The sequence below is a fragment of the Pseudomonas sp. PDM19 genome, assembly GCF_014852215.1.
Taxonomy (GTDB): domain Bacteria; phylum Pseudomonadota; class Gammaproteobacteria; order Pseudomonadales; family Pseudomonadaceae; genus Pseudomonas.
The window spans coordinates 167,537-397,012 of record NZ_JACVBG010000004.1 but is presented as its reverse complement, the minus strand read 5'-3'; the positions used below and the strand labels follow the sequence as shown (position 1 = coordinate 397,012).

Genomic DNA, 229,476 nt, shown 5'->3' with positions numbered 1-229,476 from the left:
CGACACACCGAGCCCCGCTGCCACCAGGCCGATGATGGTCATCGCCTCGCCCGCTTCCTGGGCGATGCGCGGGCTGAAGCCGGCCTGCCGCGACAGCGCCATCAGCTGGCTGTAGAGGCCCGTGCCGTAGCTGCGCGGGAAAAACACGAACGGCTCGTCCGCCAGCAAGGCGAACTCCAGCCCCTCCTGGCTGGCCTGTGCCAGCGGGTGATCGGCGCGCAGCACGGCCACCAGCGGCTCGCTGAACAGCTCCACGGCTTCCAGGGTTTCCGGCAGCGGGATCGGACGAATCAGGCCGACCTGCACACGCTCTTCCAGCAGCGCCTGCACCGCTTGCCCGCTGCTCAGTTCCTGCAGGTCCAGGTGCACGTCCGGGTAGGCCTGACGGAATGCCAGGATGGCGCGCGGGATGCTGGAGGTGAACGGCGCCGAGGCGGTGAAGCCAACCTTCAGCTCGCCGATCTCGCCCTGATGCGCACGCCGCGCCAGCAAGACGGCACGGTCCACCTGCTGCAACACCTGCCGCGCTTCGTCGAGAAACAGCTTGCCGGCCTCGGTCAGCGCCACGCGGCGGTTGGTGCGCTCCAGCAGCCGCGCGCCGATTTCCTCCTCCAGCGCCTGGATCTGCTGGCTCAGCGGCGGCTGGGAAATCCCCAGCTGCTCGGCGGCGCGGCCGAAGTGCAGCTCTTCCGCCACGGCGATGAAATAACGCAGGTGTCGCAGTTCCATCCAGCCTCCGCCATTAACGATTCGTAAAACGACTCAAACGTGTCGATTAATATATTGGAAATAATAAAGCCCGCTCCTTATCCTTTCCACACAAGCCCAATAACGACTACCAACCTGCTCCTTGCCTGGCCGCGCGGGCCCTTTTCCGCCACTCCAGGTCCTCTGCTGTCATCTACCCCAGCTTTTCCATCCAGAGGTGTGTCGTGAGTCAACCTGCCCTGCGGGCTTTGCGGGAAGAACATTCCATGGCGGCCCAGCCGTCTGTCGTACAAGAACCGTCCGCCGCCAACGATCCGGCGGAGGTGCTGCCCGATCTGCGCGAGAGCGCGCGTGAAGCCAACGGCGACGTGGTGCGCGCCGTCGAAGAGATCGAAACCTACATCGAGAAAGGCACCCCGGAATTCATGCGCACCTCGCTGGCGCTGTTCTCCGGCGGCTTCGCCACCTTCGCCCTGCTGTACTGCGTGCAGCCGATGATGCCGGTGCTGTCCAGGGCCTTCAGCCTGACCGCCGCGCAGAGCAGCCTGGTACTGTCGATCTCCACCATCACCATGGCCTTCGGCCTGCTGGTCACCGGGCCGATCTCCGACGCCATCGGGCGCAAGTCGATCATGGTCGCCTCGCTGGTCCTCGCCGCCCTGTTCACCATCGGCAGCTCGCTGATGCCGACCTGGCACGGCGTGCTGGCCATGCGCGCGCTGCTCGGCCTGTCGCTCAGCGGCCTGGCGGCGGTGGGCATGACCTACCTCTCCGAGGAAATCCACCCGCAGCACATCGGGCTGTCCATGGGGCTGTACATCGGCGGCAACGCCATTGGCGGCATGAGCGGGCGGCTGATCAGCGGCGTGCTGGTGGACTACGTGAACTGGCACGTGGCACTGGCCACCCTGGGCGTGCTTGCCCTGGCGGCGGCGCTGCTGTTCTGGCGCATCCTGCCCGAATCGAAGAACTTCCGCCCGGCGCCGCTCAAGCCGCGCCGGCTCATCGAGGGCTTCACCGGGCACTTCCGCGATGCCGGCCTGCCCTGGCTGTTCCTCGAGGCGTTCCTGCTGATGGGTGCCTTCGTCACCCTGTTCAACTACATCGGCTACCGCCTGCTGGCCGAGCCCTATCACCTGAGCCAGGCCATCGTCGGCGTGCTCTCGCTGGTCTACCTGTCGGGCATCTACAGCTCGGCGTGGGTCGGCTCGCTGGCCGACAAGCTGGGCCGGCGCAAGGTGCTCTGGGCGATGATCGCGCTGATGCTCGGTGGCGTACTGATCACCCTGCTGCAACCGCTGGCCCTGGTGCTGGTCGGCCTGCTGGTGTTCACCTTCGGCTTCTTCGGCGCGCACTCGGTGGCCAGCAGCTGGATCGGCCGCCGCGCCCTGAAGGCCAAGGGCCAGGCCTCGTCGCTGTACCTGTTCTGCTACTACACCGGCTCCAGCGTCGCCGGCACCGCTGGCGGCCTCTTCTGGCACCAGTACGGCTGGAACGGCGTGGGCCTGTTCATCGCCAGCCTGCTGGGCATCGGCCTGCTGGTGGCCCTGCACCTGGCGCGCCTGCCGGTGTTACCGCGCGACCTGCCCGCACCCAACAAAGCTGAGTAGTTTCTACACACAAAACAAACTGCATGCCTGAAAACGACATGGAACGGTCGTGCAAAGACATGGATGTCGTTTTCAGCAATGCCTTTGCGACGGGGCTCGTAGAGAAACACCCCAACCTACAACTTAAGTCGTAACAGAATGTGGCGCGATACTTGCGTTCAATTTCTTGAACGACTTGTTGGAATCCTGAAACGGACCTCGACTCCCGCAGTACGCAATTCCCTCCGTAGTTGTAGGTAAAGCATGAGCAGCACCCCCTCTTCCGGGCTCTCCCAGGGCCTGCAAAATCGTCACGTCACGATGCTTTCGATCGCCGGTGCCATTGGCGCGGGCCTGTTCGTAGGCTCCGGCCACGCCATCGCCGAAGCTGGCCCGGCCGTCATGGTCTCCTATCTGGTCGCCGGCCTGCTGGTGGTCCTGGTGATGCGCATGCTGGCCGAAATGGCCGTCGCGCAGCCCGACAGCGGCTCCTTCTCCACCTACGCCGACCGCGCCATCGGTCACTGGGCCGGTTTCACCATCGGCTGGCTGTACTGGTGGTTCTGGGTCCTGGTGATCCCGCTGGAAGCCAACGCCGCCGCCGCGATCATCCACGCCTGGTTCCCCGGCGCGCCGATCTGGGTGCTGGCCTTCCTGATCACCTCCGCGCTGACCGTGACCAACCTGTTCAGCGTGAAGAACTACGGTGAGTTCGAGTTCTGGCTGGCGCTGATCAAGGTCGTCTCGATCATTGCCTTCCTGGTGCTGGGCTGCGCGGCCATCTTCGGCTTCTCGCCCAACAGCGAAGTCTCCGGCATCGGCCACCTGACCAGCGAAGGCTTCCTGCCCAAGGGCTGGGGCGCCGTGCTCGCCGCGCTGCTGACCACCATGTTCTCCTTCATGGGTTCGGAAATCGTCACCATCGCCGCCACCGAGTCCAAGGACCCGGAGCAGCAGATCACCCGCGCCACCAACTCGGTGATCTGGCGTATCGCGCTGTTCTACCTGCTGTCGATCCTGATCGTGGTCTGCCTGGTACCGTGGAACGACCCGCGCCTGGTGAGCATGGGCTCCTACCAGACCGTGCTGGAACACCTGCACATCCCCTACGCCAAGCTGATCGTCGACATCATCGTGCTGGTCTCGGTCACCAGTTGCCTGAACTCGGCGCTCTACACCGCTTCGCGCATGATGTACTCGCTGAGCAAGCGCGGTGACGCACCGAAGATCGCCCAGGTAACCAGCGCCAGCCGCACCCCGGTCTACGCCGTGCTGCTGTCCACCGCCATGGCCTTCCTGTGCACCTTCGCCAACTACCTGGCCCCGGCCGAAGTGTTCAACTTCCTGCTGGCCAGCTCCGGCGCCATCGCCCTGCTGGTGTACCTGGTGATCGCCATGTCGCAGCTGCGCATGCGCAAGAAGCTGCTCGCCCAGGGCCACCAGCTGAAGCTGAAGATGTGGCTGTTCCCCTGGCTGACCTGGGCGGTGATCCTCTTCATCGTCGGTGCCCTGGTGATCATGCTGATCCGCCCGGACCATCGCATGGAAGTGGTCGCCACCACCCTGCTGACCGTCGTGGTGGTCTGCTCCGGCCTGCTGGTGTCCAACCGCCGCAAGTCCCAGCGCGCCGCCGGCCTGGTGGGCGACGCTGCGTGATGCACTCTGATGGGGCCTGAAGCTCCATGAGGGAACGAAAAAGCCCCGCTGCAGAGCGGGGCTTTTTTCATTGCGTCGTGGAACGTCGTGCCTTGCGGTTCGCGAACAATAACGATGGTGTCCCCCTCGCTCCTACGAAGAGCCAATGCTCCGGCTCTTAAGATCTTCCAGAGAAACATCAGCACACGCCGAATGCCCCGTTCAGGAGGACTCGCTGAAGCGGTGCAGAAACACCCAAGCCAACGCAGCAAACCTGCAACACCAGAGCAAAAGAAAGCGCCGGCCCTGCCGGCGGATCGCGGGCATGGCCCGCTCCTACAGGGAGCCACAAAAAAGCCCCGCATTTGCGGGGCCTTTCAGTGAAGCATCAGGCTCAGTGATACTGCGCCGACAGCTCGTGCACCGCCTCGAAGAAGGCGCCGGCATGGGCAGGATCGACTTCCGGGGTGACACCATGGCCAAGGTTGAACACGTGGCCATTGCCGTTACCGAAGGCACCGAGGATACGCGCCACTTCAGCGCGGATGGCTTCCGGCTTGGCGTAGAGCACCGCCGGGTCCATGTTGCCCTGCAGGGCCACCTTGTCGCCGACGCGGGCGCGGGCGCTGCCGATGTCGCAGGTCCAGTCCAGGCCCAGCGCTTCGGCGCCGGTATTGGCCATGGACTCCAGCCACAGGCCGCCACCCTTGGTGAAGAGGATCACCGGCACACGGCGCCCTTCATGTTCGCGGATCAGGCCGTCGACGATCTTCTGCATGTAGGCCAGGGAGAATTCCTGGTACGCCGCTGCCGACAGCGCACCACCCCAGGAATCGAAGATCTGCACCGCCTGTGCGCCCGCGAGAATCTGGCCATTCAGGTAGCTGGTGACCGACTGCGCCAGCTTGTCCAGCAGCGCGTGCAGGGCCTGCGGGTTTTCGTAGAGCATCGCCTTGGTCTTGCGGAAGTCACGGCTGGAACCACCTTCAACCATGTAGGTGGCCAGGGTCCAGGGGCTGCCGGAGAAGCCGATCAGCGGCACGCGGCCGTTCAGTTCGCGGCGGATGGTACGCACGGCGTCCATCACGTAGCCCAGGTCCTTTTCCGGATCAGGGATCGGCAGGGCTTCGATGTCGGCCAGGTTGCTGACGACCTTCTTGAAACGCGGGCCTTCGCCGGTTTCGAAGTACAGGCCCTGGCCCATGGCGTCGGGGATGGTGAGGATGTCGGAGAAGAGGATCGCCGCGTCCAGCTGCGGGTAGCGGTCCAGCGGCTGCAGGGTCACTTCGCAGGCCATCTGCGGGTTCATGCACAGGCTCATGAAGTCACCGGCCTTGGCGCGGGTGGCGCGGTACTCCGGCAGGTAGCGGCCGGCCTGGCGCATCATCCAGACAGGGGTGACATCGACGGGCTGCTTGAGCAGGGCGCGGAGGAAGCGATCGTTCTTCAAGGCAGTCATAACGGCATCCGGCAAAAAAGTGCGGGTATTTTCGCAAAGCCCAAAAGAAAAGGCACGGCGGGTGCCGTGCCTTTTGTCTATCGCGACAGTTTGTCGCTGCGTCATCAATGTAGGGCGCATAACGCCAAAGGCGTTATCCGCCACGGCGGATAAGGCGTTCCGCCTTATTCGCCCTACATGGAACGCACTCAGACGCCCAGGTAGTCCAGGATGCCTTCGGCGGCGGTGCGGCCTTCGAAGATCGCGGTCACCACCAGGTCGGAACCGCGGACCATGTCGCCACCGGCGAAGATCTTCGGGTTGCTGGTCTGGTGCTTGAACTGCGAGGCCGCCGGGGCGATGACGCGGCCCTGGCTGTCGATTTCCACCTGGTGCTGGTCGAACCACGGCGCCGGGCTCGGGCGGAAACCGAAGGCGATCAGCACGGCTTCCGCCGGGATGATTTCCTCGGAACCCGGGATCGGCTCGGGGCTGCGACGGCCACGGGCGTCCGGCTCGCCGAGACGGGTCTCGACCACCTTCACGCCCTCCACCTTGTCCTCGCCGACGATGGCGATTGGCTGGCGGTTGAAGAGGAACTTCACGCCCTCTTCCTTGGCGTTCTTCACCTCTTTGCGCGAGCCGGGCATGTTCTCTTCGTCACGGCGGTAGGCGCAGGTCACGCTCTTGGCGCCCTGGCGGATGGAGGTGCGGTTGCAGTCCATCGCGGTGTCACCACCGCCCAGTACCACGACGCGCTTGCCCTTCATGTCGACGAAGTCTTCCGGCGACTTCTCGAAGCCCAGGTTGCGGTTCACGTTGGCGATCAGGAAGTCCAGCGCGTCATGCACGCCGGGCAGGTCCTCGCCGGGGAAGCCGCCTTTCATGTAGGTGTAGGTGCCCATGCCCATGAACACGGCATCGTACTCATCGAGCAGTTGCTCCATGGTCACGTCCTTGCCGATCTCGGTGTTCAGGCGGAACTCGATGCCCATGCCGGTGAAGACTTCGCGACGGCGCGAGAGCACCTGCTTCTCCAGCTTGAACTCGGGGATGCCGAAGGTCAGCAGGCCGCCGATTTCCGGGTTCTTGTCGAACACCACCGGGGCCACGCCATTGCGCACCAGCACGTCGGCGCAGCCCAGGCCCGCCGGGCCCGCGCCGATCACCGCGACGCGCTTGCCGGTGGGCTTGACCTTGGACATGTCCGGGCGCCAGCCCATGGCGAAGGCGGTGTCGGTGATGTACTTCTCCACCGAGCCGATGGTGACCGCGCCGAAGCCGTCGTTCAGGGTGCAGGCGCCTTCGCACAGGCGGTCCTGCGGGCACACCCGGCCGCAGACTTCCGGCAGGGTGTTGGTCTGGTGGGACAGTTCGGCGGCGGCGAGGATGTTGCCTTCGGAGACCAGCTTCAACCAGTTGGGGATGAAGTTGTGGACCGGGCACTTCCACTCGCAGTACGGGTTGCCGCAGCCCAGGCAACGGTGGGCCTGGTCAGCCGCCTGCTGCGGCTTGAACAGGTCGTAGATTTCCACGAACTCGCGCTTGCGCTGGCGAAGAAGCTTCTTCTTCGGATCCTTGCGCCCGACTTCGATGAACTGGAAGTCATTGTTAAGACGTTCAGACATTTTCAGACCTCATCAAACTTCAGGCGCTTATTGCGGGTTGGCACGAGTGCTGGTCAGCAGGGAACCGAGGCTTGCGGCCTTCGGTTTCACCAGCCAGAACCGACGCAGGTAGTCGTCGAGGTTCTCCAGCAGATGTGCGCCCCACTCGCTCGCCGTTTCCGCCACGTACTCGACCAGCACCTTGCGCAGATGGTTGCGCTGGGCCTCCATCGCCTCGCCGCTGATGCGCTGGATTTCCACCAGCTCATGGTTCACGCGGTCGACGAAGGTGTTGTCCATGTCGAGGACATAAGCGAAGCCACCGGTCATGCCGGAGCCGAAGTTGTAGCCGGTCTTGCCCAGTACGCAGATGAAACCGCCGGTCATGTATTCGCAGCAGTGGTCACCGGTACCTTCAACCACGGCATGGGCGCCGGAGTTGCGCACGCCGAAACGCTCGCCCGCGGTGCCGGCGGCGAACAGCTTGCCGCCGGTGGCGCCGTACAGGCAGGTGTTGCCGACGATGGCCGATTCCTGCGACTTGAACGGGCTGCCCTTGGGCGGAGTGACGACCAGCTTGCCGCCGGTCATGCCCTTGCCGACGTAGTCGTTGGCGTCGCCTTCCAGGTACAGGTGCAGGCCGCCGGCGTTCCACACGCCGAAGCTCTGCCCCGCAGTGCCCTTGAAGCGGAAGGTGATCGGCGACTTGGCCATGCCCTGATTGCCGTGGACCTTGGCGATCTCACCGGAAATCCGCGCACCGATGGAACGGTCGCAGTTGCAGATGTCCAGTTCGTACTCGCCGCCCTTGGCGCCTTCGATGGCGGAGCGCGACAGCTCGACCATCTTCTCGGCCAGCAGGCCCTGGTCGAACGGCGGATTCTTCTCGACTTCGCAGAACTGCGGCTTCTCGGCCGGGATCAGGTCGCTGCCCAGCAGCGGCGTGAGGTCGAGGTTGCCCTGCTTGGGCGTCTCGCCCGGCAGGATTTCCAGCAGGTCGGTGCGGCCGATCAGTTCTTCCAGGCTGCGCACGCCGAGCTTGGCCAGCCACTCACGGGTTTCGCTGGCAATGAAGGTGAAGAAGTTCACCACCATGTCCACGGTGCCGATGAAGTGGTCCTTGCGCAGCTTGTCGTTCTGGGTGGCGACGCCGGTAGCGCAGTTGTTCAGGTGGCAGATACGCAGGTATTTGCAGCCCAGGGCGATCATCGGCGCGGTGCCGAAGCCGAAGCTCTCGGCACCGAGGATGGCCGCCTTGATGACGTCCAGGCCGGTCTTCAGGCCGCCGTCGGTCTGCACCCGGACCTTGCCGCGCAGGTCGTTGCCGCGCAGGGTCTGGTGCGCCTCGGCGAGGCCCAGCTCCCACGGGGAACCCGCGTACTTGATGGAGGTGATCGGCGATGCGCCGGTGCCGCCGTCATAGCCGGAGATGGTGATCAGGTCCGCATAGGCCTTGGCCACGCCGGCGGCGATGGTGCCAACGCCCGGCTCGGATACCAGCTTCACCGATACCAGCGCCTGCGGGTTGACCTGCTTGAGGTCGAAGATCAGCTGGGCGAGGTCTTCGATGGAGTAGATGTCGTGGTGCGGCGGCGGCGAGATCAGGGTCACGCCGGGCACTGCATAGCGCAGGCGGGCGATCAGGCCGTTGACCTTCCCACCGGGCAGCTGGCCACCTTCGCCAGGCTTGGCGCCCTGGGCCACCTTGATCTGCAGGACTTCGGCGTTGACCAGATATTCCGGGGTCACACCGAAGCGGCCGGTGGCCACCTGCTTGATCTTCGAGCTCTTCAGCGTGCCGTAGCGCGCCGGGTCTTCGCCACCCTCACCGGAGTTGGAGCGGCCGCCCAGGCGGTTCATCGCTTCGGCCAGGGCCTCGTGGGCCTCCGGCGACAACGCGCCGAGGGAGATGCCGGCAGCGTCGAAGCGCTTGAAGATGGACTCCAGCGGCTCGATCTCGTCCAGGCTCAGCGGCTGCTCGCTGGTCTTCACCTTGAGCAGGTCGCGCAGCATGGAGACCGGGCGCTGGTCGACCAGCGCGGTGTATTCCTTGAATTTGGCGTAGTCGCCCTGCTGCACGGCGGCCTGCAGGGTGTTCACCACGTCCGGGTTGTAGGCGTGGTACTCGCCACCGTAGACGAACTTCAGCAGACCACCCTGCTGGATCGGCTTGCGGTTGTTCCAGGCCTCGAACGCCAGCAGCTTCTGCTCGTTCTCGATGTCGAGGAAGCGCGCACCCTGGATGCGGCTCGGGGTACCCGGGAAGCACAGGCCGGTGACTTCGTCGGCCAGGCCGATGGCTTCGAACAGCTGGGCGCCACGGTAGGAGGCGATGGTGGAGATGCCCATCTTCGAGAGGATCTTCAGCATCCCCTTGGAGATGCCCTTGCGGTAGTACTTGAAGACCTCGTAGAGGTCGCCCAGCACTTCGCCGGTACGGATCAGGTCGGCCAGCACTTCATAGGCAAGGTACGGATAGACCGCGGACGCGCCAAAGCCCACGAGAACCGCGAAGTGGTGCGGGTCACGGGCAGTGGCGGTTTCCACCAGGATGTTGGAGTCGCAACGCAGGCCGGTCTGCACCAGGCGGTGGTGCACGGCGCCGACGGCCAGGGCCGCATGCACCGGCAGCTTGCCGGGAGCGATGTGACGGTCGGACAGCACCAGCAACACCTTGCCGGCGCGCACGGCCTCCTCGGCCTGGTCGGCAATGTTGCGCACGGCCGTTTCGAGGCCGACGGACTCGTCGTAGTTCAGGTCGATATGGTGCAGGTCGAAGCCCGGACGCTCCAGGTTCATCAGGGTCCGCCACTTCGCCGGGGAGATCACCGGTGTAGTCAGGATCGCCTGGTTGGCGTGGTGCGGAGACTCTTCGAAGATGTTCTGCTCGATGCCCAGACAGGTTTCCAGGGACATCACGATCGCTTCGCGCAGCGGGTCGATCGGCGGGTTGGTGACCTGCGCGAAGACCTGGCGGAAGTAGTCGTAGGGCGAGCGGATGCGTTTGGACAGCACCGCCATCGGGGTGTCGTCGCCCATGGAGCCGACCGCTTCCTGGCCCTGCTCGGCGAGCGGGCGCAGCACCTGGTCACGCTCCTCGAAGGTGACCTGGAACATCTTCATGTATTGCTTGAGCTGGTCGCCGTCGTAGCTGGCAACGCCCTGGTCATCGTCCAGGGTGGCCTGGATGCGCAGCGCGCTCTGGCGCAGCCACTGCTTGTATGGGTGGCGCGACTTCAGGCGGTTGTCGATGTCCTCGGTCTGCAGCAGCTGGCCGGTCTCGGTGTCCACCGCAAGGATCTGGCCCGGACCGACACGGCCCTTGGCGATGACGTCCTCGGGCTTGTAGTCCCATACGCCGATTTCCGAGGCGAGGGTGATGTAGCCGTTCTTGGTGGTGACCCAGCGCGAGGGACGCAGGCCGTTGCGGTCGAGCAGGCAGACGGCGTAGCGGCCGTCGGTCAGCACGACGCCGGCGGGGCCGTCCCACGGCTCCATGTGCAGCGAGTTGAATTCGTAGAACGCGCGCAGGTCGGCGTCCATGGTCTCGACGTTCTGCCAGGCCGGCGGAATGATCATGCGCAGGCCACGGAACATGTCCATGCCGCCGGTGACCATCAGCTCGAGCATGTTGTCCATGCTGGAGGAGTCGGAGCCCACGCGGTTGACCAGCGGGCCGAGCTCGTCGAGATCGGGCATCCACTCGTTGGCGAACTTGGCGCGACGGGCCTGGGCCCAGTTGCGGTTGCCGGTGATGGTGTTGATCTCGCCGTTGTGCGCCAGCAGGCGGAACGGCTGGGCCAGCGGCCACTTCGGCAGGGTGTTGGTCGAGAAGCGCTGGTGGAAGACGCAGATGGCGGTCTTCAGGCGCTCGTCGGAGAGGTCCGGATAGAAGGCGGCGAGGTCCGCCGGCATCATCAGGCCCTTATAGATGATGGTCTTGTGCGAGAAGCTGCAGATGTAGTGGTCGGCGTCCTCGGCGTTGGCCACGGAGGAGCGGCGACGGGAGCTGAACAGCTTGACCGCGAATTCCTGGTCGGACAGGCCTTCACCGCCGATGAACACCTGCTCGATCTGCGGCAGGCGCTCCAGCGCGAGGCGACCCAGGACGCTGGTGTCGATCGGCACCTTGCGCCAACCGACCAGCTTCAGGCCGGCGCGCTCGATCTCGCGATTCATATTCGCGCGGGCGGCTTCGGCTTTCACCGGATCCTGGTTGAAGAAGACCATGCCCACGGCGTACTGGGCGGGCAGCTCGGCGCTGAAGGACTCTTGGGCCACGGCGCGCAGGAACTGGTCGGGCTTCTGGATCAGCAGCCCACAGCCGTCCCCGGTTTTCCCGTCCGCGTTGATCCCACCTCGGTGGGTCATGCAGGTCAGTGCTTCGATGGCGGTTTGCAGAAGTTCGTGGCTTGCCTCGCCCGTCATATGGGCGATCAGACCGAATCCGCAGTTATCCTTGAACGTCTCAGGATGGTACAGACCTGCTTTCATAGGGAACTCTCACCGGCAAAACTTTTATAAATTCCAGGGTCTGCTGACGTTTCGCCATCGCCCTGTTTCGCCGTGCAGGCTCGTTTCCCGCGCACCCCAAAGGCTCGGGCCGCATCTATCGTGCAGCGCCGTTGTAGCCCCTGGTTCACCTGGAATGACCGTTCCGCGCGAGGTGCCACGTCTTACCCAACGTGGCGGCGGTTCCGGCCCTGGCCATGACGAAACGTCAGCAGACCCTCTTCAAGCACTTCGCCTGTCTACTCGCTCAAGCGGCAAGTTTCCGATAGGCAAAGGGAGGTCATTGTACACATGGGGAAAGCGACGTCACTGTTTTTTTTGACGCACTGCTGACACCCGATGTCGCATTTTTATAAGAATGCAGCAAAAGACACAAGCCAATAAAAAAGCCGAGCCCCAGGGGATGGGGCTCGGCTTTTTCAGTATTGCGACACTGCGACCTTTCAGCGCGCCCCGGCGATGTCCTGCTGGATGCTGGAGAAAGGACGAGCCCAGGGCTTGGAGGCCTGGATCTTCGCCGGCAGCTTCTTGATCGCCGCCTGCGCGGAGGCGCGGTCGGCGAAGCTGCCGTAGGTCACGACGTAGAACGGCTTGCCCTGCAGGTTCTTGCGGAAATAGCGGTAGTCGCCGCCGCCCTGCTGGCTGATAAAGGCCTTGGCACTGGCTTCAGAGCCGGTGCCCAGCACCTGCACGGAGTAGCGCGAACCGGCCTGGGACTGGTACCAGCTGCTGCCACCGGCGCTACCGGTTGCGGCGGCGGGCTTGCTGGCGGCGGTCGCTGGCTTGGCGCTGGCAACGGTGGTGGCAGGTTTGGTCGCAGCCGGCTTGGCAGCCTGGACAGGCTTGGCCGGCGCAGTAGCGGCAGGCTTGACCGGTTCCGGACGCGGAGCGGGCGCAGGAGTCGGGGCCGGCTGGATCGCAGCCTGCTGCTGGACGGGAGCCGCCGGCACCGGGTTCAGCGGTTTCGGGCCATTGTTCGCCAGCGGGGTCACCGGCGGCGCGGAGGTGGTCACGGTCGGCGGGATGGCTGCCGAAGGCATGCCGCCTTCGTCGGCATCTTCCTGGCCACCAGCCTGGGCCATGGGCTCACGAATCACCGGCTGGCTCTCGCCTACCAGTGGCAGCGGCAGCGGCTGGTTGGAACCGGCGAACTCCACCGAAGGACCATTACCCTGGGCATCCGGCTGCGGCTGCGCGCTCGGCTGCGGAGCAGCAGCGCCACCCAGCGGCAGTTGCGACGAAGTCTGCGCAGCGGTGTTGTTCGCGGTCTCCGGCTTGGTGGTCTTGCCCTGCATGAACCAGGCAGCGATGACGCCGATGGCGACCACGCCGAGGATCGCAAGGTGCTTCTTCGGCAGCTTGAAGCCGGCGCCGGAAGCTTTGCGCTCGCCACTGCGGTCAGCCAGCATCGCCTCGATCATGGCGTCGCGGGCAGTCTGGTTGATGGTGCCGGGCCAGCCGCCGGATTGCTCGTGGATGTCGGCCAGCAGGTCGGCCGAGATCAGCTCGATGCCCTGCCCCGCACCCTCGAGGCGCTGCGCCAGGTACTCGCGGGTCTCTTCCTCGCTGTACGGCTGCAGCTCAATGGCGTGGAAGCGCTCCTCACCCTCGGACAGCACTTCGAGGCGCGACAGCAACTCGGGCTCGCCGAACAGGAAGACATGCAGGCGCGCCTCGGAATTACCGGCAGCCAAGAGCAGGAGGACTTCCAGAGCGTCATCGCGCAGTTGCTCGGCATCATCCACCAGCAGGTAGACGTCCTGGCCGGTGATCGCCAATTGAGCGACCTTGGCAAGGATCGCCTCGATGCTGGTCTGGGTGATGCCCAGGCCTTGCGCGAGCTGGCGCAGCAGGGTGGCTTCGTCGGTCACCGAGCGACCGGAAATCACCACGCTGGAGACGGCGTCCTTGTTGGTGCTGGCCACCAGGGCCTGGCGCAGCAGGGTCTTGCCACTGCCCAGCGGGCCGGTGACGGCCAGCAGCAACTGGCTGTAGCGCGCCAGGTGGTGCAACTGTCCCAGCACGGGCTTGCGCTGCGCGGGGAAGAACTTGAAGCCCGGAACCCGCGGTGCGAACGGGTCGTGACTGAACTGGTAGTGGGCCAGGAAGGCCTCATCGGCATGCAAGCTGGACATGGGACCTCAGTGTTCTCCTGCCTGACCGACCAGTGCCTGGTAGTCAGCGCGCAGTGTTTCTTCCAGAATCTCACGGGGGAATTCGGCGGTCACGACCGCGCCCCCCAGCCCTTGGAGCAATACCAGACGCAGACGGCCATCGAGCACTTTCTTGTCGACGGCCATGTGCTCGAGAAAATGCTCGGCGTTCATTTCCTGCGGCGGGACCACCGGCAGCTTCGCCGCGGCGAGCAGGCGGATGCCGCGATCGAGCTCGGCCTTTGTCAGCCATCCCAGCCGATGCGACATCTCAAGTGCCATCACGGTTCCCGCCCCCACGGCTTCGCCGTGCAGCCAGACGCCATAACCCATGTGAGTCTCGATGGCGTGGCCGAAGGTATGGCCCAGGTTGAGGGTGGCGCGGACGCCGGTTTCCTTCTCGTCGGCACCGACCACGCGGGCCTTGGCCGCGCAGGAGCGCTCGATGGCTTCGGTCAGCGCGATGGTATCCAGCGCCAGCAGGTCATCCATGTGCGCTTCCAGCCAGGTGAGGAAGGGCTCGTCGCAGATGAAGCCGTACTTGATCACCTCAGCCAGGCCGGCGGAGAGCTCGCGGGGCGGCAGGGTCTTCAGGGTCGCGGTATCGATGACCACCGCCTGGGGCTGGCAGAAGGCCCCGACCATGTTCTTGCCCAGCGGGTGGTTGATGCCGGTCTTGCCGCCCACGGAGGAATCCACCTGGGACAGCAGGGTGGTAGGCACCTGGATGAAGTCGACACCGCGCTGGTAGCAAGCCGCAGCGAAACCGGTCATGTCGCCGATGACGCCGCCGCCCAAGGCGATCAGCGTGGTCTTGCGGTCATGGCGCGCGGTCAGCAGGCCATCGAAGATCAGTTGCAGGGTTTCCCACTGCTTGTAGGCCTCGCCATCGGGGAGCACGACCGTGGTGACCTTGTAGCCGGCCAGGGTCTTCTGCAGTCGATCCAGGTACAGCGGCGCGATGGTTTCATTGGTGACGATGGCTACCTGACGGCCACGGATGTGCGGCTCGAAGTAGCGCAGATCATCCAGCAGCCCCTCGCCGATGTAGATCGGGTAGCTGCGATCGGCCAGATCGACGTTGAGTGTGCGCATGAAACCCCCAGGCAAGAAAGGGGACTAGGATACCGCAGATTGCAGCGCCGTTAATGGCGCTCCAGCTCACGCAGGCGCTCGATGATCTCCAGCACGACAAGACGCGGAGGCCGCTCGTCGGTTTCGATGATCACGTCGGCTATTTCGCGATAAAGCGGATCGCGCATCTGCATGAGATCACGAAGGATCTGCTCCGGATTGGGCTTCTGCAGCAACGGGCGGTTCTTGTCGCGCGCCGTGCGGGAAATCTGCTGCTCGACCGAGGCGTGCAGGTAGATCACCTTGCCGCCACCCTTGAGGATGAGCCGGTTGGCGTCACGCATGACGGCGCCACCGCCGGTGGCGATGACCATGCCCCCTTCATCGCATAGCTCGGCCAGCATCGCCTGCTCACGCTCACGGAAGCCCGCCTCGCCCTCGACATCGAATATCCAGGGGATGTTGGCTCCGCAGCGCTGCTCGATCTCTTTATCCGAATCTTTGAAGACGAGGTGAAGCTCTTTGGCGAGAAGACGCCCGATGGTGCTTTTACCAGCTCCCATCGGGCCTACCAGAATCAAATTGGACACGACATTGATCAACGGCCGATTGCAATGGCCTGATTATTCATGATCCGCGGGGTAAGGAAAACCAGCAGCTCGTTCTTGCTGTCGGTCACATAGTCGTTCTTGAACAGGCGGCCGATCATCGGCACGTCGCCCAGGAACGGCACCTTGGCCGTGGACTTGGTCTGGGTGTTGGAGAACACGCCACCAATCACGATGGTTTCGCCATCGTTGACCAGCACTTTCGCGTTCACCTCGTTCTTCTTGATTGGCGGTACGCCGTTCAGGGCGTTGGCGTAGTCCGGCTCGTCCTTGTTGACCTTCACTTCCATGATGATGCGGTTGTCCGGAGTGATCTGCGGGGTCACTTCCAGGGACAGTGCCGCTTCCTTGAAGGACACCGAGGTTGCGCCGCTGGAGCTGGCTTCCTGGTAGGGAATCTCCGAGCCTTTCAGGATCTTCGCGGTTTCCTTGTCCGAGGTGACGACCTTCGGCTGGGACACCACTTCACCGTTACCGGTCTTCTCCATGGCGTTGAGCTGGAGATCCAGGATGGTGTTGTTGGTGGTGAAGCCGATGCTGATGCCCGAAGTCGGGGTGGCGTTCGACGTGCCCAGGTCAACGAAGGTGTTGCCAGTGCTGTTGGTGCCGCCGGAGACATCGAAGTTGCCGTGGCCGGAGAGCGAGCCGCTCCAGTTCACGCCCAGTTCCTTGGTGTAGTCGACGTTGGCTTCGACGATGCGCGCCTCGATCATCACCTGACGAACCGGGATGTCCAGCTGGGCCACGATGCGGCGCAGCTCGTCCAGGCGATCCTGGGTCTGGTAGGCAATGATGCTGTTGGTGCGATCATCCACGGTGATCGAACCGCGGTTGTCGCCCTGTGCAGCCGCTGCAACACCCGGAGCGCTGGCACCGCTGCCAGTGACGGAGCTGAACAGCTTGGCAATGTCCGCCGCCTTGGCGTAGTTCACCTGAATCAGCTCGCGACGCAGCGGAGCCAGTTCGGAGATCTGCTTCTGCGCTTCCAGCTCCTGGCGCTCGCGAGCCGCGATCTCGTCAGCCGGTGCGACCAGCAATACGTTGCCGACCTTGCGCTTGTCCAGGCCCTTGGTCTTGAGCACCAGATCCAGCGCCTGATCCCACGGCACGTTCTGCAGACGAAGGGTGATGTTGCCCTGTACGGTGTCCGAAGCCACCAGGTTCAGGTCGGTGAAGTCGGCGATCAGCTGCAGCACCGAGCGCACATCGATATCCTGGAAGTTCAGCGACAGCTTTTCACCGGTGTAGGCGAAGGTGTCCTTCTTGCGCTTCTCGGCATCGTCCTGGGTCAGCGGTTTGATGCTGACGGTCATGCGATTGTCGGTCTGGTAGACGAGGTAGTCGTACAGACCGGTCGGCTCGATGGTGATGCTGGCCTTGTCGCCGACTGCGGAAGCGTTGACCAGCTGTACCGGGGTCGCGAAGTCCTTCACGTCCAGGCGGACGCGCAGATTGTCCGGCAGCTGGGTACGCGGGAAGTCCAGGCGGATCTTGCCGCCCTGCTCCTGAATGTCCGGGCTGACAGTCGGATCGGACAGATCGATCACGACATTGCCTTCGCCTTGCTCGCCACGCTGGAAGTCGATATTACGAATCGCCTTGCCAGCCGGGACGTAGGGCTTGGGCTGAGCGGGCCTGGCCGCTGGAGCCGCTGCCGGCGCCGCGGAGGCGTAGGAGCTGGAAGTCGCTGCGCCCGCACCGACCACGACGTACAGGTTCGAACCTTCCGCACGGGTGCTGTAGGGCACGAGGGTCGCCAGATTGACGATCAGGCGAGTACGGTCCTTCGCCTCGACCACGGTCAGGCTGCGGGCATTGCCCACGCCCAGCTCGCGGTTCTTGCTGCCCAGCTTGTTCTGCACACCCGGCAGGTCCAGCGCGATTCGCGCCGGCTGCTCAATGGTGTAGCCACGCGGCGCGGCAACCGGCTCGTCGAAGCCCAGCTTCAGCTCCACGCGATCGCCCGGCAGCGCCGCCACGTCGACACTCTGCAGGTTCGCGGCCAGCAGAGCCGGCGCGAATACGGCCGCGAGCACGGAAATGCCGAGGCGGGAAAGCTTTCTATTCATCGTCTGAATCCGTCGTGCAGACTGCTGTTTGTTATCCATGTTCATCCCCGCCCTTAGGAGCGTTCCTTGAGAGTCAGGCTGCGCGGACGCTCCAGCCAGCCACCCTCACCATCAGGAACGATTTCAATCACGTCGATCTTGGCTTCGTTGATCGCAACGATCTTGCCGTCGTTGCGCCCAAGGTAGTCACCCACTCGTACCCGATGCACCCCTCCTGCACCTTTCACGAGAGCAAATACCTGACTGTCCTTGGCCAGGGTGCCGACCATTTCGAAGGTTTCGATGTTGAAGCCCTCGAGGAACTGCTTGACCCGTGTTTCATCGGGCTTGATGACTCTGTTGCCCTTCTGCTTGATCGCCAGGTCGATCTTCACCGGCGGCTGGAAGGGGCTGCGCAGGGACGAGGCGCTATAGGTAAAGGCTTCATAGGCCTGGAACTTGGGCATCGGCTCGATCGTCCCCTTCGGGCGAGCGCGCACTTCGTCCATGTAGCTCTGCAGGTCGGCAAAATCACTACCCGAGCCACAACCGTTCAAGGTCAGGAGCAGGAAACTGCAAATGATCAGGCGCCCCCTCATTTCTTCGCTCCTGTCTTCGCTCCAGCCGCCGGGGCAGTAACCTTCACGCCCTTGTCGTTGTAGCGATAGGTTTTCGCCAGGATGCTCATGCGCAGCTTGGAGGTGCTGTCCGAGCTCGCCGGCTTGATGTCGAAGTCATGCAGCGTGACGATTCGCGGCAGGCTGGACACACCGCTGACGAAGGTCGCCAGATCGTGGTATCCGCCTACGACGCTGATCTGGATCGGCAGCTCGATATAGAACTGCTGGGTCACTTCCGGCAGCAGCTTGATCTCTTCGAACTCCAGGCCACTACCCAGGCCAGTGCGGGTGATGTCTTCCAGCAGGCCAGGGACCTCGGTATCACTCGGCAGCTGACGCAGAAGGGCGCCGAAGGACTCTTCCATCTCCTTCATCTGCCCTTTGTAGGCTTCCAGGTTTGCCGCCTGGAAGGCCTTGGTCGAGAACTGCTGCTTGAGGGTCTGCTCTTCCTCGCGATTGCGGTCGAGCTGATCCTGCAGTTCCTTCAGATGGAAGTTGTAGCCAAGCGCCAGAACCACGGCCATCAGCAGGATACAGGCGATGACCTTGACTGCTGCCGGCCAGGAACCAAGGTTGTTCAGGTCAAGATCGTTGATATCGACCTTGCGCAAGCTCTCCAGAGAACTGGCCAGACTCATTTCTTGGCTCCTTGCGGGGTGCTCTGCTTGTCCTGTTCCTCACTGCCGGGCTGGGTCTGCTGCACCGTCAACTGGAAGACATTCGCCTGATCCAGGGCGCCCTGGGTAACAGCCTTCACTTCGGTCAGGTTCGGCGAAGTCAGCCACTCGGACGAATCGAGGTTGCGCATGAGATTGGAGACGCGGTTGTTGGACTCTGCCGCACCGGCAATGGCAATGGACTTCCCGGACATCTTCAGCTCAGTGAAGAACACGCCATCAGGCAGGGTGCGGACCAGTTGGTCGAACACCCGGCCGATGATCGGGCGGTTGCCCTGCAGGTCCTGAATGATCTTCATCCGCTCCAGCAATTGCTGGCGACGGGTCTTCAGCTCACTGATCTCCTTGATACGCGCATCCAGCACGGCGATTTCCTTGCGCAGGAAGTCGTTGCGCGCTGTCTGGTTCTCGATGGCCGAGTTGAAGTACTGATCCCCGAGGAAAACGATCGCCCCGGAAGCCAGCAGAACGGCACCCAGGATCACCAGGAAGCGCTGCTTGCGCTCCTCGCGCAGCTGCTCCCGCCACGGCAATAGGTTGATGCGTGCCATCAGTCGAAACTCCTCATCGCCAGACCGCAGGCAATCATCAGCGCGGGCGCATCACTGGCCAGCGCTCCGGCGTTGACCTTGCCACTGAGCACCATGTCGGCGAAGGGGTTGGCCACCAGGGTCGGAGTGCCGATCTTCTGCTGGATCAGGCGATCCAGGTCAGGGATGGACGCAGTGCCTCCCGCCAGCAGGATGTAGTCCACATCGTTGAACTGGCCGGCCGCGAAGAAGAACTGCAGCGAACGCGACACCTGCTGAACCACGGCGTCCTTGAACGGCTGCAACACTTCGCTGTCGTAGTCATCCGGAAGACCGCCCTGCTTCTTGGCGAGACCCGCTTCCTCGACCGACAGTCCATAGCGGCGCTGGATCTCCTCGGTGAGCTGACGCCCGCCGAAAAGCTGCTCACGCGTATAGATGGTGCGGCCATGGTGCAGGACGCTCAGCGTGGTCATGGTGGCGCCGATATCGACCACCGCAACTGTGAGCTCGTCGGCATTGCCGCCCAACTGGTCTCCCAGCAGACTGAACGCTCGCTCCAGCGCGTAGGCTTCGACGTCGACGACCTTGGCCGTCAGGCCCGCGAGCGCCAGCGCAGCTTCGCGCACCTCGACGTTCTCCTTCCGGCATGCGGCGAGAAGAACATCGACGCGATCCGCGTTGCGTGCGGACGTGCCCTGCACCTCGAAGTCGATCGCGACCTCTTCGAGGGGATAGGGGATGTACTGGTCGGCCTCGATCTTGAGCTGATTCTCCAGCTCGTCGTCCGAGAGTCCGCCGTCCATCTCGATGGTTTTAGTGATGACCGCCGAGCCGGCAACCGCGACCGCAGACGTTTTCACTGCGGTCCGCGCCTTGGCGACCACACGTGACAGCGCCTGGCCGACACCCTCCAGCTCAGCGATGTTCTTTTCTACCACTGCATTGGGCGGGAGCGGCTCGACAGCGTAGGCCTCTACCTTGTAGCGGCCTCCAGAGCGGCTCAATTCGAGAAGTTTGACCGAAGTCGAACTGATGTCTATCCCCAGCAGCGTGTTCGCTTTCTTATTGAAGAGCCCTAGCACGACTGATTTCCTATCAGCATCCGAGACTTACGGACGATTTATGTTTTTCCACATTAGATACCAGACTTGACAGCTTCGCAAATGGCTCGCCAGCAAAAAAACTGCTTATAATGTGATCAGCTTTTCCCTTTTTACCGCGCCATCCGCTTAACTCTTTCTTTTCCCTGGAAATCCAAGACCTTCCCGATGCGCCTGCTGAAGTTTCTGTGGTGGACCTGCGTCACCATTATTTGTGGAGTGCTGCTCAGTTTCAGCGGCGCCTATCTGTACCTCAGCCCGAACCTCCCGTCCGTGGAGGCCTTGCGCAACGTGCGGCTGCAGATGCCGCTGCGCGTGTACAGTGCTGATAACAAATTGATAGCAGAGTTTGGCGAGATGCGCCGAACGCCGATTCGATTTGCTGAAATCCCCCCGGATTTCACCCACGCACTGTTATCGGCTGAAGATGACAATTTCGCCAACCATTATGGCGTGGACGTCAAAAGCCTGATGCGTGCTGCCGCGCAATTATTGAAGACGGGGCACATCCAGACCGGCGGCAGCACCATCACCATGCAGGTGGCGAAGAACTACTTCCTCACCAATGAGAGAAGCTTCTCCCGCAAGATCAACGAGATCCTGCTCGCCCTGCAGATCGAGCGCTCGCTCACCAAGGACGAGATCCTCGAGCTCTACGTCAACAAGATCTACCTGGGCAACCGCGCCTACGGCGTCGAAGCCGCCGCCCAGGTCTATTACGGCAAGTCCATCAAGGACCTGAGCCTGGCGCAGATGGCGATGATCGCCGGCCTGCCCAAGGCACCGTCGCGCTACAACCCGCTGGCCAATGCCGCGCGCAGCCTGGAACGACGCAACTGGATTCTCGAGCGCATGCTCAAGCTCGGCTTCATCGACCAGCCGCGTTATCAGGCCGCCATCCAGGAACCCGTCGGTGCGTCCTACCACGTCCAGACTCCGGAGCTGGCGGCCCCGTACATCGCCGAGATGGCCCGCGCCGAACTGGTTGGCCGCTTCGGTGGCGATGCCTACACCGAGGGCTATCGCGTCTACACCACGGTGCGCAGCGACCTGCAGGAAGACGCCAACACCGCCCTGCGCGAAGGTCTTCAGGATTACGACCAGCGGCACGGCTACCGCGGCCCCGAGACGCGCCTCCCGGGCAAGACTCGTGACGCGTGGCGCCAGGCCATCGCGCAGCAGCGCCCGCTGGGCGGCCTGGAACCAGCCATCGTCACCCAGGTCGAGAAGAGCGGCGCCATGGTCATGACCCGCGACGGCAAGGAAGAAGCCCTGAGCTGGGACGGCATGAAGTGGGCCCGCCCCTACCTGAGCAACAACAGCATGGGCCGCATGCCCAGCCAGCCCAGCGACGTGGTGCAGGCCGGCGACGTGATCCGCGTACAGCGCAAGGAAGACGGTTCGCTGCGCCTGACCCAGGTGCCGGCCGCGCAGAGCGCCCTGGTCTCGCTCAACCCGCAGGACGGCGCGATCATGGCGCTGGTGGGCGGCTTCTCCTTCGAGCAGAGCAACTACAACCGCGCCACCCAGGCCCGTCGCCAGCCCGGCTCCAGCTTCAAGCCGTTCATCTACAGCTGTGCGCTGGACAACGGCTTCACCGCCGCCTCGCTGATCAATGACGCCCCGGTGGTGTTCTATGACGAGTACCTGGACAAGGTCTGGCGTCCGAAGAACGACACCAACACCTTCCTCGGCCCGATCCCCATGCGCGAGGCGCTCTACAAGTCGCGCAACATGGTATCGATCCGCATCCTCCAAGCCCTGGGCGTCGACCGCGCACGCAACTGCATCAGCAAGTTCGGCCTGAACAAGGACGACCTGCCGCCGAACCTGTCCATGGCGCTGGGCACCGCGACCCTGACACCCATGGAGATCGCCAGCGCCTGGACCGTTTTCGCCAACGGCGGCTTCAAGGTCGCGCCCTACATCGTGCAACGCATCGAAAGCCGCGACGGGCAGGTGCTGTACCAGGCCAACCCGCCGAGCATTCCGCAGAACGAAGAACAGGTGCAGGCGCAGCCACAACCGGCCGCCACCGACGCTTTCGGCAACGACGATCCGAGCCAGGCCAAGACCACCATCGAGCCAGCGGCCGCCGAACGCGTCATCGATGCGCGCACCGCGTACATCATGACCAGCATGCTGCAAGACGTGATCAAGCGCGGCACAGGCCGTCGCGCACTGGCGCTCAAGCGCGATGACCTGGCGGGCAAGACCGGCACCACCAACGAGTCCAAGGACGCCTGGTTCTCCGGCTTCAACGCCGACTACATGACCACCGTCTGGGTGGGCTTCGACCAGCCGGAAAGCCTCGGCCGCGCCGAATACGGCGGCAACGTCGCCCTGCCGATCTGGATGCGCTACATGGGCGCGGCGCTGAAAGACAAGCCGTCGCACCTGCTGCCCGAGCCGCCCGGCCTGGTCAGCCTGCGCATCGACCCGGTCACCGGCCGTGCTGCGCCTCCGGGCACCCCGGGCGCGTACTTCGAACTGTTCAAGAACGAGGATACGCCGCCGTCGATGAACGAACTGGCGCCCGGCAGCGCTCCCGGCAGCGGCATGCCGGCGGATGAAGAAGCGCCAATCGACCTCTTCTGACAGAAAGGCCCCTCCCCGGAGGGGCCTTCTCATTTTCGGGAATCATTCCCGACAAAATTATGGCATTTCGCCAAATCATTGATTAATCTGGGCTTTGCGGCGGCGAACAACCCCAGGCGACCGACCCCATCCGGCGCGTCAGGGGCTTCCCGCAGCAACTTCATCAGGAGTTTCGGATGCCACGTGCCCTGCCAGGCTGGCTGTTCTGCCTGATCGCCCTTCTGCTCGGTGCGCCCTTGCTGCGCCTGCTCGCACAACCCCGCTCGCTCGAACCCTCGCCCGATCTCGTCTATCTCGACCAGTTGTTTGCTCTGTTGATTGCCAGCGCAGGCCTGGCGGGGCTGCTGATCGCCTTCCTGCTGCAAGTCGCCGGGAGAATCCTGGTGGCATCGGCCCTGCTGGTGCCGGCAATCGCTCTTTGCGCATGGCATCTCACCCATACCCACCTCGGGCCGGTTTCGCCCACGACGGAGCAGTACGAATGGCTGCTGGCAGGCCTGGCGACCTATGCGCTGGTGCTGGCGGGCGTCAATTGGCTGAACCGGGGCGAGAGCGGCCCGCGGACGGCGCTGCGCTACCTGGGCTTCGCCCTGCTGCTGCCGTGGTGCCTGGGGCTGCTCTACCTGGGGCGGCTGTACTACTGAGGCAGGTCGCGCCAGGTCAGGTAGACACGCAGGTCGAACTCCAGCTGGTGATAGCCGGGCAGCATGTGCTCGCAGAGCTGGTAGAAGGCCTTGCTGTGATCGCGCTCCTTCAGATGCGCCAGTTCGTGGACGACGATCATCTGCAGGAATTCGGGGGCCGCGTCCTTGAACAGCGAGGCGACGCGGATTTCCTTCTTCGCCTTGAGCTTGCCGCCCTGCACGCGGGAGATCGCCGTGTTCAGGCCCAGCGCGCGCTGCACCACGTCCAGCTTGTTGTCGTAGAGCACCTTGTCCACCGCGGGCGCGGTGCGCATGTACTGCTGCTTGAGGTCCATGGCGTAGCCGTACAGCGCCTTGTCGCTCTGCACGTCATGACGACCCGGATAGCGGCGCTCCAGGTACTCGCCGAGGCGGTCCTGCTCGATGAGCTGGCGCACCTGATCCTGAAGTTGTGGCGGATAGGCCTGGAGATAGCGAAGCGGCTGCATGGGATACGACTGGCGGAGGAAACGTCCGCCAGTCTACCGCATTCCCCGGTCAGGCCAGCGCGCGGGTGCTGTAGGCCTCGGTGCGATAGGGGAAGGCGACTTCGCTGCGCCCCTTCAGCGCTGGGTGCGTGGCGATCAGCTCGTGAAGTTGCTCGGCGACCCGCTGCTTCTGCTCGTCGGGCAACGCCGCGATGAAGCTCACCGACAGGGTACGCGCGACAATCACCTGCTCCGGCGGGCCGATGTGCTGGTAGCTGAATTCGCGCAGGCGCAGGTCTTCGAAGCGCGACCCGGCAAAGGCGCGGCGCCACTGCCCGGTGTGGAAGCGCGGCGTGCTGCCTTCGTAGCGTTCGAGAATGCGCGTAACCTGGGCAACCCAGTCGACACGCTCGTCGCGCACATTCCAGACCAGCCCGAGATGGCCGCCCGGTCGCAGCACACGATGGATTTCCTCCAGCGCCCGCTCGTCGGCGAACCAGTGGAAGGCCTGGGCACAGGTCAGCGCATCGACGCTTTCCGTCACCAGCGGCATCGCCTGGGCCGTGCCGTTGAGCACCTTCACAGCGGGCAAGGAAGCACCGAGCTGCTCCCGCATGGCCGCCACCGGCTCGATGGCCGTGACCTGCGCACCAGTGCGCAGCAACAGGGAAGTGAACTTCCCGGTACCGGCACCGAGGTCGACCACTTCCGTGTCGGCACCTATGCCCAGCTCCTCGCCGAGCCAGCCCAGCAGCTCGTCGGGATAGTCCGGGCGCCCGTGGGCGTAGGCCTTCGCCTCGCGGGAGAAACCTTCCTGCGCACTGCCATGTACATCCGTCATCGTGCCTCCAGAGCCGGTCCGGCCCGCCTCGAGCACCAGCGCTCAGCGGAACCGGCAGGCCTTGCCGTCGAGAGTGGTCTTTCCATCAAGGTAACTACGGTAGCAGCTGAGCAGACGCGATTCCTTGATACGGCAGCGCTTCTGCCGGCACTCGCTGGAGAACTCGAAGCGCCCACCATCCGGATCGGCCAACTGGATGCGGATCGCCGGCCAGCCTTTCTTCGGTGCCTTCTCCGGCGTACTGAGCACGCGGTTCTCGTTTTCCACCAGGGCTGCGCCCGCCTCGGCATAGTCGAAGACGAACAGCAGGGTGCGCGAGGTCTTCAACGTGCATTCCTGGTGAGTCAGGCAGTTCTGCGCGTCCACCGGCAGGTCCACCGGCGGCTTGGAAGGCGGCGCGACAGGCGCGGTCGGGCGCAGCGAGCAACCGGCGAGCGTCAGCAGCAGGACACAAAGCAAGGCACGCAGCATCGGCGATTTCCTTCTGGCAGATACGAAAGAGCCCCGCAGGGCGGGGCTCTTCAGGAACAAGCAGGGCTCGGGATCAGTTGACCTTCGACACCAGCTCACCCTTGGCGTAACGCTGGAACATGCCTTCCAGGGAGATCGGCTTGATCTTCGAGGCATGGCCGGCGGTGCCGAAGGCTTCGTAGCGAGCGATGCAGATATCACGCATGGCGACGATGGTCTTGGCGAAGAACTTGCGCGGGTCGAACTCGCTCGGCTGCTCGGCCATCATGCGGCGGATGGCGCCGGTGGAAGCCAGGCGCAGGTCGGTGTCGATGTTGACCTTGCGCACGCCGTGCTTGATGCCTTCGACGATTTCCTCGACCGGCACGCCGTAGGTTTCCTTGATGTCGCCGCCGAACTCGTTGATCACCTTCAGCCACTCTTGCGGCACCGAGGAGGAGCCGTGCATCACCAGGTGGGTGTTGGGGATGCGCTTGTGGATTTCCTTGATGCGCTCGATGGAGAGCACATCGCCGGTCGGCGGCTTGGTGAACTTGTAGGCGCCGTGGCTGGTGCCGATGGCGATGGCCAGGGCGTCGACCTGGGTCTTCTTGACGAAGTCCGCGGCTTCTTCCGGATCGGTCAGCAGCTGGCTGTGGTCCAGCACGCCTTCGGCGCCAACGCCGTCTTCCTCGCCGGCCATGCCGGTTTCCAGGGAACCCAGGCAGCCCAGCTCACCTTCCACGGACACGCCGCAGGCGTGGGCGAAGGCAACGGTCTGCTGGGTGACGCGGACGTTGTACTCGTAGTCGGCCGGGGTCTTGCCGTCTTCCTTCAGCGAGCCGTCCATCATGACGGAGGAGAAGCCCAGCTGGATGGAGCGCTGGCAGACGTCAGGGCTGGTGCCGTGATCCTGGTGCATGCACACCGGGATGTGCGGGAATTCCTCGATGGCCGCGAGGATCAGGTGGCGCAGGAAGGGCGCACCGGCGTATTTGCGGGCACCAGCGGAGGCCTGCACGATCACCGGGGAATCGGTCTTGTCGGCCGCTTCCATGATGGCGCGCATCTGCTCGAGGTTGTTGACGTTGAAAGCCGGAACGCCGTAGCCGAACTCGGCGGCGTGGTCCAGCATTTGGCGCATGCTGATGAGTGCCATGGTCTTCGCTTCTCCCAGAAGTCAGGCTCGGTCACACGAGCCCCTTAACTACATGTTTGGAAGCCTGCCGCAGGGGCAGGCCGTGTTCAAGTCTTCCGGCGCGAGCCGGACAATCGGCGCTCAGTGCGCCTTGCAACCACGGCCGATCAGGTCGTTGCTCTCGACCCAGTACACCAGGCCCTGGTCACCTTTGATGCTCAAGCCGATCAGCCCGTCGCTATAGAAAGCGCCGGAGCCGCCGGGTTCCTCTTCCAGGTGATGAACCACGTCGTCCTCCCCCAGCTTCAGGTCGACGACCGACTTGCTGGGGTCCACGTAACGCCACCGCACTTCGGCCTTGCTGTCGCAGACCCAGTGGCTCCAACCACCCTGCACAGCGGAGTTGCCGCCTGTCGAGTGACTGGAACAACCCGCCACCAGCGCAAGCGCCAGGGCCGGGACGAGATAACGCAACATCGGGCGACTCTCCTTCGGGCGGACGCGCCGCCGGATATCCAATACGCCAGATTGCCCGTCCCGCCGCAGGAACGCCAGTGCCGCCTGCGCCTGGGCGCGGGCGGCACTGTCAGATCGTGATCCCGGCCGCCAGGCGTTGCCTCAGGGGCAGTTCACCGGTTTCTGCTCGGGCGTCGGATCGCCGCTGCTCTGGCTATCCACCCGTTCGCGGTTCTGGTCCGAAGGCACCATGACCGAAGGCGGGCTCATCACTTCACAGGTACTGGGAGCTCCACCGCTTCCGGCACAGCCGACCAGCACGAGGCAAAACGACAACAGAGGGACGACAGCTCGCATGACCGTTCTCCTTGGCATCCGTACAAGGCTTGTGACCCGGGGATGCCGAAGAGGTTTGCTTTACTGTCGCCCGGCGGTGTCGCCAGGATCAGGCCTTGGCGCGCTGCTCCAGCACTTCCACGGCCGGCAGGACCTTGCCCTCGACGAACTCGAGGAAGGCGCCACCACCGGTGGAAATGTAGGAGATCTGCTCGCCGATGCCGTACTTGTCGATAGCCGCCAGAGTGTCGCCACCGCCGGCGATGCTGAAGGCGGTGCCTTCGGCGATGGCCTTGGCCAGGGTTTTGGTGCCTTCGCCGAACTGGTCGAACTCGAACACGCCGACCGGACCGTTCCACAGGATGGTCTTGGAAGTCTTCAGCAGCTCGGCGAACTGGGCGGCGGTCTTCGGACCGATGTCCAGGATCATGTCGTCGTCGGCCACGTCAGCGATGTCTTTGACGGTGGCAACGGCGGTCTCGGCGAACTCCTTGGCAACCACGACGTCCACCGGCAGCGGAACGCTGACTTTGGCGGCGATGGCCTTGGCGGTATCGACCAGGTCGGCCTCGTACAGCGACTTGCCGACCTTGTGGCCCGCCGCAGCGAGGAAGGTGTTGGCGATGCCGCCACCGACGATCAGCTGGTCGCAGATCAGCGCCAGGCTGTTGAGCACGTCGAGCTTGGTGGAAACCTTGGAGCCGGCGACGATGGCAGCCATCGGGCGGGCCGGGTTGCCCAGGGCCTTGCCCAGGGCATCCAGTTCGGCGGCCAGCAGCGGGCCGGCCGCGGCGACCTTGGCGAACTTGGCCACGCCGTGGGTCGAACCCTCGGCACGGTGGGCGGTGCCGAAGGCATCCATGACGAACACGTCGCACAGGGCGGCGTATTGCTGGGCCAGCTCGTCGGCGTTCTTCTTCTCGCCCTTGTTGAAGCGCACGTTCTCGAACAGCACGACTTCGCCCGGCTTCACTTCGACGCCGCCCAGGTAGTCCTTGACCAGCGGCACGGCGCGGCCGAGGGCCTTGGACAGATAGTCGGCAACCGGCTGCAGGCTGTTCTCGGCGGAGAACTCACCTTCGGTCGGGCGGCCCAGGTGCGAGCAGACCATCACCGCCGCGCCCTTTTCCAGGGCCAGCTTGATGGTCGGCAGCGAGGCCAGGATGCGCGCGTCGCTCTTGACCACACCGTCCTTCACCGGAACGTTGAGGTCTTCGCGGATCAGCACGCGCTTACCTTGGAGGTCGAGGTCGGTCATCTTCAACACGGTCATGACAGTCAGTCCTGTTGGGGCTGTTTGATTAACGTTCGGTAGCGGCGACCCGCAGGTAGTGCCCTGCGGTGTCGAGCATGCGGTTGGCGAACCCCCACTCGTTGTCGAACCAGGCCAGCACGTTCACCAGGCGGGGGCCGGAAACGCGGGTCTGGCTGCCATCGACGATGGCTGAGTGCGGGTCGTGATTGAAATCGCAGCTGGCGTGGGGCAGCTCGGTGTACGCCAGCAGGCCTTTCAGCGGGCCTTCGGTGGCAGCCTGGCGCAGCACGCGGTTGATCTCCTCGGCGGACGTATCGCGGGAGACCTGCAGGGTGATGTCCAGGGCCGAGACGTTCACCGTCGGCACCCGAATGGCTTTGGCCTGGATTCGCCCGGCGAGTTCCGGCAGCAGGCGCTCGATGCCTCGTGCCAGCCCGGTGGACACCGGGATCACCGACTGGAAGGCCGAGCGCGTGCGGCGCAGATCTTCGTGGTGGTAGGCGTCGATCACCGGCTGGTCGTTCATCGCCGAGTGAATGGTGGTGATCGAGACGTACTCGATGCCCACGGCTTCGTTCAGCAACTTGAGCAACGGCACGCTGCAGTTGGTGGTGCAGGAGGCGTTGGACACCAGCGTCTCGGCGCCCGAGAGACCCTGCTGGTTGATGCCGAAGACCACGGTGGCATCGATGTCCACCTCGCTGGCCATCGGCTGGGAGAACAGCACCCGCGGCGCACCGGCACCGAGGAAGCGCTCGCCGTCGGCGCGGGTGTTGTAGACACCGGAGCATTCCAGCACCAGGTCGATGTCCAGGGCGCGCCAGTCGATGGCCTCGGGTTCGGCTTCGCGGAATACCTTCACGCAGTCGCCGCCCACATGCAGGCAGCCGTCGGCCACACTCACCTCGCCGGGAAAGCGGCCGTGGGTGGAGTCGAAGCGGGTCAGGTACTCCAGGCTGGCCAGGTCCGCCAGGTCGTTCAGCGCGACGATGGAGAAATCAGCCTTGGCGCCGCGTTCGTGCAGGGCACGGAACACGCAGCGGCCGATACGGCCGTAGCCGTTGAGGGCAACTCGGTAAGGGCGCTTGGACATTGTTATCCCTTGGTGTTCGCTGCCGGGGCCTGATGGGCCCCGGCAGGCTCAGGCGCTCGTCAGGCTTCGAGCAGCTCGGCGGCGACTTCCAGCACGTTCTCGACGGTGAAGCCGAAGTGCTCGAACAGCGCCGGGGCCGGGGCCGACTCACCGAAGGTGGTCATGCCGATGACACGGCCTTCCAGGCCGACGTACTTGTACCAGTAGTCGGCGTGGGCAGCTTCGATGGCGATGCGCGCAGCGACCTGGACCGGCAGCACGGCCTGCTTGTAGCCGGCGTCCTGCTGGTCGAAGACGCTGGTGGACGGCATGGAGACCACGCGCACCTTGCGGCCTTCGGCGCTCAGCTTGTCGAACGCCTGGACGGCCAGGCCGACTTCGGAGCCGGTGGCGATCAGGATCAGTTCCGGCTCGCCGTCGCAGTCCTTCAGCACGTAGGCGCCACGCGCCACGTCGGCCAGCTGGGCGGCGTCGCGCGGCTGGTGCGGCAGGTTCTGGCGGCTGAAGATCAGCGCGGACGGACCGTCGGCACGCTCAATGGCGTACTTCCAGGCCACCGCGGATTCCACGGCGTCGGCCGGGCGCCAGGTGTCCAGGTTCGGGGTCAGGCGCAGGCTGGCCAGCTGCTCGATCGGCTGGTGGGTCGGGCCGTCTTCGCCCAGACCGATGGAGTCGTGGGTGAACACATAGAGCACGCGCTGCTTCATCAGGGCGGACATGCGCACTGCGTTGCGGGCGTATTCCATGAAGATCAGGAAGGTCGCGCCGTAGGGGATGAAGCCGCCGTGCAGGGCCACGCCGTTCATGATGGCGCTCATGCCGAACTCGCGCACGCCGTAGAACATGTAGTTGCCGTTGGCGTCGTCGGCGCTCACACCCTTGCAGCCTTTCCACAGGGTCAGGTTGGAGCCGGCAAGGTCGGCGGAGCCGCCCAGCAGTTCCGGCAGCAGCGGGCCGAAGGCGTTCAGGGCGTTCTGGCTGGCCTTGCGGCTGGCGATGGTCTCGCCTTTCAGGGCGACGTCGGCGACGTAGGCGGCAGCCTTCTCGGCGAAGTCGGCCGGCAGTTCACCGGCAACACGGCGCTCGAACTCGGCGGCCAGTTCCGGGTGCGCAGCCTGGTAGGCGGCGAAACGCTTGTTCCACTCGGCTTCGCGGGTGGCACCGGTGTCCTTGGCGCTCCACTCGGCGTAGACGTCCGCCGGGACTTCGAACGGCGCGTGGTTCCAGCCCAGCGCGGCGCGGGTGGCGGCCACTTCGTCGACGCCCAGGGCGGCGCCGTGGCTTTCTTCCTTGCCCTGCTTGTTCGGCGAGCCGAAGCCGATGATGGTCTTGCAGCAGATCAGGGTCGGCACGTCGCTCTTGCGGGCGGTCTCGATGGCGGTCTTGATCTCGTCGGCGTCATGCCCGTCGACATTGCGGATCACCTGCCAGCCGTAGGCTTCGAAGCGCTTGGGGGTGTCGTCGGTGAACCAGCCGTGGACTTCGCCATCGATGGAGATGCCGTTGTCGTCGTAGAAGGCGACCAGCTTGTTCAGGCGCAGGGTGCCGGCCAGCGAAGCGACTTCATGGGAGATGCCCTCCATCATGCAGCCGTCGCCCAGGAAGGCGTAGGTGTAGTGGTCGACGATGCTGTGGCCGTCACGGTTGAACTGGGCGGCCAGCACCTTCTCGGCCAGCGCCATGCCCACGGCATTGGCGATGCCCTGGCCCAGCGGGCCGGTGGTGGTCTCGACGCCGGCGGTGTAGCCGTATTCCGGGTGACCCGGAGTGCGCGAGTGCATCTGGCGGAAGTTCTTCAGGTCATCGACGGTGACGTCGTAGCCGGTGAGGTGCAGCAGCGAGTAGATCAGCATCGAGCCGTGGCCGTTGGACAGCACGAAGCGGTCACGGTCAGCCCACTGCGGGTTGCTCGGGTTGTGCTTGAGGAAGTCGCGCCAGAGGACTTCGGCGATATCCGCCATGCCCATGGGGGCGCCGGGATGGCCGCTGTTGGCTTTCTGCACGGCATCCATGCTCAGTGCGCGGATGGCGTTGGCTCGCTCACGACGGCTGGGCATCGCTAATCTCCTGCGGGGGCTGCTTCGAAAGATCGAAGGGAATGAAAAAAGGCCGGTATTTTCGCCCAGCCGGGCCCCGCGGGGCAATGACAGATCGGCAGATGCCTGATGCAAGGCACGCGCCTGGGTCATCCAACTGGTCAAAAGCCGCTCATCCGTCAATATCAAAACTTTTTGATACAGCTATTGCCCACCCCGTAAGCCACGACTAGACTGCCCGACCTATGAGTCTGCGCCTGCCCGAAATCCGCCACGACGATTGCGACCAGCTGGCTGCCCTGTGCAAGGCCGGCGGCGATCCGCTGCGGCTGAATGTCCTGCGGGTGCTGGCCAACGATTCGTTCGGCGTGCTGGAGCTGGCGCATATCTTCGGCGTCCGCCAGTCGGGCATGAGCCACCACCTGAAGGTGCTGTCCCAGGCCGGCTTGGTCGCCACCCGCCGCGAAGGCAACGCGATCTTCTATCGCCGCGCCCTGCCCCAGGGCGAAAACCTGGGCGGCACGCTGCACGGTGCGCTGCTCGAAGAAGTGGACGAACTGGCACTGGCCGATGACGTCAGCGCCCGCATCGACGGCGTACACGCCCAGCGTGCCGCCGTCAGCCGTGATTTCTTCGCCCGCAGCGCGGAGAAGTTCCAGGCGACCCAGGACCTGATCGCAGGACTGCCGCAATACCGCGAAAGCGTGCTGGCGCTGCTCGACGCACTGAGCTTCGCCCCGGGCGCCACGGCGCTGGAAGTCGGCCCCGGCGACGGCGGATTCCTCCCCGAGCTGGCCCGGCGTTTCGGCCAGGTCACGGCACTGGACAACAGCCAGACCATGCTCGACATGGCGCGACAACGCTGCGCCAGCGAAGGTTTGAACAACGTCCGGCTGCGGCTGGGCGATGCCCTGCAGGACGTCGACGACGCGGCGGACTGCGTGGTGCTGAACATGGTGCTGCACCACTTCGCCGCACCGGCGGAGGCCGTGAAGCAGCTGGCCCACCTGGTGAAACCCGGTGGCAGCCTGCTGGTGACCGAACTCTGCAGCCACGACCAGAGCTGGGCCCGCGAGGCCTGTGGTGATCTCTGGCTGGGGTTCGAACAGGAAGACCTGGCCCACTGGGCCGACGCCGCCGGGCTCGCGTCTGGCGAAAGTGTTTACATCGGTTTACGTAATGGCTTTCAGATCCAGGTACGGCACTTCGCCAAACCGGATTCGCAAAGCGTCCTCACCCACCGGTAATTGAATGGGAACCGTTAGATGAGCGAATACTCTGTTTTCACCTCCGAATCCGTCTCCGAAGGCCATCCGGACAAGATCGCTGACCAGATTTCCGATGCGGTGCTCGACGCCATCATCGCCAAGGACAAATACGCCCGCGTGGCCTGCGAAACCCTGGTGAAGACCGGTGTCGCGATCATCGCCGGTGAAGTCACCACCTCCGCCTGGGTCGACCTGGAAGAGCTGGTGCGCAAGGTCATCATCGACATCGGCTACAACAGCTCCGACGTCGGCTTCGACGGCGCCACCTGCGGCGTACTGAACATCATCGGCAAGCAGTCGGTGGACATCAACCAGGGCGTCGACCGCGCCAAGCCGGAAGACCAGGGCGCTGGCGACCAGGGCCTGATGTTCGGCTATGCCAGCAACGAAACCGACGTGCTGATGCCCGCGCCGATCTGCTTCTCCCACCGTCTGGTGGAGCGCCAGGCCGAGGCCCGCAAATCCGGCCTGCTGCCGTGGCTGCGCCCGGACGCCAAGTCCCAGGTCACCTGCCGCTACGAAGGTGGCAAGGTCGTCGGCATCGACGCCATCGTCCTGTCCACCCAGCACAACCCGGAAGTCAGCTACAAGGACCTGCGCGAAGGCGTGATGGAGCTGATCATCAAGCAGGTGCTGCCGGCCGAGCTGCTGCACAAGGACACCCAGTTCCACATCAACCCGACCGGCAACTTCGTGATCGGCGGCCCGGTAGGCGACTGCGGCCTGACCGGCCGCAAGATCATCGTCGACTCCTACGGCGGCATGGCCCGTCACGGCGGCGGCGCGTTCTCCGGCAAGGACCCGTCCAAGGTCGACCGTTCCGCTGCCTACGCCGGTCGCTATGTGGCCAAGAACATCGTTGCCGCCGGCCTGGCCGAGCGCTGCGAAATCCAGGTGTCCTACGCCATCGGCGTGGCCCAGCCGACTTCCATCTCGATCAACACCTTCGGCACCGGCAAGATCAGCGATGACAAGATCATCCAGCTGGTCCGCGAGCACTTCGACCTGCGTCCGTACGCGATCACCAAGATGCTCGACCTGCTGCACCCGATGTACCAGCCGACCGCGGCCTACGGCCACTTCGGTCGCAACCCGTTCGAAATGACCTACGGTGACGACACCTTCACCGCCTTCACCTGGGAGCGCACCGACAAGGCTGCCGCCCTGCGTGATGCCGCCGGCCTGTAAGACCCGGTAGCAGGAAAAGCCCCGCCTCGGCGGGGCTTTTTCGTTTCCGCGCTCCCACAAACCCTCGCGAAGAATCCACAGCCATCCCAGCGCCGAGTGCTGCGTCCCAGTCCTAGCCTTGCGGGTTTCCGCTGCCCGGATGCTCGCCATGCTTCGCCTTGCCCTCGCCCTTCTGCTGCTCCCTCCCCTTCTCGCCCATGCCTGCCCCGACTGGCCGGCCGAGCAGGCACCCCGGCAGATCGACGCGCTCCGCGCACAGCTGCGGCAGTGGGATGACAACTACCACCGAGACGGCCAATCACCGGTCGCCGATGAACTCTACGACCAGTCCCGCGAGCGCCTGCGCCAATGGCAGGCGTGCTTCCCGCAAGCCTCTGCCACCCCCGAATCACCGCTGGCCAGCAGCGCCGGGGCGGTTCGCCACCCCTTCGTCCACACAGGCCTCGACAAGCTTCCCGACGCCTCGGCCGTGGGCGCCTGGCTGGCAAACCGCAGCGATCTCTGGGTGCAGCCCAAAGTCGACGGCGTGGCGGTCACGCTGGTCTACCGCAACGGCAGGTTTGCCCAGGCGATCAGCCGCGGCGACGGCACCCGCGGGCAGGACTGGACCGCCAATGCGCAGCGGATTGCCGCAATCCCCAAGGAATTGCCCGGCACGGGCGGCGAATGGGTGCTGCAAGGCGAGTTGTACTGGCGCCTGCCGCAGCATGTGCAAGCGCTGAAGGGTGGCGCGGGTGCGCGCGGCAAGGTCGCCGGGCTGATGGCACGCAAGGAGCTTGGCGACGAAGGAACGCAAATCGGCCTGTTCGTCTGGGAGCTGCCGGACGGCCCGCTGGAGATGCCCGAGCGCCTGGCACGCCTGCGGCGGCTGGGATTCGGCGACAGCGCCGAGCTGACCGAGGCAGTGGCAGGGCAGCCGGAAATCGAAGCCTGGCGCGAACGCTGGTATCGCCAGCCCCTGCCGTTCGCCAGCGACGGCATCGTCATCCGCCAGGGCCGCCGGCCACCGGGCAAGGCCTGGAGCGCACAGGCGCCGGGCTGGGCGGTGGCCTGGAAGTACCCGCATCAACAGGCACTGGCCGAGGTGCGGCGCGTGGAGTTCAAGGTCGGTCGCAGTGGGCGGGTGACGCCGCTGCTGCATCTCGCCCCGGTGGAACTGGATGGGCGGACCATCCAGCGGGTCGCCGCCGGCTCGCTCAAGCGCTGGCGCAGCCTCGATATCCGGCCCGGTGATCAGGTCGCCATCGCCCTAGCCGGGCTGACCATCCCCCGCCTCGACGGCGTGGTCTGGCGCTCGCCGATTCGCCCCGAACTGGCTGTACCCACGGACGAGCAGTTCAACGCCCTCTCCTGCTGGCAACCCACGGAGGGCTGCACGGAGCAATTCCTTGCCCGCCTGCAATGGCTGAGCGGCAAGAGCGGCCTGGGACTCTCGGGCGTCGGTCCCGGCACCTGGCGGCGTCTGCACGAGGCCGGCCTGCTGGCGGGACTGCTCGACTGGATGGCTCTGACGCCGGAGCAATTGAGCCAGGTGCCCGGCCTGGGCGAGCGCAGCGCCGCCAACCTGCACCAGCAGTTCCAGCTGGCGCGACAGCGCTCGTTCGCCGTCTGGTTGCGCGCTCTCGGCACGCCCCTCCCGAATGCCTATCCGGCGGCAGAAGACTGGTCTGCCCTGGCCGCCCGCAGCGCGCCTCAGTGGCAGGAGCAACCGGGCATCGGAAAGGTCCGCGCGGCGCAACTGGAAGCCTTCTTCAGAGCACCGGAAGTCCTGCAACTGCGCGGGCAGTTGCAGGACCTCGGCGTCGCCGGGTTCTGAACGCCTCAGCGCATCTGGAAGGCTTCCTGGTGGAAGCGGCTGCCCGGCATGCCTTGCCGGCGCAGGTCACGGCGCAGCAGTTCGGCCAGTGCCTGCGGGCCGCAGAACCAGACGCTCGGCCAGCGACCCTGCGCTCCGGGCTGCAGGCCCAGGTCCGCCGCCTGCAGGTAGCCTTCGCTTTCGCTGTAATGCACGCGCAGATCAATGCGTGGCAACTTCGCGCACAGCTCGCGCAGGCGCCCGGCGTAGATGGCGTCGGACGGTGAGCGTACGCAATACAGCAGCGTTACTTCCGGACAGTCCTCCGGCCGCGCCTGCAGCGACTCGAGCCAGGCCAGGAAGGGCGTGATGCCGATACCACCGGCGATCCACACCTGCCGCTCGCCCTTGTCACGACGGAAGTCGAAGCGGCCGTAGGGCCCTTCCACCTTCACCGGATCACCGATCTTCAGAGCATCCTGAAGGCGCTGTGTGTAGTCCCCGAGCGCCTTGATGCTGAAGCGCACCTCGCCATTGCCCAGATCGCTGCAGGAAAGGGTGAAGGGATGCTGTCCCTCGAGACGATCACAGGTGAGGAAGGCGAACTGACCGGCGCGATGCTGCCAGCGCCCCTGCAGCTTGCAGGTGACTTCCAGCATGCGCTCGCCGGGGCGCTCGATAGCGACCACGACGCCTTCATGGGTACGCCGACGGCCGATCTGCCCGGTGAGCGACCAGAGCGCGCAGAGGCTGCCCACCACGGCGCAGAACGCCACCAGCCAGCCCACCGGCTGCGTCCAGTAACCCGCCGGCGCCAGCACCACGCCATGGAAGGCGAGCACCAGGTAGACCACCGCGAGGGTTTTGTGGACGTAGCGCCACAGGTGGTAAGGGAAGCGCTGCCAGAGGGTGATGACCAGCATCGCCGCCAGCAGCCAGGCCGACCACTCGCCCAGATCCTTGGCCGAGCCGCGGAACACGTCGAGGAAGGTCTCCACCCGCGGCCCCTTGGCCGGCTTGGCGATGAACTCGGCGAGCAGCGGCCCGCCCAGTTCCATCAGGTAGTGCGCCAGGCCCAGCACGATGGCCAGGATGCCCGCCCACTTGTGCGCGCGGTACATGCGGTCGAGGCCGTCCAGCGGCTTTTCCAGCCAGACCGGGCGCACCGCCAGCAGCATGATCAGCGACATCAGCGCGAAGGACGCGACGCCGGTAAAGAGAATGGCCTGCTTGCGCAGGACCCAGATGTCCAGGGTAGCCGGCGGGTCGAAGAACAGCGCCAGGCCAAAGGTGGCCGCAACGGCCAGCAGTACGATCCAGATGAGTTTCATGAGTCCTCCTTGGGGCGCCAAAGCAGCGAGCCCAAGCGGAAGCTGAAGGAATCTTCTGAATCATCCCTTAATTTCGAAAGGTCTTTAGGCAGACACCCGCGATGCCATGACCCATGTCAAACGCATCGCCCTTCGTTATGCTCGGCATATTCCTAAATACCAGTTTCACATCATGCGCCTGCGAATCCTGTCCGACCTCCACCACGAATACTTCCCCAACAGCCGCCGCGAACTGCCGCAGGCGGCCGCGGATGTCGTCGTGCTGGCCGGGGATATTCACGAGCACCTGCAGGGCCTGCACTGGGCGCGGGAGGAATTCCCGGACAGCGACATCATCTACGTCGCCGGCAACCACGAGTTCTATCACTCCGACCTGCCCGAACTGACCCAGGCCATGCGCAACCTGGCCCGCGCGCTGGATATCCACTTCCTCGAGAAGGATGCAGTGACCCTCGGCGGCGTGCGCTTCCTCGGCACCACGTTGTGGACGGACTTCCAGCTCTACGGCGAACGCGCGTCGGAACTGGCCTGTGAGCAGGCGCAGTTGCTGATGCCTGATTTCAACACGGTGGATTACTTCACCCAGCCCTTCACTCCCGAGATGAGTCGCGAGCTCTGCGGCGCCAGCTGCGAATGGCTGGCGGCGGAGCTGGATCAACCCTTCGCCGGCCCGACGGTGGTGGTGACGCACCACGCGCCCAGCGCTCGCTCCATTCCCTCGCACTATGTCGGCGACGCCCTGTCGCCCGCCTTCGCCTCGAACCTGGAAGCCCTGGCCGAACGCTGCGACCTGTGGATTCACGGACACGTGCACGAGTGCCTGGATTATCGGGTCGGCCGGGGTCGGATCATCGCCAACCCCGGCGCCTACCCTGGAGAGGACAGCGGCTTCGATCCCTGTCGGGTGATCGAACTCTAGAACGGCGGCTCGATGCGTGGCGGCTCGTCAGGTGACAGCTCGCTGAAGAAACGCCAGATCTCAGCCGGCCCGTCCAGTTGCGGGTCGACTCGGCCAAGCAGGCGCGGCGGTCGGTACAGCGGCTGCGAAATCAGATGGCCGCCGCCGAACACTGTCACCAATTCCACGGGCGGCCCGTCGCCGGCAGCCCAGCGCTGCCGCTGCGTCCACACCGGGCCCGGCTGGGTCAGCTTGTCCACCTGCGGCTCGCCGCCCTGGCCATTGCGCCGCGCCAGCGCGAGGGCAGAGTCCTCGGCGGAAAGCACGGTGCCGCGATCACCGAAGCCGAACAGCGTGACCCGGCCACCCGCGTAGGGATTGATCGGGTCACGCGTACCATTCATCAACAGCGCGGCCTTGGGTTGTTCGGCAGGACGGCAGGCGTCGTTGCCGGCGCCCGGCAGGCTGGCAGCCACGGCGGCGACGCCATCGACCTTGTCCGGCGCCTCGGCGGCCAGGCGCAGGGCCATCTGCCCACCGTTGGAGTAGCCAGTGACGAACACCCGAGCCGGATCGACGCCGCGCTCGCGCTGCAGGCTTTCGATCATCTGCGAGAGGAAGCCGACGTCGTCGATGTTCAGGCGCCGCGCGCTGTAGGAGGCCACTCGCCGACAGTCGTTCCAGTGCCCTTCGAAACCATCGGGATAGAGCACCAGGAAACCATCGCGATCGGCCAGGGCATCAAAGCGGTAGCCACTGTCGCGGCGCATGCGCTCGCCGTTGCTCTGCGAGCTGTGCAGGACCACCAGCAGCGCCGGGCGCTCGGCCAGTTTCTGCGGCACGTAGAGGACATAGCTGCGGCGCCGTTCGCCCTGGCGCACCGAGGCATCCTCGCTGCTGCCGGTCAGCACCGGCTGCAGCTTCAACTCACCGGGCACGTACCACCAGCCGCCCACCAGCAGCGCCAGCACCAGCAGCGCGATGAGTGCCTGCACGATCCGCATCGCCACCCGCATACCGCCTCTCCTTGCCCGCCTGGCGGGCCTTGCGAGTCCCGGCTTTCTCCTGGGCAATCAAACGGGGGCGATTGTCCTGGGGCAGCCCCTCGCCGCGCCGTCCATGGCAAACTCTAGCCGTTGACTCCAACGTCATAGTGTTTGGTAACCAAGGACTCCGAAAATGTTCCGAAGCTCTGCCCTGATGGCCGCCGTTCTCGCCCTCGGCTGCGCAAACCCGCTGTTTGCCGCCGATGCCGCCAAGCAACCGCTGACCGGCTGCGCAGCCAAGCGTGCCGCCATCGAAACCCAGCTCGAGCAGGCCAAGGCCCAGGGCAACGGCAACCGCGTCGCCGGCCTGCAGACCGCGCTGGAGAAGGTGAAGACCTACTGCACCGACGCCAGCCTCACGCAGGAGCGCAAGCAGAACGTGCTGGATGCCGAGAAGGAAGTCGCCCAGCGCGAAAAGGACCTGCGCAAGGCGATGAACAAGGGCGACGCGGAGAAGATCGAGAAGCGCAAGGACAAGCTGGCCGAAGCCCGCGCCGAACTGGAGCAGGCCAAGCGCGAGCTGGAGGAGTAAAGCCCGGCTTGGCGGGTCACGCTGACTGCAGGAGCGAGCTTGCTCGCTCCTGCAAAGGACTACGGCGTTAGAGCGCGCGGAATTTCTTGTGGCAGGCTTCGCAGGCGTCTTCCACCGCGGCGAAGTCCTTGCGCACGCCCTCGGGCGTCGGCGTGGCATTGCGGGTGTTCTCGCCCAGCGCATGGACGGCCTGCTGGAAGGTCTTGGCGTCGGCCTGGAACTCCAGCTGGCGCTGCCAGATTTCCGCCTTGGCGCGGGTATCGTCGCTTTCCACCTTGTCAGCCGGCGGCTGGGTAGTGGGGAAATACTGCCAGGGCTTGTCGGCCAGTTCGCCGAGCTTGGTCGAGTTCGCGCGGAACTTGTCCGCATCGAAGGGGATGCGTCCGCGCAGCATGCCGCCCATGTCCTCGCTGGTCTTGAGCATCTCCTTGAACACCGCCTGGCGCTTGTACTCCGGCGAGTTGGGGTCCTGGCGATGGCAGCCGGCGAGCGCCGTGCCGGCGAGCAGCAGAACGAGCAGGGTCTTCAACTTCATGGGGGACTCTTGTAGGACGGCTATTCACGGAAGCGCCGGATTATCCGCCCCGATGTCCGAATGTTCCAGACCACGCCCAAGCAGCTGCGGCCATCCGCCGCAGCCGTGCGCCTTTCGTTCAGCCGCCGTTCAGGCGCGCACAGGTCAGGCCGAAACGACGAAGATCGCGATGATCAGGCCCATGCCGAGGAACCAGACCAGCGAGCGCAGCAGCGCCAGGTCCGCGACGTAGAAGATCAGGTAGAGCAGACGACTGGTGACCCAGGCGATGGCCAGGCGGTCGATGGTGGCGGGTTCGGCGTTGTTCACCACGTAGGCGATGATCACCGCCGCGACGAAGGCCGGGGTGACCTCGAAGCTGTTCATCTGGAAGGCGTTGGCGCGCTTGCGGTAGCCCTCCAGGGTGGCGAGGAAGGTACGCGGGTCGTGGTTCTGCCGGGGGCCGAAACCACCGCCGGTGAACTTGGCGAGGCTGGTGCCGACGTAGGGCAGGAAGATCGCGATCAGGACGCACCAGAAGGCAATGGGCATGGGAAGAATCTCGTCGAGGGGAAAGCGCGCAGCTTAGGTCATCGCCACACGCCGCGTCCTTGACCGGCTTGGCGCCACGCGGCGTAGCGCGGGCCAATCCTCACAGCTTCATCACCAGCATGCCCGCCAGCACCAGGCTGCAGGCGGCCAGGCGCGGCAGGCCGAAGGGCTCCTTGAGGAAGCGCATGCCGAACAGCACCACCAGCAGCACGCTGGTCTCGCGCAGCGCGGCAGCCTCGGCGATGGAGCCCATCTGCATGGCCCAGAGCACCAGCCCGTAGCTGAGCAGCACGCAGAAACCGACGCTCAGGCCGAGCTTCCAGTCGTTGATCCAGAACTTGGCGAAGGCCCGTGTGCGCCCGACCAGCGCCAACAGCGGGAATGGCAGGCCGGACAGCAGCGACAGCCAGACCAGGTAGTCCAGCGGCTTGGGCCAGAGCTTCAGCGCGTTGCCGTCGGTCCAGGTGTAGCTGCCGATGCACACGCCCATCAGCAGCACAGTGGGATAGGCGATCCACGGCAGCTTCGAGCCGCCCCCGCCCTTGAGCAGGAACAGCATGCCGACCGGGATCAACAGGATGCCGAGGATCTGTTTGTCGGTCAGGTGCTCGCCGCCGAAGGTCAGGGTCAGCGCCAGCACCACCAGCGGCGACAGGCCGCGCATCAGCGGGTAGACCAGCCCCAGGTCACCGACCTTGTAGGCCTGGATCAGCAACACCCGGTAGACCAGTTGCAGCGACACGGCGGCCAGCAGCCAGGGCCAGACCGCCGCAGGAGGAATCTCGATCCATGGCAGCAGGACCAGCGCGGCTGCCAGGCCGACCATGTCCATGCAGGCGACCACCAGCAGGCGGTCGCTGCTGAATTTGACGAGGGTATTCCAGGTGGCGTGCAGCAGGGCGGCCAGCAGCACCAGGGTAGTGGCGAGCACGAAAACGAACTCCTGGTATAGACCAGATGAATTCTACCCTGAGCAACCCCATGGCCGGCAAGTGCTGGCTGTTTCGGACATTTCCATCTGACTCCTCAGCCGGAACTGACCTAGACTGGGCCTTTTCGTCAGCACGAGCGTCTGCCATGCCCCGTTTGATCAAGTTCCTCACCGGCTACATCCTGGTCACCCTGCTCTCCGGCTGCGGCTACAACGCCATGCAGGCCGGTGACGAGCAGGTGAAGGCCGCCTGGTCGGAAGTGCTCAACCAGTACCAGCGCCGCGCCGACCTGATCCCCAACCTGGTCAGCACCGTGAAGGGCTACGCCTCCCATGAAGCCAGCGTGCTGACCCAGGTGACCGAGGCCCGCGCCAAGGTTGGCAGCACCACGCTCAATGCCGACCAGCTGGACGATCCGGAAGCGGTCAAGCGCTTCCAGCAGGCCCAGGGCCAGCTCAGTTCGGCGCTCTCGCGCCTGCTGGTGGTCTCGGAAAACTACCCGCAGCTCAAGGCCGACGGCCTGTTCAAGGACCTGCTGACCCAGCTCGAGGGCACCGAGAACCGCATCACCGTCGCCCGTGGCCGCTACGTGAAGTCGGTGCAGGAATACAACGTGATGATTCGCCAGTTCCCGCAGGTGATCACCGCGAAAATCTTCGGCTACAAGCCCAAGGCCAACTTCAGCGTCGAGAACGAAGCCGCCATCTCCACCGCGCCTAAAGTGGACTTCGGCAACGCGCCAGCGCAGCCCGCGCAATGACCCTGCCGCGCTGGCTGCTGGCCGCCCTGCTGCTGTGCTGGGCGGGCCTGCTGCAGGCGGCGCCGGTCGCCGTCCCGCCGCTCAGCGCCCGCGTCACCGACCTCACCCAGACCCTCGATGCGGGTCAGCGCGCGCAGCTGGAAAGCCAGCTCGCCGGCCTCGAACAGCGCAAGGGCGCGCAGATCGCCGTGCTGCTGATCCCCAGCACCGGCGAGGACAGTATCGAGGACTACGCAGTCCGCGCCTTCGAGCAATGGAAGCTCGGCCGCAAGGGCGTGGACGACGGCGTGCTGCTGGTGGTTGCCAAGAATGATCGCGCGCTGCGCATCGAAGTCGGCTACGGACTGGAAGGCACCATCACCGACGTACAGGCCGGGCGCATCATCCGCGACACCATAGTCCCGCACTTCAAGACCGGCGACTTCGCCGGCGGCATCCAGGCCGGCGTCGACAGCCTCGTCGCACTGATAGAACCGCCAGCGGCAACCCCTGTCGAACCCGATGCGGGCGCAGCGGATCAGCTGCCGCAGACGGGCCCGGTGACGGGCTACAGCGATGCGTACTCCAACCGCAACGCCAGCGCCGCCGAGGAAATTCCCCCTGCGCGCCTGCTCGGCCTGCTCGCCCTGCTGGTGGGTGTGCCGCTGCTCTGCCTGCTGTTCCCGGTGCAGTGGTTGCGCCAGCGCAGCATGGGCCGCTACCTGCTGTGCAGTGCACTGGTCGGCGGCGTGGCCTCGGCAGTATTGCTGTTCAGCGAAGCCAACCCCGAAGCCCTGCAGCAGCAGATGATCGGTTCCTTCTCGATTCCGCTGGTGCTGTACATCTTCTTCCTGCCGCCGATGTGGCTGACCTCGGGCGTGCTGCAGCTGCTGCTGATGATCATCAGCTCGATCAGCCGTGGCGGCGGTGGGCGTGGGGGCGGCGGAGGCGGAGGCTTCCGAGGGGGCGGTGGCTCCAGCGGCGGCGGCGGGGCCTCCGGCCGCTGGTAAGCCCCTGCACGCTTGAGAATTACAGGGCGGCGACGCCCTGTTCTTCCTCGCGGATCGAACGCAGCACCTGGCGCTGCAGGTCGATGAACTCGGCGCTGGCGGCCATGTCCTCATGGCGCGGGCGACCGAGCTTCACGTCGAAGGTGGTCTTGATCCGCCCCGGGCCCAGGCCCATTACCACGATGCGGTCGGACAGGTAGACCGCCTCTTCCACGTCATGGGTGACGAACATCACCGTCAGCCGGTGGGTTTCCCAGATGCGCGTGAGCAGCTCCTGCATCTGGTGGCGGGTCATGGCATCCAGCGCACCGAAGGGCTCGTCCATCAGCAGGATCTTCGGCCGGTAGGACAGCGCTCGGGCAATCGCCACGCGCTGCTTCATGCCGCCGGACAATTCGTTCGGATAGGCCTCGGCGAACTTCGTCAGCTTCACCAGTTCCAGGTGCTCATCGGCGATCTCGCGGCACTGCGCGCGGGACATGCCGGCCGCCTTGAGGGCGAACTCGACGTTCTGCCGCGCAGTGAGCCACGGCAGCAGGGTGTAGGACTGGAACACCACACCACGGTCCAGGCCGGGACCTGCGATCGGCACGCCGTCCACCTTGACGCTGCCGCTGTCGAATTCCTCCAGGCCGGCAGCAATGGACAGCAGCGTGCTCTTGCCGCAGCCCGAGGTGCCGACGATGGAGACGAACTCGTTGTCCGCCAGGGTCAGGTCAATGTTGCGCAGCACCTCGCGGCGCTCCTTGCCGACCGCGAAGCTCTTGTTCAGGCCGGAGATTTCCAAAGTCGCCATCAGCTGCGTCTCCGGTTGTAGCGGAACAGGACCTTCTCGCCGGCGCGCATGGCCTGGTCGGTGACCAGCCCGAGGAAGCCCAGCAGAAGGATGTAGCCAATGATGGTGTCGGTCTGGAAGAAGCGCTGGGACACGGTGATGCGGTAGCCCAGGCCGGAGGTGGCGGCCACCAGTTCGGCCAGCACCAGCCAGGTCCAGGCCCAGCCGAGGCTGATCCGCAGCGCGTCCCAGATGCCCGGCAGGGCGCTGGGCAGGACGATCCTCAGGAGGATGCGGCGATCCGGCATGCCGAGGGTGCGGCCGAGGCCGACGAAGTCCGCCGGCACGCGCTTGATGGCGTCCATCACCATCAGCACCTGCTGGAAGAAGGTGCCGATCCAGATGATGAGGAATTTCTGGAAGTCGCTGGTGCCGGCCCAGAGGATGGTCAGCGGCACGAAGGCGACCACCGGCATGTAGCGCACGAAGTCCACCAGCGGCTCGGTGGCGGCTTTCCAGAAGCCGTAGCAGCCGGCGAAAACGCCGATCACGATGGACATCGCCGAGGACACCAGGAAGGCCACGGCGATGCGGTACACGCTGACCTTCAGGTCCGACCACAGGGTTCCGTCGGCGGCCAGCTTGAGCATGCGCGCCCAGACGTCGCCGGGCGCCGGCAGGAATATCTTCGGCACCGCGCCGCTGGCGCCGGCCAGCCACCAGAGCAGCGCCAGCAGGACGAACACGGCGCCGCCGATGAGCAGGAAGTGGCGCTGCGCGATCGGCTTGCCGATGGTGAACAGCGGGTTGGATTTACGGGCTTTCATGTCGGGCTCGTCGAACGGAGAAAGACGCGCGCCGGCTCAGGGCCGGCGCGCGGGGTGTTTCAGAGGATCAGAGAGCCTCGACGAAGCGCGCGTCGATGGCCTGCGCCGGGGTGACCGGCTGCTGGAGGATGCCGGCTTCGCTGGCGGCCTTCTGGATGTGCTCGAACGAGCCCTTCTGGAAGGCACCCTTCAGCTCGGCCTGGTTTTCCTTCACCGAGTAGAAGTGCACGCCGTCGAAGGCACTGGTCAGCTCGGACTCGTCGGCGCCCACGCCCTTGGCGATGGCGGCGCGGCCTTCGGCGCCCTTCTCGTTGTAGTGCTTGAGGCCGGCTTCCCAGCTCTTGATCAGCGCCAGCACCTGGCCGGGACGCTCCTTGAGGACTTCGTCGCGGACCACGAACACGTCGCTGATGATGCCCGGATCATCCGAGCCCTTGTACAGCAGGTTGACCTTGGGGTTCTGCTGCTTGGCGGCGGACAGGTAGGGCTCGTAGGTCACGGCAGCCGGGACCTGGCCGGCGATCAGCGCGCTGCCGGCGTTGGCGGCGGGCATCGGCACCGGCTGCACGTCGGCGATGGTCAGGCCGGCCTTGCGCAGGGCGCTGTGCAGGAGGATGTCGCTGGTGGTGCCTTCTTCGTAGGCGACCTGCCTGCCCTTGAGGTCGGTCAGTGTCTTGATCGACGGGTCGACGATCAGCGCGTCGGCGCTGGTGCTCTGGTCCAGCAGCAGGACGATCTTCACCGGCAGGCCGGCGGCGACCATGGCCATGGCGGTGTGGGTGGCGAGGTTGCCACCGTCGATCTGGCCGCTGGCCAGGGCGGCGTTCATGTCCTTGTCTTCGGTGAAGTTGACCAGCTCGACCTGCTCCAGGCCGTTGGCCTTGAAGGCGCCAGCCTGTTCGGCGACATACCACTGGCCGTAGCCCAGCCAGGGCTGCATGCCCATCTTGAAGGTGCCGGCTTCGGGCTTGGTGTCGGCCTTGATCGCTGCGGCGTGCGCGGCGCCGGCCAGCAGCAGGCTGGCACAGGTGGCCACGGCCAGTTGGCGCAGCGCGGATGCGAAGGTGGTGTGCATGGTCTCTCCCCGGTCATTGTTTTGCAGGCACATTCGGGTGAATGCGTGCTGCTGGATCGGCGGGGAGCGTGCGTCGGCCCATGCCCGCCGTGGGCGGGCACAGGCTCACATTCAATCGACGCAAATGCAAAGGTTTTCGCCGCGGTTCGGCTTGGCTCCGGGCACGCTGGCAATCACCTCGGCGAGCCAGCCATCAGGGCTGGGGAATGGCGTCGTCCTTGAACTGGTCCTTGATGTAGAGGATCTCGGTGCGACCATGGGGCGCCGGCTGACCGTCCGGACCGATGTTGACGAAGACCATCTTGTCGACCGTGAGGATGCTCTTGCGGGTGATCTTGTTGCGCACCTCGCAGGTCAGGGTGATCGAGGTGCGACCGAACTCGGTGGCGGTGATGCCCAGCTCGATGATGTCGCCCTGGCGTGCCGAGCTGACGAAGTTGATCTCCGAGATGAACTTGGTCACCACGCGCTGGTTGCCCAGCTGGATGATGGCGTAGATCGCCGCTTCTTCGTCGATCCACTTCAGAAGACTGCCGCCGAACAGGGTGCCGTTCGGGTTGAGGTCTTCAGGCTTGACCCATTTGCGGGTATGGAAATTCATGGAAGCTCCTTCTTGGGAGGTTGCGCCTCGTGAGCGCGATGACGGGGAAAGCCCCGCCGGCTATGCAAGTCTGGACCCGGCCGGCGCCTGTCTGCTTGTCATGGCTCAGCCAAGGCCGGCTTCGGCTCGGTACCTGGCCGCCTCGTCGACCAGCCAGTCGCGGAACGCGCCCAGGGTCGCCGACTCCACCTTGCGTTCGGGAATCATCAGGTAATAGGCATTTTCGCTCAAATAGGCATGTTGCATCGGCACGATCAGCCGGCCGTCGGCCAGCTCCTGCTGGATCAGCATCGGCGGGATCAGCGCCACGCCCATGCCGTGCATCGCCGCCTGGGCGAGCATGGAAAACAGCTCGTAGCGGGTGCCGCTCATGTCGTGCGCCACGCTCATGCCCAGCGAACCGAACCACTGGCGCCAGGCGTAGGGCCGGGTGGTCTGTTGCATCAGCGGCAACTCGGCGATCTGGGCCGCGGACAACGCCCGTTGCCCACCCAGCAGCTCGGGGCTGCACACCGGCACCGGGTTCTCGTGCATGAGGAAGTTGGCGACCGTACCGGACCACACGCCATCGCCGAAATACAGCGCGGCGTCGAATTCGGTGTCAGCGAAGAGGAACGGCCGGGTGCGGTTGGTCAGGTTGACCGTGACTTCCGGGTGCAGCCGCTTGAAATCCTTCAGCCGCGGCAACAGCCACTGGGTGGCGAAGGTCGGCACCACCGCCAGCTCCAGCGTACCGCCACCCTGCTGGCCCATCACCGCCAGGGTGTCGCGCTCCACGGCGTCCAGGCGCTGGGCCACGCGGCGGCTGTAGTTGAGCCCCGCCTCGGTCAGCTTCACCCCGCGCCGCGAACGACGGAACAGCTCGACGCCGAGGAACTCCTCCAGCGTGGCGATCTGCCGGCAGATGGCGCTCTGGGTCAGCGACAGTTCGTCCGCGGCCTTGGTGAAGCTTTCGTGGCGGGCGGCGGATTCGAAGGCGACCAGCGCCGCGGTGGTCGGGATCTTGCGTCGCATCGAATGCCTCTTCGGAATATCGTGATGCGCAGAATTCGCCAGGAACGCCTGATATAGAGGCAATTCCTGAAAAAAATCGCATCAACCCTGCCATTACGGAGTGACAAAATAGCACAACAGCGTGCGAATTAGTCGGTTGCCCGGCTTCCCGACGGCTGACTAGGATGGCCCACACCGAGCCCGCCTAGACTTGTGCGGGTCTTTCACTGTCTGCGTTCGAGGTTTCTCCATGGCGACCAAAGCAAGCTTCAACTGGGAAGATCCGCTGCTGCTGGATCAGCAACTCACCGAAGAAGAGCGCATGGTGCGCGACAGCGCCCAGCAGTTCGCCCAGGACAAGCTGGCCCCGCGCGTGCTGGAAGCCTTCCGCCATGAACAGACCGACCCGGCGATCTTCCGCGAGATGGGCGAAACCGGCCTGCTCGGCGCGACCATCCCCGAACAGTACGGCGGTAGCGGCCTGAACTACGTGTGCTACGGCCTGATCGCCCGTGAAGTCGAGCGCATCGACTCCGGCTACCGCTCGATGATGAGCGTGCAGTCCTCCCTGGTGATGGTGCCGATCAATGAATTCGGCAACGAAGCCACCAAGCAGAAATACCTGCCGAAACTGGCCAGCGGCGAGTACATCGGCTGCTTCGGCCTGACCGAGCCGGACCACGGCTCCGACCCGGGCTCGATGATCACCCGCGCCAAGAAGGTCGACGGCGGCTACCGCCTGACCGGCGCCAAGATGTGGATCACCAACAGCCCGATCGCCGACGTCTTCGTGGTCTGGGCCAAGGATGACGAAGGCCAGATCCGCGGCTTCGTCCTGGAAAAAGGCTGGGAAGGCCTGTCCGCCCCGGCGATCCACGGCAAGGTCGGCCTGCGCGCCTCGATCACCGGCGAGATCGTGATGAACAACGTGTTCTGCCCGGAAGAGAACGCCTTCCCGGACGTGCGCGGCCTGCGTGGTCCGTTCACCTGCCTGAACTCCGCCCGCTACGGCATCTCCTGGGGCGCCCTGGGTGCCGCCGAAGCCTGCTGGCACACCGCTCGCCAGTACACCCTGGACCGCAAGCAGTTCGGCCGCCCGCTGGCTGCCAACCAGCTGATCCAGAAGAAACTGGCCGACATGCAGACCGACATCACCCTCGCCCTGCAAGGCTGCCTGCGCCTGGGCCGGATGAAGGACGAAGGCACCGCCGCCGTCGAAATCACCTCGATCATGAAGCGCAACAGCTGCGGCAAGGCCCTGGACATCGCCCGCCTGGCCCGCGACATGCTCGGTGGCAACGGCATCTCCGACGAATTCGGCGTCGCCCGCCACCTGGTCAACCTGGAAGTGGTGAACACCTACGAAGGTACCCACGACGTCCACGCGCTGATCCTCGGCCGCGCCCAGACCGGCATCCAGGCGTTCTTCTAAGCGCCTCGCGCCAGTTCCTTCGGAGCTGGCGCCCGTTTTACCTCTCGCCCGAGAGGCCCCGGGGAGGACCGTGGAGTCCCCGCACTGCGCCCTCCCCGCCCCTATTCAAGCTGCAGGTGATTGCATGTCCGGCGCCCTTTCGCACATCCGTGTCCTCGACCTCTCCCGCGTTCTCGCCGGCCCCTGGGCCGGGCAGATCCTCGCCGACCTCGGCGCGGAAGTGATCAAGATCGAGCGTCCCGGCAGCGGCGACGACACCCGCGCCTGGGGCCCGCCGTTCCTGAAGGATGCAGACGGCCGCGACACCAGCGAAGCGGCGTATTACCTGTCGGCGAACCGCAACAAGAAATCCCTGACCATCGACTTCACCCAGCCCGAAGGCCAGCGCCTGGTGCGCGAACTCGCCGCCAAGGCCGACATCGTGCTGGAGAACTTCAAGGTTGGCGGGCTGAAAGCCTACGGCCTGGACTACGAGTCGCTGAAAGCGCTGAATCCGAAGCTGATCTACTGCTCGATCACCGGCTTCGGCCAGTTCGGCCCCTACGCCAAGCGCGCCGGCTACGACTTCATGATCCAGGGCCTGGGCGGCCTGATGAGCCTGACCGGCCGTTCCGACGCCGAGGAAGGCGCCGGCCCGGTGAAGGTCGGCGTCGCGCTGACCGACATCCTCACCGGCCTGTACTCGTCCACCGCGATCCTCGCCGCCCTCGCCCACCGCGATGTCAGCGGCATCGGCCAGCACATCGACATGGCGCTGCTGGACGTTCAGGTCGCCTGCCTGGCCAACCAGACCCTGAACTACCTGACCACCGGCAACCCGCCGCGTCGCCTGGGCAACGCGCACCCGAACATCGTGCCGTATCAGGACTTCCCCACTGCCGATGGCGACCTCATCCTCACCGTCGGCAATGACGGGCAGTTCCGCAAATTCGCCGAACTGGCGGGCCATCCGGAATGGGCCAGCGACGAGCGCTTCGCCACCAACCAGGCGCGCGTGGCGCACCGCGAGGTGCTGATCCCGCTGATCCGCCAGTCCACCGTGATGCGCACCACTGCCGAATGGATCACGCTGCTGGAACAGGCCAGCGTACCCTGCGGTCCGATCAACGACCTGGCGCAGGTCTTCGCCGACCCGCAGGTGATCGCCCGCGGCCTGCGCGTGGACCTGCCGCATCCGCTGGCTGGCAGCGTGCCGCAGGTGGCCAGCCCGATCCGCCTGTCCGAGACGCCCGTGGAATACCGCAACGCCCCGCCGACCCTCGGCCAGCACACCCAGGAAATCCTCGAAGGCGTGCTGGGCCTGGACCAGGCGGCCATCGGCAAGCTGCGCGACGACGGCGTGATCTGAGCCAACTGACAGCCGGCGCCCGCTCCCGCGAGCGCCCAACGATCCCCGCAACGACGCCCGCGCCAGGGTTTTCACGGCCCCTGGCGCGGGCGCGACGGGGATCCCGGCCGCGATGCAATACGTGAACGCGACCAAAAGCCTTTGGCTTGTCATGCGCCATGGCTATAATCCGCAAGCTTCAATAACGGCCGGCGCTGTCCGGCTGTTCCCGCCACCTGTCCGAGGGGCGCTGCAGCAGGTCGATTCGCTTCGACATGTCAGGCTCGGATGGGGCGCGTCACGGTCGGCAACCGCCGATCGCCAAACGCATCAACGGCGCCCATTCGCAGACAACGAATGGAGAGTTACGCATGAGCGCTGTCATGACGCCTGCCGGTTTCACCGACTTCAAAGTCGCCGACATTTCCCTGGCCGCCTGGGGCCGCCGCGAGCTGATCATCGCCGAGTCCGAAATGCCGGCTCTGATGGGCCTGCGCCGCAAGTACGCCGCCAGCCAGCCGCTCAAAGGCGCGAAGATCCTCGGCTGCATCCACATGACCATCCAGACCGGCGTGCTGATCGAGACCCTCACTGCCCTGGGTGCAGAGGTCCGCTGGTCGTCCTGCAACATCTTCTCCACCCAGGACCAGGCTGCTGCCGCCATCGCCGCCGCCGGTATCCCGGTCTTCGCCTGGAAAGGCGAGACCGAGCAGGAGTACGAGTGGTGCATCGAGCAGACCATCCTGAAAGATGGCCAGCCGTGGGACGCCAACATGGTGCTGGACGACGGCGGTGACCTGACCGAAATCCTGCACAAGAAATACCCGCAGATGCTCGAGCGCATCCACGGCGTTACCGAAGAGACCACCACCGGTGTGCACCGCCTGCTCGACATGCTCAAGGCCGGCACCCTGAAAGTCCCGGCGATCAACGTCAACGACGCTGTGACCAAGAGCAAGAACGACAACAAGTACGGCTGCCGTCACAGCCTGAACGACGCCATCAAGCGCGGCACCGACCACCTGCTGTCGGGCAAGCAGGCCCTGGTGATCGGCTACGGCGACGTGGGCAAGGGCTCCGCCCAGTCCCTGCGCCAGGAAGGCATGATCGTGAAGGTTTCCGAAATCGACCCGATCTGCGCCATGCAGGCCTGCATGGACGGCTTCGAGCTGGTTTCCCCATACAAGAACGGCCTGAACGACGGCACCGAAGCCAGCGTTGACGCAGCTCTCTTGGGCAAGATCGACCTGATCGTCACCACCACCGGCAACGTCAACGTCTGCGACGCCGGCATGCTGAAAGCGCTGAAGAAGCGCGCCGTGGTGTGCAACATCGGTCACTTCGACAACGAGATCGACACCGCCTTCATGCGCAAGACCTGGGCCTGGGAAGAGGTGAAGCCGCAGGTGCACAAGATCCACCGCACCGGCGCTGGCGACTTCGATCCGGCCAACGACGACTACCTGATCCTGCTGGCCGAAGGCCGTCTGGTGAACCTGGGTAACGCCACTGGCCACCCGAGCCGCATCATGGACGGCTCCTTCGCCAACCAGGTGCTGGCGCAGATCTTCCTGTTCGAGCAGAAGTACGCTGACCTCTCCGCCGAGAAGAAAGCCGAGCGTCTGACCGTCGAAGTCCTGCCCAAGAAACTGGACGAAGAAGTGGCCCTGGAAATGGTCAAAGGCTTCGGTGGCGTCGTCACCCAGCTGACCCCGAAACAGGCCGAGTACATCGGTGTGACCGTGGAAGGCCCGTTCAAGCCGGACACCTACCGCTACTGATGTGCCCGAGGGCAGACGAGCAATCGTCTGCCCTCTTTGCCATCTGGTGCCCCATGGACCTGCAGGACAGCTACAACCAGGCCTGGCTCTTCGCCGCCGGCGCTCACGCCGGGCAGACGCTGACCGCCTCGCCGCTACCCTACGCAGTCCACCTGGCGATGGTGGCCAATGAAGTGATGGCGGCCGACCGCGAAGCGCCCATCCAGCGCCTGGCGGAGACCGTCCAGATTGCCCTGCTGCACGACGTACTCGAGGACACCCCGGTGCCCTTCGAGGAACTGCAGATGCGTTTCGGCGAGTTCGTCGCCGACGGCGCCCAGCGCCTGAGCAAGGTGGTGAATGGCGAGAAACTGCCATTCGACATCTACCTCGAAAGGCTGGCGACCGGCGCGCCGCAGTGTGCGATCGTCAAGCTGTGCGACCGGATCACCAACCTGCAGCCGCCACCCTCGACCTGGGCGCGGAGCAAGATCGCCGAGTACCATGTTCAGTCGCAGCGCATCCTGGCCGTCCTCGGTCATGCGCACGAGCCCAGCGCCGAGCGACTGCGCACGAAGATAGACAACTACCGCCGTTACTTCTGAAGTCGACGGCACATGCCGGCAGCCACGCGATGACGGGGCGCCGAAGGAACGACCATGAGTCAGAAAGAACGCCGTTTCAGCTTCGAGTTCTTCCCCGCCAAGACCGAAGCCGGCCATGAAAAACTGCTGGCCACCGCAAGCCAGCTGGCCGCGAAAAAGCCCGACTTCTTCTCCTGCACCTATGGTGCCGGCGGCTCCACCCGCGATCGCACCCTGACCACCGTGCTGCAGCTGGATGGCGAAGTGAAGGTGCCGACCGCACCGCACCTGTCCTGCGTCGGCGACACCAAGCCCGAGCTGCGTGCCCTGCTGGCCCACTACAAGGACGCCGGCATCCGTCGCATCGTCGCCCTGCGCGGCGACCTGCCCTCGGGCATGGGCATGGCCAGCGGCGAGCTGCGCTACGCCAACGAACTGGTGGAATTCATCCGCGCCGAAACCGGCGATCACTTCCACATCGAAGTTGCCGCCTATCCGGAAGTTCACCCGCAGGCGCGCAATTTCGAGGATGATTTGGCGAATTTCGTGCGCAAGGTCAAAGCCGGCGCCGACTCTGCCATCACACAATACTTCTTCAACGCCGACAGCTACTTCCATTTTGTCGAGCGTGCGGAGAAACTCGGTGTCAGCATTCCGGTCGTACCGGGTATCATGCCGATCACCAACTACACCAAACTGGCCCGCTTCTCCGACGCCTGTGGCGCGGAAATCCCCCGTTGGATTCGCAAGCAGCTGGAAGCCTACGGCGACGACATCGCCAGCATCCAGGCCTTTGGTGAGCAGGTCATCACCGACATGTGCGAACGCCTCCTTGAGGGCGGCGCACCCGGTCTGCATTTCTACACCCTGAACCAGGCTGAACCCAGCCTGGCGCTCTGGAACAACCTCAAGCTCCCCCGCTGAGGATCATTGCTCCGGGCTTACCGTCCGCGATCCCGGCCAGCGCAACGCCGGCGTATCGTGGACGGGGTGCTTCCAGCCGTCGGCTGAGCGCTCGCCCCGAGCCTGAAATCACGCGCCCTCGAGCCGGCAGGTCGCCGGCCTACAGGAACCCCGCATGTCCTTTACTTCCCTCGGTCTCTCCGAGGCCCTGGCTGGCGCCGTTGAAGCCGCCGGCTACGCGCGCCCCACTCCCGTCCAGGAACGCGCCATCCCCGCAGTACTGCAAGGCCGCGACCTCATGGTTGCCGCCCAGACCGGCACCGGCAAGACCGGCGGCTTCGCCCTCCCGGTGCTCGAACGCCTGTTCCCCGAAGGCCACCCGGACCGCGAACACCGCCACGGCCCGCGCCAGGCCCGCGTCCTGGTACTGACCCCGACCCGCGAGCTGGCTGCCCAGGTGCACGACAGCTTCAAGGTCTACGCCCGTGACCTGCCCCTGAAAAGCGCCTGCATCTTCGGCGGCGTCGGCATGAATCCGCAGGTCCAGGCGATGTCCAAGGGCGTCGACGTCCTGGTCGCCTGCCCCGGCCGCCTGCTCGACCTGATCGGCCAGGGCAGCGTCGATCTGTCCCGCGTGGAAATCCTCGTCCTCGACGAAGCCGACCGCATGCTCGACATGGGCTTCATCCACGACGTGAAGAAGGTCCTCGCCAAGCTTCCGGCCAAGCGCCAGAACCTGCTGTTCTCCGCGACCTTCTCCAAAGACATCATCGACCTCACCAACAAGCTCCTGCACAACCCGGAGCGCATCGAGGTCACCCCGCCGAACACCACCGTCGAGCGTATCGAGCAGCGTGTGTTCCGCATTCCGTCGGTACAGAAGCGCGCGCTGCTGGCGCACCTGGTGACCATGGGCGCCTGGGAGCAGGTGCTGGTGTTCACCCGCACCAAGCACGGCGCCAACCGCCTGGCCGAGTACCTGACCAAGCACGGCCTGCCGGCCGCCGCGATCCACGGCAACAAGAGCCAGAACGCGCGCACCAAGGCCCTGGCCGACTTCAAGGCCAACGACGTGCGCATCCTGGTCGCCACCGACATCGCCGCCCGCGGCCTGGACATCGACCAGTTGCCCCACGTGGTCAACTACGAGCTGCCCAACGTCGAGGAAGACTACGTCCACCGCATCGGCCGTACCGGCCGCGCCGGTCGTACCGGTGAAGCCATCTCGCTGGTGGCGCCGGACGAGGACAAGCTGCTCAAGGCCATCGAGCGCCTGACCAAGCAGCGCATCCCCGATGGCGACATGCTCGGCTTCGACCCCGACGCCGTGCTGCCGGAAGTCCAGCAGCCCGAGCCGAAGGAAGCCCCGCAGCGTCAGCCGCGCAAGGACAAGGCCAAGCGCGGCGAGCGCAAGGACCGCAACAAGGACAAGCCGCAACAGCCGCAGGCCGAAGAGCAGCAGAACGCCGCTCCCAGCGCTGAAGGCGAAGCCGCCGACGGCGACAAGCCGGCCGGCAAGCGCCGCCGTCGTGGCGGACGCGGCAAGAAGAAGGGCGACGGCCAGGGCGGCGATGCTCAGCCGAACGCCAACGCTCAGGCTCGTGAGCCGCGCGAACCGCGCCAGCCCCGCCAGCAGCAAGAGCAGCAGGGCCAGGGCCGTCAGCAGCAGGCCAAGCCGGCTCGCGCGCCGAAAGCTGTCGATGGCAATCGCGATCCGGAAGAATTCCTCGACGACGACTTCGACAACTTCGGCAACCGCGCCGACTACGTCAGCCCGTTCCCGGACAAGGACCAGCAACGCGGCCAGCGCCGCCGTGGCGGTCAGGGCCAGGGACAAGGCGCAGGTCAGGGCCAGAACCAGGGTCAGGGCCAGCAACGCGCCCGCGGCCAGGGTGGTCAGGGCGGCGGCCAGGGCGGCAGCGGTCAAGGCCGCAGCCAAGGTCAGGGGCAAGGCCAGGGCCGTGCTGCCAAGAAGCCTGGCGCCGGCGGTCGTGGACAAGGCCAGGGCGGCAACGGCCAGGGCAAGCAGGGGCAGGGGCAAGGCCAGCGCAAGCGCGGTGGCAAGGCTCCGGCTTCGCGCATGAACGACGCCCCGCTGCGCGAGCCGAGCGAGTACGGCGCCGCCAAGCCGACCCGCCAGCCGGTAGTGATCAACAAGCGCGACCTGGTCCGTACCGACCGCTTCCCGACGCCGGAGCAGTTGGAAGAACTGGAACCGCGCCGCAAGACCGAGCGTCCCGCGCTGCTGACCCGCAACCGCGAGTGATGCTGTAGAAGAAACCGCCCTCCGGGGCGGTTTCTTTTTGCCCGCGATTTGTCGCCGACACACCCTGTGATCCTACAAAAGCCCCGCACCTCATTTGCCCGCGTAGGGCGCATAACGCCGACGGCGTTATCCGCCGCCCTGGCGGATAACCCGTTCCGGGTTATTCGCCCTACGGGTGCCAGCGGCTGATCACAGAGAACAGACTTCCCGTCCGGGCAGGCACAAAAAAGCCGCCCGAAGGCGGCTTTTTCAGCAGTGCATGAAACTCACAGCACCTGCCGCAGGAAGCTCTGCGCACGCGCATCCTTGGGCTGGGCGAAGAACTCCGCCGGAGCGGCGTCCTCCAGCAGCTTGCCGTGATCAAAGAACAGCACGCGGTCCGCTACTTCGCGGGCGAAGCCCATCTCGTGGGTCACGCAGACCATGGTCATGCCTTCCACGGCCAGGGTCTTCATCACGTCCAGCACCTCGCCGACCATCTCCGGGTCGAGCGCCGAGGTGGGTTCGTCGAACAGCATCACCTTCGGTTCCATGCACAGCGCACGGGCAATCGCCACGCGCTGCTGCTGGCCGCCGGAGAGGCGCGACGGGTACTCGTTGGCCTTCTGGCCGATGCCGACCTTTTCCAGCAGCGCACGGGCCTTGGCTTCGCGCTCGGCCTTGCCGCGCTTGCGCACGACCTTCTGCGCCAGGCACAGGTTCTCCAGCACGGTCATGTGCGGGAACAGGTTGAAGTGCTGGAACACCATGCCGACTTCACGGCGGTAGGCGTTGATGTCGGTCTTCGGGTTGGCGAGGTCGACGCCGTCGATGCTCACCGAGCCGGAGTCGAACTCTTCCAGGCCGTTCAGGCAGCGCAGGAAGGTGGACTTGCCCGAGCCGGACGGCCCGATCACCACCACCACTTCGCCGCGGGCGACGCCGGTGCTGACATCGTCCACCGCGCGCACGACCAGCCCGCGGGTGTCGTAGACCTTGGTCAGATTACGGACTTCAATCACTTTGGCCGAGCCTCCGCTCCAGACGCCCCGCCAGATGCGACAGCGGCAGGTTGATCACGAGGTAGAGCGCGGCGACGCAGAACCAGATCTCGAAGGTGGAGAACGAGGTGGTGATCGCCTCGCGGCCGCTCTTGGTCAGCTCGGTGATGGCGATCACCGAGACCAGGGAAGTGTCCTTCACCAGGCTGATGAACTGCCCGGCCAGCGGCGGCAGCACGCGCTTGAATGCCTGCGGCAGGATCACGTGGCGCATCGACTGCGCGGCGTTCAGCCCCAGGGAGCGCGCGGCCTCATCCTGGCCACGGGCGATGGACTGCACGCCGGCACGGACGATCTCGGCCACGTAGGCGCCGGTGAACAGCGCCAGCGCCGCCACACCGGCGAACTCGCGGGACAGGTTCAGCACGGTGCCGATGAAGAAGTAGAAGATGAAGATCTGCACCAGCAACGGCGTACCGCGCACCAGTTCGACGTAGAGGGTCGAGAGGTCGTGCAGGGTCGGGTTCTTCGACAGGCGACAGAGACCGGTGAACAGGCCGATGAACAGGCCGAACGCGCCGGAAACGAAGGAGATCCACACCGTGGTCCACAGGCCCCAGGCCAGCGGGCCGGCAGCCCAGTGACGGGTCGAGCCGACCACATCGCCCTCGGCGACGTCGTCGTTCTCGGAGAACTGCAGGGTGTCGGCAGCCACGCTCAGCACCTGCTGCTTGCCGTCTTCGTCCACCAGGGTGACACGGGCGTTACCGCCCTGATCCTCGATCTTCTCGACCCGCGAGATGCTCTCCGCGCGCAGCGGTTCTTCGGCCTGGTAGGCGAAGTACTGCGGGACGCGGTTCCAGCGCCACTCGTAGGAGATCAGCGAAGTGGAGTACCAGAGGGCCAGACCGATCAACAGCAGGATCAGTCCGGTCAGCCCGTGCCAGGGCCAGGTTGCGCGTTTCGTTCTAGCCACGAATCTCTACCGTGAAAATGCGAACGCGCAGGCTCAGGGCCTGCGCGTCGGGTCAACCAGCGTCAGACGTGGATTATTCCATGTCCTTGAGCCAGTCGGTGTTCTTGAACCACTTGTCATGCAGGCGATCGTAGGTGCCGTCTTCGCGAATCTGCTTGAGGAAGTTGTTGATGAAGTTGATCGAGTCGTAGTCGCCCTTCTTCAGACCAAAGGCCAGCGGCTCGTAGGTGAACGGCTGGTCCAGGTGCACCAGCTTGCCGGCGCCGAACTTGCTCACGCCGACGACGTTGTAGGGCGAGTCGTAGATGAAGGCGTCAGCCTTGCCGTTGACCACATCCATGACCGCTTCGGGCTCGTTGTCGAAACCGTGGTACTGGGCCTTGGACAGCTGCTTCTTGGCAACGAATTCGCCGGTGGTGCCGATCTTGGAGGTGATGCGGTATTTCGCGTCGTTCAGGTCCTTGTAGGACTTGATCTCGCCTTGCAGTTCCTTGCGGATCAGCAGGGTCTGGCCGACCACGATGAAGGGATCGGAGAAGTTCAGGCGCAGGTTGCGTTCCTGGGTCAGGGTCATGCCCGAACCGATCATGTCGAACTTGTCGGTGAGCAGGGCCGGGATGATGCCGTCATAGGCGGTGGAGACCAGCTCCAGCTTGACGTTCATGGATTTGGCCATGGCCTTGAGCAGGTCCACTTCGAAACCGACGATCTGACCGCGCTTGTTGGTCATCTCGAACGGCATGTAGGTCGGGTCCATGCCTACGCGCAGGGTGCCGCGCTTGGCCGCTTCATCGATGGCGCCGGCCTGAGCCGCGCTCACGCTGACCAGGGCGCAGACGCCCATCACCAGCGATGCCAGGTACTTTTTCATCCCCATACTCCCAAGCAAGTGAAAGAACTTCTTGTTTTTTCCAGCGATCGAATCGCGCGCGCCCAGGCATGCCGGGCACAGAAGGGTGCGAAGCGTACCCCATGCGGCGGATATCTCAATCTTTTCTGGATAGCTGGCGAAGGGTACCAGCAGCGGTGCGCGGGGAAAACAGGCTAAACCGCCACGCCTCCCTCGCCCCGGACGGGACGAGGGAGGCGCTGGGTCAGGATTGCGCGGCGGGCAGTGCCATGGCGCCCTGCTCCGCGACCGGCGCCAGGGGCACGGCCGGAGCATGAGCGTCGGCCTGCAGCGATTGCCGCCAGGGGCCGATCCACTGTTCCTTGTCACCCTGCCAGAGCGCCAGGTGCAGGCGCGACAGCGCCACCGGGTCACTCAGCAGCGCCAGGCGGCGGTTGCCGTCGAGCTGCTCGGGGCCGGCTTCCAGTGCCTTCTCGACCAGCGCGGTACGGGTCGCCTCGATGGCGGCGGACTGACCGTGGCGGGCGGTGCCCATGGCGCACGCCAGGGCGTTCAGCACCGGGTCGACGGCGGAACGGACGAAGCCGTCCTTCAGCGCCTGCCAGCGGTTCTGGTAGGTGTACTCGTCGGTGGCACGCAGCTCGCGCGGGGTGTCGTACTCCTCGGGGATGAGGAACAGTTTCTCGTCGCGCGAGGCCAGGCCCAGCTTGACCCGGCTGCTGATCACCGAGACCGGGATCGACAGCATCAGGGCGCCGACGATGGGCGACAGCCACCACAGGAAGCGCGGGTTCAGCCACGCCACCAGCAGCGCCCAGCACAGGCCCAGCAGGGTCTGCAGGCCGTGGCGACGGATCGCCTCGCTCCACGGGGTATCGTCGTCGTCACGCTGCGGCGACTTCCACTGGGCTTCCCAGCCGAGGAACGCGGCCAGCACGAAGCGGGTATGGAAGAGCATGCGCACCGGGGCGAGCAGCACGGAGAAGAACATCTCCAGCAGCATGCTCAGGGTCACCTTGACCACACCGCCGAAGCCCTTGGCGCCCTTGGCCCAGATCAGCATGACGCTGAGCAGCTTGGGCAGGAACAGCAGGGTCAGGGTGGTGGAGAACAGGGCGATGGCCTTCTCCGGGTGCCACTGCGGCCAGATCGGGAACAGCTGGCGCGGCTCCAGGAAGTACTGCGGCTCCATCAGCTGGTGCACCGCCAGCAGCGCGGTGGACAGCACCAGGAAGAAGAACCACAGCGGCGCCGACAGGTAGGACATCACGCCGGTGAGGAACACCGCGCGGTGCACCGGGTGCATGCCCTTGACCAGGAACAGGCGGAAGTTCATCAGGTTGCCGTGGCACCAGCGGCGGTCGCGCTTGAGCTCGTCCAGCAAGTTGGGCGGCAATTCCTCGTAGCTGCCTTCCAGGTCGTAGGCGATCCACACGCCCCAGCCGGCACGGCGCATCAGCGCGGCTTCGACGAAGTCGTGGGAGAGGATCGCACCGGCGAAGGAGCCCTTGCCCGGCAGCGGCGCCAGGGCGCAGTGCTCGATGAAGGGTTTCACCCGGATGATCGCGTTGTGGCCCCAGTAGTGGGATTCGCCCAGCTGCCAGAAGTGCAGGCCGGCGGTGAACAGCGGACCGTAGACGCGGGTGGCGAACTGCTGCATGCGCGCGTAGAGGGTGTCCATGCCCGACGCCTTGGGCGCGGTCTGGATGATGCCAGCCTCGGGGTTGGCCTCCATCAGGCGCACCAGCTTGGTCAGGCAATCGCCGCTCATCACGCTGTCCGCGTCCATGACGACCATGTACTTGTACTGGCCACCCCAGCGACGGCAGAAGTCGTCGATGTTGCCGCTCTTGCGCTTCACCCGGCGCCGGCGGCGACGGTAGAAGATGCGACCGAAGCCCAGGGCTTCCTTGCACAGCTCGATCCAGGCCTTTTCTTCGGCCATGGCGATGTCGGGCTGGTTGGTGTCGCTGAGCACGAAGAAGTCGAAGCGATCCAGCTCGCCGCTGGCCGCGACCGACTCGTAGGTCGCCCGCAGGCCGGCGAAGACGCGCGGGACGTCCTCGTTGCAGATCGGCATGACGATGGCGGTGCGTGCGTCGGCGGCGATCGGCTCGCTGCCCGCGCTGCTGCCGGAAATGCGGTAGCGGTCGCGGCCGGTGAGCAGTTCCCAGAAGCCCATCAGGGCAGTCCAGAAACCTGCCGAGACCCAGCAGAAGAGGATGGCGAAGAGCGCCAGCACGCCGAACTGGATGACGTACGGCAGCACCTGCTCCAGGGTCTGCAGGAAAGTCTGGCGGTTGATTTCTTCGAGATCGACGAAGGCCCAGCCCTGGTAGGGCAGGATGCCTTTCATGTAGTAGGTGGCGACGCTGGTCTGGCCGAGCATGAGCAGGACCAGGATGAACCGGCGCAGCGAGCCGACCCGCTGCCAGCGCGCCTTGGGCAGGTCGCGGGAGGGCTTGGAGGGGTTGCTGCGACCGGTCAGGCGACGCCAGCCGCGCATGATCGGGTTGGTGCGCCAGGGCTCGGGGATCACCTTGGTGCGCTGGATCGGCGGCGCGGCCTTGAGGTAGGTACGACCGTTGTCGTCCATGCCCAGCATCTGGGCATCGTCGAGGTCCTGGCCGTAGCCGTGGCGCAGACGTGCGCCGACCGAAGCCAGCGCAGCGTCATCACCCTCGACGTCGCCAGCGAGCTGCTCGTGCAGCTCGCTGATGGAACCGGCCTTGGCCAGCCGCTCACGCTCCTGCGCCGACAGCGGCAGGTGCGCGAGATAATCGGCCACCGGCGCGGTGGTAGCGGTGGAGTTATTCATCGGCAGGCAGCTGGTAGCTCCAGGTTTCGGAAATGGTCTGGCCACCGTTTACCAGGGCAGCGCGCATTTCCGTCGGCTTCTTCGGATCCTTGACCTTGATCCGCAGGGTCAGACGCCAGCCCTGGGTCACTGCGTTGTAGCGCAGGCTGTTTTCCTTCACTTCTGCGTTGTCGTCGGTGCTCACCTGGGTGCTCACCGGGGCATCGCCAGCCAGCGCCTTCAGGGTCGGGCCGACGAAATCGACGACCAGGGCGACACTGCCATCCGGCTGGCGGATCAGGTTCTTCTGCTTCACGTCACCGACCGAGCGCAGGGTCTGCATGACCCAGGCGTTCTTCGGATCGTGCAGGGCCTGCTCGTCCTTGGTCCAGCGCATGCGGTAGGCGAAGTCCAGCGGCTCGCCGGCTTCCGGGCGCTTCTCGGGGTTCCAGAAGGCAACGATGTTGTCGTTGGTCTCGTCCGGGGTCGGGATCTCCACCAGCTCGATGGTGCCCTTGCCCCAGTCGCCCTGCGGCTCGACCCAGGCCGACGGGCGCAGGTCGTAGCGGTCGTCGAGGTCTTCGTAGCGGGAGAACTCGCGGCCACGCTGCAGCAGACCGAAGCCTTTCGGATTCTCGACGCTGTAGGCACTGACGGACAGGTGTTTCGGGTTGTTCAGCGGGCGCCAGATCCACTCGTCGTTGCCAGCATGGATCTGCAGGCCGGTGGAGTCATGCAGCTCCGGACGGAAGTTGTGCTCCGGCGACGGCTGGTTGGAGCCGAACAGGAACATGCTGGTCAGCGGCGCCAGGCCCAGCTTGGTCACCTTGTCGCGCAGGAACACGCGGGCCTTCACATCGACCACGGTGTCGTTGCCCGGACGGATGGTGAAGCGGTACGCGCCAGTCGCACGGGGCGAATCCAGCAGCGCGAAGATCACCAGGTGCTTGTCCTTGGGCTTGGGTTTTTCGATCCAGAACTCGCGGAAGCGCGGGAATTCCTCACCCGACGGCAGCGCGGTGTCCAGCGCCAGGCCACGGGCGGACAGGCCCCACCACTGGTCCTTGCCGATGATGCGGAAGTAGCTCGCCCCCAGGAAGGTGGCGATCTCGTCCTGCTTGTCCGGCGAGTTGATCGGGTACAGCAGGCGGAAGCCGGCGTAGCCCAGGTCCTTGGTGGCATTGGCGTCGAACTTCAGGGAACCGAAGTCGAAACGGGAGGGATCGTATTTGATCTCCTTGACGTCGGTCGCCGTGACTTCGTTGATCTTCACCGGGGTGTCGAAGTGCATGCCCTGGTGATAGAAGCTGATCTTGAAGGGGGTCTTCTCGTCGGCCCAGTAGGCCTTCTCGTTACGGAAGCGAATCTGCTGGTAATCGGCGAACTTCATTTCGCTGAATTCCGATGGCAGGTTGCTCGTCGGTGCGCTGTACTTCTCTGCAGCCAGCGCCTTGGCCTTTTCGCCAACGTCGTCGAGATTGAAGGCCCAGGCATGGGTAGCGCTCAACGCCAACAGGGCGGAGCCGACCAGTCCGCGAAGGATTTGGCGCGAAAGCGGTTGTTGAACGGAACGGAAAATCACGAGTCCCCCTCGTCCGTGAACACAAAACGATTAAAGCCAGCAAAGGCGATGCCAATCTGCTGGCGATTGAATTCCGACCCCGGTGAGCCTGAATGATTCCCCGATTTTTTCCACGGGTACTTCAGGCTCCCGGAGGCGCATTGTTCTAAGTGCATAAGCCCTAACCATCATCCCACGGCGATATGACAAGCTGCCGCGCGTTCAAGCCTCCAGTAGAAAGGTCACCGGGCCGTCATTGACCAGGTGGACCTGCATGTTGGCGCCAAAACGGCCAGTGGCGACCAGCGGATGACGCTCTCGCGCCTGTTCCACGAGTAGATCGAACAACGCGGCGCCCTTTTCAGGTGGCGCCGCGCTGGAAAAGCTCGGTCGCAGCCCCTTTCGGGTATCCGCGGCCAGGGTGAACTGCGAGACCAGCAGCAGACCGCCGCCGACATCGCTCAATGAAAGGTTCATTTTACCTTCATCGTCGCCAAACACTCGATAGTTAAGCAGCTTGTGCAACAAACGGTTCACTGACTCTTCATCATCCTGGGGTTCTACCCCCACCAGGGCCAGCAGCCCATGGTCGATGGCGCCGACGATTTCGCCGTCGACCTCGACGCGGGCGCCACGCACCCGCTGGATCAGACCCTTCATTCAGCCTCCGGCGGCAGGTTCAGCAGGCGCCGGCCGATCTCGTTGGTGGCGCGCACCAGCGCATCGGTGATGCCCGGCTCACCGGCCACGTGACCGGCGTCGCGGACGATCTGCAGTTCGCTGTTGGGCCAGGCCTTGTGCAGCGCCCAGGCGTTGTCCAGCGGGCAGACCACGTCATAGCGGCCGTGGACGATCACGCCCGGCAGGTGGGCGATCTTGTGCATGTCGCGCAGCAACTGGTCGGGCTCGAGGAAGCCGTCGTTGACGAAGTAGTGGTTCTCGATCCGGGCGATGGACAGCGAGCGGTGCGGGTCGGCGAAGCGCTCGACCACCGCCGGGTTCGGTCGCAGCGTGGCGGTACGGCCTTCCCAGGTGGACCAGGCACGGGCGGCGTGCATCTGGGCGATCTGGTCCGGGCCGGTCAGGCGGCGGTGGAAGGCGTGCAGCAGGTCGTCATGCTCATCGGCGGGAATCGGCGCCAGGTAGTCCTCCCAGTAATCGGGGAACAGGCGGCTCGCGCCTTCCTGGTAGAACCAGCGGATTTCCTGCGGGCGGCAGAGGAAGATGCCGCGTACGATCAGCGCCAGCACACGCTCGGGATGAGCCTGGGCGTAGGCCAGCGAGAGGGTCGAGCCCCAGGAGCCGCCGAACAGCACCCATTTGTCGATACCCAGGTGCTCGCGGATGCGCTCGATATCCTCGACCAGGTGCCAGGTGGTGTTGTTCTCCAGGCTCGCGTAGGGCGTGGAGCGGCCACAGCCGCGCTGGTCGAAGGTGACGATGCGGTAGATATTGGGATCGAAGAAGCGCCGCGACATGGCATCGCAACCGGAGCCCGGGCCGCCATGGATGAACAGAACCGGCAGTCCGTCGGGCGTGCCACTCTCGTCCACATAGAGGACGTGCGGCTCTTCGACGGCCAGTTCATGGCGCGCGTGAGGCTTGATTTCCGGATACAAAGTTTGCATGGCTCGCTCCTGGATCAGTACGTACGGTCGCTCCGGACCAGTAACCATCCTAGGGCCTGTCGCCACCTAATAGAAAGTCGCGTTGCCGCGGCGCGACTTCCATCGAAAGTCTTCGGCCCCCACGGTGTCGGGCATGATACTCGGGCCAGCGAAAAACCCATAAGGGAGTTAGTGAGCCATGCCACGGAAGTTGTTTCTTTCTCTATTCATCCTGCTGCTTGCCTTGACCGGTTGCGGCCGGGACGACCCGCGCGCGCAACTGGACGCTGCCGTCAAGCAATTGCAGGACAACCTCGAAGCCAAGAATAGCGGGGCCGTGATCGATCAGCTGGCCGGCGATTTCCGCGCCAATGGCGAGTTCGACCGCGACTGGGCCAGGCGCACCATGACGCTGATGTTCCTGCGCCACCAGCAGGTCAAGGTGATCCTGATCAGCAGCGAGAGCCGGATCGACCCGACCTATACCAATCGCGGCCATACCGACGCGCAGGTCGCCCTTACCGGCGCCGAGAACCTCATCCCCGACAGCGCCGGGCATTACGCCGTGAAGCTGGAGTGGTGGCGCGAAGGTTCTGAATGGAAACTGGCGAGGCTCGACTGGCAATGACTCTCCCCCTGCAACATCGCATCCGCGCCGCCGGCCTGCTGCTGCGCAACGACGAGATCCTGCTGGTGCGACACGAGGTAGCCGGGGACGTTTACTGGATTCCGCCGGGCGGCGGCTTCGAGTCGGACAAGGACGAGTCCACCCGCGACACGGTGCGCCGCGAGTGCCGGGAGGAAACCGGGCTGGTGGTGGAGGTCGGCCCACTGGTCTATGTGCGCGAGTTCGCCGAGCCGGTGGCCGGGCGCTTCCACATGGAACTGTTCTACCGCGTGGATGCCTGGGATGGCCGGGTCAGCCTGGACAACCTGCGCGGCCTGGGTGGCGACGAGTTCGATATCCGCGAGGTCGCCTGGGTACCGCGCCAGGAACTGCCGCGCCTGCCCTCCTACTACCCCGCCGAATTGCTCGACGACGTCTGGGAACGCCTGGCCGAGGCGCAGCCGGTCATTCGCCACCTCGGCCTGCAGCGCTAGCAGCGTTACTGCACCGGTTCGCTGGTGGGCTTGGCGATGATCGCCTGCAGCTCGGCGGTCATGGGGAACTCCAGGTTGAGGTTCTTCGGCGGGATCGGCTGCTCGAACCAGCGCTGGTAGATGCCCTTGATCTCGCCCGAGGCGTAGAGGTCGGCCAGCGTCTGGTTGACCAGCGCGAGGAACTGCGGATCGTCGCGGCGCACCATGCAGGCATAGATTTCCCGCGACTGCGGCTCGCCCACCACTACCCAATGATGCGGGTCGCGCGCCTTGGCCTTCTCGCCGTAGAGCAATGCGTCATCCATGTAGAAGGCTACCGCGCGGCCGGATTGCAGCATGAGGAAGGCTTCGCCATGGTCCTTGGCGCTGACCACGTTCATGCCCAGCTTGTGCTCGGCGTTGTAGGCCTTGAGGTAGCGCTCGTTGGTGGTGCCGGCGGTGGTCACCACGTTCTTGCCCTTGAGGTCATCGAAGCCCTGGATGCCGCTGTCCTTGGCGGTCAGCAACTGGCCCTTCACGTAGATGAAGCCGTAGGAGAAGGCGACCTGCTTCTGGCGCTCTGCGGTGACGCCGGTGGAGCCGCATTCCAGGTCGACCGTGCCGTTCTGCACCAGCGGGATGCGTGTCTGCGAGGTCACCAGGTTGTACTTCACTTTCAGGTCCGGCTTGTCGAGCTTCTGCTTGATGCGTTCAACCACCTTTCCGGCCAGGTCCACCGAGTAGCCCATGGGCTGCCCGCTGTTGTCGCCCAGGTAGGAGAACGGCACCGAGGCGTCGCGATAACCCAGGGTTATCGCGCCTCGATCGTCGACTTTCTTCAACGTGCCATCCAGCGCTTCGTTCGCCTGCGCCAGCGCGCAGACCAGGCTGGACGCCGCCAGTATTCCCAGTGCGAGTCGTTTCATGAGTTCGGTCCCTCTTGTTGTTGTGAGTCGGGTTGAGGTTCAGGGGCGCGCGGCGATCACCGTGATTTCCACCAGCACCGACGGCCGCGCCAGCAGCGCCTGCACCGTGGTGCGGGTCGGCGCGCAGCCTTCGGGCAGCCAGGCGGACCAGATGCCGTTCATGGCTTCGAAGTCCGCGGCGATGTCCTTCAGGTAAATGGTCGCGCTGAGGATGTTCGCCTTCCCGGTGCCGGCTTCAGCCAGTAGTGCGTCGATCTTCGCCAGCACCTCGCCGGTCTGGCCCTGGATATCGGTGGCCTGACCGGGCACCTGCCCGGAAAGGAACACCAGCGAGCCGAAGACCATAGCGCCGGAAAGGCGGTCGTTGGTGGCGATGCGTGTGAGTTGCATGGTGGGTCTCCTAAATCCGATGGAATCAGCCGGCCAGCCGTTCGGGGGTCAGGCCGCTGGTGTCGATGGCGGGTTTGCTCCCACTGATCTGCGCGGCGATCAGCTGTGCGCTGCCGCAGGCCAAGGTAAAACCGAGAGCGCCGTGACCGAGGTTGAGCCACAGGCCGCGCGGCCCGCACGCGCCCACCAGCGGCACGCCAGTGGGTGTGGCCGGGCGCATGCCGGCCCATTCGATGGCGGCGCCGTAATCGCAGGCGTTGGGCAGGGTATCCGCCGCCTGCTGGCGGATCAGCGCCAGCCGCTTGGGCTCCAGGTTCGGGTCGAAGCCGACGATGTCGACCATGGCGGCAATGCGCAAGCGCTCGCCGATGCGCGCGTAGACCACCTTGCGGTCGTAGTCGGTCAGGCTCACGTCCGGCGCGTGATCATTGGCGCGGATCGGCGCGGTCAGGCTGTAGCCCTTCAGCGGATAGAGCGGCAGACGCGGCCCGCGCGGCAGCAGTGCTGCGCTGCGGTAGCCGGCGGCGAGCACGACGTGATCGGCCTCGAAGCTTTCCACACCAGCCGCCCCGCCCGCCTCCACGCCTGCCACCGCGCCGTTGCGCAGAATCAGCCGGGATGCCGGATGGCCATAGAGGGTGCGGCAGCGCCCGGAAGCCTGAAGCCGCTCCGCCAGCCGCTGGCAGAACAGGAAGCAGTCGGCAACCTCCTCGTCCGGCGTATGGATGCCACCGACGAAGGGCGCGCGCTCCAGCGCCGGGTCCAGCTCGCGGCATTGCTGCGCCGAGAGGACGAATTGTTCGGCAGGGTCGGACAGGTTCTGCCTCGCACTGAGGAAGCTGCCTTCATCGCGGAAGGCCACCAGCTTGCCGTTGCGCCGCCAGTCGAAGCCGTCCAGCCCATCCTCGCGCCACTGCGCCAATGTAGCCTGGCTGAACAGCGCAAGACGCAGAAGGTGTTTGGCGTTGGCCTGGTTCACCGAGCGCCGGCAGGCGGCGGTGAACTCCAGCAGCCAGCGCCATTGCGCCGGGTCCAGGCGCGGGCGCAGGCGCAGCGGCGAATCGCCGCGCAGCAGCCAGCCCAGCGCCTGCTGCGGCACGCCGGCATCGGCCAGCGGCGCGACATAGCGGTAGGACAGCTGGCCGCCGTTGGCGAAGCTGGTTTCCAGCCCGGCCTGATCCCGCGCCTCCAGCACGGTGACGTCGAAGCCTTCGAGGACCAGCGCCTGGGCCGTGGCCAACCCGACCACGCCCGCGCCGATGATGCAAACCCGCTGTGTCATTGCCGTCTCACTGCCCATCCAAACCTGGCCTCGACCTTAGGCGCGGGTGACAGGCGGCGAACAATGAATAAATATGGGTAACCCATAAACCAGGGTTATACCCTGGCGAATCCGCCTACGAGGCAAGCCATGCGCCTGCGCCATATCGAAGTGTTCCAGGCCATCCGCGAGACCGGCTCGGTCAGCGGCGCCGCGCAATTGCTGCACGTCTCGCAGCCGGCGGTGACCAAGGTGCTGCAGCATGCCGAGCAGCAGTTGGGCTTCCCGCTCTTTCTCCGTGTTCGCGGAAAGTTGCAGGCGACACCCGAGGCGCTGGAGCTGGAGCGCGAAGTGGCCAAGGTCAGCGAAAGCCTGCAGGGCGTGCGGCGCCTTGCGCAGAGCCTGCGCGGCCAGCCGGAGAACCGCCTGCGCGTGGGCGCCACGCCAGCGATGGCGCTATCGCTGCTGCCGCCAGTGATCCGCGAATGGACCGACCGCTACCCGCAGAGCAGCTGCGAACTGGCCACCCAGCACTCCCGCGAACTGGTGCAGAACCTGCTGATGCGCGAACTCGACCTCGCCCTCACCCTGCAGCAGACCGACCACCCCGGCCTGCGCTCGCAGCCCATTGCCAGCGGCCCGCTAGTCGCCCTGGCGCCGCACGACCACTGGCCGACTGAACGCCTCGGCCAGCCGTTGACGCTGGACGAGCTGGCCGGCGAGCCAATGATCGGGCTGTCCACCTCCGACCCGCTGTCCGCCCGCCTGGAAAGCCATCTGGCCAACGTCGAACCGCCACCGCGCGTGCGCATCGCGGTGCAGACCTATGCGTTGGCAAGAACGCTGGTGGAAGCCGGCACCGGACTGGCTCTGGTCGATCCCTTTACCGCCCTGGGCGCCGACGAACGCCTGACGGTGCAGCGCACCCTGTCACCCACCGTGAAGGTGACGCTCTACGCCCTCACCCGCGCCGACGAAACCCCGCCGCACACCCAGGCGCTGCTGCTGGAAATGCTGGTGCGGCATGCCGAGAAGCAACTGGCGCAGCACCGCTTCGAATAGTTTTCCCGGCAGTGCGGGCAAGCAGACCGGGCGGATCAACATCCTTGGTTTAAAATGGCGCCCCATCTGCGCCCTTCTTCACCCGTGGGCGTTCAGGACACCGTTGAACCGGAATCGACAAGGAAAGCCATGTCTCGCGAGCAAGCCGACGCACTGCACCAACAAGCCATGAACCTGGACGACCAGGGCGATAGCGATGCGGCCCTGGCGCTGTATCTCCAGGCCATCGAGCTCGCACCGGAGAAGTCGGAAACCCACTACAACATCGGCCTGATCTACAAATACCGCGGCGACTGGCCGGCTTCGCAGCGTTACAACCAGCAGGCCGTCGACCTGACGCCGGAAGATGAAGCAGCCAACTGGAACCTCGCCATCGCCGCCACGGCGCTGCGCGACTGGAGCTGCGCGCGGGCCGTATGGAACCGGCTCGGGATCGCCATCGAGCTGGGTGACCAGCCCATCGAGGCCGACTTCGGCATGACCCCGGTGCGCCTGAATGCCGACGAGAGTGCCGAGGTCGTATGGGCACAGCGCATTGACCCGGTGCGCGCCAGCCTGCTGAACATCCCCTACCCGGATTCAGGCTTCCGCCATGGCGACATCGTCCTGCACGACGGCGCCGCGGTCGGCTACCGCGAAAACCAGGGCCGCGAATATCCGGTGTTCAACGTCCTCGAGCTGTTCACCGCCTCCCCGCACAGCACCTACGAAATCGACCTCCGCCTCGGCTCGCCGGAAGACCTCGACGAGCTACAGCAACACCTGGATGAGCTGGAGATCGCCAACGAATCCTGGTCGAAGAACGTGCGCGTGCTGTGCCGCCAATGCTCGGAAGGCCACCCGCACGAGCAGCACGATCACGAGCTGGAGGAAGAGGAAAGCTGGCAGCAGGAGCAGTTGCTTGCCGTCGCTACCAACGACGAAGCCCAGTTGCGCGCGGTCCTGGCCGACTGGGCGAACGATCAGCGGTGCGTCGAGCACATCGAATGCACGCTGGAAGGTGTGCGTTCCTGAAGCGATGTTGCGAATGAAAAGACAGCCCCCTGCCGCACCAGGGAAGCGCCGCCGGGATGCGTGGTCCGACGGCGCCGCGCCGACAGTCCCGGCGCGGCAGGAAGCTGCGTAAAACTCAGCGGCCGTAGCGCTCGCGGCCCCAGGCGATGAAGGTTTCCAGCAGGCGCCGGAGCACCTGGGCGGTCGGTGCGGCGAGGTCTTCGCGGTAGCCGAAGGGCGCGCGCTCATCCATGTAGTTGCACTGCGCGAGCTCCAGTTGCACCGCGTGCACGTTGTCCTGCGGCTGGCCGTACTGGCGGGTGATGTGCCCGCCCTTGAAGCGGCCGTTGAGGATGTGCCGGTAGGCCGGAGCATCGGCGCACACCGCGACCAGTCGCTCGGCCAGTTCCGCGTCGCAGCTCGCGCCGCTGTTGGTGCCGATGTTGAAGTCCGGCAGCTTGCCGTCGAACAGGTGCGGGATCACCGAGGCAATTGAGTGGGCGTCCCACAGCAGCGCGTAGCCGAATTCGGCCTTCAGGCGCGCCAGCTCCCCGGCCAGGGTGCGGTGGTAGGGCGTCCAGACTTCGGCGAGGTAGCGCGCGCGCTCTTCGGGCGACGGCGTCTGGCCGTCCTTGAACAGCGGGCGGCCGTCGAACAAGGTATCCGGGTAGAGGCCGGTGGTGGCGGTGCTGTACAGCGGCTTGTCGTCGGCCGGGCGGTTGAGGTCGATGACGTAGCGCGAGTAGCCGGCAGCCAGGGTGCTGGCGCCCAGTTCGTCGGCGAAGGCATAGAGCTGCGGGATGTGCCAGTCGGTGTCGGCCAGCTCGCGGGCTTCATCTACCAGGCCGTTTTCCACGGCTGGGGTCAGGCGGATGCCGGGGTGCGGCATGCTGATCAGCAGCGGTACGCGACCGCGTTTGAATTCGAGAACGTTGTCCATGGGGCTATCTCCACTCCAAGCGAGATGAGTTCATTTTCGTGGTGAAAGTCCGTGCCAATGCTTCCCCCTCACCCCAGCCCTCTCCCGAGGGAGAGGGAGCCGTCCGTACCGGCTGACACCTTGGTTTCATCCTGCACTGATCGGTCCCCTCGCCTTTCGGAGCGGGGCGCGCAGCCAGGGTTAGGGAGAGGGGCTTTTGATCTTGTGGATTCAAAGCTCTTCGCCGTGACGAATGACGCGCTTGGGCAGGTCGCCACCGAGCCAGTAGGCGAGTTCGGCGGGGCGCTGGATATCCCAGGCGATGAAGTCGGCGACCTTGCCCGCTTCCAGGCTACCGTGGCTGCCGGCCATGCCCAGTGCGCGCGCGGCGTTGAGGGTGACGCCGGCCAGCGCTTCTTCCGGGGTCAGGCGGAAGGCGGTGCAGGCCATGTTCAGCATCAGGCGCAGGGACAGCGCGGGCGAAGTGCCGGGGTTGAGGTCGCTGGCGATGGCGATGTGCACGCCGTGCTTGCGCAGGGCATCCATCGGCGGCAGCTGGGTTTCGCGCAGGACGAAGAAGGCGCCCGGCAGCAGCACGGCGACGGTGCCGGCCTCGGCCATGGCGATGGCGTCGCTCTCGTCCATGAATTCCAGGTGGTCGGCGGACAGCGCGCCATAGCGCGCGGCGAGGCTGGAGCCATGCAGCGAGGACAATTGCTCGGCGTGCAGCTTCACCGGCAGGCCCAGGCGCTGTGCTGCCTGGAATACCCGCTCGACCTGCGCCGGGGAGAACGCCAGGTGCTCGCAGAAGGCGTCTACCGCGTCCACCAGCCCCTCTTCGGCCAGCGCCGGGAGGATGTGATTGCAGACCTGCTCGATGTACTCGTCAGCGCGGCCGGCGTATTCCGGCGGCAAGGCGTGGGCGGACAGGCAGGTGGTGCGCACCGTCACCGGCAGCTCCTGCTCCAGGCGACGGGCAACCCGCAGCATGCGCTGCTCGCTGTCCAGGTCCAGGCCGTAGCCGGATTTCACTTCCAGCACGGTCACGCCATCGGCCAGCAGCGGGCGGGCGCGCTTGATGGCGCTGGCCAGCAGTTCGTCCTCGCTGGCTTCGCGGGTGGCGCGCACGGTACTGGCGATACCGCCGCCGGCTGCGGCGATCTCGGCATAGCTGACACCGTTCAGGCGCTGCTCGAACTCGCCGCTGCGGTCACCGCCGAACACCAGGTGGGTATGGCAGTCGATGAAGCCGGGCGTGACCCAGGCGCCGCCCAGGTCGGTGCTCTGGATGGGGCGTTCGGGCAGTTCGGCGCGCGGGCCGATCCAGATGATGCGCTCGCCCTCGGTGATGATCGCGGCGTCCTCGATGATCGAGTAACGGCCGTCCTTCATGGTCGCTGCGTGGCAGTGCTGCCAGAGGTGCTTCATTGCAGTCTCCCGATGCTCGCGCCGACGCTGTGCAGCGCCGCCGGGTTGGCCAGCAGCTCGGCGGCGCGGGCGATGTCCGGCGCCAGCCAGCGATCGCTGTCATAGGCCGGCACCTGCTCGCGCAGCAGGCTCCAGGCGCAGTCGGTGCCGCTGCCGAAGCGCTGCGGCTTGAGGAATTCGAAGGCCTGGGCGGCCAGCAGGTATTCGATGGCGAGGATGCGCCGGCTGTTGTCCAGGGCGCGGCCGAGCTTGAGCGCGGCGCTGGTGCCCAGGCTCAGGTGGTCTTCCTGCAGGCCGGAGGTGACGAAGTTGTCCACCACCGCCGGCTGCGCCAGCTGGCGGTTCTCGCCGGCCAGCGAGGCGGCGACGTACTGCACGATCATCATCCCCGAGTTGACCCCCGGCTGGCTGACCAGGAAGGCCGGCAGGCCGCTGACCAGCGGGTTGATCAGGCGGTCCAGGCGTCGCTCGGAGACCCCGCCCAGCTCGGCCACGGCGATTGCCAGCAGGTCGGCGGCCATGGCCACGGATTCGCCGTGGGGGTTGGCCTGGGACACCACCCGGTAGTCGTCCGGCGTACCCAGCACCAGCGGGTTGTCGGTGGCGGAATTGAGTTCGGTCTCGATCTGTTTCGCCGCATGCTCCAACTGGTCGCGGCAGGCGCCGTGGATCTGCGGCATGGAGCGGATGCTCAGGGCGTCCTGCGTGCGGATACCCTTGCTGCTCGCGATCACTTCGCTGCCCTCGAGCAGCGCGCGCAGGTTGGCGCCGACCTTCTGCATGCCCGGATGCGGCTTGAGCGCGATGATCTCGGCATCGAACGCGTCGATCTGCCCGCGCAGGGCTTCGAAGCTCATGGCGCCGATCACGTCGGCCCACTGCGCGAGGCGGTTTGCCTCGTCGAGGGCGAGGCAGCTCAGGCCGGTCATGCAGGGTGTGCCGTTGACCAGGCAGAGCCCGTCCTTGGCGCCCAGCTGCACCGGCTCCAGGCCTTCGGCGGCCAGCGCCTGGAAGGCCGGAACCACTTCGCCGCGATAGCTCACTTCACCGATCCCGAGCAGCGCCACGCCGACATGGGCCATGTGGGTCAGGTAGCCCACCGAGCCCTGTGCCGGTACGCGCGGGGTGATGCCGTGGTTGAGCAGCGCCAGCAGTGCTTCCACCACGCGACGGTGCAGGCCGGATTTGCCATGGCTGTAGTTGGCGATGGCGGCGGCGATGATCGCGCGGGTCTGTTCGTCCTTGAGCGGCTCGCCCACGCCGCATGCATGGCTGAGCAAGGTGTTGCGCGACAGCTGCGCCAGTTGCTCGCCCTGCAGCACCACGTTGCACAGCGCACCCAGGCCGGTGCTGATGCCATAGGCCCGCTCGCCCCGGCTGACGATGCTCTCGACGATGCCGTGGGCGTTGTCGATGCGCGCCCAGGCGGCCGTCGACAGTTGCAGGTGCGCGCCCTGGCGGGCCACCTCGACCAGGTCCTGCCAGCGCAGCGGGCCGTTGCCGAAGGTGATGGTGGAAGAGGACGACATGCGGAACTCCTGTAGGCGGGGAAGCCCCCTTCCCCGCCGGCGAATGGTGTTACAGCGCGGCGACGCGGCGCTGGACGAAGCGGTCGACGTACTCGTCGGCGGGCTTGTGCAGGATGTCGGCGGGCGCGCCCACCTGGATCAGCTGGCCGTCCTTGAGGATGGCGATCCGGTTGCCGATACGCACGGCTTCATCGAGGTCGTGGGTGATGAAGACGATGGTCTTGTGCAGGGTCTTCTGCAGCTCCAGCAGCTGGTCCTGCATATCCGCGCGGATCAGCGGGTCGAGGGCGCTGAAGGCTTCGTCCATGAGGATGATGTCGGTGTCCGCGGCCAGTGCGCGGGCCAGGCCGACGCGCTGGCGCATGCCGCCGGAAAGCTGGTGCGGGTAGGACTTCTCGTAGCCCTTCAGGCCCACGGTGGCGATCCAGTGCAGCGCGCGCTCCTGGCACAGCGCCTTGCTCTCGCCACGGATCTTCAGGCCGTAGGCGACGTTGTCGAGCACGCTCTTGTGCGGCAGCAGGCCGAAGCTCTGGAACACCATGCTGATCTTGCGCCGGCGGAAGTTCTCCAGCGCGGCGGCGTCGTAGGCGAGGACGTCCTCGCCATCCACCAGGATCTGCCCGCTGGTGGGGTCGATCAGGCGGTTGAAGTGGCGCACCAGGGTCGACTTGCCGGAACCGGACAGGCCCATGATGACGAAGATTTCCCCGGCCTCGATGGACAGCGAGAGGTCGTTGACGCCGACCACGCAATCGGTGGCGGCGAGCACCTCGGCCTTGCTCTTGCCCTGGCGGATCATCGCCAGCGCCGCATCGGCCTTGGCGCCGAAGATCTTGTAGACGTTCTTGACCTGGATCTTGCTCATTTGCTGGCCTCATGGTGGCGCGAGCGGCCGTATGCCTGGGTGATGCGGTCGATGACCACGGCGAGGATGACGATGGCCAGACCCGCTTCGAGCCCCTTGCCGACGTTGAGCGTCTGGATGCCCACCAGCACGTCCTCGCCCAGCCCGCGGGCGCCGATCATCGAGGCGATGACCACCATCGACAGGGCCATCATGGTGGTCTGGTTGATGCCGGCCATGATGCTCGGCAGCGCCAACGGCAGCTGCACGCCGAACAGTTGCTGGCGGCGGTTGGCGCCGAAGGCGGTGATGGCTTCCATCACCTCGCGGTCGACCTGGCGAATCCCCAGGTCGGTGAGGCGGATCAGCGGCGGAGCGGCGTAGATCACGGTGGCGAAGATCGCCGGCACCTTGCCCAGGCCGAACAGCATCAGCACCGGGATCAGGTACACGAAGCTGGGCATGGTCTGCATGATGTCCAGCATCGGCAGCAGCACCGCGCGGAAGCGGTCGCTGCGGGCGGCGACGATGCCCAGCGGGATGCCGATCAGCACCGAGATGATGGTCGCCACCATCATCAGCGCGAGGGTCTGCATCAGCTTGTCCCACAGGCCCACGGCGCCTACCAGGAACAGCAGGCCGACGATGACCACGGTCGGCAGGATGCGCCGGGTGGCGTGCCAGGCGATGCCGGCGACGATGGCCAGCATCAGCCACCAGGGAGTGGCCCGCAGCACGCTCTCCAGGTTGACGATGGCCCACAGCAGGGTGTCGGAGATGTGGCGGAACACGTCGCCGTAGTTGGTAACCAGGGCATCGACCCAACCGTTGACCCAGTCGGCGATGGAGAAAGTGAAGCGTTCGGGAAACATGGCACGTACTCGTCAGGAGTGGGCATCACCGGGGAAGCAGAGCCTCCCCGGATTCGGCGGCGTCAGAGCGCGGCCTGGACCTTCTTCGCAGCGTCCTCGCTGACCCAGGTGGTCCACACTTCCGGGTGCTCCTTGAGGAAGGCCTTGGCCAGTTGCTCGGAGGAGAGTTTCTCCTTGGCCATCTTCGCCAGGTTCTGGTTCAGCAGGTCGATGGGCAGGTTGACCTTCTCCAGCACCGCCACCAGTTCCGGGGCCTGATCGTGGAAGGCCTTGGACAGGCCGACCTGGATCTTCACGTCCTTGTTCACGCCCGGCTCGTCCAGCTTCACCAGGTCGGCCTGGCCCATCAGCGGCGTCGGCGACCAGTAGTAGAAGAGGATAGGCTCCTTGCGCTTGTAGCTCGACAGCACGGCGGCATCCAGGGCCGGGCCGGTGCCGGGGCGGAAGTTGGTGTACTTGTCCTCGAGGCCGTACTTCTTCAGCATCTCGGAGTTTTCCAGCTCGCAGGTCCAGCCGGCCGGGCAGTTGTAGAAGCGGCCCTTGCCCGGCTCTTCCGGGTCGCGGAAGACTTCGGAGTACTGCGCAAGGTCGGTCACGGCCTTCAGGTTCGGCGCCTTGGCTTCGATGTTGCGCGCCTTGTCGCCCTCGATCACGAAGCGCGGTACGTACCAGCCCTCGGTGGCGCCGACGATGGGCGCGCCCACGCCGACCACCTTGTTCGCGGCGGCGGCCTTGTTCCAGGCGTCGCTGCGGCCAATCCATTCCTCACTGAATATCTGGATGTCGTTGTTCGCCAGCGCCTGCTCCATGGTGATGGAGTTGCCCGGCAGGCTGTCGGTTTCGCAGCCGTAGCCGTTCTTCAGGATGATCTGCATGAGGTCGGTGAGCAGCATGCCGCTCTCCCAGTTCAGCCCGGCGAACTTCACCGGCTTGCCACTCTCGCACCAGCCGGCGGCCTGGGCCGACGCCAGGGTGCCGCCCAGCAGTCCGGCGGACAGGAACAGGCCCAGCAGCGTCTTCTTGGTGTTGTTCATCTGATGCTCCTAAACGTGAATGAGGTTGGGCAGTGCAAGGGCCGCGCGTGCTTGTGGCCGCGCGGCCGGGCCGGTCTGTTCAGGTGCGGGCCGGCAGGATCAGCCGGTCCGGTACTGCCCGCGTGATGCGGCGGGCGACCAGGTAATAGAGAACGGCCGGAACCACGAGGCCGATGATCCAGGAGATATCCACGCCACCCAGGGCATCCACCAGCGGGCCGGTGTAGAACTTGGTGGAGATGAAGGGCAGCTGCACCAGCACGCCGATCACGTAGACGCTGATGCCGGGGATGTTCCAGCGGCCGTAGCGGCCATCGGGATCAGCCAGCGCCGGCACGTCGTAGTGCTCGCGGGTGATGCAGTAGTAGTCGACCAGGTTGACCGCGCTCCACGGGGTGAAGAAGGCCAGCAGGAAGAGGATGAAGGACTTGAAGGCGCCAAGGAACGAATGCTGGCCGAGCAGCGCGATCAGGGTCGCGGCGCCGACGATCAGCAGGACGAATACCAGGCGCTGCACGCGGCTCACTTCCAGGTGGCCACGGAAGCCGCTGATCACCGTGGCGATGCACATGAAGCTGCCGTAGGAGTTCAGCGTCGAGATGGTGATCTTGCCGAAGGCGATGCTGAAATACAGCAGCGCGGCGACGGCGCCACTGCCGCTCAGGCCGACGATGTAGGCCACTTCATGGCCGGCGAACTGGCCGTTGGCCCCGGCCGCGGCGAACACGCCGAAGATCATCGCCACCTGCGCGCCGATCACCGAACCTGCGCCCACGGCGAGGAAGGTCTTCACCGAGGAAGTCTTGCTCGGCAGGTAGCGCGAGTAGTCGGCGACATAGGGGCCGAAGGCGATCTGCCAGGACGCCGCCAGGGACACCGCGAGCAGGAAGCTGCTCCAGCTGAAATGACGAATCTGCAGCAGCGCGCTGACGTCGGTCTGGTTCACCAGGCGGCTGAACAGGTAGATGAAGGCGATCACCCCGATGACGCTGGCGATGCGACCGATCACGTGGATCACCCGGTAGCCGAGCACGGTCACCAGCACGATCACGCTGGCAAACATCAGGATGCCGACGCTGTCGCTGACGCCGAACAGCTGGCCCAGCGCCTGGCCGGACAGCACCGTGCCGGTGGCGGTGAAGCCCAGGTACATCAGGCACACCAGCACGATCGGAATGGCCGCGCCGTAGACGCCGAACTGCACGCGGCTGGAGATCATCTGCGGCAGGCCGAGCTTCGGCCCTTGCGCGGCATGCAGCGCCATCACGCCGCCGCCCAGCAGCTGGCCGATGAGCAGGCCGATCAGCGACCAGAACACATCGCCGCCCAGCACCACGGCCAGGGCGCCGGTGACGATGGCGGTGATCTGCAGGTTGGCACCCAGCCACAGGGTGAACTGGCTGTAGAGCTTGCCGTGGCGCTCGGCCTCGGGGATGTAGTTGATCGAACGCACTTCGATCAAGGGTTTGGAGCTATCACTGGCCTGGGACATCGTTATTGTTCTCCCGAAGGGATTTATTGTCTGTCGATGTACTGCTGCTTCACGGACCGGGCCGCCGCACGACACCGTGCGGCGGCCCTCTCCCTGGTCCTGAATTTCTGCTACCGAATTACCGGTCCGTAGGGCGCATAACGCGCCAGCGTTATCCGCCGACACAACGGCGGATAACCTGTTCCAGGTTATGCGCCCCACGCGATTACTTGCCGGTGATCATCGGCAGGTTCAGGCCCTGCTCCTTCGCGCAGTCGATGGCGATCTGGTAGCCGGCGTCGGCATGGCGCATCACGCCGGTGCCTGGGTCGTTGGTCAGGACGCGGGCGATGCGCGCCGCCGCTTCGTCGGTGCCGTCGCAGACGATCACCATGCCCGAGTGCTGGGAGAAGCCCATGCCCACGCCGCCGCCGTGGTGCAGCGAAACCCAGGTGGCGCCGCTGGCGGTGTTCAGCAGGGCGTTGAGCAGCGGCCAGTCGGACACGGCGTCGGAGCCATCCTGCATGGCCTCGGTTTCACGGTTCGGGCTGGACACCGAGCCGGAGTCGAGGTGGTCGCGGCCGATCACGATCGGCGCTTTCAGCTCGCCGCTGCGGACCATTTCGTTGAACGCCAGGCCGAGCTTGGCGCGCTGACCCAGGCCGACCCAGCAGATGCGTGCCGGCAGGCCCTGGAAGCTGATGCGCTCGCGGGCCATGTCCAGCCAGCGGTGCAGGTGGGCGTCGTCCGGGATCAGCTCCTTCACCTTGGCGTCGGTCTTGTAGATGTCCTCGGCGTCGCCCGACAGCGCGGCCCAGCGGAACGGACCGACACCACGGCAGAACAGCGGGCGGATGTAGGCCGGGACGAAGCCGGGGAAGTCGAAGGCGTTGTCCACGCCCTCTTCCTTGGCCATCTGGCGGATGTTGTTGCCGTAGTCGAAGGTCGGGATGCCCTGCTTCTGGAACTCCAGCATGGCTTTGACGTGCACGGCCATGGACTGCTTGGCGGCTTTCACCACGGCTGCCGGGTCGGTCTGAGCGCGGTCGCGGTACTGTTCCCAGGTCCAGCCGGCGGGCAGGTAGCCGTTGAGCGGGTCGTGGGCGGAAGTCTGGTCGGTGACCATGTCCGGACGCACGCCGCGCTTGAGCAGTTCCGGGAGGACTTCCGCGGCGTTACCCAGCAGGGCGATGGAGATGGCCTTGCCTTCGGCGGTGTACTGGGCGATGCGCGCCAGGGCATCGTCGAGGTCCTTGGCCTGCTCGTCGACGTAGCGGCTGGCGAGGCGGAAATCGATGCGGCTCTGCTGACACTCGATGTTCAGCGAGCAGGCGCCGGCCAGGGTCGCGGCCAGCGGCTGGGCGCCGCCCATGCCGCCCAGGCCTGCGGTGAGCACCCAGCGGCCCTTGAGGTTGCCGTCGTAGTGCTGACGGCCGGCCTCGACGAAGGTTTCGTAGGTGCCCTGGACGATGCCCTGGCTGCCGATGTAGATCCACGAGCCGGCGGTCATCTGGCCGTACATCGCCAGGCCCTTGGCATCCAGTTCGTTGAAGTGTTCCCAGTTGGCCCAGTGCGGCACCAGGTTGGAGTTGGCGATCAGCACGCGCGGGGCGTTGGCGTGGGTCTTGAAGACGCCGACCGGCTTGCCCGATTGCACCAGCAGGGTCTCGTCTTCATTCAGCTCCTTCAGGGTCGCGACGATCTTGTCGTAGCACTCCCAGTTGCGCGCGGCGCGGCCGATGCCGCCGTACACCACCAGTTCCTTCGGGTTCTCGGCAACTTCCGGGTCGAGGTTGTTCATCAGCATGCGCAGCGGCGCTTCGGTCAGCCAGCTCTTGGCGTTCAGTTGGGTGCCGCGCGGGGCACGGATTTCGACGTCGCGGAATTTGGTCACGGAAGGCTCCTTCGCTTTGCTCGGGTCGTTGGCCGTGGGGGCGGCCTGGCGGTTCGTTCGACGGTGTCGAGGGGTCGCCACCATCATGTCTATGCTTGTATGTACAAGTATAAGCAAAGCGAGGGCCAACCTTGGCTGGCGGGGTATTCCGCCAGCTATTCACCTAGATCAACTGATTGATTTATAAGGATTAAAACAGAATTCTAGTGATTCGCTGGCGGCTGACAGACATCGCTGTCCTTCAGACAATTGCACCAAAAGCAGGCTTCGCTGCACCGTTTCGTTGCGTTCGGTAACACCGCTCGCTACCAAGGGACACAGGTTGTATAGACAAGCTATGTCCGAGCAGGAAATGCAAGTCGGCAGCGAACCGCATACTGCCGCGCTACTTCAACGCCGCATCGATCCGCGTCGCCGCCTCCGCCGTCACCCACTTCGACCACAGCTCCCGATGCTCGCGGAAGAACGTCGCCCGCACGTCCGCCACGTCCCGGTGGTGCTCGGCCATGTCCGCCAGCAGCGCGTTGAACAGCGGCAACGGCAGCTCGACCTTCTCGAACACCTGCACCAGCGCCGGCGCCTTGTCATGGAAGTCGCGGGACACGCCGATGCTGATCTTCGCCGGCAGCGAGCGCGAGCCCTTCGGGTTGGGATCGTTGACATCGGTCAGGGTCTTCCACGCCGCCTCGTCGAACGGCGGCTCCTCCAGCTGCACCAGCTTGAAGCGCCCCAGCAGCGGCGTCGGTGCCCAGTAATAGAAGAGCACCGGCTTGCCCTGGGCGATGGCCGAGCTGATCGCCGCATCCAGCGCAGGGCCGGCGCCGGTGCGGAAGTTCACGAAGCTGTCCGTGAGCCCGTAGGCCTTGAGCTTCTGCGTGTTGACGATCTCGCAGGTCCAGCCGGTGGGGCAGTTGTAGAAGCGACCCTTGTCCGGCTCCTCGTCATCCTTGAACAGCGCCTTGTACCTGGGCAGGTCGCTGACGGACTTCAGCTCCGGCGCGGAGGCCTTGATGCCCCGCTTCGCGTCGCCGTGCACCACGTAATCCGGCACCCACCAGCCCTCATTCGCGCCCTTCACCGTCTCGCCCACGGAGAACACCTGGCCGGCCTTCTCCGCCTGCTGCCAGACGGTGCTGCGCCCGGCCCATTGCTCGCCGGTGACCTGGATGTCGTTCTGCTTCAGCGCGTTCTCCATGGTCACGGTGTTACCCGGCACGGCGTCGGTCTGACAGCCATAGCCCTTCTCCAGGATGAAGCGCAACACGTCGGTGGTGAACATGCCGCTTTCCCAGTTCAGCCCGGCGAACACCACAGGCTTCGGGTAGGGGCAGGCGGCGAAGGTCTGCGCGCACAGGCCCAGGGCCAGCAGCAGCGCGAACAGGCAACGAGGGGTGGACATGGGCGTCTCCGGGCGCGTTGGTGTCCCATTGGGTTTAGCCGCCGATCCGCGTTTTGCCCACGACCATCGGACTGGAAATGCCACCGGCGGTGACATTCACTCCCTCCATGCACCACCGCACGCCAGGGTGAAATACCGAACCACGCGCCCCTGCGTGCCATGGCATAGCGATTGCTATACCTGTATATACAGGAACGATCCACGGTAACACTTTCACCGAACCCAGGATGCTGACATGCCCGAAACCCTGCTCCTGACGCCCGGCCAGTTCGACCTCGACCAGCTGCGCGCCATCTACCAGCACCAACCCGACCTGCAGCTCGCGGACCATTGCCGCGAAGCCATCCTGCGCAGCGCGCAGACGGTCAGCCAGATCATCGCCGACCAGCGCACCGTCTACGGCATCAACACCGGCTTCGGCCTGCTGGCCCGCACCTCCATCGCCGAGGACCAGCTCGCCACCCTGCAGCGCAACCTGATCCTCTCCCACTGCACCGGCACCGGCCCGCTGCTGGACGACGCCAGCGTGGCGCTGATCATGGCGCTGAAGATCGGCTCGCTGGCGCGCGGCTTCTCCGGCGTCGGCCTGCCGGTGATCGAGACACTGCTCAAGCTGTACCAGGCGCGGGTCTACCCGTGCATCCCGTCGCAAGGCTCGGTGGGCGCCTCGGGCGACCTCGCGCCGCTGGCGCACATGTCCTCGACCCTGCTGGGCGTCGGCCAGGTGCGCCATGAAGGGCGCATCCTCGAAGCCACCGAAGGCCTCGCCATCGCCGGCGCCGAGCCGCTGGTGCTGGGGCCCAAGGAAGGCCTGGCGCTGATCAACGGCACCCAGGTTTCCACCGCGCTGGCCCTGCACGGGTTGTTCGCGGCGGAGAAGCTGTTCATCTCGGCCGTGGTCGCCGGCAGCCTGACGGTGGAAGCGCTGAAGGGCTCGTTCGTGCCCTTCGATGCGCGCATCCAGGAAGTACGCGGCCAGCCGGGGCAGATCGCGGTCGCCGCGCTGTACCGCGAGCTGCTGCACGACAGCCCGATCAACCACTCGCACATCGACTGCAAGCGCGTGCAGGACCCGTACTCGCTGCGCTGCCAACCTCAGGTGATGGGCGCATGCCTGGATCACCTGCGCTTCGCCGCTGGCGTTTTCCTGCGCGAGGCCAATGCCGTTTCCGACAACCCTCTGGTATTCAGCGCTGACGGCGATGTTCTGTCAGGCGGTAACTTTCACGCCGAGCCGGTGGCCATGGCCTCCGACGTGCTGGCGCTGGCGATCTCGGAGATCGGCGCGCTGTCCGAGCGGCGCATCGCCCAACTGGTGGACCCGGCGATGTCCGGGCTGCCGGCCTTCCTGGTCAAGGAAGGCGGGCTGAACTCCGGCTTCATGATCGCCCAGGTCACCTCGGCGGCCCTGGCCTCGGAAAACAAGACCTGGGCCCACCCGGCCTCGGTGGACAGCCTGCCGACCTCGGCGAACCAGGAAGACCACGTCTCCATGGCCACCTTCGCCGCCCGCCGCCTGCAGGACATGGCCGGCAACAGCGCCGGCGTGGTCGCTATCGAATTGCTCGCCGCCGCGCAAGGCGTGGATTTCCACGCGCCGCTGCAGAGTTCTCCACAACTGCAGGAAGTGCGCACGCTGATCCGCAGCCAGGTGCCGCACTACGAGCAGGACCGCTACTTCGCCCCGGACATCGCCGCGGCGCGGGCGTGGGTGGAGGATGGGGTGATGAGCCGCTGGATCGGTTACGCGCGGCTGTACTCGTAACCACGACGTAGGGCGCATAACGCCTGTGGCGTTATCCGCCGCTCGGTGATGACGGCGGATAAAGCGTTCCGCTTTATCCGCCCTACGGTTGGAGCGCAGCGATTGATGGGTATCGCTTCGCTCCACGCCATCCTGCAAATGCAAAGGGCGCCTCCCGGCGCCCTTTTCTGTTCAGCGTGCATCGAGTTCGATCACGCAGATATCCGCACGACCCGCCACTGTCAGCTGCCACTCGCGCAGCGCTCCATCACCCTCGACGATCAATGTGTCATGCAGCCCCAGCACACCACTGGCCGCACCGTTCAGGCTGGCATGGATGCCCTCGCCAGCACTGAACAGCAGCACGGTCGAAGCGCTGCTGAAGAAGTGCGCCGAGCCATCCAGCTTCAGCCATTGCAGGCGCGCACGGTAGCGAGCCGGCGAATAGATCAGGTTGAAGTCGCGGATCGCGCCACCCAGCAGCGTGCAATCCACCGCACTGGCGCCATCGAAGGCAAAGGCATCGAGCGCGCGCAGGTCGCGGGAGTCGGCGCCGTCCACCTTCAGCCGCATGCCCTCGCCTTCCAGCACGCTGATGACGCGCTGGTAGCCGGTGAACCCGGAGAACGGGCCCGGTGCGCCGACGTCAGCGATGGACACGCGCCAGCCGAAACCTTCCAGGCCGTCGCCGGCGTCGCGGACGATCTCGCGGGTGGTGCCCGCGCCGTTCTTCCAGGGCATTGCCGGATAGTCGGCGGCGCGCAGCAACTTGGTTGCGATCATGAACTGAAACGTCCTTCCAGGCGGTAGCGCGAGCCCGGATACAGCAGGCGCGCGCTGGTGACGGTATTGCGCCCCGACCAGGTGCGCCGGCGGATCAGCAGGCACGGCTCATGGCGGTCGACGGACAGCAGCTTGCATTCCTCTGGGCTGGGCAGCACCGCCTCGACCACGTGCTCGCCCTCGCTCAGCGGCGCCACTTGTGTGAGGTAGGCGAACGGCGTCTGCCCGGTGAAATCCTGCTTCATGTAGTCCGGCGCCACGGCCGCGTTGACGTAGCGGTCCTCGATCTGCACCGGGATGTCGTTCTCGTAGTGCACGATGATCGAGTGGAAGATGCGCTGCCCTTCGCGCACATCCAGCGCCAGCGCGCGCTCGGCGGTGGCCAGTTCCTCGATCAGGCTGACCACCACGCAATGATGCTTGTGGCCACGGGCGGTGATTTCCTCGGCGATGTTCTGCACCTGGAACAACGCCGACTGGCCCTTGGGCTCGGCGACGAAGGTGCCCACGCCCTGCATGCGCACCAGCAGGCCGTCGGCGGTCAACTCGCGCAGCGCGCGGTTGATGGTCATGCGGCTGACGCTCAGTTCCTCGACCAGCTCCGCCTCGGAGGGCACGCGGTGGTGCGGCGGCCAGGTGCCGGACTGGATCTGCTGGATGATCAGCTGCTTGACACGGGCATACAGCGGCGCGGGAATTTCCCCCATCTGCGCGGCGAGCGACGAACCCTCGGCGGGCGGGGTAGGCGTGGACGATGCGGGCACGGGAAACTCCTTGTCGTGGCGACGGCTGGTCTGACTCCGGCATGTACCGGATTCGACCGGTGCATACAAGTCCTCTGACGACCGTCGGGTGCCTTGCAGTTTACGGTCTCGGCAAACGTCTGTATATGTATATACAAATTCCCCGCTTATTTAACAAGAACCCTGCGAGGCCCCGCGCATGCCCGTCCTGTTCGCCGAAACCGCCCTGCTGCCCTCCGGCTGGGCGCGCAATGTCCGCTTCGAGATCGATGCCGACGGCCTGTTCACCGCGATCACCCCGGACGCCAGCGCAGAGGGCGCCGAACGGGTTGCCGGGCCGCTGCTTGCAGGCATGCCGAACCTGCATTCGCATGCCTTCCAGCGCGCCATGGCGGGCCTGGCGGAAGTCGCCGGCAACCCCAACGACAGCTTCTGGACCTGGCGCGACCTGATGTATCGCCTGGTCGGCCGCCTGTCGCCCGAGCAGGTCGGCGTCATCGCCCGCCAGCTGTATATCGAGATGCTCAAGGCCGGCTACACCGGCGTCGCCGAATTCCACTACGTGCACCACGACGTCGACGGCAAGCCCTACGCCAACCCGGCGGAACTGGCCCTGCGTGTCAGCCAGGCGGCGACGGACGCCGGCATCGGCCTGACCCTGCTGCCGGTGCTCTACTCCCACGCCGGCTTCGGCGGTCAGGCGCCCAGCGAAGGCCAGCGCCGCTTCATCAACAGCACCGAAAACTACCTGAAACTGATCGACGGCCTTCGCGCCCACCTGGCGACGCAGCCGCAGCAGGGCCTCGGCCTGTGCTTCCACTCCCTGCGCGCAGTGACGCCGCAGCAGATCGCCGAGGTGCTCGGCGCCGATTCCAGCGGTTGCCCGGTGCACATCCACATCGCCGAGCAGCAGAAGGAAGTCGACGACTGCCTGGCCTGGAGCAGCCGTCGTCCATTGCAATGGCTGTACGAGAACGTCGAGGTGGATGAGCGCTGGTGCCTGGTCCACGCCACCCACGCCGAAGCCGACGAAGTGACCGCCATGGCCCGCAGCGGCGCGGTCGCCGGCCTCTGCCTGACCACCGAGGCGAACCTGGGTGACGGCATCTTCCCGGCGGTGGATTACCTCGCCCAGCACGGCCGCTTCGGCATCGGCTCGGACAGCCACGTATCGCTCAGCGTGGTCGAGGAACTGCGCTGGCTGGAATACGGCCAGCGCCTGCGCGACCAGCGCCGCAACCGCCTCTACGGGCAGGACCAGCCGATGGTCGGCCGCACCCTGTTCGATGCAGCGCTGGCCGGCGGCGCCCAGGCCCTCGGCCAACCCACCGGCGGACTGGCGGTGGGCAAGCGCGCCGACCTGCTGGTGCTGGACGGCGGCGACCCGTACCTGCAGACCGCCCGTGGCGACGCCATCCTCAACCGCTGGCTGTTCGCTGGCGGCGATCGCCAGGTGCGCGACGTGATGGTGGCCGGGCAGTGGCGCGTGCGCGGTGGCCGGCATGCCCTCGAAGAGCAGAGCGCCCACGATTTCGCGGACGTCCTCCGCGAGCTGCTGGGCTGATCCAAACGCCTTTGCAGGATGGCGTGGAGCGCTGCGATACCCATCGATAGCCCTGGCTAGACAGCATGGGTATCGCTCCGCTCCATCCTACGTCGAGGCACACGGTGAGATTCGGGAAATGCCGGCCATGAAAAAACGCCCCTCGGGGCGTTTTTTCGTCAGGGCGCGGTGGAGGTCTCCCCCGCCCGCCAGATCAGGTCGTCGGTCTGGTAACCGCGCTCGTGAGCCAGCTCCAGCAGCTTCATGCGGGTGGCGTCCGGCACCACCGGCTGGCGCGAGAGCAGCCAGAGGTATTCGCGGTTGGGGTTGCCGACCAGCGCGGTCTGGTAGTCGTCGTCGACATAGAGCACCCAATAATCACCCTTGGCGAGGCCGGGGAAGATCCGCGAGAAGGTGTTGTCGAAGCGCACCCAGAGCTTGTCGGTGCGGCCCGGCACCTGCGCCTCGGCGCGGCCGGCGGCCTGGTCCCATTCGCCGTCCCTGGTCAGGCAGCGGTTGGTTACGGCGATGCTGGCATCGTCCTGCAGGCGGTAGTGGGCTTCGGACTGCGCACACTGGCGCTGGAAGAACATCGGCTTGCGCGCCAGCTCGTACCAGGTGCCCTCGTAGCGCTTGAGGTCGACCTGCACGGTCTGCGGTGGCTGCTGGGTGGAGCCCGCGCAGCCACTCAGGGCGGCGAGGCAGGCCAGCCAGGTGAGGGATCGAGGGGTGTATCGACGCATTCTCTCCTCCTTGGCCGCCTGCCCTGCCCGGGCGCTCTTATTTCAAACCCTGGGCGGAGAACAGCAGCACTTTGTCGCCGGCGTACTGGATGCTGATGAAGGCCTTGTCGTCACCCCAGGTGCAGCTGGAAACGCCCAGGGCGCCGGAGCATTCGGTGGGCTTGCCGAGCAGGCTTTCCACTTCAGCCTTGGCCATGCCGGTTTTGATCTTGGAATAGTTCTCCTGGTTCACTTTGCTGCAAGCGGCCAGGACGACACAGAACGCGACGAGCGCGAGGCGGCGGAAGGACATCGACAACTCCATTGTTTTGGGGGGAGGCCAACAAGCTTGGCACAGGGCGACCGGTTCGGCCGCCGGGTTGGAGTCAGAAACGTGAGCCAGGTTCCGTGAGGAACGAAGCTTCTTCAGCCGTGGAGTCGCGGCCGAGAATGGCGTTGCGGTGGGGGAAGCGGCCGAAGCGCTCGATTACCACCTGATGCTTGCGTGCGTAGGCGAGGTAGCCGGCGAACAGCACCTTCTCGCTCTCGCTGGATTCGCCCTGCAGGGCTTCATACAGGCGCACTGCCTCGTTCTGGCTGGCCAGGTCCTCGGCGTGCTCCAGCACGATGTAGACAAACACCCGCTCGATGCGCGGCAGCTGGCGGTCGAAACCGGCCTGCAGTCCCTGGCGCACCAGTTGCTGGGCGCGAGCGTCGCCGGCGTAGGCACGCGGAGAATCGCGGAAGACCATGCGCGGCAGTTGGTCCAGCAGCAGGATCAGCGCCAGCCAGCTCTGCGGCTCGTGCTCCCACTCCTGCAGCCCGCCGTCCAGGGCCTGGCGCACCAGGCCGCCGAAACGGTTTTCCGAGTCCACGTCCTGGCAGCCGCTCTTGCCGAACCACAGCGCGTTGCGCTGGGCGGCGACCTCATTGGCATCCAGCGCAGTGCCGAACCACCAGTCGAGCAGGGTCTGCCAGGGCGCGGTGCTCATCAGCCTTCCAGGTGGTAGGCGGTGGCGCGCTCGACTTCTTCCTTCGAGCCCAGGAACACCGCAACACGCTGGTGCAGGCTATCGGGCTGGATGTCGAGGATGCGCTGGCGGCCGTTGGTGGCGGCGCCGCCGGCCTGCTCGATGATGAAGGACATCGGGTTGGCTTCGTACATCAGGCGCAGCTTGCCGGGCTTCTCCGGCTCGCGGGAATCGCGCGGGTACATGAACACGCCGCCGCGGGTCAGGATGCGGTGCACGTCGGCCACCATGGAGGCGATCCAGCGCATGTTGTAGTTCTTGCCCAGTGGGCCTTCCTTGCCGGCCAGCAGCTCGTCGACGTAGCGCTTCACCGGGGCTTCCCAGTGGCGCTGGTTGGACATGTTGATGGCGAATTCGGCGGTGCTGGTGGGCACGGTGATGTTGTCGTGGGTCATCACGAAGCTTCCCAGCTCGCGGTCCAGGGTGAAGCCTTTCACGCCGTTGCCCAGGGTCAGGATCAGCATGGTCTGCGGGCCGTAGATGGCGTAGCCGGCGGCGACCTGGGTGGTGCCCGGCTGGAGGAAGGCTTCCTCGCGCAGGCTGTCGTTCTGGCTCAGGTACTCCTGCGGGCAGCGCAGCACGGAGAAGATGGTACCGACCGAGACGTTGACGTCGATGTTGGAGGAGCCGTCCAGCGGGTCGAAGACCAGCAGGTAGGCGCCTTTCGGGTACTTGCCCGGAATCTGGTAGGGGTGGTCCATTTCCTCGGAGGCCATGCCGGCCAGGTTACCGGCCCACTCGTTGGCTTCCAGGAGGATTTCGTTGGACAGCACGTCCAGCTTCTTCTGCACCTCGCCCTGCACGTTCTCGGTTTCCATGCTGCCGAGCACGCCACCCAGCGCACCCTTGGACACGGCGTGGCTGATCTCCTTGCACGCGCGGGCCACCACTTCCACGAGGTGACGCAGGTCGGCCGGGGTGTTGTGACTGCGGGTCTGCTCGATCAGATAGCGGCTCAGGGTAACGCGGGACATGGAAGACTCCAGGGGAGAAGATGGAAAAAATCAGGGCGCATTCTAGCGTGGAAACGACCGCGATGCCTCCTTGCGCAGAGGCTCGCCGAATGCTTGGAGCCCGCCGCGCACGGGCAGTTCCCCAAAGGCGATCGGCCCCGCGACCTTCGGCCGCGCGGCGAGCGGTGCGCTGGAAAGAAAGCGGGGTGACGGCCGCAACCGCCCGTCACCCCGCGACGCTCGGATCAGACGATCAGAAGTCCAGGCTCAGCGCCAGGTTGATGCCCTGGGCCAGGTCGTCGCTGCTGCGGTGCGCGCTGTAGCCGCCGCGCAGCGACAGCTCCGGGGTCAGCTTCTGGGCGAAGCCGATGGTGGCACGCTGCAGGTGGCTCTGCGGGGTGTAGCCCTGCAGGCTGAAGCCGACGTCCGGCAGGCTGGTGAAGTTCATCCCGACGTTCTGGGTGTCGTCGGCGTATTCACGCTCCACGGCGACCTCGCCGAACAGCTGGGTGTCCTGGGACAGGTCCAGTTTGCCCTGCAGGCCGACGCCGAGGCGGCGGGAGTAGCGGTTCTGCTCTTCAAAGGCCAGCGCGGTGGAGCGGCCGCTGCCCTCTTCGTAGCTGTCCACCTTCACCCGCGCCCAGTCGGCACTGACGAAGGGCGACAGGTGCCAGTTCTCGCCACCCTGGGCGATGTCGTAGCCCAGGCGGCCACTGAAGGCCAGCAGGCTGCCGTCGGTATCGGCCTTCTCCTCGACCTCGTGGTTGATGATGGAGAACTTCCGATTGGCGTCCTCGTAGTCGAGCTTGCCGCCGGTCACGGACGCGTCAGCCCACCAGCGGTTCTGCTGGAACTGCACGAACAGGCTGCCCAGGTAGCTGCCCAGCTTGTAGTCGGAGTCGTCGGAGCCCAGCTCCAGCTTCTGCCGGTAGAAGCCCAGCGAGCCGCCGACACGCCAGGCGTCATCGAGGCGGTAGCTGGTGCCCAGGGTCAGGTTGGCGCCGTAGCCGGAGCCGTCGGCCGCGCTGTCCTGATCGTCGTAGTCCAGGTGCTGTGCGCCCCCGGTGACGAAGCCGCGCCACTGGCCGGTGCCCTGCCAGTTTTCCCAGTCCGCCAGCCACTGGCTGCGCAGTTGGTCCTGGTAGGCGTTGTACGTGCCCAGGGCCATTTCCGGCAGCATGGTCGCTTCCCACGGGGCGGAGAGCACCGAGTAGGCGTAGTCGGCGATCAGGCTCTGGCCGGCGATGGTCGGGTGCACGCCGTCGTTGAAGATCAGCTTGGTCGGATCGGGGTTGGTGCCGTGGCGGCCGTACACCGCGTTCTCGGGGCAGCTGTTGCCGCTGAAGCAGGTGCCGATCAGGTTCTGGTCGGTGGCCAGGCCATAGGCGCCCGGATTGGCCAGTACTTCCTTGAACATTGCCGGGATGTTCAGCGGAATGACGTTGGCGTCGGAGGCCGCCAGCTGGCTGACCAGCTCCTCGTTGAAGATGCCCGACAGCTGGGTGCCGAAGGACTCCAGCGCAGTGCCATTGGTGGCCGGGGTCTGACCGAGGTCGGGCAACAGCCAGACCATGATGTAGCGCGCTCCGGCGTTGTGCAGCGCATCCACGCTATCCACCAGGCGGCCGGCCGCAGCGCGGGCTGTGGGGTCGTTGGTGATGCGCAGCTGGAGGAAGTCGTTGCCGCCACCGGTGAGGTAGTAGAGCGCGTTCGGGTCGGCGCGGTTGTTCACCAGGTAGCCGTCGCGGGTGCGGCTCGTGGAACCGGAGGTGACCACCGAGCCACCGGCTGCAGTGATCGAATCGTAGATCTGGTCGGTGCGGTAGCCGCCGACTGCCCAGTTGTTGCCGTCCACGGTGCCGGGGACCAGCGATGTCGAGGGGTTCAGGTCGGTGCCACTGATGCCCAGCTTGCCGCCCAGGATCATCGGTGCGGTGGGGCCGAAGATCTCGCCGCTGCCGTCCAGGTAGGTCGGGCCGACGCGGTTGGTGAAGCGGATGCTGGCGCCGGCCGGGCCGCCGGCATCGGCGAACTGTCCGGAATCGCTCAGGCTGTCGCCGAAGACGACCAGGGTAGAATACGGCGAAGGGGCTGCGGAGGCCTGTGCGGCAATGGCCAACGCGCACGCAGCCGCCAGCGGGGTGAGCGCCTTTCTGATCATTCTGCTACTCCATGCTTTGTTGTTATTGGTAATCAGAACAACCCAGACAGTATCAGAATTTCTACAGGCGACACCCCTATCTTGCGGCGATCCGCGTCGATCAGCTCGCCTGGCGATTGCTCCGCAGCAGGCTCAGCGCCATCAGCGCGAGCAGGCCGACGCCAGCCAGCAGCAGCGCCCACAGGCCGTAGCGTTTCCAGTGGGTATCGGCTTTCGCGACATCGGCGGGCAATTGTGTCGCCGGCGCCTGAAGAGTGCCCATGAGCCGCGCCTCGCCCATGCTCGCCAGGCGCTTGGGCTCGTAGCCGGGCACCAGGGTAGTCAGCGGCAGGCTGCCATCGCTGATCGAGCCGCTGCCCACCGCCAGTTCATAGGGCGCGCCGCCGCGGGCGAGGAACACCAGTTCGCTGGCGCGAACGCCCACGCTCAGGTGCGCCGTCGAACCGCCGAGGCCGCCGCCGCGCGAATCCACCTGCAGACGCAGCTGGCCCAGGGTGGTGCCCGGCAGTTCCAGCTCCTCCTGGGTGATTTCGCCACCCTGCCCCGGCAGGCGATACAACACGCCGCGCGTCAGGGGAGTCCACTGCACATTGCCGTCATGGCGGCCGGAGATCACCACCGGCGCCAGGGTGTTGTCCTGCTGCAGGGGAATCCGCACGCGCTCTACCGGCAGCGCCAGCGGCAGGCTCCAGCTGAAATCGCCATTGTTGTCGGCCTTGGCCGCCAGCGGCTCGGACCAGAGCATCGGCACCGGGCCGCTACTGCTGCGGCTGCCACTGAGCGTGGCGCCGACCAGTTGTGCGGCCTGCTCCGGCGATTCCCACCACAGGCGCAGGTAGCGCGCCGTCTGGCCGGGCAGCGCGATGTCGTTCTGCTCGATGTGTTGGCCGTTGAAATCCAGCCGCGCCAGCTGCCCTTCCCCCAGGGAACGCCAGTGCTCCAGGTCGTCGCTGGCCTCGATGCGCAGGCGCTGGAAGCCGTCGCTGTCCGCCGTCCAGTCCAGCTGCAGGCGGTCCAGCGGCAAATCGCCGGAACCGGTTTCCAGCAGCCAGCCGCGCAGTACCTGGGTCTTGTCCTGGGCAGGCGCGTTCGGAGTGATTTCGAGGATGGTGCCGGTGGTGCTGCGGACGATCTTCAGGTTGTCGCCGGCCGCGCTGCCGGAAGCACCGCGCAGCGGGAAGAAGCGCGCCTGCACTTCGCTGCGCACCTCCTTCTCGCTGGCCGCACTGGTGCGCAGGCTGTAGGGCAGCGCCTCGCCTTCGGCATTGAAGATGCGCACGTCTCGCAGGTCGCCATGGCGGGCCGCGAACAGCACCTCGATGGGCAATTGCACGCGGTACCACGGACCGTCGCCGGACACTTCCAGCGGAACACGGTTGGCGAAGTCCGTCGGCGTGGGTGCGGCACTGGCCTGGTTGCCCGACAGGCAGGCACCGGCGAGCAGGATGAGGGTATTGAGCTTCATGCGGAGGGTTGCTCCTGTTGCGGTTGCGCTTCGGGCACCGGCCGGCGCGGCGGCAGCGGGGCGAAGTAGCCGACGATCAGCATCAGCACGCCGACGCCGATGAAGGAAATGATGCGTTCCAGGCTGCCGCCGCTGGCGCGGTCGACGAGGAACAGCTTGATCACCACCACGACCAGCAGCACCGCACCGACCAGCCAGAAGTCGCGGCGGCCGCGCAAGTGCCCGGCGATCATCAGGCCCAGGGCGATCAGCGCCCAGACGATGGACAGGCCGGCCTGCACCAGCATGGACTGGCTGAGGGAATCGAACTCGAACGGCACACCACCCCAGTGGTGAGCGGTGCGGCACACGGCCATGGTCAGCAGGGCGAACAACGAAGCGCCCAGCAGCGCCTGCACTGGCAGGCGCAGAGTCGACTCAGCCACGCCCAGTTGCGGCAGGCCCAGGCGCGTCCACTGGAAGATCGCCGCCAGCACGATGAGCATGCCCAGCTCCAGCGGGTTCACCAGCGGCAGGTAGGGCAGCGGGTCGGCCGCGCCGTTGCTGAACAGGTTGACCAGCCAGAACCAGCCCAGCAGCGCCAGGGCTACCGGGGCGGCGGCGATGGCGCGGTACTCGCGCTCGAAGGCCGCCACCGGCCACGGCAGGCGCGCGACTCCGCCCATGAGGATGAGGAACAGGCTCGGCACCAGCGCCCAGCCCAGCCAGCGCCAGGCGTTGTAATGCTCGGCCAGGGCGAAGAACAGGTAGCGCAGCTCCAGCGCCAGCACGCCGAGGATCAGCCAGCAGCCCAGCACATGGGCTGCCTGTGCCGCACGGTGCGGCAGCAAGGCATCGAGCCGGCGCAGAGTGAAGAAGTGCACCGCGAACACCGCCAGCCAGCCAAGCCAGCCCAGCTCGGCGAGCAGGTGGTACTGCAGGTTCCAGGCACTGGCCAGCGCCACCCACGACACCGGCACCAGCGCCAGGCACAGCAGCGCCAGCGCACGCCATTGCTCGCGGCGCGCCAGCAGCGACCAGAGGCCGACGCTGACCGCCGCTACCAGCAACGCCGTGTGTTCACGCATCTCGCTCGGCACGAAGCGGGCGATCTCCCACAGCGCGGTCAACGCCCACCAACCGGCGCCCCACACCAGCAGCAGCTGCGACAACTGCTCCAGGCCAAGGCCGCCCAGCGCCAGGTTGCGCTCGCGCTCGCTGGCCCGGTGCAGACGCCAGGCACCTACCAGCGCGGCCAGTGCCAGCACCGCCGGAGTCCAGAAGCCCATGTGCGCCAGCGGCTTCAGGCCCTCGCTGGGCAGGTCGCCAAACAGCGCCGAGCCGCCGAGCAGGAAGGCCCCGGCGCCGATCACCTGCAGCACCAGGCCGAAGACGAAGGCCGCGCGCTGCTGCAACTGCAGGCTCAGCCAGAGGATCAGCAGCCCGCTGCCGGCCCAGACGGCGGCGGCGGTCTGCCATGGCAGCACGAAGAGTACGGCGAGGTTGATGAAGGCCAGGCCCAGCAGCAGGACTACGCTCAGGCCGAGCATCAACCGGCGGTCGTCACGTACCAGGGAATCGCGCGCGGCGATCAGCATGGCGGCGATCAGCGCCAAGCCGATCAGCGAGGCAGTCACCAGCCCGCGCCAGCCTGAGCCGAGCACACCACTGCCCTCCTGCGCGCCGTGCAGATGCAGGAGGAACACCGCGCCACCCAGCAATTGCACCGCAAAGGCGCAGGCCAGGAAGGTGCGCGAGCGCAGGCGCAGCGCGGCGAACAGGGTCGCCAGCCCGGCGACGGCCCAGCTCATGGCGGTTCCGTCCGCGCCCATCAGCAGCGGCGCGATCAGGTAAAGGAAGGCCAGACCGAAGGCCGCCAGCACCGGGCGGGCATTCGGCTCCCAGCTGCGCAGGGTTTGCGCATCGGCATTGCGCAGGTTCCAGAAGCTGAACAGCAGCGCCACGCCGAGCATCAGTGCGCCCAGCGGTGCGCCTTCGAGCAGCGTCAGCGACTGCGGGTCGGCGCGCAGTTCGCCGAGGAAGGCCAGCGCCGCACCGATTTGCAGCAGCAAGGCGAAAATCCGCGCCAGCGGCCGCTGCTGGCGCAGGCCGAGCCAGAAGATGCCGGCGCCTTCCACGGCCCAGGCGGCGGAGGTCCAGCGTGCATCCAGGCCCAGCGGGATCGCCAGCGTGCCGAACACCACGCCCAGCGCCAGGCAGGTTTCCACCAGCAGCAGCGCGCGGCCGGCGGTGCGCCCGACCAGCAGGCGAGCGAGAAGCATGTAGAACAGGCCCAGCGCCAAGGCGCTGAACGCCGCGCCGAACTCCAGGTGCTGGATGATCCCGTATTGCAGGCCGAAGCCCACCAGCGGCGTGCCGAACAGCACAGTGCCGTCGACATAGTCGGTCTGCCGCGCCGACCAGCGCAGCAGTGCCGCGCGGGAATCATCCTCCGGCTCGCCAGCCGCCTCGCGCAGGCGACGGCGGGCGAACAGCAGGCCGATGGCGACGTAGGTGAGGAAGAACAGGATCAGGAACGGCTCGGTCGTGCCGAACAGCTCCGGCTTGTACGACCGCAGCCCCCAGGCCAGGCCGATGCCGAAGGTGCCGAAGAAGCCGATCAGGTTGAGCATCCGCCACGCCTTGAACCAGGCGATGGCGAAGATGCCGGCGTTGAGCAGGGCGAAGTAGCTGAACAGCGCGACATGGCTGCCACCGCCGGTGGACGCCAGGATCGGCGCGGCGAAACCGCCCAGCGCCGCGGCGGCGGCAAGGCCCACGGCATCCTGCAGGATAGCGAGGATCGCCGAGAACAGGGTGACCGCCACCAGCAGCACGAAGCCGGCTTTCGGGTCGATCAGCACTTCGCCATGGTTCATCGCCGGGTACAGCTTGATGCTGGCGAACACCGTCAGGTAGAGCACGGCGACGCCGGTGCCCTGGAGGATCAATGCATAGGCCGGGCGCCGATGACGCAGCCACCAACCGAGCCCGAGCAGCGCCAGCGCGGCGGCGGCGGTGCCGATGTAGGGGCCTTGCGGCGGCATGGTCATGCCTTCGGTGGCATAGCGCAGCAGGAAGGCCAGGCCGAGGAACAGCAGCACAACGCCGACGCGCAGCACGGTGTTGCCGCCCAGCAGCCAGTCGCGGGCGGCGCCGAAGGCGCGGTCGAACAGGGAAGGCACGGGCGGAGATGGCGGCAGCGGTGGTGCGGCAGGAGCCGGCTGCGGCTGGGCCCCGGACTCTTCGGCGCGAGCCTGGGAGGCAGGCCTTTGCATCGGTTCGAGCACCAGGTCGGACCACTCGATGGGCGCTTCCACCCGCGCGGCAGCGGCCGGGGCCAGCTCGTCGGCGGGCAGCTCGATGTTCCAATCAAGCTCGGCTGCTGCGGGTTCGCTGACGGGCGCCTCAGGCTCGGGCACGTCCGGCGCAACCGGCGTTTCCGGTGCAACGTACTCGGCAACGGCCGGCGGCGGCGTCTGCCCGCTCGCGCCACGCTCCACCTGCAGCAGCCGCTCATACAGGGCCTTGGTGCCCTGGTCGAAGCGCTCGCCAAAGGCCTTCAGCTCACCGCGAAGGCTGGCGTTCTCCCGTTGCAGGCTGTGCAGCGCGAAGATCTGCCCCAGCGCGAGACCAACCACCGCGCCCAATACCGCCCCAGTGATCGACTCGCCCGCAGCGGCGCCGATGACCAGGCCGACCAGCATGAAAATCCATTGCATGCTTTCGAATCCTTGAGGTTCTGTGCGAATCCATCCCGAACCGGACGGCAACGTCCGGCAGGCTGAGTATATCGGCCCGGTTCCCTGGCCTGCGTCCACTAACTCTCAGCTTCGAATACTCTGACGTCGCGAAGTTGCCTTGCAGCCACGCAGAAACGAAAAAGCCGGGCAGATGCCCGGCTTTTCCTTGCTACCAGTCGAATCAGACCTTGGCGCGCTCGTAGCGCTTGCGGTCGTTTTCGTTGAGCATTTTCTTGCGCAGACGGATGGACTTCGGAGTCACTTCCACCAGCTCGTCATCGGCGATGAATTCCAGCGCCTGCTCCAGGGTGAAGCGGATCGGCGGAACCAGGGCGATGACTTCGTCCTTGCCCGAAGCGCGCATGTTGTCGAGCTTCTTGCCTTTGGTGGGGTTGATCACCAGGTCGTTGTCACGGCTGTTGATGCCGGCCAGCTGGCCTTCGTAGATCTCGTCGCCTGGGCCGAGGAACAGCTTGCCGCGGCTTTGCAGGGTTTCCAGCGAGTAGGTCAGCGCGGTGCCGGTGGCCATGGAGACCAGTACGCCGTTCTGACGGTTGGTCACTTCGCCTGCCTTGATCGGGCCGTAGTGGCTGAAGGTCGAGGTCAGGATGCCGGTACCCGAGGTCAGGGTCAGGAAGTTGTTACGGAAGCCGATCAGGCCACGCGCCGGGATGGTGTATTCCAGGCGCACGCGGCCCTTGCCGTCGGGGATCATGTTGGTCAGATCGCCCTTGCGCAGGCCCATCTGTTCCATCACCGAGCCCTGGTGCTGCTCTTCGATGTCGATGGTGACGTTCTCGTAAGGCTCCTGCTTCTCGCCTTCGGCGGTCTCGATGATGACCACTTCCGGACGGCCTACGGCCAGTTCGAAGCCTTCACGGCGCATGGTTTCGATCAGTACCGAGAGGTGCAGTTCGCCACGGCCGGAGACCTTGAACTTCTCCGGGGAGTCGCCTTGCTCGACGCGCAGGGCCACGTTGTGCAGCAGTTCCTTGTCCAGACGGTCCTTGATGTTGCGGCTGGTGACGAACTTGCCTTCCTTACCGGCGAACGGCGAGTCGTTGACCTGGAAGGTCATGCTCACGGTCGGCTGGTCGACGGTCAGCGGCGGGCGCGCCTCGACGTTCTGCGGGTCGCACAGGGTGTCGGAGATGTACAGCTCGTCCATGCCCGAGACGCAGACGATGTCACCGGCTTCGGCTTCAGCGACTTCAACGCGCTGCAGGCCCGAGTGACCCATGATCTTCAGGATGCGGCCGTTGCGCTTGGTGCCGTCGTCGCTGATGGCCACGACCGGGGTGTTGGTCTTGACCTTGCCGCGGGCGATACGGCCGATGCCGATCACGCCGAGGAAGCTGTTGTAGTCCAGCTGGGAGATCTGCATCTGGAACGGACCGTCGACGTCGACTTTCGGCGCCGGAACGTGGTCGATGATCGCCTGGAACAGCGCGTCCATGTTGTCGTCCATCTTCTCGTGGTCCATGCCGGCGATGCCGTTCAGGGCACTGGCGTAGACGATCGGGAAGTCCAGCTGCTCGTCGGTGGCGCCGAGGTTGTCGAACAGGTCGAAGATCTGGTCGATGACCCAGTCAGGACGCGCGCCCGGACGGTCGATCTTGTTCACCACGACGATCGGACGCAGGCCGGCCTTGAAAGCCTTCTGGGTCACGAAGCGGGTCTGCGGCATGGGGCCGTCCTGGGCGTCGACCACCAGCAGCACGGAGTCGACCATCGACATCACGCGCTCCACCTCACCGCCGAAGTCGGCGTGGCCGGGGGTGTCGACGATGTTGATGCTGTAGTCATTCCATTTCAGGGCGGTGTTCTTCGCCAGAATGGTGATGCCACGCTCTTTTTCCTGGTCGTTGGAGTCCATCACGCGCTCGTTTTCCGCTTCTTTGCGGTCGAGGGTGCCGGACAGGCGCAGGAGCTTGTCTACGAGGGTGGTCTTGCCATGGTCGACGTGGGCGATGATGGCGATGTTGCGCAGTTTTTCGATCACAGTGTCAGTCTCGATAGTGAATCTTCGGCTGCCGTTTTCGGCAGCGGGGGCCGGGCCGTGGCGCGGCGGTGCAAAAGGTCAGGGCGTGAGCCTACGCACCGAATGTGTCGGGAGGTCGGTGGCGGATACTGCCGCCGAACAGTCCGGGCTGGCGGCGTTGGTCCGCGCCTTTATTGCGGACGGTAAACACGCACATTGGTGTGCCCTTCGTTGACCAGGTGGTGGGCGTGCAGGCGACTCATCACGCCCTTGTCGCAATACAGGAGGTACTGGCGATTGGGGTCCAGTTCCTTGAACTTGCTGTTGATCGCGTAGAACGGCATGGCCAGGACTTCGATGCCCTCGATGGCCAGCGGTTCATCTTCCTGGGCATCCGGGTGACGGATGTCCACGACGATCTGGCCAGCCAGCACTTCGTCGACCATTTCCACGGCCAGGTCCTTGCCCAGCTCGTCGATCACGCGGTCGACGGTCATCTGGGTGGAACGCTCCAGGGCGCGGTCGAGCACGGCCATGTCGAACTTGGTTTCTTCGTGGTCGACGCGGTACGGCTTGGCCTGGGTGGTCGGGTTTACCGAAATCACGCCGCAGTATTCTGGCATGTGCTTGGCGAACTCGGCGGTGCCGATCTTCGTCGCAGTGTCGATGATGTCCTGCTTGTGGCTGACGATCAGCGGGCGCAGGACCAGGGTGTCGGTCACCCGGTCGATCACCGAGAGGTTGGGCAGGGTCTGGCTGGAGACTTGGGAAATCGCCTCGCCGGTCACCAGCGCGTCGATCTCCAGGCGCTCGGCCACGCGGCTGGCGGCGCGCAGCATCATGCGCTTGAGCGTCACGCCCATGTAGCTGTCGTCGACCTTGGTGAGAATCTCGCCGACCACTTCCTCGAAGGGCACGCTGACGAACAGCACGCGCTGGGAACTGCCGTACTTCTTCCACAGGTAGTGCGCGACTTCCATCACGCCCAGTTCGTGGGCACGGCCGCCGAGGTTGAAGAACACGAAGTGGCTGATCATGCCGCGGCGCATCATCTGGTAGGCCGCCACGGTGGAGTCGAAGCCACCGGACATCAGCACCAGCACCTGCTCCAGCGCGCCCAGCGGGTAGCCGCCGAGGCCATCGTGCTGGGCGTGGATCACGTAGAGGCGGTCATGGCGGATTTCCACGCGCACTTGCACTTCCGGGTTCTTCAGCGACACGCCCGCCGCGCCGCAATGCTGGCGCAAGCCGCCGCCGACGTAGCGCTCCACATCGATGGAGGTGAAGGGGTGCTTGCCCGCGCGCTTGCAGCGCATGGAGAAGACCTTGCCCGGCAGCTGGTCGCCGAAGTGCGCCTTGCACTTCTCGAGGATGTCGTCGAAATCGCCCAGCGGGTATTCGTGCACTTCCAGGAAGTGGCCGATGCCCGGCGTGCAGGTCAGGCGCTCGATCATCTCGCGCAGGGCTTTCGGGTCGGTGACCTTGGTCTCGACCTCGAGGTTGTCCCACTCGCCTTCGACCAGCAGCTCGGGATCGAGATCGCGGAGCACCGTGCGAATGTTCTTCGCCAGCTGGCGGATGAAGCGCTTGCGCACCGGCCGGCTCTTGATGGTGATTTCCTGGAAGACCTTGACGATGAGTTTCATGCGGATCGGGCGATTGCCATGGGACTGAAAAAAAGGGGCGGAATTATATCCGAAATTGCTCAAGACTTGAGCAGAAATCGGAGACTTTCTTTTTAGTGCACCAAAATGGACTGACGCACCACGATGAAGCACCAAAGCGGTGCACTATTATCGCGCAATCCTCTATAACACCCGCCACACCCCGTGATTTCAGGGCCTCTGCCCATTTACGGGCACTGGCACGCAACTTGCTCTCTTGTGAGGCAGGTTGCCCTGGCCGACTATGCCGGCCGGCATCACCCGTTACTGGGGCACAGAAAGCTCCCAGCTCTAATCCCTCCTGGAGGACAGCATGTCGTACAAGTCGCAACAACTGATCAAAGATCATGACGTGAAGTGGGTTGACCTGCGCTTCACCGATACCAAAGGCAAGCAGCAGCACGTCACCATGCCCGCCCGCGACGCGCTGGACGACGAGTTCTTCGAAGCCGGCAAGATGTTCGATGGCTCCTCCATCGAAGGCTGGAAGGGCATCGAAGCCTCCGACATGATCCTGCTCCCGGACGACAGCACCGCCGTGCTCGACCCGTTCACCGAAGAGCCGACCCTGATCATCGTTTGCGACATCATCGAGCCGAGCACCATGCAAGGCTACGAGCGCGACCCGCGCAACATCGCCAAGCGCGCCGAGGAATACCTGAAGTCCACCGGTATCGGTGACACCGTATTCGTCGGCCCGGAGCCGGAGTTCTTCATCTTCGACGAAGTGAAGTTCAAGTCCGACATCTCCGGCTCGATGTTCAAGATCTTCTCCGAGCAGGCTTCCTGGAACACCGACGCCGACATCGAGACCGGCAACAAAGGTCACCGTCCGGGCGTGAAAGGCGGCTACTTCCCGGTACCTCCGGTCGATCACGACCACGAAATCCGTACCGCCATGTGCAACGCCATGGAAGAAATGGGCCTGGTCATCGAAGTTCACCACCACGAAGTGGCGACTGCCGGCCAGAACGAAATCGGCGTGAAGTTCAACACCCTGGTTGCCAAGGCTGACGAAGTTCAGACCCTGAAGTACTGCATCCACAACGTTGCCGACGCCTATGGCAAGACCGTGACCTTCATGCCGAAACCGCTGTACGGCGACAACGGCTCGGGCATGCACGTTCACATGTCCATCTCCAAGGATGGCAAGAACACCTTCGCTGGCGAAGGCTATGCCGGTCTGTCCGATACCGCCCTGTACTTCATCGGCGGCATCATCAAGCACGGCAAGGCGCTGAACGGCTTCACCAACCCGGCCACCAACTCCTACAAGCGTCTGGTTCCGGGCTTCGAAGCCCCGGTCATGCTGGCCTACTCGGCTCGCAACCGTTCCGCCTCGATCCGTATCCCGTACGTCTCCAGCCCGAAAGCCCGCCGCATCGAAGCGCGCTTCCCGGACCCGGCTGCCAACCCCTACCTGTGCTTCGCCGCACTGCTGATGGCTGGCCTGGACGGCATCCAGAACAAGATTCACCCCGGCGATGCCGCCGACAAGAACCTGTACGACCTGCCGCCGGAAGAGGCGAAGGAAATCCCGCAGGTTTGCGGCAGCCTGAAAGAGGCGCTGGAAGAACTCGACAAGGGCCGTGCGTTCCTGACCAAGGGCGGCGTGTTCACCGACGAGTTCATCGATGCCTACATCGAGCTGAAGTCGGAAGAAGAAATCAAGGTGCGCACCTTCGTGCACCCGCTGGAATACGACCTGTACTACAGCGTCTGATCCACGAATACCTATAAATAGCGACACCATTAAGGCCTCCTTTGGGAGGCCTTTTTTATGCGCCGAGAAAACTGCGACCAGGCATTTCGTACCTGTAGGATGGCGTGGAGCGCAGCGATACCCATCCTACAAAAGCAGTCCGCACGAAGCGGAATCAGATCCCGCCGTCCGCCGGTACGCCCTGCTCCTCGTCATCCTCGCGGCGCGACTTGCGCATGCGCGAGAGCTGCACGTTCAGGCGCGGCATGGACAGTTCCAGCCCGGCCTTGTCGAGCTTCTGCCGCAGGCGCAGGTTGAAAGCGCGCTGCACTTCCCACTGACGAATCGGCGCGGTCTTGAAGCGGAAGCGCAGGATCGCCTGGCCGGCGTCGAAGCTCTCGATGCCCTGGATTTCCAGCGGCGACCAGATGGCGCGGTTGATGGTGCGGTCGCCGCGCAGCTCGCCGGAGACTTCCTTGACCAGCGCCAGCGCGTCGTCGATCGGCATGCTCGCCGGCACCGGCCAGCGGAACATGGCGTAGCCGAACTGCCGCGAGTAGTTCTTGATGCTCTTGATCTCGCTGAACGGGATGGTGTGCACCACGCCGTCCAGGTCGCGCAGGCGCACGGTGCGGATGGTCAGGCCCTCCACCGTGCCGAGGTGGCCGCCGACGTCGACGTAGTCGTCGATGGACAGCGAGTCCTCGATGATGATGAACAGGCCGGTGATCAGGTCCGCCACCAGCGATTGTGCACCAAAGCCGATGGCCAGGCCGATGACACCGGCACCGGCAAGCAGCGGCGTGACGTTCATGCCCATGTTGGCCAGCGCGACGATCAGCGCGATCACCGCGATGGTCACGAACAGCACGTTGCGGATCAGTGGCAGCATGGTCAGCGCGCGGGCGTTGGCGCTCTTCTTGCCGCCCAGGCCGAGGCTGTGCTGCACCGCGGTGTCGGTAAGAATCCAGACCAGCCAGGCAACGAGCAGGGTGGTACCAAAGCTGAACAGCTTGAGACTGATCTGCGAGCCGTCGCCTTCGGCGAAACGCACCAGCGACATGCCCCAGACGCGCAAGCCGATCTCCAGGAAGAACAGCAGGCTGCCGATGTGCAGCAGCGTGTAGCCGAAGCTCTGCAACTGCTCGATGTACGGCGCATGGCGACGCGCACCGCGCCGCGCGGAGCGCTGGTGGGCGCGGCGGATCAGGCCGTTGACGGTCATCGCCACCACCGCAACGGCGGCGCAGACCAGGGCGCGGCGCAGGGCGTAGCTGCTGTCGCCAGCGGTGACGATGGTGGCGAACAGCGAGATGCCCACCAGCACCAGCACCGGCAGGAACCAGATCGAGCCGATCAGCTCCACCAGGTCGCTCAGGCCCCGGCGCTTGAGGCGACGCTCCAGCGGCTGGTTGCGGATCAGGTGGGCGATGGGCCGGCGGAACTGCAGGACGAACAGTGCAGTGAGCAGCGCGGCACAGATGTTCGCCACGGAACCGACAAACAGCGAGATGTTCATCCCCAGGCTCTCGATGACGCGCGGGTCGTGCATCACTTCACCCAGCGCCGCGAGGCTGCCGATCAGCCAGAGCGGACGGAAGGCGCGGCGGCGCAGGATGTCCAGCGCACGCATGCGGTGCGGGCCGCTGAGCAGCGACAGGGAGATCACGCACAGCGCGGAGAACAGCGTGCCGCACACCAGGGTGTAGGCGATCACCATCGCCACCAGCTTGCCCAGCGAGCTGGGCAGCACCAGGGACAGGTAGACGGTGATCAGGAAGGCCACCAGCCAGGGACCGAGCTTGCGCAGGGCGAACAGCAGCAGGTCGCGGGTCTTGGGGTGTTGCGGCAGCTCGCCCTCCAGGCCGAAGCGCTTGCGCATGCGCGCGGCGATCCAGCGCAGGCCGAGCGCGACGCAGGCCCAGATGAGGATGACCAGGGCGAAATCGAGGATCATCCCCGGCCATTCCGCCAGCGACGGGGTGCGGGCGTCGAGCTCAAAGCCGGCGCCCTGGAACAGCTCACTCCAGCGCACCACCGGGCTGTTGGCGCCCTCGAACTGGCGCTCCAGGCTACCCAGTGTATCGCCGATCAGGCCGAGCACTCCGCCCTGGTCCTCGGAACTCTTCTGCGTGGCGTCGCGCAACTGCTTGAGTTTCTTCAGCAGGTCGGCGCGCTGCTGGTCATTCTCCAGGGTCTTGATCACCTGGTTCAGCGACTGCTCCAGCTGGGCATCGCTGACCTTCGCCTCGCTACCTCCCGTCACCCCGGCCAGGGGCCCGGGAAGCGCCGCCAGCGCTGGCCCGGCGACGGACAAGCCGAGGCCCAGGCAGCACAGCAGCAGCCACTGACGAAGCAGGTAACGAATCGGACTCACAGGCATACCCCACCAACATGGACAATCACGCTTGCCCGCATCATACAGACGCCGGCGCCAGGCTCGGACCCGTCCCACGCAGGAAAGGTCCCCCCACGAGCAGCAGCGCACAACGCGCGGCGCCCCGCTGAAAGACAATAGGCAACTTGCCAGCCGCCGTCGGCGGTGCAAGGCTTGGCATGACCATCCGGAGATTCTTCATGCGCCTGATCCTCACCGCCCTGCTGCTCGCCGCCGCATTGCCAGCCAGCGCGCAGATCTACAAGTACACCGACGCCAACGGCAAGACGGTGTTCACCAACCAGCCGCCGACCAATGTCGACGCCAAGCCCGTGGAGCTGCCGCCGACCAACACCGTCGGCCCGCAAGGTCCAGTCGCAGTGCCCGCCGACAGCGGCACCGAGAACCAGGCGGCCAAGGCCTATGCGATTCTCGCTCTGAGCAACCTGCCCGATGACGAGTCGCTGCGCCAGAACAACGGCACCTTCATCGTCAACGTCGTGGTGCAGCCCGCCCTGGCAGCGGGCCATCAACTGCAGCTGGTGCTTGACGGTCAGCCCTACGGCGCGCCGACCACCAGCACCGGCATCGGTGTGCAGAACATCGATCGTGGTGACCACACCATGGCGGTCCAGGTCCTGCAGGGCAGTCGGGTGATCCAGACCAGTGCGCCGGCGAGCTTCACCTTGCAACGCATCAGCACCAACAGCCCGCAACGGCCTCAGGTGAAACCCAGGACGGGCGGCTGACGATGCGCTATCTGGTGACTCTCTTGTCTGTAGCCCTGTTGTCGGCGCTGTTCTGCCTGTCGGCCAGCGCCGAGGTCTACACCTACATCGACAAGGACGGTAATCGCGTCTTCACCGATCAGCCGCCGCGCGGCAACGCACAGAAGCTCGATATGACGCCACGCAACGATCCACAGAAGTCACAGAACGGCTTCCGCATGCCACCGCCACTGTACGCACCGGCCACACCCGAGTTGCCACCCGGCCCACCGGCCTACCAGCTGCTGCGCATCATCGTGCCGGAGCCTGACGCCACGGTTCGAGCCAATGACGGCGCGCTGATCGTCTCCGCCACCAGCGACCCGGCCCTGCTGCCTGGGCATCTCTACCGCCTGCTGCTGGACGGCAAGCCCGTGGGCGAGCCCGGCCGCAGCCCGGTGTTCCCGCTGAACAACATCGACCGGGGCACCCACCAGCTTTCGGTAGAGATCATCGACACCCTCGGCCGCACCATCGAGCAGACGCCCAGCCAGCCCTTCCACATGTTCCGCGTCTCCCTGGCCGAAGCGGCCGATCTGGAGACTACCCACCCGCTCGCCGCCGCCAACCGCTGACGCGGCGTGCGGCCAGGCACAAATGCACCATATCGGTGCATACGCCTGCACCACTTTCTATACTCTCCCCATTTCGGGTCACTCCTGCTGACCGGATCGGCAGCCTGCGCACCGCAAATCAGCGCGATGCCGCGAAATACGCGTCTTTTCAGGGCCTGGTTTGCTTTTTGCATTTTCCCGCACAGTCTTGGGACATCTCTTACGCCATGCCTACAGAAACCCAGCTCCGCCTGTTGCTCGACAACCTCACCACGGCGGTGATCCTGCTCAATGCCGAGCTGCGCCTGGAGTACATGAATCCGGCGGCGGAAATGCTGCTGGCGGTCAGCGGCCAGCGCAGCCACGGGCAGTTCATCAGCGAGCTGTTCACCGAATCGCCCGAGGCACTGCAGTCGCTGCGCCAGGCGGTGGAGGAGGCGCACCCCTTCACCAAGCGCGAGGCGAGCCTGACCTCGCTGACCGGTCAGACCATCACCGTGGACTACGCGGTGACGCCGATCCTCGACCGTCGCGACACCCTGCTGCTGCTGGAAGTCCACCCGCGCGACCGACTGCTGCGGATCACCAAGGAAGAGGCGCAGCTGTCCAAGCAGGAAACCACCAAGCTGCTGGTGCGTGGCCTGGCCCACGAGATCAAGAATCCGCTGGGCGGCATTCGCGGCGCGGCGCAGCTGCTTTCCCGCGAGCTGCCAGAGGAATCGCTCAAGGACTACACCAACGTCATCATCGAAGAAGCCGACCGCCTGAGAAATCTGGTGGACCGCATGCTCGGCTCGAACAAGCTGCCGCAGCTCTCGGTGACCAACGTCCACGAAGTCTTGGAACGCGTCTGCAGCCTGGTGGAGGCCGAGACCCAGGGCACCATCCCGCTGGTGCGCGACTACGACCCGAGCATCCCTGACCTGCTGATCGACCGCGAGCAGATGATCCAGGCCGTGCTCAACATCGTGCGCAACGCCATGCAGGCGATCGCCGCGCAGAACGAACTCAAGCTGGGGCGCATCACCCTGCGCACCCGCACCCTGCGCCAGTTCACCATCGGCCACACACGCCATCGCCTGGTGTGCAAGGTGGAGATCATCGACAACGGCCCAGGCATACCGGCCGAACTGCAGGACACCATCTTCTATCCGATGGTCAGCGGCCGTGCCGACGGCACCGGCCTGGGCCTCGCGATTACCCAGAACATCATCAGCCAGCACCAGGGCTTGATCGAATGCGAAAGCCATCCGGGCCACACCGTATTCAGTCTGTTCCTGCCCCTGGAACAAGGAGTGCATTGACCATGAGCCGATCAGAGACCGTCTGGATCGTCGACGACGACCGCTCCATCCGCTGGGTACTGGAAAAAGCCCTGCAACAGGAAGGCATGACCACCGTCAGCTTCGACAGCGCCGACAGCGTCATGAGCCGGCTGGGCCGGCAGCAGCCGGACGTGATCATCTCCGACATCCGCATGCCCGGTTCCAGCGGCCTCGACCTGCTGGCGCAGATCCGCGAGGTGCACCCGCGCCTGCCGGTGATCATCATGACCGCGCACTCGGACCTGGACAGCGCAGTAGCCTCCTACCAGGGCGGTGCCTTCGAGTACCTGCCCAAGCCCTTCGACGTCGACGAGGCGGTCTCCCTGGTCAAGCGCGCCAACCAGCACGCCCAGGAGCAGCAAGGCCTGGAAGCGCCGACCAACCAGACGCGCACCCCGGAGATCATCGGCGAGGCGCCGGCGATGCAGGAGGTGTTCCGCGCCATCGGCCGCCTCTCGCACTCCAACATCACCGTGCTGATCAACGGCGAGTCCGGCACCGGCAAGGAACTGGTTGCCCATGCCCTGCACCGCCACAGCCCTCGCGCGGCCTCGCCGTTCATCGCCCTGAACATGGCGGCGATCCCGAAGGACCTGATGGAGTCCGAGCTGTTCGGCCATGAAAAAGGCGCCTTCACCGGCGCGGCCAACCAGCGCCGCGGCCGCTTCGAGCAGGCCGACGGCGGCTCGCTGTTCCTCGACGAGATCGGCGACATGCCGGCCGACACCCAGACCCGCCTGCTGCGCGTACTGGCAGACGGCGAGTTCTACCGCGTGGGTGGCCACACCCCGGTGAAGGTGGACGTACGGATCATCGCCGCGACTCACCAGAACCTGGAAAACCTGGTGCGCGAGGGCAAGTTCCGCGAAGACCTGTTCCACCGCCTGAACGTCATCCGCGTACACATCCCGCGCCTGGCCGACCGCCGCGAGGACATCCCCGCGCTGGCCCGGCACTTCCTCTCCCGCGCCGCGCAGGAACTGGCGGTGGAGCCCAAGCTGCTCAAGCCGGAAACCGAGGAATACCTGAAGAACCTTGGCTGGCCGGGCAACGTGCGCCAGCTGGAGAACACCTGCCGCTGGATCACCGTCATGGCTTCCGGCCGCGAGGTGCACATCGATGACCTGCCGCCGGAGCTGATGACCCAGCCGCAGGACAGCGTACCGGCCGCCAACTGGGAGCAGGCCCTGCGCCACTGGGCCGACCAGGCGCTGGGCCGCGGGCAGTCCAGCCTGCTGGATACCGCCGTTCCAGCTTTCGAACGGATCATGATCGAGACCGCGCTCAAGCACACCGCCGGCCGCCGCCGCGATGCCGCCGTGCTGCTGGGCTGGGGCCGCAATACCCTGACCCGCAAGATCAAGGAACTGGGCATGAAGATCGACGGCCCGGACGACGACGGCGAGGACTGACGTCCTTCCACGAGAAAGGGGCCAGAAGGCCCCTTTTTTCTTGCGCGGCGCTCCTCAAAAACGCCCCTGGCCCAAGGGCTACGCAGGCTGAACGCGGTCATATCCCGGCAACATCTATCCCCAGAACCTGTGGATAACACTGTGCACGGAACGGGGAAGGAACGTGCTACAGCCCAGAGCACGCGCGGTCTGGAGGTTTGCGTGGTTTCTGTGCAGGAATTTCCGGCTTGCCCACATCCACTGTGTGCCCGCCTGTGGATAAGCTTGGGGCAAGCCGCTGCGCTCCCCGCCCGGCGCGGGTTTGCACGAATCGATCAGAAAACGCTCAATCCATCGCGAAGCCGTGCTGACGCCAGGCTTCATAGACAGTCACGGCCACGGTGTTGGACAGGTTCAGGCTGCGGCAACCGGGGCGCATCGGCAGGCGCACGCGCTGTTCCGGTGGCAGGGCGTCGCGCACTTCTTCCGGCAGGCCACGGCTTTCCGGGCCGAACAGGAAAGCGTCGCCACGCTCATAGGCCACTTCGTGGAACGGCTGCGAACCCTTGGTGGTGAACGCGAACAGGCGCGGCTGGCCGAGCTGCTCCAGGCATTCTTCCAGTCTCGCATAACGGCGCACGCTGGCGTACTCGTGGTAATCCAGCCCGGCGCGACGCAGACGCTTGTCGTCCAGCTCGAAGCCCAGCGGCTCGATCAGGTGCAGGCTGCAACCCGCGTTGGCGCACAGCCTGATAATGTTGCCGGTGTTTGGGGGGATTTCCGGTTGAAAAAGGATTACGTGGAACATGCAGCGCTCCGAGCCTGAGAACGGCGGGCATTCTACCCCCGCCAAGGAGCAAATGCGGCCAAGGCCCTGGTTGAAGGTGCTGGTTTCGCTGTGCGTGCTCGGCCTGCTGCTGGGGCTGATGCTTGGCCGCCTGGTGAATCCGCCACACGAGGGGCCCCCGCAGATCCTTGCGGTAGAGCCTTCTGCCGATGGATTGGTAGTCACTCTGGACGCGCAGCCCGCCGTTCGCGCCGGCCATCTGGACGGCGCCCTGGCCGTGCAGATCGAGGCCAGCGGCAACGCGCAGCAGGGCCAGTTGCGGATCGGCGATGCGCCGGTGCGCTGGAAGCTGGAGCCAAGGGAGCGCGGGGTTCTGCTGACGCTGCTGTCAACCCGGCGCCTGCAGGGCAACTGGGACAGCGCCGAGGTCGGGGGCCGGTGGCGCCTGACCATCAGCGCGCGGCCCGAATAAAAGCGGGGTTTTCCCGGCCTGCCTGGTCCGGGGCCCCGAAGCGGGAAGCGAACCCTCCGAAAGGAGGCTCGCGGGCATAAAAGAGGGGTTTACCCGGCCTGCCTGTACCAGGACCCCTAACGGGTGCGCGGCTCGCCTTAGCGCGCCTGCGGGCATAAAAAGGGGGCTTTCCCGGCCTGCCTGTACCAGGACCCCCGAACCGGCTGCGACGGCCACCGCTTCGGACGGCACGCTCGCAAGTTGTAAAAGAGGGGTTCCCCAGCCTGCCTGTACCGAGGCCCCTGAAATCGCTGTTATCAGAGGTATTGCAGAGGGCGTGCCAAGATTGCTTGCCGAGTATTCCGCCCCAGTCCCAAGCCGCGCCCTGGCTGGCTGAAAGCCCCGTAACCAGGCGCTTCCAGGGATCTCCACAAACGCTCGAAGCAGCGCACGCCGGCCTCTAAACCGGGGATTCCAGGGCCTCCCTGCTGCGCTGCCCGCTGCGCCCTGCTAGTGCGCATGCACCAAACTTGAACGCGCGGCCCTTACCCACAGCAACCCTGAGCAAATACTGGAACAGCCTGTGGATAAGCGTGCCTGAGCCAGAAGCCACGCAGCACGCGCAGCCCTGATCAAAAAACGACCACCCAAATATCGCAGGCAAAGAAAAAGGCGCCCGAAGGCGCCTTTCTCGTTCGGCGTCAGTGCTTACTGGGCCGGGATCTCGCCGGATGCCTGCATGCGGGCGATTTCCTGCGCGTACAGCGCATCGAAGTTCACCGGGGACAGCATCAGCGCCGGGAACGAACCACGGACAACCAGGCTGTCCAGGGTTTCGCGGGCGTACGGGAAGAGGATGTTCGGGCAGAAGGCACCCAGGGTGTGGCTCATGCTGGACGCGTCCAGGCCCTTGATCAGGAAGATGCCAGCCTGCTGCACTTCAACGATGAAAGCGGTTTCCTCGTTGTTCTTCACGGTCACCGAAACGGTCAGGACCACTTCGTAGAAGTCGCCGTCCAGCTGCTTCTGACGGGTGTTGAGGTCCATGGCGATGCTCGGCTGCCACTCCTGACGGAAGATTTCCGGAGCCTTGGGGGCCTCGAAGGAGAGGTCACGCACGTAGATGCGCTGCAGCGAGAACTGCGGGTTGTTGTCTTGTTCGGCTGCGCCGTTGCTGGCTTGTTCAGTCATTTCGGGACCTTCTTGTGCATCGTTTCAGAATGAGGAATTACGCCGAGAGCAGCGTATCCAGCTTGCCCGCGCGTTCCAGCGCGTAAAGATCGTCGCAGCCGCCGATGTGGGTTCCGTCGATCCAGATCTGCGGCACTGAAGTCCGACCCGCCTTGCTGGCCATCTCGGCGCGTACGCCAGGCTTGCCGTCCACGGAGATTTCCTCGTAGGCAACGCCCTTCTTGTCCAGCAGGGCCTTGGCGCGGATGCAATAAGGGCACCACGCGCTGGTGTAGATCAAGGTCGACGACATCTCACTTCACCAGGGGCAGGTTGTCGCCACGCCAGCTGCCGATGCCGCCGGAGAGCTTGGCGGCGGTGTAGCCGGCCTTCTGCAGCACGCTGCACCAGGTGCCCGAATGCTGGCCCATGCCGTCGACCACGATGATGGTCTTGGCCTTGTGTTTGTCCAGCTCGCTCAGGCGCGCGTTCAGCTTGTCCGCCGGGATGTTCAGGGCGCCGACGATATGGCCGGTGGCGAACTCCTTGGTCGGGCGGATATCCAGCACTACGGCCTGCTCGGCGTTGACCATGGCGGTCAGCTCGCGGGTGGACAACGCGCGGCCGCCCTTGCGCATTTCGTGCAGGGCCAGCAGCACCAGCAGGATGACCAGGGCACCGACCAGCAGGTAGTGGTTGGTGGCGAATTCGATCAGACGAGGAAGAAACGAAGACATGCGCAGGACATCCAGACGTAAAAATGCCGGCCAGTATACACGCGCGTATCTGACGGCTGAACCCTGCCAATCATGGCGTCTGTCGGCACCAACCGGTAAAATGTCGGTCCTTTTCTGACCCCTATTCTCGGAAAGAGCCGTACCTATGACTGCAACGCGCAAACCGCTGGTCCTGATCATCCTGGACGGCTTCGGCCATAGCGATAGCCCTGAATTCAATGCCATCTACGCCGCGAAGAAGCCCAACTGGGACCGCCTGCTGGCCAGCCAGCCGAACGGCCTGATCTCCGGCTCGGGCATGGACGTCGGCCTGCCCGACGGCCAGATGGGCAATTCCGAGGTAGGCCACATGAACCTGGGCGCCGGCCGTGTCGTCTACCAGGATTTCACCCGCGTCACCAAGGCCATCCGCGACGGCGAGTTCTTCCAGAACCCGGTGCTGACCGGCGCCGTCGACAAGGCAGCGGGTGCCGGCAAGGCCGTGCACATCCTCGGCCTGCTCTCCGATGGCGGCGTGCACAGCCACCAGGACCATCTGATCGCCATGGCCGAACTGGCCGCGCAGCGTGGCGCGCAGAAGATCTACCTGCACGCCTTCCTCGACGGCCGCGACACCCCGCCCAAGAGCGCCGAGCCCTCGCTGAAGCTGCTCGACGACGCCTTCGCCCGCATCGGCAAGGGCCGCACCGCCAGTATCATCGGCCGCTACTTCGCCATGGACCGCGACAATCGCTGGGACCGTGTCGAAGCCGCCTACAACCTGATCACCGACGGCACCGCCGAATTCACCGCCGACACCGCCGTGGGCGCGCTGAACGCTGCCTATGAGCGCGGCGAGAGCGACGAATTCGTCAAGGCCACGCGCATTGGCGAGCAGGTGCGTGTGGAAGACGGCGACGCCGTGGTCTTCATGAACTTCCGTGCCGACCGCGCCCGCGAACTGTCGCGCGCCTTCGTCGAGCCGGGCTTCAAGGAGTTCCCGCGCCAGCGCGAGCTGCACCTGGCGCAGTACGTGATGCTCACCCAGTACGCGGCAAGCATCCCGGCACCCAGCGCGTTCAAGCCCGAATCCCTGGACAACGTCCTGGGCGAGTACCTGGCCAAGAACGGCAAGACCCAGCTGCGCATCGCCGAGACCGAGAAATACGCCCACGTGACCTTCTTCTTCTCCGGCGGCCGCGAAGAGCCGTTCGAAGGCGAAGAACGTATCCTCATCCCATCGCCCAAGGTCGCCACCTATGACCTGCAGCCGGAAATGAGCGCGCCGGAAGTCACCGACCGGATCGTTGACGCCATCGAGAACCAGCGCTTCGACGTGATCATCGTCAACTACGCCAACGGCGACATGGTCGGCCACACCGGCGTGTTCGAGGCCGCGGTGAAAGCCGTCGAGTGCCTGGATACCTGCGTCGGTCGGATCGTCGAGGCGCTGGACAAGGTCGGCGGCGAAGCCCTGATCACCGCCGATCACGGCAACGTCGAGCAGATGGAAGACGCGATGACCGGCCAGGCGCACACCGCGCACACCTGCGAGCCAGTGCCTTTCGTCTATGTCGGCAAGCGCAAGGTCAGCATCCGCGAGGGCGGCGTGCTCGCCGACGTGGCCCCGACCCTGCTGAATCTGATGGGTCTGGAACAGCCCAAAGAGATGACCGGCAAATCGATCGTCACCCTCCTTTAAGAACGACGATTGGGCGGGAACGTGAGCCATCTCCCGCCGGTCAGAGCAAACGCCCCACGCCATGCGGCCTGGGGCGTTTTTTTTAGCGCCCGCCACGGGCATACTAGCCCGGTCCAGAATCCAGGTGCCCGCCGCCCAATGCCCCGCGCCCTCCTCCCGCTGCTGCTGATCTGCCTCCTGAGCCCGCTCGCGGTCGTTGCCGACGAACGTGCCGACGCCCAACGTCAGCTGGAGCAGACGCAGAAAGACATCAATGAGCTGAAGAAGAACCTGAAGAACATCCAGGACGAAAAGTCCGGGGTGCAGAAGCAGCTCAAGTCCACCGAAACCCAGATGGGCGACCTGGAAAAGCAGATCAGGCAGATCCAGGACGAGATGAAGAAGAACGAGGAAGAGCTGCAGCGCCTCGATTCGGAGAAAAAAAAACTCCAGGGCGCACGCCTTGAGCAGCAGCGCCTGATCGCCATCCAGGCCCGCGCCGCCTACCAGAGCGGCCGCCAGGAATACCTCAAGCTGCTGCTGAACCAGGAACACCCCGAGAAGTTCAGCCGCACCCTCACCTACTACGACTACATCAACAAGGCGCGCCTGGAGCAGCTCTCGGCCTTCAACGAGACCCTGCGCCAGCTGAGCAACGTCGAACAGGAAATCACCTCGCAGAAGGACGAGCAGGTCGCCCAGCAGACCGCCCTCGAAGCCCGCCGCCAGGAGCTGGCCGACGCCCGCAAGGCGCGCCAGGAGACCCTGGCCAAGCTCAACAGCGACCTGAAGGACGGCAGCAGCAAGCTCAAGGACCGCGAGCAGAGCCAGGACGACCTGAACAAGGTCCTCAAGACCATCGAGGAAACCCTCGCCCGCCAGGCCCGCGAAGCCGAGGAAGCGCGCCAGCGCGCCCTGGCCGCCGAGCGCGAGCGGGTCAAGCGCGAGCAGGAGCTGGCCACGCGCGGCGAGAAGCCCGCAACGCCCTCCAGGCGCCCCGACTACAGCGGCCCGCTGGTTTCCAGCGGCTCCGGCTTCGGCGGCGCCTTCGCCGCCACCAAGGGCAAACTGCCCTGGCCGGTGGATGGCCGCGTGCTGGCGCGCTACGGCAGCCCGCGCGGCGACGACCCCCGCGCCACCTGGGATGGCGTGCTGATCGGCGCCAACGCCGGCAGTACCGTGCGCGCCGTGCATGGCGGCCGCGTGGTGTTCGCCGACTGGCTGCGCGGCTCAGGCCTGCTGGTCATTCTCGACCACGGTGGTGGCTACCTCAGCCTTTATGGGCATAATCAAAGTCTTCTGAAGGACGCCGGCGATACCGTCAAAGCAGGCGATCCCATTGCAACCGTGGGAGCCAGCGGGGGTCAGAGTACCCCGGCGGTGTATTTTGCCATTCGCCATCAGGGCCGCCCGGCGGACCCTTCGACCTGGTGTCGCACGCAGGGATAAGCGGCGATCACGCATTAGGAGCCAAACATGTCGCAAGCTTTCCGTCTCACTACCCTGGCCCTGGCCTTGCTGCTCGGCGTCGGTGCGGTCCAGGCCGCCGACGCGCCGGCCGCATCCCCTGCGGCCAACGGCAAGGAGGCTCCGCTGCCGCTCGACGAGCTGCGCACCTTTGCCGAGGTCCTGGACCGGGTGAAGGCGGCTTACGTCGAACCGGTGGACGACAAGACGCTGCTGGAGAATGCCATCAAGGGCATGCTCAGCAACCTCGATCCGCACTCCGCCTACCTCGGCCCGGAAGAGTTCGCCGAACTGCAGGAAAGCACCAGCGGTGAATTCGGCGGCCTGGGCATCGAGGTCGGCAGCGAGGATGGCTTCGTCAAGGTGATCTCGCCGATCGACGACACTCCCGCCGCCAACGCCGGCATCCAGCCGGGCGACCTGATCGTCAAGATCGACGGCAAGCCGACCAAGGGCCAGTCGATGAACGAGGCGGTGGACAGCATGCGCGGCAAGGCCGGCTCGCCCATCACCCTGACCATCGTGCGCGGCGGCGGCAAGCCGTTCGACGTAACCCTCAAGCGCGCCGTCATCAAGGTCAAGAGCGTGAAGAGCCAGCTGCTCGAACCGGGCTACGGCTACCTGCGCATCACCCAGTTCCAGGTGAACACCGGCGAGGAGACCGTCAAGGCGCTGTCCAAGCTGCGCAATGACAACAAGGGCAAGCTCAAGGGCATTGTGCTGGACCTGCGCAACAACCCCGGTGGCGTGCTGCAGTCCGCGGTGGAAGTGGCTGACGCCTTCCTCACCAAGGGCCTGATCGTCTACACCAAGGGCCGCATCCCGAACTCCGAGCTGCGCTTCTCCGCCGACCCGGCCGACCCGAGCGACGGCGTCCCGCTGGTGGTGCTGATCAACGGCGGCAGCGCCTCGGCGGCGGAGATCGTCGCCGGCGCCCTGCAGGACCAGAAGCGCGCGATCCTCATGGGTACCGACAGCTTCGGCAAGGGCTCGGTACAGACCGTGCTGCCGCTGAACAACGACCGCGCCCTGAAGCTCACCACCGCGCTGTACTACACCCCCAATGGCCGCTCCATCCAGGCCCAGGGCATCACCCCGGACATCGAGGTGGAACGCGCCAAGGTAACCCGCGAGAAGAGCGAATTCGACGGCTTCAAGGAAGCGGACCTGCAGGGCCACCTGGCCAACGGCAATGGCGGCCAGGACCGTCCGACCACTTCCGGCAAACCGCCGGTGGATCGCCCGCAGGATGGCGACTACCAGCTCAGCCAAGCCCTCAGCCTGCTGAAAGGACTCAGCGTCAGCCGCGGCAACAACTGACCGATGCGCCCGGCCCGGCTGCTTTTCGGCCTGTGCCTGGGCGCGCTGCTGTGCCTGCCGGTGGCCGCCGCGCCCCGGCCGGACGGCGGCAAGCCGCTGGTCAGCATCGTCATCGACGACCTCGGGCAGAACCTGGCGCGCGACCGCCAGGTGCTCGACATCTCCCCCGCCATCGCCCTGGCGATCATCCCCGATACACCCCACGCCGCCGAATTGGCGCGCGAGGCGCACCAGCGCGGGCGCACCGTGATGCTGCACATGCCGATGGACCCGGCCGGCGGTGGTTACGCCTGGACCCCGGAACTGACCCAGGAAGAGCGCGCGCGCCGTCTCGACGCCGCGCTGGCGAAGGTGCCCTACGTGCAGGGTGTGAACAACCATGAAGGCAGCCGCATGACCGCCGACCGCCCGGCCATGGCCTGGCTGGCTGCTGAGCTGCAGCGCCGCCACCTGTTCCTGCTCGACAGCCGCACCAGCGCCGCCACCGTGGCTGCTGCCGAGGCACAGAAGATCGGCCTCGCCAGCCTGTCGCGGGACGTTTTCCTCGACGACGATCCGAGCGAAGCGGCGGTGATGGAGCAGATGCAGCGCGGCCTGAAACTGGCGCGCAAGCAGGGCACGGTGGTGATGATCGGCCACCCGAAGCCGGCGACCCTGGCGGTGCTCAAGCGCGTGCTGCCGACCCTGAAGGCCCAGGGCTACGAGCTGGTGCAGCCGTCGCTGATGATCGCCGAGCGCGGCAACCGCGCCATGGCGGGGCATGGGCAGAACGGGATTTACCGCTAGACGCGGGCTTTTCGTAGGAGCGAAGGGGACGCCTAGTTCTTGCTCGCGAACAGCCCCGGCACCGGAGTTTCCGAAAGCGGTTCGCGAGCAAGCTCGCTCCTACCAAGAGCAGTCAGGCCTGGGCGCCCGGACTGCAGGCCTACAGATAGTTATTGGTCGCCTGCTCGATGAAGCCATCGGCGCGCATTTCGTCCAGCGCCTTCTGCAGCTTCGCCACCACCTCGTCCGGAGTGTCCTTGTTGATCGCCAGGTACAGCTGCGCCTCGTTGAAGCGCAACACGGTCTGCAGGCCGGACACGCCTTCCTGCTTGGCCAGGTAGCGACCCACCGGGTCGGTGGTGGCCCACAGGTCGATCTCGCCGGTGGTCAGCTTCTTCACGTTTTCCTGGTCACGCAGCGCGTTGAGCACCGGGATGCCCTGGCTCTCCAGGTTCTGGCTGACGGCGTCGTTCTTGTAGGCGCCGAGCTTGTACTTGGCGGCGTCCTTGAGGTCCTTAACCTTGATCGAGCTGCCCGGCGGCGCGAGCAGGACCCAGTGGGTCTTGGCGATCGGCCCGACCCACTTGAACAGCGGCACGCGCTCAGGGGTGTAGGTGGTGGAGAATAGCCCGTAGTCGGGCTTGTCGAGGGCCAGCTTGTACAGGCGATCCCAGGGGAAACGCAGGCTCAGGCTGTACTGGATGCCGGCGCGCTTGAACATCTCGCGGACGATGTCGGCGCTGATGCCGTCGATACCATCGTCACGGGCGAAGTTCTTGTCATCCACCGCCATGTTGAACGGCGGGAAGTTCTCGGTGAGCAGCACCATCTTGTAATCGGCGGGCAACTCGGCGCGGGCCGTGGCGGCCCCCAGCAACAGACCCAGGGTAAGGGTCTTGATCAGGACTTTCAGCATGGTCATACCGCTCGCTTGGTTATCGTTATTGGGCTTGCGGCATCCCTGCAGGGGGGACGGAATACTTCGCTCGTCTGCCTTCCGTGGCAAAACCGGCGCCGAGGGATGTCGGCGCCAAACACGAACGCCGGCGAGTGGCCGGCCTTCGGGTGTTACAGGTAACTGTTGAGCACGTCGTCGACGAAGCCTTCGGCGCGCATCTTGTCCAGCGCCGACTGCAGCTTCTGCACCACGGCATCCGGAGTCTCGCGGTTCAGCGCGAGGAACAACTGGTCGCTGTTGAAGCGCAGCACGGTCTTCAGACCGGTGACGCCCACCTGCTTGGCCAGGTAGCGGCCCGCCGGGTCACCGCTGGCCCAGAGGTCGATCTGACCGTCGCGCAGCTTGGCGGCATTCTCCTGGTCACGCAGCGCCAGCACCGGCTCGAAGCCGTGCTCGCCGAGGTATTGGGCCATGGCATCGCCCTTGTAGGCGCCGACGCGGTATTTCTTCGCTTCATCCAGGTTATTGAGGGCGATAGGGCTGTCGGCCTTGGCCAGCAGGACCCAGTCGTCCGGACCGATCGGGCCGACCCATTTGAACTGGCTCTCGCGCTCGGGCAGGCGCGCGGTGACGAACACGCCGTAGCCGGGCTTCTCCAGCGCCAGCTTGTAGATGCGATCCCAGGGGAAGCGCAGGGTCAGGCTGTACTGCACGCCGGCACGCTTGAACATCTCCTTGACGATATCCACGGCGATGCCGTCGATGCTGTCTTCCTGGGCGAAGTTCTTGCCGTTGATGGCCATGTTGTAGGGAGGGAAGTTCTCGGTGAGCAGCACCACGCTGTAGTCCGAAGAATCCGTTTCAGCCCTTGCCGCACTGGCCAGAAGCAGGCCGCAGCCTAGCCATGCGAGCAGAATGCGCTTCAGCATCGAGATATTTCCTGCGTATGACATTTCTGAGAAGGCGCAGAGCTTACTCGGAGAATTGACGTCAATAAACCCTATGAATATGGCGATGGGACATAGATACGCCAGTATCCCGATCCAAAAACGCCAGTACCTTGACCAGGATGCGCCATAACCTTGACCGAAGCCTTGAGCTAGCAAGCTTCATGCGCATAAAGGGAATGCGGCCACCGGACGCAGGGGAAGGACGGCCCACGAGAGAGCCATCGGGCCGGGAGAACCCCGGCCCGGAAGGGATCAGCGCACGACGATACCGCGACTGGCCAGGTAGGCCTTGGCCTCCGGCACGCTGTACTCGCCGAAGTGGAAGATGCTCGCCGCAAGAACCGCGTCGGCCTTGCCCTCGATGATGCCGGCGGCCAGGTGCTCCAGGTTGCCGACGCCGCCGGAGGCGATCACCGGCACGCCCACGGCCTCGCTGATGGCGCGGGTCACGCCCAGGTCGTAGCCGCTCTTCACGCCGTCCTGGTCCATGCTGGTCAGCAGGATTTCACCGGCGCCCAGGCCTTCCATCTTCTTCGCCCATTCAACCGCGTCCAGCCCGGTGGGCTTGCGCCCGCCGTGGGTGAAGATTTCCCAGCGCGGCGCCTCGCCCGGCGCCGAGACCTTCTTCGCGTCGATGGCGACCACGATGCACTGTGAGCCGAAGCGCGCGGCGGCTTCGCCGACGAACTCCGGGGTGAACACCGCCGCGGTGTTGATCGAGACCTTGTCCGCACCGGCGTTGAGCAGGTTGCGAATGTCCTGCACCGTCCTGACGCCGCCGCCCACGGTCAGCGGGATGAACACCTGGCTGGCCATGCGCTCGACGGTATGCAGGGTGGTATCGCGGCCATCGACGCTGGCGGTGATGTCGAGGAAGGTGATCTCGTCCGCACCCTGCTCGTCGTAGCGACGGGCGATTTCCACCGGGTCACCGGCGTCGCGGATGTTCTCGAACTTGACGCCCTTCACCACGCGGCCGTTGTCCACGTCGAGGCAGGGAATGATGCGTTTAGCCAGTGCCATAGCAATGCTCTCGTAGGATGGGTGGAGCGCAGCGATGCCCATGCTGCCGGACCACCCCAGGTCCTCAGTGCCGGGCCATGCCGTTTCGCGGCACGCCCGGCCTGCGTTCAGGTCAGCCTTTGAAGCTGTCGCACAGTGCCTGTGCTTCGGCGACGTCGAGGGTGCCTTCGTAGATCGCGCGGCCGGTGATGGCGCCGACGATGCCCGGCGTACGGGCGTCCAGCAGCTTCTGGATATCACCCAGGTTGTGGATGCCGCCCGAAGCGATCACCGGAATACGCGTGGCGTTGGCCAGGGCAGCGGTGGCTTCGACGTTGCAGCCCTGCATCATGCCGTCCTTGGCGATGTCGGTGTAGACGATCGCCGAGACGCCATCGGCCTCGAAACGCTTGGCCAGGTCGATGACCTGTACCGAGCTCACTTCCGCCCAGCCGTCGGTGGCGACGAAGCCGTCTTTCGCGTCGAGGCCGACGATCACCTTGCCGGGGAAGGCCTTACAGGCTTCGGCGACGAACTCCGGCTGCTTGACCGCCTTGGTGCCGATGATCACGTAGCTGACGCCGGCGCGGACGTAGTGCTCGATGGTTTCCAGCGAGCGGATGCCGCCGCCGATCTGGATCGGCAGGTTCGGGTAGCGCTTGGCGATCGCGGTAACCACTTCACCGTTGACCGGCTTGCCTTCGAAGGCGCCGTTCAGGTCCACCAGGTGCAGACGGCGGCAACCGCCCTCCACCCACTTGGCGGCCATGGACACCGGGTCGTCGGAGAAGACCGTAGCGTCTTCCATCAGGCCCTGGCGCAGGCGCACGCAGGCGCCGTCTTTCAGATCGATTGCGGGGATGATCAGCATGGGTTGAACCTGCTCGAATCCAAAGATGAATGGGGTCGGGTCAGCTCTTCTCGAGCGCCCACAAGTCGCTTTCGATGCTCTCGAACCGGTCTTTCAGGTGAGACTGCACGTCGAAGATCGCCTTGTTGTAGAACAGCGGGCCGAACTCGCGCAGGAAGAAGTCCAGCGCCTCTTCGGCCTCGAAGGAACCGACGTCCAGCTCGAAGCGATCTTCGAGAAAACGCTGGATCGCCCGCGCCGCGCTCTGGCGCTGGGCGCCGTCGAGCTCGAGGATCGCCGGCTTGTCCTTCTGGCGGGCCATGGCTTACCAGCGCCCGTCCCAGGCGGCGAAGTTCTGCAGCAGCTGCAGGCCATGGGTATGGCTCTTCTCCGGGTGGAACTGCACGGCGAAGCGCGAACCATCGGCCAGCGCGGCGGCGAAATCGACGCCGTAATGGCCGCGACCGACCACCTGGCGCGGGTTGCCAGCCTGGATGTAATAGCTGTGCACGAAGTAGAAACGCGCGCGGTCGGGGATGTCGTGCCACAGCGGGTGATCCACGCTCTGTGCCACTTCGTTCCAGCCCATGTGCGGCACCTTCAGGTGCTCGCCGTCCTCGTGCAGGTCCTTGCCGAAGAAGCGCACCTGGCCGGGGAACAGGCCGATGCAATCGACACCGTCGTTTTCCTCGCTACGCTCCAGCAGCGCCTGCATGCCGACGCAGATGCCGAGGAACGGACGGTCCTGGCTGACTTCGCGCACCAGGCTGTCGAAGCCCAGGCGCTTGATCTCGGCCATGCAATCGCGGATCGCGCCGACGCCGGGGAACACCACGCGGTCCGCCTCACGGATCACGTTGGCGTCGCTGGTCACCAGCACGCGACCGGCGCCCACGCGCTCAAGCGCCTTGGACACCGAGTGCAGGTTGCCCATGCCGTAGTCGATGACGGCTACCGTCTGCATTACAGGCACCCTTTGGTGGACGGCATCTGGCCGGCCATGCGCTCATCCAGCTCGATGGCCATGCGCAGCGCGCGGCCGAAGGCCTTGAACACCGTCTCGATCTGGTGGTGGGTGTTGTGCCCGCGCAGGTTGTCGATGTGCAGGGTGACGTTGGCGTGGTTGACGAAGCCCTGGAAGAACTCCATGAACAGGTCGACATCGAAGCCACCGACGCTAGCGCGGGTGAACGGCACGTGCATCTGCAGGCCGGGGCGGCCGGAGAAGTCGATGACCACGCGCGACAACGCCTCGTCCAGCGGCACGTAGGCATGGCCGTAGCGGCGGATGCCTTTCTTGTCGCCGATGGCCTTGGCGAAGGCCTGGCCGAGGGTGATGCCGATGTCTTCGACGGTATGGTGATCGTCGATATGCAGGTCGCCCTTGCATTCGATGTCCAGGTCGATCAGGCCGTGGCGGGCGATCTGGTCCATCATGTGCTCGAGGAAGGGAACCCCGGTATCGAAGCGGGCCTTGCCCGTTCCATCCAGGTCGATGGAAACCTTGATCTGGGTTTCCAGGGTGTCGCGCGCGACGGATGCCTTGCGTTCGGCCATCACCAGCTCCACAGCTAACACTGCACGTAATTATAAGAAGGGGCGGCATTATAGGCGCGCCGGGCGCTGCGCGGCTATGGGCGGTGGTCGGCGCTGGCCGATAGTCCTACACTGCGCGGCTCGCCTTCCGAGGATTGCCCATGCCCGTCGTCGTCCAGCACCTGACCCAGCCCAGCGACCAGGACCGCCAGGACCTGCTGAAGATCTACGCCGACGCGCCACAATGGCTGCTGGCGCCCTTCGCCGATGCCGATGCACTGGTCACCCGCGGGCTTGCCGAGCGCCGGCTGTTCACCGGGCGCTTCAACGACCGCCTGCTGGGCGCTGCGTGGATCGAGCGAGACGACGACACCTGGCGGCTTTCCCGCCTGTGCGTGCGCCAGGTTACCCGCAACCGTGGCGTCGCCCGGCGCCTGCTGGAAGAAGCCCAGCGCCTGGCCGTCCTGCAGGGTGCCGCGCTGCGCCTGAGCGCTCCGCAAGATCAACCCGAAGCCGCGCGCTTCGCCGAGCACCTGGGCCTGACACTGCTGCCAGCCTGACCCGCCATCACCGGGGAACCGCGCCGCAAGTCCCCGTTCAAACCCCGCAATACCTGCGCCTGCCTTTCCGGGCTGGGGCGCCGCTGCGTCATTGGTATACTTTCCCGCTATTCCACCCGCCGCCTGAACAAGGACCCGTCCATGAAAGCGTTCGGCAAAATCATCGGCATCATTGCCCTGGTCCTGCTGCTGCTCATCGTCGCCGCCGGCTTCGTGCTGAGCCATTTCTTCGATCCGAATGACTACAAGGACGAGATCCGCCAGCTCGCCCGGGACAAGGCCAACCTCGAACTGAACCTCAAGGGCGACATTGGCTGGAGCCTGTTCCCCTGGCTAGGCCTGGAACTGCATGACACCAGCGTGGCGAGCCTGCAGACACCGGACAAGCCGTTCGCCGACGCGCAGCTGCTGGCCATGTCCGTACGCGTGCTGCCCCTGCTGCGTAAAGAAGTGCAGATGAGCGACATCCGCGTCGAAGGCCTGACCCTTTCCCTGAACAAGGACAAGAACGGCGTCGGCAACTGGGAAAGCATCGGCAAGCCCGCCCAGCCGGCCGCCGGCACCCCGCCCGCCGCACAACCGGCGCCCGCGCCGAGCGAGCCGACGAAGCCCGCCGCTGGCGAAGGCCACCAGGCGATGAAGCTGGACATCGACAGCCTGAGCGTGAAGAACGCCCGCATCGATTACGCCGATGCCCAGAGCGGCAAGAACTACAGCGTGGAGGGCATCGAGCTGACCACCGGCGCCATCCGCGAAGGCAGCAACATCCCGCTCAAGCTCAGCGCCTACCTGGGCACCAACCAGCCGGTGATCCGCGCGCGCACCGAACTGACCGGCAACCTGCGCTTCGACCGCGCGCTCAAGCGCTACCAGCTCGAAGACGCCAAGCTCTCCGGCGAAGTCTCCGGCGATCCGTTCCAGGGCAAGACCGCCAACTACAGCGCCCAGGGCCAGCTGGTACTCGACCAGGCCGCCCAGGTCGCCGAGTGGAACGGCCTGAAGGTCACCGTCAACCAGCTGCGCGCCCTGGGTGAGCTGAAGGCCCGCGAGCTGGATAAAGAGCCCAAGTTCGATGGCGGCTTGTCGCTGGCACCCTTCAACCTGCGCGAATTCCTCGAAGGCATCGGCCAGACCCTGCCGGAAATGGCCGACACCACCACCCTCACCAAGCTGGAGCTGGCCACTCGCATCAGCGGTACTCGCAACAGCCTGGCCCTGAACGACATCAACCTGAAGCTGGACGACAGCGCCTTCAGCGGCAATCTCGGCATCGCCGACTTCAGCAAGCAGGCGATCCGCGCCCAACTGTCCGGCGACAAGCTGAACCTCGACCGCTACCTGCCGGCCAAGGTCAAGAAAGCCCAGGACTCCACCAACAGCGCGCGCAAGGCCGAAGTCGACGCCACCGCGCAGAACGCCGTCAAGGGCGACACCCCGCTGCCCAGCCAGCCGACTCAGCAAGCCTGGAGCGACGCCCCGCTGCTGCCCATCGCTCGCCTGCGCGCACTGGACCTCGACGCCGGCCTGAACCTCGGCCGGCTGACCCTGGACAAGCTGCCCATCGACAACGCCGTGCTCAAGCTGCGCGGCCAGGGCGGCCTGCTCAACCTCGACGACCTGCGCGGCGAGCTCTACGACGGCAAGTTCAACGCCACCGCCACCCTCGACGTGCGCCAGGACGTACCGACCCTGCAGGCGAAGAAGCACATCGCCGACGTACCGGTGGAGCGCCTGCTCGAATCCCAGGGCCAGAAGCCGCCGGTAAAGGGCCTGCTCGACCTCGACGCCGACATCACCACCCAGGGCAACAGTCAAAAGGCCTGGATCGACAACCTCAACGGCACCGCGCACTTCGTCCTGACCCAGGGCGTGTTGCTCAATGCCAACCTTGAACAGCAGCTGTGCCAGGGCATCGCCACGCTCAACCGCAAGTCGCTGACTGGCGAGCATGGCGGCAAGGACACTCCGTTCCGCGAGCTGCAGGGCAACCTGGTGTTCCGCAATGGCGTAGCCAGCAACCCGGACCTCAAGGCCAGCATTCCCGGCCTGACCGTCAAGGCCGACGGCGACCTCGACCTGCGCGTGCTGGGTATGGACTACCGCGTCGGCGTCACCATCGAAGGCGACAAGAGCGACATGCCCGACCCCGCCTGCGAAGTGAACAAGCGCTATGTCGGCATCGAATGGCCGCTGCGCTGCCGCGGCCCGCTGGAACTGGGCGCCAAGGCCTGCCGCCTGGACAAGGACGGCATCGGCAAGATCGCCGCACGGTTGGCCGGGGACCGACTGAACCAGAAACTCGAAGAGAAGCTCGGCGACAAGGTCAGTCCCGAACTCAAAGACGCACTCAAAGGGCTGTTCAAGAAGTGACCCCGCAAAGCTTCAATCAGGCCGTGCTCGACTGGTTCGACACGCACGGCCGCCATGACCTGCCCTGGCAGCAGAACATCACGCCCTACCGGGTGTGGGTCTCGGAAATCATGCTGCAGCAGACGCAGGTCAGCACCGTGATGGGCTACTACGACCGCTTCATGACGGCGCTGCCGACGGTGGCGGACCTGGCCAACGCGCCGGAAGACGAAGTGCTGCACCTGTGGACGGGCCTGGGCTACTACACCCGCGCCCGCAACCTGCACAAGACCGCGAAGACGGTGATGGAACAGCACGGCGGAGAATTCCCCCGCGACGTCGAACAGCTCGCCGAGCTGCCCGGCATCGGCCGCTCCACCGCCGGCGCCATCGCCAGCATCTCCATGGGGCTGCGTGCGCCGATCCTCGACGGCAACGTCAAGCGCGTGCTCGCGCGCTACATCGCCTGCGACGGCTATCCGGGCGAGCCCAAGGTCGCCAGACAGCTGTGGGACGCCGCCGAGCGCTTCACGCCGCAGGAGCGGGTCAACCACTACACCCAGGCGATGATGGACCTGGGCGCCACCCTCTGCACCCGCAGCAAGCCGAGCTGCCTGCTCTGTCCGCTGCGCGAGGGCTGCCGCGCGCACTTTCTCGGCCGCGAGACCGACTTCCCGGTATCCAAGCCGCGCAAGGCGCTGCCGCAGAAACGCACGCTGATGCCGATCCTGGCCAACCGCGAGGGCGACATCCTGCTCTACCGCCGTCCGTCGACCGGACTCTGGGGCGGCCTGTGGAGCTTCCCCGAACTGGACGACCTGGCCGCCCTCGACCCACTGGCCCAGCGCCACGCCCTGCGTCTGGGCGAGCGGCGCGAGCTGCCCGGCCTGACCCATACCTTCAGCCACTTCCAGCTGGCCATCGAGCCCTGGCTGGTGCGCGTCGAGGACGCAGCCCCCGCCGTGGCCGAGGCCGACTGGCTCTGGTATAACCTCGCCACCCCGCCGCGGCTCGGCCTTGCCGCCCCGGTGAAGAAGCTGCTCAAACGAGCCGCCGACGTGTTGAACGCAGGAGAAATGTCATGACCCGACTGGTGATGTGCCGCAAATACAAAGAAGAGCTGCCCGGCCTCGATCGCGCGCCCTATCCCGGAGCCAAGGGCCAGGACATCTACGAGCACGTCTCGAAGAAAGCCTGGGACGAATGGCAGAAGCACCAGACCATGCTGATCAACGAGCGTCGCCTGAACATGATGAATGCCGAGGATCGCAAGTTCCTCACCGCCGAGATGGACAAGTTCCTGTCGGGCGAGGAATACGCGCAGGCCGAGGGCTACGTACCGCCCAGCGCGTAAGCTTCGGTATTATTTGAAAAATTTTTTCGCGGCACGCTTGACACCCCTTCCGAAAACCCTTTTAATGCGCGCCACGTTGCCCAGGTAGCTCAGTTGGTAGAGCAGGGGATTGAAAATCCCCGTGTCGGCGGTTCGATTCCGTCCCTGGGCACCAAGCCTTCCGAAAAGCCCCTGAAATCGCGAGATTTCAGGGGCTTTTTCATTCCGCTCCGCACAAGTCACTCCTCCGCCCCGGAACATTCCCGCGTTTCGTATCGAATGTTTGCCGAACCTCAGTGTCTACTGGCACATAGCACATCGATCTTTCAGAATCATGACCATCCGGACGATTTTCACCCTGTAGTGAGATACCCTCCGGGATTCGATGTTTCGTAGCGGAGTCACTGTGCGCAAACTCATAAGCTGGTGGAATTCCCGGGGCAACCTGGTTTCCCTGTCTGCCCTCTTCCTGCTGGTGCCGCTGATCGGCCGCTACAGCATTGGCTGGGGCTCCCCGCTGGGCTACCTGTCGGACCTCGCGCTCGGCACCCTGCTGGTCGTCGCAGTGCACAACCGTCGACTGTTCATCGCCATTCCGGTCATGCTGGTGTGGGCCCTGTCGGTGATCGGCACCGCCGAACTGGTCAGCGCCGTGGGCCGCATGCCTGCGCCGGAAGACCTGCACTTCCTCGCCGACCCGACCTTCGTCGCCAACTCCACCGAGGGCGGCGGACTCAACCACCTGCACCTGGCAATCCTGATCGGCGCCGGCATCCTGCTCTGCGCGCTGCTCTGGCGCCGCCGCGAAAAGCCGCTGCCGCGCTACGCCTATGCCGTACCGGCCGCACTGCTGGCCGCCCACGCTGGCGTACAGTACTTCCAGCCCAGCGACGCGGAGATGTGGAAGCAGTTCAACCTGCCGCACCAGTTGGTCTCCCGCGCCGTCACCAGCGGCGAGATGGCCTACCAGGACTGGCGCGACCGCGACCAACCGGAGGTCCGCCCGGACGTCACCGGCCTGACCCAGCACGACCTCAATGGCACTTCGCTGCTGGCCGGCCGCGGCCAGGCGAAGAACGTACTGATCATCGCCATGGAGGGTATCCCTGGTGCCTACGTCGCCACCAACCGCGCCGCCCTGAGCAGCAGCTACGAAGAATCGATGATGCCGCGCCTGAGCACCTGGGCCGAGCGCGCCATGACCACTCCGGACTACGTGGTGCACAGCCACCAGACCATCCGCGGTCTCTACGCCATGCTCTGCGGCGACTACAGCAAGCTGGACAACGGCACACCCAAGGGCGTCGAACTGCTGGGCAACCCGACCCGCGCCGCCGAATGCCTGCCGGCACAGATGCACCAGGCCGGCTTCAGCACCCACTTCCTGCAGGGCGCCGGGCTGCGCTTCATGGCCAAGGACAAGGTCATGCCGGCCATGGGCTTCGACAAGACCCTGGGCCGCGACTGGTTCAAGAAGAAACCCTACCTGGAATTCGCCTGGGGCATGGACGACAAGGCCTTCTTCGAGGGCGCGCTGGACTATGTCGGCCAACTGCGCCAGAAGAAGCAGCCGTGGATGCTCACCCTGCTCACCGTCGGCACACACCAGCCGTATTCGGCCACCCCGGAATACCTGGCCAAGTACCCGACCCCGCGCCAGGCCGCGGTCGCCTACCTGGATGACGCCGTCGATGCCTTCCTCAAGGGCCTGGAAGAGAAAGGCGTGCTCAAGGACACCCTGGTGATCGTCACCTCCGACGAATCCCACGGCATCGACAACGTGCGCCTTGCCTCGGCCTGGGGCCTGAACCTGATTCTTGCACCGGAACAGGCCGCGCTGCCGCCAGTGAAGGCCGGCGTCTACGGCCACGTCGATCTGGAATCCTCGGTGCTCGACTACTTCGCCATCAAGGCGCCACAGGATATCGCCGGCCGCTCGCTATTCCGCGAATACGCCAACGGCCGCGAGATGGTGACCTTCACCAACGGCATGCAGCGTTATCACGACGGCAAGGGCAACTTCACCGAGTGCGACTTCCAGCAGGTCTGCCGGCGCTACAAGAGTGACGGTTTCATCGCCGACACCGCCAAGTTCGAAGGCCGCTTCAGTGGCCGCGACGCCCGCCTGATGACTGCCCGAGCAGACATCCTCGACCAGTCGGTGACCAAGGCGCAGTCGGCTCGCGAATACCAGTTCGCGACCAAGGAACGGATCCGCCTGAAGCCACAGATCGACAACGAGTACACCGACAACCTGATCGGCGCGCAGTACCTGGAGTTTCCGGCCAACACCCACACCACGGTGCGCCTGAAGATCCGCGCGATCCAGATGGACGCCAATGGGGCGAAAGTGACGCTCAAGACGCGCTCCTTCGAGAAGCCCGTGCCCATCGAGATGCCGGACTTCCCGCTGGTGAAACGCAACCAGCCGCTGGAAGTGAGCTTCGGCTTCGACAACGAGGAAGCCCGCAAGGCCTTCTCCTTCCACCTGCTCGCCGAAGGCAAGGGCGTCATCGAGATCACCGATTTCCACGTGCTGACCCAGCCGCGCAAATCGACGATCAACGCCACCGAGGCTGGCGGTACCGGTCTGGCCGACGCCAAGCCATTGCCGATCCCGCGCCTTTCCGGGCACCCGAACCTGATGGCCAGCCAGCCACCGGAATCCCAGGACGACATAACCCCTGCAGAGGCGATCGAAGATCCGAACCCGCAACTGCGGCAGATGATGCAGTGATACCAACCGGCGGCCCCAGGGCCGCCGGACTTTTATCGGCCGGTCTAAACTGGCACTATCCCGCCCCCGCGCCACCACCTGATGCCCTCATCCGGCGCGGCTAGTTCAGCCCAGGCGACAACGCCGAGCGGCAATGCGACAACTTGCCACTACAGCCGACGACCGCGGCAGATGGGCGCTTGGCGCACTCCGGAGTGCGTGTTAGGTTGCCCCTCGCCAGGATGGCCCCGATTCTGCAGTGACCTGCTGCGAAAGCGTCCGAATAACAATAGAGGAGCCCCCTATGGCCACGGCCATACCCGCACTGGAAATCCGTAACCTGCACAAGCGTTACGGTGACCTGGAAGTGCTCAAAGGCATTTCCCTGACCGCCCGCGACGGCGATGTGATTTCCATTCTCGGCTCCTCCGGTTCCGGTAAATCCACGTTCCTGCGCTGCATCAACCTGCTGGAGAACCCGCACCAGGGCCAGATCCTGGTCGCCGGTGAAGAGCTCAAGCTGAAGAAGACCAAGGACGGCTCGCTGGTTGCCTCGGACAACAAGCAGATCAACCGTCTGCGCAGCGAACTGGGCTTCGTCTTCCAGAACTTCAACCTCTGGCCGCACATGAGCATCCTCGACAACATCATCGAGGCGCCGCGTCGTGTGCTGGGCAAGACCAAGGCCGAGGCTACCGAGATCGCCGAGGCCCTGCTGGCCAAGGTCGGCATCTCCGACAAGCGCCATAGCTTCCCCGCGCAGCTTTCCGGTGGCCAGCAGCAGCGCGCCGCCATCGCCCGCACGCTGGCGATGCAGCCCAAGGTCATCCTCTTCGACGAGCCGACGTCAGCACTGGACCCGGAAATGGTCCAGGAAGTGCTTAACGTTATCCGCGCGCTCGCCGATGAGGGTCGCACCATGCTGCTGGTGACCCATGAAATGAACTTTGCCCGCCAGGTATCCAGTGAGGTGGTGTTCCTCCACCAGGGCCTGGTAGAAGAGCAGGGACCGCCGCAGCAGGTATTTGACAACCCGCAATCGGCACGCTGTAAACAATTCATGTCCAGCCACCGCTAACGGAGCATTACTGCATGAACAACTATAAGAAGATCGTTCTGGCTATCGCGGCCACCTTCGCCCTGGGGAGCCAGGCCATCGCCGCGGACAAACTGCGCATCGGTACCGAAGGCGCCTACCCGCCCTTCAACGGCATCGACGCCAGCGGCCAGGTCGTCGGTTTCGATATCGAGATTGGCAAGGCGCTGTGCGCCAAGATGAAGACCGAGTGCGACGTCGTCACCTCCGACTGGGACGGCATCATCCCGGCGCTGAACGCCAAGAAGTTCGACTTCATCGTCGCTTCCATGTCGATCACCGACGAGCGCAAGCAGGCCGTTGACTTCACCAACGCCTACTACACCAACAAGCTGCAGTTCGTGGCGCCGAAGTCGACCGACTTCAAGACCGACAAGGGCTACCTCAAGGGCAAGGTGATCGGTGCGCAGCGCGCGACCATCGCCGGCACCTGGCTTGAGGACAACATGGCCGACACCGTCACCATCAAGTTGTACGACACTCAGGAAAACGCCTACCTCGACCTGTCCTCGGGCCGCCTCGACGGCGTGCTGGCCGACAAGTTCGTGCAGTACGACTGGCTGAAGAGCGACGCCGGCAAGGACTTCGAGTTCAAGGGCGAGCCGGTGTTCGACAACGACAAGATCGGCATCGCCGTGCGCAAGGGCGACCCGCTGCGTGACAAGCTGAACGCCGCTCTGAAGGAAATCGTCGACGACGGTACCTACAAGAAGATCAACGACAAGTACTTCCCCTTCAGCATCTACTGATGCATGTGCCGCGCCGCCCCTCGCCGGGCGGCGCGCGCCTTCAGGCGTGACTCCCCATGATTTTCGACCTGCACGGCTTTGGCGATCAGTTGATCGCCGGCACCTGGATGACGCTCAAGCTCTCGCTCGCCGCAGTCTGCGTGGGACTGGTCCTCGGCCTGCTCGGCGCCATCGCCAAGACCTCGAAGAACGGCTTCCTGCGCATGCTCGGCGGTTTCTATACCACCGTAGTTCGCGGCGTACCCGAGACACTCTGGGTACTGATGATCTATTTCGGCACCGTGGCCGGCCTGAACGCCATCGGTGACCTCTTCGGCCACCCCGAATTCGCACTCTCGCCCTTTGCCGCAGGCACCTGTGCCCTGGGCCTGTGCTTCGGCGCCTATGCCACCGAAGTCTTCCGTGGCGCGCTGCTGGCGATTCCCAAGGGCCACCGCGAAGCCGGCCAGGCGCTGGGCCTCTCGGCTCCACGCATCTTCTGGCGCATCGTGCTGCCGCAGGTATGGCGCGTGGCGCTGCCGGGCCTGGGTAACCTCTATCTGATTCTTCTGAAGGACACCGCCCTGGTCTCGCTGATCACCCTCGACGAGATCATGCGCAAGGCCCAGGTCGCCTCCAACGCGACCAAGGAGCCCTTCACCTTCTACATGACCGCGGCCTTCATCTACCTGGGCCTGACCGTCTTCATCATGGCCGCCCTGCACTTCCTCGAGCGTCGCGCCGGCCGTGGCTTCGTGAGGAACGAGCTATGACCGATCTCGAGCTGATCCTCAAATGGCTGCCGAAGATGTTCCAGGGCGCCACCCTGACCCTGGAGCTGCTGGCCATCGCCGTGGTCGCCGGCCTGTGCCTGGCCGTACCGCTGGGCATCGCCCGCGCCTCGCGCCACTGGTACGTGCGAGCAGTGCCTTACACCTACATCTTCTTCTTCCGTGGCACGCCGCTGCTGCTGCAGCTGTTCATCGTCTACTACGGCTTCGCCCAGTTCGAGAGTGTGCGCAAGGGGCCGCTCTGGCCGTACCTGCGCGACCCGTACTGGTGCGCCCTGCTGACCATGACGCTGCACACCGCGGCCTACATCGCCGAGATCCTGCGCGGCGCCATCCACGCCATTCCAGTGGGTGAAGTGGAGGCCGCCCGGGCGCTGGGCATGTCCCGCCGCCAGGCGCTGTTCCACATCATCCTGCCGCGCGCCGCGCGCATCGCCATGCCGGCCTACAGCAACGAGGTGATCCTCATGCTCAAGGCCAGCGCCGTGGTGTACACCGTGACCCTGTTCGACATCATGGGCATGACCCGCACCATCATCGCGCGCACCTACGAGGCCATGCTGTTCTTCTGCCTCGCCGGCCTGTTCTACCTGGTCATCACGCTGCTGCTGACGCGCATCTTCCGCCTGCTGGAACGCTGGCTGAAGGTGGATTCCATGCAGGGCCGCTGACCGGCGCACCGTTCGCCCACGGGGTGGCTATAATGCGCGCCCCGTGGTTTGCCTCCGCTTCGCACCGTGCTCCCGAACGACACTCCCCTGACCGGCTCCGACCTGCTCCAGCGCTTCCAGGCACTGGACGGTTTCCTGCTGGACCATCAGGCGCTGTGGCGGCCGAAACCCTTCACGGTGCTGGAGCTGGCCTGGGAGCGCGAGCACCCCGAACTGGCTGCCTGGCTGCGCAACCGCAGCCTTGATGACGCCGAGGCGGTGCACAACGCGCCCGAGCAGCTCGACGCCCCCGCGCCCTTCCCGGCATTGGCAGCCACGGCCACAAAGCTGTCCGTCGTCGGCGAACTCCCGGCAACGCCGCTGGGCAAGTTGCCGAACCAGCTGACCGTCGATGTGCCTGGCCGCAAGTGGCAACAGATCGAAGCCTTCGCCAGCCGCCTGGATTTCGCCGAAGCACCGCAGCAATGGCTCGACTGGTGCGCCGGTAAAGGCCATCTGGGCCGTCTGCTGGCGCGTGACGGCAAGCCGCTGCTGAGCCTGGAGTTTGACCATGCCCTGGTGGAAGACGGCCAGCGCCTGAGCGACCGGCTTCAGCTTCACGCCCGGCATCACCAGCAGGACGTGCTCGCACCGGACGTCCGCGAGCACCTGCAGACCGAGCACACCGCCGTCGCCCTGCACGCCTGCGGCAACCTGCACGTACGCTTGCTGCAACTGGCCAGCGCCCAGGGCTGCCACCAGCTCGCCGTGGCGCCCTGCTGCTACAACCGCATAGATAGCGAGTACTACCAACCTCTCTCGCACGCCGCGCAAAGCTCCACCCTGCTGCTCTCGCGGGACGACCTGCGCCTGCCGCTCGCGGAAACCGTCACCGCTGGCGCCCGCGTGCGCCGCCAGCGCGACGGTTCGATGGCGCGGCGGCTGGCTTTCGACCTGCTGCAACGGGAAGTCCGCGGCAGCAATGACTACCTGCCCACTCCCTCCGTGCCGCCGACCTGGCTGGACAAGCCCTTCGCCGACTATTGCCGCGACCTGGCCGCGCTCAGGGAGCTCGACCTGCCCACTGGCACCGACTGGCAGGAGCTGGAGGCCAGGGGCTGGCAACGCCTGGCCCAGGTTCGCAACCTGGAACTGGTGCGCGGACTGTTCCGCCGCCCAATGGAGCTGTGGCTGCTGCTCGATCGCGCGTTATTCCTCGAGGAACAGGGCTATCGCGCCACCCTGGGCGCCTTCTGCGCCACCCGGATGACCCCTCGCAACCTGCTATTACTGGCCGAACGCATCTGAGACGGGCGTTCCAGGGCTTCACCCACAGACCCTGTGGATAACTCTGTTCGTAACCCCGGAAAAAACTCCCCTTCCTTACTGCCCAGACCGCCTCGCTGCGATCTGGTCATTTTCTGTACATATAAATTTAATCTTTTAAAAACAGTGGGTTATGAGACTTCGTGATTGCTATCACATCTCATATGCGATTTGCGCCCTAAAGCTACCCCCCTTGTGCATAAAGATCTTCGGCGGTGTAGGAAATCAGCCATTCCTGTTGCCATTCCTGCTCCAATAGCGCTTCGTCGAACGGATTGTTGCGTAATCGCGACAATCTAATCTTGTCAATCGCTGCCTAGGCAGTATCATTTCGAAACATTTCACTGCCTAAGCAGCTTTCTGTTTTGACATGAATCACTACGACGTCGCGGATTTTCCGTTCAAAGGCTCCATCGGCCAGCTGCTGGGTGCCACCGCCATCCTCAAGGATCGCCTGCTGGACAAGCATCTGGCGCACCTGGACATCACCGCCGCGCAGTTCAAGGTGCTGTTCTTCATCGGCAACGACCGCGCCAACACCCCGGCCGAGCTGTGCCGCGAGCTGTCCATCGACAGCGGGTCCATGACCCGCATGCTCGACCGCCTGGCACGCAAGGACCTGCTGGTCCGCGAGCCCTGCCAGAACGACCGACGCAGCGTGCGCCTAAGCCTGAGCCCCGCCGGACAGGCCGTGAATGACGAAGCCCCGAGCATCGCCGCTGCAGCCATGAACGAGCTGGTCGGTGGCCTCTCCCGCGATGAACTGCAGACCCTCACCGGCCTGCTCGACAAGATCCTGCGCGCCCACGGCGCCGCGGCCCATTGCGCGGCGCAGGAGAAATGATCATGAACCATCTCCGTATCGCCCTGCTGCCGGCCGCCGTGTTCGCCGCCGCACTGAGCCTGTCCGGCTGCGTCAGCTACAAGGGCCTGGACATCAGTGGCAAGGCCGTCGACCCCGCCAGCCTGAAGGCTGGCGTCAGCCTCGATGGTACTCCGCTGTCCACCGCTGCCTGGCCCAGCGAGCACTGGTGGATCAGCCTGGGCGACCCGCAGCTGGACAGTCTGATCAGCGAGGCCCTGCAAGGCACGCCGGACCTGGACATCGCCAGCGCCCGCGCCCGCCAGGCCATCGCCGCTGCGCAAGCGCAGGACGCCGCGCGCATGCCCAGCGTCAAGGGCACCGCCAGTTATGCCGGCATCCGCGCACCGGAAAACGTGATTCCTGCGCCCATGGGCGGTCGCTACTCGGCGGTAAAATACCTGTCGCTCAGCTTCAGCTACGACCTCGATCTCTGGGGCGGCCAGCGCGACGCCTGGGAAGCCGCCCTCGGCCAGGCCAACGCTGCCGAAGTCGACCGCCAGGCCGCCTCGATCACGCTCTCCACCAATGTCGCCCGCGCCTACAGCAATCTGGCCCACGCCTTCGTTGCCCACGACCTGGCCAAGGATGAACTGGATCGCTCGCAGCACCTCTTCCAGCTCAGCCAGAAACGCATGGACGCTGGTCTCGACAGCAAGGTCCAGCTGCAACAGACGCAGTCCCAGGTCGCCAGCGCCAAGCAGCAGCTGGCCGCCGCGGAACAGGAAATTGCCAGCGACCGCATCGCCCTCGCCGTCCTGCTCGGCCAGGGCCCGGACCGTGGTCAGGACCTGCAGCGTCCGCAGGTGCTCAAGCCCGGCGCGCTGAGCCTGCCGTCGAACCTGCCGGCCGAACTGCTGGGTCGCCGCCCGGACATCGTCGCCGCGCGCTGGCGGGTCGAAGCTGCATCAAAAAGTATCGACTCGGCGAAGACCGAGTTCTATCCCAACGTGAACCTGGGCGCGATGGTCGGCCTGGCCGCTCTGCACACCAGCGACGTGCTGAAAGCGCCAAGCCGGTTCTTCCAGATCGCGCCGGCCATCTCCCTGCCGATCTTCGACGGTGGCCGCCTACGCGCCAACCTGGCCGGGAAGGACGCCGACTACGACCTGGCCGTCGCCCAGTACAACAAGACCCTGGTCAGCGCTCTCGGCGAGGTCACCGACGATCTCGGCAAGCTGCGCTCGCTGGAGCAGCAGATCGACGACCAGCGCGATGCCCGCGATATCGCAAAGTCCAACTTCGACCTGGCCATGCGCCGTTACGGCGAAGGCGTCGGCAACTACCTAGACGCCCTCAGCGTGCAGCAGCAGCTGCTCCTCGCCGAACGCCAGCTGGCCAGCCTGGACGCCCAACGCATCGACCTTTCGGTGCAACTGGTCCAGGCCCTGGGCGGTGGCTACCAGCCCGACACCACTTCCACTCCTGCCCCGCTCGCCCAGGCGAACGCGGCCGCCGCGCACTGAACGAGGCACCCGACATGAGCACCGCCACCCAAGAAACCCAGAACGGCAACCCCAAGCGCAAGCGCTGGCTGCTGATCCTGCTCGCCGTCGTCATCCTCGCCGGCCTCGCCAGCGTCGCCTGGGAACTCCTCTACGGCCGCTGGCACGAGGACACCGACGATGCCTACGTGAACGGCAACGTCGTGCAGATCACCCCGCAGATCACCGGCACCGTGGTCAGTATCGGCGCTGATGACGGCGATCTGGTGCGCAAGGGCCAGGTGCTGGTGAAGTTCGACCCCAGTGATGCCGACATCGCCCTGCAGCAGGCCGAAGCCAACCTCGCGCGCACCGTGCGCCAGGTGCGCGGGCTGTTCAGCAACGTCGACGGCTACAAGGCCGACGTCGCCACGAAGAAGGTCGCCCTGTCCAAGGCCGAGGCCGATTTCAAGCGCCGGCAGAACCTCGCCAACGACGGCGCCATCTCCCAGGAAGAACTGGCTCACGCCCGCGACGCCCTGGACACCGCGCGCAGCTCGCTGACCAACTCCGAGCAGCAACTGGACACCAACCGCGCGCTGGTGGACGACACCGTGATCGCCTCGCACCCGGACGTCAAAGCTGCCGCCGCCAAGCTGCGCCAGGCCTACCTGGACGACGCCCGCGCGGTGATCATCGCGCCGGTCACCGGCTACGTCGCCAAGCGCACCGTGCAAGTCGGCCAGCGCGTGCAGCCGGGTGCCGCACTGATGGCAGTGATCCCGCTGGACCAGGTGTGGATCGACGCCAACTTCAAGGAAACCCAGCTCAAGCACATGCGCATCGGCCAGCCGGTGGAAATCCGCTCCGACCTCTATGGCAGCGAAGTGAAGTACTCCGGCACCGTCGACAGCCTCGGCGTCGGCACCGGCAGTGCCTTCTCCCTTCTGCCGGCACAGAACGCGACCGGCAACTGGATCAAGATCGTCCAGCGCGTGCCAGTGCGCATCCGCATCAACCCCGAGGAACTGGCGAAGAATCCGCTGCGCATCGGCCTGTCCATGGACGTCAACATCAGCCTGCACGACCAGAGCGGACCCGCCCTCGCCCAGCAATCGCCGCACGAGGCGGTGTTCTCCACCGACGTCTACCAGGAGCAACTGGCCTCGGCCGACCAACTGATCGAGAAGCTGATCCAGGCCAACCTGGCCGACGCCAACCACAGCACCGCGCAGCGCTGATCCGACTACCGTCATGAGCCAGCCCAACAGCAGCAGTTTCAGCCCCCCCAGCCTGGTTATGGCCACCATCGGCCTGTCGCTGGCGACCTTCATGCAGGTGCTCGACACCACCATCGCCAACGTCGCCCTGCCGACCATCTCCGGCAACCTCGGGGTGAGCTCCGAGCAGGGCACCTGGGTCATCACCTCCTTCGCGGTGAGCAACGCCATTGCCCTGCCGCTCACCGGCTGGCTGAGCCGCAAGGTCGGAGAGGTGCGGCTGTTCATTGCCGCCACCCTGCTCTTCGTGGTCGCCTCGTTCCTCTGCGGTGTCGCCCAGCAGATGGGCATGCTGGTGGGCTTCCGGGCCATCCAGGGTTTCGTCGCCGGGCCGCTCTACCCGATCACCCAGACCCTGCTGATCTCCATCTATCCGCCGGCGAAAAGGGGGATGGCACTGGCACTGCTGGCGATGGTGACGGTGGTCGCGCCCATAGCCGGGCCCATCCTTGGCGGCTGGATCACCGACAGCTACAGCTGGCCGTGGATCTTCTTCATCAACGTGCCCATCGGCCTGTTCGCCGCCATGGTCGTCTACCAGCAACTGCGCGCTCGTCCAGTTGTGATCAAGCACGCGCCCATGGACTACATGGGCCTGGCGATGCTGGTGATCGGCGTCGGCGCCCTGCAGATCGTCCTCGACAAGGGCAACGACCTGGACTGGTTCGAATCCGGCTTCATCATCGGCGGCACGGTCATCGCGGCGATCGCCCTGGCGGTCTTCGTGATCTGGGAGCTGACCGACAAGCACCCAATCGTCAACCTGCGACTGTTCGTGCACCGCAACTTCACGGTGGGAACCCTGGCGCTGGTCGGCGGCTACGCCGGTTTCTTCGGCATGAACCTGCTGCTGCCGCAGTGGCTACAGACCCAGATGGGCTACACCGCGACCTGGGCGGGCCTCGCGGCCGCACCGATTGGCATCCTGCCCGTATTCCTCTCGCCGCTGGTCGGTCGCTACGCAAACAACTTCGACCTGCGCCTGCTGGCGGGGCTGGCGTTCCTGGCGATGGCGGCGACCTGCTTTATGCGCGCCGACTTCACCACCGAGGTCGACTACCTGCACATCGCGCTGGTACAGATGTTCATGGGGCTGGGCGTGGCGTTCTTCTTCATGCCGATCCTGAGCATCCTGCTCTCCGATCTGCCGCCCGACCAGATCGCCGACGGCTCTGGCCTGGCGACCTTCCTGCGAACCCTGGCGGGCAGCTTCGCCGCTTCCCTCACCACCTGGATCTGGAACCGCCGCGCGACCATGCACCACGCCTACCTGACCGAAAACCTCAGCCAGTACGACCCGGCCACCCGCGCCACCGTCGAACAGCTCGGCGGCCCCGGCCAGCACAGCGCCGCGCTGCTGGAACGGATGGTGGAAAGCCAGGCCTACATGATCAGCACCATCGACTACTTCACCCTGCTGGGCTGGGTGTTCCTCGCCATGCTGGTGGTCATCTGCCTGGCCAAACCACCCTTCGGCGCCAAGCCCGGGGCTGCGACGGCCGGAGGTCACTGACAGCAACAGTCGGATCAGTCTGACAAATCAGTGGTTTACACCCAGGGCGCCATGACTATAATGGCGCCCCTCCTTGCCGGTATAGCTCAGCTGGTAGAGCAACTGACTTGTAATCAGTAGGTCCCGGGTTCGACTCCTGGTGCCGGCACCAAAAATCCGAACGTCGACAAAGGCTCATCCTCAGTGATGGGCCTTTGTCGTTCTCATGCCTTGAAAAACGACTACCCGGACGAATGGAAGGTTTTACGGGGAACCTCCTGACTTGTAGGAAGTCTTAATCCTCTTTATATAGCGTAGGTGAAGAACTCATCGAGCCTCCTGTGCGCGAGTAAAAACTGGAAGAAAGACATAGGTTTACTGAGCAGTCTGCATGAATATAATGTCGCGATCCACGCAGCCTCCTGAATTAAGCTGGCGTCGGAGCACCCCAACTGGCCATGTCCATTGTGCCAGCAGACTGACCAGCAATCCGCGGATGGAACCGCCAGGGGCACGCCAGTGATCGCCGAAAACGCGGTTCAGCCAAAACCACAGCAGGACGTTGAAGCCGCCAAAACCCTGCGGGTCGGCATCTTGATGTCGACGTACAACGGCGCGACCTTTCTTGCCGAACAAATCGAGTCCCTGATTTCACAAAGCCATCAAAACTGGACGATTTTCGTTTCCGATGATGGCTCCCGTGATGCGACTCGAGAAATTCTGGAAAGCTATAAGAAGCAACTTGGAGATAATCGTTTGGTTATCTTCGATGGCCCCTGCCGTGGCTTTTCGGCCAACTTCATTTCCCTAATCAAACGCCCTGAACTGGAAGCAGATTTTTATGCATTCTGTGATCAGGACGACATCTGGGAATCTGAGAAGCTCGAACGTGCCGTGCGCTGGTGCAAGGAAGTGCCAAATGAGCGTCCAGCCCTGTATTGCACTCGAACCCAACTGGTCGATGCCAACGGCACCCCCATCGGCCTTTCCCCCCTGTTCGATGCGCCGCCGACCTTTCGCAATGCCCTGGTTCAGAGCATCGCGGGTGGCAACACGATGCTTTTCAACCGATCCGCACGCCAGCTTCTGCTCAAGACCCACGACGAAGACCGTATCGTCTCCCATGACTGGTGGGCGTATCTGGTGGTCTCGGGCTGCGGCGGCATCGTTCACTACGATCCGGTACCCACGATCGGCTATCGCCAGCATGGCAATAACCTGATCGGCTCCAACTCCAGGATCAGCGACCGCGCCGTGCGCCTGAAAAAGATGATGGCCGGTACGTTCCGCGAGTGGAACGACGCCAATCTTCAAGCGCTGCAGGCTGTTCAGCCGGAATTGAGTGCAGAAAGCCGCCACACGCTGAGTCTCTTCATTCGCGCACGCAGGTCATCGCTTTTCAAGCGCCTGTTCCTGATCATCAAATCAGGAGTCTATAGGCAAACCCTTCTCGGCAATCTCGGCCTGACGGCGGCCGCCATTCTTCAGAGGCTCTAATCCATGACCATTCTCGTGACCGGAAGCGCAGGTTTCATCGGCGCCAACTTCGTCCTCGACTGGCTGGCAGTTCAGGATGAACCCGTGGTCAGCCTCGACAAGCTGACTTATGCAGGCAATCGCCAAAACCTTTCCAGCCTGGAGGATGACTCGCGGCACATCTTCGTCCAGGGCGACATCGGAGACCCGGACCTGGTGTCTCGCCTGTTGCAGGAACATCGTCCGCGCGCCGTCCTCAACTTCGCCGCGGAGTCACATGTGGATCGCTCGATCCACGGCCCGGAAGACTTCATCCAGACCAACATAGTCGGCACCTTCCGCCTGCTGGAAAGCGTACGCTCCTACTGGAACGGCTTGCAGGAATCCGAGAAGCGCGACTTCCGCTTCCTGCATGTATCCACGGACGAGGTGTACGGCTCCCTGTCACCGACCGATCCAGCCTTCACCGAGAATAACAAGTACGAGCCCAACAGCCCGTACTCGGCATCCAAGGCCGCCTCCGACCATCTCGTCCGTGCCTACCACCACACCTACGGGCTGCCGGTGCTGACCACCAACTGCTCGAACAACTATGGCCCCTATCACTTCCCTGAAAAACTGATCCCGCTGGTGATCCACAATGCCCTGGAAGGCAAGCCTCTGCCGATCTATGGCGATGGCCAGCAGATTCGCGACTGGCTGTACGTAAAAGACCACTGCAGCGCCATCCGCCGGGTCCTTGAGGCCGGCGCTCTGGGTGAGACCTATAACGTTGGTGGCTGGAACGAAAAGGCCAATATCGACGTGGTGCACACCCTTTGCGACATGCTTGACCAGGAACAGCCTCGCGCCGACGGCAAAAGCTACCGGGAACAGATCACCTTCGTGACAGATCGCCCAGGCCACGACCGCCGTTACGCCATCGATGCCACGCGCCTGGAGCGCGAGCTGGGCTGGCGGCCGGCGGAAACCTTCGATACCGGCATTCGCAAGACCGTTCGTTGGTACCTAGACAACCAGCAGTGGGTCAACAACGTCACCAGCGGCACATACCGCGAGTGGGTAGGCAAACAGTACGCATGAGCAAGATTCTTCTTCTTGGCGCTAACGGCCAGGTCGGTTGGGAGCTGCAGCGCGCGCTGGCTCCTCTGGGAGAACTCGTTGTCTGCAACCGCCAGCAGGCCGATCTGAGTGATCTGGACGGGCTCGCCCGCCTTGTGGCGGACGAGCGCCCCGACGTCATCGTCAATGCGGGCGCGCATACGGCAGTGGACAAAGCGGAAACCGACGTCGAGGGCTCACGCAGGATCAACGCCGAAGCGGTCGCAGCTCTGGCACAGGCCGCGCAGGAGATTGGCGCCTGGCTGGTGCACTATTCGACCGACTATGTCTTCGACGGCGGCGGCGACCAGCCTTTTGAGGAAGACGCTGCTACCGGCCCCCTGGGAGTCTACGGACAGACCAAGCTGGAAGGTGAGCAGGCCATCCGAGACAGCGGTTGCAGCCATCTCATCTTCCGCACCAGCTGGGTCTATGCAGCGCGCGGAGCGAACTTCGCCAAGACCATGCTGCGACTGGCAAAGGAGCGCGACGAGCTCAGGGTGATTGCAGATCAGATCGGCGCCCCCACCAGCGCGGAACTGATTGCCGACATCACAGCCTTGGTCTTGCAGCGTCTGGCAAACGAACCTGCGCTCGCCGCTCGCGCTTCGGGCACCTACCATCTGGTGGCCAGCGGAGAAACCAGCTGGTACCACTACGCTCAGACAGTCATCGGCGAGGCCCTGCGCCTGGGATGCGAACTGCGCGCCAGCGCGCAGCACATCATCCCGATCCCGGCCAGCGATTACCCGTTGCCCGCCAAGCGGCCAGCCAACTCGCGCCTGGCCAATGGCAAACTGCAGAGCACATTCGACCTGGTGCTCCCATCCTGGGAGTACCACGTTAAACGCATGATCAGAGAACTGGCGGACCAGGGAAATATATGAAGCGCAAAGGAATCATTCTCGCCGGCGGCTCCGGCACCCGCCTGCACCCGGCCACCCTGGCCATATCCAAGCAATTGCTGCCGGTCTACGACAAGCCAATGATCTACTACCCGCTGAGCACCCTGATGCTCGCGGGGATCAGCGACATCCTGATCATCTCCACTCCCCAGGACACGCCACGGTTCGAGCAATTGCTGGGGGATGGCAGCCAGTGGGGTTTGAATCTGCGGTATGCGATCCAGCCCTCACCGGACGGCCTCGCGCAGGCCTTCCTGATCGGCGAGGAGTTCATCGGCGACGACCTTTGCGCACTGGTACTGGGCGACAACATCTACCATGGGCACGATTTCCAGGAGCTGCTGCACAACGCAATGCAGCGCAACTCGGGTGCTAGCGTGTTCGCGTATCACGTGCATGACCCGGAACGTTACGGTGTCGTCGAGTTCGATAGCGAAGGAAAGGCGATAAGCCTGGAAGAGAAGCCCTCCAAGCCCAAGTCCAACTATGCGGTCACGGGTCTTTACTTCTACGACAACCGGGTCGTTGAGATCGCCAAGAACATCAAGCCCTCTCCTCGGGGAGAGCTTGAGATCACCGACATCAACAAAGCCTACCTGGAGGCCGGTGCGCTGTCGGTAGAAATCATGGGCCGTGGCTATGCCTGGCTGGACACCGGCACTCACGACTCCCTGCTCGAAGCCAGCCACTTCATCGCCACCCTGGAAAATCGCCAAGGGCTCAAGGTTGCCTGTCCAGAAGAAATCGCTTTTCGGCAGCGGTGGATCACTGCGGAACAATTGGACAAGCTTGCCGAACCGCTGTGCAAGAACGGTTACGGACAGTACTTGAAGCGTTTGATCGTGGAGACGGTTTACTGATGAAAGCCACACGACTTGCCATACCTGATGTCATCCTTCTGGAGCCAAGAGTTTTCGGGGATGAACGTGGTTTCTTCTTCGAAAGTTTCAATCACCGGCAATTCGAGGAAGTTGTTGGAAGGTCGGTCAAATTCGTTCAGGACAATCACTCAAAGTCCGCCAAGGGCGTGCTGCGGGGCCTCCATTATCAGTTGTCACAAGCACAAGGAAAACTTGTGCGTGTCACTGCGGGAGAGGTTTTTGACGTCGCCGTTGACTTGCGCAAGAGCTCGCCAACTTTTGGAAAGTGGGTCGGCGAGCGCCTGAGCGCAGAGAACAAGCTGCAGATGTGGGTTCCAGAAGGCTTCGCACACGGATTTGTAGTGCTGAGCGAGAGTGCAGAGTTTCTCTACAAAACCACCGACTTCTACGCGCCGGAGCACGAGCGGTGCATCGCCTGGAATGACCCTGCACTGGGCATTCAATGGCCCCTCGAGCAACCGCCCCAACTGTCTGCAAAAGATGCTGCGGCTCCCTATCTTTTCGACGCAACGACCTATGAGTAATTGCTCTCGATGACTACTAAACATTTCCGTATGCAGATCCAACGTTTCGAGATGAATGCATGAGCACTCGCCTTCATCACGCGGCCAATCCGCCCGAAATGACGCGTAGTTTCTGGGCAAATAGATCGATCATCTGGAAGATGGCTGTCCGTGAAGTAATCGGCAGGTACCGCGGCTCGATAATGGGCTTGGCTTGGTCGTTCTTCAACCCAATACTTCTGCTGGTCGTTTATACCTTCATATTTGGCGTCGTCTTCCAGTCTCGCTGGGGAAACACCGAGCCACACAATACCGGTGACTTCGCGATCATCATTTTTTCCGGGATGATCGTTCATGGTCTTTTTGCCGAGTGTTTCAACCGTGCACCGACACTGATCACCGGCAACCCCAACTATGTGAAGAAAATTGTTTTCCCCCTAGAAATCCTCCCCTGGATATCTATGGGGGCGGCGCTCTTTCACACTGGCATCAGCTGGCTCGTCCTACTTGTAGCCGAGTTGCTGCTCAAGGGTAGCATTCCGCTTACTACTGTTCTGTTTCCAGTTGTATTACTCCCACTGATCATCCTGACCATGGGGTTTTCCTGGTTTCTCGCTGCCTTGGGTGCCTATCTACGCGACATATCCCAAATCACAGGAATCATCACCACAGTTTTGATGTTCCTATCTCCCATGTTCTATCCCATCACGGCTATTCCGGAGGCGTATCGCCCGCTGCTCTATATCAACCCCCTGACTCTCATCATTGAAGAGTCCAGAGAGGTTCTGATCTGGGGAAATCTGCCATCCATCACACAGCTCGGTAGCTACTACCTAGTGAGTGTTCTGATTGCCTGGCTTGGTTTCTGGTGGTTCCAGAAGACACGTAAAGGCTTCGCGGACGTTCTTTGAGCAGGTTTTCTGCATTATTAGGAAGATGATGATGATGCGATTCTTCAAATCGCTACCAGACAGCCTTGGGCGAAAACTGGAGCGTCTGAAGTGGCAATCGGCCTTGGAGAAAAGCCCGCTCTTCAATGCAGCCTGGTACCTCTCCCAAAACTCCGATGTTAAGGCTGCCGGCATCAATCCGCTGAGCCACTACCTCAGCATTGGCTGGCGTGAGATGCGCGATCCCTGTCCTGAGTTCGACGGGGCCTATTACCTGACCCGTTATCCGGACGTTGCATCCCTGAATGTTCCGCCCCTGGTACATTACTGGCTCCACGGACGCCATGAAGGCCGCCATCTGAATCCTTCGCTGGACCTGGACTGGATCAACGCCGAGCATGCGCAATCGCTCTCGGCATGCGAGGACTCGACATCTCCTGGTAATGACGCCCCCTACATCAGTGTCATCATTCCCACCTACAACCGACTGCGGTTATTACCGACCGTCATCGAGTCCTGGCGACTAGTCAACCGGGAAACTCCATTCGCCTATGAGATCATCTTCTCGGATGATGGCTCGGAAGACGGCAGCGTTGAGTATCTGGAGCAGATCAACGATCTACCCATCCGCGTTTTACGCAATGACCATGGCGGGGCATCGAAAGCGCGAAACGCAGCAATTCTTGCCGCCAAGGGCGAACGCCTCCTGATTATTGGCGACGACATATTCCCCGACGCTCAAATCCTGAATGTCCACGCGCGCCTGGCCAGGACGCTTGGTAAGAATGTCGCCACCCTTGGTGTTGTCGATTGGGCGCCCGACCTGACAGTCAACCATCTGATGGAGCACATTACCGAGATCGGGAATGAGCAGTTCAGTTACAACCGCCTGCCTGATAATGCCTTCGTCGATTTCCGCCACTTCTATACCTGCAATATCTGCATCGACAAAGACATCGTGGTCCAGGAGAAGAAAATCTTCGATGATCGCTTCGACCAATATGGTTTCGAGGATATCGAACTCGGCTACAGGCTTTCGCTGCGCGGTCTGAAGATCTACTACACCACCGAAGCAAAGGGGGATCATTACCACCCCTACATTGTTGAGGGCTTCTGCAAACGCCAGATCTGCTCAGGCCGAATGGCCGTCGTTTTCAGAGATGCTCACCCAGGCGTTGGTCGCATACTTGGCATAGATGCACTGGAGGCCGCAGCACGACAGCGGCCGGGATCTGCCAATGCCGCATCCGGGAAAGTCTGGCAGAACAGACTTGATACACTGGTCGCACATTGCAATGCGTTGGAAGGGCTGATCGTGGATGGAGGAAAGGCCTCCCGTACCTTGATTGGCGGTTATCTCAGCCTGCTCTACAGCACTCTGTTTCGAGCGATGTACGAATACGGGGTATTGCAGCGAATCACCTCGAGCGAGCAGCAAGTTCTACCGCTGGCGATGGAGCGTAATTTCTCATCGGCATGGAAGGACTACTGGCAGCACATCGAACGTACTCCCGCTGACGCTCTGGCATTGAACCGGGAGCAGATGCATAACCTCCTCGATGCCCACGTTGCACGCGACAGGTCAATCCTAGTAGATCCTGAGCAGCAGTCCGCCATGTTCCAGGAGCTTTCGCTCCTGCAAGGACTGCGCACCATTCCGGCTGCCGACAACAACCGGCGCATGCGCCTGCAGAGACAGGCGGGTCGTGCGCTGTACTGGCTGGTACGTGACCCTCGGTATCTGTTCCGCCGCATCCAGGAAAGCCTCCAGCGCCGGGCCGGCAATGCCCCCGTTCAGGCGCCGAGCAGTGGGCAGCGTACTCAATCTACTTTCGCCCTGGTTCTTGACGAGTCACATCCTGCGGCCAACTCGATCCGCGAATCCTTTACACACATCATGGGCAATGAGGCGACTATCCTCTCGCCCGCCGAAGCCCTGCAGGCAATACAGAGAGAGGCCACAGACAATCTGGTCCTGTTCCGACCGCAAAGTGGTTCCGGCATGCCTAACCGCGACCATTTGCTGGGAGCATGGCTGGCAGTCGCAGAAAATCGCGCGGATCTTTGTCTGATTTCCTACGGGCTGGAGAATGACGGCACTGTCACGCATGGCAATCTTTCGGATCAGCTAGTGTTCTCCGCCCACCTGCTGCCGGCCGTGCTGAACGGCACTCTCGGACAGGCCTCCTTCGCTGGCAAGATCTACCGGACGGAGCCGTTGGAAAAAGGCGATTGGCGAAAATCTTCATTGAACGAACTGCTCTGCACCGAGGTTTCGTTCAATGAACACAACTCCTGGTTCTCCACCAAGACTGGCACCCACGCCCAGCGCCCATACGCGCCTGCCAAGCTCCCTGTCATGGAAAAGAACCGGCCGACTGTCTTCGTGTTTCCGGTCTTCGTCGCAGTGGGCGGCGTAGAGCGAAATACAGTCGAGATTATTCGTAAGCTAGACAGTTCCTACGACTTCGTCGTCATTACCATGGAGCGTCTGCGCCAGGAGCAGGGCAGTCTCGCCGCACAATTCCAGGATGCCGGTGCGCGTCTGGTAGAGATGTCCGAGATAACGACTCACTCGGAATACCTTCGCCTTCTTCTTCAGCTCAAGAAATGGATTAGCCCGGACTTCATCTGGATCGCCAATGGCTCTCCCTGGCTATGCGATAACGCCCAGAATCTGCGTGCCCTGTTCCATGACATCCCGGTCATCGACCAGGAGGTCTACGACGTGAACGAAGGCTGGATCAATCGCTATCACGAGCCAGGTATCCAGTCATTTGATCGCTTTATCGCCATCAACCAGAAGATCCAGCATAAGTTCATCGAACAGTTGAACATGGATAGGGAGAAAATCGATCTCATCTATTCGGCGGTAAACACTCAGAAGATCATCGATTTCAAGAAGTCCGACTCCACTCCTGACGCAGTGCGCAAAAAGTTGGGCCTTCCTGACGACCGTAAACTGTTCACCTTCGTCGGTAGGCTCACCCGACAGAAGCGACCGCTGGAGTTCCTGAAGCTGGCCCAGCTTCGCAAGGACCTTACAGACGAAATGTATGTATTGGTTGGGGACGGTGAGCTCAGCAGCGAATGCCACGCGTTCATCGCAAGGGAGAACCTGAGTAACGTCAAGTGCATTCCGTATGTCGCCAACACCCTGGAACTGGCGTCGGTCACCAGCGGGCTGATCATCACCTCGGCCTATGAGGGCTTGCCGATCGCCATGCTGGAAGTGATCAATTTCGGGGTCCCGGTATTCTCTACCGACGCCGGTGACATCAGCGTCGTACTGGAGGAGTTCGCGGGCGGGCAGACCATTGCCGTCGATGCCAGCGAGGCGGATCGCGCAACCGCTTTCAGTCAGTGGCACGAGCGACTTCCAGAGTACCGCCGCAATCTTCAAGCTCAGGAGGCAGACATTCTGGATCGGTTCTCCAGTGAGCATATCGCCAAGCAGTACATCGACTGCTTCTACAAGGCTAGCCAGCCTTATCTGGAGCAGAACATCCCATGAAGACCTTACTCGTCGGTGGCCACGGTTTCATAGGAGAGCACTTATCCAACCTGTTGCTTTCCAGAGACCATCAGGTGACCTGCATCAGCCGGCATTCACCTCCCCAGACCACCGACAGTCGGATCGTGCAGGTGATGGGGAGCTATGCCGACCGCGAGCTGCTACGCAACGCATTGAAAGGCATTCAGTCGGTCGTGCACTTGGCGCACGAAAGCATCCAGCTCAACCAGACGTGCGACATGCGCCTTGAGTACGAACGCAACGTCCTACCCGCCATCCAGCTGATGGAAGAATGCCTTCATGCAGGTGTCGAAAAGTTTATTTTCGTCTCTTCAGGTGGCACGGTTTATGGCAATTCATTGGAGCATCGCCCAATCCGGGAGTGCAGCCCGACCTCGCCAATATCGCTGTATGGCACCTCCAAACTGAACATTGAGCAAATCGCTCGGCTGTACTTCCAGCAACGCGGGCTCCCGGCAGTAATCGTGAGGCCCGGAAACGCTTACGGCCCGGGCCAGATTCCGTTCAAAGGGCAAGGCATCGTCGCCACCACCTTGGCCTCTGTGCTGCAGAAGCGGCCGATTCCGGTGTTCGGAAGCGGTGGCTCGGTGCGCGATTACGTCCATGTGGACGATATTGCCCAGGCCATTGCTACGCTGATCCACACCGCACCTAATGGCGAGACTTTCAATATCGGGACTGGTGTCGGCGTCGCCACCATCGACCTTCTCAATCGCTACCTGCGCCCGTTGGTCGAGAATGACGGCCATGAACTGTTGATCAAACGCGAAGCACCCCGCCCCATGGATGTCGGCTACAACGTCCTCGATATCGAGAAGCTGACCAGACAGATCGACTACTCCCCGATGGCCTTGCAGGAAGGCCTTCCTGCGACCTGGGAGTGGATCAAGGCATATCTGAGCAAGCAAAAATGACCAAAGTATCGGTAATCATCCCCAGCTATAACCACCGGCACTACATCGATAAGGCCATCGACAGTGTCCTCAATCAGGACCTGGAAGACCTGGAACTGATTGTCATCGACGATGGTTCGAGCGACGACTCCCTCGACTATCTACGCCAGGTGAAAGACCCGCGCTACACGCTCATAGAGCAGGAGAACGCCGGCGCCCATAATGCGATCAACCGCGGCCTGTCCTTGGCCAAGGGCAAATACCTTGCCATCCTTAACTCCGACGATATCTATCATCCGCAGCGGCTCTCGCGCTGCGTTGCAGCTCTTGAGGAGCAGTCCCTCGACCTCGTGACCACATGGATCGAGGTCATCAACCAGCAAGGGCAGGCACTAGGCATCAAGGAAGGCTGGAAGAACATGCTTCCGTGGGCAATTCCCACCCCTTCCCGCTCGTTTGCTGTCACTCAAGATTTTGATCTCAATCTGGTGGTTTCGAACTTTGTTTCCACCACAAGCAATATGGTCTTCAGCCGCCAGCTATTCGAGACCATCGGTGGCATGCGCAATCTTCGCTTCGCCCACGACTGGGACTTTATGTTCAGGGCAGTAGAACAGTTCCATTGTTCGATCATCGATCAACCTCTCATGCAGTACCGCATACACGGCAGCAATACCATCTCCTCCAACCGGGCCTGGATGCTGTTCGAGATTTGCTGGGTGCTCGCCACGGGTATGCGCAGACTCGAAGGCCGACGGTTCTATGAGGGAGAAGATCCCAGGCAATGGATCCTGGACGCTGAACGCATCCATAACTCGGTGAATCTGCAGGGCAATGACAAAGTCTTCTGGATGATCAACCAATTCATCGACGCCCGGAAAAGTCCGGAATGCCCCGAGCCCGAGCTGCTGCTTCTGGATAACGCTGAGCTGCGACAAGCCTATGTCTGCCACATCCAGACCGACACCAGCCCAGTACCTGCCGCCAACAGCACCGTCGAGCCCGAGTCCCTGCTGCTGCTGGCCAAACGCTGGCTGCGTTCGCGCCTGCAATCGTGAAGCGCCTCATCGAGAGTGATCGCGCCACCTCAACCAACGCTTCAAGCTAAATTAAGGCCGTCCCATGTCAGCGGAAAACGCGATCACCATTTCGAACATCAGCAAGTGCTACAACATCTACGACTCTCCCAAGGATCGCCTGAAGCAAATGCTGCTTCGCGGGGACAGAAAGCTGTATCGAGAGTTCTGGGCACTGCGTGATATCTCGTTCGAAGTTCCTCGCGGGGAGACGGTCGGTATCGTAGGCCGCAATGGCTCTGGGAAGTCCACACTGCTGCAAATCATCGCAGGAACACTCACTCCTTCCAGTGGATCGGTCATCACCAACGGCCGGATTGCCGCTCTGCTGGAATTGGGGTCAGGATTCAACTCGGAGTTTACCGGCAGGGAAAACGTCTATCTCAACGCCGCGCTACTGGGACTCACTCAGGAAGAAATCGACCAGCGATTCGATCTCATTGCCGGTTTTGCTGATATCGGCCACTTCATTGACCAACCGGTCAAGACATATTCCAGTGGCATGCTGGTCAGGCTCGCATTCGCGGTGCAGGCACAGATCGATCCCGAAATCCTGATCGTCGACGAAGCACTTGCCGTTGGCGATGCCAAGTTCCAGGCGAAATGCTTCGACCGCCTTAGCAAGCTCAAGGAAAACGGAACCAGTATTCTGCTGGTTACCCACAGCAGCGAGCAGGTCGTAACTCACTGCTCCAGCGCGGTCCTTCTCGATGCCGGAAGAATCATCACCCAAGGCAAGCCAAGGTCTGTCATCAACAGTTATCTGGACCTCCTCTTCGGCCGTGAAAAAATCGAGCCGAAGGCCGAGGCCACCGTCAGCCCCCGCGCGCAAGCCTCCACCGCAGAAAGCAGGGAGGTCGGCCCTCAAATAGAAACCGAGGGAGATCATTTCGCCAGTCGCCAGCTTTATAATCCCTACGAGTACCGTTGGGGTGACGGCTCGGTTGCCATTACCGATTTCTCGCTGAGCAGCGAGGGAACTGATTATCCGACGCGGATTCGCAATGGCGCCGAGGTAGTGCTGAAGGTAGGTGTCAGGATGCTCATGCCGCTGATCCGCCCTATTCTTGGAGTGACCATCAAAACCAAGGACGGTGTGACCCTCTTCGGGACCAACTCCGAACTCCTGCAGTGTGAGGAAACCCGGAACAGCTATCCGGCAGGCGCCAGTTTCATCGCTACTGTGCGCTTCGACTGCAGTCTCGGTGAAGGCGACTTTTTCATATCGCTTGGCATAGCCACGCGAAACGGTGAGGAAATTGTTCCCCACGACCGTCGCTACGATTCGATCCACTTTGTCGTTGGGACAGACTCCCGTTTCTTCGGCCTGACCAATCTCAATATGCAGATGAACATAGAATGAACCTGCTCCACGAAACTCTGCAAAGCCTCGGCTACTCGTTCCAGCCAGAACAACATATCTGGGCGCGCAGCGAGCCTCTGCCGTTCGATTACAGTGATGGTGACGACACGGAGAACCGACTCCATCGGATCATTTCGGAAAGCACGGACGTCTCGATATTTTCCCGGCAATTGCATACTGCTTGTGTAGATTGGCCAACCACCTATCACCTGAGCTCTGCCAGGGCTAACCTGCTACGGCCGCTGGAGCACTTGCTCGACGGCGATGTGCTGGAAATAGGTGCCGGGTGCGGTGCCATCACCCGCTACCTTGGCGAAGCGGGGGCACGTATCATCGCCGTTGAAGGTAGCTCGCGACGGGCTGCGATCGCAGCGCAACGGACACGAGATCTGCCCAACGTAACTGTGATCAACGACCAGTTCGAGCGCTTCAAGCCGGAGCAGAAGTTCGACGTCATCACTCTTATTGGTGTCCTCGAGTACGCAGGCAAGTTCAATGATGCTGCCAATCCGGTTCGCTCGATGCTCGACGCTGTCAGGGCACTACTCAAACCGGACGGTGTTCTTATCATTGCGATTGAGAACCAACTGGGCCTGAAGTATCTGGCGGGCGCGCCAGAGGATCACCTAGGGGCACCAAGAGTTGGAATTCAGGGTCTCTATAAACACCCTGGAGTAGAAACATTTGGCCATCTTGAATTACGCCAACGTCTCGTCGAATCCGGTTTCGAACATATTGAAACCGCCTTGCCATTTCCCGATTACAAACTCCCGGCGAGCATAGTACTGCCGAGCGGCTACAGCGCTGAGTCGTCGTTTGATGTTTCTGCGCTGGCCGCGCAGGTATCTCCCAGAGACCCGCAGATATCCTCGGAGTATCTGAATTTCTCTCTGGAATGTACCTGGCGGGAAGTGGGCAAGAACGGGCTGCTTGCCGATCTTTCCAACTCATTTCTGATTGCCGCGTCAAATCGGCCCAACGCAAGTGAGCCACTGTTCGAAGCGGATCTGCTGGCTTGCCATTATTCCAGCAACCGCCAGCCGGCCTACTGCAAGCTGGTCGAGTTCAGGAAAAGCTCACAGGGGCGCATTCAGGTCAATCAGCGACCACTGATCGCTGGAGTCCAAGCAGAAGAATCATCCGAGCGCTTCAGGCACCATCGGCTCGATGAGCGATTCTTTTCAGGTGAAGCATTGAGCACCGGATTGATCCGCACTCTGCAAACTCCCAGCTGGACGACCAAGGGGCTGGCCCGCTTGCTCGCAGATTACATCAGTGTCGTGGTGAGTTATGCGGGTCTGCCCACCTCAGGTCCACATGACCTCTCCACCCCGCTTCCCGGCTCACTCTTGGACCTTGTCCCGCAGAACATTCTGGAGAACGAAGACAAGACCCAGGTTATTGACCTTGAATGGGAGTATGCGGAGGATATTTCACTGGGTTATCTCGTTTTCAGGGCCATCACCACTCTGCTGAGAATGGTGTCGAGTCTTGCAGTGCCGTGTGAGCTCCGCTGGCTGCAGCAAGGTCGACTGTTTGAAGATCTTTATGCACATCTCGGAGCCGATTTCGGACAAGCCGATTACGAGCGCTTTGCGGAGATGGAAGCAGAATTCATGAGCTTCGTATCAGCATGCCCGTGCCCAGCTATCCCGTATGACGATTGGCATAAGCACACTCTACCGACATTCCTGGATGTCTCCCGACGAGAAACCAGCAGTCTGGTAAGCCATATTCAGCAGGTGGAAGAACTGGCGAATACCTATATCGCACAGGTCAAATGGCTCGAAGGCGAAAAGCAAAGGCTGCATCAGAAGGTTGATAACACACTTGCCGAGATGGCAGAGCTGGAAAATGAGCTCCAGAAACTCTCTGAGGAAGTCACGCATCTATCGGAACAAGCGAGCGAAAACCAGCGACTGCGCCAAAAGCTGAGCGAGACAGATGCCGAGCTGTCCAAGATCAGGTCCAGCCGTATCTGGCGCCTCAAGACCCACCTGTTTAAGGAGTGATGCTCACGCTGCAGCCTGCACAGCAGATGAGACGTGCCACATAGCTCTAGCTGGCCAGCCCAAGGGCGATCAGGCTGTTCTCGGGTCATAATGCCTCGCCAGCAGCTGCCGGGTTCTATCCTCGATGCAAAACAAGCGATTTTCAAGGCTCAATGTCCTGCTCGTCTTTGCGCTAGCATTGTTGCTCTGGCCCCTCCACCACTTCGCCGAGCGCTACTACAGCGAGCAACTGGCCGAGCAGAACCAGCAGACCCTCGACCTCTACGTCGCCAACCTGCTCGGCACCCTGCGCCGCTACGAGGACCTGCCACCGATCCTCGGTGAACTGCCGACCTTGCGCGCCGCGCTGCAAACGCCGGAGAGCCTGACAGCACAGAACGCCGCCAACCTGGAACTGCAGCGCATCCGCGGGCGCACCGGGGCAGACGTCATCTACCTGATCCAGGCGGACGGCATGACCCACGCCGCCTCCAACTGGGATCAGCCGGACAGCTTCGTCGGCCGCAACTTCGCCTTCCGCCCCTACTACAAGGAAGCGACCCAAGGTCGGCAGGGACGATTCTTCGGCCTGGGGACGACCTCCAAGCGCCGCGGCTACTACTTCGCCAGCGATGTCCGCGACGGCGGCAAGCTGCTCGGCGTGCTGGTAGTGAAGGTCGACCTCGAACACATGGAGCAGCTCTGGGGTAATACGCCGGAGCAGTTGCTGGTCATGGACTCCAACGGCGTCGTCATCCTCTCGTCCAGTAACGCCTGGCGTTTCCACACTGGCAAGGAGCTATCCCCCGCCAAGCAACGCGAGATCGCCGAGAACATTCCCTATCCGGTGCTGCACCCGGCGCCGCTGAAGATCGACCAGCGCCGCTGGATCAGCCAGAGCCGCCACCTGCCCGAGACTGGCTGGACGGTTAGCATCTATACCCCTCGATCCCAGGTCGACGCACCGGTACGCAGCGTCGTCCTGATCGGCGCAGCCACCCTGGTCGCGCTGCTTCTATTACTCTCATTATTGACTATCAGCCGCCGCCATTACCTCGAACGCATCGCCCTGGAGGCCCAGGCGAAGCATGAGCTGGAATTGCGCGTGCAGGAGCGCACCCAGGAGCTTGAAGGTGCCAACACGCGGCTGCAGGAGGAAGTCAGCAATCGCGAGCAGGCGCAGCGCGAGCTGATGCACGCCCAGGATGAAGTGGTGCAGGCCGGCAAACTGACCGCCCTGGGCACCATGTCCGCCAGCATCAGCCATGAGCTCAACCAACCACTGGCGGCGATACGCAGCTACGCCGACAACGCCCGCGTACTGCTCGACCACGAGCGCTACAGCGACGCCCGCGGCAACCTCGAACAGATCGGTGAACTGACCGGGCGCATGGCCTCGATCATCGGGCACCTCAAGGCTTACGCCCGCGGCGCCCGCCGGGCGCCGGAGAACGTTGCACTGCAGCCAGCGATCAATGACGCCCTGGCCCTGCTCGCCCAGCGCCGCCAGGCGATGAACGTGGAACTGCTGCGCGACCTGCCCGACGCGGCAATCTGGGTGCAGGCCGGCGAGACGCGGCTGCGGCAGATCCTTTCCAACCTGATCTCCAACGCCCTCGATGCCCTGGCCGAGAAGGGACTGCCAAGGCGCATCTGGCTGACCACCGAGCAGACGCCCGAGCGCATCATCCTGTCCCTGCGCGACAACGGCCCCGGCTTTTCCGACGAAGCCCTGGCCCATGCTCGCGAGCCCTTCTTCACCACCAAGACCAGCGCGAAAGGCCTGGGTCTGGGCCTGGCCATCTGCGACACCCTGTTACGCACGCTGGGCGGACATCTTGAATTGGGCAACCACCCCGAGGGCGGCGCTCTCGTACAATTGCACCTGTTGCCGGGCATTCCCGGCGTGACCCTGACGCCGCAAGAGGAAACCCGCGCATGAGTTCGGCCGAGCCGTTCGACTCCACCACCCAGGTGCTGCTGATCGATGACGACCCGCACCTGCGCCAGGCGCTCTGCCAGACCCTCGACCTTGCCGGCTTCAAGGTGGTCGCCCTGGGCGATGCGCGGCAGATCGATCCGCAGCAGGCGCGTGACTGGCCAGGAGTTATCGTCAGCGACATCCGCATGCCGGGCATCGATGGCCTGCAACTGCTGGAGCAACTGCATGCGCAAGACTCCGAATTGCCGGTGATCCTGGTCACCGGCCATGGCGATGTACCGCTCGCCGTGAAGGCCATGCGCTCGGGCGCCTATGACTTCCTCGAGAAGCCCTTTCCCAGTGATGCGCTACTGGACAGCGTGCGCCGCGCACTCGATGTGCGCCGACTGGTGCTGGAAAACCGCAGCCTGCGCCTGGCCCTGACCGAGCAGAAGGAAGTCCGTGGCCGTCTGGTGGGCCAGTCCGCACCAATGCAGCGTCTGCAACAGCAGGTCGCATCGCTCGCGGCGATCCAGGCGGACGTGCTGGTCCTGGGCGAAACCGGATCGGGCAAGGAAGTCGTCGCCCGCGCCCTGCATGACCTGTCGAGCCGCCGCAACGGTCCGTTTGTCGCCATCAACGCCGGCGCGCTGGCCGAGTCAGTGGTGGAGAGCGAACTGTTCGGCCACGAACAGGGCGCTTTCACCGGCGCGCAGAAGCGCCGCATCGGCAAGTTCGAGTTCGCCAACGGCGGCACGCTGTTCCTCGACGAGATAGAGAGCATGAGCCTGGACGTCCAGGTGAAGCTGCTGCGCCTGTTGCAGGAGCGCACCGTCGAGCGCCTGGGCTCCAACCAGCTCATTCCGCTGGATATCCGCATCATCGCGGCAACCAAGGAGGACCTGCGCCTGGCCTCCGATGAAGGCCGCTTCCGCGCTGACCTCTACTACCGCCTGAATGTGGCCAGTCTGCGCATTCCACCATTGCGCGAACGGGGCGACGACATCCTGCTGCTGTTCCAGCACTTTGCCGAGCGCGGTGCGCAGCGCCATGGCCTGAACGCCCGCCCGCTGGACTCGGCGCAACGTGCGCAACTGCTGGCACACGGCTGGCCGGGCAATGTCCGCGAGCTACAGAACGCCGCGGAGCGCTACGCCCTCGGCCTGGACCTGGGGCTGGACGACAGCCACGGGCAGGCCACCGCCGCCACTCCCGGCGCCGGGCTGAACGAGCAGGTGGAATCCTTCGAGCGCTCGCTGATCGCCGCCGAGATGGGCCGCTCGCACAACTCCCTGCGCAGCCTTGCCGAAGCGCTAGGCGTACCGCGCAAGACCCTGCACGACAAACTGCGCAAGCACGGCCTGCTGTTCTCCGGCAGTGGCGGAAATTCCGCCGACGATGGCGACCTCTGAGCAGAAATCCGCCGATGGCCTGGACTGCGACCAAGGGCGAACAGCGCCACAGAGCGCTCTGACGTAGTCTTCAGCCCTGGCACACACCTTGCTCTGCGACACAGGTGCGATTGCCTTGTGCATCACATCTCGCGACGTGCCTGCCACGTCGCGCCCGCCGGGCCACGAACCCGGCGGTGTCCTTCGGGCTTCTTGCCATCTCGTGCCTTCGATTCGACAGGCGCATCGCCGGGTGCAGTGATCCTGCCCCGGCCAATTTTCCCCTCTCGCATCTTCGTTCAGGACTTTCCTACACAGCGGTCCTGCGCCTCTCTGCATCTGCGAATCAAGCGCAACGGCGCGCCCTGCGTGGGCCTGCGAAATCGACTGCCATTCTGCGGTCATGAAACCGCGCTCAAATCTTCACGAAATCCCCTCTAAATCGGGCGCTAATGCAAAACCTCTCCTATGGTTTATGCGGGGTGGGCAGAGCAGGAAGTACTGCCCAATACATTGGATAGCAAGCTATTGACCTGAATCAGGAGTGCCCCGCCAAGACGGGCGCTAAATAGCCTCACTCTCCAACTTCCTATAGGGAGATTCTTAAATGTCGCAAGAAAGCAGCCAAAAACTAAAGCTAGGCGCTTTGACGGCTCTTGTTGTCGGCTCGATGATTGGCGGGGGCATCTTCTCTCTCCCGCAAAACATGGCCGCCAGCGCTGACGTCGGCGCGATCCTCATCGGTTGGGCCATCACCGCGGTCGGCATGCTGACCCTGGCATTCGTCTTCCAGACCCTGGCCAACCGCAAACCCCAACTCGACGGTGGTGTGTACGCCTACGCGAAGGCCGGTTTCGGTGACTACATGGGCTTCTCCTCGGCCTGGGGTTACTGGATCAGCGCCTGGCTCGGCAACGTCGGTTACTTCCTCCTGCTGTTCAGCACCCTGGGCTACTTCTTCCCGATCTTCGGCAAGGGCGACACCGTCGCGGCGATCGTCTGCGCGTCGATCCTCTTGTGGGCCCTGCACTTCCTGGTACTGCGCGGGATCAAGGAAGCGGCGTTCATCAACACCATCACCACGGTGGCGAAGATCGTCCCGCTGTTCCTGTTCATCCTGATCTGCCTGTTCGCCTTCAAGCTGGACATCTTCACCGCGGACATCTGGGGCAAGAGCAATCCTGACCTGGGCAGCGTGATGAACCAGGTGCGCAACATGATGCTGGTCACCGTGTGGGTGTTCATCGGCATCGAGGGCGCGAGCATCTTCTCCTCCCGTGCGGAAAAACGTTCGGACGTCGGTAAGGCCACCGTGATCGGCTTCATCACCGTCCTGCTGCTGCTGGTACTGGTGAACGTGCTGTCCATGGGCGTGATGACCCAGCCGGAACTGGCCAAGCTGCAGAACCCGTCGATGGCGCTGGTGCTGGAGCATGTGGTCGGCCACTGGGGCGCGGTCTTGATCAGCGTCGGCCTGCTCATCTCCCTGCTGGGTGCCCTGCTCTCCTGGGTGCTGCTGTGCGCCGAGATCATGTTCGCCGCCGCCAAGGACCACACCATGCCGGAGTTCCTCCGCAAGGAGAACGCCAACCAGGTGCCGGCCAACGCCCTCTGGCTGACCAACATCTGCGTGCAGGTCTTCCTGGTCATCGTGTTCTTCACCTCCGGCAGCGCCGACGGTGGCATGGACCCGTACACCAAGATGCTGCTGCTGGCCACCTCGATGATCCTGATCCCGTACTTCTGGTCCGCGGCCTACGGCCTGCTGCTGGCAGTCAAGGGCGAGACCTACGAGACCGACTCGGCCGACCGCACCAAAGACCTGATCATCGCCGGTATCTCGGTTCTCTACGCGGTGTGGCTGATCTACGCAGGTGGCCTGAAGTACCTGCTGCTGTCGGCGCTGCTGTACGCGCCCGGCGTCATCCTCTTCGCCAAAGCGAAACATGAAGTGGGCCAACCCATCTTCACCAATGTCGAGAAGCTCATCTTCGCGGTTGTCGTGATCGGTGCACTGATCGCGGCCTATGGCCTCTACGACGGCTTCCTCACTCTGTAACTCCTGGAGACATCTCATGAGCACGGAAAAAACCAAACTTGGCGTCCATTCTGAAGCTGGCAAACTACGCAAAGTGATGGTCTGCTCGCCCGGACTCGCCCATCAACGCCTGACCCCGAGCAACTGCGACGAGTTGCTGTTCGACGACGTTATCTGGGTGAACCAGGCGAAGCGCGACCACTTCGATTTCGTCACCAAGATGCGCGAACGCGGCATCGATGTTCTGGAAATGCACAACCTGCTGACCGACATCGTGGCCAACCCCGAAGCCCTGAAGTGGATCCTCGATCGCAAGATCACCGCTGACAGCGTCGGCCTCGGCCTGACCCTCGAGCTGCGCTCCTGGCTCGAAAGCCTGGAGCCGCGCAAACTGGCCGAGTTCCTCATCGGCGGCGTGGCCTCCGACGACATCCCGGAAAGCGAAGGCGCCAAGGCGCTGAAGATGTACCGCGACTACCTGGGCCACTCCAGCTTCCTGCTGCCGCCGCTGCCCAACACCCAGTTCACCCGTGACACCACCTGCTGGATCTACGGCGGTGTGACCCTGAACCCGATGTACTGGCCGGCGCGACGTCAGGAAACCCTGCTGACCACCGCCATCTACAAGTTCCACCCGGAATTCACCAACGCCGAATACGAAGTCTGGTACGGCGATCCGGACAAGGACCACGGCATGTCCACCCTCGAGGGTGGTGACGTGATGCCCATCGGCAATGGCGTCGTCCTGATCGGCATGGGCGAACGCTCCTCCCGCCAGGCCATCGGCCAGGTAGCCCAGGCACTGTTCGCCAAGGGCGCTGCCGAGAAAGTCATCGTCGCCGGCCTGCCGAAATCCCGCGCCGCGATGCACCTGGACACCGTCTTCACCTTCTGCGACCGCGACCTGGTCACCGTCTTCCCCGAAGTGGTGAAAGAGATCGTTCCCTTCATCCTGCGTCCGGACGAGAAGAGCCCCTACGGCATCAACGTCCAGCGCGAAGACAAGGACTTCATGACCGTCGTCGCCGAGTCCCTGGGCCTGAAGAAACTGCGCGTCGTCGAAACCGGCGGCAACAGCTTCGCCGCCGAACGCGAGCAGTGGGACGACGGCAACAACGTGGTCTGCCTGGAACCGGGCGTGGTGGTGGGTTATGACCGCAACACCTACACCAACACCCTGCTGCGCAAGGCTGGCGTGGAAGTCATCACCATCAGCGCCGGCGAACTGGGCCGGGGCCGTGGCGGCGGTCACTGCATGACCTGCCCGATCATCCGCGACCCGATCGACTACTGATCGATCGGCACCCGATAAACGCGACTACCTCAACCAGAGCGCATTGACCTCACGAGGCGGCCCTTGCCAGGGCCGCCCGCCCCGCCAGCCACGAGCTGTACTGACGAGGGCCGAGATTGGATCCCACAAGGAGAAACACCATGGCTTTCAACATGCACAACCGCAACCTGCTCAGCCTGATGCACCACAGCACCCGCGAGTTGCGCTATCTGCTCGACCTGTCCCGCGACCTGAAGCGCGCCAAGTACACCGGTACCGAGCAGCAACACCTGAAAGGCAACAACATTGCGCTGATCTTCGAAAAGACCTCGACCCGCACCCGCTGCGCCTTCGAAGTCGCCGCCTATGACCAGGGCGCCAACGTCACCTACATCGACCCGAACTCCTCGCAGATCGGCCACAAGGAATCGATGAAGGACACCGCCCGCGTACTGGGCCGCATGTACGACGCCATCGAATACCGTGGCTTCAAGCAGGAAATCGTCGAGGAACTGGCGAAGTTCGCTGGCGTACCGGTGTTCAACGGCCTGACCGACGAGTACCACCCGACCCAGATGCTGGCCGACGTGCTGACCATGCGCGAGCACAGCGACAAGCCGCTGCACGACATCAGCTACGCCTACCTGGGCGACGCCCGCAACAACATGGGTAACTCCCTGCTGCTGATCGGCGCCAAGCTCGGCATGGACGTACGCATCGCAGCTCCCAAGGAGCTCTGGCCGACCGACGAACACGTCGCCGCCTGCAAGAAGTTCGCTGAAGAAAGCGGTGCCCGCATCACCATCACCGAAGACCCGAAAGAAGCCGTCAAGGGCGTGGACTTCATCCACACCGACGTCTGGGTATCGATGGGTGAGCCGGTCGAAGCCTGGGGCGAACGCATCAACGAGCTGCTGCCCTACCAGGTCAACATGGACATGATGAAGGCCGCCGGCAACCCGCGCGTGAAGTTCATGCACTGCCTGCCCGCCTTCCACAACAGCGAGACCAAGGTCGGCAAGGAAATCGCCGCCAAGTACCCGAACCTGAAGAACGGCATCGAAGTGACCGAAGACGTCTTCGAATCCCCGTACAACATTGCCTTCGAGCAGGCGGAAAACCGCATGCACACCATCAAGGCAATCCTCGTTTCGACCCTCGCCGACATGTAATGCCGGACAGCCCCGGACCGCGACAAGGTCGCCGGTCCGGGCGCTCCCACTCTTTCGGAGGAAATGAATATGCGTATCGTCGTCGCATTGGGCGGCAATGCCCTGCTGCGTCGTGGCGAGCCCATGACTGCCGACAACCAGCGCACCAACGTACGGATCGCTGCCGAACAGATCGCCAAGGTTGCCCCCGGCAACGAGCTGGTGATCGCCCACGGCAACGGCCCGCAGGTCGGCCTGCTGGCCCTGCAGGGCGCTGCCTACGAGAAGGTCAGCCCGTACCCGCTGGACGTTCTCGGCGCCGAGACCGAAGGCATGATCGGCTACATGATCGAACAGGAAATGGGCAACCTTCTGCCGTTCGAAGTACCGTTCGCCACCCTGCTCACCCAGGTCGAGGTCGACTCCAAGGACCCGGCCTTCAAGAACCCGACCAAGCCCATCGGCCCGGTCTACTCCAAGGAAGAGGCCGAAGCCCTCGCCAAGGAGAAAGGCTGGAGCATCGCCCCGGACGGTGACAAGTTCCGCCGCGTCGTGGCCAGCCCGCGTCCGAAGCGCATCTTCGAGATCCGCCCGGTCAAGTGGCTGCTGGAGAAAGGCACCATCGTCATCTGCGCTGGCGGCGGCGGCATCCCGACCATGTACGACGAATCCGGCAAGAAACTCTCCGGCGTCGAGGCGGTGATCGACAAGGACCTCTGCTCCTCGCTGCTGGCCCAGGAGCTGTCGGCTGACATCCTGATCATCGCCACCGACGTGGACGCGGCCTACATCGACTGGGGCAAACCGACCCAGAAAGGCATCGCCCAGGCCCACCCGGACGAACTGGAACGCTTAGGCTTCGCCGCCGGCTCCATGGGTCCGAAGGTCATGGCCGCCATCGAGTTCGCCCGCGCGACCGGCAAGGACGCAGTGATCGGCTCGCTGGAAAACATCGTCGCCATCACCGAAGGCAAGTCCGGTACTCGCGTCAGCACCAAGAAAGCTGGCATCGAATACCGCTGAGATTTGCCGCGGTAAAAAACGGGAGCCCTTCGCGGCTCCCGTTTTCATTCATGAGCCCTGCAGGATTCGCTCGGGAACTCGTCGCCTTCTTCCGACAAATCCTGGCGCGAGCGTGACTCGGCGGTCATCATCCTCGTCAGCTAAAGCATTCCGAATCACTAGAAGCCACGCCTGGCTTTGTGCCACCGGGCCGCCCCGCCATGGGCCACCGTCGTCCGGCGCGCAAGATGCACTTGCTGAAGGAGTTTCCGAGAGATGTCTCGACTACCGGTCATCGTTGGTTTTGGTGGATATAACGCGGCTGGCCGCAGTTCCTTCCACCATGGGTTCCGCCGCACCGTCCTCGAATCCATGGAGCCCGCTGCCCGCCAGGAAACCCTCGCCGGTCTCGCGGTCATGATGAAACTGGTCAAGGTCGTCGACGGCCAGTACCAGGACGCCGACGGCAACATCCTCGATCTGGCCGCCATCGAGCAGCGCTTCGAGCAGCAGATTCGCCAGTCCACCCTGATCCGCCGCATCGAGCTGCAATACCTCGACGTCGACGCCGCGCACTGCCACAAGAGCCTGACCGTCAGCGCCGCCGGCAGCCCGGTGACCTTTACCACCCTGCGCAAGCAACTGCCCGAGCCGCTGCCGGCCAACTGGTCGGTGGAAGAACTCGAAGGCGGCGAAGTCCGCGTCACCCTGCACGACAGCTGCGAATTCAAGGTCGACAGTTACCGCGCGCTGCCGGTGAAATCCGCCGGCCAGCTGCCCACCGGCTTCGAGCCGAGTGAGCTGTACAACTCGCGCTTCCACCCGCGCGGCCTGCAGATGTCCGTGGTCGCCGCCACCGACGCGGTGCGCTCCACCGGCCTCGACTGGCAGACCATCTGCAACGCCGTCCAGCCTGACGAAATCGCCGTGTTCTCCAGCAGCATCATGAGCCAGCTGGACGAGAACGGCTTCGGCGGCCTGCTGCAGTCGCGCCTGCGCGGCCACCGCGTGTCGGCCAAGCAGCTGCCGCTGGGCTTCAACAGCATGCCCACCGACTTCATCAACGCCTACGTGCTGGGCAGCGTCGGCATGACCGGTAGCGTCACCGGCGCCTGCGCCACCTTCCTGTACAACCTGCAGAAAGGCATCGACGTCATCACCACCGGCCAGGCCCGCGTGGCCATCGTCGGCAACGCCGAAGCGCCGATCACCTCCGAGATCATCGAGGGCTACGCCGCCATGGGCGCGCTGGCCACCGAAGAAGGCCTGCGCCACATCGAAGGCCGCGATGACGTCGACTTCCGCCGCGCCAGCCGCCCGTTCGGCGACAACTGCGGCTTCTCCCTGGCCGAGTCCGCGCAGTACGTGGTGCTGATGGACGACGCCCTGGCCCTGGAGCTGGGTGCCGACATCCACGGTTCGGTGCCGGACGTGTTCATCAACGCCGACGGCTTCAAGAAGTCCATCTCCGCTCCCGGTCCGGGCAACTACCTGACCATGGCCAAGGCCGTGGCCGCCGCCGCGCAGATCGTCGGCGAGAAGAGCGTGCGCCAGCACAGCTTCGTCCACGCCCACGGTTCCAGCACCCCGGCCAACCGCGTGACCGAATCGGAAATCCTCGACCGCGTCGCCACCGCCTTCGGCATCGAGGGCTGGCCGGTCACCGCGGTGAAAGCCTTCGTCGGCCACTCCCTGGCCACCGCCAGCGCCGACCAGATGATCTCCGCCCTGGGCACCTTCCGCTACGGCGTCATCCCCGGCATCAAGACCGTCGACAAGTTCGCCGACGACGTCTTCAAGGACCACATCGCCCTGTCCAGCAGCGACGTGCGCCGCGACGACCTGGAAGTCTGCTTCATCAATTCCAAGGGCTTCGGCGGCAACAACGCCACCGGCGTGCTGCTGTCCCCGGCCATCACCGAGAAGATGCTGCGCAAGCGCCACGGCGACGCCGCCTTCGCCGACTACCAGGGCCGCCGCGAAGCCACTCGCGCTGCCGCCCGGCAGTACGACGAAGCCGCGACCCAGGGCCGTTTCGACATCATTTACAACTTCGGCAACGACATGATCGACGAGCAGGCCATCGAGATCAGCGACCGTGGCATCCAGGTCCCCGGCTTCAGCCAGGCCATTGCCTACAAGAAGGATGCACGTTTCAGCGACATGCTCGACTGATCGCCGACGTTGAACGAAAAAGCCGGGCAGATGCCCGGCTTTTTCATATCCAGTAGCAGTGCAGGAGCGCGCCATGCGCGCGATCGCGGGCATGGCCCGCTCCTACAGGGGCTTCGACGCAGGCAGATTCAGTAGGTCCCCTGCCCCACGCCCAACTCGAGAATGCTCGCCTTGAGGTTCTCAAAGTCGTACTCGCTGAGCCCGACGTAATCCAGCACCAGCGCGCGCACGCTCTCCCACTCGTGGTCCTCGTCCTGGTTGCCCAGCACGCGGTAAGAGCCGCAGATGTGCTCGGCCATCTTGAGGATCGCCAGCAGGTTCTTCAGCTGGGTATCGCGGCAGTTGTCCTCGCTGAAGATAGACAGCGCATTGTGGTGGTTGGCGATGGCCTCGCAGACGTGCTCCGGCAGGCGCCAGGAGCGCGCGGTGAAGTAGCCGACCACCGCATGATTGGTGTTCAGCACGCGGTTCTCGGTGTCCACCACGCGGCGCTCGTCGCTCGCGCTGGCATAGGCCTCCTCCAGCACCGCCATGTAGTGCGGGAAGCGCTTGAGCATCAGCGGAATGCCGCAGTTGTGGAACAGCCCCAGCGCGTAAGCCTCGTCCACCGACTCATAGCCGATGCGCTTGGCCAGCGTCAGGCAGCTCATGGCCACGTCCTGGGCGGTGTCCCAGAAGCGATTGAGGGTGACGATGGTCGCGTCGCTCATCTCGCCCTTGATCGACTGGGCGTTGATCAGGTTGATCACCGAGCGGCTGCCCAGCAGGTTCACCGCGCGCTGGATCGAGGTGATGCGATTGGCCAGGCCGAAGAACGGCGAGTTCACCAGCTTCAGCAGCGCGCCGGACAGCCCCGGGTCCTGGCTGATCAGCTTGGCGATCGCCTTCAGGTCCGGGTTGGGCATGAACTGCTCCATCTGCAGGTCAACCATGATCTGCGGCTGCGGCGGCACGCTGATGCCCTGCAGGGCCTGACGGATCTGTTCGGCGGAGAGTTCTTGAGACATGGGCGCGCTGGGAAAAGTTGACGGGGCGCACAGTTTACCCAGAGCCGGGGCTTCTGGAAGTGCTGCTTTTGATTGAACTTTCATCGGCGGCTGTGTCGGAACCTTTACACCCAAGCGGACGAAATGGGAGACAAGCCACATGAGCCAGACACTCAAAGGCAAGACCATCGCCATCCTGGTCACCGACGGTTTCGAGCAGGTGGAGCTGACTGGCCCCCGCGACGCCCTGAAGGAAGCGGGTGCCAAGGTGAAGATCCTCTCCGACAGCAAGGACAAGGTGCGCGGCTGGAACCACGACCAGCCGGCGGACAGTTTCAAGGTCGACGGCACCTTCGAGACCGCCCGCATCGACGAGTACGACGCCGTGCTGCTGCCAGGCGGGGTGATCAACGCCGACCAGATCCGCAACCTGCCCAAGGCCCAGGAAATCGTGCAGAAGGCCGCCGAGGCCGACAAACCCATCGCGGTGATCTGCCATGGCGCCTGGTTGCTGGTCTCAGCCGGTCTGGTGAAGGGCAAGACCCTGACCAGCTGGAACTCGCTCAAGGACGACATCAACAACGCCGGCGGCCACTGGGTCGACCGACAGGTGGTCAACGATGGCGGGCTGATCAGCAGTCGCAAGCCCGACGACATCCCCGCCTTCAGCAAGCAACTGATCGAAACCCTCGCCGCTTGAGAGCCGCCGATCAAAAGCCCGTGCGCCGCGCTCCGGCGGCGCACGCTGCTGCGCTATAATCCCGCTCTTTTTGCCGGAGCCCTCCCCCATGACCCTGCCCAGCCTGCGTCTGAAAGCCAACGCCGAGCGCCGCCTGCGCGCCGGCCACCTGTGGGTCTACAGCAACGAGGTGGACGTCGCCGCCACCCCGCTGAACGGATTCGGCGCCGGCGAACAGGCCATCCTGGAAATGGCCAACGGCAAGCCGCTGGGCATCGTCGCGATGAGCCCGAACAACCTCATCTGCGCCCGCCTGATTTCTCGCGATACCAAGCACGTTCTCGACAAATCCCTGCTGGTTCACCGCCTGAACGTCGCCCTGAGCCTGCGCGACCGCCTGTTCGACAAGCCTTTCTACCGCCTGGTCTACGGCGACTCGGACCTGCTGCCGGGCCTGGTGGTGGACCGCTTCGGCGATGTACTGGTGGTCCAGCTCGCCTCGGCGACCATGGAAAAACACCGCGACGACGTGCTTGCCGCCCTGCTGCAGGTGCTCAAGCCCAGCGCCGTGCTGTGGAAGAACGATTCCAGCGCCCGTGACGCCGAAGGCCTGGAGCGCTATGTCGCCAACGCCTACGGCGAAGTCCCGGAATGGGTCGCCCTGGAAGAGAACGGCGTGAAGTTCGAAGCCCCAGTGCTGGCCGGCCAGAAGACCGGCTGGTTCTACGACCACCGCATGAACCGCGCCCGCCTGCAGCCCTATGTGCAGGGCAAGCGCGTGCTCGACCTGTTCAGCTACATCGGCGGCTGGGGCATCCAGGCCGCGGCCTTCGGCGCCAGCGAAGTGATGTGCGTCGATGCCTCCGGCTTCGCCCTCGACGGCGTCGAGCGCAACGCCACGCTGAACGGCCTCGCCGAGAAAGTCGCCTGCGTGGAAGGCGACGTATTCGACGCCCTGCGCGAGCTGAAGGCCGCCGACGAGCGCTTCGACGTGATCGTTGCCGACCCGCCCGCCTTCATCAAGCGCAAGAAGGACCTGAAGAACGGCGAGGCCGCCTACCGCCGCCTCAACGAACAGGCCATGCGCCTGCTGTCCAAGGACGGCGTGCTGGTCAGTGCCTCCTGCTCCATGCACCTGCCCGAGGACGACCTGCAGAACATCCTGCTGGGCAGCGCCCGCCACCTGGACCGCAACATCCAGTTGCTCGAGCGCGGCGGTCAGGGTCCGGACCACCCGGTGCACCTGGCGATCCCGGAAACCCGCTACATCAAGAGCCTGACCGTGCGCCTGCTGCCCAACGGCTAAGGCTTCACGTCACTCCAGAAAACGGGGCGTTTCCGCAGGGGAACGCCCCGTTTTTCATGCAGCAATGGATGGCGGATAACGCCGAGGACGTTATGCGCCCTACGGTGTGCAGCCGCGTAGGGCGCATAAAGCGGGACGCTTTATCCGCCATCCCCTCCTGCGATTACTTCATCGGCATCAACGAATCCGCCTCGCTGATCACTGCGTTGCCGGTCTTGCGCTCGAACAGGCACAGCTCGAGGCCCGGTTTGCCCTGCATGTGCTTCTGAGCATTCTTTTTCTGAGGGTATTGCCCGCCGATCATCAGCGCCGTGTAGCCCACGCTGTCATCGAACAGCACCGGCGAGCCCAGCACCTTCTTGTTCTGCAGATGACTCAGCGCCAGGCAGGCTTCGCGCTGCTGCTTGTCCTGCGCCTGCCAGGCTTCGTCGGACGAGGCCTGCACACTGCCGGCAAACAGCGCGGCGAGCAGGGCGATGCGGGTGACTTTCATGGGGTTGCTCCTTCAACGAACGGGACGGGAAAAGCGCCAGTGGCCATTCAGACCACGCCGGGGCGGCGAAAGTCTATGCCTTGTGCCGACCGCCAGCCTTTCCCTGGCGGCAAGGGCCGGCGTAGAATCCGGGGCATTCCTGCCATTTATCCCCCGGCGGGCCTGTGAGCCCCGGCCGAGCAGGCGGTGACCCCGCCAAGCCCCGCGCCGACCTCGCCCATGCAAGGCCATCTGCTGTTTGCATCCGGTGCGTACCGCGCTCACGATACGACTTAGAGTTTGCTCAAGGTCTCGCCGGCCAGCCCTACCCGCTGTACGCCGCCGCACAGAAGACCCGGATCGACTCCCACCGTGACCTGATGCGCAGGAACCTGTCATGCCCGATTACCGCTCGAAAACCTCCACCCACGGCCGCAACATGGCCGGCGCCCGTGCCCTCTGGCGCGCCACCGGGATGAAGGACGAAGACTTCAAGAAGCCGATCATCGCCATCGCCAACTCCTTCACCCAGTTCGTGCCCGGCCACGTGCACCTGAAGGACCTGGGCCAGCTGGTCGCCCGCGAGATCGAAAAACACGGCGGCGTGGCCAAGGAATTCAACACCATCGCCGTGGACGACGGCATCGCCATGGGCCATGACGGCATGCTCTATTCCCTGCCGTCGCGCGAGATCATCGCCGACTCCGTGGAATACATGGTCAACGCCCACTGCGCTGACGCCATCGTCTGCATCTCCAACTGCGACAAGATCACCCCCGGCATGCTGATGGCCGCCCTGCGCCTGAACATCCCGGTGGTGTTCGTCTCCGGCGGCCCGATGGAAGCTGGCAAGACCAAGCTGGCCAGCCACGGCCTGGACCTGGTCGACGCCATGGTCGTTGCCGCAGACGACTCCTGCTCCGACGAAAAGGTCGCCGAGTACGAGCGCAGCGCCTGCCCGACCTGTGGCTCCTGCTCCGGCATGTTCACCGCCAACTCGATGAACTGCCTGACCGAAGCCTTAGGGCTTTCCCTGCCGGGCAACGGTTCCACCCTGGCCACCCACTCCGACCGCGAGCAGCTGTTCCTGCGCGCTGGCCGCCTGGCCGTCGAACTGTGCCAGCGCTACTACGGCGAAGGCGACGAGTCCGTGCTGCCGCGCAATGTCGCCAGCTTCAAGGCGTTCGAGAACGCCATGACCCTGGACATCGCCATGGGCGGTTCGACCAACACCATCCTGCACCTGCTGGCCGCCGCCCAGGAGGCGGAGATCGCCTTCGACCTGCGCGACATCGATCGCCTGTCGCGCAAGGTGCCGCAGCTGTGCAAGGTCGCACCGAACATCCAGAAGTACCACATGGAAGACGTGCACCGCGCCGGTGGCATCTTCTCCATCCTCGGCGAGCTGGCCCGTGGCGGCCTGCTGCACACCGACGTGCCGACCGTGCACAGCCCGAGCATGGCCGACGCCATCGCCGAGTGGGACATCACCCAGACCCAGGACGAGAAGGTCCACACCTTCTTCAAGGCCGGCCCCGCCGGCATCCCGACCCAGGTCGCCTTCAGCCAGAGCACCCGCTGGGACACCCTCGACGCCGACCGCGCCGAAGGCTGCATCCGCAGTGTCGAGCACGCCTACTCCCAGGAAGGCGGTCTGGCCGTTCTGTACGGCAACATCGCCCTCGATGGTTGCGTGGTGAAGACCGCTGGCGTGGACGAATCCATCCATGTGTTCGAAGGCCGCGCGAAGATCTTCGAAAGCCAGGACGGCGCCGTGAAGGGCATCCTCGCCGACGAAGTGAAGCCGGGCGACATCGTGATCATCCGCTACGAAGGCCCGAAAGGCGGCCCGGGCATGCAGGAAATGCTGTACCCGACCAGCTACCTGAAGTCCAAGGGCCTGGGCAAGGACTGCGCCCTGCTCACCGACGGCCGCTTCTCCGGCGGCACCTCGGGCCTGTCCATCGGCCACGCCTCGCCGGAAGCCGCCGCGGGTGGCGCCATCGGTCTGGTACAGGACGGCGACAAGGTGCTGATCGACATCCCCAACCGCAGTATCAACCTGCTGGTCAGCGATGATGAACTGGCCGCCCGCCGCGCCGAGCAGGACAAGAAGGGCTGGAAGCCAGCTCAGCCCCGCGCGCGCAAGGTGAGCACCGCACTGAAAGCCTACGCCCTGCTGGCCACCAGCGCCGACAAGGGCGCGGTGCGCGACAAGGCGCTGCTGGACGGTTGAGTCTGGCGGTGACATGAAAAAGCCCGGCGAATGCCGGGCTTTTTTGTGCGCGTCGAAAGCTGGAGATCAGCCCTCCTTCGCGGCGGATTTGGCGCATCCTCCTGTCCCCGGTTTGATTCCGCGGTCGGCGTCGCAGAGCGTGCCCGTGACCTTCCAGACGATATTCGAGCCCGAGATGGAAGGTTCCATACTGAACTCCAGATTTTCCCCCGTGGAATTCGTCGCACTGACCTTACCTGTGACGACAGCCTTAGCCACTTTGAAATCCAGAATGTTGTCCGTCGAGACAGTTGCAGGAATTCCAAAGGTTCCGCTGTCACACTCGTCCTTCTTACCGGTCTCCGTCATGCAGAGGCCTACCGCCGTTTTGGCAGCAGAAAGCTCCACCAGTGCCGCCGCCGCCTTCGAGCGCGACGAGTAATCCGAGTACAGCGGCAAGGAAACCGAAGCCAGAATCCCGATGATCGCCACCACGATCATCAGCTCGATCAGGGTGAAGCCTTGTTGTTTACCCATCGTCGTATCCCTCTGGATAGAGCCGGACGCCCGAATGGCTCCGGATGCATTCCAGTGAAGCCACGCCAGCGGGCCGACACACTCAGACGCTTCCGCGCACCCTGTTGAAATTTCGGCAGTTTTTTCCACGCCGAAAGCCTTCGGAGTGCCACCGCACTATGACGCCGTAGGAACCCAGGCTTCCCCATTCATCCCAACTTGCCTCATGGCACTGTGCGATCCCGCCGTGGGCCAGTAAAATCGCGCTCTTTTTTCCCGGACCGCCGCCAATGAGCTCCCTCGAGAACCCGTCCGCCGCCAAGGACCAGCCCGATCTGGTCTACGGCCTGGAAGACCGCCCCGCCCTGCCCATCGCATGGCTTGCGGCACTGCAGCACCTGCTGGCGATCATCGTGCCCATCGTCACCCCCGGCCTGCTGATCTGCCAGGCGCTGGGCGTGTCGCCGCGCGACACCAACCTGATCGTGTCGATGTCGCTGGTGATCTCCGGCATCGCCACCTTCGTCCAGTGCAAGCGCTTCGGGCCATTCGGCGCGGGCCTGCTGATCGTCCAGGGCACCAGCTTCAACTTCGTCGGCCCGCTGATCGCCGGCGGCGCGCTGATGGTGAAGAACGGCACCCCGGTGGAAGCGGTGATGGCGGCGATCTTCGGCGTGGTCATGGCCGGCTCCTTCGTGGAGATGGGCGTGTCGCGCATCCTGCCCTTCGTGAAGCGCCTGATCACTCCGCTGGTCACCGGCATCGTGGTGCTGATGATCGGCCTGACCCTGATCAAGGTCGGACTGATCAGCATGGGCGGCGGCTTCTCCGCCATGTCCAACGGCACCTTCGCCAACGGCGAGAACCTGATGCTGTCGGGCCTGGTGCTGGCGATCATCGTCATCCTCAACCGCATCCCGGTGGTGTGGATGCGCAGCGGCGCCATCGTCATCGCCCTGGCCGTGGGCTACGCGCTGGCCGGCTACCTGGGCCGCCTGGACTTCACCGGCATGCACGAGGCGCCGGCCTTCCAGGTCCCGGTGCCGCTGCACTTCGGCCTGGGCTTCTCCTGGAGCCTGTTCATCCCGATGCTGGTGATCTACCTGGTGACCTCGCTGGAAGCCATCGGTGACGTCACCGCCACCAGCAAGATTTCCAAGCAGCCGGTCGAAGGCCCGCTGTGGATGCAGCGCATCAAGGGCGGCGTACTGGTGAACGGCGCCAACTCGCTGCTGGCCGGCCTGTTCAACACCTTCCCAAGCTCCGTGTTCGCGCAGAACAACGGCGTGATCCAGCTGACCGGCGTCGCCAGCCGCCACGTCGGCCTGTGGATCGCCGCGATGCTCATCGTGCTGGGCCTGTTCCCCAGCGTCGCCGGGGTGATCCAGGCCGTGCCCGAGCCGGTGCTCGGCGGCGCGGTGATGGTGATGTTCGGCGCGGTCGCCGCCTCCGGCATCAACATCCTCGCCGGCACCCACCTGGACCGCCGCGCGCTGCTGATCATCGCCGTCAGCCTGGCGCTGGGCCTGGGCATCTCCCAGGTGCCGGAGTTCCTCGCGCACATGCCCCACGCGATCCGCAACGTGCTGGAATCCGGCGTCGCCACCGGCGGCATCTGCGCTCTGCTGCTCAACTGGTTCCTGCCCGAGTCCGACGCCGCCAAGGCCTCGCACAACGGCTGAACCGCCACGACGCCACCTTCGGGTGGCGTCGTCGTTTATGCTCCCCGGATGACCACTTCCCTGCGCATCGGCGTCATCGCCGACACCCACGGCCTGCTGCGCCCCGAAGCGCTGGCGGCGCTGCAAGGCTGCGAGCGTATCCTGCACCTGGGCGACATCGGCCCCGCCTCATTGCTCGACCAGCTGCGCGCCCTGGCGCCGCTGGACGTGGTGCGCGGCAACAACGACACCGACGACTGGGCCGCCGCGCTGCCGGAAACACTGCTGCTGGAACTGGGCGGGCGGCGGCTCTACCTGATCCACGATCTCAAGCAGTTGGCCATCGGTCCGTCGGCCGAAGGCATCGATATCGTGCTGGCGGGCCATTCGCACAAACCGCTGAACGAGGTGCGCGATGGGGTGCTGTACCTGAATCCGGGCAGCGCTGGACCGCGGAGGTTCAAGTTGCCGATTGCCTTGGCGATTCTGGAGATCGCCGAAGGGCAGCCAAGGGTGGAGATGGTCACGCTCATCTAAGAGCATTCGCGAGGCCGAAAACGGCATTCCCCACATCCAAGTGAGTCACAAGCTCGCTCCCACAGGTAAATTCAGCGCTCATGCTTGCCCTCACCCCAGCCCTCTCCCGGAGGGAGAGGGCTGGGGTGAGGGGGCGTCAGCCATGCCGATTTCGCAAATTGACGATGGGCTTATGGTTCGAGCAACTGCGAAGCCAACTCCGCCACCGCCTCCTGCCGCTCGGTCTTCTCGCTGCGCAAGCGACCGTTGAGGCCGGACCACTCCGGATGCGCACGCGCCTTGCGCAACGCCTCGGGCAGCTTGCCCTCGCGCCACTGCTTGTCTTCGGGCGACTGCACCTGGATCGCCTCCACCGCCGCATGCCCGCGTGTCTGCAGGGCCGCCAGCAGTTGCCGCTGCCGCAGCGCCAGCAGACGCAGCACGCTGTCGTCCACCGACAGTTCGCGGCTGCCCTTGAGCTTGCCCAGCAGGCGCTGACCGTAATGGCCGACGGTCTGCCAGGCGCCGCCGGCGATGGCGCCCAGCGCGGTGGCCGCGCCGAGGGTCAGGCCGCCCACCAGCAGGTCGATCCCCGCCCCCGCCGCGGCACCGGCCGCAACGCCACCACCGAGGCGAATGCCCAGTTGGCGGAGGGTTTCCGGGTTGAACAGGTCATCGCCCCAGCGTCCGTCCAGCAACGGCAGGTCGGCGGCGCGGGCGTCGTCCTTGCGGAAGGCGTAGAGGCTGAGCAGCGCCTTCACGCAGGTATCTTCGCGCTTGCGCACCTGATTGCGCAGCGTCTCGGTGGCTGCTCGAACAGCACTGTCGCCAGCGGGCACCAGTTGGCGGCAAGCGGCGACATCCACCAGCAGCTCGGCGATCAGCCGCGCCCCGGCCTCGCGGCGGGCGACGGCCTGGGCCTCGTGATCTGCGACCAGTCGATCCAGCTGCGGGCGCGCACGCTCCAGCAGCAGCGCCAGGCTTTCGTACAGGCGACGCTCACCATCCAGCGGCGGCGCCACGCTATCGAAACGCACCAGCGCATGCAGGCCGAGGCGGGAAAGCGCCTCGCGCCACTGCTCCTCGCGGTGCTGTGGGCTGGCGACGAAGTTGAGTACCGGCAACAACGGCCGCGCGCAGGCGGCGAGCACTGCCAGTTCGTCGCGGTACTTGGCCAGCACCGGTTCGCGGGCGTCGATCACGTAGAGGCCGGCGTCGGAGGCGAGCAACTGGCGCAGCACCTTGGCTTCCTGCTCGAAACGCCCGCGGGCTTCGCTGCCGTCGAGGAAGCGCCGCAGCTTCTCCGGGCCGTCCAGGCGCTCGCCGGGGCGCTCCAGCCCATCGAGGAAGTCGCGCAGGGCGATGGCATCTTCCAGGCCCGGCGTGTCGTAAAGCTCCAGCAGCGGCTCGCCGTCCACCGACAGCCGCGCGCCTTCCACATGCCGCGTAGTGCTGGGGCGGTGGGAGACCTCGCCGAAGCCCACGTCACGGGTCAGGGTACGCAGCAGGGAGGTCTTGCCGACGTTGGTGTGGCCGACCACGGCCAGTTTCAGCGCATCAGTCATGCCCGGTCTCCAGCCAGCCCAGCGGCGATGCCGAGGTGTGCGGCAGTTGCAGGCGCTCGACGCCGGCGTGCCAGTCGCCCAGGCGCTCGGCGTCCAGCGCTTCGCCCGTCGGTGCCTGCAACAGCCAGACGCGGGTGGCGGCGGCGCAGCGCGAGAGTTCGGCGATCAGCGCCAGGGTGCCGCGATCCGGCGAGCGACGCGGGTCGCAGGCGATCACCAGGCGCGCCGGCGGGTAGCGGGTGAGTTGTTCCAGCAGGCGGCGACGCTGGGCACCGTCGTCGAGGTCGCCGGCATTGGCGATGCCTTCGGCCAGCTTCGGCGGCCAGTTGGGCCGGTCGAGCAGTTCGATGGACACCAGCACGGCGCCGTCGGCGGTGGTCGCCGGGGCCTGCGCCTGCGGCTCAATCAGTTCGTCCGGCGCGGCATCGCTGACGCCCAGGCGCTCGCTGGCCGGCATCAGGCGCTCGCGCAGCAGGGCGTAGCCGGGCAGCGAGACATCCAGCGCCAGCTGCGCGCGCCCACGCTTCCAGCGCCACAGGCAGAGCAGCCACAACGCACCGCGCAGCAGCACGCCGTACACCAGCAGGATGCCCACCAGCCAGCCGGCCCAGGCGTGGCGCGCGTTTTCGCTGGCCACCAGGGCATCGCCGCTGGCGCGCACCAGCTCCGAGTCCGGCTGCGGGAAGCCGAGCAGCGACGGCAGCGCGCCGAGGCCGTGGGTCAGGGCGATGAAGGTATCGCCGCCGAGGATGGTGGTCTCCCAGACGAAGCCGTAGCGCCGCGTCGCCAGCAACGCCAGCATCACGCCCAGCGCGCTGCCCAGTGCCACCAGCCAGAGGCCATGAACCAGCAGGCCGAGCGCCCAGCGCGTGAGCTTCTGCCGGTCCAGCAGCACCAGCAGCGCGGGCGCCAATTGCGCAGCATGGGCGTCGCGGGCGAACTTGCCACTCAACCACAACCACAGGCGGCCGAGCGCACCGGCGGCCTCACCGCCAGCGAAGAAGGCCAGGGTCCAGCCGATCAGGGTAATCAGGTGCAGGCCGAGCAGGCTGGCCAGGGCCCAGAACACGTTGACCGGGCGCAGGCCGTCGCCGAGGGCGGCGAAGGCCAGGCCGCCGCCGGTGAACAGCGCCAGCGCCAGCAGCAGGTACAGCGCCAGGCGCGAGCCTTGCACCCAGGTGCGCAGAGCGGCGCGCTGACCATCGCGTTCGGCGAGCAGCAGCGCGCGGTGTTGCAGGCGGCGGGCGAGGTCGCCGCCGCTGACGATGGCGCGGCGGTTGGCTTCGCTGTCTTCCAGCGGGCCGACCTGCTCCTCGCGCAGACGCACGGCCTCGCACAGCCACAGGGATTCGAGGGCGGAAGCGGGGGTTTCGCTCACGGGGTCTCCGACAATCGGTACTCGGCACCAAGGATAACCGCTGCTCGCCGCCGCGTCCCGGCACCGCCGGTAACACCCGGTGGCGTCAACCAAACCAAGGGGGGGCTCTCGCCGTGCCCGGCCAGCCTCACACTCGGAAAAAACAACAAGAATGAGGCCTCGCCATGCTGCGCTCGATGCTCAGTGCCTTGCCCCTGCTGCTGGCCGCCGCCACCGCGGTTGCCGTGGAAACACCGCCGGTGCGCCCCTCCGACTGGGGCCCGGACACCCCGCTGATGCAGGCGGTGCCGCCGCGCGTGCTGGACGCCAACGTCAGCGCCCGGCAGTCCGACAGCAACACCTCGCAACTGTGGATCAGCCACACCGACTTCCGCCTGCACGACGACATCGGCTTCTTCATCCGCAAGATGCTGATCCAGATGAGCCCGGTGGCGGGCGCCGGCACGCCGCTGATGCTCGACGACCCGAAGTCCATGATCGCGCGCATCCAGGCCGGGGACATCTTCGTCGCTGACGCGACCCTCGCCAGCCTGCTCAACGAGGAGCTGCGCAACGCCAGCGCGCCGGTGCGCAACCTCAAGCTCAGCACTCGCGCCGACGGCCAGGAAGTCCACGGCGAGCTGCTGCGCAAGGGCCGCTGGCGGCCGCTGCGGATGGTCACCGGGATCGAGCAGGCCGGGCCGCTGAAGGTGGCGCTGGTGCCGCAGCGAATCTTCGTCGACGGGGTGGACGTCACACCGTCGCTGACCGCTGCTTCCATCGAGATGTCCGAGGTGCTGCAACTGCACACCGCGCACATGCAGCTGATCGGCAACCGCATCCTGGTCGACCTCGACGGCCTGTTCCCGCCGCCGCGCCTGGACTTCACCGTCAGCCACCTGAAGCTCGCCGACGGCGGCATGGACCTGCTGCTGGGCAGCGACCTGGCCGAGCTCAAGTGGCCACAGCTCAAGGCGCCGCAGAGCTACATGTTCATCGAGGGCGGCGACATCAAGATGGCGCGGACCATCCTGGTGAAGGCCTACGCGCTGTTCACCAGCCTCAGCCCGGATGCGCCACTGCTGTTCAACCTCTACGACTACCGCCGCCAGCTGCAGTACGGCGAAATCCGTCTGCGCGAAGACGGCATGGTGCACATCGCCGTCTCGCCGGTTAAGGCGCCGGCCCCGGAGGAGAAAGCCCTATGAGAACCCTCCTTGCTTCCCTTCTTTGCCTCACGCTGGCCGGCCAGGCCGCGGCCGAGAGCGCCATCGACAAGCAACAGCGCGAACTGGGCGTGCTGCGCCAGGGCTGGTTCCAGCAGACGCCGCCGGCGGCGGACTTCAAGGCCAGCCGGCCGGGCGGCCTGCGCGATTCCGGCCAGGACGGCGTGGGCATCCTGCTCAACAACGTGGACATGTACTTCCAGGGCGACATCGGCTTCCACAGCCCGCTGCTCAAGGGCTGGCTGGTGCCGCTCAGGGCCGGTGAGCCGATCGACTTCGACCGCCCGCAGGACATGCGCATCAACGTCTCCGAGGGCGAGGTGATCCTCAGCCCCGAACAGCTCGGCAACCTGTTCAACCAGCACATCCTCGCCTACCCGGAAACCATGCTGCGCGACTTCAAGCTGAGCATCGAAGGCGACCGCCTGCTGGTCTCCGGCGAAGTGCAGCCGCTGGGCGTCGGCCCCTGGCTGCCGCTACGGCTCTCCGGCACGGTGAAGCTCGACGGCGACAACCTCGACTACCAGCCCGACAGCGTGAAGGTGCTCGGCGTGCCCAGCTACGGCGCCATGAGCCTGGTGGGCCTGCGCCTGGATTCGCTGGTGACCCTGGAGCGCCCCGGCGCGGTGCTGCAGGACAACGTGATGCACCTGAACTACCACCAGGTCTTCCCGCTGGTGGGCATCGACGGCCGCGTCGAGTCCACCTGGCTGGACGCCAAGGGCCTGCACCTGAAATTCGCGCCCAGAGACGGCGCCGCCTCGCTGGCCTTCGAGCCTCCGCGCCAGGCCGGGCAGTCCTACATCTGGCTGCAGTCGGGCGACCTGAAGATCTTCGAAATCCTCATCACCTACTCGCAGGTGCTGCTCAAGGCCGAGCGCCCGGACCAGACCCTGGCCTTCAACCTCAAGGACTATCGCAAGGTGCTGGCCACCGGCATCACCCAGGTCAACGAGGACGGCACCTTCTTCATGCGCGTTCCGCCACCCGCCGGCCCCGCCGACGGCGAGCGGCTGGTATCCTCTGGCAACGGGAGTTCCCGCTGATGTTCACCACTGGAGTCGAGATGACCCAAGCACTGCCCCTGGCGATGATCGCCGCCCTTGCCGAGAACCGCGTGATCGGCGTCGACAACCGCCTGCCCTGGCACCTGCCGCAGGACCTCAAGCACTTCAAGGCCATGACCCTGGGCAAGCCGGTGATCATGGGCCGCAAGACCTGGGATTCGCTCGGCCGCCCGCTGCCGGGCCGCCTGAACATCGTCGTCACCCGCCAGGCGGGCCTGACGCTCGAAGGCGCGGAAGTCTTCACAAGCCTCGACGCAGCCCTGGAGCGCGCCGAGCAATGGGCCAAGGAAGAGGAAGCCGACGAGCTGATGCTGATCGGCGGTGCGCAACTCTACGGTGAAGCCCTGGGCCGCGCCGAACGCCTCTACCTGACTCGCGTGGGCCTGAGCCCGGCGGGCGACGCGCACTTCCCCGAAGTGAACGAAAGCCAGTGGCACCTGGCGTCGAGCATCGAGCACGATGCGGAAGGCGAGACGCCGGCCTATGCGTTCGAGGTTTGGGAGCGGGCCTGATAGCCCTGCGTATCCGGAGCCCCTTACCCCAGCCCTCTCCCAGAGGGAGAGGGAGCCGTATGTGCCGAGATGAATCCTGCTCTCCCTGATCGACCGGCTGACGCCTGACTCCCAGAGCGCTCCGAACGGTCCCCTCTCCCTCTGGGAGAGGGTTAGGGTGAGGGAACACCCAGCTCCGAACTACCAAAAGAAAACGCCGCCCCGATCACCCAGCGCGGCGTTTTTCATAGGGCTCTCTTTTGCGAAATCTCCGCTCACACTCCCAAGCCTTGACCCTGTAGCAACTACAGGCTGCCCAATGACTCCACCCCACGACGGGAAACTGGAGGTACATCATGGGTTGGCTCGAACGTTTGATGATGGGCGGTCACCACGGCCGCGGCGGTCATGGCGGGCACGGCGGCGGTTACGGCGCACCGGGCTATCCGCCGGCACCCGCACCACCACCGACAGCCAATGCGGCTCCCACCCAGCCCTGCCCGCAGTGCAGCGCGCAGAACCCGCAGGACAGTCGCTTCTGCCACAACTGCGGCGGGTCGCTACAGGCCACGCCCTGCAAGGGCTGCGGCGCCGCTGTCGCGCCTCAGGCACGCTTCTGTGCGCAGTGCGGCCAGGAGCGCGGCAGTTGACGGGCCCGCGGCAAAACCTCGGGCCCTGGGCTCAGAAGGCGAAATGCTCCGCGTCCAGCGCCATCAGGCAGTCCGCGCCACCCAGCAGGGCCTCTCGGTGCATGCTGGCACGCGGCAGGATGCGCCTGACGTAGAACTCGGCGCTGGCGAGCTTGGCGCGGTAGAAATCCGCGTCACCCTCGCCGGCCGCCAGCTTCGCCTGAGCCACACCGGCAGCCTGTAGCCACAGGCCACCGAGCAGCACGTAGGAGCAGTACTGCAGGAAGTCCACCGAGGTGGCGCCGATTTCCTGCGGGTCGCGCTGGCAGCCGGCGATCACTTCGCTGGTGAGGCTGCGCCACTCCAGCAGGCGTTGCCGGACGGTTTCCGCGAGACCGGCCAGTTCAGTGCGCGCGCCGACGGCTTCGCAGATCGCCGCCAGTTCGCCGATCAGCGCGCTCAGTTCCGCACCACCGTCGCCCAGCAGCTTGCGGCGGATCAGGTCGAGCGCCTGGATGCCGTTGGTGCCTTCGTAGATCTGGGTGATGCGGCTGTCGCGCATCAACTGTTCCATGCCCCATTCGCGGATGTAGCCGTGGCCGCCGTAGACCTGCACGCCGAGGCTGGAAACCTCCTGGCCGACATCGGTGAAGAACGACTTGACGATGGGGATCAGCAGCGCCGCGCGCTTGCTCGCGGCCTTGCGGCCGTCCGCCTCGGGGTGGCCATGCTCCAGGTCCAGCTCGCGGGCGCAGAGCGCGGCGATCATCCGGCAGCCTTCGGTGAGGGTCTTCTGGGTCAGCAGCATGCGCCGCACGTCCGGGTGGACGATGATCGGGTCGGCAGCCTTGGACGGCTCGGCCGCACCGGTCAGCGCGCGCGATTGCAGGCGCTCGCGAGCATAGGCCAACGCGCCCTGGCAGGAGCGTTCGGCGATGCCCAGGCCCTGCAGGCCGACCTGGAAGCGCGCGTCATTCATCATGGTGAACATGCACGCCAGGCCCTGGTTGGCCTGGCCGATCAGCCAGCCGGTGGCGCCGTCGAAGTTCATCACGCAGGTGGAGGCGCCCTTGATGCCCATCTTGTGCTCGATGGCGCCGCAGCTCAGGGAGTTGCGCGCGCCCGGCGTGCCGTCGGCATTGGCGATGAACTTGGGTACGAGCACCAGGCTGATGCCCTTCACTCCGGCCGGCGCATCCGGCAGGCGCGCCAGCACCAGGTGGACGATGTTCTCGGAGAGGTCCTGCTCGCCGCCGCTGATGAAGATCTTGCTGCCACTGACGCGGTAGCTGCCGTCCGCCTGCGGTTCGGCGCGGGTGCGCAGCAGGGCCAGGTCGGTGCCGGCCTGGGGTTCGGTGAGGCACATGGTGCCGCTCCACACGCCGCTGACCATCTTCGCCAGGTAGTCGCGCTGCAGTTCCGGCGCGCCGTGCTTGTACAACGCCAGCACCGCGCCTTCGGTGAGACCGGAGTAGACGCGGAAGGACAGTGAGGCGGCCATCAGCATCTCGTGGAAGCTGGACGCGACCATCTGCGGGAAACCCTGGCCGCCGAACTCGGTCGGGCCGGTCATGCTGGCCCAGCCGTTGTCGCAATACTGCTGGTAGGCCTCGCGGAAGCCATCGGGCGTGGTGACTTCGCCGTTCAGCAGGGTCGCGCCCTGCTCGTCGCTGTTACGGTTCAGTGGGGCGACCACTTCGCCGGTGTAGCGCGCGCCTTCTTCCAGCACGCCGTCGATCAGCTCGCGGTCGAGGCCGTTGCCCAGTTGCTCGCAATGGGCGCTGACGTCGAACAGCTCGTGGAGGACGAAGCGCATGTCGCGCAGGGGTGCCTGGTAACTCATGTTCAGTGCTCCTGTTTCACGTCGGCGAAGCGGCCATTGGCGGCGGCCAGGCGCTCGATCAGCGCGGCCGGCTGCCAGTGCGCGCCGTGCTCGCCGGCCAGGTCACGCAGGCGCGCCAGCACGCTCTGCAGGCCCTGGGCATCGGCCCAGGCCATTGGGCCGGACTTGTCCTTGGGGAAGCCATAACCATTGAGGTAAACGGTGTCGATGTCGGCGCTGGTGGAGGCAATGCCTTCGTCGAGAATCTTCGCGCCTTCGTTGACCAGCGCCAGCAGGCAGCGCTCGAGGATTTCCTCGGCACCGATATCCCGGCGCTGGTAGCCCAGGCGCTCGGACTCGCGCAGCACCAGCGCGTCCACTTCCGGGTCGTGCTCGGCCTGGCGGCTGCCCGGCTCGTAGTGGTAGAAGCCGTTGCCGGACTTCTGGCCGAAGCGGCCCATCTCGCACAGGCGGTTGTCCACCTGCACGGTCGGCGCGTCCTGGCCCTTGCCGGCCAGCTCGCGGGCGCGCCATTCGAGGTCGATGCCGACCACGTCGAACATGCGGAACGGCCCCATGGCGAAACCGAAGCCCTGGATCGCCGCGTCCACCTGGTGCGGCAGCGAGCCTTCGAGGATCAGCCGGCGCGATTCCTGGACGTACTTCTCCAGCATGCGGTTGCCGATGAAGCCGTGGCAGTTGCCGGCGACCACGCTGACCTTGCCCATCCGCTCGCCCAGTTCCAGGGCCGCTTCGAGCACGGCGGGAGCGGTCTTCGCGCCGCGCACGATCTCCAACAGCTTCATGATGTGCGCCGGGCTGAAGAAGTGCAGGCCGAGCACCTGGGACGGCCGCGAGGTCACTGCGGCGATGGCGTCGACGTCCAGGTAGGAAGTGTTGGAAGCCAGGATGGCCGAGGGTTTCAGCGCCGCATCCAGCTCGCGGAAGATCGATTGCTTGAGTTCGAGGTTCTCGTACACCGCCTCGATCACCAGGTCCACCTCGCGGATCGCCGCGTAGTTCGCCGCCTGGGAGATGCGCGCGCGGCGACGGGCCGCTTCGGCCTCGTCGATGCGGCCCTGGCGCACGTTGTGGGCGTAGGTGTCGGCCACGGCGCCGAGGGCCTGGGTGAGCATCTGCGGATTGTTGTCCAGCCACAGGACCTGCACGCCGGCGTTCGCCAGGCACATGGCAATGCCCCGACCCATGGTGCCGGCGCCGATGACGGCGGCGCTAGCGATGCGGATGTTCTGGCTCATGTTGTTCCTCTTGTCAGCCTGAAACGCTCGTTTGAAGACCACTCACCTTAGGGAAGGCGGTACTATTTTTGAAATTTTGAGTTGTGATAAGTGGAATTCAGCCAGTGAATATGACCACCTTCGACCTCAACTTGCTGCGGGTACTGGATGCGCTGCTGCGCGAGCGAAACGTCTCGCGCGCGGCGGAGCGCCTGTCGCTGAGCCAGCCGGCGGTGAGCAACGCGCTGAACCGCCTGCGCGAACTGCTCGATGATCCGCTGCTGGTGCGCGTCGGTCGGGCGATGCAGCCGACGCCGCGGGCGCTGGAGCTGGAAGCGCCGATCCGTGACGCCCTGCAACGCATCGGCCAGAGCCTGGCCGGCGGCGACACCTTCGACCCGGCGCGCAGTCGCCAGCGCTTCACCCTGGCGCTGACCGACTATGTGGAAGCGCTGTGCATGCCGCACCTGCTCGAAAGTCTGGGCAGCACGGCGCCGGGCATGGGCCTGAGCATCCAGCACCTGACACCGACGCTGCCCACCGAGGCGCTGGACAAGGGCAACCTGGACCTGGTGCTGGGGCGCTTCGAGGAACTGCCAGCGCGCTTCCAGCGCCGCCCGTGGGCGAGCGAAACGCTGCGCCTGCTGGCCCGGCGCGGACACCCGCAGGTGGACGGCGGGATCGACCTGCCGACGTTTCTCGGCCAGCGGCACCTGTGGGTTTCCGGCGGGCAGACCAAGGGTATGGTCGACCAGTGGCTGGCCAGCCAGGGGCTGAAACGGCAGATCGCCTACACCACGCCCAACTACCTGCAGGCGGCGCATCTGGTGGCGACCACGGATTTGCTGACGGTGCTGCCGACACGACTGGCGGCGCATTTCGCCCGGCTGCTGCCGCTGCAGGTACTGGAGCTGCCATTCGACGTCGGGCAGTTCCACCTGGAGCTGGTCTATCTCGCCCAGCGCGAGCGGGATACGGCGTTGCAGTGGCTGATCGAACGGATAGTGGACTCCGCTCCGGAATAACAGGAGGCACGACGTAGGATGGCGTGGAGCGAAGCGATACCCATCGCCCTGGCGCAGACAGCATGGGTATCGCTTCGCTCCACCCATCCTACGAGGAGCAGGAAAGAAAAACGCGCCCGGAGGCGCGTTTCGTCGGGATCAGAAGCGATCGCGAACGATCGTCTCTTCCAGCGGCAGGCGGCCGATGCGCGGCCGGGCTTCCACCGCCTGCTTGCCTACGGCGATCATCAGGCCGATGGCATGGCTGGCCGGCAGGTTGATCAGCTTGGCCACGGCGTCGAAGTCGAAACCGACCATCGGCACACTGTCCAGGCCGCGGCCACGGGCGGCGAGCATCAGGGTCTGGGCTACCAGGCCGCTGCTGCGCATGGCTTCGTCGCGCTGGGTCTGCGGCTTGTCGCGGTAGTAGCCGTCGATGGCGCCGACCATGTAGTTCTTCACTTCGACCGGGGCGCCGTCCCAGACGCGCTCGGCGTTCTTCTCCCAGCTGTCGACCTGCGCGCAGACGATCACCAGCATCGAGGCGTCGGTCATCTGCACCTGGTCCCAGCCGGCTGCGCGGATCTGCGCGCGCAGCTGCGGGTCGCTGACTTCCACCAGGCGCACGTGCTGCAGGTTGAACGAGGTGGGGGCGAGCAGCGCCTGTTGCAGCAGGTCGTCCTTCTCCTCGCGGCTCATCACATAGGAAGTGTCGAAACCACGAATGGAACGGCGGCTGCGGATGGCGTCTTCGATCAGCATGGAAAATCCTCTGGCTGGCATGGGCGGGAATGGCGCGCATGGTAAGCCGAGAGGCCGCTCCGTTGCAGAGCGGCGTATCGATAATGTCCATCCGAAGCGTTGATAGATCGAACGACGCGGGCACTCGCCGGACCGAGCAAGTGCCCGCAGGGGATCAGCTCTCCAGCGCTTCCACCGGTGCCGCCGCGGCCTGACGCTGCCTGGGCGAGGTGAAGGCCAGGTAACCATCCTCGACCTTGCCGAAGCGCAGCAGGGCGAGGTCCAGCGCGTAGTTCTGATAGAGCTTCCACGGTGTGCGGTCGCCCTGCTTGGGCATGCGGTCCGCGGCGCGCTGGATGTAGCCGGAGTTGAGGTTGAGGAAGGGTTCTTCCTTCACTGACCCATCGGTCTGGCGCGGTGTGCACTGGCGCATGCCGACGGCATCGAGGTGGTTGATCAGGCGGCAGAAGTACTCGCTGGAAAGGTCGGCCTTGAGCGTCCAGCTGGCATTGGTGTAGCCGACAATGGCGGCGAGGTTGGGCAGGTCGCGCAGCATGATGCCGCGGTAGCCCATGCTCTGGGTGACGTCGAAGGGCTTGCCGTCGATGGCCAGCTCGGCGCCGCCGAACATCACCAGGTCCAGCCCGGTGGCGGTGACGATCACGTCCGCCTCCAGCACCTGCCCGGACTTGAGCAGGATGCCCTTCTCGCAGAAGCGCTCGATATGGTCAGTGACCACCGAAGCACGGCCGTGGCGCAGCGCCTTGAACAGGTCGCCATCGGGCACGCAGCACACGCGCTCGTCCCACGGTTTGTAGCGCGGGCTGAAGTGGCGCATATCGAAATCCTTGCCCAGCTGCAGGTTGGCCAGCTTCAGCATGAGCTTGCGCACCGCGCCGGGAAACGCCTTGGAGGCCATGAAGAAGATCATCTGCATGGTCACGTTGCGCGCCCGCGCCTGGCGGTAAACCCACTTCTCCGGCAGGAAGTTGCGCAGGAAGTTGGAGATCGGGTCCTTCGCCGGCAAGTTGATCACGTAGGACGGCGAGCGTTGCAGCATGGTGACGTGGGCAGCCTTGTCGGTCAGCGAGGGCACCAGCGTGACAGCGGTGGCGCCGCTGCCGATCACCACGATGCGCTTGCCGCTGTAGTCGAAGTTCTCCGGCCACAGCTGCGGGTGGATGACCTGCCCGGCGAAGCTCTCGCGGCCGGCGAATTCCGGGGTGTAGCCAGCGTCGTAGCGGTAGTAGCCGGTGCACATGAAGAGGAACTGCGCGCTCATGCGCACCGGCTCCGCCTCGTCGCCGCGCTGCACGACGAGGTTCCAGCGTGCGCTGGCGCTGTCCCAGTCGGCCTTGAGCACGCGGTGGCGGTAGCGGACCTTGTCCTCGACGCGGTACTCGCGGGCGGTCTCGCGGATGTAGCTGAGGATCGACGGACCGTCGGCGATGGCCTTGGGGTCGGTCCAGGGCTTGAAGTTGTAGCCCAGGGTGTACATGTCCGAGTCGGAGCGGATGCCCGGGTAGCGGAACAGGTCCCAGGTGCCGCCCATGGCCTCGCGGCCCTCGAGGATGGCGTAGGACTTGCCGGGGCACTGCTTCTGCAGGTGGCAGGCGGCGCCGATGCCGGACAGGCCGGCGCCGATGATCAGTACATCCAGGTGCTCGGTGGACATGCGCGGGGCTCCTTGCTGCAACGCCCTGAAGAGTCTAGGCGGGAATGCTCATCGCACACCCTACAAGGAGCCCGACCGGCATCACGCCGACCTTTAGTCGTGCGCGGCGCCGGCGTCTTCAGCCGGTCACAGTTGCGCCTGCACCCAGTCACGGACCTGGGCGTAGGGGTAGTCCTCCAGCGATGCGTAGCCCGGCAACGTGCGCGCGCGCATGCGGGTGAAGGCCGGCACGCTGATGCCACAGAGGAAGCGCGTCACGCAGTCGGCGCTGGGCGCAAGACCTCGTGCGCTGCGGTACTTTTCCAGAAACGCGGCGCAGCGATTGTGCAGCGACTGGCCGTCCAGCGGCGGCAGTGCGGGTGGCTCCGGCAGTCGAGCAACGCGGCCAGCGCAGACCGAGCAGTGCCCGCAGCGGTTCGGCGCCTGCTGGTCGCCGAAGTACTGGGCAAGGCGCCAGCTCAGGCACTCCGCGCTGCCCAGCAGTTCAAGCATGGCGCCAATGCGGGCGATCTCGCTTTCTTCGTGGCGCTTGAAGTAGCGATGCAGCTCCTCACTCAAGTTATCCACAGCGAAGGACGCATCACGCACCGAGTAGACCTCGGTCATCTGCTTGCTCTCCAGCTCCACCCAGCCCCGCTCCTGGAAATAATCCAGCGCCTTCACCACCCGCGCGCGCTCGGCGCCATGGCGGCTGTAGAGAGTGTCGAAATCCAGGGTCGCCCAGGTCCGGGCGCGGGCCGAGGTGGTGAGGATGGCATCGACGAACTGCCGACGCTCGCCTTCGAAATGACTCAGCAGCTCGGCGGAATCGATGTTCAGTTTGTAGCGATACTCGGCGAAATAGGCGAAACGCGGGGCGATGATGCCGCGCAGTTCCAACTGCACCAGCAGCGTCTTCAACGGCAGCTGGCGGATGTTGGACTGGTCCGACAGCGGCACCAGCATGGTTTCCCACTGGCCGCCCCCCTGATTTCCAGCCGCCTGGCGAATCTCTTCCAGCACATGGCGAATGCCCTCGCGCTCGGGCGTGTCGCCGTAGACGAAGTTCTCCAGCACGTTGAGGCTGTCGCGGTTGGCCAGCACCAGGCACTCCGAACGCTGGCCGTCACGCCCGGCGCGGCCGATCTCCTGGCTGTAGTTCTCCAGCGACTTGGGCAGGTCGTAGTGCACCACCTGGCGGATGTTGCTCTTGTCGATGCCCATGCCGAAGGCGATGGTGGCGACGATGCAGTTCAGCCGCCCTTCCATGAAGCGACGCTGGATGCCCTCGCGCTCCGGGTGCTCCATCCCCGCGTGGTAGGCACAGGCGGGAATGCCGCGCTCGGCCAGGTGCGCGGCAACTTCCTCGGCGGTCTTCTGCTGGGTGACATAGACGATGGCCGGCTGCCCGGCGCGCTCGCCCAGCCACTGCACCAGCCGCGCGCGACGGGCGGCGCTGGCCACCGGCTCCACCTGCAGATCGAGGTTGGCGCGGTAGAAGCCGGTGGTGACCACGTCGGCCTCGGCGATGGCGAACTTGGTGCGCATGTCGGCAATCACGGCCGGTGTCGCGGTGGCGGTGAGCAGCAGCACCTGGGGAATGCGGAACTGCTTCTGGTAGTCCGGCAGCTTCAGGTAGTCGGGGCGGAAGTTGTGGCCCCATTCGGAGATGCAGTGCGCTTCGTCCACCACCAGCAGGGAAATCGGCACCTCGCTGATGAAGTTGCGGAAGCGCTCGTTCTTCAGGCGCTCCACCGAGATCATCAGCACCTTCAGCTCGCCGCTGCGCGCCCGCGCCATGGTCTGCGCGGTCTGCTCGCGGCTCTGCGCCGAATCGATGCTGGCGGCAGCGATGCCGTGGCGGGCGAGGAAGGCGAGCTGGTCCTGCATCAGCGCCAGCAGCGGCGAGACCACCAGGGTCAGGTGCGGCAGCAGCAGCGCCGGCAACTGGTAGCACAGCGACTTGCCCGAGCCGGTGGGGAAGATCGCCGCCGCCGAGCGCCCGGCCAGCACTGCGCTGACTGCCGCCTCCTGGCCGGGACGGAACTGGCGGAAGCCGAAGACACGTTCGAGGGTGTCGTGCATGGGGTAACTCCTTTCATGGGCGTCCACCCAGCCTAGGAAGCGCCTTTGTAGGAGCGCGCTTGCCAGCGAACGGGATTAGGAGCATTCGCCAACGGTAGAGATTCTGCCACCTTGTAGGAGCGCGCCATGCGGGCGATCGCGGGCATGGCCCGCTCCTACAGGACTCTACCGGCGCAAATGAAAAAGCCGCCCGAAGGCGGCTCTTTCCAGAACGGGCTCGCTTACAGCTGCGGGCCGGCGTTCTTGATGGCGTCGCTCACGTCGAACTTCTGGAAGTTGTCGATGAACTTGGTGGCCAGGCCCTTGGCGGCTTCGTCGTAGGCAGCCTTGTCTTCCCAGGTGTTGCGCGGGTTGAGCAGGACGGTGTCGACGCCCGGAACGGCCTTGGGCACGTCCAGGTTGATGATGTCCAGGTGCTCGGTCTCGGCGCCGATCAGAGCACCGCTCTGGATGGCGGCGATCACGCCACGGGTGGTCGGGATGTTGAAGCGTTTGCCGACGCCGTAGCCACCACCGGTCCAGCCGGTGTTGACCAGGTAGACCTTGGAGCCGAAGGCCTTGATGCGCTTGATCAGCAGCTCGGCGTAGACGCCAGCCGGACGCGGGAAGAACGGTGCGCCGAAGCAGGTGGAGAAGGTCGACTTGATGCCGCCGCCCGAACCCATTTCGGTGGAACCGACCAGCGCGGTGTAGCCGGACAGGAAGTGGTAGGCCGCCTGCTCGTTGTTCAGGATCGACACCGGCGGCAGTACGCCGGTCAGGTCGCAGGTCAGGAAGATCACGGCGTTCGGTTCGCCGCCGAGGTTCTGCTCGGAACGCTTCTCGACGTTTTCCAGCGGGTAGGCCGCGCGGGAGTTCTGGGTCAGGCTGTCATCGGCGTAGTCCGGAGTGCGGTTTTCGTCGAGGACGACGTTTTCCAGCACGGCGCCGAACTTGATGGCTTTCCAGATCACCGGCTCGTTCTTCTCGGACAGGTCGATGCACTTGGCATAGCAACCGCCTTCGATGTTGAAGACAACGCCTTCGCCCCAGCCGTGCTCGTCGTCGCCGATCAGGTAGCGGCTTTCGTCGGCGGACAGGGTGGTCTTGCCGGTGCCCGACAGACCGAAGAACAGGGTCACGTCGCCCGCTTCGCCGATGTTGGCGGCGCAGTGCATCGGCAGCACGTCTTTTTCCGGCAGCAGGTAGTTCTGCACGCCGAACATGGCCTTCTTCATCTCACCGGCGTAGCGCATGCCGGCGATCAGCACCTTCTTCTGGGCGAAGTTGAGGATCACGCAGCCATCGGAGTTGGTGCCGTCACGCTCGGGCACGCACTCGAAGTTGGCGACGTTGAGAACCTGCCACTCTTCGCGGCCGGCCGGGTTGTACTGCTCGGGCTCGATGAACAGCGCACGGCCGAACAGGTTCTGCCAGGCGGTAGCGGTGGTCATCTTCACGGCCAGGTAGTGGTCGTGGGCCGAACCTACATGAACGTGGGAAACGAAATGGTCCTGGGCGTCATTGAAGGCCTGGACACGGTCCCACAGGGCATCGAACTTGTCGGCCGGGAACGGACGGTTGATGGCGCCCCATGCGATGGAATCCTTGCTGCCCGGCTCTTCGACGATGAAACGGTCGGCAGGCGAGCGGCCGGTGCGGTGGCCGGTTTTCACCACGAGCGAGCCGTTGTCGGCGAGTTCGCCTTCGCCGCGGCGAATGGCTTCTTCCACCAGTTGGGCAACGCTGATATCGGTGTAAACGGCTTTATTGGCTTGCGTCATGTGGGTCCCCGTCGGCCGAAGCCGAGTCCTCCAAACATTGCGTAGTGACTTCTGATTCCCACTACCGCGGAAAAAAGTCGCGGGATTATGCCAGAAAAGAACTGTTCTCGTGCAGCCTCTGATCTGGCGAGAGCGCCATTGGTTCGGCTATCGGACAAATCGATGCGGTCAATGGCGGGTTTCTGACGGTGTCTGGCTACCGCCGCCAGAGAACAGCTGGGCAACGTCCGAACCGTCGAACTGGTAGCGCTGGTTGCAGAACTGGCAGTCGATGACGATCTCGCCGTCCTCCTCGGCCAGCAGACGCTCGGCGTCTTCCTGCCCAAGACTGACCAGCGCGTTGGCCGAGCGTTCCCGCGAGCAGCTGCAGCGGAACACCAGCGGCTGCGGATCGAACAGGCGCACGTCGTCCTCGTGGTACAGGCGGTGCAGCACGGTGGCGTTGTCCAGGCCCAGCAGCTCCTCGGCGGTGAGGGTATCGGCCAGGGTGCTGACGTGCTGCCAGCTGGCTTCGCGCGACTCGGCGTCGCGCTGGCGGTCGGCCGGCAGTTGCTGCAGCAGCAGGCCACGGGCGCGGCGGCTGTCGGCGTTCAGCCAGAAACGGGTCGGCAGTTGCTCGGAGGTAGCGAAGTAGGTCGACAGGCAGTCCGCCAGGGTCGCGCCTTCCAGCGGCACGATGCCCTGGTAGCGCTTGCCGTTCTTCGGATCGACGGTGAGGGTCAGTACGCCCTCTGGCATCAGCTCCGGCAGACCAGCGGTATCGCCGATGGCGTCCGCGTCGTAGCGGGCCAGGCCGCGCACTTCGCGGTTGCTGGAGCACTCCACCATCAGCAGTGGCACGGCGCCATTGGAGCGCGCCTGCAGCACCAGCAGACCATCGAACTTCAGGGTGCCGCAGAGCAGCGCGGCGGCGGCCAGCATTTCTCCCAGCAGTTGGGCGACCGGCTGTGGGTAGGGGTGCTTGGCCAGCACTTCGGCGAAGCTGCGGTCGAGCTCTACCAGCTCACCACGGACATCGGTGTTGTCGAACAGGAAACGCTGACTTTGATCGATCTGGGACATGCTCTGCACAACGCTGCGATAGGCACAAATAAATGACAAGTTGATGGCAAAGGCCTATAAAGCGCGCTTTGCAGCACCCACCCATACTCGGGGGGTTCCGTAAGGGGGTATCGATTTTATGGACAAAACCACGCCGTTCCAAGCCACCTGGTCCTGGAAGCCCTTCATCGCCTGTCACCTGATGGCGGTCGTCCTGCTCCTGCTGTGGCTCTGGGAGCCCGCTCGCAGCGCGATTGACCTGTTCGACTTCAGCCTGTTCAGCCTGCTCAACCAGCCGCTGGCGACCAACGAAGCCTGGCGCCTGACCTGGGCCGTGGCGAGCACCCGGCCGTTCGACCTGCTGGTGGGGGTGATCCTGCTGCTGCTGCTGATCCGTGGCGACTGGATCTTCAAGGCCACGCAGGTCCGCGCGGCGACCTTCGGCTTTTTATGCGCAGCCGTCGTGCTGGTGGTCGTGCGCATCCTCTACGCCAAGGTCGCCCACAAGCTGGGCTGGCAGCACGCGAGCATTTCCAGCATCGCGCCGGATGCCGTACGCCTGGAACACTTCTTCCCGCAATGGGAAGACACGCCCTTCGAGGTGAAGGACGAATCCGCCCGCAGCTTCCCCGGCGACCACGCCTCGGTGCTGCTGATCTGGGCGCTGTTCCTCACCCTGTTCGCCCGCAACGCCCTGCAGTGGGTGGTGATCTGGGGCCTGGCGCTGCTGTTCATGCTGCCACGCCTGGTGGCCGGCGCGCACTGGGGCCAGGACGACTACATCGGCGGCGTGCAGATGGCGCTGGTGGCCCTGGCCTGGAGCTGCTTCACCCCCTTCGCCGCCAAGGGCAGCGCAGCCCTGGTGCGCTGGACCGATCCGCTGTTCCGTCTGGCCGCGCGGATTCCGCTGGTCAATCGCCTGAGCGTTATCGCGGCCTGAACCGTCGGCCGGCGCCCGTGTGGCGCGCCGGCCGTTGCTCTCGACCAGAGCATCGGGATATATCCCACAGCGATCTTCCGCGTTTCGTCGTGGTCAATGGAGCATCATCGCTCTCCCCGACCGGAGCCCCTCCAGGAGTTCGCCCCGCCATGCTGATCGAAACCCGCGCCATCCTGCTCGACATGGACGGCACCCTGGTGCAGTCCACCGCCGCCGTCGAAGTCATCTGGAGCCTGTGGTGCCAGCGCCACGGCCTGCCGCCGGAGGCTGCGCTATCGATCTGCCACGGCGTGCGCTCGCAGGACGTGATCGGCCGCCTCGCGCCGCACCTGGAGCTGGCGGAAGAACTGGCGTTCCTGCACGAACTGGAACTCGAGCACGTAGCGCAACCGTCCATCGTGGGCGGCGCCGACCGTTTCCTCGGCACCCTGACCGGCCAGCCCTGGGCGGTGGTCACCTCCGCCAGCCGCGCGATTGCCCTGGATCGCCTCGCCCTCTGCGGCCTGCCGCTGCCGGATGTGCTGGTCGGCTCCGATGACGTCAGCGCCGGCAAGCCGGACCCGCAACCCTACCGGCTCGGCGCCCAGCGCCTGGGCATGGCGGCGCAGGACTGCCTGGCCTTCGAAGACGCCCCGGCCGGCGTGCAGAGCGCGCTGGACGCTGGCTGCCAGGTGATTCAGATCGGCACCGGCAGTGCTTTCGATCCGCGCGTGCGCGCCGTGGTGCCGGACTGGTCACCGCTGAGCCTGAAGGCCGCGAACGGCAAATTGCTGATCGAACTGCCCGATCATTCCTGATCGCGGAAGCTGAACAACTGGCGGCGCTGCTTCTTGGTCGGCCGCCCGTCGGTCTGCACGCCCAGCGCGCCGGCCTTGCGCATTGCCGAAGCGTCCTCGCGGCGCTTCACGCTGTCGGCGGTCTCCTCGTAGAGCAACTGCGCTTCGGGTGCGCCACGGCGCACCATGGACAGCGCCTTCACCACCACGGTGCGCTCGTCGAAGCCGGTGCGGATCACGTACTCCTCGCCGACCTTCGGCTCCTTGCCCGGCTTGCAGCGTTCGCCCCGACAATGCACCTTGCCGCCATCGATGGCTTCCTTGGCCAGGGAGCGGGTCTTGTAGAAGCGCGCCGCCCACAGCCACTTGTCCAGGCGGACCTTATCGTCGTCTTTTTCGCTCACTTCACAACCTCGTCATGCGGGTCTGAGAGTGTACCCCGCGCCCCGCTGGCGGGGCACAAGCGGCCTGACTAGAATGCCGGCAAACGCCGGGGACACCAGCCTTGAAGACTTTCGACCAGCTGTCGGTAATTGGTCTGCGTGAATGGATCGCCCTGCCCGAACTGGGCATGGTCGGCCTGCGCGCGAAGATCGACACCGGCGCCAGCACCTCCAGCCTGCATGCCAGCGACATCGTGCCCTTCGAGCGCGACGGGCAGAGCTGGGTGCGCTTCGTCGCGCACCTGGGCACCCAGGTGCAGCGTCGCCATCGCTGCGAAGCGCCGGTGGTGACGATGAAGACCATCAAGAGCTCCAACGGCCAGGCCCAGACCCGCTACGTGATCCGCACCCTGCTGGCGCTGGGCGACCGCGCCTGGTCGGTGGAATTCACCCTGGCCTGCCGCAAGACCATGCGCTACCGCGTGCTGCTAGGCTCCAAGGCTCTTGTGCAGGGCCAACTGGTGGTCAACCCCGGCCTCACCTACGTGCAAGACAAACCCCTCATCATGGTTCCCGCCACCCTTCCAGGTGATCAATGAAAATTGCTGTGCTGTCGCGCAATCCGCGCCTGTATTCCACCCGTCGGCTGGTAGAGGCCGGGCAGCAACGCGGCCACGAGATGGTGGTGATCGACACCCTCCGCGCCTACATGAACATCGCCAGCCACAAGCCGCAGATCCACTACCGCGGCAAGCCGCTGGAAGGTTTCGACGCGGTGATCCCGCGCATCGGCGCCTCGGTGACCTTCTATGGCTGCGCCGTGCTGCGCCAGTTCGAGATGATGGGCGTCTTCCCGCTCAACGAGTCGGTGGCCATCGCCCGTTCCCGCGACAAGCTGCGTTCGCTGCAGCTGCTGTCGCGCAAGGGCATCGGCCTGCCGGTGACCGGTTTCGCCCACTCCCCCGATGACGTGCCGGACCTGATCGAGATGGTCGGTGGCGCGCCACTGGTGATCAAGCTGCTGGAAGGCACCCAGGGCATCGGCGTGGTCCTCTGCGAGACGGAGAAGGCCGCCGAATCGGTGCTGGAGGCCTTCATGGGGCTCAAGCACAACATCATGGTGCAGGAGTACATCAAGGAAGCCGGCGGTGCCGACATCCGCTGCTTCGTGGTCGGCGACAAGGTGATCGCCTCGATGAAGCGCCAGGCCGCGGCCGGCGAGTTCCGCTCCAACCTGCACCGCGGCGGCAGCGCCAGCCTGATCAAGATCACCCCGGAGGAGCGCATGACCGCCATCCGCGCCGCCAAGGTGATGGGCCTGCACGTCGCCGGCGTCGACATCCTGCGCTCCAACCATGGGCCGCTGGTGATGGAGGTGAACTCCTCGCCGGGCCTGGAAGGCATCGAGACCACCACCGGCAAGGACATCGCCGGGGTGATCATCGAGTACCTGGAGAAGAATGGCGGGCCGCATCTGGCGCGGACCAAAGGCAAGGGATAAGCCGGGCTTTCGCGACGCATGCGTCGCGCCGGCGAACGCCAGGCCACGGATGGCCTGGCAGGGGTCTCAGAGAGGCACGTGGTCACGACAGGGATGTCAGGATTGCCCTCTCAGAAAGCGCTCTCCAGCCAAACGGCGGATAAGCGTCCCGCTTTATTCGCCCTACCGGAGCGAACCTCCTGCCTGCGTTGCCAGGCTGAACCCTTCGCGAGCAAGCTCGCTCCTACAGGCTCCTCCCACCGCTATCGGATGTACTCATGCCCGCTCCCCGCCCCCACGCCGAACTCACCTGGTCGCCCATCGAGGGCCGCGTCGCGCTGGTTGCGCCGGCCTCGGCGATTGCCGAGGAGGTGCTGGAAGCCACCCTGCGCCAGCTGGAGGTGCAGGGCATCGACTACCACCTGGGCGAGCACGCCGACGCCCGCTACCGCTACCTGGCCGGCACGCCGGAGCAACGCCTGGAAGACTTCCACGCCGCCTTCGAGCGAGAAGACGTCAGCGCCGTCTGGTGCCTGCGTGGCGGCTACGGCTGTGGACAACTCATCCCGCAGCTGGACTGGCAGCGCCTCAAGGCCGCCTCGCCGCGCCCGCTGATCGGCTTCTCGGACATCTCCATCCTGCTCAGCGCCTTCCACCGCCAGGGCCTGCCGGCGATCCATGGCATGGTCGCCACCGGCCTCGGTCTGCAGCCGCTGAGCGCACCCAGCGAGCAGCGTGAACGCCTGGCCTCGCTGGCCTCGATCAGCCACGTACTGGCCGGCGGCCCCGGCAAGCTGGCGGTGCAGCACCTGGCAGGGCCGAAGGCGGCTGTGGAAGGCGAACTGATCGGCGGCAACCTCACCGCACTGGCCTGCATGGCCGGCACAGCAGGCGCGCTGTACGTGCCGGACGGCGCGATCCTTATCCTCGAGGACGTCGGCGAACCCTACTACCGTCTGGAGCGCAGCCTCTGGCAACTGCTGAACAGCCTGGACGGCGCACGCCTGGGCGCGATCTGTCTCGGCACCTTCACCGATTGCCCGCGCAAGGGCGTGGCCCACAGCCTGGAAGAAATCTTCGCCGAGTACGCCGCGCAGCTGGGCGTGCCGCTCTACCACGGACTGCCCAGCGGCCACGGCGCGCACAACCGCGCCTGGCCCTATGGGCGCCAGGCGGTGCTGGAAGGCAAATCCCTGCGCTGGGATTAGTGCGCGTCGCGCGGCAGCAGCAACCCCAACGGCAGGCAGACGCGCGCTTCCACGCCACCGCCCTCGCGGTTGCGCAGCTCGATGCTGCCGCCGTGCTGTTCGGCGATGCGTTTGACGATGGCCAGCCCGAGGCCGGTGCCCTTGCCACCGCGCGCTTTATCGCCACGGAAGAAGGGGTTGAAGATGTTTTCCAGCTCCTGCGGATCGACCCCCGCGCCACGGTCCAGCACGCTGAGCACCACGTAGGGCGCGCCGCCACCGCCCGCCACGTGGGCTGCCACTTCGACCTTGCCGCCGCCGTGGTTCAGGCCGTTCTCGATCAGGTTGCCAAGCAGGCGCTTGATCGATACCCGGCGGAAGCGGAACAGCGGCAGCGTCTCCAGGCACAGGCGCACGCGGTTGCCGCTCTGATTGAAGGCGTCGGCCACCTCGCGGATCAGGTCAGCGAGGTCGCCCTCTTCCACCGACTCGTCGCGGCCATCGCGGATGAAGGCGAGGAACTGGTCGAGGATGGCGTCCATGTCCTCGATGTCACGGACCATGTCCTCGACCATCTCGCGGTCGCTGTCGGGCATCAGTTCCAGTGACAGGCGCAGGCGCGTCAGCGGCGTGCGCAGGTCGTGGGAAACCCCCGCCAGCATCAGCTCGCGCTCGCGACCGGCCTGCTCGACATCGTCGGCCATCTGGTTGAACGCGCGGTACACCTCGGCCATCTCGCTGGGCGTTTCCGGCCCCAGCGGCAGGCGCACGCTGCGCCCCTTGCCGAACTCGCGGGAGGCAAAGACCAGGCGCTTGAGCGGCTGGCTGAGCAGGCGCACGAAGATCCAGGCGGCAGCGGTGGACAGCAGGCCGATGCCGAGGAACCAGCCCAGCACGCTCCAGATCTGCTGGCCGCGCAGCGGGTGCGGGTAGAGCGGCACGCCGATCCAGCCGTCACCCAGGGTCGGCGCGCGAACCCAGAGCATCGATGGATGGTGGATACGCAGGCGGGTCTCGGTGTCGATGCCCAGCTCCATGCGCATCTGCCGCTGGAAGATTTCCGTGTAAGGCCAGTGCACTTCCTCCGGCTGCCCCTGTTCGTGGGGCGCCCACTTCAACCCGGCGGACTGGGCGATGGCCTCGCGCGACTTCTCGTCCGCCGCCCAGTAGGCGCGCACGGTCAGCGCCGCGCCATGGCTGTACTGGCGGTCGACCAGCATGTCTTCGTTCATCAGCAGGTACACCAGGGTCAGCGCCTTGGAGAACAGCACGACGATGAGCACCAGCCAGAGGGTGCGGGCGAAGAAGCTTTGCGGGAACCAGAGGGGTGTCTTCAAGAGGGCGTTACCAGCGGAACACGAACGGCCGGGGCGAAGGACTCCGCCCCGGCGGGGTCAATCACTTGCGGGCGGCGCCGTCCGGCACGAATACGTAACCCACGCCCCAGACGGTCTGGATGTAGCGCGGCTTCGACGGATCGGGCTCGATCAGCCGGCGCAAACGGGAAATCTGCACGTCGATGGAGCGCTCCAGGGCGTCCCACTCGCGGCCGCGAGCCAGGTTCATCAGCTTGTCGCGGGTCAGCGGCTCGCGCGCATGCTGCACCAGGGCCTTGAGCACGGCGAACTCACCGGTGGTGAGCATGTGCACTTCCTCGCCCTTCTTCAGCTCGCGGGTAGCCAGGTGCAGCTCGTAGTCGCCGAAAGTGACGACCTCGTCCTCGCCCGCCGGCGCGCCCGGTACCAGCGGCGCCTGGCGGCGCAGCACGGCCTTGATCCGCGCCAGCAGTTCGCGCGGGTTGAAGGGCTTGGCCAGGTAGTCGTCGGCGCCCTGCTCAAGGCCGGAGATACGGCTGGACTCGTCGCCCTTGGCGGTGAGCATGATGATCGGGATCTGGTTGTTCGACTCGCGCAGGCGCTTGCACGCGGAGAGGCCATCCTCGCCGGGCATCATCAGGTCCAGCACCACCAGCTGGAACAGCTCGCGGGCCAGCAGGCGGTCCATCTGCTCGGTGTTTTCGACGGCGCGGACACGGTAACCCTGCTCATCGAGGAAGCGTTCCAGCAGACGGCGCAGGCGCGCATCGTCATCGACCACGAGGATCTTTTCGCCTTCCGGCAGGGTGGCAGCGTTGGTCATGGAAACTCCCAGAATCTGATTCGACGGGCATTATCGCCCAGCCGCCGCGCATCACGGCCTGTCCATTGTTAGCAGATTTTTCCCCGACCAGTCGCCCACCCGGTGAAATTGTCGTGGGTATAATGCGGCGCTTTTGCGGCGGGGCGTTGTCACAGAGCCTGTCGAATCACCGGGAAGCCCGGCATTGGCGCTCTGTTATGGGCCTTTCGATGATCCTGCGAGCTAGCGCAGCAGATCATGCGCCCCGTTTTCGATTGTCTTGTCAGGTGGATTCATGGACAGCATCAACACCCGTATCGCCGAAGAGCTTTCCGCACTGCCCTCCGGCCGCGTTCAACCGCAGCAAGTCGCCGCTGCCGTCGCCCTGCTCGATGAGGGCTCCACCGTCCCCTTCATCGCCCGTTACCGCAAGGAAGTCACCGGCAGCCTGGACGACACCCAGCTGCGCATGCTCGAAGAGCGCCTGCGTTACCTGCGCGAACTGGAAGACCGCCGTGGCGCGATCCTCGCCAGCATCGAGGAACAGGGCAAGCTGACCCCGGAACTGGCCCGCGAGATCAAGCTCGCCGACACCAAGACCCGCCTCGAAGACCTCTACCTGCCCTATAAGCAGAAGCGCCGCACCAAGGGCCAGATCGCCCTGGAAGCCGGCCTCGGCGAGCTGGCCGACGCGCTGTTCAACGACCCGAGCCTGTCGCCGGAAACCGAAGCCGCGCGCTTCGTCGATGCCGAGAAGGGCTTCGCCGACACCCGTGCCGTGCTCGAAGGCGCCAAGTACATCCTGATGGAGCGCTTCGCCGAGGACGCCACTCTGCTGGACCGCCTGCGCGGCTTCCTCAAGGACAACGCCACCCTCACCGCACGCATGGTGCCGGGCAAGGAAACCGAAGGCGCCAAGTTCAGCGATTACTTCGAGCACGACGAGCCGCTCAAGAGCGCCCCGTCGCACCGCGCCCTGGCGATATTCCGTGGGCGCAACGAAGGCATCCTCAGCGTCGCGCTGAAGGTCGGCGAAGAGCTGCCGGGCACCTCGCACCCCTGCGAGATCATGATCGGCGAGCGTTTCGGCGTCTCCAACCAGGGCCGCGCCGCTGACAAGTGGCTGTCCGAAGTGGTGCGCTGGACCTGGAAGGTCAAGCTCTACACCCACCTGGAAACCGACCTGCTGGGCGAGCTGCGCGACGGCGCCGACGCCGAGGCGATCAACGTCTTCGCGCGCAACCTGCACGACCTGCTGCTGGCCGCCCCGGCCGGCCCGCGCGCCACCCTGGGCCTGGACCCGGGCCTGCGCACCGGCGTGAAAGTCGCCGTGGTCGATGCCACCGGCAAGCTGCTGGACACCGCCACCGTCTACCCGCACGTGCCGAAGAACCAGTGGGACCAGACCATCGCCGTGCTCGCCGCGCTGTGCGCCAAGCACCAGGTGGAACTGATCGCCATCGGCAACGGCACCGCCAGCCGCGAGACCGACAAGCTGGCCGCCGAACTGATCAAGAAATACCCGGCGCTCAAGTGCACCAAGATCATGGTCAGCGAGGCCGGCGCCTCGGTGTACTCGGCTTCCGAACTGGCCGCCAGGGAGTTCCCGGAGCTGGACGTATCGCTGCGCGGCGCCGTCTCCATCGCCCGCCGCCTGCAGGACCCGCTGGCCGAGCTGGTGAAGATCGAGCCCAAATCCATCGGCGTCGGCCAGTACCAGCACGACGTGTCCCAGCTGCAGCTCGCGCGCAGCCTGGACGCGGTGGTGGAAGACTGCGTGAACGCCGTGGGCGTGGACGTGAACACCGCCTCCGCCGCCCTGCTGGCACGCATCTCCGGCCTCAACAGCACCCTGGCGCAGAACATCGTCTCGCACCGTGACGCCAACGGCGCGTTCCGCACCCGCGACGACCTGCGCAAGGTCAGCCGCCTGGGCGAGAAGACTTTCGAGCAGGCCGCCGGCTTCCTCCGCGTGATGAACGGCGACAACCCGCTGGACGCCTCCGCGGTGCACCCGGAAACCTACCCGCTGGTGCAGCGCATCGCCGCCGACACCGGCCGTGACGTGCGCTCGCTGGTCGGCGACTCGGGCTTCCTCAAGCGCCTGGACCCGAAGAAGTTCACCGACGAGCAGTTCGGCCTGCCCACCGTCACCGACATCCTCAAGGAACTCGACAAGCCCGGCCGCGACCCGCGCCCGGAGTTCAAGACCGCCGAGTTCCAGGAAGGCGTCGAAAGCCTGAAGGACCTCACGCCCGGCATGGTGCTCGAAGGCGTGGTGACCAACGTCACCAACTTCGGTGCCTTCGTCGATATCGGCGTCCACCAGGACGGCCTGGTGCACATCTCCGCGCTGTCGGAGAAGTTCGTCAAGGACCCGTACGAAGTGGTCAAGGCCGGTGACATCGTCAAGGTGAAGGTCATGGAGGTGGACATCCCGCGCAATCGCGTCGGCCTGTCCATGCGCATGAGCGACACCCCCGGCGAGAAGGTTGACGGCCCGCGCGGCGGCGGCCGTCCCGGCAACAGTGCGCCGCGTGGCGAGCGCAGCGCAGCCCCGCGCCAGCAGGAGAAGGCCCCGGCGAACAACGCCATGGCCTCGCTGTTCGCCAACGCCAAGCAACTGAAGAAGAAGTAAGGAAGATCCATGAGCGAGATGCCCGCCCGCGAGCTGATGATCAGCCGCTTCAGCGAAACCATCGGCGTGCAGCCGATCCGTGTCGCTGACGGCGAAGCCGAGGTGCTCCTGCCGATGGCCGAGCACCTGCGCAACCGCGGTAACGTCATGCACGGCGGCGCGCTCTTCACGCTGATGGACATGACCATGGGCCTGGCCTGCTCCAGCGCCCATGGTTTCGACCGGCAGAGCGTCACCCTGGAGTGCAAGATCAACTACATCCGCGCGGTCGCCGAAGGCGAAGTGCGCTGTGTGGCGAAAGTCCTGCACGCCGGGCGTCGTTCGCTGGTGGTCGAGGCCGACATCCACCAGGGCGACAAGCTGGTCGCCAAGGGACAAGGCACCTTCGCGCAGCTGTAAATAGCCTCGGCGCAACTGACCTATGCTGTAGTCCGGAGCCCGCGAAAGGCGGGCGTCGGCGCGGCGTCTCCCCAAGCCAGGCGACCACGCCGGTTGTGTTCTCCCCTTGTAGACCGCCCAGTCCACCCCCATAGTGGGGCGATTGCCGTGTGAAGGACTTCCAACTTGAGCGACCAACTCTCCCGCCGCCTGGCCCTGCTTGGCGATGCCGCCAACCTGTCCCTGCTCACCCAGTGCCTGCACGGTATCGAGCGCGAATGCCTGCGCGTCGATGAACGCGGCAAGCTCGCCCTGACCCCGCACCCGCGTGCCCTGGGCTCGGCGCTGACCAACCCGCAGATCACCACGGACTACTCCGAGTCGCTGCTGGAGTTCATCACCTCGACGTCCACCAGCGTCGAGAAGACCCTGGACGAGCTGGGTGACATCCACCGCTTCGCCAGCGGCAAGCTCGACGGCGAATACCTGTGGAGCCCGTCCATGCCCTGCGAGCTGCCGGATGAAGAGACCATCCCGATCGCCCGCTATGGCAGCTCGCACATCGGCCGCCTGAAATACGTCTACCGCAAGGGCCTGGCCCTGCGCTACGGCAAGACCATGCAGTGCATCGCCGGCATCCACTACAACTTCTCCCTGCCCGAGGGCATCTGGGAGCTGCTGCGCGAGGAAGAAGGCAGCGAGAAGAGCGCGCGGGACTTCCAGTCGCACCGCTACATCGCGATGATCCGCAACTTCCGCCGCTACAGCTGGCTGCTGATGTACCTGTTCGGCGCATCGCCGGCCCTGGACGCCGGCTTCCTGCGTGGCCGTCCGCACGGCCTGGAAGCCTTCGACGAGCACACCCTCTACCTGCCCTACGCCACCAGCCTGCGCATGAGCGACCTGGGCTACCAGAACAACGCCCAGGCCGGCCTGACGCCCTGCTACAACGATCTGGACAGCTACATCGACAGCCTGCGCCGCGCAGTCAGCACGCCGTATGCGCCGTACGAGAAGGTCGGCACCAAGGTCGATGGCGAATGGGTTCAGCTGAACACCAACATCCTGCAGATCGAGAACGAGTACTACTCGAGCATCCGCCCGAAACGCGTCACCTACACCGGCGAGCGCCCGATCCAGGCGCTGATGGCCCGTGGCGTGCAGTACGTCGAGGCGCGCTGCCTGGACATCAACCCCTTCCTGCCGCTGGGCATCGACGTCACCGAAGCCCGCTTCCTCGACGCCTTCCTGCTCTACTGCGCGCTGTCCGACAGCCCGCCGCTGGGCGGTTGCGAGTGCGGCTCGGCCACCAGCAATTTCCTCAAGGTGGTCAAGGAAGGTCGTCGCCCGGGCCTGAAGCTGGAGCGCGGCGGCCAGCCGGTGGAAATGAAGGAGTGGGCGGGCGCCCTGCTCGACGCCATCGCGCCGATCATCGATCTGCTCGACCGTGCCAACGGCAGCAGCCTGCACGCGCAGAGCCTGGCCGAGCAGCGCGCCAAGGTCGCCGACGCCGACCTGACGCCATCGGCGAAGGTCCTGGCGGAGATGCGTGAACGTGGCGAGAGCTTCGAAGCCTTCGCCCTGCGCTACAGCCGCCAGCACGCCGAAACGCTGCAGAGCGAACCCCTGCCGACGCAAGAGCAGGAGCGCTTCGAAGGCATGGCCAGCCAATCCCTGGCCGAACAGGCGGAGCTGGAGAAACAGCCCGAAGGCGATTTCGACACCTTCGTCGCCGCCTACCAGGCGAGCATCCTGGGTCTGATCAGCGTCTGATAGAGCAGGAAATCGCTGACACACAGCTCATAGAGTTCTGATCGGCATCCTCAGAGGGCGGGGAGAAAATCCCCCTCCCTGCGGATCGCGACCGGCACGACCGGCGCGATCCGCGCAAGCCTTCTCAGGAAAGCGCTCCATGAGTTCCCCTTCATCCCTCTGGACCCTCCACCAGCTGGAGACCGCCTACCAGCAAGGCTATCTGGAAGCACTGCTCGAACGCCGGCCCCGTCGGCCTGACCATGATGTCCTGGCCGCCAGCTGGGAAGCCGGCTGGCTCGATGGCAGCGAGCGCCTGCGCCAGCTCCGAACCCAGGCAGCGCCGTGCAAGGCGCTACCGCTGAAGGTGCAGATCAGGTATTCGCTGAGGCAACAGGCGAAAACCTGATCAGAGGGTCTTCTCGAATACCTGGGAGTTGCGCTGGTAGTTGTACAGCGACGCTCGCGCCGCCGGCAGGCGCTCCACGCTGCTGGGCTGGAAGCCGCGCTCGCGGAACCAGTGGGCAGTCCGCGTGGTGAGGACGTAGAGGGTCTTCAGGCCGAGGTTGCGCGCGCGCTGCTCGATGCGCTCCAGCAGGTCATCGCCGCGTCCGCCGTGGCGGTACTCCGGGTTCACCGCCAGGCATGCCAGCTCGCCGGAATCCGAATCGGCGATGGGATAGAGCGCCGCGCAGGCGATGATCAGTCCTTCGCGTTCGACGATACTGAACTGCTCGATCTCGCGTTCCAGCACCTCGCGGGAACGGCGCACCAGGATGCCCTGCTCTTCCAGCGGACGAATCAGCTCCAGCAGTCCGCCAACGTCCTCGATGCCCGCTTCGCGCAGTTGCTCGAACTGCTCCTGAGCGACCAGGGTGCCGTTGCCGGTGCGGGTGAAGAGCTCGCTGAGCAGCGAACCGTCTTCGGTGTAGCTGACGATATGGCTGCGGCGCACGCCCGCGCGACAGGCCTGGGCAGCAGCATCCAGCAGCTCACCCTGGTAGCTCGCACCGAGGCGCTCCAGGTGCGCCGGCACCTGCTGCGGGCGCAGCTCGCGCACCAGCTTGCCGGCATCGTCCATCAGGCCGCGCTCGGCTCCATAGAGGATCAGCTTGTCTGCGCCCAGGTCGATGGCCGCGCGCATGGCCACGTCTTCGCAGGCGAGGTTGAAGATTTCCCCGGTGGGCGAATAGCCCAGCGGCGAGAGCAGCACGATGCTGCGCTCGTCGAGCTGGCGGTTGATGCCCTTGCGGTCGATCCGCCGCACTTCGCCGGTGTGGTGATAGTCGATGCCGTCGACCACGCCGATCGGCCGCGCGGTGACGAAGTTGCCGGCGGTCACGCGCAGGCGCGAGCCCTGCATCGGCGAGGCGGCCATGTCCATGGACAGGCGCGCTTCGATGGAGATGCGCAGGCTGCCGACGGCGTCGATCACACAGTCCAGGGTCGGCGCATCGGTGACCCGCAGGCCACGGTGGAAGCGCGGCGCCAGCCCGTGGGAAGCCAGGCGCGCCTCGATCTGCGGGCGCGAGCCATGCACCAGCACCAGGCGCACGCCGAGGCTGTGCAGCAGCACCAGGTCGTGGACGATATTGCCGAAATTGGGGTCTTCGACGCCCTCGCCGGGGAGCATCACCACAAAGGTGCAATCCCGGTGCGAATTGATATAGGGCGAGGCGTGGCGCAGCCAGTTGACGTAGTCGTGCATTGCTTGAAAAGCCTGTCGTTCGAGTGGGCGGAAATCTGTCGGATGTGGCCGGAGTTCGGCCAGGGCGGCGCGGTTATCGTCGTCGCATGCACATCGACAGGTTTCTCCTCTTGGATAGGTTGGGCCCGTTACCGGGGCGCTCTACAGGCAACTCTTCATCGACAGTTGTTGCGGACTGCTCTTCAGCGACTGCCTTTCATAAACAGTAGTGACGGATCAGGCCGCGCAGCAGTTCCACGCATGGCTCGATGCGGTCGAGCTCGAGGTGTTCGTCCGGCTGGTGGGCGCAGGCGATGTCGCCGGGGCCCAGCACCAGGGTCTGGCAGCCGAGCTGCTGAAGATACGGTGCTTCGGTGCCAAAGGCTACCGCTTGTGCCGTGTGCCCGGTCAGACTTTCGGCCAGCCGCACCAGCTCGCTCTGTGCCGGCTCCTCGAAGGGTGGCACGGCGGGGAACAGCGGAGCGTAGTCGATCTTCACCGCATGGCGCTCGGCGACCGGCTTGAGCCGCTCACGGATGGCCTGGCGCAGGGCTTCGGGCTGCATGCCGGGCAGCGGGCGCAGGTCGAACTCCAGCGCACATTGGCCGCAGATGCGGTTGGGGTTGTCGCCGCCGTGGATGCAGCCCAGGTTGAGGGTCGGCTGCGGCACGCTGAACTGCGGGTTGCTGAACTCCTGCTGCCACTGGTTGCGCAGGCCCTGCAATTCGCCCATCACCGCCTGCATCGCCTCCAGCGCACTGCGCCCCAGGCTCGGGTCGGAGGAGTGGCCGCTCTGCCCGAGGATGTCGATGCGCTCCATCATCACGCCCTTGTGCAGGCGGATCGGCTTGAGGTTGGTCGGCTCGCCGATCACCGCCGCACGGCCCAGCGGCCGCCCGGCCTCGGCCAGCGCACGGGCGCCGGCCATGGAGCTTTCCTCGTCGCAGGTGGCAAGGATGATCAGCGGCTGTTTGAACGGCTGATCGAGCAATGGCAGCAGCGCTTCGATGGCCAGGGCGAAGAAGCCCTTCATGTCGCAGGAGCCCAGGCCGAACCAGCGCCCGTCGCGTTCGTCCAGGCCCAGCGGGTCGCTTTTCCACAGGGCCTCGTCGTAGGGCACGGTATCGGTGTGCCCGGCCAGCACCAGGCCGCCGGGGCCACTGCCCAGGGTAGCGACCAGGTTGAACTTGCCCGGCGACACCGGCTGCAGCTCGCAGGCGAAGCCCAGGTCCACCAGCCAGTTGCCCAGCAACTCGACCACCGGGCGGTTGGACTGGTCCAGCGCGGGCTGGGTGCAGCTGACCGAGGGGATTGAGATCAGCTCGGCGAAGCGTTGTTTGAGCGGCGGCAACGGCATGGCTTTCTCCAGAAGATGGACTCCACTATGGACCATGCGGCGGTGCGGTAAAACCTCGCGGCGCCCGGCAGGAACGCTGAAGTCCTGTAAACTGCATGACTTTGAAGTCTTTTTCGCGCCCGTCGTTCCGTCCTTGCTACAAGAGGCCGGGAATCCGGACGCGTCCGCTCTGAACCGGACCCCCGCCATGCAGAAAGAAACCGAAATCAAATTGCGCGTCAGCCGCGAGACCCTCGAAGCCCTGCGCGATCACCCGGCGCTGAAGAAGCGCAACAAATCCGGCTGGGAGCCCCGCGAGCTGTTCAACCAGTATTACGACACCCCCGGCCGCGACCTGGCCCGCGCCCGCGTGGCGCTGCGCATGCGCAAGGATGGCGAGCAGTTCATCCAGACCCTGAAGACCCGCGGCCAGAGCGTGGCCGGCTTGTCCGAGCGCAACGAATGGGACTGGTACCTGGAGAAGAACAAGCTCGACCTGAAGAAACTCGACGACCAGTGCTGGCCGGCCGCCCTCGCCGACCTGGACAAGAAGAGCATGAAGCCGATCTTCAGCACCGACTTCACCCGCCAGCGCGCCGAGATCGCCTGGGGCCGCGGCAAGGCCAAGGTGGTGATCGAGGCCGCGCTGGACCTGGGCAAGGTCATCGCCGGCAAGCAGGAAGAGGAAATCTGCGAGCTGGAACTGGAACTGCGCCAGGGCGAGCCCGAGGCGCTGCTGGAACTGGCCATCGAACTGGCCGCGGACCTGGCGCTGATGCCCTGCGACATCAGCAAGGCCGAGCGCGGCTACCGCCTGTTCGACCCGGCCAGCTACAGCATTCAGCCCGACACCCAGAAGCTGCTGCATGAAACCCCGCTGGACGGCGCCTTCGCCGCGCTGTCCTGGTCGCTGCTGGGCAGCAGCCAGCGCCTCGCCGAGCAATACCGCTTCAACGGCCACTGGAGCCTGCTGGAAAGCTGGCTGCAGCAACTGGTCGACCTGCGCGCCCTGCTCGGCAGCCTCGGCCAGGCCGTGCCGCGCGCCAGCACCCGCGAGCTGCGTGCTGCCCTCGACGCGCTGATCGCCGACTGGCAGCCGCGCATCGAACAGGGTCGCCACGACGACGCCGTGCGCCAGCAGATGCCGGCCGCCTTCCGCGAGGAACTGGCCAACCTGCGCTGGGGTCAGTTCTCCCTGAGCACCTCGCGCTGGCTGCTGGGCAAGGGCTGGGCCACCGAGCGCAACGAACGCGCCAACCGCCTGGGCGGTTCCGCCGTCGGCAAGTGGCTGCAGCGCACCCTGGCCGAAGAGGCCCAGGCCATGCCGCTGCAACGCGCCCAGCAACTGCCCGAAGTGCTCGCCGACCAACTGCCGCGCCTGCAACGCATGCTGGTCTGGCTGCGCCTGGCGCGCAGCGTGCTGGAGCTGCCGGAAACCGACCGCCTGTACGGCGAACTGGCCAAGCTGCAGGAGCTGCTCGTCACTCCCGACGCCGAGGGGCGCCTGGATGCCCTCGCGGCCCAGGCCCATACTGTGCTGACCCTCAAGCCGTGGAAGGCGCTTTTGAAATAAGCTGGCCCGGCATTGCTGCGGGCCTGTGACCCGCCACTGGAAGTAGGGAGTCCGCATGTCCGTCTTTGCCCCATCCGCCCAGGACCGTCCGCTCGACCTGGGCGACATCCTGCGCGAGCTGGTCACCCAGGGCCGCGTCGCCCAGGATGACGCCGAGCAGTGCCTGGCGATCCGCCGCAGTGCCGTGAAGAACCAGCAGCACCCGCTGGAGTTCCTCGCCGCGCAGCAGGTCGCGGACCGCCAGCGGCCCGGGCACAAGCTGGACCTGGACACCCTGGTGAGGTGGCTGGCGGACTTTTCCGGGCAGCCCTACCTGCGCATCGACCCGCTGAAGATCGACGTCGCCGCCGTCACCCCGCTGATGTCCTACGCCTTCGCCCAGCGCCACCAGATCCTCGCGGTCGCGGTGGCGCCGGATGAAGTCACCATCGCCAGTGCGCAGCCGTTCGTGCACGCCTGGGAGAGCAACCTCACCCACGTGCTCAAGCGCCCGATCAGGCGCGTAGTCGCCAACCCGGTGGATATCCAGCGCTTCACGGTGGAGTTCTACCGCCTCGCCAAATCGGTGACCGGCGCCAGCTCGCAAGACCAGAAGATCAGCGGCATCGGCAACTTCGAGCAACTGCTCAACCTGGGCGCCAACGACCAGGAGCCCGATGCCAACGATGCGCACATCGTCACCATCGTCGACTGGCTGTTCCAGTACGCCTTCCAGCAGCGCGCCAGCGATATCCACATCGAGCCGCGCCGCGAGCAGGGCACCGTGCGCTTCCGCATCGACGGCGTGCTGCACAACGTCTACCAGTTCCCGCCACAGGTCAGCATGGCGGTGGTCAGCCGCCTGAAGTCCCTGGGCCGGATGAACGTCGCCGAGAAGCGCAAGCCACAAGACGGCCGGGTGAAGACCAAGACCCCGGATGGCGCCGAAGTGGAGCTGCGCCTGTCGACCCTGCCCACGGCCTTCGGCGAGAAGATGGTGATGCGGATCTTCGACCCCGAGGTACTGCTCAAGTCCTTCGACCAGCTCGGCTTCTCCCCCGACGACCTGCGCCGCTGGGAGAGCATGACCAGCCAGCCCAACGGCATCATCCTGGTCACCGGCCCCACCGGTTCGGGCAAGACCACCACGCTCTACACCACGCTCAAGCAGCTTGCCACGGATGAAGTGAACCTCTGCACCATCGAGGACCCGATCGAGATGATCGAGCCCTCGTTCAACCAGATGCAGGTGCAGCACAACATCGACCTGACCTTCGCCAGCGGCGTGCGTGCCCTGCTGCGTCAGGACCCGGACATCATCATGGTCGGCGAAATCCGCGACCTGGAGACCGCCGAAATGGCGATCCAGGCGGCGCTCACCGGCCACCTGGTGCTCTCCACCCTGCACACCAACGACTCACCCACCGCCATCACCCGCCTGCTCGAACTGGGCGTGCCCTACTACCTGATCCGCGCCACCGTGCTCGGCGTCATGGCCCAGCGCCTGGTGCGTACCCTCTGCCCGCACTGCAAGGCGCCGATGGAGCTGCACGAGGAGGACTGGCAGGAAGTCACCCGCCCGTGGAACGCCCCGCTGCCCACCGGCGCGCACCAGGCCGTCGGCTGCCTGGAGTGCCGCGATACCGGCTACCGCGGGCGCGCCGGCGTGTATGAGATCATGCTGCTGAGCGAATCGCTGAAAGAGCTGATCACCGCCGACACCGACCTCATCCCGCTGCGCCGCCAGGCCTTCAAGGAAGGCATGCGCAGCCTGCGGCTGTCCGGTGCGCAGAAGGTGGCCGCCGGCCTGACGACCATCGAGGAAGTCATGCGGGTCACACCGCAAAGCGAGCAGAAGTAGGCCGCCGGTCAGGCGCCTGAGGAAAACTCCGCAGGCGCCTGCTGGAATTTCCTGCATGCCTGCCCGGTACACCGGTTCGGTTACACTCGACCCTCTTCATCCAAGCCAGACAAGGAGTCCTTTGCATGGAAATCGGCAGTGTCGCCCTGCTGTTCGTCATCCTCGCCATCGTCATCGTCCTCATGGGGTTCAAGGTCGTGCCCCAGGGCTTCGAATGGACCATCGAGCGCTTCGGCCGCTACACCGTCACCCTGAAGCCGGGCCTGAGTATCATCATTCCGGTGGTGGACCGCGTCGGCCAGAAGATCAACATGATGGAGCGCGTGCTCGACGTGCCGCCGCAGGAGGCCATCAGCGCCGACAACGCCATCGTGCAGATCGACGCCGTGTGCTTCTTCCAGGTGGTCGACGCGGCGCAGGCGGCCTATGAAGTCAGCGGGCTGGAAAACGCCGTGCGCAACCTGGTGATGACCAACATCCGCACCGTGCTCGGCTCCATGGAGCTGGACCACATGCTCAGCCAGCGCGACGCGATCAACGAGCGCCTGCTGCGCACCGTCGACGAGGCCACCGCACCCTGGGGCCTGAAGGTCACCCGTATCGAGATCAAGGACATCAGCCCGCCGGCCGACCTGGTGGAAGCCATGGCCAGCCAGATGAAGGCCGAGCGCTTGAAGCGCGCGCAGATCCTTGAAGCCGAAGGCCGCCGCGCCGCGGAAATCCTCACCGCCGAGGGCAAGAAGCAGGCACAGATCCTCGAGGCCGAGGGCCTGCGCCAGTCGGCCTTCCTCGAGTCCGAAGCGCGCGAGCGCCAGGCCGAGGCCGAGGCCAAGGCGACCCAGGTGGTCTCCGAAGCCATCGCCAGCGGCAACGTGCAGGCGATCAACTACTTCGTCGCACAGAAGTACGTCGACGCCCTTGGCCAGCTGGCCAGCTCCAACAACAGCAAGATCGTGCTGATGCCGCTGGAAGCCAGCCAGGTGATCGGCGCGGTCGGCGGCATCGGCGAGATCGTCAAGGCCACCTTCGGCGAAACCAAGGGCCGTAGCTGATGGCTGCCTTTCTCCAGAACCTCGGTTTCTGGGACTGGCTGGGCCTGGGCATTGTCCTGCTGATCCTGGAAATCTTCGGTGCCGGCGGCTACCTGCTGTGGGTCGGCATCGCCGCGGCGCTGACCGGCGTGCTGTCGTTCCTGCTGCCGGGGCTGGACTGGGTCTGGCAGTGCCTGGCCTTCGGCGTGCTGGCGATCCTCACCGCGCTCTACTGGTGGAACCATCAGCGCCTCAACAAGCGCCAGGCCGTGCCCTCCAGCCTCAACCGTCGCGGCAGCGAGCTGGTCGGCCGGCAGTTCGCCCTGCATGACGCCATCGTCGGCGGGCGCGGCAAGATCCGCGTCGGTGACAGCGTCTGGCTGGTCAGCGGGCCTGACCTGCCCGCTGGCGCGCAGGTGCGCGTGACCGGGCAGGACGGTGTGCTGCTGCTCGTCGAGCCCATCCTGTAGGAGCGAGGGGCGACGCCATCGTTATTGCTCGCGAGCCCGCCCCCGCAGGGGAGTTCGGTTCGCGAGCACGAATGTAGGATGGGTGGAGCTTGCGATACCCATCGGCAGAACCGATAAGCAAATTGATGGGTATCGCTTCGCTCCACACCATCCTACATAGAGGGAGCAGCACCCTAAGCTGACCTCAACGAAAAAGCCCGCCAATCGGCGGGCTTTTTCATTCAGGCGAAACTCAGCTCGCGGCCGGCTGCGCGGGGGCGCGGCGGTAGGCCCAAACCATCAGCGCGATGCCGCCCAGGACCATCGGCACGCACAGCACCTGGCCCATGGTCAGCCAGCCCCACGCCAGGTAGCCCAGCTGGGCATCCGGAACGCGGACGAACTCGACGATGAAGCGGAAGATGCCGTAGCACAGCACGAACAGGCCGGACACCGAGGCGGTCGGGCGCGGCTTGCGGGTGAACAGCCAGAGCACGACGAACAGCGCCACGCCTTCCAGCGCGAACTGGTACAGCTGCGAGGGGTGGCGCGGTTCCGGGCCGCCGGTGGGGAAGATCATCGCCCAGGGCACGTCGGTCACCTTGCCCCACAGCTCGCCGTTGATGAAGTTGCCGATACGCCCGGCGCCCAGGCCGATCGGCACCAGCGGCGCGATCAGGTCCATCAGCTGGAAGAAGCTCTTGTTGTTGCGCTTGCCGAACCACCAGGTGGCCAGCATCACGCCGATCAACCCGCCGTGGAACGACATGCCGCCCTTCCACACCTCGAAGATCAGCGTCGGGTTGGCGATGTACTCGTCCAGGTTGTAGAACAGCACGTAGCCCAGGCGACCGCCCAGGACCACGCCGCACGCGACCCAGAAGACCAGGTCGGAGAGTTTCTCCTTGGTCCAGGTCGGATCGAAATCCTTCAGCTTGCGCGACGCCAGCAGCCAGGCGCCGCCGATGCCGATCAGGTACATCAGGCCGTACCAGTGGATTTTCAGCGGCCCGAGCGCTACGGCAACCGGGTCGATCTGTGGATAAGGCAGCATCCGCTTCTCCTAGCAGGAACTCAGATCAGGAAACTCAAGCCCACGCTGAACAGCAGCAGGGCGAACAAACGCTTGAGCACCAGGGGTGGCAGGCGATGCGCCAGCCGAGCCCCGATGCGGGCGAAGAACATGCTGGTGAGGGCAATACCCACCAGCGCCGGGAGGTAGACGAAGCCCAGGCTCATCTCCGGCAGCTTGTCGTTGTGCCAGCCGACAGCGATGAAGGATATCGCGCCGGCGATGGCGATCGGCAGGCCGCACGCCGAGGAAGTCGCAACCGCCTGTTGCATGGAGACGCCACGCCAGGTCAGGAAAGGCACGGTCAGCGAGCCGCCGCCGATGCCGAAAATCGCCGAAGCCCAGCCCACCACGCCGCCGGCCACGCCCAGGCCGAAGCGCCCCGGCAGGTCGCGCGCGCCCTTGGGCTGCAGGCCCAGTGCCATCTGGATCGACACCAGGATGGCGAAGGTACCGATGATCTTCTGCAGCACCGGGCCCTGGATCTTCGACGCGGTGATCGCCCCCAGCGCGCTGCCGACCAGGATGCCGACCGTCATCCAGCCGAACACCGGCCAGCGCACCGCGCCACGGCGATGGTGTTCGATGATCGAGTTGATCGAGGTGAAGACGATGGTCGCCAGAGAAGTGCCGACCGCCATCTGGGTCAGCACGTCGGGCGAGAAACCGTGGGCACCGAAGCTGAACACCAGGGCCGGGACGATGATCAACCCGCCGCCGACGCCGAACAGGCCGGCGAGCACGCCAGCGCAGGCGCCAAGCACCAGGTAGAGCACGAACTCCATGGGCAACCTCGGGCAACAAAGCGGGCATGGTAGCCGAAGGCTCCCGGGCGCTCCAGCCACTCCGGGACATCGGCGGATGTTGATAGACTGCCGGGACACCACGGAGTTCGACCCATGTGCCTGATCGTCTTCGCCTGGCGTCCCGGCCACGCCACGCCCCTGATCGTCGCGGCCAACCGCGATGAGTTCTACGCCCGCCCGACCCTGCCGCTGGCGGCCTGGGAGGAATACCCCGGCGTCTATGCCGGCCGCGACCTGGAGGCCGGCGGTACCTGGCTGGGCGTGGCGCCGGACGGCCGCTTCGCCGCCCTGACCAACGTGCGCGATCCTGGCCAGCCACTGGGCCCGCGCTCCCGTGGCGAGCTGGTGGCGGCCTTCCTGCAGGGCCGGCAGGCACCGCTGGAGTACCTGCAGCAGGTCGCACGGCGCGCGACGGATTACAGCGGCTTCAACCTGCTGGTGGGCGACAGTGCGCAGCTCTGCTACTTCAATCCCCGCGTCGGCCCGCCGGTGGCGGTGGCGCCGGGTGTACACGGCCTCTCCAACGCTGCGCTGAATACGCCCTGGCCGAAGCTGCTCAGCGCCCGCCAAGGGCTGGAGGCGGTACTGGACGCACCCGACACCCGCTCACTCGTCGCCCTGCTGCGCGACAACCGCCAGCCCGCCGATGCCGAACTGCCGGAAACCGGCGTCGGCCTGGCCACGGAGCGCCTGCTCTCCAGCGTATTCATCGCCAGCCCGACCTACGGCACCCGCGCCAGCACCGCGCTTATCGTCCACGCGGACGGCCGCCGCGAGCTGCTGGAGCACAGCTTCGGCCCTAGCGGAGCTCGTCTGGGTGAAGTGGCCCTGGCTCTCTAGCAGGTGACGATGCAGTCGCGCTGGGCCTTGGCGCGGTAGAGCCCTTCGTCCAGGCGACGCAGCATCACCGACAGGTCCTCGCCGGGCTGCATCGCCGTCACCGAGAAGCTGGCGGTGAGCTGGGTCGGCAGTGAGATATCGGCCCGGCGCAGGCTCATGCGCAGCCGCTCGGCCAGTTCGCGCGCCGCTTCGCAGGTGGTTTCCGGCAGCAGCACGATGAATTCCTCGCCGCCCCAGCGGGCGAAGCAGTCCTCCTCGCGCAGACGCCGCCGCACCACTTCGGCCACCGCCACCAGCACGCGGTCGCCGGCCGGGTGACCAAGGCTGTCGTTGATGCGCTTGAAGTGGTCGAGGTCGAACATCATCAGCGAGCAGCCGTGGCCGTGGCGCTGCAGACGCTGCCATTCGGCGTGCAACTGCTGCTCGAAACGCCGGCGGTTGGCGATCTGTGTCAGCGGGTCGATCTCGGAGAGGCGCAGGGCGACGGCGGCCTGTTCGGCCAGCGCCTGGTTGGCCTGGCGCAAGGCTTCGGTGCGCTGCAGCACCAGGTATTCCAAACTCAGGTTGAGCTGGTGCAGTTCGTGGTTCTTCTCCTGCAGCTCCAGCTCCGCGAGCTTGCGCTCGTGGATGTTGCGGTGCGCGCCGATCATCCGCGTCGGCTTGCCCTCGTCGTCGAACTCGAAGAAGCGCCCGTGATCGCTGACCCACAGGTAGTTTCCGTCCAGGCAGCGGCAGCGGTACTCCTCGCGGTAGACGCCGCTGCGCCCCTGCACATAGGCATCGAACGCGAACATCACGCGGGAGAAGTCCTCGGGATGGATGATCTCGTGCCAGGTGGCGACGTTTTCCGGGAGGCTGTCGGGGTCATAGCCGAGCATGGCGTACCAGCCCGGACTGCGAGTGACATGGTTGCTGCGGATGTCCCAGTCCCAGATGCCATCGCTGACGATGCTCAGGGCATAGCGCAGGGTGCGGGCGCTGGCGCCGGTGTCCGTGCAAGGCGGCTGGTCGAGCTCTTCCATAAGCTGCGTCCTGGCCGGTGATCCGGCCCTGTTACTTCATCTGCCCTGCGGTCATGCACGGTTCCGCAGGCGGCTTTCACAAAGAGCTGTCGCCGCGTCAGGCCTGGATGGTCGCGGCCGGGTTGATCACACGGCCCAGTCCCAGGTTGCGCAGGGCCAGGTGCAGCGAGCTGTGGATAACCTGCGGATTGTCGAAGGTCATCAGTTGGCTGAGCAGTTCGCGAGCCCTGGACAGGGTCATCTGGCGCAACAGCCATTTAACCTTGGGCAAGTTCGTGGCGTTCATCGACAGGGAGTCGAAGCCCATGGCCATCAGCAGCACGGCAGCGGCCGGGTCACCGGCCATCTCGCCGCAGATGCTCACCGGCTTGCCTTCGGCGTGGGAGTCATCGACCACCTTCTTCAGCGCCTGCAACACCGCCGGGTGCAGGTAGTCGTAGAGGTCGGCGACACGCGGGTTGTTGCGGTCCACGGCCAGCAGGTACTGGGTCAGGTCGTTGGAGCCGACCGAGAGGAAGTCCACCTGGCGCGCCAGTTCGCGGGTCTGGTACACGGCCGCGGGGATCTCCACCATCATGCCGATCGGCGGCATGGGGATGTCGACGCCTTCGTCGCGCACTTCGCCCCAGGCGCGGTGGATCAGGTGCAGCGCCTCTTCCAGCTCGTGAGTGCCGGAGATCATCGGCAGCAGGATGCGCAGGTTGTCCAGGCCTTCACTGGCCTTGAGCATGGCGCGGGTCTGCACCAGGAAGATTTCCGGGTGGTCGAGGGTGACGCGGATGCCGCGCCAGCCGAGGAAGGGGTTGTCTTCCTTGATCGGGAAGTAGGACAGCGCCTTGTCGCCGCCGATGTCCAGGGTGCGCATGGTCACCGGCAGCGGGTGGAAGGCGGAGAGCTGCTCGCGGTAGATGGCGAGCTGCTCCTTCTCGCTGGGGAAGCGGTCGTTGATCATGAACGGCACTTCGGTGCGGTACAGGCCGACCCCTTCGGCACCGCGCTCCTGGGCGCGCGCGACGTCCGCCAGCAGGCCGGTGTTGACCCACAGCGGCATGCGATGGCCGTCCAGCGTCTCGCAGGGCAGCTCGCGCAGCGCGGCCAGGCCCTTGCTCAGTTCCTTCTCTTCGGCGACCACTTCGCCGTACTGCTTGACCAGCTGCGGCGACGGGTTGGTGTAGATCTCGCCGTGGTAGCCGTCGACGATCAGGTCGATGCCGTCGACCTTGGAATACGGCAGGTCGACCGCGCCCATGACGGTCGGGATGCCCATGGCGCGGGCGAGGATGGCGACGTGGGAGTTGCCCGAGCCGAGCACCGAGATCAGGCCCACCAGCTTGCCTTCGGGCACTTCGCCGAGCATGGCCGGCGACAGCTCCTCGCTGACGATGATGGTCTGGTCGGGGTAGGTCAGCGACTGCTTACGCTCTTCCTGGAGGTACGCCAGGATGCGCCGGCCGATGTCCTTGACGTCCGATGCACGCTCGCGCAGGTAGGCGTCGTCCATCAGCTCGAAGCGCTGCACGTGCTCCATGACCACCTGGCGCAGGGCGCCCTGTGCCCACTGGCCGGTGCGGATGATGCGCTTGACCTCAAGGCCGATGGAGGCGTCATCGAGCATCATCAGGTAGACGTCGAACAGCGCCCGCTCTTCCTTGCGCAGCTGGGTAGCCAGCTTGCTGGAGAGGTTGCGCATGTCCTCGCGAACCGATTCCAGCGCCTGCTTGAAGCGCTCGACCTCGGCCTCGACGTCATCGATGGGTTTGTCCGGGACGACTTCGAGATCAGCCGGCGGCAGCACCACCACGGCCTTGCCCACGGCCACGCCGGGGGCGCCAGGAACGCCGACGAACTTGGCTTCGCTGATGCCCTTGCCCATCTTGCCCAGGCCGCGGATCGAGCCGGTGGCCTCGGCGTGGGCGATTACGCCGGCGAGTTGCGCGCTCATGGTGACGAGGAAGGCTTCCTCGCCTTCGTCGAACTGGCGCTTTTCCTTCTGCTGCACAACCAGAACACCCATCACCCGACGGTGGTGGATGATCGGCGCGCCAAGGAAGGAGGCGTAGCGTTCCTCGCCGGTCTCGGCGAAGTAGCGGTAACGGGGGTGTTCGGAGGCGTTCTCGAGGTTCAGCGGCTCTTCGCGGGTGCCGACCAGGCCGACCAGGCCCTCGTTGGGCGCCATGCTGACCTTGCCGATGGAGCGCTTGTTCAGGCCCTCGGTGGCCATCAGCACGAAGCGGTTGCTCTCCGGGTCGAGCAGGTAGACCGAGCACACCTGGCTGCCCATGGCCTCCTTGACCCGCAGCACGATGATGCCCAGCGCCGCCTTGAGGTCCTTGGCGGAGTTCACTTCCTGGACGATCTTACGCAGCGTGTTGAGCATGGCGTGGGGGTCTAACTCCTTGAACTTCGTGCTAGTCGCGCGCCAGCAGGCGCGGTGCCAATTCCTTCAGAGCCCGGCGGTAGACCTCGCGCTTGAAGGTCACGACCTGGCCCAGCGGGTACCAGTAGCTCACCCATTTCCAGCCGTCGAATTCGGGCTTGCCGGTGACATCCATGCGCACCCGGCTTTCCTCGCCGGTCAGGCGCAGAAGGAACCACTTCTGTTTCTGCCCGATGCACAGCGGCTGGCTGTTGGTGCGCACCAGGCGTTGCGGCAGGCGGTAACGCAGCCAGCCCCGGGTACAGGCAAGGATCTTGACGTCCTGCTCTTCCAGGCCGACTTCTTCGTTCAGTTCGCGGTACAGCGCTTCCTCAGGGGTTTCTCGAGCGTTGATGCCGCCCTGGGGAAATTGCCAGGCTTCCTGGTTGATGCGCCGTGCCCACAGTACCTGTCCGACATCGTTGCAAAGGATGATGCCGACATTGGGGCGAAAACCATCGGGATCGATCACGGCGGTACATCCTCGAAATCGCGTGTGCCCGCATTGTTCCACAAAGCTTGTGACAGCGGCAACGCGGGCTGCGGCGTCCTGTGCCGGGTGGGCAAAAGCCGTTACTCTAGGCGACTTTTCCGTATTGGCAACTGGCGGTAATCCATCGTGCGACTGGCTCTCTTCGATCTCGACAACACCCTTCTGGCCGGCGACAGCGACCACAGCTGGGGCGAATGGCTGTGCCAGCGCGCTCTGGTGGACGCCGGCGAGTACCAGGCACGCAACGATGCCTTCTATGCCGACTACATGGCCGGCACCCTCGACGTGTTCGCCTACCAGGCCTTCACCCAGGCGATCCTGGGCCGCAACAGCCTGGACCAGCTGGACACCTGGCACCGCCAGTTCATGCAGGAGGTGATCGAGCCCATCGTCCTGGCCAAGGGCGAGGCCCTGCTGGCCGAGCACCGCGCTGCGGGCGACAAGCTGGTGATCATCACCGCCACCAACCGCTTCGTCACCGGCCCGATTGCCGCGCGCCTGGGCGTGGAAACCCTGATCGCCACCGAGTGCGAAATGCTCGATGGCCTCTACACCGGCCGCACCTTCGACGTGCCCTGCTTCCAGGGCGGCAAGGTGACCCGCCTCAACCGCTGGCTTGAAGAGACCGGCCTGAAGCTGGACGACGCCTATTTCTACAGCGACTCGCGCAACGACCTGCCGCTGCTGGAACTGGTGGCCAACCCGGTAGCCGTCGACCCCGACGACACCCTGCGCGCCACCGCCACCGAGCGCGGCTGGCCGGTGATCAGCCTGCGCGGCTGAGCGCTCGTCAACCTGCGCTGAGGGCCCACCAACCCGAGCTGAGGGCTCAGAAGCCCTTGTTGACCATCAGGTAGAAGATCGCCAGGAAGGCCAGGAACGCCGGCCAGCCCAGGGCGAACCACCAGCGCATATAGAGGAAGGCCCTGGGCGGCAGCGCCGCACCATCCCGGTGCGCCGCCTCGGCCATGTCGCGCACGCGAATCTGCAGCCACACCACCGGCAGCCAGCAGACACCGGCGAACACGTAGAGCGCCAGGCTCCACAACAGCCAGCCCGAATCCAGCGGCCAGCCGGCCATATGTGCCATGGCGATGCCGCTCAGCGGCTGGAACACCGCCGTGGTGGCGATGAACAGCCAGTCGGCGGTGACCAGATGGCGGAAGGTGATGCGGATGGCTTCCAGGTTGCCGCTGCGCCAGGCCCGCCAGCTGTAGTAGGCCGAGCCCAGCCCGGTGCCGAACAGCAGCGTGGAAGACAGGATGTGCAGGGTCTTGAGCAGCAGGTAGAGGTTCACGCGGTGGGCATCACACCGGCTTGCTGATCATCAGCACCAGGATGGCGATCACACAAAGCAGCGCCAGCACGAAGAAGGCCAGGCCGAACTTCCACTGCCGCGCGGCGCCCGATGCAATCGGCTCGCCACTGCTCTGCGCCACCAGTGCCAGGTCGCGGATGCGCCACAGGCGGGTGGTGAACAGCAGCCAGAAGATAGTCGCGACGATCAGCAGGCAGGCGCTGCCCAGCAGCCAGGTCTGCCCCAGCGGCCAGCCGACGGTCTGCACCATGCGGTAGCCGGTGACCGGCAGGCTGGCGACGCTGCCGGCCACCAGTACCCAGCCGATCAGGCCGATGCGCTGCAGCGCCTTGGCGATCACCCCGGCGTCGCCGCCACGCCAGCTGCGCCAGCCGTACCAGGCCAGGCCGATGATGGCCAGGAACGGCAGCACCGCGGCGATGCCGTGGAGGATGCGGAAGGTCTGCAGGCTTTCCATTTCAATTCCCTGTGAAGAAGGCGGCGTTTCGACAAGCCTAGCAGCAGTCGCGCCGCCCCTGCCCGATCCTCAGCCGAGGAACAGGCGGTAGGCCGGGTTGTCCGTCTCGTCCCAGTAGGGGTAGCCGATCTCTTCCAGCGCGGCCGCCACCAGGTGACGCTCGTCTTCCGGCACCTGCAGGCCCGCGACCACGCGACCATCGGCCGCGCCGTGGTTGCGGTAGTGGAACAGGGTGATGTTCCAGCGCCCGCCCAGGCGGTTGAGGAAGTTGAACAGCGCGCCGGGGCGCTCGGGGAACTCGAAGCGGAACACCTGCTCGCCGGAGACGCGCGGCGAATGGCCGCCGACCATGTGGCGGATGTGCAGCTTGGCCAGTTCGTTGTCGGTCAGGTCCAGTACCGGGAAGCCCTGCTCCTGCAACTGCTGCACCAGTGCCGCGCGCGGGTCGTTCTCCGGGTGCGTCTGCACGCCAACGAAGATGTGCGCTTCGCTGTCGGTGTTGTAGCGGTAGTTGAACTCGGTGATCTGGCGCTTGCCGATGGCCTCGCAGAAGGCCTTGAAGCTGCCCGGCCGCTCGGGGATGGTCACCGCGATGATCGCTTCGCGCTTCTCGCCCAGCTCCGCACGCTCGGCCACGTGGCGCAGGCGGTCGAAGTTGATGTTGGCGCCCGAATCGATGGCGACCAGGGTCTCGCCCTTCACGCCTTCGCGCTCGACATACTTCTTGATCCCGGCCACCGCCAGCGCGCCGGCCGGCTCGGTGATCGAGCGGGTGTCGTCGTAGATGTCCTTGATCGCGGCGCAGATTTCGTCGGTGCTGACGGTAATCACTTCGTCGACATGGTCCTTGCACAGCTCGAAGTTGTGCTTGCCGATCTGCGCCACGGCCACGCCGTCAGCGAACAGCCCGACCTGGCCGAGTACCACGCGCTCGCCGGCGGCCATGGCGGCCTGCAGGCAGTTGGAGTCGTCCGGCTCGACGCCGATGACCTTGATCTCCGGGCGCAGGTACTTCACGTACGCGGCAATGCCGGCGATCAGGCCGCCGCCGCCGACGGGCACGAAGATCGCGTCGATGCGGCCGGGGTTCTGCCGGAGGATTTCCATGGCCACGGTGCCCTGGCCGGCGATCACGTCCGGATCGTCGTAGGGGTGGATGTAGACGTAGCCCTTTTCTTCCACCAGCTTCAGCGAGTGCGCCAGCGCATCGGGGAAAGCGTCACCGTGCAGCACGGCCTTGCCGCCACGGGCGCGTACGCCCTGGACCTTCAGCTCCGGCGTGGTGCGCGGCATCACGATGGTGGCCTTGATGCCCAGCTCGCGGGCGGCCAGCGCCACGCCCTGGGCATGGTTGCCGGCGGAGGCGGTGACGACGCCGCGGGCGAGTTCTTCCGGGCTCAGTTGCGCCAGCTTGTTGTAGGCGCCGCGAATCTTGAAGGAGAACACCGGCTGCAGGTCTTCGCGTTTCAGCAGAATCTGGTTGCCCAGGCGCTCGGAGAGCTGGCGGGCGGGCTGCAGGGGCGTTTCCACGGCAACGTCGTAGACACGCGAGGTGAGGATCTTCTTGACGTATTGTTCGAGCATCGGAAGGGCTATATCGGCGGCTTTTCGAGGAACCGCGAGTCTACTCCAGCCGGCGCGGCGCGGGCCACCGAACAATCCGCGCGCAGATGACCATAACAGTTGCCCGGCGGCGCAACACCGGCGCGCCGTCGACCGCTATAATCCGCCCTTTCGACTATTCTCCGGCGCCGTTGCGCCCACCCAGGTAAGAAGACCCTCGCCATGAACCAGGATCAGCTCAAGCAGGCTGTGGCCCAGGCCGCCGTCGACCACATCCTTCCGCACCTCGACAGCAAGAGCATCGTCGGCGTGGGCACCGGCTCCACCGCCAACTTCTTCATCGACCTGCTGGCCAAGCACAAGGCCGAGTTCGACGGCGCCGTGGCCAGCTCCGAAGCCACTGCCCAGCGCCTGAAGGGCCACGGCATCCCGGTCTATGACCTGAACACCGTCAGCGAGCTGGAGTTCTACGTGGACGGCGCCGACGAGACCAACGAGCGCCTGGAACTGATCAAGGGCGGCGGCGCCGCGCTGACCCGCGAAAAGATCGTCGCCGCGGTCGCCAGGGAGTTCATCTGCATCGCCGACGCCAGCAAGCTGGTGCCGATGCTCGGCGGCTTCCCGCTGCCGGTGGAAGTCATCCCCATGGCCCGCAGCCACGTGGCGCGCCAGTTGGTGAAGCTGGGCGGCGACCCGGTGTACCGCGAGGGCGTGCTGACCGACAACGGCAACATCATCCTCGACGTGCACAACCTGCGCATCGACAGCCCGGTACAGCTGGAAGAGGCGATCAACAACATCGTCGGCGTGGTCACCAATGGCCTGTTCGCCGCGCGCCCGGCCGACCTGCTGCTGCTGGGCACCGCCGAAGGTGTGAAGACCCTCAAGGTCTGATGCCCTCAAGCGCCATCCGCCGGATGGCGCCTTCCAGAGCGCCTACTGCCGTCTACGCTGGGATGACCCAACCCTCCCGGAAGGAGATGCAGCATGGCCGCCAAGTACCATCTGAAGAAGGCCAGTGATGGCCAGTTCCACTTCAACCTGCACGCCAGCAACGGCGAGATCGTCCTGACCAGCGAGCTGTACAAGGCCAAGACCTCGGCCATCGACGGCATCGAGTCGGTGCGCAAGAACTCCCAGCGCGAAGGCGCCTTCGAGGTCAAGGTCGCCACCAACGGCAAGCACTACTTCGTGCTCAAGGCCACCAACGGCCAGGTCGTCGGGCAGAGCCAGATGTACGCCAGCAAGGCCACCGCCGATGCCGGCGTGGCGGCGGTCAAGCGTTACGCGCCGGAAGCACCGATCAGCGACGACACCTGACAGCGCACCATTTCGGTGGGCGCTCCCGCACGCCCGCTCAGCACGGCCGGCCTTGCCGCCGGCCGTGTATCACCATTGTTACAGTGGCGCGACACCCTCGGTCACTGACGCGTCAAATTCCGCCCATCTCCGGCGAACCGGTCCACATCCTGCTTTCCTCCGGCGCACGCATCGAAGACCGATGCGATCCCAATCGACACAGAGGAAAGTGCCGTGTTCAGACCCTTAGCCGTTGCGGTCAGCCTGGGCTGTGCTGCGCTGGCAACCGACGCCAACGCCTACGAATACGGGGAGTATGCCGGGGACACCCTCGACACCCTGATCAACGATTACCCCGGCCGCTACCGCGGCACTGCCAGCTTCGCCGGCGCCACCGCGCTGATGCAGTCGCGCCTGGGCTTCGGCTACCAGACGCAGGTCCAGGACTTCACCTGGGCCGGCAACCGCAGCTCGCAGAACGTCATCGCCAGCGCCCCGGGCAGCAGCGGCCAGTACGTGGTGCTGGGCGCCCACTACGACACCTACTATGGCCGTCCCACCCTGCAGGGCCTGGACGACAACGGCTCGGGCGCCGCCGTGCTGACCGAGATCGCCCGCAACCTGGGCGGCGTCGCCCTGGAGAACGGCCTGGAAGTGGTCGGCTTCGGCGCCGAGGAGGAAGGCCTGCGCGGTTCGCGCGCCTACGTTGCCGCCCTCAGTGACAAACAGCGCAGCAACCTGCTGGGCATGATCAACCTCGACAGCCTGATCACCGGCGACAAGATGTACGCCCACGCCGGCCTCAACAGCGTCGACAACCCCGCGCTGGGCGCCTACCGCGACCAGCTCCTGCGCATCGCTCAGGAACTGAAGATCCCGCTGTTCACCAACCCCGGCCTGAACGAGGAATACCCCGCCGGCACCGGTTGCTGCAGTGACGGCGAAAGTTTCGAGGGCCTGAATGTCCCGGTGCTGTTCATCGAGGCCACCAACTGGGAGCTGGGCGATCTCGACGGCTACGAGCAGACCGACAACCCCGCCATCCCCGGCGGCGCCACCTGGCACAACCCGGCGCTGGACAACGAGCAGGTGCTCACTGGCGCCTTCGGCCAGGAGCGCATCGACCAGCGCCTGCGCGACTTTTCGCGCCTGCTCACGCGCCTGGTGCTGGAACTGACCAACGCCGACCTGCTTGCCTCCACCGCCTCCGGCGGCGCCATGGCACGGCAGATGGAAGACCAGCTGCAACGCCAGCACCTGGCCCTGACCCGCCTGCACGACCGCCGCTGGCTGACGCTGCTGGGCAGCTCGCGCCCGGTCGGCAGCTTCGACGGCGCCGTCGGCGTGGAAGGTGAGACCACGCCCGAAAGCGGCTTCGACATGCCCGGCGACCCGCGTTCCCACCGTGCCGGCGTCAACCTGCTGGGCGACTACCGCGCCAGCGAGGCAGTGACCGTCGGCGGCAGCCTGAGCTTCCAGCGCAGCCGCGACAACCTCGACCACAGCGCCCGCCTGGAAGCGGAAACCTGGCAACTGGGGCTCTACGGCCTGCTCAACGATGGCGGTCCTGCCTGGCTGGGTGGCGAGCTGAGCGCCGGCTACGCCGACTTCGACAGCAAGCGCTCGGTATACCTGAAGGCAAACAACGGCCCGGTGCTGCTCGACCAGCGCATCGACGGCGACACCAACGCCTGGTTCTGGGGCGCGCGGGTCGACGGCGGCTACGACTTCGACATCGCTGGCATCAAGACCGGGCCACAGGGCGGGCTGGACTTCGTGCATTACCGCATCGACGACTTCAATGAGGACGACGACCTGCGTACTGCGCTGGGCTACGAGAAGCAGGACTACGACTCGGTCGAAGCCAGCCTCGGCTGGGGCCTGCGCGGCGAGCTGCCGTTGGGCAACCGCATGGCTGTGCAGCCCTACGCCAGCGTGCGCTGGGTGAAGGAGCTGGCCGACGGGCGCCTGGACGACATCGCGCTGACCGCCCTGGGCGATGGTCGCACCCGCGTCGCCGATCTGGGCGATGTGGACAAGGACTTCGGCCGCGCCCAGGTCGGTGCCCTGCTGGCAGTCACCGAGCAATTGGGCGTGTTCGCCGAGGCCAACTCGCGATTCGCCCACAGCGAAGGCAGCCAGGCGTCCTATTCCCTCGGCGTGCAGTGGCAGTTCTGATCGCCGGAGTGCGAGGCGCCTTCAGTGCGCCTCGCGCTTCTTGAACACGTAGAAGAGATTGGGCTCGCTGACCAGGTACAGCGTGCCCTGGTCGTCCATGGCGATGCCCTCGGCCTGCGGCACGCTGCGCCGCAGGCCCTGCATGCCGCGCAGCAGCGACAGCGAGCTGATCGGCTCGCCATTGGCGCTCAGCTCCAGCACCAGCCGGGACTCGTCTGACAGCGCCAGCAGATGGCCGCTGCGCTCGTCGTACTGCAGGCTGGAAAGATCGCGGACGAACAGGTTGCGGTTGTGCTCGAGGTCTTCCACCACATGCACCGCGATGGGTTGCTCCGACTGCTCGTAGGGAAAGCCACGCACCTCGTAGATATGCACGGGATGGCGCTCCTTGGCGACGAACAGGCGCTTGCCCACCGAATCATAAGCCAGCCCCTCGAAGCCACTGTTGCCGCCGCGCCCCAGGGCCAGAGCGAGCTGCTGGGCGTCTTCGATGTGCAGCTCCTTGGTATCGTCGCGCAGCTCGACGCGGATCAGCCGCTGGTGGGTTTCGTCAGTGATCACATAGACGTTGCGGCTGATGTACTCGATGGCCTCGGTGTCGCCGAAGCCGTGCAACGCGATCCTGCGCAGCACCTTGCCTTCCAGCGACAGCTCGACCAGCTCGTTCTGCTTGTTGGTGACGGTGAACAGGGTCTGTCGATCCGGATCGTAGGTCAGCGCCGAGACGTTGTCTTTGAGCCCCTCGATGGGTTGCGCCTCCAGCACCACGCGGTAGTCGGGCAGCCAGAGGGACTGTTCCTGCCACTGCGCAGCGTGGCGCCACTCGTTGAACTTGAACCAGATGCGCTCGTAGACCCGAAAGCTCTGGCCCAGCGCAAGCAATGCGACCAGGGCGAGCAGCGCCATCAGCAGGAACAGGCGACGGGGTTTGAGCAAACGGCGCATGGGGGACTCGGGGTGGGGATGGCGTGGCAGAGTGACAGCAGCGCCTGAAGCCAAACTTAAAGGCCATCATCCGCTGCGGGCAGGCTAGAGTCAGGTTAGCGCAAGACTGTCCCGTGTTTCTTTTGCAAACGACTGCAAGAGGCGTATCGATGGCCCAGCACCTGCTTCCCGAACAACGCCAGCAGGCGACCCTGCACACGGTGGTGCTGGCGACCGAGGTGCTGCACCACGCCGGCGTACCGCGCCCTAAGCTGCTGGAGGGCAGCGGCATCGGCGAGGCGGACCTGCTGACGCCGGAAAAGCTGATCACCCACGCGCAGGAGCTGCGGGTCTTCGCCAACGCCCTGAACTGCCACCACGATCCGGCGCTGGGCCTCTACCTCGGCCTGCGCATGCATGTCTCGGCTTACGGCATCCTCGGTTACAGCATGCTCGCCAGCCGCACCCTGCGCGATGCGCTGCAACTGGCGCTGTCGTTCCCCGAGCTGCTCGGCACCTACTTCCGCCTGGCGCTGACGCCGCAGGGCGACGAGGTCCACCTGACCGCCGACGGCTACCGCTACGCGCCGGAGCTGACGGTGTTCAACACCGAGCTGTGCCTGACTTCGCTGCTGACGGTGATCCGCGACCTGCTCGGCGAGTCGGTGCGGCCTCGTCGGCTGCTGCTGGCGTATCGGCCGCCACTGCACGCAGAAACCTACACCGAGCGCCTGGGCTGCCCGGTGGATTTCGGCGCGCCCACCAGCGCGCTGTGCTTCAGCCCGGCGCTGCTGGACCGGCCGCTGCCGCTGGCCGACCCGGTCAGTTGCCACAACGGCGTGCAGCAGTGCCTGCGCATGAGCGGGGTGCTCAGCGCCCGTGGCGATGTGCTCGACCAGTTGCGCCAGCACCTGGCGAGCCACCTGCAGGACACCGCCAGCCTGGACACCGTGGCGCGCCACCTGCACCGCTCCACCCGCACCCTGCGGAGGCACCTGCAGCAGCAGAACACCAGCTATCAACAGGTGCTCGACGAGGTGCGCTTCGACCGCGCGCGGCAGTTGCTCAAGGACACCGACCTGCCGATCTACCTGATCGCCGAACAGCTGGGCTACAGCGAGACGGCCAGTTTCCGGCATGCCTTCCAGCGCTGGAGCGGGGCGAGTCCGAGTTTGTATCGGGGCTGAGCCGGGAGCTCTCTTCGTAGGATGGCGTGGAGCGCAGCGATACCCATCATCTCAGCACGCCCATCCTACTCACCGCCAGAGTCGACTTTTCCGCGTAGCACCAAGCCCCTAAAAATCTTCAGAACAACAATCCGCTGACGCCCGAAATCCAGCATGGCAAAGCGCATTTTCAACTTGGCCTGATTTATCCCTTATTGGCCTGATCTATCGTTCTGCGCATCCCGGCGCTTGGTCATTATCAATCCGCAGCTAGGTGAAACGGTCCTAGAAACCGTAAAACCTCAACAATAACAACTGCTTAACTGCATGGTACGAGCATGACCAGCGCGATCACCATCGAGCGGATATGCATGGAGTTCGGTACACCCGGACAAGGCCTCAAGGCCCTGGACGACGTGTCACTGGAAATCCGCGCCAACGAGTTCTTCACCCTCCTCGGCCCATCGGGCTGCGGCAAGACCACCTTGCTGCGACTGATCGCCGGCTTCGAACAACCCTCCTCCGGCAGCATTCGCCTTTACGGCGACGCGATGGAAGGCCTCCCGCCCTTCCGCCGCCCGGTCAATACCGTCTTCCAGAGCTACGCCCTGTTCCCCCACATGACGGTGGCGGAGAACATCGCCTTCGGCCTGGAAATGCAGGGCAAGCAGCGCAGCGACATCGACGCCACCGTGCAGAAGATGCTCGACCTGGTGCGCCTGCCCGACGTCGGCAAGCGCCGCGCCGACCAGCTCTCCGGCGGCCAGCAACAGCGCATCGCCCTGGCCCGCGCCCTGGCCAGCCGACCCAAGGTACTGCTGCTCGACGAATCGCTTTCCGCGCTGGACCTCAAGCTGCGCAAGGAAATGCAGATCGAGCTCAAGCGCCTGCAGCACGAGACCGGCATCACCTTCATCTTCGTCACCCATGACCAGGAAGAAGCGCTGACCATGTCCGACCGCATCGCGGTGATGAGTCGCGGCAAGGTCATGCAGATCGGCACGCCCACCGAGATCTACGAGGCGCCGGTCAACCGCCTGGTGGCCGACTTCATCGGCGAGACCAACTTCCTCGAGGGCGAATCCAGCGGTGACAGCGTGCGCCTGGCCGACGGCCAGCTGCTGCCGGCCGCCACCACCCTGCCCGGCAAGGTAACCCTGGCGATCCGCCCGGAGCGCACCGAGCTTGCGCAGGACGGCCAGCTCGAAGGCGTGGTCGAGAACATCGTCTACGTCGGCACCGACACCGTGTACCACCTCAATGTCGCCGGTCAGGGCGGCTTCCGGGTCCGTCAGCAGAACCGCGACGGCGCCCTTTCCACCCACGCGCCCGGCGCGCGGGTGCGGGTCCGCATTCCCGCCACCGCCATCCGGGTGCTGGCCGAATGAGTACACTGCGCGCACTGGCGGAACGAAAGTCGCTGTTCAATCGCCTGGCCCTGACCAGCCCGGCGATGATCATGCTGGTGGTGTTCCTCGTCCTGCCGCTGGGCATCATGTTCGCCGTGTCGATCCAGGCACCGGGGGACTACGGCGGCGTGAAATGGGGCCAGCACACCGTCGAGGCCTACATCAACTTCCTCTGGGAACGCGACCTGGACGACAGCCTGGCCTTCAACGCCGACTACCTGGGCATCTTCCAGCGCTCGTTCTGGCTGTCGATCCTGACCACCCTGGGCTGCGTGCTGATCGGCTTCCCCACCGCGCTGTACCTGGCGCTGCAGGACGAACGCCGGCGCAACCTGCTGCTGTTCCTGGTCACGGTGCCGTTCTGGACCAACCTGCTGGTGCGCGTCTACGCCTGGATGCTGCTGCTGCGCAACGGCGGGCTGATCGACGAGGGCCTGCACGGGCTGGGCTTCTCGGACGCCTCCCTGGGCATCCTCTACACCGATAACGCGGTGATCATCGGCCTGCTCTACACCTACCTGCCGTTCATGGTCCTGCCCATCTACACCAGCCTTGAGAAGATGGACTGGCGCCTGGTGGAGGCGGCCTTCGACCTGGGCGCCAACCGCTGGAAGGCCCTCAAGCGGATCATCATCCCGCTGGCCATGCCCGGCATCGTCGCCGGCTGCATCCTGGTGTTCATCCCTTCGCTGGGCAGCTACATCATCCCCGAGCTGCTCGGGGGCGGTAAGTCGCTGATGATCGGCAACCTGATCCAGCTGCAGTTCGGCACGGCGCACAACTGGCCGTTCGGCGCGGCGCTGTCCTTCGCCCTGCTGGCCTTCGTGCTGCTGGCGATGATGATCTACAGCATGCGATTCAAACAGGGCGCGTCGGGAGGTCATCCATGAAGTCGGCCAACCCGCTCTGGCGGTTCACCGGGGTCCGGCCCGCCGCCTGGCTGTTCTTCGCCTTCCTCTACATCCCGATCTTCGTGCTGGTGGTGCTGAGCTTCAACAGCGGCCAGTCGGCGACGCTGTGGGAAAGCTTCAGCCTGAAGTGGTACTCGGTGGTGGCGGACGACCCGGAGATCCTTCGCGCAGCGAAGAACTCGCTGATCGTCGCGACCCTGGCCACCGTCGTCGCCACCACCCTGGCCACGCTGGCTGCGCTGGGCATGCGCGGCCGCTCGTTCCGTGGGCAGACGCTGATGAGTGGCGTCCTGGGCCTGCCGCTGCTGGTGCCGGAGATCGTCACCGCGGTGGCGACCCTGATGTTCTTCGCGTTCATCGGCCTGAAGCTGTCGCTGTTCACCATCCTGCTGGCGCACATCGTGTTCTGCATTCCCTTCGCCTACCTGCCGATCCGTGCCCGTCTCGAAGGCATGGACCCGCGGCTGGCGGAAGCGGCGGCGGACCTCTATGCCTCGCCGTGGAAGACCTTCTGGAAGGTGACCTTCCCCCTGCTGACGCCGGGGATCGTGTCGGGGGCGATGCTGGCGTTCATCATCTCGATGGACGACTTCGTCATCACCTACTTCGTCGCCGGTGCCGGGGCCACCACTCTGCCGGTGTACATCTTCAGCTCCATCCGAATGGGGATTTCCCCGAAGATCAACGCCATATCTTCAATAATACTGTTGATTTCCATCGCGTTCGTTGCGTTGTCGTACTACGTCGGCCAGCGTCGCCGCTGACCTCCTGCCGCCAAACAAAACAACATTGCAAGGAGCTTCACCGATGAAATTCCGCCGTACCCCCATCGCCCGCGCGCTCGTCGCCGCCAGCCTGTTGCTGGCCGGCAGCGCCCATGCCGAAGGCACCCTGCACTTCGCCAACTGGTCCGACTACTTCCCGCCGGAACTGCTGAAGAAGTTCGAGAAGGACACCGGCATCCACGCCACCCTGGACTCCTACGACAGCAACGAAACCCTGCTGGCCAAGCTCAAGGCCGGCGGCGGCGCCTACGACGTGGTCGTGCCGTCGGACAGCTTCATCGAGATCTTCGTCAAGGAAGGCCTCCTGCAGAAGCTCGACAAGTCGCAGCTGCCGAACCTGGCGAACCTGAAGGACAAGTTCAAGACCCTGACCTACGACCCGGGCCACGACTACTCCGTGCCCTACCTGTGGGGCACCACCGGCTACAGCTACGACAGCGCCAAGGTTCCCGGCGGCAAGCTGGACGAGAGCTGGAAGCCGTTCTTCGAGCCGCCGGCCGAGCTGAAAGGCAAGGTGGTGGCGCTCAACTCCATCGAAGAACTGTACGCCCCGGCGTCCTACTACCTGGGCATCGACGAGTGCACCGAGGACCCGAAAGAGGCGGCGAAGATCCAGGACCTGCTGCTCAAGCAGAAACCGATGCTGGCCATGTACAACAGCGACGGCACCATCGAGCGCATGGCCGCCGGCGAAGTTTCCATGCACCAGCAATGGAACGGCGCCTTCCACCGCGCCCACGCCCAGCGCGCCAGCCTGGTCTACGTCTATCCCAAGGAAGGCGTGCGCCTGTTCATCGACAACCTGACCATTCCCAAGGACGCCACCAACATCAAGGAGGCCCACGCCTTCCTGAACTGGATGATGCAGCCTGAGAACATCGCCCTGGCCTCCAACTTCGCCAAGTACAACAACGCGATCGAAGGCTCGGACAAGTACATGGACAAGGAGCTGTTCGACGACCCGGCGATCAACACCCCGGCGGAC

196 protein-coding genes, 2 tRNA genes and 1 riboswitch (2 of these 199 only partly in view) are annotated in these 229,476 nt (G+C 65.0%); of the genes, 100 read left to right on the top strand and 98 right to left on the bottom strand.

All coding sequences use genetic code 11. The annotated features are described in order from the left end of the window. A protein-coding gene (locus IB273_RS24040) for a LysR family transcriptional regulator (RefSeq protein ID WP_081515428.1) crosses the window boundary here: on the bottom strand, positions 1-729 show its 5' portion. It extends 165 nt beyond the left edge of the window; only the first 729 of its 894 coding nucleotides appear in the window; the start codon lies at positions 727-729; the stop codon falls past the left edge of the window. A gap of 245 nt (positions 730-974) precedes the next feature. Here IB273_RS24040 and IB273_RS24035 point away from each other — a divergent pair, with 245 nt between their 5' ends. Together IB273_RS24035 and gabP are read left to right on the top strand one after the other, a co-directional pair. Next, positions 975-2,318 (top strand): MFS transporter, encoded by a 1,344-nt coding sequence (locus tag IB273_RS24035; RefSeq protein WP_225610288.1) that lies wholly within the window; start codon positions 975-977, stop codon positions 2,316-2,318. 243 nt (positions 2,319-2,561) lie between these two features. Continuing rightward, positions 2,562-3,953: a GABA permease gene (gabP, locus tag IB273_RS24030; RefSeq protein ID WP_081515427.1), complete on the top strand. Its 1,392-nt coding sequence runs from the start codon at positions 2,562-2,564 to the stop codon at positions 3,951-3,953. 373 nt (positions 3,954-4,326) lie between these two features. On the opposite strand, the gene hemE is transcribed toward gabP, so the two are convergent. From hemE to IB273_RS23975, 11 genes are all read right to left on the bottom strand, one after another. Continuing rightward, positions 4,327-5,391 (bottom strand): uroporphyrinogen decarboxylase, encoded by a 1,065-nt coding sequence (gene hemE / locus IB273_RS24025; RefSeq protein ID WP_081515426.1) that lies wholly within the window; start codon positions 5,389-5,391, stop codon positions 4,327-4,329. Positions 5,392-5,579: 188 nt separating this feature from the next. Then, a complete protein-coding gene (locus IB273_RS24020) occupies positions 5,580-6,998 on the bottom strand; it encodes an FAD-dependent oxidoreductase (RefSeq protein ID WP_138213938.1) in 1,419 nt (472 codons plus the stop codon). Between the two features lie 27 nt (positions 6,999-7,025). After that, positions 7,026-11,471, bottom strand: coding sequence for a glutamate synthase large subunit (gene gltB / locus IB273_RS24015; protein ID WP_151188548.1), 4,446 nt, complete (start codon positions 11,469-11,471; stop codon positions 7,026-7,028). A gap of 461 nt (positions 11,472-11,932) precedes the next feature. Next, positions 11,933-13,624, bottom strand: coding sequence for an AAA family ATPase (locus tag IB273_RS24010; RefSeq protein WP_192225184.1), 1,692 nt, complete (start codon positions 13,622-13,624; stop codon positions 11,933-11,935). Positions 13,625-13,630: 6 nt separating this feature from the next. After that, positions 13,631-14,737 (bottom strand): 3-dehydroquinate synthase, encoded by a 1,107-nt coding sequence (gene aroB / locus IB273_RS24005; protein ID WP_192225183.1) that lies wholly within the window; start codon positions 14,735-14,737, stop codon positions 13,631-13,633. 50 nt (positions 14,738-14,787) lie between these two features. Further along, complete coding sequence (gene aroK, locus IB273_RS24000; protein ID WP_081515781.1) at positions 14,788-15,306, bottom strand: shikimate kinase AroK; 519 nt, start codon at positions 15,304-15,306, stop codon at positions 14,788-14,790. A gap of 8 nt (positions 15,307-15,314) precedes the next feature. Next, on the bottom strand, positions 15,315-17,393 hold the full coding sequence (gene pilQ, locus IB273_RS23995) for a type IV pilus secretin PilQ (protein ID WP_081515421.1): 2,079 nt from the start codon (positions 17,391-17,393) through the stop codon (positions 15,315-15,317). 53 nt (positions 17,394-17,446) lie between these two features. Next, complete coding sequence (gene pilP / locus IB273_RS23990; protein ID WP_081515420.1) at positions 17,447-17,971, bottom strand: type 4a pilus biogenesis lipoprotein PilP; 525 nt, start codon at positions 17,969-17,971, stop codon at positions 17,447-17,449. Further along, on the bottom strand, positions 17,968-18,630 hold the full coding sequence (pilO, locus tag IB273_RS23985; protein ID WP_081515419.1) for a type 4a pilus biogenesis protein PilO: 663 nt from the start codon (positions 18,628-18,630) through the stop codon (positions 17,968-17,970). The genes pilP and pilO overlap by 4 nt, the downstream gene beginning before the upstream one ends. Next, positions 18,627-19,220, bottom strand: a complete 594-nt coding sequence (pilN, locus tag IB273_RS23980) for a type 4a pilus biogenesis protein PilN (protein ID WP_081515418.1) — start codon at positions 19,218-19,220, stop codon at positions 18,627-18,629. The genes pilO and pilN overlap by 4 nt, the downstream gene beginning before the upstream one ends. After that, the gene (locus tag IB273_RS23975) at positions 19,220-20,284 is read right to left on the bottom strand and encodes a pilus assembly protein PilM (RefSeq protein WP_017520515.1); all 1,065 of its coding nucleotides are present in this window, start codon (positions 20,282-20,284) and stop codon (positions 19,220-19,222) included. Before IB273_RS23975 ends, pilN begins: the two co-directional genes overlap by 1 nt. Positions 20,285-20,470: 186 nt before the next feature. Between IB273_RS23975 and IB273_RS23970 the strand changes: the two genes are divergently transcribed. Together IB273_RS23970 and IB273_RS23965 are read left to right on the top strand one after the other, a co-directional pair. Continuing rightward, positions 20,471-22,900 (top strand): penicillin-binding protein 1A, encoded by a 2,430-nt coding sequence (locus IB273_RS23970; protein ID WP_081515417.1) that lies wholly within the window; start codon positions 20,471-20,473, stop codon positions 22,898-22,900. A gap of 176 nt (positions 22,901-23,076) precedes the next feature. Next, complete coding sequence (locus IB273_RS23965; protein WP_192225182.1) at positions 23,077-23,544, top strand: hypothetical protein; 468 nt, start codon at positions 23,077-23,079, stop codon at positions 23,542-23,544. Here IB273_RS23965 and IB273_RS23960 read toward each other — a convergent pair. The 8 genes from IB273_RS23960 to tkt all read right to left on the bottom strand — a co-directional run bounded on the left by IB273_RS23960 (position 23,538) and on the right by tkt (position 31,637). Continuing rightward, positions 23,538-24,032: a YgjP-like metallopeptidase domain-containing protein gene (locus IB273_RS23960; RefSeq protein WP_081515415.1), complete on the bottom strand. Its 495-nt coding sequence runs from the start codon at positions 24,030-24,032 to the stop codon at positions 23,538-23,540. The genes IB273_RS23965 and IB273_RS23960 overlap by 7 nt on opposite strands. 49 nt (positions 24,033-24,081) lie before the next feature. After that, positions 24,082-24,852: a class I SAM-dependent methyltransferase gene (locus IB273_RS23955; protein WP_151188553.1), complete on the bottom strand. Its 771-nt coding sequence runs from the start codon at positions 24,850-24,852 to the stop codon at positions 24,082-24,084. Positions 24,853-24,894: 42 nt separating this feature from the next. Continuing rightward, positions 24,895-25,323: a hypothetical protein gene (locus tag IB273_RS23950; RefSeq protein ID WP_081515413.1), complete on the bottom strand. Its 429-nt coding sequence runs from the start codon at positions 25,321-25,323 to the stop codon at positions 24,895-24,897. Positions 25,324-25,396: 73 nt separating this feature from the next. Beyond that, the gene (gene fba / locus IB273_RS23945; protein WP_024764154.1) at positions 25,397-26,461 is read right to left on the bottom strand and encodes a class II fructose-bisphosphate aldolase; all 1,065 of its coding nucleotides are present in this window, start codon (positions 26,459-26,461) and stop codon (positions 25,397-25,399) included. 120 nt (positions 26,462-26,581) lie between these two features. Then, complete coding sequence (locus IB273_RS23940; protein WP_081515412.1) at positions 26,582-26,917, bottom strand: MliC family protein; 336 nt, start codon at positions 26,915-26,917, stop codon at positions 26,582-26,584. Between the two features lie 424 nt (positions 26,918-27,341). Further along, positions 27,342-28,505 carry a phosphoglycerate kinase gene (locus tag IB273_RS23930; RefSeq protein WP_081515410.1) on the bottom strand — a complete coding sequence of 388 codons (1,164 nt, stop codon included), beginning with the start codon at positions 28,503-28,505 and terminating at the stop codon, positions 27,342-27,344. Between the two features lie 28 nt (positions 28,506-28,533). Continuing rightward, a complete protein-coding gene (epd, locus tag IB273_RS23925; RefSeq protein ID WP_081515409.1) occupies positions 28,534-29,580 on the bottom strand; it encodes an erythrose-4-phosphate dehydrogenase in 1,047 nt (348 codons plus the stop codon). Between the two features lie 59 nt (positions 29,581-29,639). Beyond that, the gene (tkt, locus tag IB273_RS23920) at positions 29,640-31,637 is read right to left on the bottom strand and encodes a transketolase (RefSeq protein ID WP_192225181.1); all 1,998 of its coding nucleotides are present in this window, start codon (positions 31,635-31,637) and stop codon (positions 29,640-29,642) included. Positions 31,638-31,861: 224 nt separating this feature from the next. Here tkt and IB273_RS23915 point away from each other — a divergent pair, with 224 nt between their 5' ends. The 3 genes from IB273_RS23915 to ligB all read left to right on the top strand — a co-directional run bounded on the left by IB273_RS23915 (position 31,862) and on the right by ligB (position 35,888). Next, the gene (locus tag IB273_RS23915) at positions 31,862-32,863 is read left to right on the top strand and encodes an ArsR/SmtB family transcription factor (RefSeq protein WP_192225180.1); all 1,002 of its coding nucleotides are present in this window, start codon (positions 31,862-31,864) and stop codon (positions 32,861-32,863) included. 18 nt (positions 32,864-32,881) lie between these two features. Next, on the top strand, positions 32,882-34,072 hold the full coding sequence (gene metK, locus IB273_RS23910) for a methionine adenosyltransferase (RefSeq protein ID WP_169935922.1): 1,191 nt from the start codon (positions 32,882-32,884) through the stop codon (positions 34,070-34,072). 148 nt (positions 34,073-34,220) lie between these two features. Next, complete coding sequence (gene ligB, locus IB273_RS23905; protein WP_192225179.1) at positions 34,221-35,888, top strand: NAD-dependent DNA ligase LigB; 1,668 nt, start codon at positions 34,221-34,223, stop codon at positions 35,886-35,888. A gap of 5 nt (positions 35,889-35,893) precedes the next feature. Here the strand turns inward: ligB and IB273_RS23900 are convergent, their stop codons facing one another. Beyond that, a complete protein-coding gene (locus IB273_RS23900) occupies positions 35,894-37,198 on the bottom strand; it encodes a ferric reductase-like transmembrane domain-containing protein (protein ID WP_192225178.1) in 1,305 nt (434 codons plus the stop codon). A gap of 172 nt (positions 37,199-37,370) precedes the next feature. Between IB273_RS23900 and IB273_RS23895 the strand changes: the two genes are divergently transcribed. Continuing rightward, positions 37,371-38,117 carry a metallophosphoesterase gene (locus IB273_RS23895; protein ID WP_192225177.1) on the top strand — a complete coding sequence of 249 codons (747 nt, stop codon included), beginning with the start codon at positions 37,371-37,373 and terminating at the stop codon, positions 38,115-38,117. Here IB273_RS23895 and IB273_RS23890 read toward each other — a convergent pair. Beyond that, positions 38,114-39,112, bottom strand: coding sequence for an alpha/beta hydrolase family esterase (locus IB273_RS23890; RefSeq protein WP_081515402.1), 999 nt, complete (start codon positions 39,110-39,112; stop codon positions 38,114-38,116). The genes IB273_RS23895 and IB273_RS23890 overlap by 4 nt on opposite strands. 163 nt (positions 39,113-39,275) lie before the next feature. On the opposite strand from IB273_RS23890, the gene IB273_RS23885 reads away from it, so the two are divergent. Then, complete coding sequence (locus IB273_RS23885; RefSeq protein ID WP_081515401.1) at positions 39,276-39,674, top strand: DUF1090 domain-containing protein; 399 nt, start codon at positions 39,276-39,278, stop codon at positions 39,672-39,674. Positions 39,675-39,741: 67 nt separating this feature from the next. Here IB273_RS23885 and IB273_RS23880 read toward each other — a convergent pair whose 3' ends face one another. The 3 genes from IB273_RS23880 to IB273_RS23870 all read right to left on the bottom strand — a co-directional run bounded on the left by IB273_RS23880 (position 39,742) and on the right by IB273_RS23870 (position 41,671). Further along, positions 39,742-40,209 carry a c-type cytochrome gene (locus IB273_RS23880; protein WP_081515400.1) on the bottom strand — a complete coding sequence of 156 codons (468 nt, stop codon included), beginning with the start codon at positions 40,207-40,209 and terminating at the stop codon, positions 39,742-39,744. A gap of 144 nt (positions 40,210-40,353) precedes the next feature. Beyond that, positions 40,354-40,740 carry an MAPEG family protein gene (locus IB273_RS23875; protein WP_192225176.1) on the bottom strand — a complete coding sequence of 129 codons (387 nt, stop codon included), beginning with the start codon at positions 40,738-40,740 and terminating at the stop codon, positions 40,354-40,356. 100 nt (positions 40,741-40,840) lie between these two features. Continuing rightward, on the bottom strand, positions 40,841-41,671 hold the full coding sequence (locus IB273_RS23870; protein ID WP_192225175.1) for an EamA family transporter: 831 nt from the start codon (positions 41,669-41,671) through the stop codon (positions 40,841-40,843). A 146-nt stretch (positions 41,672-41,817) separates the two neighbouring features. Between IB273_RS23870 and IB273_RS23865 the strand changes: the two genes are divergently transcribed. Both IB273_RS23865 and IB273_RS23860 read left to right on the top strand, forming a co-directional pair. Then, entirely contained in the window at positions 41,818-42,432 is a 615-nt protein-coding gene (locus IB273_RS23865; protein WP_081515397.1) for a LemA family protein, read from the top strand. Continuing rightward, positions 42,429-43,421: a TPM domain-containing protein gene (locus IB273_RS23860; RefSeq protein ID WP_192225174.1), complete on the top strand. Its 993-nt coding sequence runs from the start codon at positions 42,429-42,431 to the stop codon at positions 43,419-43,421. The genes IB273_RS23865 and IB273_RS23860 overlap by 4 nt, the downstream gene beginning before the upstream one ends. Before the next feature lie 19 nt (positions 43,422-43,440). Here the strand turns inward: IB273_RS23860 and IB273_RS23855 are convergent, their stop codons facing one another. The 5 genes from IB273_RS23855 to gcvA form a co-directional block, all read right to left on the bottom strand. Continuing rightward, on the bottom strand, positions 43,441-44,217 hold the full coding sequence (locus IB273_RS23855) for an ABC transporter ATP-binding protein (protein ID WP_081515395.1): 777 nt from the start codon (positions 44,215-44,217) through the stop codon (positions 43,441-43,443). Beyond that, positions 44,217-45,023, bottom strand: a complete 807-nt coding sequence (locus IB273_RS23850) for an ABC transporter permease (protein ID WP_015479267.1) — start codon at positions 45,021-45,023, stop codon at positions 44,217-44,219. Before IB273_RS23850 ends, IB273_RS23855 begins: the two co-directional genes overlap by 1 nt. Positions 45,024-45,090: 67 nt before the next feature. Beyond that, positions 45,091-46,098, bottom strand: a complete 1,008-nt coding sequence (locus IB273_RS23845; protein WP_192225173.1) for an ABC transporter substrate-binding protein — start codon at positions 46,096-46,098, stop codon at positions 45,091-45,093. Positions 46,099-46,291: 193 nt separating this feature from the next. Further along, positions 46,292-46,699: an acyl-CoA thioesterase gene (locus IB273_RS23840; protein WP_045215897.1), complete on the bottom strand. Its 408-nt coding sequence runs from the start codon at positions 46,697-46,699 to the stop codon at positions 46,292-46,294. Between the two features lie 105 nt (positions 46,700-46,804). Further along, the gene (gene gcvA, locus IB273_RS23835; RefSeq protein ID WP_081515393.1) at positions 46,805-47,713 is read right to left on the bottom strand and encodes a transcriptional regulator GcvA; all 909 of its coding nucleotides are present in this window, start codon (positions 47,711-47,713) and stop codon (positions 46,805-46,807) included. Between the two features lie 229 nt (positions 47,714-47,942). Here gcvA and IB273_RS23830 point away from each other — a divergent pair, with 229 nt between their 5' ends. From IB273_RS23830 to IB273_RS23805, 6 genes are all read left to right on the top strand, one after another. After that, positions 47,943-49,124 carry an acyl-CoA dehydrogenase gene (locus tag IB273_RS23830; protein ID WP_038803335.1) on the top strand — a complete coding sequence of 394 codons (1,182 nt, stop codon included), beginning with the start codon at positions 47,943-47,945 and terminating at the stop codon, positions 49,122-49,124. A gap of 124 nt (positions 49,125-49,248) precedes the next feature. Beyond that, positions 49,249-50,472, top strand: coding sequence for a CaiB/BaiF CoA transferase family protein (locus IB273_RS23825; RefSeq protein ID WP_151188564.1), 1,224 nt, complete (start codon positions 49,249-49,251; stop codon positions 50,470-50,472). 215 nt (positions 50,473-50,687) lie between these two features. After that, a riboswitch (S-adenosyl-L-homocysteine riboswitch) is annotated at positions 50,688-50,800 on the top strand. Positions 50,801-50,822: 22 nt separating this feature from the next. Beyond that, a complete protein-coding gene (ahcY, locus tag IB273_RS23820) occupies positions 50,823-52,232 on the top strand; it encodes an adenosylhomocysteinase (RefSeq protein ID WP_081515391.1) in 1,410 nt (469 codons plus the stop codon). A 53-nt stretch (positions 52,233-52,285) separates the two neighbouring features. Continuing rightward, complete coding sequence (locus IB273_RS23815) at positions 52,286-52,816, top strand: HD domain-containing protein (protein ID WP_192225172.1); 531 nt, start codon at positions 52,286-52,288, stop codon at positions 52,814-52,816. A gap of 54 nt (positions 52,817-52,870) precedes the next feature. Further along, on the top strand, positions 52,871-53,719 hold the full coding sequence (gene metF, locus IB273_RS23810; protein WP_081515389.1) for a methylenetetrahydrofolate reductase [NAD(P)H]: 849 nt from the start codon (positions 52,871-52,873) through the stop codon (positions 53,717-53,719). A gap of 154 nt (positions 53,720-53,873) precedes the next feature. Continuing rightward, positions 53,874-55,964 carry a DEAD/DEAH box helicase gene (locus IB273_RS23805; protein ID WP_192225171.1) on the top strand — a complete coding sequence of 697 codons (2,091 nt, stop codon included), beginning with the start codon at positions 53,874-53,876 and terminating at the stop codon, positions 55,962-55,964. 266 nt (positions 55,965-56,230) lie between these two features. On the opposite strand, the gene IB273_RS23800 is transcribed toward IB273_RS23805, so the two are convergent. The 7 genes from IB273_RS23800 to pip all read right to left on the bottom strand — a co-directional run bounded on the left by IB273_RS23800 (position 56,231) and on the right by pip (position 64,756). After that, positions 56,231-56,965 carry an amino acid ABC transporter ATP-binding protein gene (locus tag IB273_RS23800; protein WP_081515386.1) on the bottom strand — a complete coding sequence of 245 codons (735 nt, stop codon included), beginning with the start codon at positions 56,963-56,965 and terminating at the stop codon, positions 56,231-56,233. After that, a complete protein-coding gene (locus IB273_RS23795) occupies positions 56,958-57,920 on the bottom strand; it encodes an amino acid ABC transporter permease (RefSeq protein WP_081515385.1) in 963 nt (320 codons plus the stop codon). The genes IB273_RS23800 and IB273_RS23795 overlap by 8 nt, the downstream gene beginning before the upstream one ends. 73 nt (positions 57,921-57,993) lie before the next feature. Beyond that, positions 57,994-58,791, bottom strand: coding sequence for a transporter substrate-binding domain-containing protein (locus IB273_RS23790; protein ID WP_081515384.1), 798 nt, complete (start codon positions 58,789-58,791; stop codon positions 57,994-57,996). Positions 58,792-59,014: 223 nt separating this feature from the next. After that, on the bottom strand, positions 59,015-61,588 hold the full coding sequence (gene mdoH, locus IB273_RS23785) for a glucans biosynthesis glucosyltransferase MdoH (protein WP_192225170.1): 2,574 nt from the start codon (positions 61,586-61,588) through the stop codon (positions 59,015-59,017). After that, a complete protein-coding gene (locus IB273_RS23780; protein ID WP_081515382.1) occupies positions 61,581-63,149 on the bottom strand; it encodes a glucan biosynthesis protein G in 1,569 nt (522 codons plus the stop codon). The genes mdoH and IB273_RS23780 overlap by 8 nt, the downstream gene beginning before the upstream one ends. 201 nt (positions 63,150-63,350) lie before the next feature. Continuing rightward, positions 63,351-63,788 (bottom strand): D-aminoacyl-tRNA deacylase, encoded by a 438-nt coding sequence (gene dtd, locus IB273_RS23775; RefSeq protein ID WP_081515381.1) that lies wholly within the window; start codon positions 63,786-63,788, stop codon positions 63,351-63,353. After that, positions 63,785-64,756: a prolyl aminopeptidase gene (pip, locus tag IB273_RS23770; RefSeq protein WP_081515380.1), complete on the bottom strand. Its 972-nt coding sequence runs from the start codon at positions 64,754-64,756 to the stop codon at positions 63,785-63,787. The genes dtd and pip overlap by 4 nt, the downstream gene beginning before the upstream one ends. Before the next feature lie 178 nt (positions 64,757-64,934). Between pip and IB273_RS23765 the strand changes: the two genes are divergently transcribed. Beyond that, positions 64,935-65,363 carry a hypothetical protein gene (locus IB273_RS23765; protein WP_192225169.1) on the top strand — a complete coding sequence of 143 codons (429 nt, stop codon included), beginning with the start codon at positions 64,935-64,937 and terminating at the stop codon, positions 65,361-65,363. Next, positions 65,360-65,836 carry an NUDIX domain-containing protein gene (locus IB273_RS23760; RefSeq protein ID WP_081515378.1) on the top strand — a complete coding sequence of 159 codons (477 nt, stop codon included), beginning with the start codon at positions 65,360-65,362 and terminating at the stop codon, positions 65,834-65,836. Before IB273_RS23765 ends, IB273_RS23760 begins: the two co-directional genes overlap by 4 nt. 5 nt (positions 65,837-65,841) lie before the next feature. Here the strand turns inward: IB273_RS23760 and IB273_RS23755 are convergent, their stop codons facing one another. Genes IB273_RS23755 through IB273_RS23745 form a run of 3 tightly spaced genes read right to left on the bottom strand, consistent with a single transcriptional unit; the run spans position 65,842 to position 68,413 of the window. Further along, on the bottom strand, positions 65,842-66,741 hold the full coding sequence (locus IB273_RS23755; protein ID WP_192225168.1) for a transporter substrate-binding domain-containing protein: 900 nt from the start codon (positions 66,739-66,741) through the stop codon (positions 65,842-65,844). A gap of 39 nt (positions 66,742-66,780) precedes the next feature. Next, positions 66,781-67,131 (bottom strand): RidA family protein, encoded by a 351-nt coding sequence (locus IB273_RS23750; RefSeq protein ID WP_081515376.1) that lies wholly within the window; start codon positions 67,129-67,131, stop codon positions 66,781-66,783. A gap of 25 nt (positions 67,132-67,156) precedes the next feature. Further along, positions 67,157-68,413 carry a D-amino acid dehydrogenase gene (locus IB273_RS23745; RefSeq protein ID WP_192225167.1) on the bottom strand — a complete coding sequence of 419 codons (1,257 nt, stop codon included), beginning with the start codon at positions 68,411-68,413 and terminating at the stop codon, positions 67,157-67,159. A 129-nt stretch (positions 68,414-68,542) separates the two neighbouring features. On the opposite strand from IB273_RS23745, the gene IB273_RS23740 reads away from it, so the two are divergent. Further along, on the top strand, positions 68,543-69,454 hold the full coding sequence (locus IB273_RS23740; protein WP_192225166.1) for a LysR substrate-binding domain-containing protein: 912 nt from the start codon (positions 68,543-68,545) through the stop codon (positions 69,452-69,454). 129 nt (positions 69,455-69,583) lie between these two features. Beyond that, positions 69,584-70,468, top strand: coding sequence for a tetratricopeptide repeat protein (locus IB273_RS23735; RefSeq protein ID WP_192225165.1), 885 nt, complete (start codon positions 69,584-69,586; stop codon positions 70,466-70,468). A gap of 115 nt (positions 70,469-70,583) precedes the next feature. On the opposite strand, the gene hutG is transcribed toward IB273_RS23735, so the two are convergent. From hutG to IB273_RS23690, 9 genes are all read right to left on the bottom strand, one after another. Continuing rightward, positions 70,584-71,387, bottom strand: coding sequence for an N-formylglutamate deformylase (gene hutG / locus IB273_RS23730; protein WP_192225164.1), 804 nt, complete (start codon positions 71,385-71,387; stop codon positions 70,584-70,586). Positions 71,388-71,597: 210 nt separating this feature from the next. Beyond that, a complete protein-coding gene (gene hutI / locus IB273_RS23725) occupies positions 71,598-72,794 on the bottom strand; it encodes an imidazolonepropionase (protein ID WP_151188571.1) in 1,197 nt (398 codons plus the stop codon). Then, on the bottom strand, positions 72,791-74,323 hold the full coding sequence (gene hutH / locus IB273_RS23720) for a histidine ammonia-lyase (RefSeq protein WP_192225163.1): 1,533 nt from the start codon (positions 74,321-74,323) through the stop codon (positions 72,791-72,793). Before hutH (IB273_RS23720) ends, hutI begins: the two co-directional genes overlap by 4 nt. A gap of 49 nt (positions 74,324-74,372) precedes the next feature. Next, a complete protein-coding gene (locus IB273_RS23715; RefSeq protein ID WP_192225162.1) occupies positions 74,373-75,188 on the bottom strand; it encodes a quaternary amine ABC transporter ATP-binding protein in 816 nt (271 codons plus the stop codon). Then, on the bottom strand, positions 75,185-76,039 hold the full coding sequence (locus tag IB273_RS23710; protein ID WP_045215843.1) for an ABC transporter permease: 855 nt from the start codon (positions 76,037-76,039) through the stop codon (positions 75,185-75,187). The genes IB273_RS23715 and IB273_RS23710 overlap by 4 nt, the downstream gene beginning before the upstream one ends. A gap of 62 nt (positions 76,040-76,101) precedes the next feature. Next, positions 76,102-77,073 (bottom strand): ABC transporter substrate-binding protein, encoded by a 972-nt coding sequence (locus IB273_RS23705; protein ID WP_081515368.1) that lies wholly within the window; start codon positions 77,071-77,073, stop codon positions 76,102-76,104. Positions 77,074-77,152: 79 nt separating this feature from the next. Then, positions 77,153-78,565 carry a purine-cytosine permease family protein gene (locus IB273_RS23700; RefSeq protein WP_192225161.1) on the bottom strand — a complete coding sequence of 471 codons (1,413 nt, stop codon included), beginning with the start codon at positions 78,563-78,565 and terminating at the stop codon, positions 77,153-77,155. A gap of 205 nt (positions 78,566-78,770) precedes the next feature. Then, positions 78,771-80,438, bottom strand: a complete 1,668-nt coding sequence (gene hutU / locus IB273_RS23695; RefSeq protein ID WP_081515366.1) for a urocanate hydratase — start codon at positions 80,436-80,438, stop codon at positions 78,771-78,773. 385 nt (positions 80,439-80,823) lie between these two features. After that, on the bottom strand, positions 80,824-81,837 hold the full coding sequence (locus IB273_RS23690) for an ABC transporter substrate-binding protein (RefSeq protein WP_151188574.1): 1,014 nt from the start codon (positions 81,835-81,837) through the stop codon (positions 80,824-80,826). A gap of 235 nt (positions 81,838-82,072) precedes the next feature. On the opposite strand from IB273_RS23690, the gene hutH (IB273_RS23685) reads away from it, so the two are divergent. Beyond that, on the top strand, positions 82,073-83,602 hold the full coding sequence (gene hutH, locus IB273_RS23685; RefSeq protein WP_192225160.1) for a histidine ammonia-lyase: 1,530 nt from the start codon (positions 82,073-82,075) through the stop codon (positions 83,600-83,602). Positions 83,603-83,773: 171 nt separating this feature from the next. Here hutH (IB273_RS23685) and IB273_RS23680 read toward each other — a convergent pair whose 3' ends face one another. Beyond that, positions 83,774-84,364, bottom strand: coding sequence for a HutD family protein (locus IB273_RS23680; protein WP_192225159.1), 591 nt, complete (start codon positions 84,362-84,364; stop codon positions 83,774-83,776). Next, positions 84,361-85,071, bottom strand: a complete 711-nt coding sequence (gene hutC, locus IB273_RS23675; protein WP_151188577.1) for a histidine utilization repressor — start codon at positions 85,069-85,071, stop codon at positions 84,361-84,363. Before hutC ends, IB273_RS23680 begins: the two co-directional genes overlap by 4 nt. 235 nt (positions 85,072-85,306) lie before the next feature. Here hutC and IB273_RS23670 point away from each other — a divergent pair, with 235 nt between their 5' ends. After that, the gene (locus tag IB273_RS23670) at positions 85,307-86,671 is read left to right on the top strand and encodes a formimidoylglutamate deiminase (RefSeq protein WP_192225158.1); all 1,365 of its coding nucleotides are present in this window, start codon (positions 85,307-85,309) and stop codon (positions 86,669-86,671) included. A gap of 158 nt (positions 86,672-86,829) precedes the next feature. Here IB273_RS23670 and IB273_RS23665 read toward each other — a convergent pair whose 3' ends face one another. The 9 genes from IB273_RS23665 to thiI all read right to left on the bottom strand — a co-directional run bounded on the left by IB273_RS23665 (position 86,830) and on the right by thiI (position 100,331). Continuing rightward, complete coding sequence (locus IB273_RS23665; RefSeq protein WP_192225157.1) at positions 86,830-87,393, bottom strand: lipocalin family protein; 564 nt, start codon at positions 87,391-87,393, stop codon at positions 86,830-86,832. A gap of 37 nt (positions 87,394-87,430) precedes the next feature. Beyond that, positions 87,431-87,685: an outer membrane protein assembly factor BamE gene (gene bamE, locus IB273_RS23660; protein ID WP_081515360.1), complete on the bottom strand. Its 255-nt coding sequence runs from the start codon at positions 87,683-87,685 to the stop codon at positions 87,431-87,433. Between the two features lie 73 nt (positions 87,686-87,758). Continuing rightward, positions 87,759-88,364 carry a DUF924 family protein gene (locus tag IB273_RS23655; protein WP_151188579.1) on the bottom strand — a complete coding sequence of 202 codons (606 nt, stop codon included), beginning with the start codon at positions 88,362-88,364 and terminating at the stop codon, positions 87,759-87,761. After that, positions 88,364-89,377 (bottom strand): class 1 fructose-bisphosphatase, encoded by a 1,014-nt coding sequence (locus IB273_RS23650; protein WP_081515358.1) that lies wholly within the window; start codon positions 89,375-89,377, stop codon positions 88,364-88,366. The genes IB273_RS23655 and IB273_RS23650 overlap by 1 nt, the downstream gene beginning before the upstream one ends. 232 nt (positions 89,378-89,609) lie before the next feature. Beyond that, positions 89,610-91,517, bottom strand: coding sequence for an esterase EstP (gene estP / locus IB273_RS23645; RefSeq protein WP_192225156.1), 1,908 nt, complete (start codon positions 91,515-91,517; stop codon positions 89,610-89,612). A gap of 100 nt (positions 91,518-91,617) precedes the next feature. Further along, on the bottom strand, positions 91,618-92,982 hold the full coding sequence (locus IB273_RS23640) for a DUF3999 domain-containing protein (RefSeq protein ID WP_192225155.1): 1,365 nt from the start codon (positions 92,980-92,982) through the stop codon (positions 91,618-91,620). Next, positions 92,979-96,683, bottom strand: coding sequence for a DUF2339 domain-containing protein (locus tag IB273_RS23635; RefSeq protein WP_192225154.1), 3,705 nt, complete (start codon positions 96,681-96,683; stop codon positions 92,979-92,981). Before IB273_RS23635 ends, IB273_RS23640 begins: the two co-directional genes overlap by 4 nt. A gap of 202 nt (positions 96,684-96,885) precedes the next feature. Then, a complete protein-coding gene (gene typA / locus IB273_RS23630) occupies positions 96,886-98,706 on the bottom strand; it encodes a translational GTPase TypA (protein WP_138523659.1) in 1,821 nt (606 codons plus the stop codon). A gap of 170 nt (positions 98,707-98,876) precedes the next feature. After that, a complete protein-coding gene (thiI, locus tag IB273_RS23625) occupies positions 98,877-100,331 on the bottom strand; it encodes a tRNA uracil 4-sulfurtransferase ThiI (RefSeq protein WP_192225153.1) in 1,455 nt (484 codons plus the stop codon). Between the two features lie 331 nt (positions 100,332-100,662). Between thiI and glnA the strand changes: the two genes are divergently transcribed. Beyond that, on the top strand, positions 100,663-102,072 hold the full coding sequence (gene glnA / locus IB273_RS23620; RefSeq protein ID WP_045215805.1) for a glutamate--ammonia ligase: 1,410 nt from the start codon (positions 100,663-100,665) through the stop codon (positions 102,070-102,072). Positions 102,073-102,226: 154 nt separating this feature from the next. Here the strand turns inward: glnA and IB273_RS23615 are convergent, their stop codons facing one another. Then, the gene (locus tag IB273_RS23615; RefSeq protein WP_192225152.1) at positions 102,227-104,434 is read right to left on the bottom strand and encodes a mechanosensitive ion channel family protein; all 2,208 of its coding nucleotides are present in this window, start codon (positions 104,432-104,434) and stop codon (positions 102,227-102,229) included. A 194-nt stretch (positions 104,435-104,628) separates the two neighbouring features. Between IB273_RS23615 and IB273_RS23610 the strand changes: the two genes are divergently transcribed. The 4 genes from IB273_RS23610 to ntrC all read left to right on the top strand — a co-directional run bounded on the left by IB273_RS23610 (position 104,629) and on the right by ntrC (position 108,486). Beyond that, complete coding sequence (locus tag IB273_RS23610; protein ID WP_192225151.1) at positions 104,629-105,177, top strand: DUF4124 domain-containing protein; 549 nt, start codon at positions 104,629-104,631, stop codon at positions 105,175-105,177. A gap of 2 nt (positions 105,178-105,179) precedes the next feature. Next, positions 105,180-105,770 (top strand): DUF4124 domain-containing protein, encoded by a 591-nt coding sequence (locus IB273_RS23605; RefSeq protein ID WP_192225150.1) that lies wholly within the window; start codon positions 105,180-105,182, stop codon positions 105,768-105,770. 206 nt (positions 105,771-105,976) lie between these two features. Beyond that, positions 105,977-107,053: a nitrogen regulation protein NR(II) gene (gene glnL, locus IB273_RS23600; RefSeq protein ID WP_138523669.1), complete on the top strand. Its 1,077-nt coding sequence runs from the start codon at positions 105,977-105,979 to the stop codon at positions 107,051-107,053. A 2-nt stretch (positions 107,054-107,055) separates the two neighbouring features. Then, a complete protein-coding gene (gene ntrC, locus IB273_RS23595) occupies positions 107,056-108,486 on the top strand; it encodes a two-component system response regulator NtrC (protein WP_151188585.1) in 1,431 nt (476 codons plus the stop codon). A 325-nt stretch (positions 108,487-108,811) separates the two neighbouring features. Here the strand turns inward: ntrC and trmL are convergent, their stop codons facing one another. After that, positions 108,812-109,273 (bottom strand): tRNA (uridine(34)/cytosine(34)/5-carboxymethylaminomethyluridine(34)-2'-O)-methyltransferase TrmL, encoded by a 462-nt coding sequence (gene trmL, locus IB273_RS23590; RefSeq protein WP_192225149.1) that lies wholly within the window; start codon positions 109,271-109,273, stop codon positions 108,812-108,814. On the opposite strand from trmL, the gene IB273_RS23585 reads away from it, so the two are divergent. After that, complete coding sequence (locus IB273_RS23585; RefSeq protein ID WP_081515347.1) at positions 109,272-109,724, top strand: hypothetical protein; 453 nt, start codon at positions 109,272-109,274, stop codon at positions 109,722-109,724. The genes trmL and IB273_RS23585 overlap by 2 nt on opposite strands. Positions 109,725-110,411: 687 nt before the next feature. On the opposite strand, the gene secB is transcribed toward IB273_RS23585, so the two are convergent. The 3 genes from secB to IB273_RS23570 are packed head-to-tail and all read right to left on the bottom strand — an operon-like array spanning position 110,412 to position 111,610. Further along, positions 110,412-110,894 carry a protein-export chaperone SecB gene (gene secB, locus IB273_RS23580; RefSeq protein WP_017517171.1) on the bottom strand — a complete coding sequence of 161 codons (483 nt, stop codon included), beginning with the start codon at positions 110,892-110,894 and terminating at the stop codon, positions 110,412-110,414. 37 nt (positions 110,895-110,931) lie between these two features. After that, positions 110,932-111,186 (bottom strand): glutaredoxin 3, encoded by a 255-nt coding sequence (grxC, locus tag IB273_RS23575; RefSeq protein WP_045215790.1) that lies wholly within the window; start codon positions 111,184-111,186, stop codon positions 110,932-110,934. Position 111,187: 1 nt separating this feature from the next. After that, positions 111,188-111,610 (bottom strand): rhodanese-like domain-containing protein, encoded by a 423-nt coding sequence (locus tag IB273_RS23570; protein WP_081515346.1) that lies wholly within the window; start codon positions 111,608-111,610, stop codon positions 111,188-111,190. Between the two features lie 145 nt (positions 111,611-111,755). On the opposite strand from IB273_RS23570, the gene gpmI reads away from it, so the two are divergent. From gpmI to IB273_RS23550, 4 genes are all read left to right on the top strand, one after another. Further along, a complete protein-coding gene (gene gpmI, locus IB273_RS23565; RefSeq protein WP_081515345.1) occupies positions 111,756-113,291 on the top strand; it encodes a 2,3-bisphosphoglycerate-independent phosphoglycerate mutase in 1,536 nt (511 codons plus the stop codon). 138 nt (positions 113,292-113,429) lie between these two features. Further along, positions 113,430-114,719 carry a murein hydrolase activator EnvC family protein gene (locus tag IB273_RS23560; RefSeq protein WP_081515344.1) on the top strand — a complete coding sequence of 430 codons (1,290 nt, stop codon included), beginning with the start codon at positions 113,430-113,432 and terminating at the stop codon, positions 114,717-114,719. Between the two features lie 27 nt (positions 114,720-114,746). Continuing rightward, positions 114,747-116,057, top strand: coding sequence for a S41 family peptidase (locus IB273_RS23555; protein WP_081515343.1), 1,311 nt, complete (start codon positions 114,747-114,749; stop codon positions 116,055-116,057). Positions 116,058-116,060: 3 nt separating this feature from the next. Beyond that, entirely contained in the window at positions 116,061-116,843 is a 783-nt protein-coding gene (locus tag IB273_RS23550; RefSeq protein WP_192225148.1) for a divergent polysaccharide deacetylase family protein, read from the top strand. Between the two features lie 139 nt (positions 116,844-116,982). Here the strand turns inward: IB273_RS23550 and IB273_RS23545 are convergent, their stop codons facing one another. The 7 genes from IB273_RS23545 to hisB all read right to left on the bottom strand — a co-directional run bounded on the left by IB273_RS23545 (position 116,983) and on the right by hisB (position 122,079). Next, positions 116,983-117,738: a substrate-binding periplasmic protein gene (locus tag IB273_RS23545; RefSeq protein ID WP_054910504.1), complete on the bottom strand. Its 756-nt coding sequence runs from the start codon at positions 117,736-117,738 to the stop codon at positions 116,983-116,985. A gap of 152 nt (positions 117,739-117,890) precedes the next feature. Next, positions 117,891-118,646: a substrate-binding periplasmic protein gene (locus tag IB273_RS23540; protein WP_405307450.1), complete on the bottom strand. Its 756-nt coding sequence runs from the start codon at positions 118,644-118,646 to the stop codon at positions 117,891-117,893. Between the two features lie 276 nt (positions 118,647-118,922). Continuing rightward, positions 118,923-119,693 (bottom strand): imidazole glycerol phosphate synthase subunit HisF, encoded by a 771-nt coding sequence (hisF, locus tag IB273_RS23535; protein ID WP_081515340.1) that lies wholly within the window; start codon positions 119,691-119,693, stop codon positions 118,923-118,925. 112 nt (positions 119,694-119,805) lie between these two features. Continuing rightward, complete coding sequence (gene hisA / locus IB273_RS23530; RefSeq protein WP_054910490.1) at positions 119,806-120,543, bottom strand: 1-(5-phosphoribosyl)-5-[(5-phosphoribosylamino)methylideneamino]imidazole-4-carboxamide isomerase; 738 nt, start codon at positions 120,541-120,543, stop codon at positions 119,806-119,808. Positions 120,544-120,583: 40 nt separating this feature from the next. Then, a complete protein-coding gene (locus tag IB273_RS23525) occupies positions 120,584-120,844 on the bottom strand; it encodes a DUF2164 domain-containing protein (protein WP_045215778.1) in 261 nt (86 codons plus the stop codon). 3 nt (positions 120,845-120,847) lie between these two features. Further along, on the bottom strand, positions 120,848-121,486 hold the full coding sequence (hisH, locus tag IB273_RS23520; RefSeq protein ID WP_081515338.1) for an imidazole glycerol phosphate synthase subunit HisH: 639 nt from the start codon (positions 121,484-121,486) through the stop codon (positions 120,848-120,850). After that, positions 121,486-122,079, bottom strand: a complete 594-nt coding sequence (gene hisB / locus IB273_RS23515) for an imidazoleglycerol-phosphate dehydratase HisB (RefSeq protein ID WP_015479330.1) — start codon at positions 122,077-122,079, stop codon at positions 121,486-121,488. Before hisB ends, hisH begins: the two co-directional genes overlap by 1 nt. Positions 122,080-122,219: 140 nt before the next feature. Between hisB and panM the strand changes: the two genes are divergently transcribed. From panM to IB273_RS23345, 34 genes are all read left to right on the top strand, one after another. Further along, complete coding sequence (gene panM, locus IB273_RS23510) at positions 122,220-122,618, top strand: aspartate 1-decarboxylase autocleavage activator PanM (RefSeq protein WP_192225147.1); 399 nt, start codon at positions 122,220-122,222, stop codon at positions 122,616-122,618. Positions 122,619-122,759: 141 nt separating this feature from the next. Further along, positions 122,760-124,988, top strand: a complete 2,229-nt coding sequence (locus IB273_RS23505) for an AsmA family protein (RefSeq protein ID WP_192225146.1) — start codon at positions 122,760-122,762, stop codon at positions 124,986-124,988. After that, a complete protein-coding gene (gene mutY, locus IB273_RS23500; RefSeq protein WP_192225145.1) occupies positions 124,985-126,052 on the top strand; it encodes an A/G-specific adenine glycosylase in 1,068 nt (355 codons plus the stop codon). The genes IB273_RS23505 and mutY overlap by 4 nt, the downstream gene beginning before the upstream one ends. Then, positions 126,049-126,321: an oxidative damage protection protein gene (locus tag IB273_RS23495; RefSeq protein ID WP_015479334.1), complete on the top strand. Its 273-nt coding sequence runs from the start codon at positions 126,049-126,051 to the stop codon at positions 126,319-126,321. The genes mutY and IB273_RS23495 overlap by 4 nt, the downstream gene beginning before the upstream one ends. Positions 126,322-126,399: 78 nt before the next feature. After that, positions 126,400-126,475: transfer RNA gene (locus tag IB273_RS23490), tRNA-Phe, on the top strand. A gap of 231 nt (positions 126,476-126,706) precedes the next feature. Then, positions 126,707-129,037: an LTA synthase family protein gene (locus IB273_RS23485; RefSeq protein WP_192225144.1), complete on the top strand. Its 2,331-nt coding sequence runs from the start codon at positions 126,707-126,709 to the stop codon at positions 129,035-129,037. Between the two features lie 283 nt (positions 129,038-129,320). Next, positions 129,321-130,094 carry an ABC transporter ATP-binding protein gene (locus tag IB273_RS23480; protein ID WP_045215765.1) on the top strand — a complete coding sequence of 258 codons (774 nt, stop codon included), beginning with the start codon at positions 129,321-129,323 and terminating at the stop codon, positions 130,092-130,094. Positions 130,095-130,108: 14 nt separating this feature from the next. Next, the gene (locus tag IB273_RS23475) at positions 130,109-130,861 is read left to right on the top strand and encodes an ABC transporter substrate-binding protein (protein ID WP_081515332.1); all 753 of its coding nucleotides are present in this window, start codon (positions 130,109-130,111) and stop codon (positions 130,859-130,861) included. A 56-nt stretch (positions 130,862-130,917) separates the two neighbouring features. Continuing rightward, entirely contained in the window at positions 130,918-131,613 is a 696-nt protein-coding gene (locus tag IB273_RS23470; protein ID WP_081515331.1) for an ABC transporter permease, read from the top strand. Then, positions 131,610-132,302: an ABC transporter permease gene (locus IB273_RS23465; RefSeq protein ID WP_081515330.1), complete on the top strand. Its 693-nt coding sequence runs from the start codon at positions 131,610-131,612 to the stop codon at positions 132,300-132,302. The genes IB273_RS23470 and IB273_RS23465 overlap by 4 nt, the downstream gene beginning before the upstream one ends. Before the next feature lie 66 nt (positions 132,303-132,368). Further along, complete coding sequence (locus IB273_RS23460; RefSeq protein WP_192225143.1) at positions 132,369-133,589, top strand: methyltransferase; 1,221 nt, start codon at positions 132,369-132,371, stop codon at positions 133,587-133,589. A 388-nt stretch (positions 133,590-133,977) separates the two neighbouring features. Further along, entirely contained in the window at positions 133,978-134,451 is a 474-nt protein-coding gene (locus IB273_RS23455) for a MarR family winged helix-turn-helix transcriptional regulator (protein WP_065086500.1), read from the top strand. Continuing rightward, positions 134,448-135,935: an efflux transporter outer membrane subunit gene (locus tag IB273_RS23450; RefSeq protein ID WP_192225142.1), complete on the top strand. Its 1,488-nt coding sequence runs from the start codon at positions 134,448-134,450 to the stop codon at positions 135,933-135,935. Before IB273_RS23455 ends, IB273_RS23450 begins: the two co-directional genes overlap by 4 nt. 14 nt (positions 135,936-135,949) lie before the next feature. After that, entirely contained in the window at positions 135,950-137,134 is a 1,185-nt protein-coding gene (locus IB273_RS23445; protein ID WP_192225141.1) for an efflux RND transporter periplasmic adaptor subunit, read from the top strand. A gap of 13 nt (positions 137,135-137,147) precedes the next feature. Then, positions 137,148-138,686: a DHA2 family efflux MFS transporter permease subunit gene (locus tag IB273_RS23440; protein ID WP_081515325.1), complete on the top strand. Its 1,539-nt coding sequence runs from the start codon at positions 137,148-137,150 to the stop codon at positions 138,684-138,686. A gap of 75 nt (positions 138,687-138,761) precedes the next feature. Then, positions 138,762-138,837, top strand: a tRNA-Thr gene (locus IB273_RS23435). Positions 138,838-139,184: 347 nt separating this feature from the next. Continuing rightward, positions 139,185-140,162 carry a glycosyltransferase family 2 protein gene (locus tag IB273_RS23430; RefSeq protein WP_231708935.1) on the top strand — a complete coding sequence of 326 codons (978 nt, stop codon included), beginning with the start codon at positions 139,185-139,187 and terminating at the stop codon, positions 140,160-140,162. A 3-nt stretch (positions 140,163-140,165) separates the two neighbouring features. Next, on the top strand, positions 140,166-141,224 hold the full coding sequence (rfbB, locus tag IB273_RS23425) for a dTDP-glucose 4,6-dehydratase (RefSeq protein WP_151188638.1): 1,059 nt from the start codon (positions 140,166-140,168) through the stop codon (positions 141,222-141,224). Further along, positions 141,221-142,129, top strand: a complete 909-nt coding sequence (gene rfbD / locus IB273_RS23420; protein ID WP_151188639.1) for a dTDP-4-dehydrorhamnose reductase — start codon at positions 141,221-141,223, stop codon at positions 142,127-142,129. The genes rfbB and rfbD overlap by 4 nt, the downstream gene beginning before the upstream one ends. Further along, the gene (gene rfbA / locus IB273_RS23415; protein WP_151188640.1) at positions 142,126-143,007 is read left to right on the top strand and encodes a glucose-1-phosphate thymidylyltransferase RfbA; all 882 of its coding nucleotides are present in this window, start codon (positions 142,126-142,128) and stop codon (positions 143,005-143,007) included. Before rfbD ends, rfbA begins: the two co-directional genes overlap by 4 nt. After that, positions 143,007-143,552, top strand: a complete 546-nt coding sequence (rfbC, locus tag IB273_RS23410) for a dTDP-4-dehydrorhamnose 3,5-epimerase (RefSeq protein WP_151188641.1) — start codon at positions 143,007-143,009, stop codon at positions 143,550-143,552. Before rfbA ends, rfbC begins: the two co-directional genes overlap by 1 nt. A 59-nt stretch (positions 143,553-143,611) precedes the next feature. Beyond that, positions 143,612-144,442 carry an ABC transporter permease gene (locus IB273_RS23405; RefSeq protein WP_151188642.1) on the top strand — a complete coding sequence of 277 codons (831 nt, stop codon included), beginning with the start codon at positions 143,612-143,614 and terminating at the stop codon, positions 144,440-144,442. 31 nt (positions 144,443-144,473) lie between these two features. Continuing rightward, positions 144,474-147,935: a glycosyltransferase gene (locus IB273_RS23400; protein ID WP_192225140.1), complete on the top strand. Its 3,462-nt coding sequence runs from the start codon at positions 144,474-144,476 to the stop codon at positions 147,933-147,935. After that, positions 147,932-148,870: an NAD-dependent epimerase/dehydratase family protein gene (locus tag IB273_RS23395; RefSeq protein ID WP_151188644.1), complete on the top strand. Its 939-nt coding sequence runs from the start codon at positions 147,932-147,934 to the stop codon at positions 148,868-148,870. Before IB273_RS23400 ends, IB273_RS23395 begins: the two co-directional genes overlap by 4 nt. Further along, positions 148,867-149,907, top strand: coding sequence for a glycosyltransferase (locus tag IB273_RS23390; RefSeq protein WP_151188645.1), 1,041 nt, complete (start codon positions 148,867-148,869; stop codon positions 149,905-149,907). Before IB273_RS23395 ends, IB273_RS23390 begins: the two co-directional genes overlap by 4 nt. A gap of 64 nt (positions 149,908-149,971) precedes the next feature. Next, positions 149,972-151,288 carry an ABC transporter ATP-binding protein gene (locus tag IB273_RS23385; protein ID WP_192225139.1) on the top strand — a complete coding sequence of 439 codons (1,317 nt, stop codon included), beginning with the start codon at positions 149,972-149,974 and terminating at the stop codon, positions 151,286-151,288. Beyond that, entirely contained in the window at positions 151,285-153,300 is a 2,016-nt protein-coding gene (locus IB273_RS23380) for a methyltransferase (RefSeq protein ID WP_192225138.1), read from the top strand. The genes IB273_RS23385 and IB273_RS23380 overlap by 4 nt, the downstream gene beginning before the upstream one ends. Before the next feature lie 124 nt (positions 153,301-153,424). Then, positions 153,425-155,221, top strand: coding sequence for a sensor histidine kinase (locus tag IB273_RS23375; protein WP_151188648.1), 1,797 nt, complete (start codon positions 153,425-153,427; stop codon positions 155,219-155,221). Then, positions 155,218-156,612 (top strand): two-component system response regulator DctD, encoded by a 1,395-nt coding sequence (dctD, locus tag IB273_RS23370; RefSeq protein ID WP_151188649.1) that lies wholly within the window; start codon positions 155,218-155,220, stop codon positions 156,610-156,612. Before IB273_RS23375 ends, dctD begins: the two co-directional genes overlap by 4 nt. A 586-nt stretch (positions 156,613-157,198) precedes the next feature. Then, entirely contained in the window at positions 157,199-158,650 is a 1,452-nt protein-coding gene (gene arcD, locus IB273_RS23365) for an arginine-ornithine antiporter (protein WP_081515309.1), read from the top strand. Positions 158,651-158,666: 16 nt separating this feature from the next. After that, positions 158,667-159,923, top strand: coding sequence for an arginine deiminase (gene arcA / locus IB273_RS23360; protein ID WP_081515308.1), 1,257 nt, complete (start codon positions 158,667-158,669; stop codon positions 159,921-159,923). A gap of 140 nt (positions 159,924-160,063) precedes the next feature. Further along, the gene (locus tag IB273_RS23355; protein ID WP_065086518.1) at positions 160,064-161,074 is read left to right on the top strand and encodes an ornithine carbamoyltransferase; all 1,011 of its coding nucleotides are present in this window, start codon (positions 160,064-160,066) and stop codon (positions 161,072-161,074) included. Positions 161,075-161,143: 69 nt separating this feature from the next. Then, complete coding sequence (gene arcC, locus IB273_RS23350; RefSeq protein WP_065086519.1) at positions 161,144-162,076, top strand: carbamate kinase; 933 nt, start codon at positions 161,144-161,146, stop codon at positions 162,074-162,076. Between the two features lie 255 nt (positions 162,077-162,331). Continuing rightward, on the top strand, positions 162,332-164,230 hold the full coding sequence (locus IB273_RS23345) for a beta-ketoacyl synthase (protein ID WP_192225137.1): 1,899 nt from the start codon (positions 162,332-162,334) through the stop codon (positions 164,228-164,230). 128 nt (positions 164,231-164,358) lie between these two features. Here IB273_RS23345 and IB273_RS23340 read toward each other — a convergent pair whose 3' ends face one another. After that, complete coding sequence (locus IB273_RS23340) at positions 164,359-165,183, bottom strand: HDOD domain-containing protein (protein ID WP_139791463.1); 825 nt, start codon at positions 165,181-165,183, stop codon at positions 164,359-164,361. A 193-nt stretch (positions 165,184-165,376) separates the two neighbouring features. On the opposite strand from IB273_RS23340, the gene IB273_RS23335 reads away from it, so the two are divergent. Then, entirely contained in the window at positions 165,377-165,916 is a 540-nt protein-coding gene (locus IB273_RS23335; protein WP_192225136.1) for a type 1 glutamine amidotransferase domain-containing protein, read from the top strand. An 88-nt stretch (positions 165,917-166,004) separates the two neighbouring features. Beyond that, on the top strand, positions 166,005-167,201 hold the full coding sequence (locus IB273_RS23330) for a class I SAM-dependent rRNA methyltransferase (RefSeq protein WP_081515305.1): 1,197 nt from the start codon (positions 166,005-166,007) through the stop codon (positions 167,199-167,201). Positions 167,202-167,364: 163 nt separating this feature from the next. Here the strand turns inward: IB273_RS23330 and IB273_RS23325 are convergent, their stop codons facing one another. Further along, positions 167,365-167,694, bottom strand: a complete 330-nt coding sequence (locus tag IB273_RS23325; protein ID WP_192225135.1) for a hypothetical protein — start codon at positions 167,692-167,694, stop codon at positions 167,365-167,367. Between the two features lie 376 nt (positions 167,695-168,070). Here IB273_RS23325 and ilvD point away from each other — a divergent pair, with 376 nt between their 5' ends. Continuing rightward, positions 168,071-169,909, top strand: a complete 1,839-nt coding sequence (gene ilvD, locus IB273_RS23320; protein ID WP_192225134.1) for a dihydroxy-acid dehydratase — start codon at positions 168,071-168,073, stop codon at positions 169,907-169,909. Between the two features lie 66 nt (positions 169,910-169,975). Here the strand turns inward: ilvD and IB273_RS31660 are convergent, their stop codons facing one another. Then, a complete protein-coding gene (locus IB273_RS31660; protein ID WP_192225133.1) occupies positions 169,976-170,425 on the bottom strand; it encodes a pilin in 450 nt (149 codons plus the stop codon). Positions 170,426-170,694: 269 nt separating this feature from the next. Here IB273_RS31660 and IB273_RS23310 point away from each other — a divergent pair, with 269 nt between their 5' ends. After that, positions 170,695-172,086, top strand: a complete 1,392-nt coding sequence (locus IB273_RS23310) for a uracil-xanthine permease family protein (protein ID WP_065086527.1) — start codon at positions 170,695-170,697, stop codon at positions 172,084-172,086. Positions 172,087-172,134: 48 nt separating this feature from the next. Further along, the gene (locus IB273_RS23305) at positions 172,135-172,602 is read left to right on the top strand and encodes a metallophosphoesterase family protein (RefSeq protein ID WP_192225132.1); all 468 of its coding nucleotides are present in this window, start codon (positions 172,135-172,137) and stop codon (positions 172,600-172,602) included. Positions 172,603-172,772: 170 nt separating this feature from the next. On the opposite strand, the gene IB273_RS23300 is transcribed toward IB273_RS23305, so the two are convergent. Together IB273_RS23300 and IB273_RS23295 are read right to left on the bottom strand one after the other, a co-directional pair. Next, positions 172,773-174,146 carry a GTPase/DUF3482 domain-containing protein gene (locus tag IB273_RS23300; RefSeq protein ID WP_192225131.1) on the bottom strand — a complete coding sequence of 458 codons (1,374 nt, stop codon included), beginning with the start codon at positions 174,144-174,146 and terminating at the stop codon, positions 172,773-172,775. Then, positions 174,139-175,524 carry a DUF2868 domain-containing protein gene (locus IB273_RS23295; RefSeq protein WP_192225130.1) on the bottom strand — a complete coding sequence of 462 codons (1,386 nt, stop codon included), beginning with the start codon at positions 175,522-175,524 and terminating at the stop codon, positions 174,139-174,141. The genes IB273_RS23300 and IB273_RS23295 overlap by 8 nt, the downstream gene beginning before the upstream one ends. Positions 175,525-175,688: 164 nt before the next feature. On the opposite strand from IB273_RS23295, the gene IB273_RS23290 reads away from it, so the two are divergent. The 4 genes from IB273_RS23290 (at position 175,689) to IB273_RS23275 (ending at position 178,937) form a co-directional block, all read left to right on the top strand. After that, entirely contained in the window at positions 175,689-176,711 is a 1,023-nt protein-coding gene (locus IB273_RS23290; RefSeq protein WP_192225129.1) for a hypothetical protein, read from the top strand. Continuing rightward, entirely contained in the window at positions 176,708-177,775 is a 1,068-nt protein-coding gene (locus IB273_RS23285; protein ID WP_192225128.1) for a hypothetical protein, read from the top strand. Before IB273_RS23290 ends, IB273_RS23285 begins: the two co-directional genes overlap by 4 nt. A 20-nt stretch (positions 177,776-177,795) precedes the next feature. After that, positions 177,796-178,308 carry a dihydrofolate reductase gene (locus IB273_RS23280; protein ID WP_065086563.1) on the top strand — a complete coding sequence of 171 codons (513 nt, stop codon included), beginning with the start codon at positions 177,796-177,798 and terminating at the stop codon, positions 178,306-178,308. Between the two features lie 335 nt (positions 178,309-178,643). After that, a complete protein-coding gene (locus IB273_RS23275; RefSeq protein ID WP_081515300.1) occupies positions 178,644-178,937 on the top strand; it encodes a double zinc ribbon domain-containing protein in 294 nt (97 codons plus the stop codon). A gap of 31 nt (positions 178,938-178,968) precedes the next feature. Here the strand turns inward: IB273_RS23275 and IB273_RS23270 are convergent, their stop codons facing one another. Both IB273_RS23270 and IB273_RS23265 read right to left on the bottom strand, forming a co-directional pair. Then, on the bottom strand, positions 178,969-180,759 hold the full coding sequence (locus tag IB273_RS23270) for an acyl-CoA dehydrogenase C-terminal domain-containing protein (protein WP_192225127.1): 1,791 nt from the start codon (positions 180,757-180,759) through the stop codon (positions 178,969-178,971). Positions 180,760-180,761: 2 nt separating this feature from the next. Further along, positions 180,762-181,997, bottom strand: a complete 1,236-nt coding sequence (locus tag IB273_RS23265; protein ID WP_192225126.1) for a 3-hydroxyacyl-CoA dehydrogenase — start codon at positions 181,995-181,997, stop codon at positions 180,762-180,764. Between the two features lie 104 nt (positions 181,998-182,101). On the opposite strand from IB273_RS23265, the gene IB273_RS23260 reads away from it, so the two are divergent. Then, positions 182,102-183,001 (top strand): LysR family transcriptional regulator, encoded by a 900-nt coding sequence (locus tag IB273_RS23260; RefSeq protein ID WP_192210559.1) that lies wholly within the window; start codon positions 182,102-182,104, stop codon positions 182,999-183,001. A 138-nt stretch (positions 183,002-183,139) separates the two neighbouring features. On the opposite strand, the gene IB273_RS23255 is transcribed toward IB273_RS23260, so the two are convergent. The 5 genes from IB273_RS23255 to hslO all read right to left on the bottom strand — a co-directional run bounded on the left by IB273_RS23255 (position 183,140) and on the right by hslO (position 190,285). Next, a complete protein-coding gene (locus tag IB273_RS23255; RefSeq protein ID WP_192225125.1) occupies positions 183,140-183,742 on the bottom strand; it encodes a nitroreductase family protein in 603 nt (200 codons plus the stop codon). 154 nt (positions 183,743-183,896) lie between these two features. After that, on the bottom strand, positions 183,897-185,396 hold the full coding sequence (locus tag IB273_RS23250; RefSeq protein ID WP_192225124.1) for a flavin-containing monooxygenase: 1,500 nt from the start codon (positions 185,394-185,396) through the stop codon (positions 183,897-183,899). 126 nt (positions 185,397-185,522) lie between these two features. Continuing rightward, positions 185,523-187,460 carry an ATP-dependent DNA helicase RecQ gene (locus IB273_RS23245; protein WP_192225123.1) on the bottom strand — a complete coding sequence of 646 codons (1,938 nt, stop codon included), beginning with the start codon at positions 187,458-187,460 and terminating at the stop codon, positions 185,523-185,525. 221 nt (positions 187,461-187,681) lie between these two features. Beyond that, the gene (locus tag IB273_RS23240; protein ID WP_081515293.1) at positions 187,682-189,223 is read right to left on the bottom strand and encodes a phosphoenolpyruvate carboxykinase; all 1,542 of its coding nucleotides are present in this window, start codon (positions 189,221-189,223) and stop codon (positions 187,682-187,684) included. 168 nt (positions 189,224-189,391) lie between these two features. Next, entirely contained in the window at positions 189,392-190,285 is an 894-nt protein-coding gene (gene hslO / locus IB273_RS23235; protein WP_151188663.1) for an Hsp33 family molecular chaperone HslO, read from the bottom strand. Positions 190,286-190,403: 118 nt separating this feature from the next. Here hslO and IB273_RS23230 point away from each other — a divergent pair, with 118 nt between their 5' ends. Both IB273_RS23230 and IB273_RS23225 read left to right on the top strand, forming a co-directional pair. After that, entirely contained in the window at positions 190,404-191,204 is an 801-nt protein-coding gene (locus IB273_RS23230) for a phosphatase PAP2 family protein (RefSeq protein ID WP_192225122.1), read from the top strand. A 149-nt stretch (positions 191,205-191,353) separates the two neighbouring features. Further along, positions 191,354-192,001 carry an HAD-IA family hydrolase gene (locus tag IB273_RS23225; protein WP_081515290.1) on the top strand — a complete coding sequence of 216 codons (648 nt, stop codon included), beginning with the start codon at positions 191,354-191,356 and terminating at the stop codon, positions 191,999-192,001. Here the strand turns inward: IB273_RS23225 and IB273_RS23220 are convergent. After that, positions 191,992-192,384: an RNA-binding S4 domain-containing protein gene (locus tag IB273_RS23220; RefSeq protein ID WP_045215645.1), complete on the bottom strand. Its 393-nt coding sequence runs from the start codon at positions 192,382-192,384 to the stop codon at positions 191,992-191,994. The genes IB273_RS23225 and IB273_RS23220 overlap by 10 nt on opposite strands. A 134-nt stretch (positions 192,385-192,518) precedes the next feature. Here IB273_RS23220 and IB273_RS23215 point away from each other — a divergent pair, with 134 nt between their 5' ends. From IB273_RS23215 to IB273_RS23205, 3 genes are all read left to right on the top strand, one after another. Further along, positions 192,519-192,962 carry an ATP-dependent zinc protease gene (locus tag IB273_RS23215; RefSeq protein ID WP_263864846.1) on the top strand — a complete coding sequence of 148 codons (444 nt, stop codon included), beginning with the start codon at positions 192,519-192,521 and terminating at the stop codon, positions 192,960-192,962. Further along, entirely contained in the window at positions 192,959-193,864 is a 906-nt protein-coding gene (gene rimK / locus IB273_RS23210; protein ID WP_038803545.1) for a 30S ribosomal protein S6--L-glutamate ligase, read from the top strand. Before IB273_RS23215 ends, rimK begins: the two co-directional genes overlap by 4 nt. Before the next feature lie 257 nt (positions 193,865-194,121). Continuing rightward, positions 194,122-195,051 (top strand): S66 peptidase family protein, encoded by a 930-nt coding sequence (locus IB273_RS23205; protein ID WP_192225121.1) that lies wholly within the window; start codon positions 194,122-194,124, stop codon positions 195,049-195,051. Here the strand turns inward: IB273_RS23205 and IB273_RS23200 are convergent. Beyond that, on the bottom strand, positions 195,048-196,367 hold the full coding sequence (locus IB273_RS23200) for an ATP-binding protein (RefSeq protein ID WP_081515287.1): 1,320 nt from the start codon (positions 196,365-196,367) through the stop codon (positions 195,048-195,050). The genes IB273_RS23205 and IB273_RS23200 overlap by 4 nt on opposite strands. A gap of 61 nt (positions 196,368-196,428) precedes the next feature. After that, positions 196,429-197,169 carry a two-component system response regulator OmpR gene (ompR, locus tag IB273_RS23195; RefSeq protein WP_081515286.1) on the bottom strand — a complete coding sequence of 247 codons (741 nt, stop codon included), beginning with the start codon at positions 197,167-197,169 and terminating at the stop codon, positions 196,429-196,431. Positions 197,170-197,443: 274 nt separating this feature from the next. Here ompR and IB273_RS23190 point away from each other — a divergent pair, with 274 nt between their 5' ends. The 4 genes from IB273_RS23190 to IB273_RS23175 all read left to right on the top strand — a co-directional run bounded on the left by IB273_RS23190 (position 197,444) and on the right by IB273_RS23175 (position 202,325). Beyond that, positions 197,444-199,786, top strand: coding sequence for a Tex family protein (locus IB273_RS23190; RefSeq protein ID WP_192225120.1), 2,343 nt, complete (start codon positions 197,444-197,446; stop codon positions 199,784-199,786). A 36-nt stretch (positions 199,787-199,822) separates the two neighbouring features. Beyond that, entirely contained in the window at positions 199,823-200,185 is a 363-nt protein-coding gene (locus tag IB273_RS23185) for a PaaI family thioesterase (protein ID WP_405307451.1), read from the top strand. A 165-nt stretch (positions 200,186-200,350) separates the two neighbouring features. Continuing rightward, a complete protein-coding gene (gshA, locus tag IB273_RS23180; protein WP_192225119.1) occupies positions 200,351-201,937 on the top strand; it encodes a glutamate--cysteine ligase in 1,587 nt (528 codons plus the stop codon). Between the two features lie 139 nt (positions 201,938-202,076). Continuing rightward, positions 202,077-202,325: a hypothetical protein gene (locus IB273_RS23175; RefSeq protein ID WP_192225407.1), complete on the top strand. Its 249-nt coding sequence runs from the start codon at positions 202,077-202,079 to the stop codon at positions 202,323-202,325. Here IB273_RS23175 and argA read toward each other — a convergent pair whose 3' ends face one another. Then, complete coding sequence (argA, locus tag IB273_RS23170; RefSeq protein ID WP_081515281.1) at positions 202,326-203,624, bottom strand: amino-acid N-acetyltransferase; 1,299 nt, start codon at positions 203,622-203,624, stop codon at positions 202,326-202,328. A gap of 196 nt (positions 203,625-203,820) precedes the next feature. Next, positions 203,821-204,960, bottom strand: coding sequence for an acetylornithine deacetylase (gene argE, locus IB273_RS23165; protein ID WP_151188667.1), 1,140 nt, complete (start codon positions 204,958-204,960; stop codon positions 203,821-203,823). A 187-nt stretch (positions 204,961-205,147) separates the two neighbouring features. Between argE and IB273_RS23160 the strand changes: the two genes are divergently transcribed. The 4 genes from IB273_RS23160 to IB273_RS23145 all read left to right on the top strand — a co-directional run bounded on the left by IB273_RS23160 (position 205,148) and on the right by IB273_RS23145 (position 209,853). Further along, positions 205,148-206,512 (top strand): inorganic triphosphatase, encoded by a 1,365-nt coding sequence (locus tag IB273_RS23160; RefSeq protein WP_192225118.1) that lies wholly within the window; start codon positions 205,148-205,150, stop codon positions 206,510-206,512. 55 nt (positions 206,513-206,567) lie between these two features. Continuing rightward, positions 206,568-208,352: a GspE/PulE family protein gene (locus IB273_RS23155; protein ID WP_081515278.1), complete on the top strand. Its 1,785-nt coding sequence runs from the start codon at positions 206,568-206,570 to the stop codon at positions 208,350-208,352. A 125-nt stretch (positions 208,353-208,477) separates the two neighbouring features. Next, positions 208,478-209,404 carry an SPFH domain-containing protein gene (locus IB273_RS23150; protein WP_081515277.1) on the top strand — a complete coding sequence of 309 codons (927 nt, stop codon included), beginning with the start codon at positions 208,478-208,480 and terminating at the stop codon, positions 209,402-209,404. Beyond that, positions 209,404-209,853 carry an NfeD family protein gene (locus tag IB273_RS23145; RefSeq protein ID WP_192225117.1) on the top strand — a complete coding sequence of 150 codons (450 nt, stop codon included), beginning with the start codon at positions 209,404-209,406 and terminating at the stop codon, positions 209,851-209,853. Before IB273_RS23150 ends, IB273_RS23145 begins: the two co-directional genes overlap by 1 nt. A 232-nt stretch (positions 209,854-210,085) precedes the next feature. Here the strand turns inward: IB273_RS23145 and lgt are convergent, their stop codons facing one another. Together lgt and IB273_RS23135 are read right to left on the bottom strand one after the other, a co-directional pair. Beyond that, positions 210,086-210,886, bottom strand: a complete 801-nt coding sequence (lgt, locus tag IB273_RS23140; RefSeq protein ID WP_045215607.1) for a prolipoprotein diacylglyceryl transferase — start codon at positions 210,884-210,886, stop codon at positions 210,086-210,088. Positions 210,887-210,906: 20 nt separating this feature from the next. Next, positions 210,907-211,689 carry a sulfite exporter TauE/SafE family protein gene (locus tag IB273_RS23135; RefSeq protein WP_192225116.1) on the bottom strand — a complete coding sequence of 261 codons (783 nt, stop codon included), beginning with the start codon at positions 211,687-211,689 and terminating at the stop codon, positions 210,907-210,909. A gap of 114 nt (positions 211,690-211,803) precedes the next feature. Between IB273_RS23135 and IB273_RS23130 the strand changes: the two genes are divergently transcribed. Further along, on the top strand, positions 211,804-212,550 hold the full coding sequence (locus tag IB273_RS23130) for an NRDE family protein (RefSeq protein WP_192225115.1): 747 nt from the start codon (positions 211,804-211,806) through the stop codon (positions 212,548-212,550). Here the strand turns inward: IB273_RS23130 and IB273_RS23125 are convergent. From IB273_RS23125 to IB273_RS23115, 3 genes are all read right to left on the bottom strand, one after another. Further along, on the bottom strand, positions 212,547-213,572 hold the full coding sequence (locus IB273_RS23125; protein ID WP_151188672.1) for a sensor domain-containing diguanylate cyclase: 1,026 nt from the start codon (positions 213,570-213,572) through the stop codon (positions 212,547-212,549). The two genes, IB273_RS23130 and IB273_RS23125, sit on opposite strands and share 4 nt — an antisense overlap. A gap of 97 nt (positions 213,573-213,669) precedes the next feature. Next, on the bottom strand, positions 213,670-215,949 hold the full coding sequence (gene ptsP / locus IB273_RS23120; protein WP_081515272.1) for a phosphoenolpyruvate--protein phosphotransferase: 2,280 nt from the start codon (positions 215,947-215,949) through the stop codon (positions 213,670-213,672). 31 nt (positions 215,950-215,980) lie between these two features. Beyond that, positions 215,981-216,460: an RNA pyrophosphohydrolase gene (locus IB273_RS23115; RefSeq protein ID WP_017520843.1), complete on the bottom strand. Its 480-nt coding sequence runs from the start codon at positions 216,458-216,460 to the stop codon at positions 215,981-215,983. A gap of 147 nt (positions 216,461-216,607) precedes the next feature. Between IB273_RS23115 and IB273_RS23110 the strand changes: the two genes are divergently transcribed. After that, positions 216,608-217,264: an HAD family hydrolase gene (locus IB273_RS23110; RefSeq protein ID WP_192225114.1), complete on the top strand. Its 657-nt coding sequence runs from the start codon at positions 216,608-216,610 to the stop codon at positions 217,262-217,264. Positions 217,265-217,310: 46 nt separating this feature from the next. On the opposite strand, the gene IB273_RS23105 is transcribed toward IB273_RS23110, so the two are convergent. The 3 genes from IB273_RS23105 to ilvA all read right to left on the bottom strand — a co-directional run bounded on the left by IB273_RS23105 (position 217,311) and on the right by ilvA (position 219,852). Further along, positions 217,311-217,778, bottom strand: a complete 468-nt coding sequence (locus IB273_RS23105) for a DUF2269 family protein (protein ID WP_192225113.1) — start codon at positions 217,776-217,778, stop codon at positions 217,311-217,313. A gap of 10 nt (positions 217,779-217,788) precedes the next feature. Beyond that, positions 217,789-218,256 carry a DUF2269 domain-containing protein gene (locus IB273_RS23100; RefSeq protein ID WP_192225112.1) on the bottom strand — a complete coding sequence of 156 codons (468 nt, stop codon included), beginning with the start codon at positions 218,254-218,256 and terminating at the stop codon, positions 217,789-217,791. A 69-nt stretch (positions 218,257-218,325) separates the two neighbouring features. Next, complete coding sequence (gene ilvA / locus IB273_RS23095; protein WP_139791462.1) at positions 218,326-219,852, bottom strand: threonine ammonia-lyase, biosynthetic; 1,527 nt, start codon at positions 219,850-219,852, stop codon at positions 218,326-218,328. 189 nt (positions 219,853-220,041) lie between these two features. Between ilvA and rpiA the strand changes: the two genes are divergently transcribed. The 3 genes from rpiA (at position 220,042) to IB273_RS23080 (ending at position 223,296) form a co-directional block, all read left to right on the top strand. Continuing rightward, the gene (gene rpiA, locus IB273_RS23090; protein WP_081515267.1) at positions 220,042-220,713 is read left to right on the top strand and encodes a ribose-5-phosphate isomerase RpiA; all 672 of its coding nucleotides are present in this window, start codon (positions 220,042-220,044) and stop codon (positions 220,711-220,713) included. Between the two features lie 93 nt (positions 220,714-220,806). Further along, a complete protein-coding gene (locus tag IB273_RS23085) occupies positions 220,807-221,139 on the top strand; it encodes a YegP family protein (RefSeq protein WP_081515266.1) in 333 nt (110 codons plus the stop codon). 213 nt (positions 221,140-221,352) lie between these two features. Continuing rightward, complete coding sequence (locus tag IB273_RS23080) at positions 221,353-223,296, top strand: autotransporter outer membrane beta-barrel domain-containing protein (protein WP_192225111.1); 1,944 nt, start codon at positions 221,353-221,355, stop codon at positions 223,294-223,296. 21 nt (positions 223,297-223,317) lie between these two features. On the opposite strand, the gene IB273_RS23075 is transcribed toward IB273_RS23080, so the two are convergent. Beyond that, positions 223,318-224,241, bottom strand: coding sequence for an SdiA-regulated domain-containing protein (locus tag IB273_RS23075; RefSeq protein WP_192225110.1), 924 nt, complete (start codon positions 224,239-224,241; stop codon positions 223,318-223,320). Positions 224,242-224,390: 149 nt separating this feature from the next. On the opposite strand from IB273_RS23075, the gene IB273_RS23070 reads away from it, so the two are divergent. The 5 genes from IB273_RS23070 to IB273_RS23050 all read left to right on the top strand — a co-directional run. Beyond that, the gene (locus IB273_RS23070; RefSeq protein ID WP_081515263.1) at positions 224,391-225,407 is read left to right on the top strand and encodes an AraC family transcriptional regulator; all 1,017 of its coding nucleotides are present in this window, start codon (positions 224,391-224,393) and stop codon (positions 225,405-225,407) included. Positions 225,408-225,724: 317 nt separating this feature from the next. Beyond that, entirely contained in the window at positions 225,725-226,774 is a 1,050-nt protein-coding gene (locus tag IB273_RS23065; protein WP_081515262.1) for an ABC transporter ATP-binding protein, read from the top strand. Further along, positions 226,771-227,685 carry an ABC transporter permease gene (locus IB273_RS23060; protein WP_081515261.1) on the top strand — a complete coding sequence of 305 codons (915 nt, stop codon included), beginning with the start codon at positions 226,771-226,773 and terminating at the stop codon, positions 227,683-227,685. Before IB273_RS23065 ends, IB273_RS23060 begins: the two co-directional genes overlap by 4 nt. Continuing rightward, positions 227,682-228,470 carry an ABC transporter permease gene (locus tag IB273_RS23055; RefSeq protein WP_045215587.1) on the top strand — a complete coding sequence of 263 codons (789 nt, stop codon included), beginning with the start codon at positions 227,682-227,684 and terminating at the stop codon, positions 228,468-228,470. Before IB273_RS23060 ends, IB273_RS23055 begins: the two co-directional genes overlap by 4 nt. A 43-nt stretch (positions 228,471-228,513) precedes the next feature. After that, on the top strand, positions 228,514-229,476 hold the 5' portion of the coding sequence (locus IB273_RS23050) for an extracellular solute-binding protein (protein ID WP_192225109.1). It continues 87 nt past the right edge of the window; only the first 963 of its 1,050 coding nucleotides appear in the window; it begins with the start codon at positions 228,514-228,516; its stop codon lies beyond the right edge, outside the window.

What these genes read in the sequence shown, in the direction of transcription:
- IB273_RS23545 (WP_054910504.1), bottom strand. Translation starts at nt 117,738, where the DNA reads ATGCTGAAAGTCCTGATCAAGACCCTTACCCTGGGTCTGTTGCTGGGG.
- IB273_RS23755 (WP_192225168.1), bottom strand. Translation starts at nt 66,741, where the DNA reads ATGAAACGACTCGCACTGGGAATACTGGCGGCGTCCAGCCTGGTCTGC.
- IB273_RS23190 (WP_192225120.1), top strand. Translation starts at nt 197,444, where the DNA reads ATGGACAGCATCAACACCCGTATCGCCGAAGAGCTTTCCGCACTGCCC.
- IB273_RS23245 (WP_192225123.1), bottom strand. Translation starts at nt 187,460, where the DNA reads ATGCACGACACCCTCGAACGTGTCTTCGGCTTCCGCCAGTTCCGTCCC.
- IB273_RS23570 (WP_081515346.1), bottom strand. Translation starts at nt 111,610, where the DNA reads ATGTCTTCGTTTCTTCCTCGTCTGATCGAATTCGCCACCAACCACTAC.
- bamE (WP_081515360.1), bottom strand. Translation starts at nt 87,685, where the DNA reads ATGTCCTTCCGCCGCCTCGCGCTCGTCGCGTTCTGTGTCGTCCTGGCC.
- hutH (WP_192225163.1), bottom strand. Translation starts at nt 74,323, where the DNA reads ATGTCGTCCTCTTCCACCATCACCTTCGGCAACGGCCCGCTGCGCTGG.
- IB273_RS23455 (WP_065086500.1), top strand. Translation starts at nt 133,978, where the DNA reads ATGAATCACTACGACGTCGCGGATTTTCCGTTCAAAGGCTCCATCGGC.
- IB273_RS23155 (WP_081515278.1), top strand. Translation starts at nt 206,568, where the DNA reads ATGTCCGTCTTTGCCCCATCCGCCCAGGACCGTCCGCTCGACCTGGGC.
- IB273_RS23885 (WP_081515401.1), top strand. Translation starts at nt 39,276, where the DNA reads ATGTTCCGAAGCTCTGCCCTGATGGCCGCCGTTCTCGCCCTCGGCTGC.
- rfbC (WP_151188641.1), top strand. Translation starts at nt 143,007, where the DNA reads ATGAAAGCCACACGACTTGCCATACCTGATGTCATCCTTCTGGAGCCA.
- rpiA (WP_081515267.1), top strand. Translation starts at nt 220,042, where the DNA reads ATGAACCAGGATCAGCTCAAGCAGGCTGTGGCCCAGGCCGCCGTCGAC.
- IB273_RS23400 (WP_192225140.1), top strand. Translation starts at nt 144,474, where the DNA reads ATGATGCGATTCTTCAAATCGCTACCAGACAGCCTTGGGCGAAAACTG.
- IB273_RS23960 (WP_081515415.1), bottom strand. Translation starts at nt 24,032, where the DNA reads ATGCAGCCGCTTCGCTATCTCCAGGCCTATCCGCCACAACTTCAGGAT.
- IB273_RS23270 (WP_192225127.1), bottom strand. Translation starts at nt 180,759, where the DNA reads ATGAGTTACCAGGCACCCCTGCGCGACATGCGCTTCGTCCTCCACGAG.
- IB273_RS23070 (WP_081515263.1), top strand. Translation starts at nt 224,391, where the DNA reads ATGGCCCAGCACCTGCTTCCCGAACAACGCCAGCAGGCGACCCTGCAC.
- IB273_RS23705 (WP_081515368.1), bottom strand. Translation starts at nt 77,073, where the DNA reads ATGAACAACACCAAGAAGACGCTGCTGGGCCTGTTCCTGTCCGCCGGA.
- IB273_RS23505 (WP_192225146.1), top strand. Translation starts at nt 122,760, where the DNA reads ATGAAAGCGTTCGGCAAAATCATCGGCATCATTGCCCTGGTCCTGCTG.
- IB273_RS23650 (WP_081515358.1), bottom strand. Translation starts at nt 89,377, where the DNA reads ATGTCCCGCGTTACCCTGAGCCGCTATCTGATCGAGCAGACCCGCAGT.
- IB273_RS23470 (WP_081515331.1), top strand. Translation starts at nt 130,918, where the DNA reads ATGATTTTCGACCTGCACGGCTTTGGCGATCAGTTGATCGCCGGCACC.
- IB273_RS23760 (WP_081515378.1), top strand. Translation starts at nt 65,360, where the DNA reads ATGACTCTCCCCCTGCAACATCGCATCCGCGCCGCCGGCCTGCTGCTG.
- IB273_RS23305 (WP_192225132.1), top strand. Translation starts at nt 172,135, where the DNA reads ATGACCACTTCCCTGCGCATCGGCGTCATCGCCGACACCCACGGCCTG.
- ompR (WP_081515286.1), bottom strand. Translation starts at nt 197,169, where the DNA reads ATGACCAACGCTGCCACCCTGCCGGAAGGCGAAAAGATCCTCGTGGTC.
- hutH (WP_192225160.1), top strand. Translation starts at nt 82,073, where the DNA reads ATGCCCGAAACCCTGCTCCTGACGCCCGGCCAGTTCGACCTCGACCAG.
- arcD (WP_081515309.1), top strand. Translation starts at nt 157,199, where the DNA reads ATGTCGCAAGAAAGCAGCCAAAAACTAAAGCTAGGCGCTTTGACGGCT.
- IB273_RS23930 (WP_081515410.1), bottom strand. Translation starts at nt 28,505, where the DNA reads ATGACCGTGTTGAAGATGACCGACCTCGACCTCCAAGGTAAGCGCGTG.
- IB273_RS23125 (WP_151188672.1), bottom strand. Translation starts at nt 213,572, where the DNA reads ATGGAAGAGCTCGACCAGCCGCCTTGCACGGACACCGGCGCCAGCGCC.
- IB273_RS23330 (WP_081515305.1), top strand. Translation starts at nt 166,005, where the DNA reads ATGACCCTGCCCAGCCTGCGTCTGAAAGCCAACGCCGAGCGCCGCCTG.
- IB273_RS23395 (WP_151188644.1), top strand. Translation starts at nt 147,932, where the DNA reads ATGAAGACCTTACTCGTCGGTGGCCACGGTTTCATAGGAGAGCACTTA.
- IB273_RS23875 (WP_192225176.1), bottom strand. Translation starts at nt 40,740, where the DNA reads ATGCCCATTGCCTTCTGGTGCGTCCTGATCGCGATCTTCCTGCCCTAC.
- ptsP (WP_081515272.1), bottom strand. Translation starts at nt 215,949, where the DNA reads ATGCTCAACACGCTGCGTAAGATCGTCCAGGAAGTGAACTCCGCCAAG.
- IB273_RS23285 (WP_192225128.1), top strand. Translation starts at nt 176,708, where the DNA reads ATGAGAACCCTCCTTGCTTCCCTTCTTTGCCTCACGCTGGCCGGCCAG.
- IB273_RS23735 (WP_192225165.1), top strand. Translation starts at nt 69,584, where the DNA reads ATGTCTCGCGAGCAAGCCGACGCACTGCACCAACAAGCCATGAACCTG.
- IB273_RS23710 (WP_045215843.1), bottom strand. Translation starts at nt 76,039, where the DNA reads ATGTTTCCCGAACGCTTCACTTTCTCCATCGCCGACTGGGTCAACGGT.
- IB273_RS23055 (WP_045215587.1), top strand. Translation starts at nt 227,682, where the DNA reads ATGAAGTCGGCCAACCCGCTCTGGCGGTTCACCGGGGTCCGGCCCGCC.
- hisB (WP_015479330.1), bottom strand. Translation starts at nt 122,079, where the DNA reads ATGGCCGAACGCAAGGCATCCGTCGCGCGCGACACCCTGGAAACCCAG.
- IB273_RS23805 (WP_192225171.1), top strand. Translation starts at nt 53,874, where the DNA reads ATGTCCTTTACTTCCCTCGGTCTCTCCGAGGCCCTGGCTGGCGCCGTT.
- IB273_RS23375 (WP_151188648.1), top strand. Translation starts at nt 153,425, where the DNA reads ATGCAAAACAAGCGATTTTCAAGGCTCAATGTCCTGCTCGTCTTTGCG.
- IB273_RS23855 (WP_081515395.1), bottom strand. Translation starts at nt 44,217, where the DNA reads ATGGCGACTTTGGAAATCTCCGGCCTGAACAAGAGCTTCGCGGTCGGC.
- IB273_RS23150 (WP_081515277.1), top strand. Translation starts at nt 208,478, where the DNA reads ATGGAAATCGGCAGTGTCGCCCTGCTGTTCGTCATCCTCGCCATCGTC.
- IB273_RS23240 (WP_081515293.1), bottom strand. Translation starts at nt 189,223, where the DNA reads ATGACGCAAGCCAATAAAGCCGTTTACACCGATATCAGCGTTGCCCAA.
- IB273_RS23145 (WP_192225117.1), top strand. Translation starts at nt 209,404, where the DNA reads ATGGCTGCCTTTCTCCAGAACCTCGGTTTCTGGGACTGGCTGGGCCTG.
- IB273_RS24010 (WP_192225184.1), bottom strand. Translation starts at nt 13,624, where the DNA reads ATGTCCAGCTTGCATGCCGATGAGGCCTTCCTGGCCCACTACCAGTTC.
- IB273_RS23475 (WP_081515332.1), top strand. Translation starts at nt 130,109, where the DNA reads ATGAACAACTATAAGAAGATCGTTCTGGCTATCGCGGCCACCTTCGCC.
- IB273_RS23555 (WP_081515343.1), top strand. Translation starts at nt 114,747, where the DNA reads ATGTCGCAAGCTTTCCGTCTCACTACCCTGGCCCTGGCCTTGCTGCTC.
- rimK (WP_038803545.1), top strand. Translation starts at nt 192,959, where the DNA reads ATGAAAATTGCTGTGCTGTCGCGCAATCCGCGCCTGTATTCCACCCGT.
- grxC (WP_045215790.1), bottom strand. Translation starts at nt 111,186, where the DNA reads ATGTCGTCGACCTTGATCTACACCAGCGCGTGGTGCCCTTATTGCATC.
- hutI (WP_151188571.1), bottom strand. Translation starts at nt 72,794, where the DNA reads ATGAAGCACCTCTGGCAGCACTGCCACGCAGCGACCATGAAGGACGGC.
- IB273_RS23690 (WP_151188574.1), bottom strand. Translation starts at nt 81,837, where the DNA reads ATGTCCACCCCTCGTTGCCTGTTCGCGCTGCTGCTGGCCCTGGGCCTG.
- pilN (WP_081515418.1), bottom strand. Translation starts at nt 19,220, where the DNA reads ATGGCACGCATCAACCTATTGCCGTGGCGGGAGCAGCTGCGCGAGGAG.
- glnL (WP_138523669.1), top strand. Translation starts at nt 105,977, where the DNA reads ATGCCTACAGAAACCCAGCTCCGCCTGTTGCTCGACAACCTCACCACG.
- IB273_RS23355 (WP_065086518.1), top strand. Translation starts at nt 160,064, where the DNA reads ATGGCTTTCAACATGCACAACCGCAACCTGCTCAGCCTGATGCACCAC.
- hutG (WP_192225164.1), bottom strand. Translation starts at nt 71,387, where the DNA reads ATGGACAACGTTCTCGAATTCAAACGCGGTCGCGTACCGCTGCTGATC.
- IB273_RS23765 (WP_192225169.1), top strand. Translation starts at nt 64,935, where the DNA reads ATGCCACGGAAGTTGTTTCTTTCTCTATTCATCCTGCTGCTTGCCTTG.
- IB273_RS23405 (WP_151188642.1), top strand. Translation starts at nt 143,612, where the DNA reads ATGAGCACTCGCCTTCATCACGCGGCCAATCCGCCCGAAATGACGCGT.
- IB273_RS23965 (WP_192225182.1), top strand. Translation starts at nt 23,077, where the DNA reads ATGCCACGTGCCCTGCCAGGCTGGCTGTTCTGCCTGATCGCCCTTCTG.
- pip (WP_081515380.1), bottom strand. Translation starts at nt 64,756, where the DNA reads ATGCAAACTTTGTATCCGGAAATCAAGCCTCACGCGCGCCATGAACTG.
- IB273_RS23895 (WP_192225177.1), top strand. Translation starts at nt 37,371, where the DNA reads ATGCGCCTGCGAATCCTGTCCGACCTCCACCACGAATACTTCCCCAAC.
- IB273_RS23825 (WP_151188564.1), top strand. Translation starts at nt 49,249, where the DNA reads ATGTCCGGCGCCCTTTCGCACATCCGTGTCCTCGACCTCTCCCGCGTT.
- rfbA (WP_151188640.1), top strand. Translation starts at nt 142,126, where the DNA reads ATGAAGCGCAAAGGAATCATTCTCGCCGGCGGCTCCGGCACCCGCCTG.
- gabP (WP_081515427.1), top strand. Translation starts at nt 2,562, where the DNA reads ATGAGCAGCACCCCCTCTTCCGGGCTCTCCCAGGGCCTGCAAAATCGT.
- IB273_RS23230 (WP_192225122.1), top strand. Translation starts at nt 190,404, where the DNA reads ATGGACAAAACCACGCCGTTCCAAGCCACCTGGTCCTGGAAGCCCTTC.
- IB273_RS23740 (WP_192225166.1), top strand. Translation starts at nt 68,543, where the DNA reads ATGCGCCTGCGCCATATCGAAGTGTTCCAGGCCATCCGCGAGACCGGC.
- tkt (WP_192225181.1), bottom strand. Translation starts at nt 31,637, where the DNA reads ATGCCCAGCCGTCGTGAGCGAGCCAACGCCATCCGCGCACTGAGCATG.
- ligB (WP_192225179.1), top strand. Translation starts at nt 34,221, where the DNA reads ATGCTTCGCCTTGCCCTCGCCCTTCTGCTGCTCCCTCCCCTTCTCGCC.
- IB273_RS23450 (WP_192225142.1), top strand. Translation starts at nt 134,448, where the DNA reads ATGATCATGAACCATCTCCGTATCGCCCTGCTGCCGGCCGCCGTGTTC.
- IB273_RS23665 (WP_192225157.1), bottom strand. Translation starts at nt 87,393, where the DNA reads ATGCGTCGATACACCCCTCGATCCCTCACCTGGCTGGCCTGCCTCGCC.
- IB273_RS23380 (WP_192225138.1), top strand. Translation starts at nt 151,285, where the DNA reads ATGAACCTGCTCCACGAAACTCTGCAAAGCCTCGGCTACTCGTTCCAG.
- IB273_RS23670 (WP_192225158.1), top strand. Translation starts at nt 85,307, where the DNA reads ATGCCCGTCCTGTTCGCCGAAACCGCCCTGCTGCCCTCCGGCTGGGCG.
- IB273_RS23955 (WP_151188553.1), bottom strand. Translation starts at nt 24,852, where the DNA reads ATGACGGATGTACATGGCAGTGCGCAGGAAGGTTTCTCCCGCGAGGCG.
- IB273_RS23390 (WP_151188645.1), top strand. Translation starts at nt 148,867, where the DNA reads ATGACCAAAGTATCGGTAATCATCCCCAGCTATAACCACCGGCACTAC.
- IB273_RS23700 (WP_192225161.1), bottom strand. Translation starts at nt 78,565, where the DNA reads ATGTCCCAGGCCAGTGATAGCTCCAAACCCTTGATCGAAGTGCGTTCG.
- IB273_RS23560 (WP_081515344.1), top strand. Translation starts at nt 113,430, where the DNA reads ATGCCCCGCGCCCTCCTCCCGCTGCTGCTGATCTGCCTCCTGAGCCCG.
- trmL (WP_192225149.1), bottom strand. Translation starts at nt 109,273, where the DNA reads ATGTTCCACGTAATCCTTTTTCAACCGGAAATCCCCCCAAACACCGGC.
- IB273_RS23325 (WP_192225135.1), bottom strand. Translation starts at nt 167,694, where the DNA reads ATGAAAGTCACCCGCATCGCCCTGCTCGCCGCGCTGTTTGCCGGCAGT.
- pilO (WP_081515419.1), bottom strand. Translation starts at nt 18,630, where the DNA reads ATGAGTCTGGCCAGTTCTCTGGAGAGCTTGCGCAAGGTCGATATCAAC.
- IB273_RS23715 (WP_192225162.1), bottom strand. Translation starts at nt 75,188, where the DNA reads ATGAGCAAGATCCAGGTCAAGAACGTCTACAAGATCTTCGGCGCCAAG.
- arcC (WP_065086519.1), top strand. Translation starts at nt 161,144, where the DNA reads ATGCGTATCGTCGTCGCATTGGGCGGCAATGCCCTGCTGCGTCGTGGC.
- pilP (WP_081515420.1), bottom strand. Translation starts at nt 17,971, where the DNA reads ATGAGGGGGCGCCTGATCATTTGCAGTTTCCTGCTCCTGACCTTGAAC.
- secB (WP_017517171.1), bottom strand. Translation starts at nt 110,894, where the DNA reads ATGACTGAACAAGCCAGCAACGGCGCAGCCGAACAAGACAACAACCCG.
- gcvA (WP_081515393.1), bottom strand. Translation starts at nt 47,713, where the DNA reads ATGCGACGCAAGATCCCGACCACCGCGGCGCTGGTCGCCTTCGAATCC.
- IB273_RS23160 (WP_192225118.1), top strand. Translation starts at nt 205,148, where the DNA reads ATGCAGAAAGAAACCGAAATCAAATTGCGCGTCAGCCGCGAGACCCTC.
- IB273_RS23225 (WP_081515290.1), top strand. Translation starts at nt 191,354, where the DNA reads ATGCTGATCGAAACCCGCGCCATCCTGCTCGACATGGACGGCACCCTG.
- IB273_RS23850 (WP_015479267.1), bottom strand. Translation starts at nt 45,023, where the DNA reads ATGAAAGCCCGTAAATCCAACCCGCTGTTCACCATCGGCAAGCCGATC.
- IB273_RS23860 (WP_192225174.1), top strand. Translation starts at nt 42,429, where the DNA reads ATGACCCTGCCGCGCTGGCTGCTGGCCGCCCTGCTGCTGTGCTGGGCG.
- IB273_RS23635 (WP_192225154.1), bottom strand. Translation starts at nt 96,683, where the DNA reads ATGCAATGGATTTTCATGCTGGTCGGCCTGGTCATCGGCGCCGCTGCG.
- IB273_RS23445 (WP_192225141.1), top strand. Translation starts at nt 135,950, where the DNA reads ATGAGCACCGCCACCCAAGAAACCCAGAACGGCAACCCCAAGCGCAAG.
- IB273_RS23265 (WP_192225126.1), bottom strand. Translation starts at nt 181,997, where the DNA reads ATGAGCCAGAACATCCGCATCGCTAGCGCCGCCGTCATCGGCGCCGGC.
- IB273_RS23915 (WP_192225180.1), top strand. Translation starts at nt 31,862, where the DNA reads ATGAGTCTGCGCCTGCCCGAAATCCGCCACGACGATTGCGACCAGCTG.
- IB273_RS23130 (WP_192225115.1), top strand. Translation starts at nt 211,804, where the DNA reads ATGTGCCTGATCGTCTTCGCCTGGCGTCCCGGCCACGCCACGCCCCTG.
- IB273_RS23680 (WP_192225159.1), bottom strand. Translation starts at nt 84,364, where the DNA reads ATGATCGCAACCAAGTTGCTGCGCGCCGCCGACTATCCGGCAATGCCC.
- argA (WP_081515281.1), bottom strand. Translation starts at nt 203,624, where the DNA reads ATGCACGACTACGTCAACTGGCTGCGCCACGCCTCGCCCTATATCAAT.
- IB273_RS23065 (WP_081515262.1), top strand. Translation starts at nt 225,725, where the DNA reads ATGACCAGCGCGATCACCATCGAGCGGATATGCATGGAGTTCGGTACA.
- IB273_RS23205 (WP_192225121.1), top strand. Translation starts at nt 194,122, where the DNA reads ATGCCCGCTCCCCGCCCCCACGCCGAACTCACCTGGTCGCCCATCGAG.
- IB273_RS23175 (WP_192225407.1), top strand. Translation starts at nt 202,077, where the DNA reads ATGAGTTCCCCTTCATCCCTCTGGACCCTCCACCAGCTGGAGACCGCC.
- IB273_RS23890 (WP_081515402.1), bottom strand. Translation starts at nt 39,112, where the DNA reads ATGCGGGTGGCGATGCGGATCGTGCAGGCACTCATCGCGCTGCTGGTG.
- IB273_RS23075 (WP_192225110.1), bottom strand. Translation starts at nt 224,241, where the DNA reads ATGCGCCGTTTGCTCAAACCCCGTCGCCTGTTCCTGCTGATGGCGCTG.
- epd (WP_081515409.1), bottom strand. Translation starts at nt 29,580, where the DNA reads ATGTCCAAGCGCCCTTACCGAGTTGCCCTCAACGGCTACGGCCGTATC.
- hisF (WP_081515340.1), bottom strand. Translation starts at nt 119,693, where the DNA reads ATGGCACTGGCTAAACGCATCATTCCCTGCCTCGACGTGGACAACGGC.
- IB273_RS23610 (WP_192225151.1), top strand. Translation starts at nt 104,629, where the DNA reads ATGCGCCTGATCCTCACCGCCCTGCTGCTCGCCGCCGCATTGCCAGCC.
- IB273_RS23385 (WP_192225139.1), top strand. Translation starts at nt 149,972, where the DNA reads ATGTCAGCGGAAAACGCGATCACCATTTCGAACATCAGCAAGTGCTAC.
- IB273_RS23495 (WP_015479334.1), top strand. Translation starts at nt 126,049, where the DNA reads ATGACCCGACTGGTGATGTGCCGCAAATACAAAGAAGAGCTGCCCGGC.
- IB273_RS23550 (WP_192225148.1), top strand. Translation starts at nt 116,061, where the DNA reads ATGCGCCCGGCCCGGCTGCTTTTCGGCCTGTGCCTGGGCGCGCTGCTG.
- hutC (WP_151188577.1), bottom strand. Translation starts at nt 85,071, where the DNA reads ATGGGGGAAATTCCCGCGCCGCTGTATGCCCGTGTCAAGCAGCTGATC.
- IB273_RS23640 (WP_192225155.1), bottom strand. Translation starts at nt 92,982, where the DNA reads ATGAAGCTCAATACCCTCATCCTGCTCGCCGGTGCCTGCCTGTCGGGC.
- dtd (WP_081515381.1), bottom strand. Translation starts at nt 63,788, where the DNA reads ATGAAGGGTCTGATCCAGCGGGTGCGTGGCGCCCGCGTCGAGGTCGAC.
- IB273_RS23100 (WP_192225112.1), bottom strand. Translation starts at nt 218,256, where the DNA reads ATGGAAAGCCTGCAGACCTTCCGCATCCTCCACGGCATCGCCGCGGTG.
- IB273_RS23745 (WP_192225167.1), bottom strand. Translation starts at nt 68,413, where the DNA reads ATGACACAGCGGGTTTGCATCATCGGCGCGGGCGTGGTCGGGTTGGCC.
- IB273_RS23655 (WP_151188579.1), bottom strand. Translation starts at nt 88,364, where the DNA reads ATGAGCACCGCGCCCTGGCAGACCCTGCTCGACTGGTGGTTCGGCACT.
- hslO (WP_151188663.1), bottom strand. Translation starts at nt 190,285, where the DNA reads ATGTCCCAGATCGATCAAAGTCAGCGTTTCCTGTTCGACAACACCGAT.
- IB273_RS23950 (WP_081515413.1), bottom strand. Translation starts at nt 25,323, where the DNA reads ATGCTGCGTGCCTTGCTTTGTGTCCTGCTGCTGACGCTCGCCGGTTGC.
- mdoH (WP_192225170.1), bottom strand. Translation starts at nt 61,588, where the DNA reads ATGAATAACTCCACCGCTACCACCGCGCCGGTGGCCGATTATCTCGCG.
- hisA (WP_054910490.1), bottom strand. Translation starts at nt 120,543, where the DNA reads ATGCTGATCATCCCCGCAATCGATCTGAAAGACGGCGCCTGCGTGCGC.
- IB273_RS23830 (WP_038803335.1), top strand. Translation starts at nt 47,943, where the DNA reads ATGGCGACCAAAGCAAGCTTCAACTGGGAAGATCCGCTGCTGCTGGAT.
- IB273_RS23845 (WP_192225173.1), bottom strand. Translation starts at nt 46,098, where the DNA reads ATGCACACCACCTTCGCATCCGCGCTGCGCCAACTGGCCGTGGCCACC.
- IB273_RS23335 (WP_192225136.1), top strand. Translation starts at nt 165,377, where the DNA reads ATGAGCCAGACACTCAAAGGCAAGACCATCGCCATCCTGGTCACCGAC.
- argE (WP_151188667.1), bottom strand. Translation starts at nt 204,960, where the DNA reads ATGCCGTTGCCGCCGCTCAAACAACGCTTCGCCGAGCTGATCTCAATC.
- metF (WP_081515389.1), top strand. Translation starts at nt 52,871, where the DNA reads ATGAGTCAGAAAGAACGCCGTTTCAGCTTCGAGTTCTTCCCCGCCAAG.
- IB273_RS23525 (WP_045215778.1), bottom strand. Translation starts at nt 120,844, where the DNA reads ATGGCCCGCCAGAAGGACAAGCCGGCGATCCTCGAGCTCGACGGCGCC.
- fba (WP_024764154.1), bottom strand. Translation starts at nt 26,461, where the DNA reads ATGGCACTCATCAGCATGCGCCAAATGCTGGACCACGCCGCCGAGTTC.
- IB273_RS23880 (WP_081515400.1), bottom strand. Translation starts at nt 40,209, where the DNA reads ATGAAGTTGAAGACCCTGCTCGTTCTGCTGCTCGCCGGCACGGCGCTC.
- gltB (WP_151188548.1), bottom strand. Translation starts at nt 11,471, where the DNA reads ATGAAAGCAGGTCTGTACCATCCTGAGACGTTCAAGGATAACTGCGGA.
- pilQ (WP_081515421.1), bottom strand. Translation starts at nt 17,393, where the DNA reads ATGAATAGAAAGCTTTCCCGCCTCGGCATTTCCGTGCTCGCGGCCGTA.
- IB273_RS23605 (WP_192225150.1), top strand. Translation starts at nt 105,180, where the DNA reads ATGCGCTATCTGGTGACTCTCTTGTCTGTAGCCCTGTTGTCGGCGCTG.
- hisH (WP_081515338.1), bottom strand. Translation starts at nt 121,486, where the DNA reads ATGCAGACGGTAGCCGTCATCGACTACGGCATGGGCAACCTGCACTCG.
- IB273_RS23185 (WP_405307451.1), top strand. Translation starts at nt 199,823, where the DNA reads ATGATCAGCCGCTTCAGCGAAACCATCGGCGTGCAGCCGATCCGTGTC.
- IB273_RS23750 (WP_081515376.1), bottom strand. Translation starts at nt 67,131, where the DNA reads ATGCAACTCACACGCATCGCCACCAACGACCGCCTTTCCGGCGCTATG.
- lgt (WP_045215607.1), bottom strand. Translation starts at nt 210,886, where the DNA reads ATGCTGCCTTATCCACAGATCGACCCGGTTGCCGTAGCGCTCGGGCCG.
- IB273_RS23465 (WP_081515330.1), top strand. Translation starts at nt 131,610, where the DNA reads ATGACCGATCTCGAGCTGATCCTCAAATGGCTGCCGAAGATGTTCCAG.
- arcA (WP_081515308.1), top strand. Translation starts at nt 158,667, where the DNA reads ATGAGCACGGAAAAAACCAAACTTGGCGTCCATTCTGAAGCTGGCAAA.
- gpmI (WP_081515345.1), top strand. Translation starts at nt 111,756, where the DNA reads ATGACTGCAACGCGCAAACCGCTGGTCCTGATCATCCTGGACGGCTTC.
- IB273_RS23480 (WP_045215765.1), top strand. Translation starts at nt 129,321, where the DNA reads ATGGCCACGGCCATACCCGCACTGGAAATCCGTAACCTGCACAAGCGT.
- IB273_RS23900 (WP_192225178.1), bottom strand. Translation starts at nt 37,198, where the DNA reads ATGAAACTCATCTGGATCGTACTGCTGGCCGTTGCGGCCACCTTTGGC.
- aroB (WP_192225183.1), bottom strand. Translation starts at nt 14,737, where the DNA reads ATGCGCACACTCAACGTCGATCTGGCCGATCGCAGCTACCCGATCTAC.
- IB273_RS24035 (WP_225610288.1), top strand. Translation starts at nt 975, where the DNA reads ATGGCGGCCCAGCCGTCTGTCGTACAAGAACCGTCCGCCGCCAACGAT.
- thiI (WP_192225153.1), bottom strand. Translation starts at nt 100,331, where the DNA reads ATGAAACTCATCGTCAAGGTCTTCCAGGAAATCACCATCAAGAGCCGG.
- IB273_RS24020 (WP_138213938.1), bottom strand. Translation starts at nt 6,998, where the DNA reads ATGTCTGAACGTCTTAACAATGACTTCCAGTTCATCGAAGTCGGGCGC.
- hemE (WP_081515426.1), bottom strand. Translation starts at nt 5,391, where the DNA reads ATGACTGCCTTGAAGAACGATCGCTTCCTCCGCGCCCTGCTCAAGCAG.
- metK (WP_169935922.1), top strand. Translation starts at nt 32,882, where the DNA reads ATGAGCGAATACTCTGTTTTCACCTCCGAATCCGTCTCCGAAGGCCAT.
- panM (WP_192225147.1), top strand. Translation starts at nt 122,220, where the DNA reads ATGCCCGTCGTCGTCCAGCACCTGACCCAGCCCAGCGACCAGGACCGC.
- IB273_RS23250 (WP_192225124.1), bottom strand. Translation starts at nt 185,396, where the DNA reads ATGTCCACCGAGCACCTGGATGTACTGATCATCGGCGCCGGCCTGTCC.
- IB273_RS23440 (WP_081515325.1), top strand. Translation starts at nt 137,148, where the DNA reads ATGAGCCAGCCCAACAGCAGCAGTTTCAGCCCCCCCAGCCTGGTTATG.
- IB273_RS23940 (WP_081515412.1), bottom strand. Translation starts at nt 26,917, where the DNA reads ATGTTGCGTTATCTCGTCCCGGCCCTGGCGCTTGCGCTGGTGGCGGGT.
- estP (WP_192225156.1), bottom strand. Translation starts at nt 91,517, where the DNA reads ATGATCAGAAAGGCGCTCACCCCGCTGGCGGCTGCGTGCGCGTTGGCC.
- IB273_RS23865 (WP_081515397.1), top strand. Translation starts at nt 41,818, where the DNA reads ATGCCCCGTTTGATCAAGTTCCTCACCGGCTACATCCTGGTCACCCTG.
- IB273_RS23290 (WP_192225129.1), top strand. Translation starts at nt 175,689, where the DNA reads ATGCTGCGCTCGATGCTCAGTGCCTTGCCCCTGCTGCTGGCCGCCGCC.
- IB273_RS23300 (WP_192225131.1), bottom strand. Translation starts at nt 174,146, where the DNA reads ATGACTGATGCGCTGAAACTGGCCGTGGTCGGCCACACCAACGTCGGC.
- IB273_RS23060 (WP_081515261.1), top strand. Translation starts at nt 226,771, where the DNA reads ATGAGTACACTGCGCGCACTGGCGGAACGAAAGTCGCTGTTCAATCGC.
- IB273_RS23585 (WP_081515347.1), top strand. Translation starts at nt 109,272, where the DNA reads ATGCAGCGCTCCGAGCCTGAGAACGGCGGGCATTCTACCCCCGCCAAG.
- IB273_RS23790 (WP_081515384.1), bottom strand. Translation starts at nt 58,791, where the DNA reads ATGAAAAAGTACCTGGCATCGCTGGTGATGGGCGTCTGCGCCCTGGTC.
- IB273_RS23275 (WP_081515300.1), top strand. Translation starts at nt 178,644, where the DNA reads ATGGGTTGGCTCGAACGTTTGATGATGGGCGGTCACCACGGCCGCGGC.
- glnA (WP_045215805.1), top strand. Translation starts at nt 100,663, where the DNA reads ATGTCGTACAAGTCGCAACAACTGATCAAAGATCATGACGTGAAGTGG.
- IB273_RS23840 (WP_045215897.1), bottom strand. Translation starts at nt 46,699, where the DNA reads ATGAATTTCCATACCCGCAAATGGGTCAAGCCTGAAGACCTCAACCCG.
- IB273_RS23970 (WP_081515417.1), top strand. Translation starts at nt 20,471, where the DNA reads ATGCGCCTGCTGAAGTTTCTGTGGTGGACCTGCGTCACCATTATTTGT.
- IB273_RS23135 (WP_192225116.1), bottom strand. Translation starts at nt 211,689, where the DNA reads ATGGAGTTCGTGCTCTACCTGGTGCTTGGCGCCTGCGCTGGCGTGCTC.
- dctD (WP_151188649.1), top strand. Translation starts at nt 155,218, where the DNA reads ATGAGTTCGGCCGAGCCGTTCGACTCCACCACCCAGGTGCTGCTGATC.
- IB273_RS23280 (WP_065086563.1), top strand. Translation starts at nt 177,796, where the DNA reads ATGACCCAAGCACTGCCCCTGGCGATGATCGCCGCCCTTGCCGAGAAC.
- IB273_RS23310 (WP_065086527.1), top strand. Translation starts at nt 170,695, where the DNA reads ATGAGCTCCCTCGAGAACCCGTCCGCCGCCAAGGACCAGCCCGATCTG.
- ahcY (WP_081515391.1), top strand. Translation starts at nt 50,823, where the DNA reads ATGAGCGCTGTCATGACGCCTGCCGGTTTCACCGACTTCAAAGTCGCC.
- IB273_RS23255 (WP_192225125.1), bottom strand. Translation starts at nt 183,742, where the DNA reads ATGCTGATCGAAGACGCCATCCGCAGCCGCCGTTCCATTCGTGGTTTC.
- rfbB (WP_151188638.1), top strand. Translation starts at nt 140,166, where the DNA reads ATGACCATTCTCGTGACCGGAAGCGCAGGTTTCATCGGCGCCAACTTC.
- IB273_RS23615 (WP_192225152.1), bottom strand. Translation starts at nt 104,434, where the DNA reads ATGCCTGTGAGTCCGATTCGTTACCTGCTTCGTCAGTGGCTGCTGCTG.
- IB273_RS23815 (WP_192225172.1), top strand. Translation starts at nt 52,286, where the DNA reads ATGGACCTGCAGGACAGCTACAACCAGGCCTGGCTCTTCGCCGCCGGC.
- rfbD (WP_151188639.1), top strand. Translation starts at nt 141,221, where the DNA reads ATGAGCAAGATTCTTCTTCTTGGCGCTAACGGCCAGGTCGGTTGGGAG.
- IB273_RS23345 (WP_192225137.1), top strand. Translation starts at nt 162,332, where the DNA reads ATGTCTCGACTACCGGTCATCGTTGGTTTTGGTGGATATAACGCGGCT.
- IB273_RS31660 (WP_192225133.1), bottom strand. Translation starts at nt 170,425, where the DNA reads ATGGGTAAACAACAAGGCTTCACCCTGATCGAGCTGATGATCGTGGTG.
- ilvD (WP_192225134.1), top strand. Translation starts at nt 168,071, where the DNA reads ATGCCCGATTACCGCTCGAAAACCTCCACCCACGGCCGCAACATGGCC.
- ntrC (WP_151188585.1), top strand. Translation starts at nt 107,056, where the DNA reads ATGAGCCGATCAGAGACCGTCTGGATCGTCGACGACGACCGCTCCATC.
- IB273_RS23085 (WP_081515266.1), top strand. Translation starts at nt 220,807, where the DNA reads ATGGCCGCCAAGTACCATCTGAAGAAGGCCAGTGATGGCCAGTTCCAC.